The sequence below is a fragment of the Moraxella marmotae genome (assembly GCF_042219885.1).
In the GTDB taxonomy this organism is placed as follows: Bacteria; Pseudomonadota; Gammaproteobacteria; order Pseudomonadales; family Moraxellaceae; genus Moraxella; species Moraxella marmotae.
Genome location: NZ_JBHJHR010000002.1, coordinates 346,028 through 576,713 on the forward strand (window position 1 = coordinate 346,028; position 230,686 = coordinate 576,713).

At 45.5% G+C, this 230,686-nt stretch carries 207 protein-coding genes, 7 tRNA genes, 6 rRNA genes, 1 other RNA gene and 2 pseudogenes (1 of these 223 only partly in view); 90 read left to right on the plus strand and 133 right to left on the minus strand.

Going from position 1 to position 230,686, the window contains the following annotated elements; translation table 11 throughout:
* Window positions 1-693 carry the 5' portion of a DUF2628 domain-containing protein gene (locus ACFBZI_RS01795; protein ID WP_375714757.1) on the minus strand. The gene continues 243 nt to the left of window position 1, outside the view, so only the first 693 of its 936 coding nucleotides appear in the window; its start codon is at window positions 691-693; the stop codon falls past the left edge of the window.
* 129 nt (window positions 694-822) lie between these two features.
* On the opposite strand from ACFBZI_RS01795, the gene trmB reads away from it, so the two are divergent.
* Complete coding sequence (gene trmB, locus ACFBZI_RS01800; protein ID WP_375714758.1) at window positions 823-1,674, plus strand: tRNA (guanosine(46)-N7)-methyltransferase TrmB; 852 nt, start codon at window positions 823-825, stop codon at window positions 1,672-1,674.
* A gap of 150 nt (window positions 1,675-1,824) precedes the next feature.
* Here the strand turns inward: trmB and ACFBZI_RS01805 are convergent, their stop codons facing one another.
* From ACFBZI_RS01805 to ACFBZI_RS01825, 5 genes are all read right to left on the minus strand, one after another.
* Window positions 1,825-2,619, minus strand: coding sequence for an ABC transporter ATP-binding protein (locus ACFBZI_RS01805; RefSeq protein ID WP_375714759.1), 795 nt, complete (start codon window positions 2,617-2,619; stop codon window positions 1,825-1,827).
* 10 nt (window positions 2,620-2,629) lie between these two features.
* Entirely contained in the window at window positions 2,630-3,502 is an 873-nt protein-coding gene (locus ACFBZI_RS01810) for an ABC transporter permease (protein ID WP_375714760.1), read from the minus strand.
* 267 nt (window positions 3,503-3,769) lie between these two features.
* Window positions 3,770-4,777, minus strand: a complete 1,008-nt coding sequence (locus ACFBZI_RS01815; RefSeq protein WP_375714761.1) for an ABC transporter substrate-binding protein — start codon at window positions 4,775-4,777, stop codon at window positions 3,770-3,772.
* Window positions 4,778-5,023: 246 nt separating this feature from the next.
* Entirely contained in the window at window positions 5,024-6,076 is a 1,053-nt protein-coding gene (locus ACFBZI_RS01820) for an ABC transporter substrate-binding protein (protein WP_375714762.1), read from the minus strand.
* A gap of 297 nt (window positions 6,077-6,373) precedes the next feature.
* Entirely contained in the window at window positions 6,374-7,432 is a 1,059-nt protein-coding gene (locus ACFBZI_RS01825) for a hypothetical protein (RefSeq protein WP_375714763.1), read from the minus strand.
* A 156-nt stretch (window positions 7,433-7,588) separates the two neighbouring features.
* Between ACFBZI_RS01825 and ACFBZI_RS01830 the strand changes: the two genes are divergently transcribed.
* From ACFBZI_RS01830 to ACFBZI_RS01850, 5 genes are all read left to right on the plus strand, one after another.
* Window positions 7,589-8,386 carry a methyltransferase domain-containing protein gene (locus tag ACFBZI_RS01830; protein ID WP_375714764.1) on the plus strand — a complete coding sequence of 266 codons (798 nt, stop codon included), beginning with the start codon at window positions 7,589-7,591 and terminating at the stop codon, window positions 8,384-8,386.
* Window positions 8,387-8,522: 136 nt separating this feature from the next.
* Entirely contained in the window at window positions 8,523-10,019 is a 1,497-nt protein-coding gene (locus tag ACFBZI_RS01835; RefSeq protein ID WP_375714765.1) for an MBOAT family O-acyltransferase, read from the plus strand.
* Window positions 10,006-11,106 carry an SGNH/GDSL hydrolase family protein gene (locus tag ACFBZI_RS01840; protein ID WP_375714766.1) on the plus strand — a complete coding sequence of 367 codons (1,101 nt, stop codon included), beginning with the start codon at window positions 10,006-10,008 and terminating at the stop codon, window positions 11,104-11,106. The genes ACFBZI_RS01835 and ACFBZI_RS01840 overlap by 14 nt, the downstream gene beginning before the upstream one ends.
* A gap of 63 nt (window positions 11,107-11,169) precedes the next feature.
* Complete coding sequence (locus tag ACFBZI_RS01845) at window positions 11,170-12,348, plus strand: GDSL-type esterase/lipase family protein (RefSeq protein WP_375714767.1); 1,179 nt, start codon at window positions 11,170-11,172, stop codon at window positions 12,346-12,348.
* A gap of 155 nt (window positions 12,349-12,503) precedes the next feature.
* Entirely contained in the window at window positions 12,504-13,397 is an 894-nt protein-coding gene (locus tag ACFBZI_RS01850; RefSeq protein ID WP_375714768.1) for a DMT family transporter, read from the plus strand.
* Between the two features lie 234 nt (window positions 13,398-13,631).
* Here ACFBZI_RS01850 and ACFBZI_RS01855 read toward each other — a convergent pair whose 3' ends face one another.
* From ACFBZI_RS01855 to ACFBZI_RS01870, 4 genes are all read right to left on the minus strand, one after another.
* Window positions 13,632-14,348, minus strand: a complete 717-nt coding sequence (locus ACFBZI_RS01855) for a 16S rRNA (uracil(1498)-N(3))-methyltransferase (protein WP_375716287.1) — start codon at window positions 14,346-14,348, stop codon at window positions 13,632-13,634.
* A 57-nt stretch (window positions 14,349-14,405) separates the two neighbouring features.
* Window positions 14,406-15,596, minus strand: a complete 1,191-nt coding sequence (locus tag ACFBZI_RS01860) for a YbfB/YjiJ family MFS transporter (RefSeq protein ID WP_375714769.1) — start codon at window positions 15,594-15,596, stop codon at window positions 14,406-14,408.
* 324 nt (window positions 15,597-15,920) lie between these two features.
* Window positions 15,921-17,828, minus strand: a complete 1,908-nt coding sequence (gene ftsH, locus ACFBZI_RS01865; RefSeq protein ID WP_375714770.1) for an ATP-dependent zinc metalloprotease FtsH — start codon at window positions 17,826-17,828, stop codon at window positions 15,921-15,923.
* Window positions 17,829-17,940: 112 nt separating this feature from the next.
* Window positions 17,941-18,573, minus strand: a complete 633-nt coding sequence (locus tag ACFBZI_RS01870) for an RlmE family RNA methyltransferase (protein WP_375714771.1) — start codon at window positions 18,571-18,573, stop codon at window positions 17,941-17,943.
* A 138-nt stretch (window positions 18,574-18,711) separates the two neighbouring features.
* Here ACFBZI_RS01870 and ACFBZI_RS01875 point away from each other — a divergent pair, with 138 nt between their 5' ends.
* A complete protein-coding gene (locus ACFBZI_RS01875; protein ID WP_375714772.1) occupies window positions 18,712-19,029 on the plus strand; it encodes a YhbY family RNA-binding protein in 318 nt (105 codons plus the stop codon).
* A gap of 23 nt (window positions 19,030-19,052) precedes the next feature.
* Complete coding sequence (locus ACFBZI_RS01880; RefSeq protein WP_375714773.1) at window positions 19,053-19,733, plus strand: DOMON domain-containing protein; 681 nt, start codon at window positions 19,053-19,055, stop codon at window positions 19,731-19,733.
* A gap of 211 nt (window positions 19,734-19,944) precedes the next feature.
* On the opposite strand, the gene ACFBZI_RS01885 is transcribed toward ACFBZI_RS01880, so the two are convergent.
* Complete coding sequence (locus ACFBZI_RS01885) at window positions 19,945-20,622, minus strand: CHAP domain-containing protein (RefSeq protein ID WP_375714774.1); 678 nt, start codon at window positions 20,620-20,622, stop codon at window positions 19,945-19,947.
* A 284-nt stretch (window positions 20,623-20,906) separates the two neighbouring features.
* Between ACFBZI_RS01885 and ACFBZI_RS01890 the strand changes: the two genes are divergently transcribed.
* The gene (locus ACFBZI_RS01890) at window positions 20,907-21,428 is read left to right on the plus strand and encodes a hypothetical protein (RefSeq protein WP_375714775.1); all 522 of its coding nucleotides are present in this window, start codon (window positions 20,907-20,909) and stop codon (window positions 21,426-21,428) included.
* A gap of 406 nt (window positions 21,429-21,834) precedes the next feature.
* Here the strand turns inward: ACFBZI_RS01890 and lpxC are convergent, their stop codons facing one another.
* Together lpxC and efp are read right to left on the minus strand one after the other, a co-directional pair.
* Window positions 21,835-22,740: a UDP-3-O-acyl-N-acetylglucosamine deacetylase gene (gene lpxC, locus ACFBZI_RS01895; protein WP_375714776.1), complete on the minus strand. Its 906-nt coding sequence runs from the start codon at window positions 22,738-22,740 to the stop codon at window positions 21,835-21,837.
* Between the two features lie 399 nt (window positions 22,741-23,139).
* Complete coding sequence (efp, locus tag ACFBZI_RS01900; protein WP_375714777.1) at window positions 23,140-23,715, minus strand: elongation factor P; 576 nt, start codon at window positions 23,713-23,715, stop codon at window positions 23,140-23,142.
* A 144-nt stretch (window positions 23,716-23,859) separates the two neighbouring features.
* Between efp and epmB the strand changes: the two genes are divergently transcribed.
* From epmB to ACFBZI_RS01915, 3 genes are all read left to right on the plus strand, one after another.
* Window positions 23,860-24,921, plus strand: a complete 1,062-nt coding sequence (epmB, locus tag ACFBZI_RS01905) for an EF-P beta-lysylation protein EpmB (RefSeq protein WP_375714778.1) — start codon at window positions 23,860-23,862, stop codon at window positions 24,919-24,921.
* A gap of 84 nt (window positions 24,922-25,005) precedes the next feature.
* Window positions 25,006-25,082, plus strand: a tRNA-Val gene (locus tag ACFBZI_RS01910).
* A 208-nt stretch (window positions 25,083-25,290) separates the two neighbouring features.
* Window positions 25,291-26,070 carry a HesA/MoeB/ThiF family protein gene (locus tag ACFBZI_RS01915; protein ID WP_375714779.1) on the plus strand — a complete coding sequence of 260 codons (780 nt, stop codon included), beginning with the start codon at window positions 25,291-25,293 and terminating at the stop codon, window positions 26,068-26,070.
* Between the two features lie 106 nt (window positions 26,071-26,176).
* On the opposite strand, the gene ACFBZI_RS01920 is transcribed toward ACFBZI_RS01915, so the two are convergent.
* Together ACFBZI_RS01920 and ACFBZI_RS01925 are read right to left on the minus strand one after the other, a co-directional pair.
* Window positions 26,177-27,523 (minus strand): NarK family nitrate/nitrite MFS transporter, encoded by a 1,347-nt coding sequence (locus ACFBZI_RS01920; protein WP_375714780.1) that lies wholly within the window; start codon window positions 27,521-27,523, stop codon window positions 26,177-26,179.
* 68 nt (window positions 27,524-27,591) lie between these two features.
* Entirely contained in the window at window positions 27,592-28,854 is a 1,263-nt protein-coding gene (locus tag ACFBZI_RS01925; RefSeq protein ID WP_375714781.1) for an MFS transporter, read from the minus strand.
* 374 nt (window positions 28,855-29,228) lie between these two features.
* Between ACFBZI_RS01925 and ACFBZI_RS01930 the strand changes: the two genes are divergently transcribed.
* The 12 genes and pseudogenes from ACFBZI_RS01930 (at window position 29,229) to ACFBZI_RS01985 (ending at window position 38,742) form a co-directional block, all read left to right on the plus strand.
* A complete protein-coding gene (locus tag ACFBZI_RS01930) occupies window positions 29,229-31,256 on the plus strand; it encodes a type IV pili methyl-accepting chemotaxis transducer N-terminal domain-containing protein (RefSeq protein WP_375714782.1) in 2,028 nt (675 codons plus the stop codon).
* A gap of 9 nt (window positions 31,257-31,265) precedes the next feature.
* The gene (narL, locus tag ACFBZI_RS01935) at window positions 31,266-31,925 is read left to right on the plus strand and encodes a two-component system response regulator NarL (protein ID WP_375714783.1); all 660 of its coding nucleotides are present in this window, start codon (window positions 31,266-31,268) and stop codon (window positions 31,923-31,925) included.
* 139 nt (window positions 31,926-32,064) lie between these two features.
* Window positions 32,065-33,150, plus strand: coding sequence for a GTP 3',8-cyclase MoaA (gene moaA / locus ACFBZI_RS01940; protein ID WP_375714784.1), 1,086 nt, complete (start codon window positions 32,065-32,067; stop codon window positions 33,148-33,150).
* 84 nt (window positions 33,151-33,234) lie between these two features.
* Window positions 33,235-33,912 (plus strand): MOSC domain-containing protein, encoded by a 678-nt coding sequence (locus ACFBZI_RS01945; RefSeq protein ID WP_375714785.1) that lies wholly within the window; start codon window positions 33,235-33,237, stop codon window positions 33,910-33,912.
* A 116-nt stretch (window positions 33,913-34,028) separates the two neighbouring features.
* Window positions 34,029-34,598 (plus strand): molybdenum cofactor biosynthesis protein B, encoded by a 570-nt coding sequence (moaB, locus tag ACFBZI_RS01950; RefSeq protein ID WP_375714786.1) that lies wholly within the window; start codon window positions 34,029-34,031, stop codon window positions 34,596-34,598.
* Window positions 34,599-34,731: 133 nt separating this feature from the next.
* Window positions 34,732-35,205: pseudogene (gene mobA / locus ACFBZI_RS01955) on the plus strand (molybdenum cofactor guanylyltransferase); the annotation flags it as partial.
* A gap of 117 nt (window positions 35,206-35,322) precedes the next feature.
* Complete coding sequence (moaC, locus tag ACFBZI_RS01960; RefSeq protein WP_375716288.1) at window positions 35,323-35,823, plus strand: cyclic pyranopterin monophosphate synthase MoaC; 501 nt, start codon at window positions 35,323-35,325, stop codon at window positions 35,821-35,823.
* Window positions 35,813-36,076 carry a MoaD/ThiS family protein gene (locus ACFBZI_RS01965; protein ID WP_375714787.1) on the plus strand — a complete coding sequence of 88 codons (264 nt, stop codon included), beginning with the start codon at window positions 35,813-35,815 and terminating at the stop codon, window positions 36,074-36,076. Before moaC ends, ACFBZI_RS01965 begins: the two co-directional genes overlap by 11 nt.
* A gap of 1 nt (window position 36,077) precedes the next feature.
* Window positions 36,078-36,572 carry a molybdenum cofactor biosynthesis protein MoaE gene (locus ACFBZI_RS01970; RefSeq protein ID WP_375714788.1) on the plus strand — a complete coding sequence of 165 codons (495 nt, stop codon included), beginning with the start codon at window positions 36,078-36,080 and terminating at the stop codon, window positions 36,570-36,572.
* 43 nt (window positions 36,573-36,615) lie between these two features.
* Window positions 36,616-37,428 (plus strand): molybdate ABC transporter substrate-binding protein, encoded by an 813-nt coding sequence (modA, locus tag ACFBZI_RS01975; protein ID WP_375714789.1) that lies wholly within the window; start codon window positions 36,616-36,618, stop codon window positions 37,426-37,428.
* Window positions 37,425-38,123 (plus strand): molybdate ABC transporter permease subunit, encoded by a 699-nt coding sequence (modB, locus tag ACFBZI_RS01980; protein ID WP_375714790.1) that lies wholly within the window; start codon window positions 37,425-37,427, stop codon window positions 38,121-38,123. Before modA ends, modB begins: the two co-directional genes overlap by 4 nt.
* Window positions 38,113-38,742 (plus strand): ATP-binding cassette domain-containing protein, encoded by a 630-nt coding sequence (locus ACFBZI_RS01985; RefSeq protein ID WP_375714791.1) that lies wholly within the window; start codon window positions 38,113-38,115, stop codon window positions 38,740-38,742. The genes modB and ACFBZI_RS01985 overlap by 11 nt, the downstream gene beginning before the upstream one ends.
* Before the next feature lie 123 nt (window positions 38,743-38,865).
* Here ACFBZI_RS01985 and ACFBZI_RS01990 read toward each other — a convergent pair whose 3' ends face one another.
* The 6 genes from ACFBZI_RS01990 to ACFBZI_RS02015 all read right to left on the minus strand — a co-directional run bounded on the left by ACFBZI_RS01990 (window position 38,866) and on the right by ACFBZI_RS02015 (window position 48,316).
* Window positions 38,866-40,164 (minus strand): molybdopterin molybdotransferase MoeA, encoded by a 1,299-nt coding sequence (locus ACFBZI_RS01990; RefSeq protein ID WP_375714792.1) that lies wholly within the window; start codon window positions 40,162-40,164, stop codon window positions 38,866-38,868.
* Window positions 40,165-40,199: 35 nt separating this feature from the next.
* Window positions 40,200-41,165 carry a peptidylprolyl isomerase gene (locus ACFBZI_RS01995; RefSeq protein ID WP_375714793.1) on the minus strand — a complete coding sequence of 322 codons (966 nt, stop codon included), beginning with the start codon at window positions 41,163-41,165 and terminating at the stop codon, window positions 40,200-40,202.
* A gap of 248 nt (window positions 41,166-41,413) precedes the next feature.
* Window positions 41,414-42,109, minus strand: a complete 696-nt coding sequence (gene narI / locus ACFBZI_RS02000; RefSeq protein ID WP_375714794.1) for a respiratory nitrate reductase subunit gamma — start codon at window positions 42,107-42,109, stop codon at window positions 41,414-41,416.
* Window positions 42,106-42,903, minus strand: a complete 798-nt coding sequence (gene narJ / locus ACFBZI_RS02005) for a nitrate reductase molybdenum cofactor assembly chaperone (RefSeq protein WP_375714795.1) — start codon at window positions 42,901-42,903, stop codon at window positions 42,106-42,108. Before narJ ends, narI begins: the two co-directional genes overlap by 4 nt.
* A 1-nt stretch (window position 42,904) precedes the next feature.
* Window positions 42,905-44,443: a nitrate reductase subunit beta gene (narH, locus tag ACFBZI_RS02010; RefSeq protein ID WP_375714796.1), complete on the minus strand. Its 1,539-nt coding sequence runs from the start codon at window positions 44,441-44,443 to the stop codon at window positions 42,905-42,907.
* A 120-nt stretch (window positions 44,444-44,563) separates the two neighbouring features.
* Entirely contained in the window at window positions 44,564-48,316 is a 3,753-nt protein-coding gene (locus ACFBZI_RS02015) for a nitrate reductase subunit alpha (protein ID WP_375714797.1), read from the minus strand.
* A gap of 234 nt (window positions 48,317-48,550) precedes the next feature.
* Between ACFBZI_RS02015 and ACFBZI_RS02020 the strand changes: the two genes are divergently transcribed.
* Both ACFBZI_RS02020 and ACFBZI_RS02025 read left to right on the plus strand, forming a co-directional pair.
* Window positions 48,551-48,688: a hypothetical protein gene (locus ACFBZI_RS02020; RefSeq protein WP_375714798.1), complete on the plus strand. Its 138-nt coding sequence runs from the start codon at window positions 48,551-48,553 to the stop codon at window positions 48,686-48,688.
* A gap of 86 nt (window positions 48,689-48,774) precedes the next feature.
* Window positions 48,775-49,566, plus strand: a complete 792-nt coding sequence (locus tag ACFBZI_RS02025; protein WP_375714799.1) for a Crp/Fnr family transcriptional regulator — start codon at window positions 48,775-48,777, stop codon at window positions 49,564-49,566.
* A gap of 76 nt (window positions 49,567-49,642) precedes the next feature.
* Here ACFBZI_RS02025 and ACFBZI_RS02030 read toward each other — a convergent pair whose 3' ends face one another.
* The 5 genes from ACFBZI_RS02030 to ACFBZI_RS02050 form a co-directional block, all read right to left on the minus strand.
* A complete protein-coding gene (locus tag ACFBZI_RS02030) occupies window positions 49,643-50,107 on the minus strand; it encodes a YbjQ family protein (protein ID WP_375714800.1) in 465 nt (154 codons plus the stop codon).
* A 21-nt stretch (window positions 50,108-50,128) separates the two neighbouring features.
* Window positions 50,129-50,488, minus strand: coding sequence for a YbjQ family protein (locus tag ACFBZI_RS02035; RefSeq protein ID WP_375714801.1), 360 nt, complete (start codon window positions 50,486-50,488; stop codon window positions 50,129-50,131).
* 133 nt (window positions 50,489-50,621) lie between these two features.
* Window positions 50,622-51,143, minus strand: a complete 522-nt coding sequence (locus tag ACFBZI_RS02040) for a YecA/YgfB family protein (RefSeq protein ID WP_375714802.1) — start codon at window positions 51,141-51,143, stop codon at window positions 50,622-50,624.
* A gap of 102 nt (window positions 51,144-51,245) precedes the next feature.
* Entirely contained in the window at window positions 51,246-51,488 is a 243-nt protein-coding gene (locus ACFBZI_RS02045) for a PA3496 family putative envelope integrity protein (protein WP_375714803.1), read from the minus strand.
* A gap of 114 nt (window positions 51,489-51,602) precedes the next feature.
* Window positions 51,603-52,856, minus strand: coding sequence for a hypothetical protein (locus ACFBZI_RS02050; protein WP_375714804.1), 1,254 nt, complete (start codon window positions 52,854-52,856; stop codon window positions 51,603-51,605).
* A gap of 352 nt (window positions 52,857-53,208) precedes the next feature.
* Between ACFBZI_RS02050 and serB the strand changes: the two genes are divergently transcribed.
* The 4 genes from serB to hemJ all read left to right on the plus strand — a co-directional run bounded on the left by serB (window position 53,209) and on the right by hemJ (window position 56,808).
* Window positions 53,209-54,321 carry a phosphoserine phosphatase SerB gene (gene serB, locus ACFBZI_RS02055; RefSeq protein WP_375714805.1) on the plus strand — a complete coding sequence of 371 codons (1,113 nt, stop codon included), beginning with the start codon at window positions 53,209-53,211 and terminating at the stop codon, window positions 54,319-54,321.
* A 154-nt stretch (window positions 54,322-54,475) separates the two neighbouring features.
* Window positions 54,476-54,985, plus strand: coding sequence for a hypothetical protein (locus ACFBZI_RS02060; RefSeq protein WP_375714806.1), 510 nt, complete (start codon window positions 54,476-54,478; stop codon window positions 54,983-54,985).
* A gap of 136 nt (window positions 54,986-55,121) precedes the next feature.
* Entirely contained in the window at window positions 55,122-56,162 is a 1,041-nt protein-coding gene (bioB, locus tag ACFBZI_RS02065; RefSeq protein WP_375714807.1) for a biotin synthase BioB, read from the plus strand.
* Window positions 56,163-56,382: 220 nt separating this feature from the next.
* Entirely contained in the window at window positions 56,383-56,808 is a 426-nt protein-coding gene (gene hemJ / locus ACFBZI_RS02070; protein ID WP_446221239.1) for a protoporphyrinogen oxidase HemJ, read from the plus strand.
* Between the two features lie 79 nt (window positions 56,809-56,887).
* Here the strand turns inward: hemJ and truC are convergent, their stop codons facing one another.
* On the minus strand, window positions 56,888-57,640 hold the full coding sequence (truC, locus tag ACFBZI_RS02075; RefSeq protein WP_375714808.1) for a tRNA pseudouridine(65) synthase TruC: 753 nt from the start codon (window positions 57,638-57,640) through the stop codon (window positions 56,888-56,890).
* Window positions 57,641-57,975: 335 nt separating this feature from the next.
* Here truC and ACFBZI_RS02080 point away from each other — a divergent pair, with 335 nt between their 5' ends.
* The 7 genes from ACFBZI_RS02080 (at window position 57,976) to epmA (ending at window position 65,198) form a co-directional block, all read left to right on the plus strand.
* Complete coding sequence (locus ACFBZI_RS02080; RefSeq protein WP_375714809.1) at window positions 57,976-58,917, plus strand: metallophosphoesterase; 942 nt, start codon at window positions 57,976-57,978, stop codon at window positions 58,915-58,917.
* A 134-nt stretch (window positions 58,918-59,051) separates the two neighbouring features.
* Window positions 59,052-59,585 carry a 5-(carboxyamino)imidazole ribonucleotide mutase gene (gene purE / locus ACFBZI_RS02085; RefSeq protein ID WP_375714810.1) on the plus strand — a complete coding sequence of 178 codons (534 nt, stop codon included), beginning with the start codon at window positions 59,052-59,054 and terminating at the stop codon, window positions 59,583-59,585.
* A gap of 279 nt (window positions 59,586-59,864) precedes the next feature.
* Window positions 59,865-60,986 (plus strand): 5-(carboxyamino)imidazole ribonucleotide synthase, encoded by a 1,122-nt coding sequence (locus ACFBZI_RS02090; RefSeq protein ID WP_375714811.1) that lies wholly within the window; start codon window positions 59,865-59,867, stop codon window positions 60,984-60,986.
* An 83-nt stretch (window positions 60,987-61,069) separates the two neighbouring features.
* Window positions 61,070-61,543, plus strand: a complete 474-nt coding sequence (locus ACFBZI_RS02095; protein ID WP_375714812.1) for a YaiI/YqxD family protein — start codon at window positions 61,070-61,072, stop codon at window positions 61,541-61,543.
* A 343-nt stretch (window positions 61,544-61,886) separates the two neighbouring features.
* On the plus strand, window positions 61,887-63,080 hold the full coding sequence (locus ACFBZI_RS02100; protein WP_375714813.1) for an AI-2E family transporter: 1,194 nt from the start codon (window positions 61,887-61,889) through the stop codon (window positions 63,078-63,080).
* Window positions 63,081-63,082: 2 nt separating this feature from the next.
* Window positions 63,083-64,135: a 4-phosphoerythronate dehydrogenase gene (locus ACFBZI_RS02105; RefSeq protein ID WP_375714814.1), complete on the plus strand. Its 1,053-nt coding sequence runs from the start codon at window positions 63,083-63,085 to the stop codon at window positions 64,133-64,135.
* A gap of 91 nt (window positions 64,136-64,226) precedes the next feature.
* Window positions 64,227-65,198 carry an EF-P lysine aminoacylase EpmA gene (epmA, locus tag ACFBZI_RS02110; RefSeq protein WP_375714815.1) on the plus strand — a complete coding sequence of 324 codons (972 nt, stop codon included), beginning with the start codon at window positions 64,227-64,229 and terminating at the stop codon, window positions 65,196-65,198.
* A 59-nt stretch (window positions 65,199-65,257) separates the two neighbouring features.
* On the opposite strand, the gene ACFBZI_RS02115 is transcribed toward epmA, so the two are convergent.
* The 5 genes from ACFBZI_RS02115 to ACFBZI_RS02135 form a co-directional block, all read right to left on the minus strand.
* Window positions 65,258-66,076 (minus strand): HpcH/HpaI aldolase/citrate lyase family protein, encoded by an 819-nt coding sequence (locus tag ACFBZI_RS02115; RefSeq protein ID WP_375714816.1) that lies wholly within the window; start codon window positions 66,074-66,076, stop codon window positions 65,258-65,260.
* Window positions 66,077-66,415: 339 nt separating this feature from the next.
* A complete protein-coding gene (locus ACFBZI_RS02120) occupies window positions 66,416-67,366 on the minus strand; it encodes an OmpA family protein (RefSeq protein ID WP_375714817.1) in 951 nt (316 codons plus the stop codon).
* Between the two features lie 99 nt (window positions 67,367-67,465).
* Window positions 67,466-79,036 (minus strand): YadA-like family protein, encoded by an 11,571-nt coding sequence (locus ACFBZI_RS02125; protein ID WP_375714818.1) that lies wholly within the window; start codon window positions 79,034-79,036, stop codon window positions 67,466-67,468.
* Between the two features lie 860 nt (window positions 79,037-79,896).
* Window positions 79,897-80,565 carry a YiaD family glycine zipper/OmpA-like lipoprotein gene (locus ACFBZI_RS02130; RefSeq protein WP_375714819.1) on the minus strand — a complete coding sequence of 223 codons (669 nt, stop codon included), beginning with the start codon at window positions 80,563-80,565 and terminating at the stop codon, window positions 79,897-79,899.
* Window positions 80,566-80,928: 363 nt separating this feature from the next.
* On the minus strand, window positions 80,929-81,078 hold the full coding sequence (locus ACFBZI_RS02135) for a hypothetical protein (protein ID WP_375714820.1): 150 nt from the start codon (window positions 81,076-81,078) through the stop codon (window positions 80,929-80,931).
* Between the two features lie 107 nt (window positions 81,079-81,185).
* On the opposite strand from ACFBZI_RS02135, the gene yihG reads away from it, so the two are divergent.
* Complete coding sequence (gene yihG, locus ACFBZI_RS02140; RefSeq protein ID WP_375714821.1) at window positions 81,186-82,190, plus strand: 1-acylglycerol-3-phosphate O-acyltransferase, YihG family; 1,005 nt, start codon at window positions 81,186-81,188, stop codon at window positions 82,188-82,190.
* 3 nt (window positions 82,191-82,193) lie between these two features.
* The gene (locus ACFBZI_RS02145; RefSeq protein WP_375714822.1) at window positions 82,194-83,285 is read left to right on the plus strand and encodes a hypothetical protein; all 1,092 of its coding nucleotides are present in this window, start codon (window positions 82,194-82,196) and stop codon (window positions 83,283-83,285) included.
* Window positions 83,286-83,579: 294 nt separating this feature from the next.
* Here ACFBZI_RS02145 and ACFBZI_RS02150 read toward each other — a convergent pair whose 3' ends face one another.
* Complete coding sequence (locus tag ACFBZI_RS02150; RefSeq protein WP_375714823.1) at window positions 83,580-83,705, minus strand: hypothetical protein; 126 nt, start codon at window positions 83,703-83,705, stop codon at window positions 83,580-83,582.
* A gap of 31 nt (window positions 83,706-83,736) precedes the next feature.
* Here ACFBZI_RS02150 and minC point away from each other — a divergent pair, with 31 nt between their 5' ends.
* The 3 genes from minC (at window position 83,737) to minE (ending at window position 85,947) form a co-directional block, all read left to right on the plus strand.
* Entirely contained in the window at window positions 83,737-84,549 is an 813-nt protein-coding gene (gene minC, locus ACFBZI_RS02155; RefSeq protein WP_375714824.1) for a septum site-determining protein MinC, read from the plus strand.
* Window positions 84,550-84,853: 304 nt separating this feature from the next.
* On the plus strand, window positions 84,854-85,669 hold the full coding sequence (minD, locus tag ACFBZI_RS02160) for a septum site-determining protein MinD (RefSeq protein ID WP_375714825.1): 816 nt from the start codon (window positions 84,854-84,856) through the stop codon (window positions 85,667-85,669).
* A 2-nt stretch (window positions 85,670-85,671) separates the two neighbouring features.
* Complete coding sequence (minE, locus tag ACFBZI_RS02165; RefSeq protein WP_375714826.1) at window positions 85,672-85,947, plus strand: cell division topological specificity factor MinE; 276 nt, start codon at window positions 85,672-85,674, stop codon at window positions 85,945-85,947.
* Between the two features lie 362 nt (window positions 85,948-86,309).
* Here the strand turns inward: minE and putP are convergent, their stop codons facing one another.
* Window positions 86,310-87,806, minus strand: a complete 1,497-nt coding sequence (putP, locus tag ACFBZI_RS02170; protein ID WP_375714827.1) for a sodium/proline symporter PutP — start codon at window positions 87,804-87,806, stop codon at window positions 86,310-86,312.
* A gap of 611 nt (window positions 87,807-88,417) precedes the next feature.
* On the opposite strand from putP, the pseudogene rplY reads away from it, so the two are divergent.
* A pseudogene (rplY, locus tag ACFBZI_RS02175) lies at window positions 88,418-88,708 on the plus strand (50S ribosomal protein L25); the annotation flags it as partial.
* 98 nt (window positions 88,709-88,806) lie between these two features.
* Window positions 88,807-89,385 carry an aminoacyl-tRNA hydrolase gene (gene pth, locus ACFBZI_RS02180; RefSeq protein WP_375714828.1) on the plus strand — a complete coding sequence of 193 codons (579 nt, stop codon included), beginning with the start codon at window positions 88,807-88,809 and terminating at the stop codon, window positions 89,383-89,385.
* 78 nt (window positions 89,386-89,463) lie between these two features.
* Here the strand turns inward: pth and ACFBZI_RS02185 are convergent, their stop codons facing one another.
* Window positions 89,464-90,138, minus strand: a complete 675-nt coding sequence (locus ACFBZI_RS02185; protein ID WP_375714829.1) for a DUF805 domain-containing protein — start codon at window positions 90,136-90,138, stop codon at window positions 89,464-89,466.
* Window positions 90,139-90,372: 234 nt separating this feature from the next.
* Here ACFBZI_RS02185 and hemN point away from each other — a divergent pair, with 234 nt between their 5' ends.
* Window positions 90,373-91,782 carry an oxygen-independent coproporphyrinogen III oxidase gene (gene hemN / locus ACFBZI_RS02190; protein WP_375714830.1) on the plus strand — a complete coding sequence of 470 codons (1,410 nt, stop codon included), beginning with the start codon at window positions 90,373-90,375 and terminating at the stop codon, window positions 91,780-91,782.
* A 159-nt stretch (window positions 91,783-91,941) separates the two neighbouring features.
* Here the strand turns inward: hemN and ACFBZI_RS02195 are convergent, their stop codons facing one another.
* From ACFBZI_RS02195 to ACFBZI_RS02230, 8 genes are all read right to left on the minus strand, one after another.
* Window positions 91,942-92,130, minus strand: a complete 189-nt coding sequence (locus ACFBZI_RS02195; protein ID WP_375714831.1) for a hypothetical protein — start codon at window positions 92,128-92,130, stop codon at window positions 91,942-91,944.
* Between the two features lie 160 nt (window positions 92,131-92,290).
* Window positions 92,291-92,404, minus strand: a 5S ribosomal RNA gene (rrf, locus tag ACFBZI_RS02200).
* A 143-nt stretch (window positions 92,405-92,547) separates the two neighbouring features.
* Window positions 92,548-95,402, minus strand: a 23S ribosomal RNA gene (locus tag ACFBZI_RS02205).
* 260 nt (window positions 95,403-95,662) lie between these two features.
* Window positions 95,663-95,738 (minus strand) — tRNA-Ala (locus ACFBZI_RS02210).
* A 5-nt stretch (window positions 95,739-95,743) separates the two neighbouring features.
* A tRNA-Ile gene (locus tag ACFBZI_RS02215) sits at window positions 95,744-95,820 on the minus strand.
* Window positions 95,821-95,881: 61 nt separating this feature from the next.
* Window positions 95,882-97,410 (minus strand): 16S ribosomal RNA (locus ACFBZI_RS02220).
* The 16S, 23S and 5S rRNA genes sit together here with 2 tRNA genes alongside, the layout of an rRNA operon.
* Window positions 97,411-97,852: 442 nt before the next feature.
* On the minus strand, window positions 97,853-98,659 hold the full coding sequence (gene pssA / locus ACFBZI_RS02225; protein WP_375714832.1) for a CDP-diacylglycerol--serine O-phosphatidyltransferase: 807 nt from the start codon (window positions 98,657-98,659) through the stop codon (window positions 97,853-97,855).
* An 86-nt stretch (window positions 98,660-98,745) separates the two neighbouring features.
* On the minus strand, window positions 98,746-99,633 hold the full coding sequence (locus ACFBZI_RS02230) for a 23S rRNA (adenine(2030)-N(6))-methyltransferase RlmJ (RefSeq protein WP_375714833.1): 888 nt from the start codon (window positions 99,631-99,633) through the stop codon (window positions 98,746-98,748).
* Window positions 99,634-99,760: 127 nt separating this feature from the next.
* Between ACFBZI_RS02230 and ACFBZI_RS02235 the strand changes: the two genes are divergently transcribed.
* The 4 genes from ACFBZI_RS02235 to dapE all read left to right on the plus strand — a co-directional run bounded on the left by ACFBZI_RS02235 (window position 99,761) and on the right by dapE (window position 103,302).
* Window positions 99,761-100,129, plus strand: coding sequence for an MmcQ/YjbR family DNA-binding protein (locus tag ACFBZI_RS02235; RefSeq protein ID WP_375714834.1), 369 nt, complete (start codon window positions 99,761-99,763; stop codon window positions 100,127-100,129).
* A 94-nt stretch (window positions 100,130-100,223) separates the two neighbouring features.
* Window positions 100,224-100,826 (plus strand): 2OG-Fe(II) oxygenase, encoded by a 603-nt coding sequence (locus ACFBZI_RS02240; RefSeq protein ID WP_375714835.1) that lies wholly within the window; start codon window positions 100,224-100,226, stop codon window positions 100,824-100,826.
* Between the two features lie 90 nt (window positions 100,827-100,916).
* Complete coding sequence (locus ACFBZI_RS02245; RefSeq protein WP_375714836.1) at window positions 100,917-101,786, plus strand: DUF4300 family protein; 870 nt, start codon at window positions 100,917-100,919, stop codon at window positions 101,784-101,786.
* Between the two features lie 337 nt (window positions 101,787-102,123).
* On the plus strand, window positions 102,124-103,302 hold the full coding sequence (gene dapE / locus ACFBZI_RS02250; RefSeq protein WP_375714837.1) for a succinyl-diaminopimelate desuccinylase: 1,179 nt from the start codon (window positions 102,124-102,126) through the stop codon (window positions 103,300-103,302).
* A gap of 190 nt (window positions 103,303-103,492) precedes the next feature.
* On the opposite strand, the gene ACFBZI_RS02255 is transcribed toward dapE, so the two are convergent.
* A tRNA-Phe gene (locus tag ACFBZI_RS02255) sits at window positions 103,493-103,568 on the minus strand.
* Between the two features lie 185 nt (window positions 103,569-103,753).
* On the opposite strand from ACFBZI_RS02255, the gene ACFBZI_RS02260 reads away from it, so the two are divergent.
* Window positions 103,754-104,725 (plus strand): polyprenyl synthetase family protein, encoded by a 972-nt coding sequence (locus ACFBZI_RS02260; protein ID WP_375714838.1) that lies wholly within the window; start codon window positions 103,754-103,756, stop codon window positions 104,723-104,725.
* Between the two features lie 83 nt (window positions 104,726-104,808).
* On the opposite strand, the gene mutY is transcribed toward ACFBZI_RS02260, so the two are convergent.
* A complete protein-coding gene (gene mutY, locus ACFBZI_RS02265) occupies window positions 104,809-106,173 on the minus strand; it encodes an A/G-specific adenine glycosylase (protein ID WP_375714839.1) in 1,365 nt (454 codons plus the stop codon).
* An 81-nt stretch (window positions 106,174-106,254) separates the two neighbouring features.
* Here mutY and ACFBZI_RS02270 point away from each other — a divergent pair, with 81 nt between their 5' ends.
* From ACFBZI_RS02270 to ACFBZI_RS02280, 3 genes are all read left to right on the plus strand, one after another.
* Window positions 106,255-107,457, plus strand: coding sequence for a DNA/RNA non-specific endonuclease (locus ACFBZI_RS02270; RefSeq protein WP_375714840.1), 1,203 nt, complete (start codon window positions 106,255-106,257; stop codon window positions 107,455-107,457).
* A 76-nt stretch (window positions 107,458-107,533) separates the two neighbouring features.
* On the plus strand, window positions 107,534-107,812 hold the full coding sequence (locus ACFBZI_RS02275; RefSeq protein WP_375714841.1) for a hypothetical protein: 279 nt from the start codon (window positions 107,534-107,536) through the stop codon (window positions 107,810-107,812).
* Window positions 107,813-108,137: 325 nt separating this feature from the next.
* On the plus strand, window positions 108,138-108,503 hold the full coding sequence (locus tag ACFBZI_RS02280; RefSeq protein WP_375714842.1) for a DUF2147 domain-containing protein: 366 nt from the start codon (window positions 108,138-108,140) through the stop codon (window positions 108,501-108,503).
* Between the two features lie 170 nt (window positions 108,504-108,673).
* Here ACFBZI_RS02280 and ACFBZI_RS02285 read toward each other — a convergent pair whose 3' ends face one another.
* Complete coding sequence (locus tag ACFBZI_RS02285; RefSeq protein ID WP_375714843.1) at window positions 108,674-109,012, minus strand: P-II family nitrogen regulator; 339 nt, start codon at window positions 109,010-109,012, stop codon at window positions 108,674-108,676.
* 235 nt (window positions 109,013-109,247) lie between these two features.
* Here ACFBZI_RS02285 and murD point away from each other — a divergent pair, with 235 nt between their 5' ends.
* The 3 genes from murD to ACFBZI_RS02300 all read left to right on the plus strand — a co-directional run bounded on the left by murD (window position 109,248) and on the right by ACFBZI_RS02300 (window position 113,556).
* The gene (murD, locus tag ACFBZI_RS02290; protein WP_375714844.1) at window positions 109,248-110,639 is read left to right on the plus strand and encodes a UDP-N-acetylmuramoyl-L-alanine--D-glutamate ligase; all 1,392 of its coding nucleotides are present in this window, start codon (window positions 109,248-109,250) and stop codon (window positions 110,637-110,639) included.
* Window positions 110,640-110,955: 316 nt separating this feature from the next.
* On the plus strand, window positions 110,956-112,131 hold the full coding sequence (locus ACFBZI_RS02295; protein WP_375714845.1) for an FtsW/RodA/SpoVE family cell cycle protein: 1,176 nt from the start codon (window positions 110,956-110,958) through the stop codon (window positions 112,129-112,131).
* A gap of 30 nt (window positions 112,132-112,161) precedes the next feature.
* Window positions 112,162-113,556 (plus strand): MATE family efflux transporter, encoded by a 1,395-nt coding sequence (locus ACFBZI_RS02300; RefSeq protein ID WP_375714846.1) that lies wholly within the window; start codon window positions 112,162-112,164, stop codon window positions 113,554-113,556.
* 272 nt (window positions 113,557-113,828) lie between these two features.
* On the opposite strand, the gene ACFBZI_RS02305 is transcribed toward ACFBZI_RS02300, so the two are convergent.
* Window positions 113,829-114,233, minus strand: a complete 405-nt coding sequence (locus ACFBZI_RS02305; RefSeq protein WP_375714847.1) for a helix-turn-helix domain-containing protein — start codon at window positions 114,231-114,233, stop codon at window positions 113,829-113,831.
* 210 nt (window positions 114,234-114,443) lie between these two features.
* Here ACFBZI_RS02305 and ACFBZI_RS02310 point away from each other — a divergent pair, with 210 nt between their 5' ends.
* Window positions 114,444-115,829, plus strand: coding sequence for a hypothetical protein (locus ACFBZI_RS02310; protein WP_375714848.1), 1,386 nt, complete (start codon window positions 114,444-114,446; stop codon window positions 115,827-115,829).
* A gap of 178 nt (window positions 115,830-116,007) precedes the next feature.
* Here the strand turns inward: ACFBZI_RS02310 and ACFBZI_RS02315 are convergent, their stop codons facing one another.
* Entirely contained in the window at window positions 116,008-116,601 is a 594-nt protein-coding gene (locus ACFBZI_RS02315) for an FxsA family protein (protein ID WP_375714849.1), read from the minus strand.
* Window positions 116,602-116,718: 117 nt separating this feature from the next.
* On the opposite strand from ACFBZI_RS02315, the gene ruvC reads away from it, so the two are divergent.
* Window positions 116,719-117,315 carry a crossover junction endodeoxyribonuclease RuvC gene (gene ruvC, locus ACFBZI_RS02320; RefSeq protein ID WP_375714850.1) on the plus strand — a complete coding sequence of 199 codons (597 nt, stop codon included), beginning with the start codon at window positions 116,719-116,721 and terminating at the stop codon, window positions 117,313-117,315.
* 103 nt (window positions 117,316-117,418) lie between these two features.
* Here the strand turns inward: ruvC and ACFBZI_RS02325 are convergent, their stop codons facing one another.
* From ACFBZI_RS02325 to ACFBZI_RS02360, 8 genes are all read right to left on the minus strand, one after another.
* Window positions 117,419-117,943 (minus strand): GDYXXLXY domain-containing protein, encoded by a 525-nt coding sequence (locus ACFBZI_RS02325; RefSeq protein WP_375714851.1) that lies wholly within the window; start codon window positions 117,941-117,943, stop codon window positions 117,419-117,421.
* Window positions 117,936-119,777 carry a DUF2157 domain-containing protein gene (locus tag ACFBZI_RS02330; RefSeq protein ID WP_375714852.1) on the minus strand — a complete coding sequence of 614 codons (1,842 nt, stop codon included), beginning with the start codon at window positions 119,775-119,777 and terminating at the stop codon, window positions 117,936-117,938. Before ACFBZI_RS02330 ends, ACFBZI_RS02325 begins: the two co-directional genes overlap by 8 nt.
* A gap of 263 nt (window positions 119,778-120,040) precedes the next feature.
* Window positions 120,041-120,256 (minus strand): cold-shock protein, encoded by a 216-nt coding sequence (locus ACFBZI_RS02335; RefSeq protein ID WP_375714853.1) that lies wholly within the window; start codon window positions 120,254-120,256, stop codon window positions 120,041-120,043.
* A gap of 430 nt (window positions 120,257-120,686) precedes the next feature.
* A complete protein-coding gene (locus ACFBZI_RS02340) occupies window positions 120,687-121,100 on the minus strand; it encodes a hypothetical protein (RefSeq protein WP_375714854.1) in 414 nt (137 codons plus the stop codon).
* Window positions 121,101-121,285: 185 nt separating this feature from the next.
* A complete protein-coding gene (gene ilvC / locus ACFBZI_RS02345) occupies window positions 121,286-122,308 on the minus strand; it encodes a ketol-acid reductoisomerase (RefSeq protein WP_375714855.1) in 1,023 nt (340 codons plus the stop codon).
* A gap of 70 nt (window positions 122,309-122,378) precedes the next feature.
* Window positions 122,379-123,266 carry a DMT family transporter gene (locus ACFBZI_RS02350; RefSeq protein WP_375714856.1) on the minus strand — a complete coding sequence of 296 codons (888 nt, stop codon included), beginning with the start codon at window positions 123,264-123,266 and terminating at the stop codon, window positions 122,379-122,381.
* Window positions 123,267-123,321: 55 nt separating this feature from the next.
* Window positions 123,322-123,837 (minus strand): acetolactate synthase small subunit, encoded by a 516-nt coding sequence (ilvN, locus tag ACFBZI_RS02355; protein ID WP_375714857.1) that lies wholly within the window; start codon window positions 123,835-123,837, stop codon window positions 123,322-123,324.
* Complete coding sequence (locus ACFBZI_RS02360) at window positions 123,837-125,564, minus strand: acetolactate synthase 3 large subunit (RefSeq protein ID WP_375716290.1); 1,728 nt, start codon at window positions 125,562-125,564, stop codon at window positions 123,837-123,839. The genes ilvN and ACFBZI_RS02360 overlap by 1 nt, the downstream gene beginning before the upstream one ends.
* Window positions 125,565-126,322: 758 nt before the next feature.
* On the opposite strand from ACFBZI_RS02360, the gene ACFBZI_RS02365 reads away from it, so the two are divergent.
* Both ACFBZI_RS02365 and queG read left to right on the plus strand, forming a co-directional pair.
* On the plus strand, window positions 126,323-126,778 hold the full coding sequence (locus ACFBZI_RS02365; RefSeq protein WP_375714858.1) for a hypothetical protein: 456 nt from the start codon (window positions 126,323-126,325) through the stop codon (window positions 126,776-126,778).
* On the plus strand, window positions 126,771-127,964 hold the full coding sequence (queG, locus tag ACFBZI_RS02370; protein WP_375714859.1) for a tRNA epoxyqueuosine(34) reductase QueG: 1,194 nt from the start codon (window positions 126,771-126,773) through the stop codon (window positions 127,962-127,964). The genes ACFBZI_RS02365 and queG overlap by 8 nt, the downstream gene beginning before the upstream one ends.
* A 239-nt stretch (window positions 127,965-128,203) precedes the next feature.
* On the opposite strand, the gene acpP is transcribed toward queG, so the two are convergent.
* The 5 genes from acpP to ACFBZI_RS02395 all read right to left on the minus strand — a co-directional run bounded on the left by acpP (window position 128,204) and on the right by ACFBZI_RS02395 (window position 131,564).
* Window positions 128,204-128,440, minus strand: a complete 237-nt coding sequence (gene acpP / locus ACFBZI_RS02375) for an acyl carrier protein (protein ID WP_375714860.1) — start codon at window positions 128,438-128,440, stop codon at window positions 128,204-128,206.
* A 194-nt stretch (window positions 128,441-128,634) separates the two neighbouring features.
* Complete coding sequence (gene fabG / locus ACFBZI_RS02380; protein ID WP_375714861.1) at window positions 128,635-129,363, minus strand: 3-oxoacyl-ACP reductase FabG; 729 nt, start codon at window positions 129,361-129,363, stop codon at window positions 128,635-128,637.
* A complete protein-coding gene (fabD, locus tag ACFBZI_RS02385) occupies window positions 129,360-130,319 on the minus strand; it encodes an ACP S-malonyltransferase (protein WP_375714862.1) in 960 nt (319 codons plus the stop codon). Before fabD ends, fabG begins: the two co-directional genes overlap by 4 nt.
* A gap of 210 nt (window positions 130,320-130,529) precedes the next feature.
* Window positions 130,530-130,712 carry a 50S ribosomal protein L32 gene (gene rpmF / locus ACFBZI_RS02390; RefSeq protein ID WP_003656952.1) on the minus strand — a complete coding sequence of 61 codons (183 nt, stop codon included), beginning with the start codon at window positions 130,710-130,712 and terminating at the stop codon, window positions 130,530-130,532.
* 303 nt (window positions 130,713-131,015) lie between these two features.
* Complete coding sequence (locus tag ACFBZI_RS02395; protein WP_375714863.1) at window positions 131,016-131,564, minus strand: YceD family protein; 549 nt, start codon at window positions 131,562-131,564, stop codon at window positions 131,016-131,018.
* A 247-nt stretch (window positions 131,565-131,811) separates the two neighbouring features.
* Here ACFBZI_RS02395 and ACFBZI_RS02400 point away from each other — a divergent pair, with 247 nt between their 5' ends.
* Window positions 131,812-132,576, plus strand: coding sequence for an elongation factor P hydroxylase (locus tag ACFBZI_RS02400; protein ID WP_375714864.1), 765 nt, complete (start codon window positions 131,812-131,814; stop codon window positions 132,574-132,576).
* Between the two features lie 19 nt (window positions 132,577-132,595).
* Window positions 132,596-133,207 carry a Sua5/YciO/YrdC/YwlC family protein gene (locus ACFBZI_RS02405; RefSeq protein WP_375714865.1) on the plus strand — a complete coding sequence of 204 codons (612 nt, stop codon included), beginning with the start codon at window positions 132,596-132,598 and terminating at the stop codon, window positions 133,205-133,207.
* A 94-nt stretch (window positions 133,208-133,301) separates the two neighbouring features.
* Here the strand turns inward: ACFBZI_RS02405 and rplQ are convergent, their stop codons facing one another.
* The 29 genes from rplQ to pgsA all read right to left on the minus strand — a co-directional run bounded on the left by rplQ (window position 133,302) and on the right by pgsA (window position 148,157).
* Window positions 133,302-133,661, minus strand: coding sequence for a 50S ribosomal protein L17 (gene rplQ / locus ACFBZI_RS02410; protein ID WP_078254892.1), 360 nt, complete (start codon window positions 133,659-133,661; stop codon window positions 133,302-133,304).
* Between the two features lie 18 nt (window positions 133,662-133,679).
* The gene (locus ACFBZI_RS02415; protein ID WP_375714866.1) at window positions 133,680-134,684 is read right to left on the minus strand and encodes a DNA-directed RNA polymerase subunit alpha; all 1,005 of its coding nucleotides are present in this window, start codon (window positions 134,682-134,684) and stop codon (window positions 133,680-133,682) included.
* Between the two features lie 23 nt (window positions 134,685-134,707).
* Window positions 134,708-135,349 carry a 30S ribosomal protein S4 gene (rpsD, locus tag ACFBZI_RS02420; RefSeq protein ID WP_375714867.1) on the minus strand — a complete coding sequence of 214 codons (642 nt, stop codon included), beginning with the start codon at window positions 135,347-135,349 and terminating at the stop codon, window positions 134,708-134,710.
* A 12-nt stretch (window positions 135,350-135,361) separates the two neighbouring features.
* Window positions 135,362-135,754, minus strand: a complete 393-nt coding sequence (gene rpsK / locus ACFBZI_RS02425) for a 30S ribosomal protein S11 (protein WP_036364258.1) — start codon at window positions 135,752-135,754, stop codon at window positions 135,362-135,364.
* A gap of 20 nt (window positions 135,755-135,774) precedes the next feature.
* On the minus strand, window positions 135,775-136,131 hold the full coding sequence (gene rpsM, locus ACFBZI_RS02430) for a 30S ribosomal protein S13 (RefSeq protein WP_375714868.1): 357 nt from the start codon (window positions 136,129-136,131) through the stop codon (window positions 135,775-135,777).
* Between the two features lie 130 nt (window positions 136,132-136,261).
* Complete coding sequence (gene rpmJ, locus ACFBZI_RS02435; RefSeq protein ID WP_049236838.1) at window positions 136,262-136,378, minus strand: 50S ribosomal protein L36; 117 nt, start codon at window positions 136,376-136,378, stop codon at window positions 136,262-136,264.
* A gap of 23 nt (window positions 136,379-136,401) precedes the next feature.
* Window positions 136,402-137,730 (minus strand): preprotein translocase subunit SecY, encoded by a 1,329-nt coding sequence (gene secY / locus ACFBZI_RS02440; RefSeq protein WP_375714869.1) that lies wholly within the window; start codon window positions 137,728-137,730, stop codon window positions 136,402-136,404.
* A gap of 3 nt (window positions 137,731-137,733) precedes the next feature.
* The gene (gene rplO, locus ACFBZI_RS02445; protein ID WP_375714870.1) at window positions 137,734-138,174 is read right to left on the minus strand and encodes a 50S ribosomal protein L15; all 441 of its coding nucleotides are present in this window, start codon (window positions 138,172-138,174) and stop codon (window positions 137,734-137,736) included.
* Window positions 138,174-138,353, minus strand: a complete 180-nt coding sequence (rpmD, locus tag ACFBZI_RS02450; RefSeq protein WP_076555649.1) for a 50S ribosomal protein L30 — start codon at window positions 138,351-138,353, stop codon at window positions 138,174-138,176. Before rpmD ends, rplO begins: the two co-directional genes overlap by 1 nt.
* Before the next feature lie 18 nt (window positions 138,354-138,371).
* Entirely contained in the window at window positions 138,372-138,869 is a 498-nt protein-coding gene (rpsE, locus tag ACFBZI_RS02455) for a 30S ribosomal protein S5 (RefSeq protein ID WP_375714871.1), read from the minus strand.
* A gap of 2 nt (window positions 138,870-138,871) precedes the next feature.
* Window positions 138,872-139,222: a 50S ribosomal protein L18 gene (rplR, locus tag ACFBZI_RS02460; protein ID WP_375714872.1), complete on the minus strand. Its 351-nt coding sequence runs from the start codon at window positions 139,220-139,222 to the stop codon at window positions 138,872-138,874.
* A 13-nt stretch (window positions 139,223-139,235) separates the two neighbouring features.
* Window positions 139,236-139,769, minus strand: coding sequence for a 50S ribosomal protein L6 (gene rplF, locus ACFBZI_RS02465; protein ID WP_375714873.1), 534 nt, complete (start codon window positions 139,767-139,769; stop codon window positions 139,236-139,238).
* Between the two features lie 138 nt (window positions 139,770-139,907).
* Window positions 139,908-140,306 (minus strand): 30S ribosomal protein S8, encoded by a 399-nt coding sequence (gene rpsH / locus ACFBZI_RS02470; protein ID WP_375714874.1) that lies wholly within the window; start codon window positions 140,304-140,306, stop codon window positions 139,908-139,910.
* A 14-nt stretch (window positions 140,307-140,320) separates the two neighbouring features.
* Window positions 140,321-140,626, minus strand: coding sequence for a 30S ribosomal protein S14 (gene rpsN / locus ACFBZI_RS02475; protein ID WP_375714875.1), 306 nt, complete (start codon window positions 140,624-140,626; stop codon window positions 140,321-140,323).
* Between the two features lie 11 nt (window positions 140,627-140,637).
* Window positions 140,638-141,174: a 50S ribosomal protein L5 gene (gene rplE / locus ACFBZI_RS02480; protein WP_375714876.1), complete on the minus strand. Its 537-nt coding sequence runs from the start codon at window positions 141,172-141,174 to the stop codon at window positions 140,638-140,640.
* A gap of 20 nt (window positions 141,175-141,194) precedes the next feature.
* Window positions 141,195-141,512 carry a 50S ribosomal protein L24 gene (rplX, locus tag ACFBZI_RS02485; RefSeq protein ID WP_076555643.1) on the minus strand — a complete coding sequence of 106 codons (318 nt, stop codon included), beginning with the start codon at window positions 141,510-141,512 and terminating at the stop codon, window positions 141,195-141,197.
* 17 nt (window positions 141,513-141,529) lie between these two features.
* On the minus strand, window positions 141,530-141,898 hold the full coding sequence (gene rplN, locus ACFBZI_RS02490; protein ID WP_049236821.1) for a 50S ribosomal protein L14: 369 nt from the start codon (window positions 141,896-141,898) through the stop codon (window positions 141,530-141,532).
* Window positions 141,899-142,006: 108 nt separating this feature from the next.
* On the minus strand, window positions 142,007-142,279 hold the full coding sequence (rpsQ, locus tag ACFBZI_RS02495) for a 30S ribosomal protein S17 (RefSeq protein ID WP_375714877.1): 273 nt from the start codon (window positions 142,277-142,279) through the stop codon (window positions 142,007-142,009).
* Window positions 142,276-142,473, minus strand: a complete 198-nt coding sequence (rpmC, locus tag ACFBZI_RS02500) for a 50S ribosomal protein L29 (protein WP_078254907.1) — start codon at window positions 142,471-142,473, stop codon at window positions 142,276-142,278. The genes rpsQ and rpmC overlap by 4 nt, the downstream gene beginning before the upstream one ends.
* Window positions 142,473-142,886: a 50S ribosomal protein L16 gene (rplP, locus tag ACFBZI_RS02505; RefSeq protein WP_064603324.1), complete on the minus strand. Its 414-nt coding sequence runs from the start codon at window positions 142,884-142,886 to the stop codon at window positions 142,473-142,475. Before rplP ends, rpmC begins: the two co-directional genes overlap by 1 nt.
* Before the next feature lie 3 nt (window positions 142,887-142,889).
* Window positions 142,890-143,612 carry a 30S ribosomal protein S3 gene (rpsC, locus tag ACFBZI_RS02510; protein ID WP_375714878.1) on the minus strand — a complete coding sequence of 241 codons (723 nt, stop codon included), beginning with the start codon at window positions 143,610-143,612 and terminating at the stop codon, window positions 142,890-142,892.
* A 2-nt stretch (window positions 143,613-143,614) separates the two neighbouring features.
* A complete protein-coding gene (rplV, locus tag ACFBZI_RS02515) occupies window positions 143,615-143,944 on the minus strand; it encodes a 50S ribosomal protein L22 (protein ID WP_375714879.1) in 330 nt (109 codons plus the stop codon).
* Window positions 143,945-143,953: 9 nt separating this feature from the next.
* The gene (gene rpsS / locus ACFBZI_RS02520; RefSeq protein WP_375714880.1) at window positions 143,954-144,229 is read right to left on the minus strand and encodes a 30S ribosomal protein S19; all 276 of its coding nucleotides are present in this window, start codon (window positions 144,227-144,229) and stop codon (window positions 143,954-143,956) included.
* 12 nt (window positions 144,230-144,241) lie between these two features.
* Window positions 144,242-145,069, minus strand: coding sequence for a 50S ribosomal protein L2 (gene rplB / locus ACFBZI_RS02525; protein WP_375714881.1), 828 nt, complete (start codon window positions 145,067-145,069; stop codon window positions 144,242-144,244).
* Between the two features lie 11 nt (window positions 145,070-145,080).
* Entirely contained in the window at window positions 145,081-145,410 is a 330-nt protein-coding gene (rplW, locus tag ACFBZI_RS02530; RefSeq protein WP_375714882.1) for a 50S ribosomal protein L23, read from the minus strand.
* Window positions 145,407-146,009, minus strand: coding sequence for a 50S ribosomal protein L4 (gene rplD, locus ACFBZI_RS02535; RefSeq protein WP_375714883.1), 603 nt, complete (start codon window positions 146,007-146,009; stop codon window positions 145,407-145,409). Before rplD ends, rplW begins: the two co-directional genes overlap by 4 nt.
* 14 nt (window positions 146,010-146,023) lie before the next feature.
* Window positions 146,024-146,665 (minus strand): 50S ribosomal protein L3, encoded by a 642-nt coding sequence (gene rplC, locus ACFBZI_RS02540; RefSeq protein ID WP_375714884.1) that lies wholly within the window; start codon window positions 146,663-146,665, stop codon window positions 146,024-146,026.
* A gap of 52 nt (window positions 146,666-146,717) precedes the next feature.
* Entirely contained in the window at window positions 146,718-147,029 is a 312-nt protein-coding gene (rpsJ, locus tag ACFBZI_RS02545) for a 30S ribosomal protein S10 (protein WP_003656991.1), read from the minus strand.
* A 471-nt stretch (window positions 147,030-147,500) separates the two neighbouring features.
* The gene (gene pgsA, locus ACFBZI_RS02550) at window positions 147,501-148,157 is read right to left on the minus strand and encodes a CDP-diacylglycerol--glycerol-3-phosphate 3-phosphatidyltransferase (protein ID WP_375714885.1); all 657 of its coding nucleotides are present in this window, start codon (window positions 148,155-148,157) and stop codon (window positions 147,501-147,503) included.
* 175 nt (window positions 148,158-148,332) lie between these two features.
* Between pgsA and ACFBZI_RS02555 the strand changes: the two genes are divergently transcribed.
* Entirely contained in the window at window positions 148,333-149,556 is a 1,224-nt protein-coding gene (locus ACFBZI_RS02555) for a BaiN/RdsA family NAD(P)/FAD-dependent oxidoreductase (protein WP_375714886.1), read from the plus strand.
* Between the two features lie 212 nt (window positions 149,557-149,768).
* Here the strand turns inward: ACFBZI_RS02555 and ACFBZI_RS02560 are convergent, their stop codons facing one another.
* Complete coding sequence (locus tag ACFBZI_RS02560; RefSeq protein WP_375714887.1) at window positions 149,769-152,735, minus strand: insulinase family protein; 2,967 nt, start codon at window positions 152,733-152,735, stop codon at window positions 149,769-149,771.
* A gap of 388 nt (window positions 152,736-153,123) precedes the next feature.
* Between ACFBZI_RS02560 and ACFBZI_RS02565 the strand changes: the two genes are divergently transcribed.
* The 7 genes from ACFBZI_RS02565 (at window position 153,124) to ACFBZI_RS02595 (ending at window position 160,780) form a co-directional block, all read left to right on the plus strand.
* Window positions 153,124-153,573 carry a universal stress protein gene (locus tag ACFBZI_RS02565; RefSeq protein WP_375714888.1) on the plus strand — a complete coding sequence of 150 codons (450 nt, stop codon included), beginning with the start codon at window positions 153,124-153,126 and terminating at the stop codon, window positions 153,571-153,573.
* Window positions 153,574-153,720: 147 nt separating this feature from the next.
* Window positions 153,721-154,731: an adenosine kinase gene (locus tag ACFBZI_RS02570; RefSeq protein WP_375714889.1), complete on the plus strand. Its 1,011-nt coding sequence runs from the start codon at window positions 153,721-153,723 to the stop codon at window positions 154,729-154,731.
* A gap of 347 nt (window positions 154,732-155,078) precedes the next feature.
* Complete coding sequence (locus ACFBZI_RS02575) at window positions 155,079-155,972, plus strand: helix-turn-helix transcriptional regulator (RefSeq protein WP_375714890.1); 894 nt, start codon at window positions 155,079-155,081, stop codon at window positions 155,970-155,972.
* A 39-nt stretch (window positions 155,973-156,011) separates the two neighbouring features.
* Complete coding sequence (locus ACFBZI_RS02580) at window positions 156,012-157,055, plus strand: ATP-binding protein (protein ID WP_375714891.1); 1,044 nt, start codon at window positions 156,012-156,014, stop codon at window positions 157,053-157,055.
* A 23-nt stretch (window positions 157,056-157,078) separates the two neighbouring features.
* Complete coding sequence (locus tag ACFBZI_RS02585) at window positions 157,079-158,377, plus strand: hypothetical protein (RefSeq protein WP_375714892.1); 1,299 nt, start codon at window positions 157,079-157,081, stop codon at window positions 158,375-158,377.
* Entirely contained in the window at window positions 158,377-160,140 is a 1,764-nt protein-coding gene (locus ACFBZI_RS02590; protein ID WP_375714893.1) for a hypothetical protein, read from the plus strand. Before ACFBZI_RS02585 ends, ACFBZI_RS02590 begins: the two co-directional genes overlap by 1 nt.
* On the plus strand, window positions 160,130-160,780 hold the full coding sequence (locus ACFBZI_RS02595; RefSeq protein WP_375714894.1) for an OmpA/MotB family protein: 651 nt from the start codon (window positions 160,130-160,132) through the stop codon (window positions 160,778-160,780). Before ACFBZI_RS02590 ends, ACFBZI_RS02595 begins: the two co-directional genes overlap by 11 nt.
* Window positions 160,781-161,196: 416 nt before the next feature.
* Here the strand turns inward: ACFBZI_RS02595 and ACFBZI_RS02600 are convergent, their stop codons facing one another.
* The 3 genes from ACFBZI_RS02600 to ACFBZI_RS02610 all read right to left on the minus strand — a co-directional run bounded on the left by ACFBZI_RS02600 (window position 161,197) and on the right by ACFBZI_RS02610 (window position 163,947).
* Complete coding sequence (locus tag ACFBZI_RS02600) at window positions 161,197-162,258, minus strand: hypothetical protein (protein ID WP_375714895.1); 1,062 nt, start codon at window positions 162,256-162,258, stop codon at window positions 161,197-161,199.
* Window positions 162,259-162,305: 47 nt separating this feature from the next.
* Window positions 162,306-162,956: a leucine efflux protein LeuE gene (gene leuE, locus ACFBZI_RS02605; protein ID WP_375714896.1), complete on the minus strand. Its 651-nt coding sequence runs from the start codon at window positions 162,954-162,956 to the stop codon at window positions 162,306-162,308.
* Window positions 162,957-163,134: 178 nt separating this feature from the next.
* The gene (locus ACFBZI_RS02610) at window positions 163,135-163,947 is read right to left on the minus strand and encodes an FKBP-type peptidyl-prolyl cis-trans isomerase (protein ID WP_375714897.1); all 813 of its coding nucleotides are present in this window, start codon (window positions 163,945-163,947) and stop codon (window positions 163,135-163,137) included.
* Window positions 163,948-164,230: 283 nt separating this feature from the next.
* Here ACFBZI_RS02610 and ACFBZI_RS02615 point away from each other — a divergent pair, with 283 nt between their 5' ends.
* Window positions 164,231-165,733, plus strand: coding sequence for a mechanosensitive ion channel (locus ACFBZI_RS02615; RefSeq protein WP_375714898.1), 1,503 nt, complete (start codon window positions 164,231-164,233; stop codon window positions 165,731-165,733).
* A 110-nt stretch (window positions 165,734-165,843) separates the two neighbouring features.
* Here ACFBZI_RS02615 and ACFBZI_RS02620 read toward each other — a convergent pair whose 3' ends face one another.
* Window positions 165,844-166,227 (minus strand): hypothetical protein, encoded by a 384-nt coding sequence (locus ACFBZI_RS02620; protein WP_375714899.1) that lies wholly within the window; start codon window positions 166,225-166,227, stop codon window positions 165,844-165,846.
* Window positions 166,228-166,304: 77 nt separating this feature from the next.
* Complete coding sequence (locus ACFBZI_RS02625; RefSeq protein ID WP_375714900.1) at window positions 166,305-167,336, minus strand: bifunctional nicotinamide-nucleotide adenylyltransferase/Nudix hydroxylase; 1,032 nt, start codon at window positions 167,334-167,336, stop codon at window positions 166,305-166,307.
* A 90-nt stretch (window positions 167,337-167,426) separates the two neighbouring features.
* Here ACFBZI_RS02625 and nfuA point away from each other — a divergent pair, with 90 nt between their 5' ends.
* Window positions 167,427-168,038 carry a Fe-S biogenesis protein NfuA gene (nfuA, locus tag ACFBZI_RS02630; protein WP_375714901.1) on the plus strand — a complete coding sequence of 204 codons (612 nt, stop codon included), beginning with the start codon at window positions 167,427-167,429 and terminating at the stop codon, window positions 168,036-168,038.
* 224 nt (window positions 168,039-168,262) lie between these two features.
* Here the strand turns inward: nfuA and ACFBZI_RS02635 are convergent, their stop codons facing one another.
* The gene (locus ACFBZI_RS02635; protein ID WP_375714902.1) at window positions 168,263-168,931 is read right to left on the minus strand and encodes a hypothetical protein; all 669 of its coding nucleotides are present in this window, start codon (window positions 168,929-168,931) and stop codon (window positions 168,263-168,265) included.
* A 65-nt stretch (window positions 168,932-168,996) separates the two neighbouring features.
* Complete coding sequence (gene ettA / locus ACFBZI_RS02640; protein WP_375714903.1) at window positions 168,997-170,658, minus strand: energy-dependent translational throttle protein EttA; 1,662 nt, start codon at window positions 170,656-170,658, stop codon at window positions 168,997-168,999.
* 294 nt (window positions 170,659-170,952) lie between these two features.
* Here ettA and ACFBZI_RS02645 point away from each other — a divergent pair, with 294 nt between their 5' ends.
* A complete protein-coding gene (locus ACFBZI_RS02645; RefSeq protein ID WP_375714904.1) occupies window positions 170,953-171,240 on the plus strand; it encodes a GNAT family N-acetyltransferase in 288 nt (95 codons plus the stop codon).
* A gap of 144 nt (window positions 171,241-171,384) precedes the next feature.
* On the plus strand, window positions 171,385-171,684 hold the full coding sequence (locus ACFBZI_RS02650; protein WP_375714905.1) for a 4a-hydroxytetrahydrobiopterin dehydratase: 300 nt from the start codon (window positions 171,385-171,387) through the stop codon (window positions 171,682-171,684).
* A 54-nt stretch (window positions 171,685-171,738) separates the two neighbouring features.
* Here the strand turns inward: ACFBZI_RS02650 and ACFBZI_RS02655 are convergent, their stop codons facing one another.
* A complete protein-coding gene (locus tag ACFBZI_RS02655; RefSeq protein ID WP_375714906.1) occupies window positions 171,739-172,293 on the minus strand; it encodes a hypothetical protein in 555 nt (184 codons plus the stop codon).
* An 89-nt stretch (window positions 172,294-172,382) separates the two neighbouring features.
* Here ACFBZI_RS02655 and ACFBZI_RS02660 point away from each other — a divergent pair, with 89 nt between their 5' ends.
* Window positions 172,383-172,607 (plus strand): helix-turn-helix domain-containing protein, encoded by a 225-nt coding sequence (locus ACFBZI_RS02660; protein ID WP_375714907.1) that lies wholly within the window; start codon window positions 172,383-172,385, stop codon window positions 172,605-172,607.
* A 136-nt stretch (window positions 172,608-172,743) separates the two neighbouring features.
* Window positions 172,744-174,969 (plus strand): DNA topoisomerase IV subunit A, encoded by a 2,226-nt coding sequence (parC, locus tag ACFBZI_RS02665; protein ID WP_375714908.1) that lies wholly within the window; start codon window positions 172,744-172,746, stop codon window positions 174,967-174,969.
* Window positions 174,970-175,145: 176 nt separating this feature from the next.
* Here the strand turns inward: parC and ACFBZI_RS02670 are convergent, their stop codons facing one another.
* The 3 genes from ACFBZI_RS02670 to ACFBZI_RS02680 form a co-directional block, all read right to left on the minus strand.
* Window positions 175,146-175,955, minus strand: coding sequence for a putative RNA methyltransferase (locus tag ACFBZI_RS02670; RefSeq protein ID WP_375714909.1), 810 nt, complete (start codon window positions 175,953-175,955; stop codon window positions 175,146-175,148).
* Window positions 175,956-176,228: 273 nt separating this feature from the next.
* A complete protein-coding gene (locus ACFBZI_RS02675; RefSeq protein ID WP_375714910.1) occupies window positions 176,229-177,107 on the minus strand; it encodes a DMT family transporter in 879 nt (292 codons plus the stop codon).
* A gap of 134 nt (window positions 177,108-177,241) precedes the next feature.
* A complete protein-coding gene (locus ACFBZI_RS02680; protein WP_375714911.1) occupies window positions 177,242-177,610 on the minus strand; it encodes a helix-turn-helix domain-containing protein in 369 nt (122 codons plus the stop codon).
* Between the two features lie 33 nt (window positions 177,611-177,643).
* Between ACFBZI_RS02680 and ACFBZI_RS02685 the strand changes: the two genes are divergently transcribed.
* From ACFBZI_RS02685 to ACFBZI_RS02695, 3 genes are read left to right on the plus strand one after another with little or no spacing between them, the layout of a single operon-like run.
* On the plus strand, window positions 177,644-178,405 hold the full coding sequence (locus tag ACFBZI_RS02685) for a GTPase domain-containing protein (RefSeq protein WP_375714912.1): 762 nt from the start codon (window positions 177,644-177,646) through the stop codon (window positions 178,403-178,405).
* An 11-nt stretch (window positions 178,406-178,416) separates the two neighbouring features.
* Window positions 178,417-179,037, plus strand: a complete 621-nt coding sequence (locus tag ACFBZI_RS02690) for a hypothetical protein (protein ID WP_375714913.1) — start codon at window positions 178,417-178,419, stop codon at window positions 179,035-179,037.
* A gap of 28 nt (window positions 179,038-179,065) precedes the next feature.
* Entirely contained in the window at window positions 179,066-179,848 is a 783-nt protein-coding gene (locus ACFBZI_RS02695) for a hypothetical protein (RefSeq protein WP_375714914.1), read from the plus strand.
* A gap of 200 nt (window positions 179,849-180,048) precedes the next feature.
* On the opposite strand, the gene ACFBZI_RS02700 is transcribed toward ACFBZI_RS02695, so the two are convergent.
* Window positions 180,049-181,632 (minus strand): peptide chain release factor 3, encoded by a 1,584-nt coding sequence (locus ACFBZI_RS02700; RefSeq protein WP_375714915.1) that lies wholly within the window; start codon window positions 181,630-181,632, stop codon window positions 180,049-180,051.
* 378 nt (window positions 181,633-182,010) lie between these two features.
* Between ACFBZI_RS02700 and polA the strand changes: the two genes are divergently transcribed.
* Window positions 182,011-184,920: a DNA polymerase I gene (polA, locus tag ACFBZI_RS02705; protein WP_375714916.1), complete on the plus strand. Its 2,910-nt coding sequence runs from the start codon at window positions 182,011-182,013 to the stop codon at window positions 184,918-184,920.
* A 471-nt stretch (window positions 184,921-185,391) separates the two neighbouring features.
* On the opposite strand, the gene topA is transcribed toward polA, so the two are convergent.
* The 4 genes from topA to ACFBZI_RS02725 all read right to left on the minus strand — a co-directional run bounded on the left by topA (window position 185,392) and on the right by ACFBZI_RS02725 (window position 192,984).
* Entirely contained in the window at window positions 185,392-188,013 is a 2,622-nt protein-coding gene (gene topA, locus ACFBZI_RS02710) for a type I DNA topoisomerase (RefSeq protein WP_375714917.1), read from the minus strand.
* A 280-nt stretch (window positions 188,014-188,293) separates the two neighbouring features.
* Complete coding sequence (locus ACFBZI_RS02715; RefSeq protein ID WP_375714918.1) at window positions 188,294-188,893, minus strand: hypothetical protein; 600 nt, start codon at window positions 188,891-188,893, stop codon at window positions 188,294-188,296.
* 9 nt (window positions 188,894-188,902) lie between these two features.
* Window positions 188,903-191,587, minus strand: coding sequence for an FtsK/SpoIIIE family DNA translocase (locus tag ACFBZI_RS02720; protein ID WP_375714919.1), 2,685 nt, complete (start codon window positions 191,585-191,587; stop codon window positions 188,903-188,905).
* 104 nt (window positions 191,588-191,691) lie between these two features.
* On the minus strand, window positions 191,692-192,984 hold the full coding sequence (locus ACFBZI_RS02725; protein ID WP_375716291.1) for a glutamate-5-semialdehyde dehydrogenase: 1,293 nt from the start codon (window positions 192,982-192,984) through the stop codon (window positions 191,692-191,694).
* A 344-nt stretch (window positions 192,985-193,328) separates the two neighbouring features.
* Between ACFBZI_RS02725 and ACFBZI_RS02730 the strand changes: the two genes are divergently transcribed.
* The 7 genes from ACFBZI_RS02730 (at window position 193,329) to glmU (ending at window position 199,637) form a co-directional block, all read left to right on the plus strand.
* Window positions 193,329-194,102, plus strand: a complete 774-nt coding sequence (locus ACFBZI_RS02730) for an ABC transporter ATP-binding protein (protein WP_375714920.1) — start codon at window positions 193,329-193,331, stop codon at window positions 194,100-194,102.
* A gap of 47 nt (window positions 194,103-194,149) precedes the next feature.
* A complete protein-coding gene (locus ACFBZI_RS02735) occupies window positions 194,150-194,932 on the plus strand; it encodes a transporter substrate-binding domain-containing protein (protein ID WP_375714921.1) in 783 nt (260 codons plus the stop codon).
* 77 nt (window positions 194,933-195,009) lie between these two features.
* On the plus strand, window positions 195,010-195,801 hold the full coding sequence (locus ACFBZI_RS02740) for a transporter substrate-binding domain-containing protein (protein WP_375714922.1): 792 nt from the start codon (window positions 195,010-195,012) through the stop codon (window positions 195,799-195,801).
* Between the two features lie 63 nt (window positions 195,802-195,864).
* On the plus strand, window positions 195,865-196,659 hold the full coding sequence (locus ACFBZI_RS02745) for a transporter substrate-binding domain-containing protein (RefSeq protein ID WP_375714923.1): 795 nt from the start codon (window positions 195,865-195,867) through the stop codon (window positions 196,657-196,659).
* A 158-nt stretch (window positions 196,660-196,817) separates the two neighbouring features.
* On the plus strand, window positions 196,818-197,540 hold the full coding sequence (locus ACFBZI_RS02750) for an ABC transporter permease (protein ID WP_375714924.1): 723 nt from the start codon (window positions 196,818-196,820) through the stop codon (window positions 197,538-197,540).
* Window positions 197,537-198,262 (plus strand): ABC transporter permease, encoded by a 726-nt coding sequence (locus ACFBZI_RS02755; RefSeq protein ID WP_375714925.1) that lies wholly within the window; start codon window positions 197,537-197,539, stop codon window positions 198,260-198,262. Before ACFBZI_RS02750 ends, ACFBZI_RS02755 begins: the two co-directional genes overlap by 4 nt.
* Before the next feature lie 16 nt (window positions 198,263-198,278).
* On the plus strand, window positions 198,279-199,637 hold the full coding sequence (gene glmU / locus ACFBZI_RS02760) for a bifunctional UDP-N-acetylglucosamine diphosphorylase/glucosamine-1-phosphate N-acetyltransferase GlmU (RefSeq protein ID WP_375714926.1): 1,359 nt from the start codon (window positions 198,279-198,281) through the stop codon (window positions 199,635-199,637).
* Between the two features lie 89 nt (window positions 199,638-199,726).
* Here glmU and mscL read toward each other — a convergent pair whose 3' ends face one another.
* The 25 genes from mscL to nfsA all read right to left on the minus strand — a co-directional run bounded on the left by mscL (window position 199,727) and on the right by nfsA (window position 227,455).
* Window positions 199,727-200,167: a large conductance mechanosensitive channel protein MscL gene (gene mscL / locus ACFBZI_RS02765; RefSeq protein ID WP_375714927.1), complete on the minus strand. Its 441-nt coding sequence runs from the start codon at window positions 200,165-200,167 to the stop codon at window positions 199,727-199,729.
* Between the two features lie 202 nt (window positions 200,168-200,369).
* On the minus strand, window positions 200,370-202,214 hold the full coding sequence (gene typA, locus ACFBZI_RS02770; protein WP_375714928.1) for a translational GTPase TypA: 1,845 nt from the start codon (window positions 202,212-202,214) through the stop codon (window positions 200,370-200,372).
* A 265-nt stretch (window positions 202,215-202,479) separates the two neighbouring features.
* Complete coding sequence (locus tag ACFBZI_RS02775; RefSeq protein WP_375714929.1) at window positions 202,480-203,832, minus strand: OmpA family protein; 1,353 nt, start codon at window positions 203,830-203,832, stop codon at window positions 202,480-202,482.
* A 274-nt stretch (window positions 203,833-204,106) separates the two neighbouring features.
* A complete protein-coding gene (locus ACFBZI_RS02780; protein ID WP_375716292.1) occupies window positions 204,107-204,841 on the minus strand; it encodes a pyridoxine 5'-phosphate synthase in 735 nt (244 codons plus the stop codon).
* A 29-nt stretch (window positions 204,842-204,870) separates the two neighbouring features.
* A complete protein-coding gene (gene recO, locus ACFBZI_RS02785) occupies window positions 204,871-205,692 on the minus strand; it encodes a DNA repair protein RecO (protein ID WP_375714930.1) in 822 nt (273 codons plus the stop codon).
* Between the two features lie 217 nt (window positions 205,693-205,909).
* Complete coding sequence (gene era / locus ACFBZI_RS02790; protein WP_375714931.1) at window positions 205,910-206,905, minus strand: GTPase Era; 996 nt, start codon at window positions 206,903-206,905, stop codon at window positions 205,910-205,912.
* A 147-nt stretch (window positions 206,906-207,052) separates the two neighbouring features.
* Window positions 207,053-207,769: a ribonuclease III gene (gene rnc / locus ACFBZI_RS02795; RefSeq protein ID WP_375716293.1), complete on the minus strand. Its 717-nt coding sequence runs from the start codon at window positions 207,767-207,769 to the stop codon at window positions 207,053-207,055.
* 78 nt (window positions 207,770-207,847) lie between these two features.
* A complete protein-coding gene (gene lepB, locus ACFBZI_RS02800; RefSeq protein WP_375714932.1) occupies window positions 207,848-208,942 on the minus strand; it encodes a signal peptidase I in 1,095 nt (364 codons plus the stop codon).
* Between the two features lie 276 nt (window positions 208,943-209,218).
* Complete coding sequence (gene lepA, locus ACFBZI_RS02805) at window positions 209,219-211,033, minus strand: translation elongation factor 4 (RefSeq protein ID WP_375716294.1); 1,815 nt, start codon at window positions 211,031-211,033, stop codon at window positions 209,219-209,221.
* A gap of 385 nt (window positions 211,034-211,418) precedes the next feature.
* The gene (locus ACFBZI_RS02810; protein WP_375714933.1) at window positions 211,419-212,654 is read right to left on the minus strand and encodes a capsule polysaccharide biogenesis protein; all 1,236 of its coding nucleotides are present in this window, start codon (window positions 212,652-212,654) and stop codon (window positions 211,419-211,421) included.
* A 99-nt stretch (window positions 212,655-212,753) separates the two neighbouring features.
* Complete coding sequence (locus ACFBZI_RS02815) at window positions 212,754-214,988, minus strand: capsule polysaccharide biogenesis protein (RefSeq protein WP_375714934.1); 2,235 nt, start codon at window positions 214,986-214,988, stop codon at window positions 212,754-212,756.
* Between the two features lie 6 nt (window positions 214,989-214,994).
* Window positions 214,995-216,698 carry a polysaccharide biosynthesis/export family protein gene (locus tag ACFBZI_RS02820; protein WP_375714935.1) on the minus strand — a complete coding sequence of 568 codons (1,704 nt, stop codon included), beginning with the start codon at window positions 216,696-216,698 and terminating at the stop codon, window positions 214,995-214,997.
* A 10-nt stretch (window positions 216,699-216,708) separates the two neighbouring features.
* Window positions 216,709-217,806, minus strand: coding sequence for a KpsE/RkpR family capsule polysaccharide export protein (locus ACFBZI_RS02825; protein ID WP_375714936.1), 1,098 nt, complete (start codon window positions 217,804-217,806; stop codon window positions 216,709-216,711).
* On the minus strand, window positions 217,790-218,461 hold the full coding sequence (locus tag ACFBZI_RS02830; RefSeq protein WP_375714937.1) for an ABC transporter ATP-binding protein: 672 nt from the start codon (window positions 218,459-218,461) through the stop codon (window positions 217,790-217,792). Before ACFBZI_RS02830 ends, ACFBZI_RS02825 begins: the two co-directional genes overlap by 17 nt.
* A gap of 68 nt (window positions 218,462-218,529) precedes the next feature.
* A complete protein-coding gene (locus tag ACFBZI_RS02835) occupies window positions 218,530-219,342 on the minus strand; it encodes an ABC transporter permease (RefSeq protein ID WP_375714938.1) in 813 nt (270 codons plus the stop codon).
* Between the two features lie 112 nt (window positions 219,343-219,454).
* Window positions 219,455-219,568, minus strand: a 5S ribosomal RNA gene (rrf, locus tag ACFBZI_RS02840).
* 143 nt (window positions 219,569-219,711) lie between these two features.
* Window positions 219,712-222,566, minus strand: a 23S ribosomal RNA gene (locus ACFBZI_RS02845).
* A gap of 260 nt (window positions 222,567-222,826) precedes the next feature.
* Window positions 222,827-222,902, minus strand: a tRNA-Ala gene (locus ACFBZI_RS02850).
* A gap of 5 nt (window positions 222,903-222,907) precedes the next feature.
* Window positions 222,908-222,984 (minus strand) — tRNA-Ile (locus tag ACFBZI_RS02855).
* Between the two features lie 61 nt (window positions 222,985-223,045).
* A 16S ribosomal RNA gene (locus tag ACFBZI_RS02860) occupies window positions 223,046-224,574 on the minus strand.
* A 460-nt stretch (window positions 224,575-225,034) separates the two neighbouring features.
* Window positions 225,035-225,111 (minus strand) — tRNA-Met (locus ACFBZI_RS02865).
* Window positions 225,112-225,187: 76 nt separating this feature from the next.
* An RNA gene (rnpB, locus tag ACFBZI_RS02870) (RNase P RNA component class A) lies at window positions 225,188-225,575 on the minus strand.
* Between the two features lie 62 nt (window positions 225,576-225,637).
* The gene (locus ACFBZI_RS02875; protein ID WP_375714939.1) at window positions 225,638-225,889 is read right to left on the minus strand and encodes a YfhL family 4Fe-4S dicluster ferredoxin; all 252 of its coding nucleotides are present in this window, start codon (window positions 225,887-225,889) and stop codon (window positions 225,638-225,640) included.
* Between the two features lie 106 nt (window positions 225,890-225,995).
* The gene (gene coaD / locus ACFBZI_RS02880; RefSeq protein WP_375714940.1) at window positions 225,996-226,475 is read right to left on the minus strand and encodes a pantetheine-phosphate adenylyltransferase; all 480 of its coding nucleotides are present in this window, start codon (window positions 226,473-226,475) and stop codon (window positions 225,996-225,998) included.
* A gap of 197 nt (window positions 226,476-226,672) precedes the next feature.
* Window positions 226,673-227,455 (minus strand): oxygen-insensitive NADPH nitroreductase, encoded by a 783-nt coding sequence (nfsA, locus tag ACFBZI_RS02885; protein ID WP_375714941.1) that lies wholly within the window; start codon window positions 227,453-227,455, stop codon window positions 226,673-226,675.
* Between the two features lie 408 nt (window positions 227,456-227,863).
* Between nfsA and smpB the strand changes: the two genes are divergently transcribed.
* Window positions 227,864-228,328: an SsrA-binding protein SmpB gene (smpB, locus tag ACFBZI_RS02890; protein ID WP_375714942.1), complete on the plus strand. Its 465-nt coding sequence runs from the start codon at window positions 227,864-227,866 to the stop codon at window positions 228,326-228,328.
* Window positions 228,329-228,430: 102 nt separating this feature from the next.
* On the opposite strand, the gene rarD is transcribed toward smpB, so the two are convergent.
* Complete coding sequence (gene rarD / locus ACFBZI_RS02895) at window positions 228,431-229,378, minus strand: EamA family transporter RarD (RefSeq protein ID WP_375714943.1); 948 nt, start codon at window positions 229,376-229,378, stop codon at window positions 228,431-228,433.
* Between the two features lie 172 nt (window positions 229,379-229,550).
* Between rarD and ACFBZI_RS02900 the strand changes: the two genes are divergently transcribed.
* Window positions 229,551-230,024: an Lrp/AsnC family transcriptional regulator gene (locus ACFBZI_RS02900; protein WP_375714944.1), complete on the plus strand. Its 474-nt coding sequence runs from the start codon at window positions 229,551-229,553 to the stop codon at window positions 230,022-230,024.
* A gap of 5 nt (window positions 230,025-230,029) precedes the next feature.
* Window positions 230,030-230,686 (plus strand): hypothetical protein, encoded by a 657-nt coding sequence (locus ACFBZI_RS02905; RefSeq protein ID WP_375714945.1) that lies wholly within the window; start codon window positions 230,030-230,032, stop codon window positions 230,684-230,686.

Genomic DNA, 230,686 nt, shown 5'->3' on the forward strand with positions numbered 1-230,686 from the left:
TCCTGTATTGGCTATGATACCATCAACCTGTCTTGCCACGCTACTGGCTTGAGTGTACACATCAAGCAGCAGTTTTTGCTCTTGCTGCTTGACATACATCGGCATAAACTGCCCCACAAAAATCGCCAACAGCACACCAAACATCGACAACGCCACCGACAGCCCAACCAGACTTACGCCGCCTTCTTGTTTTAGGTGCTGTTTTTGGGCATCTTTATCTTGTGGATATAACGCCAAAGCGTCGGCAATCTCACGGCGTGCCATGCGATAATAATAAGCGTCCGCCCAGCGTGCCACCATACTTGCCCAAAACAGCCACACCGCAGCACCGATGGCGATACGCAGCGGCCATTGATAAGATTCGGCAAATTGACCGATGAGCAAATATTCACAAATTGCCAAAATAATAACAATATTGACCTTAATAAACGACCAACCCGCCACGCAATACACCACACAATCCAAATAGCGTTTACGATACAGCAGCCAACCAAAAGTCATAAAAAATGCCGCCCAATTCCAGCGTGCGTGCATTTGCCCTGCTTGGTCAAACTGGGCAAATCGTTTGAGATAATACGCCTGCGAACGATGACCAATAAACCATCTGTCTAGGCGAGTCCGCTCATCGTCATTGAGCTGACTTTGGTAAAATGGCGGCGGCGTGGTATCTTCCAAAAACGGTAAACGAAACATAATGGCTCTTTTTAGCGGATTTAGCAGGTTTTGACAAATTGCCCAGCAAGCCAAAGTTTGCCAGCTTGCGGTTAGACCCGATATTCTTTATAATGGGCGGTTTTGTGATTCTCTATTTTACGCCCTTTTATGACAAATTCAACACCCCAAACCACCACTCAAACGCTGCCGATTGACGACAAAGCAACCGACAGCCAAATTGACACCCAAGAAATCAGCACACGCCTTGCCAAGCTGGCACAGACGCCTGAGCAATTTCGCAAAATCAACACCTTTATGAAACGCCGTACGCACATGAGCCAGCATTGTGAGCAGGCACTGCTGGATACTCGCTACGCCCATATTTATGTCAATCCCACAGGCGAGCTTGGCAAATTGGGCGATGTCGCTGGCATTAACGATTTGCGTGCTTTGTTTGCCGACAGCCCCAATGGTGCGATCGCTCCTTTGACGCTGGAGATTGGTTTTGGCATGGGTGATAGCCTGCTTGAGATGGCAAAAAACGCCCCAGAAACCAACTTTATCGGCATCGAAGTGCATGAGCCAGGTATCGGCCGCCTAACTTTTTTGGCAGATGAATATCAATTGACCAACCTAAAAGTCATCAACGGCGACGCCATCGCCCTATTGGATAATCTGCCTGACAATCATCTGGACACTTTGCAGCTGTATTTTCCTGACCCATGGCAAAAAAAGCGTCATTATAAACGCCGTTTCGTTACCCACGACCGCATGGCAAAAGTCGCTCGTGTGCTAAAACTTGGCGGCAAGTTCCACGCCGCCACCGACTGGGAGCATTATGCGTTTTGGATGCTTGAAGTGTTAGACAGCATGCCAGAGTTTATCAATCACAGCGGCAAGGGCAATTTTACCCCACGCCCTGATTTTCGCCCTTTGACCAAATTTGAGCAGCGTGGCATGACGCACGGCCATGGCGTGTGGGATTTGATTTATCTAAAAACCACCCCAAAAGACGATTGACCATCAAAGATTGATTTGATTGTTTTTATTCATTGACTATTAGACCTTAAAATAAAATCACCCCAAAGTTTTACACTTGGGGTGATTTTTTTGTTGTGATGATACGAATGCGATGTGATTGAATTTAATGTTATAAAATCAAATCAAAGTTCAATCCAAAATCAAGCTGTCGTCTTCGACTTTTTCGCCACGAGTTTTTTCAAACATCTCCAACAAATCTGGCACAGTCATGCCTTGGCGGTCATTGCCAGCCACATCAAGCACCACTTGCCCACGGTGCAGCATCACCGTACGAGTGCCGTGCGTCAGTGCCTGCTGCATTGAGTGCGTTACCATCATGGTGGTCAGTTTATTTTCGCTGACGATTTTGTCGGTCAATTCCAGAACAAAAGCGGCAGTTTTTGGGTCCAAAGCAGCGGTATGCTCATCAAGCAGCAGGATTTTGGACGGTTGCAGGCTTGCCATCAAAAGACTCACCGCCTGACGCTGACCGCCAGAGAGCAGCCCCATGCGGTCGGTTAGGCGGTTTTCTAACCCCAGCTTGAGAATGGATAGTTTTTCACGAAACAGCTCACGGTTTTTGTGATTTAATGCCCCTACCAAACCACGCACGCCGCCACGCTTATACGCCAGTGCCATGTTTTCTTCGATGGTCAAGGCTTCACAAGTGCCAGCCATCGGATCTTGGAAAACTCGTGCCACTTGCTTGGCTCGCTTATGCGTATCAAAGCGTGTTACATCTTGGCCGTTGATTTTGATGCTACCACTATCGACACGCACCGCACCACTGACGGCGTTTAAAAAGGTTGATTTGCCTGCACCATTAGTACCGATGACTGTCACAAATTCGCCATCAGCGATCGACAGCGATAAGCCACGCAGTGCTGGGTTTTCAATTGGGGTGCCACGATTGAATGTCAAACGCAAATCGGTTGCTTGTAACATAATTTACCCCTTATGCTTTTTTGGATAATTTGGCTTTGATTTGTGGCAAGGCAAGCACAATCACCACCAACAAGGTCGTTACCAAGTTCAAATCTTGCGATTTAAAACCGCTGGCAAGGGCGATTTGGATAATTGAGCGGTACAAAATCGCCCCAATCACCACCGCCAAAGTCATCAAAAAAATCCGCTTGGCAGACAGCACCGCTTCACCAATAATCACCGCCGCAAGACCGATAACAATCGTACCGATACCCATCGAGACATCGGCAAAACCTTGCGTCTGCACAAACAACGCTCCAGACAGTGCAATCAAGCCGTTGGAGATTGCCATGCCTAAGATAACAATCCAAGGGGTGTTGATGCCTTGGGCTTGAGCCATTCGCAAATTAGAGCCTGTGGCACGCATGGCAAGCCCTGTCTCGGTACTAAAAAACCAGTCCAATGCCAGTTTTATCAACAAAACAATGCCAAAAAGTACGGCGACTTTTACCCAAAGTGCCTGACCCAATCCAGCAAATGGCGTGAATACCGTCGGCTGCCCAAGCAGCGGCAAATTTGGCCCATTCATGATGTGCAGATTGATTGACCATAATGCAGTCATCATCAAAATACCTGCCAGTAGATGCAAAATGCCCAATTTGACATGCAGCCAAGCGGTCATCATGCCTGCTGCCATGCCTGCTGCCATGCCCAATACGCACGCCAACCATGGATTAATGCCTGCAATAATCGCCACGCCAGCGACCGCACCGCCCAATGGGAAACTGCCATCTGCTGTCAAATCTGGAAAATCCAAAATGCGAAACGAAATCAGCACGCCCAATGCCATCAACGCATAAATCAGACCGCTTTCTAATGCACCAAATAAAGCAATAAAATTCATGGACCATACTCGCCATAAAAAGTTCAAAATGTCTATTATACCAAAATCTGCACGCAAATAGGCATAAAATCGATAAAACAAACCCAAGCTTTGGCAATTTTTTCAATTGTTTGGCTTGGGTTTGGGGCATGATTGCAGTTTGAGCGGTGATTTTGATAAAGATTTATCAAAACTTTATCAAAATATTGACCAACATTCACCGAATATACGATAAATCTGACCGCTCAATACGCTAAAATCTTCAGCAATCTGGTTTTAAAATCTTGCTTACTCAACAATCTTGGCAGCACGGTCAAGCACCGATTGTGGCAACTCGATGCCCTGCTCGGCGGCGTGTTTTGGACTGACATGCAAATCCAGATTTTTTGAGACATACACAGGAATGTTGGCAGGTTTTTCGCCTTTTAGAATGCGAGCGATAATTTTACCGCTTTGTTTACCAAGGTCGGTGTAGTTCACACCCAAAGCTGCAACCGCACCACGCTCCACCGCTTCAGTGTTTGATGCAATCAGCGGAATCTTGGCATTGACAGCGACTTGATAAATCGCTTCGTAGGCATTGACCACCATGTTATCGGTTGAAGTATAAAACACATCGACTTTACCCACCAAGCTGTTTGCCGCTTGGGTAATGTCGCTGGATTTTTGGGCTGGTGCTTCGATGACATTGATGCCAAGCGGTGCTAATTTTTCTTTAAGATTTTTTAGCACGATGGTTGAATTGACTTCACCGGGGCTGTACACATAGCCGACATTTTTGACATTGGGTACCAATTCACGAATCAGCTCAATTTGTGGCTCATACGGCAGCACATCAGACGCACCCGTGATATTGCCATTTGGTTTTTCTAGGCTTGTGACCAATTTGGCTTCAACTGGGTCAGTTACCGCCGAAAAAACAATCGGCAAGTCGCTGGTTGCTGCTGCGATTGCTTGTGCCGATGGCGTGGCGATGGCGTAGATGACATCAGGGTTGTCAGAGACGAATTGCTTGGCGATTTGTCCTGCTGTTGCCATATTGCCTTGAGCGGATTGGAAATTTACCGTCAAATTCTCGCCTTCTTTAAAGCCTTCGGCAGCCAACTGCTCCAAAGCACCAGTGCGAGCAGCGTCCAAAGCAGGGTGTTCGACAATGGCAGTAATAGCAACGGTTTTGGCGTCTGCCATATTGCTGTCAGCGGCGGCTGTGTCGGCAGGCTTATCACCACCGCAAGCGGTCAATGCCAAGGCAGTTAGGCTTGCCCAAAGGGTATTTTTTAGGAAATTGGTTTTCATAAATTTTCCATTCATCGTTTATCAAAATTAATCAAAAACTGAGTAAAATTTGCCAAACTTTCGCCAATTTAGCCAATTGAATGCATTTGGCAAATTCAACCAATTCGATAGATTTAGCAAATTTAACAAATTTTTCACAAATAATCAAACTGCTATTAACCATCATTTAAGATTTGGCATTTAGCATTTGGTATCGCTGCCATCAAGCACCTGATGTGGTCTCTTGATGGCGAATGGGCAGTTTTATTACTTTTGTGCTTGGCGTGCTGGCACGGTATCGACATTAATCGCTGTGCCAAGTGTCGCCAAATCCACCGTAACGCCTTGCTCGGCGGCGTGTTTTGGGCTGACAAATAAAGTCAAAGTATTCATCACTTCTGGCGTGATTTGGCTTGGCGGTGTGCCGTCCAGTGCTTGAGCGACCAGCTTGGCAGTGGCCAGACCAAAGTCATAATCATTCACGCCCAAAGCAGCGGTTGCCCCACGACGCACCGAAAATTCATCAGAAGTAATCACAGGGATTTTTAGCTCATTGGCGGCTTGTACCATCGCTTCCATCGCTGATGCCACGCCATTATCCAATGATGTATAAAGCAAATCCGCCTTGCCTGCCAGTGAGCGTGTCGCATCTGCCACATCGCTTGAGCGGTTGGCAGGCACATCGACCAAAGTCATGCCATATTTTGGCAAAAGCTCGGTCAGCTGGTTTTTGATTGCCACTGAGTTGGCTTCACCGGGACTATAAACAAAGCCGATACGCTTGGCGTCAGGCTTGATTTTGGTAAATAGCTCAATCTGTGGCTCAAGCGGCAACTGGCTGGATAAGCCTGTGATATTGCTTTGCGTGCCTTTGTTGTTTTGGTCGATTAATTTGGCTGCCACAGGGTCAGATACCGCCGTATAAATCAGCGGAATACTGATGGTCTCGGTTGCCGCTGCCAGACTTTGAGCCGTTGGCGTGGTGATGGCAACGATGGCATCAGGATTGTCGGCGGTAAACTGCTTGGCGATTTGGGCGGCGGTTGCCATACTGCCTTGGGCAGATTGGAAATTTACCGTCAAATTCTCGCCTTGCTTATAGCCCAAAGATGCCAAGCCATCGACCACACCCAGGCGGATATCGTCCAATGACGGATGCTCAACGATGGCAGAAATGGCAATGGTTTTGGCAGGTTTTGTTGCCGTTTCACCGCTGTTTTGTTCACTGGTGGTGTTTTGGGCAGGCTGACTGCAGCCGACCGCCATCATTGCCAACATCGCTGGCATGACCAATGCAAATTTATTACGAGCCAAGTTCATCATCATTCTCCAAATTGGGTTTGATTTATCATCAAAATTGTTAAAAATCTGTGCAACTTGATTGTAACACAAAATCCACCCAATGAATACCGCTTTAAAAGTCGCCATTTGTCAATATCGCCAATCCTTTACTCACCCAGCATGCCCAAGGCTCTTATCTATTCAAATCTATTCAAAATCACACCAAAAACAAAACCCAAACCAAGCGTTTTTGCTTGATTTGGGCTGGTTGTTTATTGATTAATTTTATCAGATTAAACCTAATTCATTGGCGTGCCATTTGTTAATCCAATCCAATCAATAAGTTTCGTTAGACTCCACAATACTAATACTGGTATCGCTGGTGCTTGGTGTGGTAGCAGGCTCGCTGTGTTCGGCAGGCTTGGCGTGCGGTGTTGGCTCTGCGGCAGGTTCACTGGACTTGGTTGGTTTGGGGTTTTGGCGTACAGACGGATTGGCTGCTTGTGGTTTTTCACGCACTGGACGCTCGGCAACTGATGTGCTTGGCGTGGCAGTGTCTTGGGTGTTTTTGGGTTGAGCGGTTTTGGTTTGGGCAGTTTTGTCTTGTTTATCCTGCTTGTCTTGCTTATCTTGAGAGCGAGTCTCGCCAGTCTCAGGGCGTGGACGCACAACGGTGGTTTTGACCGTGGTATTGGTGCTTTGTGGGCGTTCGGTGCGTGGCAATGCTTCATCATCACGCACAATGCGTTCGCTGGCGGTAAGCTCTGGCTGACGCTCCACCACCTGCGGACGGCTGACGCCTGCGTCTTGCTCTGGCAAATCACCCTGCATACCTGCTGCCGATGCCATCAAAATATCAGCAAGCAAGCGGACGGCGTTGTGATTATTGTCATAAAGTACGATATCGCCATTGACCACTTGATAGGTAACTTGCTTGGCGACAACCGTGCCATTGTTTAGCTCAACTTGATCTTGGCTGGCACGCTGCAAAAGCGTTACCCCAGATTGGGCAAAGGCAAACTCCGCCGCTGATAAATCTTGTGAACTTGGCGTCAGATACAGATCCACCATACAGCTGTCGGCAAAATTGGTGGCGTTTTGGGCATCGATACGCAAGCTGCTCAATTGCTGGCCAATGGCACTTTGCATGCTTAGGCTTTGTTCGTCAGACAAGCCCACCGCTTGATTCATGGCGGCGTTTAAAATCAGATTTTTTACCGCAAAATCCAATTGCACTCTTAAATTGGCATCATCACACACCGATTCTAGCTGCTGCACCACAGGCTTGGCAACCGCCAGCTCGCTTTCGTCATGGCTGCCCTTGTCGCAGCCTGCCAACGCCAGCATCACCGCCGCTGGTATGCTCATGAATTTTACGGTAGATTTTTTCATCATTTTACTCATCATTATCTGTCAGTCCAGCCAAGTGTGCCGTCAAATATGCTATAATGCACGCTTGGCAAATGCCCCATTATACCATAAGTCGCCCAAATCGCACGCCTTGTGTGCGTTTTTACACATTTGTCTTTTAATTTTTTACAAAGCATTAACATGAATCCAATACCACCAGACGACATACAAGACAGAAATTTTGACACCATCAGTGAGCATTTTGCCAAAAAAGTCTATGGCGGTCTCAAAGGTCGCATTCGCTTGGCGGTCTTAACGCACGACATCGGCGAAGTTTTGGCGACAAAAAAACCCAACCAGCCCTTACGCATCTTAGATGTCGGTGCTGGATTGGCACAGATTAGCCTATCACTTGCCCAAGCCAACCCCCATCATCAAGTGGTGATTAACGACATCTCGGACAATATGCTCACGATGGCAAAAGAGCATGCCAACACACTGGGCGTGGCGGATACGGTGCAGTTTATCACTTGTCCTTATCAGGATTTGGCAGAGCAGCTGTCTGGTCAAAAATTTGATTTAATCTTATGCCATGCGGTGCTAGAATGGCTGGGTCAGCCCCAACAAATTATGGCGTTTTTTGATGAATTTTTGGCAGATGATGGCCTGCTTTCGTTATGTTTTTATAATCCTGCCAGTAAAATTTATCGCAATTTGGTGATGGGTAATTTTTATCAATTGGACACGCCCCGCCCTGCTGATAACAAAAGTCTCACCCCAAACCACCCTGTCGCCCCTGAAGTGGTCGAATCGTGGCTTGCTGCACACGATTATCAAGTGCTGATCCGTTCTGGGATTCGGGTGTTTTCTGATTATGCACCGCTAAAGCGTGGCGGTCTTAACCACCCTGATGATGTCGTGGCGATGGAGCTGAAATACGCCCGCCAAGCGCCTTTTTGTGCGATGGGTCGTTATTTACATATCCTTTGCCAAAAATAAAGACAACTTTGCCATCAATCACTCTGGATTGACAAAAATTGGTAAAAATCGATCATATTTGGGCATTTGGTTATTAATAATAGCTTGACAATGTGATAAAATAGCCCACGGTTTCACTGCTTAATAAGATTGATTTATGTTTTCATTTTTATCCATTGAATTTGCATTCATGTTTGTGGCATTTTTGGCGATATATTGGTTGTTTCGCCACGCACCAAAATTCCAAAATCTGCTGCTGGTTGCCCTAAGTTATTTGATTATCTATCTGATGGCAGGAGCGGTAGCGACAGCGATTTTGTTTGTTTATACGGTGTTTGTGTTTTTTATCACCAAGGCAATGGGTCAAAGCCCAAACAAGAAAAAGCTGCTCATCTTAGGCATCACCATCACGCTGATTCAGCTTAGCGTGTTCAAATATTACGATTTTTTCCGTGAAACCATCAAAGCCAGCCTTGATTTGATGCAGTTAGACAGCTCTGGATTGATGGCAAACATCATCTTTCCACTGGGCATTTCGTATTATTCCTTCCAAGCCATCAGCTACATGGTCAGCCGTTATTATGACGAAAAAGCCGTGCCAGAGTTTGGCTTTTTTGAGCTGCTGCAATATTTGTCATTTTTTGCAACCATCAGTGCTGGCCCCATCGCTCGTGCCAAAGTCGCATCTGGCCTAAACGACATCGAAGGCAACCCTTGCGGCATGAGAGAACAAATTGTCAGCCGCAGCCCACGCCGCATCTTATTTCCTACCGTTGCTTTGGCGTTGATATTATTGGCATTAATCAAAAAATGGTGGCTCGCTGGCTGGTTGGCGGACAACTGGGTCAATCCTGTGTTTACCAATCCGATGCAGTACCACAGCCTAGAAGTGCTGGTTGCTGTTTATGCTTATACTTTGCAGCTGTTTTTGGATTTTTCAGGATACAGCGAGATGATGGTGGCGTTTGGGCTGCTTCTTGGTTTTCGCTTACCGATGAACTTTAAAGCACCGCTGATTGCTCACAATATCCGTGCTTTTTGGGACAGATGGCACATCAGTTTATCCACATGGATTCGTGATTATATTTACATTCCCTTAGGCGGCAGTCGTCATGGCTTTGTCCGCACGCAGATAAATCTGCTGATTGCCATGGCATTGTCAGGCATTTGGCATGGCTCTAGCCTAAACTTTTTGCTCTGGGGCGTGCTGCACGGCTTGGCAATCATTTATCTAAATTGCACCGACAAACTTTACCAAAACTTGCGTGGTATCGATGGCAAATCTGCCAGAAACGCCCTGTATCGCCACAGCACGCTGGGCAAAGCGATTGGTATTTTTGTGACGGTAAATTTTGTAGCGTTTTGCTTTGTTTTTTTCCGTGCCACCAGCTGGGCAGAAGCCATGCAGATTTTTACCGCTTTGGCAAATAACCACACCAACATCGGCTGGAGTGCCAACCCATTGTACATGCTGAGTATCTTTATCATCGCTTGGCTGATTTATCCAGCATTTACTCGCAACACGCCTGCCATGGTACAAGCCGCTGCACGCCTGCCAAAACTTGTGCTGATTGGCTGTTTGTTTATTTGTCTAATGATTGTCATCATCTTTGCACCATCAGGGATTCCGGGGTTTATTTATGCAAACTTCTAATCAACCATCTGCCAATCAGCACCAAAAAACGCATTATCCTGAACCCAAGCACATCAAACTGGGTGCTAGACCGACGCCGTATTTTCATGGACGCACTTATGCGTATTTGCTGGGCGTGCTGATTGCTTTTGCCATCGCTTGCACATGGATTATGCAAAACTCCATCAATGCTTATTATCTGCAAACCTACCACAAAGACAGCCCATTATCTAAGCTTGAGCAGTCTGCTCTTTGGAAAAAAGGCGGTGATATTGGCAATGCCTTGTACCAAATGCACGGCAGTTTTACCGATTCGGTGGTTGCTGCCAATCAATGGGTGGTGGATTTTTTTAATGAATATTTGGCTTATACGCCTGAATATAAAGCCGAACTTGCCCAAAAGTTCGCCCAAGAAGCCGCACGGCAAGCCGCCATCGCCGAAGAAAACCGCCAAAAACAGCTCGCCAGTCAGTACACTTTGCGTACTGGCGATGAGATTTTTTTCGCTGGCGATTCGATGATGCAAGGGGTTGCACCGCATGTGCAGCAATACCTACAAAAAAACTACAACATCAAATCGGTCAATCTTTCCAAACAAAGCACGGGACTTGCTTATCCCAGCTTGTTTAACTGGCCAAAAACCATCGAAGAGACACTATCAAGCAATGCCAATATCAAGATTTTGGCGGTGTTTTTGGGGCCAAATGATCCTTGGGATATGCCTGATTTGGTCAATGGCGGTCAGCTAAAATTCCAAACGCCAGAATGGGAAGCAGGTTACAGAGCTCGCATGGCGACGATTTTGGACAGTGCCAAAAACCACGGCGTCAAGGTGATTTGGATTACACCGCCAAACATGAAAAAACAAAAGCTCAACGAGCAGATGATTTATCTTAACGGCATCATGCAAGATGAGCTAAAACGCCACGGTGCTTTGGTGATTGACTCACGCCAGCTGTTAGGTACGAGCAACGATGTTTACAATGACTATCTTGTAAAAGACGGCGAATCCATTAAAATGCGTAGTGGCGACGGCATTCACTTTAGCGTCAAAGGGCAAAAACTGATCGCCGAAGCCTTACAAGAACAACTCACCATCGTGCCTTAATTTGCCAGATGTCGCATCGGCTTGGCACGCACCATTTGGGTGAATCAAGTTTTGGATAATTTTATGAAAAAAAGCTTTTTGTTATCAGCCTTGTGCATGGCAAGCATGGCGGCACACGCTGGCTATTTGACCAATTATAATGAGCCAAACACCGATAAGCTCGTCCAAGCCCTAGCAAACAAAAACTTCCACATCGTGCAACTGGGCGACTCGCACACCGCTGGCGATAGCATGACTGACGCCTTACGCCAAAACCTGCAAGCCAGCTATGGCGATGGCGGTATGGGCTGGGCGATGCCAATGTATTTTAGCGGACAACGCATGGCTCGCTACGGCTATGACAATTATCAATGGACACCCATCTCTAGCCGCCGCACGCACAGCGAAAATTACACCTTAGGCGGTATGATTGCCAAGCCGAACTTTTCAGGCAGCACCTTGACCATCAAGCCCAAAAACTACGAAGTCGCCCAAACCATGACCGTCAGTATCCGACAAGGGGCAACCGATGGCGTGCTGACAGGTGTTGATGCCGATGGACAGAGTTTTACCATTGAAGCACCGATTAAAAACAACACTTGGCAGACGGCCACTTTTCATGCCAAATTGCCCTTTACCATCACCGCCCAAGGCAACATGAGCAATACCGCACTGGGCGGCTGGTGGGGCAAATCAGCCCAATCATCAGGGGCGATTGTCTCGGCACTGGGGATTAATGGGGCCGAGCTGTCGCACCAAAGCCGATGGAACAGTGCTGCATGGCAAAAAGAGCTGGGCATGATCGCACCTGAATTGGTCATCTTGGCATACGGCACGAACGAAGCGTACAACAATGTCGATCCCTTTACCGTGCAATCGGTGCTGACCGAACGCATCAGACAGATTCGCCAAGCATCGCCAAACTCGGCGGTGATGATTATCTCAGCACCTGAGTCGCTCAAAAGCACGGGCGGTGGCTGTGGCACTCGCCCTTATCAGCTGTCTGCTATCCAAGAAATCCAACGCCAAACCGCCCAAAACGAAAAAACGCTGTTTTGGGATTGGCAAGCGGCGATGGGTGGCAGCTGCTCGATGACTGGCTGGATTGGCCGTGGCAAGGCCAGCAAGGACGGTGTGCATTTTACGCACAGTGGCTATCAGCAGCTGGGCAATCTGTTGGCCGATGACATCAAATCCTTGTCTGCTACGGCTTATCAGCCAAACAGTTTGTACAATTTTTCTAATAACTCTTATGGATTTTGATAAAATCAGTCAAGTTATGGTAAACTGAATAAATCACCCAATACAAACAACGACTTGTAATTAAAATTGAAATAAATTGAAATTAAAATCAAGGGCTGGACAAGTCCTTGATTTTTTACTATATTAGATGCCCATCACTCACATTTGGCATCTTTATGCGTACGATTGCCCCACGCCATCTCGCCCTTATCGGTTCGCTGCAAGTCATCTTGGCAAGCATCTGCTGGGGGACGCTTGGTATTATCGCCACACGACTTCATGAATTTGGCTTTGACAGTTTTGGCATCGCCATCTTGCGTATCGTCAGTGCTGGCGTGCTGATACTGGCTTTGTTGCCCAAACTGTTGCCGACTTTTGCCAATATCAGTGCCAAAGCATGGCTTGGCTTGATTGTCCAATCGCTCATCGGCGTGCTGGGCATGACTTTGTGCTATTTTTATGCGGTCAATCGTGTGGGTGTGAGCATGGCAGTGGCACTGCTTTATACCGCCCCTGTGTTTAGCCTAATCTTGGCACGGCTTATCTTGGGCGAAAAAATCTCAGGCAAATCCGCCCTGCTTGCCGTCATCGCTGTGCTTGGTGTGGCGTGCTTGATGGCTGGTGATACTTTTCAGTTCAATGCTGGTGTGGTGGTTGGCTTGTTGTCAGGGCTGTGTTATTCGCTGTATGGCATTTTGGGCAAAAAAGCCATGTCGTCTGCACAATCAACACACATGGTGTTTTTTAGTTCGGTGATTTTTAGTGCCATTGCTTTATTATTCAGTCCGCAGACTTATCAGACTTATGCCACACTCTGGACGCTGCCCGTCTCGGCGGTGTTTTTTGCTGTTGGGCTAAGTTTGGTTGGCACGATCATACCCTTTTTCTTATATATGAGTGCATTACAAAAATTGCCCGCCACCACCGCATCGGTCTTTACCATCATCGAACCTTTGACGGCGATTGTTTTGGCGGTGTTTTTGTTGCATCAGCCCTTGTCAATGGTTCAGCTGATTGGCACAGTACTGATTATCGGTGCAACTTTGGCAAATGCTCTCATTCGCCGCTGATGGTGATGTTTTTGGCAAAATGGGCAATTTTTACAATAATTATCCGTTATCAAATCCAACTTTTGCTTGCTTAATTGGTTAATTTTAATAAAAATGATTGGTTAAATTATCTAAGAAGTGAGTGGTTCAATTGCCTTAAATTGCCCAAATGCCAATTTTACCCAGTTTTGTCTTGAGTTTAATTTTAATTGACTTTTGGCATTTAGCCCCAATTACACCCCAAATTATCAATTATCAAGCCAGCCATCTGCCAAGCAAAGCATTCACCGCCGACTCGGTGCGTAAAATGCGACTGCCAAGACTTGCCGCCTGTACGCCAACACTGCCCAAAAGCTCAATCTCATAAGGGATAAAGCCCCCTTCAGCACCGACGACAAGCACCGTTGGCAAGCCATCGGTGGTCAAATCAGCAAAGCTGTGCGACGCATATGGGTGTGCCACCACCGCACGCCCACCGCCAATCAAGGTAGGCAGCTCGTCTTGTACAAAGGGCTTGAACCGCTTGGCAAAAGTCAGCTGCGGCAATTGGGTATCCACGCCCTGCTCTAGGCCTTCAATCAGATACTCACGGCTGCGATTAAGTAGCGGTGATGACCAATACGACTTATCGGTACGAAAACTATTCACCAGCACAATGTGCCGCACGCCCATCGCCGTCATGTCCATCATCAGCCGTCTTAGCACCTTGGGGCGTGGCAATGCCAAAACCACCGTCAAATCCAGCTTTGGCGGTGGTGGTGTATCTAGGCAAACTTTGGACAATTGCACTTGATTGTCATCAATGGCACTGATAATCGCCCTGCCAAGCCAACCGCCCAGCTGCCCCACTTTTAGCTCATCGCCCACGCCTGCCCCTAGCACCGAGCAGATATGGGTAATGGTCTTGGGGTTGGTAATCACAGCTTGTTGATTGATAAGTAAATTGTCCGTATCCAATAAAATCACATTCATGGTTTGGTAAATTGGCATCACATAAAGCAATCATGGTACATCTTGAGTGGCAATTTATCAAGTGTCTTTGATACACAGCATACACAGCACACTCCACACAAACGCCCAAAAGCCGATGGCAAAAGTCGCCAACAAATCCGCCCCTTGAGCAATCCACCATTTGGCAAGTAGCGGTGCCAGCAGCTGCGCCCCTGCATAAATGGCAATCAGCACTGCTGACAATTTGATGCCTTGAGCAGGCTGCAAATGACGAGCGTATCGCTGCGTACACATCACCGAACCCAAAAACCCTGCACCAACCCCCAAAGCACACAGCACCACACCCATCACATTTGGCAACAGCAATAACGCCCCCACACCCACGCCTTGTATCACATAACTGGCGACAATCGCCATCTTATCACCAATGCGACTACCAAGCCGATTCCACACTGGCGTAAACAGCAGACAAGACACCGCCACCATCGTCCAAATGTGCGGATTGAGCCAATGATTTTTATGAATCAAATGTGCCAAAGTCGGCAAAAATGTCATCGGCAAAATATAGCCCAGACCACCGCCCAAATACGCCAAAAATAACAAACTGCTCCGCTTATCAAATAAAGGCTGGGCAGGTTTGGGCGATTTTGCTTGGTCTGGCATCACCGCAAAATTGACCTGCAAGCGATACAGCTGATAAAACGCCACTGCACCAAACACTAACGCAAAAGCCAACGCTGGCAACCAGCGATGACTGCCCACAAAATACGCTGACGACCACGCCGCCACAAACCCACTGGCAACCAAGCCCGCTGACACACCCAGATACATATAGCCGCTCAAATATGCATAGCCCTGTTCGTGCAGCCACTCAAGCATCAATGCAGGTGCCAGCACAAACACCACGCCATTGGTGATGCCATTGACCAACCGAAGTGCCATCATTACATCAAAAGATACTGGCAAACACTGCCACGCTGTCGATGCAACATTAATTAATAAACTGATTAATAAAGCAGGTTTAATCCATCTGGGCGACGCACACGCCACCGCCAACAACGCACCGAGCAAATAGCCCAAGTAATTCATGCTCGCCAAATCCGCCCCTTGCTCAAGCGTGTACAACCCATCGGCGATAAAATAAGGCAATAATGGCGTATAAATAAACCGCCCAAAAATATGCACCGCCGCCAGTGCCATCATCACAGCGATTAAATTTCGCCACAGCGTCCACCTGTCCGCTTGCTTGAAAATTGTTAAATTTGCCATAATCAAATTCCTTTATAATTTTAAAGATGCTATTAATTTATATGATACAATTTAAGAATAAAAATAAGTATTTTAGCCATTTTATCAGTGATTTGCCCGCCATGCGACCTTTAAATCATCATTATTATTTTTGGATATATTGATGTGTTGAAAATTTTAAAAATTGGTTTGCCAATCTTTGATCTAAATTGTTTGATTTGCATTGCTTAATTTTAACTTTGCGATTTATCATTTGCTAAATTCGCCCAAAAAAAATAGCCGATAAATGACTATCGGCTATTTTATAAGTTTTGATTAACAGTTTAATTAATCACACATCACCAATCAAGCTGGCAATGGCGGCGGCAATGCGTCATCATCGGCATGATTGTCCGCTGGCTGCACTGCCACTGGTACTTCGTGTTGATATTCCTTTGGCTCTCGTGGTGATTCGCCTGCCATGATTTGTAGCAGCTGCTCACGATCAATAGTTTCCCACTTCATCAGTGCCTCAACCATGGCGTGCATTTTGTCATGATTATCATCAATCAGCTTATACGCCACATCGTACTGAGCTTCTAGGATACTGCGGATTTCGTCATCGACTTTTTGTTGGGTCGCCTCAGAAATGGTGCGTGTGCTACCACCAAAGTAGCCGCCATGCTCTTCGGCCTCATAGACCATCACGCCCATCGCATCGGACATGCCATAGCGAGTAACCATGGCTCGTGCCATTTTGGTTGCACGCTCAAAGTCATTGGACGCCCCTGTGGATTTGCGATCCACAAAGATCTCTTCGGCGATGCGTCCGCCAAATAAGATGGCGATTTCGTTGAGCATTTTGTCTTTATAATTACTCACCGCATCTTGTTCTGGCAGCTGCCAAGTTACGCCTAACGCCCAGCCTCGTGGCATGATGGTAACTTTATGCACAGGGTCAGTCCCCGGCAAAAGCTCTGCCACCAAAGCATGGCCTGCCTCGTGATAAGCGGTAGCACGGCGTTCTGATTCTTGTAGCACCATAGATTTGCGTTCAGGACCCATGTACAGCTTGTCTTTGGCGTCCTCAAAGTCGTTCATGTCCACGCTGGCCTTATCACGGCGAGCAGCGAACAATGCCGCCTCATTCACCAAATTGGCAAGTTGCGCCCCACTAAAGCCCGGCGTGCCTCGTGCCAAGGCATTGACATCAACACCGATGGTCGCTGGCAATTTTTTCAAATGCACATTCAAAATCTGCTCACGACCCTTAATATCTGGCAAGCCAACACTCACTTGGCGGTCAAAGCGTCCCGGACGCAGCAACGCCTTATCCAACACATCGACACGGTTGGTCGCTGCAATCACGATCACGCCGTCATTGCCTTCAAAGCCGTCCATCTCCACCAAAAGCTGGTTGAGCGTCTGCTCACGCTCATCATGACCGCCGCCCATGCCACTGCCACGATGGCGACCCACGGCATCGATTTCGTCAATAAAGATGATGCATGGTGCGTTCTTTTTGGCTTGTTCAAACATATCACGCACACGGCTGGCACCAACACCAACAAACATCTCAACAAAATCCGAGCCAGAAATGCTAAAAAATGGTACTTTGGCTTCACCAGCGATGGCCTTGGCGAGCAAAGTTTTGCCCGTACCCGGTGGCCCAACCATCAGCACGCCACGGGGAATGGTCGCACCCAGCTTGGTGAATTTGCTTGGATCTTTCAAAAAATCGACAATTTCAGCAACTTCTTGCTTGGACTCTTCGACACCAGCGACATCAGCAAAAGTTACCTTAACCTGATCTTCACTGAGCATTTTGGCTTTTGATTTGCCAAAACTCATCGGATTGCGCCCGCCCATGCCACCGCCAGCACCACCGCCGCTCATGCCACGCATGATTAGCCAAAACAAGCCGACAATCAACAGAATTGGAAACGCCGCCATCAATAGCTGCATGCCCACGCCTTGACGCTCTGGCAATGTGCCTTGTACATCAACCTTATGCTCACGCAATAACGGCATCAGCTCATTATCGGTAATCTCAGGGCGAACGGTGTCAAATTTGGTGCCATTGACTTTGGTACCTGTGATTTGCTCACCACTGATGGTTACATCTTTGATTTCGCCTTGTGAAACTGCCGTCACAAATGCCGAATAATTCATCGAATCAGCATCGGCTTTGCCGACATCAAGATTGCTAAAAATCGCAACCACGATACCGATAATCACCAGCCACAATAAGGTATTTTTTACCATGTCGCTCAAACTTTTCTCATCCTTAGCTTAGGGATATTGGGCAGCTGCCCAACGCTTGTGTATTTGCTTTATATGTTGCTTAATTTTTTTATTTCAAGTCAACGCCGTGATTGATTTGATTTTATTTAATCGCCACCCAAAACATCTCTTTTGAGCGTGGGCGTGATGCGGCTGGCTTGATGCTTTTAATTTTGCTAAACTGTTTTTGCATTTCGGCTCTAAGCTCTTGTGAGCCTTCACCCTGAAACACTTTCATAATCAAAGCACCGCCTTCTGGCAGCACTTTTAGGGCAAAATCAACCGCCAATTCGCACAGATACATCATGCGTGGCTGATCCACCGCCGACATGCCAGAAGTGTTCGGTGCCATATCTGACAGCACGACATCGACCGTGCGGCCGCCAACTTCGTCCATGATTTGATTAAATACCGCTTCTTCACGAAAATCGCCTTGGATAAAAGTAACATTTTCAAGCGTATCCATCGGCAAAATATCTGACGCAATCAAAGTGCCGCCCACACCCACCAGCTGACCTGCCACTTGTGACCAACTGCCCGGTGCCGAACCCAAATCCACCACCGTCATGCCTTTTTTTATCAGTCCCGTTTTTTCGTTAATCTCAATCAGCTTATAAGCAGCACGAGCTCGATAGCCTTCTTTTTGGGCTTTTTGTACATAAAAATCATCAATATGCTCTTTCATCCAAGCACGGCTGGATTTTGAGAATTTTTTGTTTTTAATTCGGGTTGCCATGGGCGTGTTAATACCTATTTATCAATCATCGTCAAATGGATTAGTTTACCATTATTAGCAACAAATTTGGTGAAATTCTGCTATAATAGCGTAAATATTTCTCTCTGCCATCTAACTTTTGGCGATTTTGGAACTTTCATGAGCAAAAAAGCAAAACTACAAGACATCAAAGCCCTTCGTGGCATCGGCCACCGACTAAACCCTGTGGTCATCGTCGGCGGTAACGGCATCACGCCAACCGTCATCGAAGAAGTCGCTCGTGCATTGCACGACCACGAATTAATCAAAATCAAAATCCCAGCTGGCTCTGCTGACGAACGCAAAGAATGTGCCGACGCCATCGCTACTGCCACCGAATCAGAAGTCATTCATCACATCGGTCGCATGGTGCTGCTACTGCGTGCCAATCCTGAACCGAACGCCAAGCTATCCAACCTTAGCCGCTTTGGTTTTTGATATTTGATACGCCAAAACCCTTAATGCAGACAACAAATCCGCCAATTGACACACTAAATCAGGCAATGCATCGTGAAAAAATGCGATTTTTGCCTGATGATTTTTATCTGCATCAGCTGACCCCCATCACAGATGGTGATGCTGCTCATCTTGATTTGCCCACGCCTGCCATTACTGCCAGTATCGGCAATTTAAACGGCAAATTACACCTTGCTTTTTTTATCCAAAAAACACCGCACACTGAGCAAATTTTTGCCAATATACCCAAGCAGCTGCCCAGCCAAGCCAAATCCTGTGATGATAAGTCCAGCAATGCGGTGCGTGCAGATTTTTTGTGGGAGTCGGATTGTTTTGAGTGTTTTTTTGGTCCAAAGCAAGCAAAGGGTTATTTTGAAGTCAATGCCGCCACCGATGGCCGCTACAACATTTATCGCTTTGACGATTATCGCACACCCAAGCAGCTGCCGCCTGTCGCCGATGATGACCATCGGCTGATTTTTGATGGTCATGAGTCGTTTTCCGATGGTTATGTGTGCCGATTTGCCATCGCCCATCACCATCAGCCGCTGGATTTGTCCATGCTTGATGTTAATTTGACGGCAATTTTATATCCTTTGGTAGCTGGCGTATCCGTGCCAATTTATTATGCCAGCCGTCATGCCACACCGCCAGATTTTCACTGTCGCCAGTATTGGCTTGGCTAAATTATTTGGCATTTGGCTAAGCTGTTTGACCCAATTATCCTGCCTGCCCATCTGCTGTGTCAAAATGCTGATTGTTACTGCTTTGCCAATTTGACTTACCAAACCAACTCAACCCAACCTGCCAACTTATCAATTTGTCAAAATACAGTATAAAAAACAAAAAAATAAGCCAGACAACTGTCTGGCTTGGGTGTCAATGTTGATGCTAAGCTTATTGCTCGTTCATCGCAAACATGATACCAGTGTTTGCCGAAGCATCATTGTAGCGTGCATCACGCCATACGCTATAACCGTTATGCTGCGTGTATGGGCTAAATTTCGGCTGACGAAAATCTGATACCCACTGCGTGCCGTTATAGATTTGGATATGGCCGTGCGGGTTTTTTGATGAGCGGTTAAATACCGCAATATCGCCCACTTGTGGCACATAGTTATCATTGCTGATTTTGACAAACCCAGCACTGGCAAGCGTGCCATTGGCATACATATAAGCCGATGCTTGCGGTATGAATTCATAGCCTGCTGCTTGCAATGCTTTGCGGACATACATCGCACAGCGACCAATGCTACGGCCTAAGGCGGCTCGTGATGCAGCAGCGGCTGCCACACTTGGTGCACTGTTGCTGGTTAGGCGTTCGGTACCAGAGAATGAAGGTTGAAAGTTAGCACTAAAGTTTTGAACGGTTGTACCACTGGCGGACTGATGATAGGTTCTGGTTGCTGCATTTTGACTGTTTGCAATCAAGCCATTAATGACACTGTCAATATCATCTGGAACACTGGCGGTATAACTGATTTGGGTAGAGCTATTTGAATACGCACTTTGTGCTGCACTCGATTGTGCAAATGTCAGTCCTACGGCTGACAACAGCCAAAATACTCGTTTCATTTAGTTTCCTCACACGGCTAAAGCTTGCATTGGCTTATCTCACATGAATCTGACTTAGATGCTCATTCACCCAAGTCTCGCCCCTTTGCGTCACTTTATTCGTGTTTATAAGTTGGTTTTGATTAAAGCTTGTGGCACACAATACACATCCTTGGTGTACTAGAAAACTGGGCTTCTTACTGCTATTAAAATACACAAATAAGATTACCACTTTTCTCAAAAGGCGTGATACACTTGCTCTGCGGACACCATGTCCATAGGTCTTTTTATCATCTTGGTGAACCATGTCTGATTCTACAAAAACCACACCGTTTAATGATTTGTTAGCAAAAACTCGCAAACCCAATCATCTCGCCAGTCAGCTCGAAAAACAAGCGGCGGCAGGTGCGACACTGCCCAGACAGTTGTCGTACAAATATCACTATTTGCAACAACAAACACAGCTTGTCCGCCAAGCACTGGCTGGGTTGTTTAGCCAAGATGTGCTTAGCGACTGTCATGTCGTCAATGCGTCGTCAATCCAAATCACCCTATCACTGGGTTCTTCGACTGCGGCCAATCATGTGCGTTATATGATGGAAAATTGTGTTCAAGCTTTACGCACTTATGATCAGCGTTTTTGTCAGTTACAAGCAATCAAGGTGGTTAGCACCCCCCAATTGTCGCAATCAAACGCTCGTCCAGATGGTATTAAAAAGACCCTAAGCGAAAACACAAAGCAAATAATAGCACAAAATGTCCAATTTGTCACCCAAAATGAGCAGCTGCAGCAGGCTTTGCGGCGTTTAATCACTGATGATAAATAATTTTAGAAAAATATTTTTAATAAAAATAAATAAAATTAGCGAGCTGTTTGGCGATATTTACCAAATTTTTATGATGGTGGTTTGCTGGCTTTTTGTAATTTTTTGTAAACGATGGCAGTTACAATCCGCCATCATGATAAATATTCAAAATCACCATAATATTAAATCCACTTGCCCAAGCTAACATCAACACACAACACGCCTGCTAACTGCCAGAATTTTCAAGCATTTTTGGCAAAAATTGCCCATCATCAACCCATAATAAAAGACCCAATGAAGTTAAACTTCACGGGTCTTGTGGATTTGTTATTAATATTATGCAAGAAATAAAATATGTCTGTAATATTTCAGTTATTTTGCCAGAATTTAAATGGTATCGGACAATTGTACACCAATTGGCTTGACCTTAGATGGCATCGACATAAGTGATGGGACAATCGTCTTTGTCACAAAATGTTACAATTTCAAAACTGCTTGGGTCTGCCAGCACCGCTCGGATTAGGGCATTATTCACCGCATGGCCAGATTTATAGGCGGAGAATTTGGCGAGCAATGGGTGGCCAATCACATACAAATCACCCACCGCATCAAGCATCTTGTGGCGGACGAACTCATTGGGATAACGCAAACCGCCTTCGTTTACCACCGAATCATCATCAAGCACCACCGCATTGTCCAAACTGCCGCCCAGTGCCAAATTGTTCTTTTTAAGATATTCCAAATCCTTTAAAAAGCCAAATGTGCGTGCCTGCCCCACTTCGGTGGCAAAATTGGCGGTGTTAAAATCCAAACGAGTCGTCTGGCAAGTAGCCGCAATTGCCGCATGATTAAAATCAATTTCAAAATCCATCAAAAACCCATCATCATAAGGCTCAAGACATGCCCATTTGTCGCCATCTTGTACTTTGACTGGCTTGGTGATTTTGATGAATTTTTTTAAGCTTGTCTGCTCGACAATCCCTGCTTGATCGATTAAATACAAAAACGGTGCAGCACTGCCGTCCATAATCGGAATCTCAGCAGCGTCCACTTGGATAATTAAATTGTCCAAACCAAAAGCCGCCACCGCAGACAGCAGATGCTCAACTGTGCCAATGCGTGCATCGCCCTGCACCAAATTGGACGACATCATGGTGTCTTGTACCAAATGGGAATTCATCGGCACAAACGCCCCCAAGTCGGTACGCTCAAAAACAATGCCTGTGTCTGGCTCGGCTGGCATCAAGGTGAGCGTCACTTTTTTGCCGCTGTGTAGCCCTATGCCTGTCGCTGTGATGGCTTTTGCAACGGTACGCTGATAGAACTGTGTCATAATCATTCTCGGTATTTTGTTCTTATATTTTGGTTGCGTCTTTATCCACGACATCAGGAAAGATAGGCCAAAAATATTTCAAAATGTGTCGTGATAGTTTAACACTTAGCATCATTTTTGTCATCTGCTGCGATTTGGGCTTTATCAATAATTGTGTTTGATTTGTTTTATAATTTGTAAATTTGACCAACATTTACCAAAAATTTGCCAAACCTTGCCACAAATCTGCCCAAACTTGGTGCAGATGGCTGATTTTTGGGCAATTTTTCCAAATCATTCAACAAAAAAAACAGCACCCAAAAGATGCTGCTTTGATGGTTTTTACCCATTTATGTCTGCTTGCAACCAACTTATGCCAATCGCATTTTGCTTGGCATTTGACGGTGCAAATTGACAAAATTAGGCAGAAACACGAGTTTGGTATTCGCCAGTGCGAGTATCAACACGGACGATTTCGTTTTGTTGGACAAACAGCGGCACACGCACGGTTGCCCCAGTTTCTAGGCGAGCTGGCTTGCCACCACCACCTGAAGTGTCGCCACGCACACCCGGATCGGTCTCAACAATCTCAAGCTCAACGAAGTTTGGCGGCGTTACCGACAATGGTGAGCCGTTAAACAAAGTGATGGTGCATAGTGCGTTTGAGTTTTCTTTTAGCCACTGTGCGGCATCGCCCATCGCTGTTTTGTCGGCTTGCAGCTGCTCAAAAGTCTCTGGGTGCATAAAATGCCAAAACTCGCCATCATTGTACAGATAGTTCATCTCGACATCCATCACATCAGCACCTTCTAGGCTGTCGCCTGATTTGAAGGTCTGCTCTAGCACCTTGCCAGTACGCAAATTGCGTAGCTTAACACGGTTAAACGCTTGGCCTTTGCCTGGTTTGACATACTCATTTTCAAGGATTGAGCATGGGTTGCCATCAAGCATGACTTTTAGACCTGCTTTAAAATCATTTGTAGAAAAACTTGCCATAATTTACCTGCCAGTTAAAAATAAATCGAGCATCGCTCAGTTAAAATTCAATTTGTGATGCAAAAATACGCTATAATAACGCATCATTGACTTGCAAACATTGCATTATATAAACTTTTACCGATTTTTGTCAAAAAATAAACCATGATTTCTACAAAAAAATTACACATCGCCCCCACGATGGCGGATTTTGACGATTGGCAAAGCGAACTTGCCGCTGCCGTTAGCGATATTCATGCCTTATTTGAGCTGCTAAACTTGCCCACGCCACACACGCCTTATGCACCCAAAAAATTCCCCTTGCGTGTGCCGCACGCCTTTATTGCCAAGATGCAACAAGGCGATATGAATGACCCTTTACTACAACAAGTACTGCCTGATATTCGTGAGGCTTTGCCCATCTTGGGCTACGACACCGACCCTTTGGCCGAAAATCACCACAATCCCATCAAGGGATTATTGCACAAATACCGCTCTCGGGTGCTATTGACTGTAACAGGTGCTTGTGCGGTGCATTGCCGTTACTGCTTTCGCCAGCATTTTGATTATGCGGCAAATCAGCCCAGCACGCACGAGATTGAGCATGTCGTCAATTATATCCATCAGCACCCAGAGATTGACGAAGTGCTGTTAAGCGGTGGCGATCCTTTGAGCCTAAATAACAAACGCTTGGCGTTATGGCTAGACAAGCTGTCTGGCATTGCTCACATCAGCACCATTCGCCTGCACACACGCATGCCAGTCGTTCTGCCCAATCGCATTGATGAGCCGCTTTTGCAATTATTCGCAAACTGCCAAAAACGGCTGGTGATGGTGCTACACATCAATCACCCCAATGAGATTGATGATGCTTTTATCGCCAAATGTCAAAAGCTTAAAGACGCAGGCGTGATTTTGCTAAATCAAACCGTACTGTTATCTGGCATTAACGATAACGCCGACACCTTGGCACGCCTAAGCCATGCGTTATTTGACGCTGGGATTTTGCCGTATTATTTACACATTTTGGACAAAGTACAAGGGGCGGCACATTTTGATCTGTCGATTGAGCAAGCGGCGGCGATTTATTGGCAATTGCTTGAGCTGCTGCCGGGGTATCTGGTACCAAAACTGGTGCAAGAGCTGCCAAATCGCCCATTTAAGACGCCGATTGACATTCATCGATATGTCGATTGGCAAAAATTTGACCAAAAATCCAATCATTAAAATTTGCACTTTTGATAAATTTTGATAATTTTACAAAAAATGCTTGCAATATTTTAAAAACTTGGTAGAATAGTCCCACGATTTAGGCGTATAGCTCAGTTGGTTAGAGCACCACCTTGACATGGTGGGGGTCGATGGTTCGAGTCCGTTTACGCCTACCATATTATGACAAGGCTTTCCCCATACTGTGCGGAAAGCCTTTGTTTTGTCCGCTTTTTATCATCAAAACCAAACCGCCCAAAATCACCCCATCACCCCAAAGTTGTATTGACCCATCGGCATAATCTGGGCAAACTAAGCCTTTTGGCTCTGTACCATTGTATTTATCAGTTTAAATTATTTTAATTGTTTTAAAGATTTTATAAAATTATGCCATCAAATAACCCCAACCACCACACCGCCTTGAGCGATGCCGAGCTTATGCGTTATAGTCGTCAGATTCTGCTGGACGGTTGGGACATTGATGCCCAAATTCGGCTAAAAAACGCCTGTATCGCCATCATTGGCATGGGCGGACTTGGCAGCGTGGTTGCACCGATTTTGGTGCGTGCTGGTGTGGGTAAGGTGCATCTGTTTGACTTTGATACGGTGGACGACAGCAATCTGCAGCGGCAACTGCTGTACACTCAAGCCGACATCGACACACCAAAGGTGCAAGCCGCCCAAAAAGCTCTAGCCGCCCAAAATAATCTTGTGGCGGTCATGGCACATCATCTACAGCTCAACGACGCCAATATCGCCAATACACTGACGTCGCTTATGGCGGATTTGTGGATTGATTGCAGTGATAATTTTGCCATTCGTCATGCCCTAAACCGCCATGCCGTAGCAAGCCGAACGCCTTTATTATCGCTGTCTGCCATCGGTGAAGTCGGTCAGGCGGCACTGTTTGAGCCTGCCGATACTGGCTGTTATGCTTGCTTGTTTGGTACAAAATCAGACACGACCGCCAATTGTGCCAGCTCTGGCGTTTTGGCAAGCACGGTGGCGGTTGTTGGCTCGCTAGGGGCTGATGCCGCTTTGCATTTTTTGGGTCAAAATTTAAATTGCCTAAGAAATCAGCTACTGATTTGGCAAGGCAAGCGTGCCACTTTACAAAAAATGACCTTTAATAAAGCCGAAAATTGCCCAATTTGCCACAATTTATAAAAATCATTTTATAAAAGTATTTACCAAAATAAACCCAATAATAGCAAAAAAAAACGGCTTATTACCAAGCCGTTTTTGATTTTATCCATCTTGCCTTTAGCACAGATTAGCAAGGAAATGGGGCGTTTTTGCGTGAATAATACCACCATGTCAAAGCAATGCACAGCACATAAAACGCAATCAGCACCAAAAAAGTCCCATTGACGCCAAGGCCTGAGCCGAACATTTTTGGGATAAAAAATCCGCCATAAGCAGCAAATCCGCCAGCAAAACCCACCACCGCTGCCGATTCTTTGCGAGCTTGATTGACCAAATCGGGTGAGTTTAGGCGTTCGTGCAGCGTGCGAAAAATCACTGGAATCATGCGAAAAGTCGAGCCATTGCCGATGCCTGTGGTGATAAATAGCAACATAAAGCCTGTAAAATAGCCCACAAAATTGCCATTTTGTAAAAAAATCATCACCGCAACCACAGCGATTGCCATCACGACATAATTCCAAAAGGTGACTCGAGCACCGCCGACTTTATCTGCCAGCCAGCCACCAACTGGGCGAAATAATGCCCCTACCAAAGGCCCCAAAAATGCCACTTTTAAAGGGTCAATCTCAGGAAAAGACTGCTTAATCACCATCGGAAAAGCGGCACTAAAGCCAATGAATGAGCCAAAAGTCGCCAAATACAAAATGCACATAATCCAGTTATGCTGACGGCCAAAAATCACCGATTGCTCTTTAAATGATGCCTTAGCACCGCTCAAATCATTCATGCCAAACCATGCAAAAAGCGTCATGATGGCGATGGGAATTACCCAAACAAAGGCGGCGTTTTGTAGGTACAAAGTGTTGCCAGTTTCGGTAACTTGCCCATCGCCTGCCAACGCACCAAACAGCGAAAAGCCGATAACCACTGGCACGATAAACTGCAACGCCGAGACACCCAAGTTGCCCAAACCTGCATTTAGCCCTAACGCCATGCCTTGCTTGGATTTGGGATAAAAAAACGAGATGTTGGACATGCTTGATGAAAAGTTAGCACCGCCAAAACCGCACAACAAAGCAATAATGGCAAAAGTCATGAACGGCGTGTCAGGATTTTGGATAGCAAATCCCAGCCAAATTGTCGGAATCAGCAGTGAAGCGGTGGAAATCGTCGTCCAGCGGCGACCGCCAAAAATCGGCACCAAAAATGCATAAAAAATCCGCATGGTTGCCCCAGACAAGGCAGGCAACGCCAAAAGCCACGACAGTTGTGCTTTGTCAAATTTAAAGCCCACTTCAGGCATACGCACGACAATCACACTCCAAATCACCCACACCGAAAACGCCAGCAGCAACGCTGGGATAGAAATCCACAGGTTTCGGTTGGCGACTCGGCTGCCGCCGTTATTCCAAAATGTCTCATCTTCGGGACGCCAATCGTCAATACAGCGTCCGCCTTTGAGTTCGTTTTTCATTGTTATCTCCAAGTTTTGCTTTTTGATGTTCGTTTATGATAAATATCAGCGATAATGCCGATGATAAATCAGGGTTTGGTTTTGTGGTCTTGCTCCATTTTTGGCTTAACTTCGGATAGATAAATCCAAATCAAACTCACCCACACGACGCCAAACATAATCATAAAAGCCGATGAGCGAACGCCTGTGATGTCCACCGCCGCACCGAACATAATTGGCAAAATAAAGCCACCCAAGCCGCCTGCCAAGCCAACAACGCCCGACACCGCCCCCAAGTTGTCTTTGTATTGGTCGGATAAATATTTAAATACCGACGCTTTGCCAATTGCAAAAGTGATGCCAAGCAAGAAAATCAGCACGGTAAAAACGGTGGCGTTTAGCCCAACATAAAAGCTTTTTTCGCCATCGACCGTCTGAATGGTCAAAAATGTCTGCGGATAAGACAGCACAAACAGCAGCAAAAATGACGACCACAGCACCCACCAAGTGACGGTATGAGCCGAATATTTGTCCGACAACCAACCGCCCAAAGCTCGCAGCACACCACCGGGCAAGCTAAAGCACGCCGCCAAAAATGCCGCTGTCTGCAAGCTAAAACCGTATTCGCCCACATAATATTTGGTCATCCACAATGCCAATGCCACATAGCCACCAAAGACGATAGAATAGTATTGACTATAACGCCAAACATTTTTGTCTTTTAGCACAGCCAATTGGCTAGCAAGGCTGGCTTTGCTGGCGGTGCGGTGATTTTTATTATCATGGCTAAAAATCCAAAAACCGATTGCCGTTATCAGCATGATGCCAGCATAGACTTTTGGCAAAAACCGCCAACCTTCGGCAGCACTGACCGCTGTCGATGCACCCATAGCAATAATCGCAGGTCCGATAATTTTGGTCAATGCCGAGCCTGCATTGCCTGCCCCAAAAACGCCCATGGCAAAGCCTTGTTTGCTAGCTTCAAACCACTTGGCGACATAGGCAATGCCCACCGAAAAAGAGCCGCCTGCCAAGCCGACAAACAGACCCAATAACAAAAATTGCCAGTATTGATCGGCATAACCCATCAAAAAAATGGGCAGCACCGTGGCAAGCATCAGCACAAAAAAGACGATACGGCCACCGTATTTGTCAGTCATCATACCCAAAGGCAGCCGCACCAGCGAACCTGTCAGCACAGGCGTGGCAGCCAATAAGCCAAATTGGGTTTCGTTCAAATCAAGCGTCTGCTGAATCGGAATGCCCAAAACAGCAAACATCATCCAAATCATAAAACACACCGTAAAAGCGGTGGTCGATGCAATCAGTACAATGGTGGATTTTGTCGTCATGTCTGACTCTTATTAAATGTCAAATGCTTATCAAAAAAGTGCTAAAATGCACAAATAAATGCACAAATCATCGCTTGGTAGTCCAATTTACCAAATCGGCAACCAACCCCAAGCTTAATCAATTTAACTAAAAAAATTTACAATCAGCAATAAAGCTATAATAAAGTGAAATTTTTTTGAATTAGTTGATTTAAATCAAGTATAAATCTGCATTCTTATGCCTAAAATAAGGGCAACTACTACTTAAGAAGTAGTCGATTTTCTCAAGGATTAGCGTATAATTTCCTGTATTTTCAATAACTTGTTTGTGTTTTACTGATTATAATCAATTTTTTTGGACTCAAATGGCATTTTGTGGCTTTTTGGGGGTATATATGTTAAATGTTCGTGGTATTTTGCCCAGAGCCATCACTGTGCGTGCATGGCTGGCGGTTGGCGTGATTGTGTTTTTTGCCACCGCCGCAGCCAGCACATCGGCAGTTTTGGCTTGGGTGTCAAAATCTGACGCTCAAGCACTCAACTCGGTCGGCTCGATTCGCATGGCAACTTATCGCATCAATTATCTTTTGGCCACCGATACCGCCTTGCCGATTGATAGCAGCCTAAAGCTCGACCCTGCCCTGTCCGTCAATCAACAGCTGATTGATGATATGCAAGCACGCCTTGATGTGCTGGACGCCTATCAAGATATGCTTGGCAATAAAGACACCGAAATTGACAGCCAGACCGAAACCATTCAGCATCATTGGCAGCACCTGCTAAAGCCTGCTTTGCTCGCCAATGACCGCTCGGCATCGCTGGCAGCGTCCAAGATTTATATCACCGAAGTCAATAAATTGACCAAAAAGATCCAGATGCGTAGTGAAGCTCGCCAGCACTGGCAGCAGGTGATACAGATGTCGGCATTGGTGATTATTTTATTGACGCTGCTGTTGGGTATGTATGAGCTGCGGCATAATGTGCTAAGACCGATTCGCTCGCTCATTGACAGCACACAGCATTTTAGCCGTGGTCGCTATGTGCCTGCACCCATCATCGGCTATGATGAATTTTGCACACTGAGTCAGTCGTTTAATGACATGGCACAGACCATCAACGCCCACCAAGCCAAGCTCAACCAAGAAGTGCTGAACAAAACTTGGCATCTGACCCAAGCCAATCAGCTGCTCAAACTTTTGTATGATTTTTCAAATCAGCTCAATCAAGAGCCTGTTACCTTATCCAAGCTGCAGCATTTATTGGAGAATTTTTCCAAGATTAATCCAAATTTTGGCTTTACTTTGTGCTTACATGATTATCTCAAATTAAACGATCTTAAATTGGACGAGCTGCCAAACCCAGCCAATGGCAATAAAGACAGCAGCCAAATCATCATCTCGTCCAAAGACAGCGTCAGCATTCACAGCCCACTGACCAACGCCAAAGATGAGCCGCAAAATCGCACTTCCACCAGCAAAATCTGCTCCACAGGCAACTGCGAACAATGTCAAAGCAAATCCATGCCATCAACCAAAATCTACCCAATCAACGCCCAAAACAGCTACTGGGGCGAGCTGATGGTACACCAACAAGCCATCGATCATAACAATTCGGCGATTACCGAAGAATTGATACAGGCATTGGCAAGTCTGATAAGTCTAGTATTTACTATCCAAAAACAACGACAGCAAGAGCATCAGCTGATATTATTAGAAGAGAGAAACACCATCGCCCGTGAGTTGCATGATTCATTGGCACAGTCTTTATCTTATCTAAAAATTCAGCTGTCAATGCTCGGCACACACGCCCGCCAATTGTCCGACATTGTCCAAGATGATCACGCCGATCGCACGCAGATTGTCAAGCACAACCAAAATCTGCTGCAAGTGCTATCGCAGGCACGCACAGGACTGGACAGTGCTTATACCCAGCTAAGAGAGCTGCTGGTTACTTTTCGTCTAAAAATTGAGTCAGGCAGTTTTGATAATGCCATCGAGCAGGCTTGTGATGAATTTTCTGCCAAAGGCGGCTTTCAAATCACGCTGGACAATCGCATCTTAAGCCAAAACCTAAGTGCCAATGAGCAAATTGATCTGCTGCAAATTTTGCGTGAAGCCTTATCAAATATCTGGCGTCATGCCCACGCCCAGCAAGTGAGCGTCCAGCTGTATCAAAAGACGCATGCCGATGTGGAGCAGCGGATTTATCTGACCATCAGCGATGATGGTGTGGGCTTACCCAAGCACATTGACGAGCAGCACCATCATGGACTAAAAATCATGCAAGAACGGACGCACAGTCTGGGCGGCAAGTTTAACATTCGTAGCATTGGCGATACTGACAGCCACAGCCAAAACCCGCCCAAAGGCACTGTGGTGAGCATTTGGTTTTTGCCCAAATTTTATCAACAATTTCACAACTAGGACGCCATCATGGTTCTTAAAATCTTTACCGCCACAAGCCCTGCCCACCTGCTACTGGTCGATGATCACCCCATGCTACGCCGTGGCTTGTCTGATTTATTAAGCCTAGAAAAAGATGTCCAAGTCATCGCCGAAGCCAATCACGGTATGGAAGCCTTAGAGATTTTGGACAAGCAGGCGGTGGATTTGGTGATTTTGGATCACACCATGCCTGTGCTAAACGGCATCGAGACGCTCAAAAAAATCCGAGAGCTGGGCATCGATACCAAAGTTTTATTATTCACCGTGTCGGACAACAGCAAAGATGTTCAAGATGCCCTACAACTGGGCGTTGATGGCTATCTGCTCAAAGACATGGAGCCAGAGCAAATCATCATCGATGTGCGTAAGATTTTGCACGGTGAATTGGTCATCAGTCCAAGTCTTGCCCCCATTTTGGCTCAAGCCATGCGTAAGCCTGTACAAACCGACAACAGCTATGAGCTGACAGAGCGAGAAATCCAAGTAGCAAAAATGATCGCCCAAGGCATGAGCAACAAGATGATCGGTAATAAACTTGGCATTGCCGAATCGACAGTCAAAGTGCATGTTAAGCACATTTTGGGTAAAATTGGTCTGCGTACTCGAGTTGAAATCGCCGTCTGGGCGGTTGGTCAATATCAGCTTTGATTGCTTAAAATGGGCGATATACACCCAAAGTAGTAGCGAATTTGGCAAATTTTATCAATGGAATTATAGGGTAAGGGCAGGCTTTTTTGTTATAGTAGTGCTACACCCATCACCGAGGCAACGCCCATAAGTTATTGTCATGAAAAAGTCTTTCTTCTCCCAGCCGACGCAAGCTGATATGCCAGCGGCGGATTGTTTTGACACGGTATTTTATGGCAATAAATTGACCCTAGCGTCCCAACACCCAACAGGCGAACTGGTTGATAATTTTCATCGCAAATTGACCTATTTGCGGCTGTCTGTCACCGATTTTTGTAATTTTCGCTGTGAGTATTGCCTACCCAATGGCTATCAAGGCAAGCGTCCAGATAATGAGCTGACTTTGGACGAGATTGGCACGCTGCTCACGGGCTTTGCTGCACTTGGCACAACCAAAGTGCGACTGACTGGCGGCGAGCCGTCCATTCGCCGTGATTTGACCGAGATTATCAAGCTTGCCAAAGCCACCGATGGCATCAACACCACTTGTGTTACTTCCAACGGCTATAAACTTAGCAAGCATATCCGTGCTTGGCACGATGCCGGACTTGATAAGCTAAACTTGAGCATTGACAGCTTTGATCGGGATAAATTTCATAAAATCACGGGCTATGACGGCCTGCCTGCCCTGCTTACCGATATTGATAAACTCTTAGAATCCACCGATATTTGCCTAAAAATCAATGGTATTTTGATGGCGAACACCGCCTATGACAATCTGATGGCGGCACTGGATTTTGTCAAAAATCGCCCTGTTACCTATCGCTTTATTGAGTTTATGCAAACTTCGGACAACAGCCAGTTGTTTTTTGCCGAACACGCCAGCAGTCGCCACATCAAAAACTACCTTAATGCACACGGCTGGACTGCCACCGTGCGAGCAACAGACGGTGGCCCTGCCATCGAATACGCTCACCCTGATTATGTCGGCAAGATTGGCTTGATTGAGCCGTATGCACCGCAGTTTTGTGATAATTGTAACCGCTTGCGAGTCAGCAGCTTAGGTCAGGTGCATCTTTGTTTGTTTGATAGTAAAAATTATGACATTCGCCCTTATCTTAGCACTGGCGATGTCGATGGGCTAATAGCTGCCCTAGAGCGTCTGATGCCCATCAAGCCTGAGCATCATTATCTGCACTCTGCCAACAGCGGCATGATGCGTAATCTGTCCATGGTTGGCGGCTAGTGTTATAATTTGGTACTATAATCCGATGCTACAATCTTGTTATTATCGGTCTTTTGCCAATTTTTAGTCAATTTAGAGTATCTTATGGACACATTACCCAAATTCATCGGCACACTGACCGCTGTACGCACAGGCAAGGTTGAACCTTTTGTGCGTGGCGTGAGTGCCATTCATAAAATCGCCATCGACGGCAGCATGAAGGTCAATCTGCTGGGGCTTGAAGATGATGAGCAAGCCGAGCATAAATTTCACGGCGGGCCGCTAAAGGCGGTGCATCAGATGCCCATCACCACTTATGATGCCATCAATCAAGCCTTTGGCTTAAACGCTTACATTGGCTCACTGGGAGAGAATTTGACCGTCATCACCGATGGCGAACCGATGGACGAAAAAACCGTCTGCATTGGCGATATCTATCAATTTGGCGATGGTGATGACTGCGTACAGCTGCGTGTGGTACAGCCCAGACGACCGTGTTATAAGATTAACGATCGCCTAAATAACGCCGGCATTTCATCATTTATCAGTCGCCAAGGCATCGCTGGCTGGTATTATCAAGTGGTCAAAACTGGCATGATGCAAGCCAATTTGCCGGTGTATCTGATTGCTCGCCCTTTTGAATTTGCCAATTTGCAGACACTGTGGCAGCTGGTCAATCAAAAAGGCAAAATCGATGCCCAAATCGCCAACCGCTGGCTTGCCATTGACTGCCTAGAGAGCAGCTGGAAACAAAAGATTTCCAATAAAATCTTAAGCCCTTAGTAAAAATACATTTGCTAAATAAACGCTTGAATCAAACAATTTAACTTAAGCGATACAGCTTAAAAATGCAACTCAAAACAGTTTAAACTTTCTAAATTCACCCAATAGGATAACTTATGTGCAATCTGTGTAACGATCCCAACCATAAACCAGACACCCCAAAAGCTGATAAGCCATTTATCCCCTTAAATATCGCCGTGCTGACCGTGTCCGATACTCGCACGCTAGACGAAGACAGCTCGGGCAAATTTTTGGCGGATAGTCTAACTGACGCAGGGCATACGCTGATTGACCGCAAACTGACCACCGATGACATTTACCAAATCCGTGCCGTCATCAGTGCGTGGATTGCTGATGCTCGTGTCCATGCCATCATCACCACAGGTGGCACAGGGTTTTATCATCGTGATAATATGCCAGAAGCGGTGGGCGTGCTGTTTGACAAAGAAGTGCAAGGCTTTGGTGAGATGTTCCGTGCCATCTCCAAAGATGAAATCGGCATGTCCACGCTACAATCTCGTGCCGTCGCTGGCATGGCAAATAACACGGTGATTTTTTGCCTGCCGGGTTCAACAGGTGCGTGTCGCACAGGCTGGCAAGGCATCATCAAAGATCAGCTGGATAACCGCACTCGTCCGTGTAACTTTGTACCACATTTGATGCGTGAAAATCCATCGCACGGCTGATGTGATGGCATTTTTATGATATTTTTAAAATAAATTAAAATTATTTTTGTTATTTGAATAAAATAATAAATAAAATAATAACTTGTTAATCAAATCATCACATGATTGGCATTTTAATGATTGGAATTGTGGCATGAATTTATCTGGCGTATTGATTTTGGCAGGTGGTGAGTCCAGCCGCATGGGGCAGCCCAAGGCACAGCTGAGCTTGCCTGATGGCAAAACTTTGCTTGAATTTCATCTAAATCACGCCCAAACGCTGAATTTGCCGATTTTTTTGGCGGATAATGGCAAGCGGTTTATTGATAAAAAATGCACTAAAAATCAATCCATTATAGCGATTGACGATTATCTGCCTTGTGATAATACCGGCAAAGGGGCAGGCCCATTGTCCGCCATCGCCGCAGGTTTATCCGCCATCAAAGACGGCTATCTGCTGGTTGTCAGTTGCGATCATTTGCTAAACATTGATAAAATCGCCCAAATGCTTAGACACGCCACTGCTCAAGTCAGCCACCTGACTGGCGAAAAAGACTATCCGTTATTGGGCGTATATCATGCACGGATTTTGCCGATTTTGCTGGATTTTTTGACAGCAGGCAACCGCTCGGTGATGCAGTTTTTGCGATTGTGCCACTGCCAAAGCATCGCCATCAGTGGTGATTGGCAAGCGTTGGCAAATTTTAACACGCCTGATGAATTTGATTTTGCTTTGGAAAAATTTATGACCCAACAAACCCACACCCCAACCGCCACACTGACCCATGTCGATAGTAATGGCGAGATTTCTATGGTTGATGTCTCCACCAAAGCCATCACCCAACGCACTGCCACTGCCACCGGCAAGGTGATTTTTCCGCCAGAAATTTATCAAGCCATCAAACAAGCCGATGGCATGACCAAAAAAGGCTCAATCACCCAGACCGCCCACATCGCTGGCATCATGGGGGCAAAACGCACCAGTGATTTGATTCCGCTGTGCCATCAGTTGCCGCTTGATGGTGTCAAATTAAGCTTTGATTATGACGACAAAAAGCATGCCATCATTGCCACTGCCACCGCCAAAGTTACCCACAAAACAGGCGTAGAAATGGAAGCTCTAACCGCCGTGTCGGTGGCGTGTTTGACGATTTATGACATGACCAAGGCGATGAGCCATGACATTATCATCGGTGATATTTGCCTGCTTAATAAAACTGGGGGAAAGTCTGATTATGTCAAATAATGCAACAACAGCCATCACAATTACTGTATTATATTTTGCCAGTCTTGCCGAACAAGCAGGCAAAGACGAAGAAATTTTGACCATCGCCAATGGTGATTTGGGTGCAATTTATGCCGATTTATCCGCCAAATATGGTTTTGATTTGAGCCAAGACAAATTGGCAGTTGCCATCAATCACCAAATGACCCACTGGCAAGCAGCCGTCCACGATGGCGATGTGCTTGCTTTTATTCCGCCTGTGGCTGGGGGCTGATATGAACCACAAACTACATCAAGGCTCATCAACCATCACCCTAACCGCTGATGACGCTTATCGCACAGCAATCACTGATGGCTTTGCTTTATTAGACACGCCGATTGATGACAGACGCCTAAAAAACGCCCTGCTCGATGGCAGCTGCGGAGCGTTAGCGACTTTTGAGGGCTGGGTGCGTAATCACAACAACGCTCGCCCTGTCACTCGACTGACTTATTATGGCTACGAGGCGTTGGCGTTAAATCAAGGCAAGCAGCTCATCAGTGAGGCCTGTGATAAATTTGACATCGAACACGCCATCGCCATGCATCGCATCGGTGATTTGGCAATTGGTGATATGGCGGTGTGGATTGGCGTAACGGCTCATCATCGCCATCCTGCGTTTGATGCTTGCCGCTGGCTACTTGACGCCATCAAAGCACAAATCCCCATCTGGAAGCAAGAATTTTATGCCGACAGTAGCGACAGTTTATGGCTGTCCAATAATGGGTAAAGCAATAACACGATAACACAGACGACAACACAAAGGTGATAACATGCAAAGTGGTAACATACAGCGTATTTTGGCAAATTTATGGATTTTGGCAACAGTGGCAATATCGGCAACGCTGACAGCGTGCGACAACTCGGACAACTCGCCCAAAACGCCCACCATCACTGTCTATGCTGCAGCCAGCCTTAGCAATGCCTTGGACGAGATTAACGCCACTTACCAACAAAAATACGCCAGCACCGTCAATACATCGTACGCTTCATCAGGCACACTTGCCAAACAAATCCAAAATCACGCCCCTGCCGATGTGTTTTTGTCCGCCGATACCGCTTGGGTAGATGCGTTGGCAAAGCAGTCGCACCTGTTGGCAGATGGCCAAAAAAACCTGCTCGCCAACCGCCTTGTGCTTATCACGCCCAAGGACAATCCTGCAACGATTGGCATTGGCACAGATGGATTTTTTGACCCCAAGCAATTTGATGGCAAACTGTGCATCGGCAATCCTGACAGCGTCCCTGCCGGCAAATACGCCAAGCAAGCACTGACTTATCTGGGTGTGTGGGATAAACTGGCAGACAAATTGGTTCAAACCGAAAATGTCCGCTCCGCCCTAAACTTTGTCAATCGTGGTGAGTGCCAACTGGGCGTGGTGTATCGCACCGATGCGGCAGTGGCGGATAATGTCAAAATCGTCGCTACCTTTGACAAAGACAGCCATCAGCCCATCGTTTATCCTTTGGCGATTGTTCAGCAAGCAAACAGCGATACCGCCAGCGTGCATCAGTATTATGAGTTTTTACAAAGCGATGATGCCCAACGCATTTACCAAAAATATGGCTTTGAAGTGCTGCCATGACAGGGCTTAGCTATGATGAATGGCAGGTGATTTATTTGTCCTGTAAAATCGCCCTTTTTAGCCTAATCATCACCATCATACCTGCGATTTTGGTGGGTTATTGGCTGGCTCGTTGTCAGTTTTTTGGTAAATCTTTGGTGGAAACTTTGGTGTTTTTGCCATTGGTGCTGCCGCCTGTTATCCCCGGCTACCTACTCTTACTCGGTTTTGGCAATCAAGGCATTTTTGGGCGGTATTTGTCCGCTTTGGGCATTGAGCTGGCGTTTGATTGGAAAGGGGCGGTCTTAGCAAGCAGCGTGATGGGCTTTCCTTTGATGGTGCAGTCGGTGCGTCTTGCTATTGAACTGGTTGATAGACGGCTTGAGATTGCTGCCATGACTTTGGGTTCAAGTCGTATCAAGGTATTTTTTGGCATCACCCTGCCTTTGGCAAAAACAGGCATTTTAATCGGTGCAATGCTGGCTTTTTGTCGCAGTCTTGGCGAATTTGGGGCGACCATCACCTTTGTGGGCAATATCGCAGGACAAACACGCACGCTGCCTTTGGCGATTTATAGCCTGTTGCAGCAGCCCAATAGCGATGATAAAATTTTGCGGCTGATGATGATTAGTATCGCCGTGGCATTTGTGGCGATGTGGATCGCTCAGTGGTACAACCGCACCCAAAAACACAGGCTGATAAACGATGGTCTTTGATTGCCAATTTCACCTAGCACTGGGCAAATTTTGCCTTGATGTCAATCTGCATTCAGATGCTCAAGTTGTCGGATTGTTTGGCGTGTCAGGCTCGGGTAAGAGCAGTATTTTGCACGCCATTGCCGGCATTCACACACCAAAAACTGGCAAAATCTGCATCAATCAGCAAACTTGGTTTGACACCAAAACTCACACCAATCTTAGTATCCAAAAGCGGCGTGTCGGTCTGGTGTTTCAAGATGCCCAGCTCTTTCCCCACAAAAGCGTGCTGGACAATCTGCTCTACGGCTATCACAATATCTCTTTGGACTCTCGGCATTTTCAACCTGATGAGATTATCAATTTATTAAAACTCAATCACCTTACCCATCGCCTACCCATCAAACTGTCTGGCGGCGAAAAACAGCGTGTCGCTTTGGGGCGTGCTTTGCTTTATTCGCCAAATTTGCTGCTGCTTGACGAGCCATTGTCCGCCCTTGACAGTACGCACAAGGCGGAAATTTTACCGTTTTTTCAAGCAGTGATTAAAAATACCAACATTCCCATGCTTTATGTCAGCCACGACAAGGCAGAAATTGAGCAGCTGACCGATACGATTTATTATCTGCCATCGCCATAATTGATTAAAAACTTGCCAAAAAGCGGTGAAAATTTGTCAAAATTTAGCAACAAAAAGAGCGTGATAACACCACGCCCTTTTGTTTTATCAATGCACAATATTTCATCAATACAAGTTTGACACTCACAACACCCAATCAAACAGCTCAATGGCGACTTGCTCGCCTTGCTTGACCCCTGCATTGCTCTCGTCCAGCACGATTAGGCAGTTGGCTTGCGACAGCTGCTTGATGCGGTGCGAATCTTGAGCAACCGCTGGCGTAACGACAAGCCCTTGCTCGCTTTGCTCAAAATAGCCCCGCTGATACTCTCGTCTGCTGGGATTTTTTTTGATGGCAGTGGTGGTTTTTGCCAAAAGTCGCAAAGTTTTTGGTGCGTCCATCGCTCCCAACGCCTGCCATAAGGCTGGACGAACAAAATTGATGCAGCCAACCACAGTAGATAGCGGATTGCCCGGCAGTCCAAAATACAGCACCGTGCGTTTGTTATCGGCATTGCCGATATTGTCGGTAAATTCACCAAAAACAAAGGGCTTACCCGGCTTCATAGCGACCTTATAATGATTAATTTTGCCAAGATTTTCAACCACTTGCGTCAAAAAGTCATAATCGCCCACCGACACGCCTGCACTGGAGATAATCACATCGCATTCGGTGATGGCTGTTTTGACGGTGTGTTCGGTATCTGCTAAGGTGTCCTTGGTGATGCCGTAGTCTTTGATAATGACAGGTAATTTGTCAAGCAGTGCTTTTAGTGTCGGTGTGTTTGAGTTATAAATCTGAGCCAAATTGGTCAGCGGGCAACCAACAGCAACCAGCTCATCACCTGTGGCAATCAGCCCCACTGTCAGTGGCGTAAACACCTGCACTGTCTTATGCCCCATGCTGGCAAGCAGGCTAATATCGCTGGGATTTAGGCGTTTGCCCACCGTCAGCAGGCGGTCATGCTGGGCAATCTCTTCACCTTGGCGGCGGATATTTGCTCCCAGTTTGGCAGCTTGGCTAAGTGTGATGGCATACGGCTGCGATTTGTCAAGCGTCGCCTTAATGTCATCAAAATTGGTATTTTCTTGCATCACGACCGTATCACAGCCGCTTGGCACGACTGCACCGGTAAAAATCCGCACCGCCTGATTGGGTAAAAGCTCACCGACAAACGGCTTGCCAGCACAGGACTCACCGATGATGTCAAAAGTACTGCCACTGTCCAGTTGGCCATTTTTTGCCAACGCAAATCCGTCCATCGCTGACAAGTCTTGGCGTGGCATATCAAAAGCAGCATCGATGTCAATCGCCAGCACATGATTGAGTGCATCATTAATCGCAATATCCATCACCGATCGAGATGCCAAAGGATTATCATCAGCTAAATAAGTAGCCACTCTATCGGCGATGGCTTTTTTTAATTCATCTACACAAATCATCTGCTTTTTCCTATGCTTTTATCAATTTGGCGTTATCATTCGCCACGATAGACATTTTGTTCGTTCATTTGCAATTCGATGCCGACAATGTCCGCTTGTTTACTTAATCTAAACAAATAATCACACAATCCATGATGAAAAGATTGCTGTTTTAGCTGATTTTCGATCATCGGATACGCTTCATCAAAATCCAACAATTTGCCATCTTGCTTTTGTAGCACTTCAACCACATGAATGCCGTAGCGTGTCTCGATCGGATTGACGCCCACACCGACAGGCAAAGCAAATACCGCCGTCTCAAACTCAGGCACTGTACCGCCTTTTTGTAAAATGCCCAGCTCACCGCCATCATCTTTAGAAGGGCAAGCAGAATATTGGCGTGCCAGCTCAATAAAATCACTGTTACGAGTTGGGCTATTTTTAAGCTTTTCAATCAGCTGGCAGGCTTGTTTTTTAAGCTCAATTCGCTCTTCGCCTTCTTGGGGCGGTGATGCCAGCAAAATATGGCGTACTTTCATAATCGGCGTACTGACAAACTGGCTTTTGTTGGCATTATAATACTGCAAACAGCTGGCTTTGTCAGGGGCGTTGGCAACCACTTGTTGCTCAATCAGCGTGGCGATGGCCGTCTCTTCGTCAGCTTGCCATGCCGTCTCACCCAAGTGCTGCACCACCGCTTGGCGTAATAACTCACGCAGCACCAACGCCTGAGCCGCCAAAAACAGAGCTTCTTCTTGGCTATCGGCAGGGTGATATTGAGCTTCGGCAGCCACCGCTTTGGGGTCTAGGGCGACGCCATTAATGCTGATTTTTGGTAGCGTCTGGCGGCTTGATGCGATAAGATTGCTGTGATTGGACATCTCTTCTGCCAAGGCTTTTTTGATAAACTCAGCATCTGATGATGGCTTGGTCAAATCATCGGAAGTCGGCATAATGCGAATGCCGTCATCATCTTCAACCAAACCTGCTGGCGTGTCTGGAATATAAGTGCCAACGCTCATAAATCTCCCCTTAAGATAAATAATGCCCATTATCCAAAATCGTGGCAGCGTTTGCCATACTTCTTTGGGAGAATGTCAAAATATGGCAAATTTTACAAATCCGCTCAACGCTCAACACAAAAAAAAGCCACAAAGACAAGGATAAATCTTTGTGGCAAGGCGGGGCTTATTTTATTGTTGTTATTATTGCGGTTAGGTTTAAATTATTATTGTCGTGATTGCTGTTACGATTGTTGTTAAATTATCGCTTATCGTGATTTTTTCTGACGCACGATTTGATAATTGCGACCCAGATACCAAATCGGTGCTGAAATAATATGAATCAAGCGAGTAAATGGCACCAGCAAAATCAGCGTCGTTCCCAAAAGCATGTGCATCTTATACACCAAATCAGCATGCTCAATCAAAGTTGCCGCCTGCACTGGGCGAAGGATTGCCAAGTTTTGAGCCCAACCTGCCAAACTTAGCATCAGCTCGCCATCGCTGTGTTTTGGATACAGACAAATTGTCCCAAGCCCCATCACCAATTGTGCTAATAACAAAATCAATAGCAGCTTATCACTGGTGGTCGATGTGTGGCTGATGCGTGGATTGGTAAAGCGACGCCAAATCAGCATAGTCAAGCCAATAAAGCACATCACGCCTGCGATACCACCGACAATCACCGCCACAAACTGCTTTTGGGCGACAGTGATGAAATGCTCATAAACAAAATGCGGCGTCAGCATACCAAAAAAATGTCCAAGCAGCACCACCAAAATCCCCACATGGAATAAGTTGCTGGCGACACGCATATAATTATCCGACAGCATTTGGCTTGAGCCGGCACGCCATGTATATTGCGACAAATCAAATCTTGCCCAGCAGCCCAACACGCACACCGCCAAAGCAATGTATGGATAAATTCCAAACAAGAAAACATGAATCCAGTTTTGCGTACTCATACATTCACTCCTTTTGCGTTTGTGGGATTGGTTGTGTTGTTTTGGTTAAAACCCACCCAATGCACAGGCTGGGTTTGCATATTTTGGGCATTGGCACCTGCCATCTCGCTGATACGCTTGGCAGTTTGGCTAGATGGGCATTGCTCATCGTTATTTGCCATAAAATTGACCACTTCTTCTTCCCATTCGGCATCAATCGCCGCTGGCGTGGTGTCGTCAATCACTTTGCCCATTTTTGAAAGCTCATCATCAATCACGCTAAGTGGCTGACCTGCGATTTGTAATAATGCCTTAAACAAGCAAACATAGCGGCTGTTTTTGTCCGCCAATCGTGCCGCCAGCAGTATCAAAATGTGCTTAATATCAGCGATTTCTAGACGAATGGCAATGTCGTCATCGGTTTGGGTGGCTTGATATGCCAAAAACTCCAGATACATCGGCAAATAATCGGGCAATTCTTTGACACCGATTTCAAAGCCTGCCGCTTCGTATTGTGCCATCAAATCCACCATCGCCTGACCACGATCACGGCTCTCGCCATGCACATGCTCAAACAGCCACAGCGACAGATTGCGACCACGCTCAAATAAGCCATCATATCTTGACTGTGCGTCAATATTGCCAAGACTGGCAAGCTCATCGATAAACTCGGCGATTTCTTGACGCACTTCTGGGCTGATTAGCACAGATTTCATCACAATCTCACGGCAAGCGTGCAAATGCTCGCCGTCAAACAACGCATCATCAGGATAGTCAAGCAACAAGCTGATGACTTTTAATAATTTAAAGTCCATCTTAAGACTCCCATGTCTGCACAGTGTCAATCATCTCACGGCGGTTGGTTTTTCTTTGACCAAACATGCTGGTGTCGTTATTGCCACTACAACCTTCACCAAAGCTAAAGCCGCAGCCATTTTTCTCGGCAAAAACATCACTCATCGCTTCTTCACGGTGTGCCGTTGGAATCACAAAACGATCTTCATAATTGGCGATGGCAAGATAGCGATACATCTCATTCACTTGTTGCTTGGTTAGACCCACTGCGTCAAGCACCGATTGAGCATCTTGTTTTTCGACCAGCTCCAGACGCTTGTACGAACGCATGGCAAGCAAGCGTTTTAGTGCCAGACGCACCGGCTCTTCGTCGCCAGCGGTGAGCATATTGGCAAGGTATTGTAGCGGAATACGCAAGCTGTCCACATCAGGAATCAGTCCGTCCATACCTACTTGCCCTGCTTCGGCGGCGTTTTGGATCGGTGATAGCGGCGGCACATACCACACCATCGGTAAGGTGCGATATTCTGGGTGTAGCGGTAGAGCCAATTTCCAATCCACCGCAAGTTTATAAACTGGCGACTTTTGGGCAGCTTCGATAACACTCATCGGCACGCCATCTTTTAAAGCCTGTTCGATGACTTTTGGATCATTAGGGTCTAAGAAAATATCCAACTGGGCTTGGTATAGGTCTTTTTCGTTGGCCACGCTTGCCGCTTCTTGGATTTTGTCGGCATCATACAGCAGCACGCCAAGGTAGCGAATCCGCCCCACGCAAGTCTCAGAACAGATAGTCGGCTGACCTGATTCGATGCGTGGATAGCAGAAAATACATTTTTCAGACTTGCCAGATTTCCAGTTATAATAAATTTTCTTATAAGGGCAGCCTGAAATACACATACGCCAGCCACGGCATTTTTCTTGGTCAATCAAGACAATGCCATCTTCTTCACGCTTATAAATCGCCCCCGATGGACACGATGCCACACAAGTTGGGTTTAGGCAATGCTCGCACAGGCGTGGCAGATACATCATAAAGGTGTTTTCGTATTGCCCATAAATATCGGCTTGGATATTGTCAAAGTTCTTATCAATGCGGCGTTTTTCAAATTCAGAGCCTAGGATTTCTTCCCAGTTTGGACCCCATTCGATTTTTTGCATACGCTTGCCAGTAATCAGCGAGCGTGGGCGGGCAATCGGCTGATGCTCACCGATTGGAGCGGTGTGCAGGTGCTGATAATCAAAATCAAACGGCTCATAATAATCGTCAAGCGTTGGCAAATCAGGGTTGGCAAAGATATTGGCAAGCACTCGGAATTTACCGCCGATTTTTGGATTGATAGAGCCATTGGCATTACGAATCCAGCCCCCTTTCCATTTTTCTTGATTTTCCCACTCTTTAGGAAAACCGATGCCCGGCTTGGATTCGACATTGTTAAACCATGCGTATTCCATACCTTCACGGCTGGTCCAGACATTTTTGCAGGTAACAGAGCAAGTGTGGCAACCAATACATTTATCAAGGTTTAGCACCATGCCCACTTGTGAACGAATTTTCATCTTAATTTCCTTGACCTAGCGACAGCTTGGTAAATTGGTAAAATTTGTCATTTAAGCGTATGTTGAGTGTATTATGCTCCCTTTGGCAGAACGGATTTATTCTGCCAAAGGGTGTATCCATCAATCTAAAGTAGTAGGTAGTGGTCTTGGCAAACTGTCATCAGGCTTGCCTTCCAGCCAGTCGATATTTGCCATCTTACGCACGATTACGAACTCATCACGGTTACAGCCGACTGTGCCATAGTAGTTAAAGCCATAGCTTTGTTGGGCATAGCCACCGATCATGTGTGTCGGTTTTAGGATTGTGCGAGTTACTGAGTTATGGATACCGCCACGGTTGCCGGTGTTTTCAGAACCCGGGATATTGACCAGTTTTTCTTGGGCATGGTACATCATCGTCATGCCTTCTTTGACACGTTGCGAGACGACCGCACGAGCGGTGATTGCACCGTTATGGTTAAACACTTCAATCCAGTCATTATCCACAATGCCGGCTTTTTTGGCATCGATTTCACTTATCCAGATAATCGGACCACCACGGCTCAAGGTCAGCATCAGCAAGTTTTCTGAATAGGTTGAATGAATCCCCCACTTTTGGTGTGGTGTTAAGAAATTCAACACAATTTCTGTATTTCCATTAGACTGATAGCGTTTGAGCGTCTGGGTGGCTCGTGTATCAATCGGCGGACGATACTGCTGCATCTGCTCACCAAATGCCTGCATCCATGGGTGATCTTGATAAAACTGCTGACGGCCAGTGATGGTACGCCATGGAATCAGCTCATGCACATTGGTATAGCCTGCGTTATAGCTGACTTTTTCGGACTCAAGGCCTGACCAAGTCGGACTTGAGATGATTTTGCGTGGCTGAGCGACGATGTCACGGAAACGGATTTTTTCATGCTCGCTGGATTTGGCAAGGTGTGTATGATCTCGCCCTGTGTTTTTGGACAAGTCCGCCCATGCCTTGACTGCCACATGACCGTTAGTCTCTGGAGCTAACATTAAGATGGTCTCGGCAGCATCGATGGCAGTGTTGATGCGCGGTCGGCCGTGAGCCACACCGTCTTCGGTGACGGTATAGTTAAGCTCTGCCAGCTGTGCCACTTCATCATTTGTATCCCAATTGATGCCTTTTGAGCCATTGCCCAGCTTATCCAGCAGCGTACCAAGCGATGTGTATTTGGCATAAGTGGACGGATAATCACGCTCAACCACTTTGATGTGCGGGCAGTTAATCCCCGGTATCGGACGCTCGCCTGCAGTTTTCCAGTCGCTGCCGCCAAATGGCTGAGCAAGCTCGGCTGGGCTGTCGTGCTGCATTGGTAAAGTAACAATGTCCGTCTCAATCCCCAAATGTCCGTGGCTCAATTCTGAGAATTTTTTGGCGATGCCTTTATAAATCTCCCAGTCGGTTTTTGATTCCCAAGCAGGGTCGGTCGCTGCGGTCAATGGGTGGATAAATGGGTGCATGTCCGAAGTATTCATGTCGTCTTTTTCGTACCAAGTGGCGGTCGGCAAAACGATGTCTGAATACAAGCAAGTGCTTGACATACGAAAATCTAAAGTCGTTACAAGGTCTAACTTGCCTGTCGGTGCATCATCAACCCAATCCACTTCATTGGGACGAAGGCCATCATGCACCGTCTCATTGCCCAAAATACCATGCTTAGTACCAAGCAGATAATGCAGCATATATTCATGGCCTTTGCCTGATGAACCAAGCAAGTTTGAACGCCAAATGAACAAGTTTCTTGGGAAGTTGGCTGGATTGTCAGGCGACTCGGCAGCAAAGCGGATTGAGCCATTTTCAAGCCCATTGACCACATACTTTTCGGCATCGCCAGACGCTTTGGCGGCACGACCCAGCACCAGTGGGTTTTGGTTCAGCTGTGGTGCAGATGGCAGCCAGCCAGCACGCTCGGCACGGATATTGTAGTCAAGCATATGCTCAGGGAATTGCGACTTATCAGCGTGTGGCGACAGCAGCTCATGTGCTGATACTTTTTCGTGTCGCCATTGGCTTGAGTGATTATAAAAGAAACTCGTGCCGTTCATATGGCGTGGCGGTCTGTGCCAATCTAGGGCAAATGCCAAAGGCGCCCAACCTGTCTGCGGTCTGAGTTTTTCTTGACCGACATAGTGAGCCCAGCCGCCGCCTGATTGACCGATACAACCACACAAAATCAGCATATTAATCACGCCACGGTAGTTCATGTCCATGTGATACCAGTGGTTCATACCAGCGCCGATGATAATCATCGATTTGCCGTGAGTTTTGTGGGCGTTTTCGGCAAATTCACGAGCGATTTGGATCACTTTTTCACGGCTAACGCCAGTGATTTTTTCTTGCCAAGCTGGTGTGCCTGCCACCGTTTCGTCATTATAATCATCGGTAACATGATTGCCGCCAATGCCATTATCCACACCAAGGTTGGCAAGCATCAAATCAAACACCGTCACCACTTTGGCGGTTGTGCCATCTGCCAAGGTCAAACTGCGGCAAGGCAGCGTTTTGTACTGAATGTCATCGCCAGCAACCGAAGTAAAGTATGGGTGTTCGCCACCGCCAAAATAATCCAAGCCAACTTCCACCGTCTCGCCAGAGTCTTTTTGGGACAGTTGCAAGCTAACTTCTTGATTATTTTTGCCTTCTTTGTTTTCTAGATTCCAGCGGCCAGACTCACCCCAGCGATAGCCGATTGAGCCAATGGGCGAAACCAGCTCGCCGTTTTGGTCGCAGGCGATGGTTTTCCATTCTGGGTTGTTTTCTTGACCCAAATTGTCCACCAAATCAGACGCACGCAAGAAACGCCCAGCTCGTGCTGATTTGCCTTCGCCTTCGATCATCACCAGCATCGGCAAATCGGTATAGCGGCGTGCATAATCCAAGAAATAATCGCTTGGCTGCTTAAGATAAAATTCCTTGATAATCACATGACAAAATGCCTGAGCCAAAGCAGCATCAGTACCTTGTTTTGGATTTAGCCACAAATCGCACAGCTTGGCAATCTCGGCATAGTCAGGCGTGATGGCGACGGTTTTTGTGCCTTTATAACGCACTTCGGTAAAAAAGTGAGCGTCTGGCGTACGAGTTTGGGGGATGTTTGAACCCCAAGCCAAAATGTAGTTTGAGTTATACCAATCAGCAGCTTCAGGCACATCGGTTTGTTCACCCCAAATCATCGGTGATGCTGGCGGCAAATCGCAATACCAATCATAAAACGACAGGCACACCCCACCAATCAGCGACAAATAACGGCTACCAGCGGCATAGCTGACCATACTCATGGCAGGAATTGGCGAAAAACCCATGATGCGGTCAGGGCCAAAGGTTTTGGCGGTATAGACATTGCTGGCGGCGATGATTTCTAGCACTTCATTCCAGCTAGAACGCACAAAACCGCCCAAGCCACGCTTGGACTTGTATTGCACAGTCTTGGCAGGATCGCTGACGATGCTGCCCCACGCTTCGACAGGGTCTGAATATTTCGCCCTTGCTTCACGCCACAATTTTAGCAGCGGCTTACGCACTTTGGGGTATTTTAGGCGGTTGGCAGAATACATATACCAGCTATAAGATGCACCCCGTGGACAGCCCCGTGGTTCGTGGTTTGGCAAGTCTGGGCGTGTGCGTGGATAGTCGGTTTGTTGAGTTTCCCAAGTTACCAAGCCGTTTTTGACATAAATTTTCCACGAGCATGAGCCAGTGCAGTTTACGCCGTGAGTTGAGCGGACAATTTTGTCATATTGCCAGCGATTGCGATAAAAATTCTCCCAATCACGGCTTTCATTTCTGACTTCACCGTGTCCATTGGCATATTCGCCAGTTTTTTTCTTAAAAAAACGAAATTGGTCGAGTAAGTGGCTCATTTTGCTTTCCTCGTTGTTATAAAAGGGATTGCATTGGCAATCGCCAAGCGTGATTGCATTATAAAAAGCAAATCGCCGCTTAGCCATTGCCTAAATGGCTACAAACAGATACTTCTTTGGGTGTAGTGGATTGTTTTATGATTTAAATTTTTATTTAATTAAAATAAAAAAATATCACCTAAACCCTGTTGGGATTGTGATTGATGATAACTTTTATCAGACTTAGGATAAGCCATGCCTTGTCGATGGCGTTTGTGCGATTTTTTCATCAAATTCAGCATCAGCCAGCCTGTCAATCAATCGGATATGCTTGACAAAATTACGCCTGCACTAGCCAAAAGTAGTAAACAGCCATCGCCACTTGCCACCTAAGCACACTGCCAATGGACGGCGTGATTTTTTACAATGCTGCATCGATTTGACTTTATTTTGACTTTCATCTTTAATAATGATAAACCATGAAAAAACTCTACGATGACCAAAAAGCTGCCTATCTTAAACTGTTAAGTCAGCACCCCATTTTTGCAGCAGCCAGTCACAAAAAATCCTTGCTGTCGGCAGTCAGCATTCATCATTATCCAAAAAATAGTTTAATTTATCTACAATATTCCAAAGTGCGGTATTTGTATTTTTTGCTTGATGGGGTGATTAATTGCTATCGCCAACAGCCCAACGGCCAAGAAAGCCTAATGACAAGTTTTGACAGTCATCAGCATGGGATTAAGTCTGTGCAAATGATTAATGAAAATCTACCCAAAGGGCAATCCGCTGCGTCTGCCACAGGCAACCAAACCAGCAATCCGCCAACACTGGCTTACAGTCGGTACACACTGGCCGCCCAAGACAACTGCCATCAGCTGACCGCCAAGGCCGCCCAAAGTGCTTATTTGGCACTCTTACCCATCACAGAGCTTGCCAAAATCTTTGAGTCAGCACCGCTTGGCGTGTTGTTTGATTGGTATGGCACGCAGATGCAGCAGCAGCTTGCCACGCAGTTTTTGTTAAATGATTTGTTGAGTCTAAAAACAGCACAGGCAAAAGTGGCGTATTATCTGCTGGCTTATGCTAATGATAAAGGCATAGTAACCGCCAACATGAGTCAAAAAAATCTGGCAGGGCTGCTCGGCATTCGTCCTGAGACACTAAGCCGCACTTTTGGCATGATGGTCAAACAGCAAATCATCAGCATCAATCTGGCAGAGTACACCATCTTAAAACCTGAGTTATTATCCGCCATGATTGAGCAATAATCCGCTGATAATTATTTGGAAAAATTAAATTTAAATCCGATAAAAGCCATGAAATGCCATTAAAGCTGTCAAATTTTCAACGCTGATTTGGCATTGATTTTATCGCCACGGCATACGCCAGCACTTCCACGCCATCGCCGACATCACTCATCTCAAACCGTAAGCCATACAGTGCGTGGCAGCCTGCCTGTGCCGCTTGCCGTTTGGCACGCACCACCGCTTCACGGCGAGCTCGATCCAAAAGCGTCTCATAAATGGTTAGGTTTTTGCCAAACAGACTAAAAATCGCCGCAATCACCAGCTTAAACCTATCCTGTGCAAGCACCACGCTGCCTGTCACAAACACTGTTTCGCACACGCCTTTTGGCTCAAAAAATCGCTCAGTTGATGCTCGAATGTGCTGATATTGTTGTTCATCAACCTGCAAACTTGCCAAATGTCGCCGTTCAGCTCGTGTACCAAAATACCAGCCAATGACAAATAATAATACAGAAATCAGCACCTGAAACAACTGCTGATGCAGATACTCCAACACTTGCATATTGACAATCTCATTTGTTAATTATTCTGCATGATTTATGCCATCTTGGGCAAAAGGATTGAATTTTTGCTGCACCTTGACCGCCGTGCCATAGACGAACAATTCAGACGCTCCTGCGGTGATGTTTGATGTCGAAAAACGAATGCCGACAATGGCATCAGCACCCAAGGCATGAGCTTTGGCAATCATGCGTTCCATCGCTTCTTGGCGTGCTTCTTCTAAAAGCTCGGTATAAGCCGTCAGCTCGCCACCCACGATATTTTTTAGCCCTGCTAACAAATCCTTGCCGACATGCTTGCTACGCACCGTGCTGCCATAAACCACATCTAACCGCTCGGTGATGATATAGCCGGGCAAATGTTCCAAATTTGATAATTGCATGATAATTTTCCTTAATCTGATTGATTTTTAAAATTTGGGTATTAAACTTGCCAAAAACAACAAAAGCAGGTCACATCAGCACCCTGCTTTTATTTATCTTATCTAAATAATATTAACCAAATAATATCAATGATTACTCATCGGTATGGAATAACAAAAACAGCTCTGTGATGTTGTCTTCAAGGGCGTTTGCCATCTGTGCCAAAGTCTCGTCATCACGCATCTCGTCCATCTCTTCGTCAATGCCTGACAGCATCACCATCGGCAAGGTCAGCATCGCCACATCTTCTTCGGTGCTTTCGTCATCAAACCAATCGACATTTTCGTCCGAATACATCGCATCAACAAAGCCAATCGCCCATGCCGCCAAATCGCCATCTTCGCTAAAGTCTTCGGCTTCTTCGCTGGCATCAAAAGGCAGCTCAATCGGCTGCTCGGCCTTTAGCGTGTCAAGCAGCTCTTGTTGCCATGCTTTTAGGGCAGCTTTGACTTCGCTTGGCACGCCATCGTCCGCCCCTTCAAAAAACGCCGACAACCAATTTGGCAAAGGTTTGCCCACCACCGTCGCCGTCAAAAATCCATGGGCAGCGATGGGATCTAGCCCCATTTCGTTGGCTGGTGATTCTAGGTAGGCAAACAATTCTTGTTTATTCATAATATACTCGATTTAAAATGGTCGATGCCAAACTTAGCATCGATGGGTAAATGACGGCTTGGCGGCTCATTTGACAATTTAGCAATTTAGCAATTGCGATGATTAAAAATCATCATCAAAATCATCTGAGTCGTCCAAATCGTCCAAGTCGTCAAAATCATCAAACTCGGCAAAATCGTCTTCGTCTTCTAAGGCACGCTTGAGCTTGTTTAGGCGTTGCTCTTCAAGCAGTGCGTCGATTTTTAGGCGTTTTTCAAGCGGTTTTGCCTTGCCTTCGTCCGCAAGCTTGGCATCAGCATCTTCTTCAAAGTTATCATCATCAAAATCATCATTAATATTGCTCATAATGACTCCCAATCTATCACAAGTGGCAAAGCACCTGTGGCTTTCCTATTTTTTGCTGCGGCAGCTTTTGCCACCGATGAATAGTTAGCCTTATAAAACGGATTTGTTTTTTTGTCAAGTATTATCTTCATCAAGCAGCACTTTATCTCGTGCCAATTTGAGCCGATCGGCGGTCATGGTTGTTACACCGACAATCTCACGCCCATCACGCTCATGTACCGTGCTTGGATTGCCAAGTGGCGACAGCGTCATATAAGTGGCGACTTCTTGGCGGCCTGTCTCACCAAAAATCACCAGCTCATTTTCTCTACGAGCATCTAAGATTGACTTAGCAGCCTGAGCCAAATCGGCATCACTGCACACCGCTTTGACAGGCAGAGCAAACAGGTGCATTTGGCGGTGCTTGTCGCAAACCACTTGATTGACCATCACCAGTAGCTTAGATAATAAAGCAGCGGCGGCGGCGGTTTTGGCACCAGTTTCGGTGGCATATAAAGTTACCGCCACGCCAGATTCATCAAAGGTTTTTTTGTTGGTCAAGGCTATGCCTGTAAAAATCGGCAGCTCAAGCACCGCCTTGGCAGCACGGTCAAACAGCTGATCACACAAGGCAAAATAAGATTCTTTGACATCATGCCCCACGGTGGTCAATAGACGATGCGGATCTTTAAACCCCAGCTGCACGGTGTAGGCGGCATTGAGCGACTGGGTGTCGCTTGGCGGCAATACCGACTCATCAATCTCATCGCTGTCATCTGCCACCGTCTCATCAGCCATCTGCTCGCTGTGCGTCTGTGCAGAAAGCGTCTGTGCCAAAGTGGTATGCTCGGTTAAGATGCCTTTATTGAGCAAATTTTTGCGGACTTGGCTGGCGATTTGTGCTTTGAGTTCATCGGTTGGGCGTGCCACATAGCCATACACCAGCCACAGGATAATATGCAGCCCAATCACACTAAGCAAAAACACCCAATTGCCTGACAAAATCCCCGCTCGGCTCACAGGCTTGGCTTGCACTACCACCTTGCCCAGAGCCTGATCACCTGAAGTGATGGCTTGCTCGGCTTGATAGCCATCGCCAGTCTCACCCAGCGGTACTAACACGCCGCCTTGGCTGTCATAGATGCCCACATAGCCAATCATTTGCTCATCGGCATACGGCTCGGCAATCACGCTCATGCTCACACGGTCATAGGCGGCCAGTGGTGCGACAAGCTCTTGGGACAGTGCTGCAACGCTGCGATCGACCACCGCTTGATTTTGGGCGGTGATGTTACGCTCAGCACCGATTACAAAAAACAGCACATGCAAAATCAAACTTACCAAAACAATTGCCGCAAAAATACCCTGTCTGGGTGCTAAGTATGTCATGATGATTGCCAAATAATCAAAAAAGTTAAATTTTGCTATTATACCACCAAATTGGCAGATTTTATCACGCCAAACCGCCCAATTTGCGTTGATTGTTTTAAAATAACGGTTAAATGGCGTTTAGATAGCATTTTAAAAGCACCAAAACCACACGGCCGATGCGATTTTTGGCAATTGACACCTTTTTTATTAATATTTATTTAACATATAATTAATAAAATTATAGCAATCTACCACCCATTATCGCCACCATCGGCAATAATATTGGCTTTAATCTTGGCTTTGGTCTTTTAAAATCGCCCATTACCTGCTAATATGTTAATCATTCACAATCACGATGGTAAGGGTCTTTATGTCTTACACCTACGCACTCCCAAAAAACAGCCAAGCATGGCAAAACGCACTCAACACCGTGGCTCACACGCTGCCCAGCGAGATTGTCGGTCGTGATTTTACCGCCAATGACATCGCTGCCAAATTGTCAAAATTGCCACTGTTTGCCATCATTGTCATCACCAAAGCACAACAAACTGCCGATATTGATGCCCTAATGCAGCAATGGGTGGACACGCAAGCCAATTGGCAGCTTGCCATCGTCCAAGACGATGAAGTCGCCAAAGCCAACGCCCATCTGATTGACACGCATGAACCGCTGGAGCATGTGGCAATTCACCGCTATCTCTTGACCCCAAAAACCGACATGGGTCAAATCAGTAAAACCGCCGCTGCCCACATTATCGATGAGCAAATCACTCGCCATCTGTCGGCGGCTGTCTGTGCTGATGTGCATATTTTATCGGCAGATAAGATGCTGACACGCCACCGCTTGGCTTGCTTTGATATGGATTCGACGCTGATTCAAGAAGAAGTGATTGTTGAGCTTGCCAAGTTTTGCGGCGTTGAAAAACAAGTCGCCCAAATCACCGAGCAGGCGATGCGTGGCGAGATTGATTTTGCCACCAGTTTTGCACGCCGTGTGGCATTGCTTGCTGATGCACCGCTGTCCATCGTTGATGAGATTATCGCCAAGCATATCCATGTGCAGCCGGGGGCAGCAGCGACCATTTCGGCACTCAAAGCCATCGGTTATCATACGGTGCTGGTCTCAGGCGGCTTTGAACCATTTGCCAAATATGTCGCCGAAACGCTGGGCATGGACGAATATTATGCCAATCCACTGCTGCACGATGGCAAAACCTTGGCAGGTATGGTGGACGACAATATCTTAGATGGCAACCAAAAAGCCGCCATCTCCCAAAAAATCGCCCATCGTCTGGGCTTGCCAATGCAGCAAGTGATCTGCATTGGTGATGGTGCAAACGATTTGCCGATGATGTCAATCAGCGACTTAGGTATCGCTTATCGTGCCAAGCCCATCGTTCAAGCCAAAGCCGATGCTGCGGTAAATATCACAGGGCTAGAAGGCATCATCTACGCACTGGGGCATCGCTTGGACGCTCGCTGATTTACCACAATGATTGTTAGCGAGCGATTTGTCGGATAAATCATCAGACGGTTTGCCAGATAATAAGCTGGGCAAGTTGTTAGACGATTGATTGGATAATTTGTTAGATAATTTTAAAAATTGACCAAATTTTAGAGAATTTAGAGAAAAAGCCATGTTTACCTTACCCATCATCAATGTCAAAACCAACCCACTGGACGCCCTACTGGCTGCCGTGGGTTTACGCCTACAAAACCTTGCCAAATCACGCAATAACGAGACTTTTAACAATCTTATCAAAGACCGCAATGTCTGTATCCAGTTTTTGGCTCCTGATGTGAGCCGCTATTTTCGCTTTGAAAATTCGCATTTTGGGCAAGCGATGGGCGTGGCGACCAACGCCGATTTGACCATTGATTTTAAAGATGCGATGACTGGCGTGCGTCTTTTGACCAAAGGCGATGTTGCCGCCTTTATGACCGCTATCCAAGACGGCGATGTAACCATCACAGGCGATTATAAATTGGTGCTGTGGTTTGCTGGCATCGGCAAGCAGGCTGCCAGCGTGCCTGACGAATACCAAGCGTATCTTGATCAAGCCAAGCCACTGATTCAAGCTGCCAAACCTTATCTTGAGACGACCAAAGAATTGTTTAATAATATTAAACAAAAATTGGGTAAATAACCATAAATCATTGGCAACAAACCGCCACTGATGGCAGATTTTGCCAAAAATTTTGGCGATAATCGGCTATTTATTTGCTATTTTTGTCAATTTTAAGTACAATCGTTTACTCAATTTGATTAGGTATGATGACGAAATGACAACCACCATTTCAAAGCAACAAATCGCACGCTTATTTGACTTGCCATTGATGGATTTGCTCATGCAGGCACAGACAGTACACCGCCAGCATTTTAATGCCAATGAAGTGCAAATCAGCACCTTATTATCCATCAAAACTGGCAATTGCCCAGAAGATTGTGGCTATTGCTCACAGTCGGGGCATTATCGTGATAAAACAGGACTGACCGCCGAAAAACGACTGGAAATCCAAAAAGTGCTGGCGGCCGCTCGCCGTGCCAAGGCTCAAGGCTCATCACGCTTTTGTATGGGGGCAGCATGGAAGCACCCCAGTGCCAAAGACATGCCGTATCTGGTTGATCTGATCAGTGAAGTCAAAGCCATGGGGCTTGAGACTTGCATGACTTTGGGCATGCTCAATCCTGAACAAGCCAAAACCTTGGCAGACGCTGGCCTAGATTATTACAATCACAACCTAGACACTTCTCGCAACTACTACGACAGCGTAACCAGCACTCGCACCTATGATGAGCGACTGGCAACCATCGAATATGTCCGCAATGCTGGCATCAATGTCTGCTCAGGCAGTATTGTCGGCATGGGCGAAAGTCGTGAAGACCGCATTGACTGGGTTTATGAACTCACCCAAATGCCGATACCACCACAGTCAATTCCTGTCAATCTGCTTGTTCCCATCGCAGGCACGCCGCTTGGCGATAAGGTGCTTGCCGAAGGTCGGCTGTCTGTCATTGAGTGGATTCGCACCATTGCCGTTACTCGCATCTGCTGCCCAACCAGCTATGTCCGCCTATCAGCTGGGCGAGAAAGCCTAAGCGATGGCGAGCAGGCGTTGGCGTTTATGGCAGGTGCTAACTCGTTCTTTTATGGTGATAAGCTGCTCACCACAGGCAACCAATCCACTTCACACGATGACAGACTGATGGCAGAGCTGGGGCTGACACCCACCAAACCCATGCCAAAACCAAAAATCATCGACGCCATCAGTGGCTTGGCGGTCAATCAAAAACTGCCAGAAGGCTGTCCGCTCAGTGCCTAGCTTGGTGCGTCATATCACCCAGCATTTAGCGGCACTGAAATTGGCTTGATGATTTGTCAAATTTCACTCAAATTTGCCCAAACCCAGCCCAAATTTGGGCGAAGTTTTGGCTCAAACCAATCCAAACTTCGCCAAGTGCCACACCAAACCCATTAGTTATCAAGATGCATCATTGTGCTATAATGGTGCATCTTTTGGCTTTGAGCATTTGGAGAGCGTGATGTTTGCCTACATTAAAGCATTTCATATCATCAGCATGGTTTGCTGGTTTGCTGGGATTTTTTATTTGCCCAGATTGTTTGTGTATCATGCAATGAGCGATGATGCAGCAAGTCAAGAGCGATTCGCCATCATGGAGCGTAAGCTGTACCGTGGTATCATGACGCCAGCGATGATTGCCACTTGGGTTTTTGGGCTACTTATGATTGCGTCTGCACCGAGTATTTATCTGCAACAAGGTTGGTTGCATATTAAGCTATGCTTGGTTGTTTTATTAAGTATTTATCATTTGTCTTGCGGTCATTTTCGCCAAAAATTAATCAACAATCCACAGCACAAAACGCATGTTTATTGGCGTTGGTTTAACGAAATCCCTGTGTTTATTCTCATCGCCGTGGTGATTTTGGTGGTGGTTAAGCCGATATGATTAAGCCAAATGAATCCTATTTGCCTATCAAAATTATCATCGCTCGTCAGTGTTAAAATTTATCACAATTCTTAAGGCGTTAAGGCATTTGCTCGGTCAAGTCTTGCCAGTTTTCCCAAGCAAATGCCGCCATCACTTGCCCAAAAGCATCATCAAGCGGTGCGGCAATGCTCAAAGGCTCGCCAGTGATTGGGTGTTCAAAATCCAGCCGATGGGCGTGCAAAAGCAGCCTTTGAGTGCCAACATTGGCGGTGATGGCACGATTTTGTACCTTATCGCCGTGAGTGGTATCGCCGACGATGGGGTGAAAAATGTGTTTCATGTGGCGGCGTAGCTGGTGCTTGCGTCCAGTTATCGGTGTCAGACGCACCAGCGAATAGCGTGAAGTGGCAAAACGCCGACAAGACACAAACGGCTGCTCAGTGGTCGCCAGCACTTGATAATCGGTGATGGCATTCTCTGGCGGTTTATCGGCATTGGCAAATTTATCGGCGATTTTGTCCAATCTGGGTTTTAGCGGATAATCAATGCGTCCACTGCCGATGATGCCACGCACCACCGCCAGATAGGTTTTTTGTACTTGGTGAGTCTCAAAGGCCAGCGACAACAGCCGTGCCACTTCACTGCTTAACGCAAACAGCAACACGCCTGATGTCGGTCTGTCCAGCCGATGTACAGGATAGACCAGCTGGCCGATTTGATCTCGCAAAGTCTGCATCACAAACACCGTCTCATGCTTATCCAGCCACGAACGATGCACCAACATACCTGCTGGTTTATTCACCACCACCAAAAATTCATCACGATAAAGTATCTGTAACAATGTCTGCACCACAGCCCCACGCCTGACCAAAACCGCCCACTATAACAAGTTATCCACCAAAAATCCACCCTGTCAAATAGCCCTATTAATTCAGATAAATCATTTATCTTTTGTCTGTTAAGATAATGATTTTATTAAATCAATTTGGCGGCTGGATTTTGGCAAATTTTAGCTTTGGTCAATTTCCCCAATTCCCCAATTCCCCAATTTGTATTTTTAACAACTGTTTTTTCAAATTTGATTTACTATTTAACAAAATCATCACAATCAGCAATCTGTGAGCAAATCTGCATAGCCACTTTTGGCATAAATATGCTATATTATCGCAGGCAAAGGGGGGTTTTATGATTTATGATATTATCGGCGACATACACGGACAAGCGGACAAGCTGATTGGGCTATTGACCAAGCTTGGCTATCGGCACGATGGCTATTGCTATCAGCCGCCAGCAAATCATCAGGCGATTTTTATTGGCGATTTTATCGATCGTGGCTCTCGTCAATTGGACACGCTACAAATTGTCTTTGATATGCTGGATCACGGTGCGGCGTTGGCAGTGATGGGCAATCATGAATACAATGCCATTGGCTATGCCACGCCCCACCCTGATGGCGATTTTTGTCGTCCACGCACCAGTCGCAACACCAAGCAGCATCAGGCGTTTTTGGACGAAGCCCCCTTGGGTTCAGATTTGCACGCTTATTGGCTGTCTCGGCTGTATGAGCTGCCGCTGTGGCTTGAGCTGCCGATGCTCAATGTCATTCATGCCTGCTGGGATACCGCCGCCCAACAAGTGCTATCGCCCCATCTGACTGCCAATCGCTGCCTAACCCCAGCTGGCATCATCGCCACGGCATTGTGCGATTCGCCAGAGTTTTTTGCCCTTGAGCGACTGCTAAAAGGCATCGAAAGCCCGCTGCCTGCTGGCGTGGTGCTGATTGACGGCCATGACATTGTCCGCAAGCGAACTCGAGTCAAATGGTGGCTTGATGATTGGCAAAACCGCCCACTGTCAGAAGCCGCCCAGCTTGGCACTCGTGCCAGAATGAACCTGCCTGATGACTGTGATATCAAGCCTTTGCCCATCGACTTTAGGCTTGATACCGCCAAGCCGATTTTTATTGGGCATTATTGGCTGGACGGCACACCTGCGATACTCTCGGGCAGTGTGGTTTGTACCGATTATTCCGCTGGCACGACAGGGCATTTGACCGCTTATCAATTCGACACCGACAATCCAACTTTGGATAATGGCAATTTTGTGCAATACATCGCATCGGCATGATTTTATTGGCAATATTTGACAAAACAACGCCAAATCACGCCAAGCATTTGCCATTTTGGTGTAAATGTGCTAATTTACTTTTTTGCTAATTTGTTTTTTAACTGATATTTTTTAAATACCATTAAGGGAAAAATATGTCTGACACACAACCTGCACCGATTGCATCGCCTGCTGGCACGCCAAAGGTTGGCATCATCATGGGTTCACAATCCGACTGGGCGACCATGTGCCACGCTGCACAGATTTTGGCCGATTTTGGTGTGGCATTTGAATGCGAAGTGGTCTCAGCCCACCGCACGCCAGATAAGCTGTTTGACTACGCCAAATCCGCCAAAGACAAAGGCCTACAAATCATCATCGCTGGTGCAGGTGGTGCAGCTCACCTACCGGGCATGTGTGCATCACAGACCGCCCTACCTGTACTGGGCGTGCCTGTCAAATCCAGCACTCTAAGCGGTTGGGACAGCCTGCTATCCATCGTGCAAATGCCAAAAGGCGTGGCGGTTGGTACACTTGCTATCGGCACGGCAGGGGCGTTTAACGCTGGGCTGTTGGCGATACAGATTTTGGCAATTCACGATAAAAACCTTGCCAAACAATTGCAAGAATTTCGCCAAAAACAAACCGACACGGTGCTAAATAGCCCAATTCCAGGGGTTATCAATTAAGCCAATTAATGATTGTTAATCGCCAACCATTAATCATTCATTGTCAATTAAATATTCACAATGTGAGCAATTTTATTATTTGGGTAAGCAATCATCAAACCCTTTGCTTGATTGCTTGATTTGCCCAACTGGATAAGTAAATTGCCAAAATTACGCCAAATCATGGGCAAAATGTGCGATAATAGCCAACGGTTTTGCCCATCGTTGGCTGTTTTTATTTTGTATTGATATTTTTAGACGATTTTTTAGACGGTTTTTAGATAAATTTTTGGATAAATTATGACTTCTACCATCAAAACCATTGGCATTCTTGGCGGCGGTCAGCTTGGCATGATGCTTGCCCAAGCCGCCTTACAGCTGGGCTATCGCTGCGTATTTTTGGAAGATGCCGACAATGCCCCTGCGTCTTTGTATGGACAAGTGTTCAAAAGCCACGAGCTGGATAAATTCATCGCCGCCAGTGATGTGTTTACCCTAGAATTTGAAAACACGCCTGTTGATACTGCTCGCACCTTGGGCAATCTTAGCGACAAAGGCGGACTGTTTCCACCTGCCGATGCCCTACAAATCGCCCAAGATCGTCTGGCCGAAAAAGCGTTATTTAATCAACTGGACATCGATACCGTGCCGTATCTATCGGTCAGTAGTTTAGACGAGCTACATAATGCCTGTCAGCAGCTGGGCTTGCCTTTGGTACTAAAAACCAGTCGTGGCGGCTATGACGGCAAAGGGCAATTCGTCATTAAAACTACCAACGATATCCAAACCGCTTGGCATGAGCTGGGCGATGCCGTAACAGGTCAAGGCGGACTGACCAGCACGCCTGCACCTTTGATTGCCGAAGGGTTTATTAACTTTAGCCGTGAAGTCTCCATCATCGCTGTGCGTGCCAAAAATGGCGACATTCGCTACTACCCTTTGGTCGAAAATCACCACAAAAACGGCATTCTTGCCAAAACCATCGCTCCTGCCGATAACATCGCTCACCTAACCGAGCAAGCCCAAAGCAACATCGGCAAAATCCTAACGCACCTTGATTATGTTGGCGTGCTGACGCTGGAGCTGTTTGTTACCGAATCTGGATTGATTGCTAACGAAATCGCCCCCCGTGTGCATAACTCAGGACATTGGAGCATTGAAGGGGCGTACTGCAGCCAATTTGAAAGCCATATCCGTGCGGTGACAGGCTTGCCGCTGGGCGATACCCAAATCGCCAAACCATCGGTAATGCTCAATGTTATTGGTAAATATCCTGATATAAATCAATTACTTAGCATTGATGGCGTGCATTTTCACCATTACCACAAATCCGAACGCACAGGGCGAAAAATCGGACACATCACCATCACTGCTGATGAGCCAAATGCTGCCGTTGCCGCCATTGAGCAGCTTTTGAACTAAGCGACACAAGGCAAGTATTTTAAAACAACTAAAATAAAATTTTAAAATACTTGCCATCGGCTAAGTTTGAGATTAATCAAATCATGCAAATATTTATCGATGCCGACGCCATCGCCAACATCGCCAAAGAGCTGATTATTAAGACTGCCAATCGCACGCAAGTTTGTGCGATTTTTGTGGCAAATCGTCCGACACGGCTGCCGCCATCGCCATTTTTACAAAGCATCACCGTATCGCAAGGCTTTGATATTGCTGATCATTATATCGCAGATGCTGTCAATGCTGGCGACTTGGTGATTACCAGCGACATCGTGCTTGCCCATGATGTGCTAGAGCGTGGAGCGTTAGTGCTGACCGCGCGTGGTGAGCGACTGACCGCCGAAAACATCAAGCCCAAGCTCAACGCACGAGATTTTATGGACATGATGCGTGGCACAGGCGTGCTAGAGCCTGCACAGATGGGCGGACAAAAACCTTACGGCGATAAAGACAAAATCGCCTTTGCCAATGCCCTAAATCAACTGGTCAAACCGCCCAAAACATCGCCAGTGTCATAAAATCGCTATTTTGACTATCCTATTTAACAATTCTACTTAATAATTTAACAGTCCCATTAAACCACCCCAGCAATTTTGATCATCTTATCAATAACCACAAATAACCACAGCGGTTATTTTATTTGCCATTCCATTTATCATTCTGCCAATCATTTTATTAACAGCCCATCACCAGCCCCAGCACCAAATCCGCAATCGCCCCATCAACAATCAAGCAAGAAAAAACTTGCAAAATTGGGCAAATCGGACAAGCTATTTTATAAAAATTGGTGCATAATAAGACTGGTTTTATTTTTAGCATTTTATTGACGATAAATACTATTTGATGGATTGGCAAAAGACAATGATTGAACAATGGAGCAAAGAGCTGATTTTACAACGCTTACTTGCCTTGACTTTATTGACCGTTTTGGTGATTTTGTGCTTGCAAGTGGTGAAGTTTTTTATTTCGTCTGCCATTTGGGCAGCGATTTTGACTTATATCACTTTTCCGCTGTATCGATTTTTTCACCAAAAGGTGCATCTTAGCCCCACTATCAGTGCCTTGATTATGACCGTGTCCATCACGCTGATGATTGGCATTCCTTTGGTGCTTGGCGTGTTTTTCTTGCAACAAGAAGTGGTGAATTTTTATGGCATGGCGGTCAGACGACTGCAAGCAGGCTATGTGGATTTGCCCGAAAGTATCAAAAATCTGCCCGTCATCGGTCAGCAAATCAAAAACGCCCTTTGGGAGATTAACAAAGACCCCGAAAGTTCGATGGCGGTGGTGCGGACTTGGATTCAGTCGCATTTGTATTACGGCAAAATCGCCTTTGATGCCGCACTCAAAAACTTCGCCAAACTGGGCATGGCGTTGATGACCATGTTTTTCTTTTATCGTGATGGCATGAGTTTGGTTAAACAGATTCGCCAAGCGATGCGTAACATCATCGGCGATCGCATCGATCACTACATTGACGCCATCGCCAGCACCACCCAAGCGGTCGTCTATGGCATCGGATTGACGGCACTGGCTCAGGCACTGCTGGCAGGGATTGGCTATGCTGTCGCTGGTACGCCCAATCCGATTTTATTGACCATCATCACTTTTATCGTGGCGATGATACCGTTTGGCACGCCGTTTGCTTGGGGTTCGGTGGCGTTATGGCTGTTATCACAAGGGCAAACCACCGAAGGCATCGGACTTGGGCTGTGGGGCATCTTGGTCATCAGCTGGGTGGATAATTTGATTCGCCCCATCGTCATCAGCGGTGCGACCAAAATTCCGTTTATCATTATTTTTATTGGCGTGCTGGGTGGCTTGACAGCATTTGGCTTTGTCGGTCTGTTCATCGGCCCTGTGGTGCTTGCCATCGGTCTTGCGGTGTGGCGTGAATGGATCAGCCAGCACAAAAACGAAATTTTTGCCAGTCGCCGTAGCGGTGCGGTGGCGGCTAGTGGGCAAGCATTGTTATCAGATGCCATGCCCTGCTCTGATACCGACACTACCAATTCTGCCAACGCTAACACCAACGACACCAACCACCAAGGATAACCATGCTCACTGTACTTGCTGATGAAAATATCGCCAATCTTGATGACTATCTGGCACATCACGACATTCGCCTAATTAAGATGGCTGGGCGTGATATCACCGCCAAAACGCTCGCCACACATCGCCCAAACGCTTTATTTATCCGCTCGGTTACGCAGGTGGCAGCGGACAATTTGGGCGATTTATCCGCTTTGCCGCTGAAATTTGTCGGCTCGGCAACCATCGGCACTGACCATGTTGATGGCGATTATTTGGACAAGTTTGGCATCAGCTTTGCCAATGCCGCTGGTTGCAGTAAGCATTCGGTCGCCCAATATGTCATCACCGCCATCTTACACGCCTTACCACAAGCACGGCAAACACCGATTCGCCTTGGCATCATCGGACTTGGCAATATCGGCAGCACGCTGGCAGACTATGCCGCACGACTGGGCTGGCAGGTGTCAGGCTACGATCCGTTTTTGCCGCCATCAGATATCAACCAAGCCGACTTCGATGGCGTGCTGACAGCCGATGTCATCAGCATTCACACGCCTTTGACGCACAGCGGTCGCCACCCCACCGCCAAGCTATTTGACGCTGCCACTTTCTCCAAGCTCAACACCAATGCCTTGCTCATCAACACCGCTCGTGGCGAAATCATCGAACAGACGGCACTGATGCACGCCATCGCCAATAAAAATTTGCGTGTCGTGCTTGATGTATTTCCACACGAGCCTACCATTGATGCCGATTTGCTAAATGCTCTGACGCTTGCCACACCGCACATCGCAGGCTATACCCTAGAAGGCAAAATCCGTGGCACGGACATGATTTATCAAGCCTTTTGCCGACATTTTGACCTTGAGATTTGCCAAACGCTGCCGCCACTGTTGCCTGATAATCCTTATCGCTTTGATGAATTGATGGATAAGTTTAGCTTAATAAAACTTCGTGATTATTATGATATTGCCGCCGATTTTGCCAGTTTGCAAATGGTCAATCATCAAGGCGTGACTGGGGCGGATTTTGACAAATTGCGTAAAAACTACCGCCTACGCCATGAATGGCTGTGATTGATTGCCAGATAAATTTAGCCACCAAGCCAATTTTTATAAAATTCAGCTTTTATAAACCAACCAATTTTTAATAAAATTAACAAATCGTATGAAACCAACGACCGATTACGCCCCCACGATGAGCCTTGCCAATGCTCAAAAAAAAGCCGAACTGCTTGGCAAAATCCGCCAGTTTTTTGCCGAACGCAAAGTGCTGGAAGTGACCACGCCGATTTTGTCGCACGCAGGCAATACCGATGTCTATATCGAGTCGGTAGCGGCCAATTTTCATGACCAAGGCAAGCTGACCACTGGCTATTTGCACACTTCGCCAGAGTTTGCCATGAAACGGTTGCTCGCCAGCTATCGAGTGCCGATTTATCAGATTTGCCAAGTGTTCCGAGATAACGAAAAAGGGCGGCGGCATAATGTCGAATTTACCATGCTAGAATGGTATCGCCCCGATTTTGATTTGGACGAGCTGGCGGACGAGTTGGCAGCACTGCTGACTGCGGTTACTGGGCAGACCGTCAAGCTGTGCCAATTAAGCTATGCTGATGCTTTTGTCAAATATGCTGGCATTCACCCCTTTAGTGCTGATGTCGATGCCCTACGCCAATGTGCCATCGCCCACGGTATCCGTCTGGATATGGGGAGCGATGTGCAAAGTTGGCTGGATTTGCTGTTTAGCCATCTGGTTGAACCAAAACTTGGCTTTGAGATGCCGACCTTGATTGTCGATTATCCGCCAGCGACCGCTGCTCTTGCCAAGATGAGTATCGATGCTGATGGGCATCAGGTCGCACGCCGCTTTGAGCTGTATATGCACGGCTACGAGATTGCCAATGCCTATGATGAGCTTGCCGATGCCAAAGAGCTGCGTGCCAGATTTATTGCGGACAATCAAGCACGGCAACAGCTTGGGCTGCCGACCATGCCCATTGATACGCACCTGCTGGCGGCGTGCGATGATTTGCCTGCGTGTAGCGGTATCGCACTGGGCGTTGATCGGCTGTTTATGGTGCTAAACCAATTGAACGACATTCGCCACACCATCGCCATCACCACCGACCGTGCTTGAGTTATCGTGATGTTGATTTTTAATTAATTCAACTAATTTAACCAATTAAAATCACTTCATCAATCCACACCCAGCACGCTTTTTGCCCATAAAATCAGCGGCAAATCCACCATCTTGCCATCAACGGCAAACACCGTCTCGCCAGTGCTTTGGTATTTTTGGTAAATGGCACGAGCAAAATCCTGCTCATCTGCCATATCCGACAAAGCACGCTTGGCGATGGCGACTTGCTTGGGGTGAATCAACAGCTGACCGCCAAAGCCAAAATCTCGCCAATGCCGCACACACGCCGCCAAGCCTGTTTCATCATAAAAATCGACAAACACCGTTTCTATCGGCGGCTTTAGACCGTTTGCCAGCGAATGAATCAAAAGCTCGCTGCGAATCTTATCAAACAGCACGCCAGCCGCGGCAGAACCCAGACGCACCCCCAAAGACTGCAACAAATCCAGCCGCCCAAAGCTCATCGCCCACACGCCCTGTGCCTGTGCGATACTAGCAATGTTAGCGATACCAAGGGCAGACTCAATCATGGCAATCACTGGCTTATTTGTCGCACGGTGCAAGTGTTCAACTTGAGCGGCGTTTTGGCATTTTGGTAATAGCACGCCAGTCAAATGCACCAAGTGCGGCAACATCGCCAAATCCAGCTGATAATCATCGCTGTGAGCGGCATTAATCCGCAGCCAATAATCACATGGGCTTTGCTTATCAAAATCCATCAAAGCCTGACGGACGCTGTGTTTTTGCTCATCTGCCACCGCATCTTCCAGGTCAATGATAATGGCATCAGCCCCTGACTGCACCGCTTTGGCGACACGCTGCAGATGCACCGCTGGCACAAATAAAAACAAAGTTTTGCCCATTACTTTATCCATACTTCACAGTTTCTCATTTAAGATATTTTTAAAATTGGTAACAATAAATGAATAAAAATATATCATCATTTGTCAAATTTGCCAATCTCACCAAGCGGATTTGGTGCTTTGGTTTGCGTATTATGTCAGTATTTTGACAATTTTAATAAATGATGAATAATAAATAATGAATAATGCGGGATAAAATATTAACTTTTTATCAATTATCCAAATAAAAAGGACTGACTTTCACGATGAAAATCAGTCCCATCAAGTCTGCAATTTTGATGAAGTTTGGCAAATTAAACTGTTTAAAATCCACCAAAATCGGTCAAAATCCGACTTGCTTAGACAATAAGATTATTGTGCTTGGTTAAAGTTTTGATAATCTTTGCCTTGTTCGATTTGCTGCATACCGCCATCAGTGGTGCGTGCATAAACAGTCACATTCACTTCAACACGACGGTTTGGCTGCAAGCAGTCAATCAATTGCGGACGTGGCAAGCTATCGCTACATTGTACATTTGGCAATGGTTGTAGCTTACCTGCACCTGCTGCAGATAGTGTCGCTGCGTTCACGCCACGCTCGATTAGGTAGCGGCGGACAGTCTCAGCACGACGCTCAGACAGGCGGATATTGTAGTCATGGCTACCTAGGCGGTCAGTATGACCTACCAAGTGTACACGGCTCTCGCCACGCTGTTCCCACTCTTTTAGCTGTACTGCCAAAGCGTCTAGGCGTGCTTTGCCTGCTGGTAGCATATCTTTAAGCTCATATTTGTCAAACTTAAATAGTGCGTCAGCTTCTAGGGTGATACGCTCATTAACGATTGGTTGCATCGGTGCTGGAGCTGGCATCACTGGTGCAGGTTGATTGATGATGACAGTTTTGCCAGCTTCTGGTGCTTTGGCATACTGAGCACAATCTTTTGGCAGCCAGTAGAACTCTTGGCCACGATAGTTTTCGTCAAAAATCACTTTGTACTGACAAACTTTAACGCTGTCATCTGCTTGATAAAACTTCAAGATATAGTCCCACTCACGAGCTTTGATTGACTCGTTAAAATGTGGACGGCCAAGCAGTTGATACAACTCATCTTTTGCCACACCTGGACGAATCTTTGACAAATTCTCACGGTTTGGGAATTGACCATCTTTTTGCCATGCCTTATTCAGCTCTGGAAAATAGATGTCTTCGGCAGCGATGGTGCCTTGGTTTGAGATGTTTTGGCTGACTTGCTTAGTACCCATACAGCCAGTGATGGCAAATACAGACACTGCCAAGACGCTCAATGCGTTTAATTTTTTCATAAAATTTTCCTAATTAGCAATTGCTAAATTAAAAATGAATAAATTCGTTGGGAAACCCCGTGCAACTTGACACAGGATTCCCCAAGTGTGGTTAGCAGATTAGAAGTGGAAACCTGCACCCACTGAACCGCCTGCGTTACCTTGGCTGTCAGCAGAGCCAGATACTTTCAGCACCCAGCGACCGTTGTCAGACAATCTTGACAGACCGACAGCAATCGCACCTTGGCCGTTGTAGCTTGCCACACCACCAGTCAGCATAGACTTACCTGGGATATAGGCTTGTGGCAATGCTGCCATCGCCATCGCTGACGATACGCCTGCGTTAGCATCGTTAGCTACGCCAGTGATGCTGTTTGCTAGGTTACCAGCAACGCCTTTTAGCTGATCCACATTGACTGCGTCAGTACCATCAATGCCTGGTGCGACATTTTTGATGCGTACAGGATCGCCGCCTTGGTTCAGGTTCAACGCTGTGGTGCCGTCACGATCGGTAACTGGATCCAAGTTTACAGTGCTTGTACCGTTGGTTAGGTTCATACCTGTGAACTCAGGACGATCTGCGATCTTAACGATCAGCTCTTTACCGTTGCTTTCCACATAGGTGTTTTTGGCTGATACAGGTGTTGTCGTTGCGTTAGCCACACCACCTTTCACAGTCAAGGTTTGACCCAAGTCTTTGTGGATTTCTACGCCATCGTTGCCTTGGAAGTTCAAGCCTTTGGCAGTCAAGTTGGCAACTGCACCGTTGGTAACATTTGCTACATCGCCTGTGGTTGCAACTTTGTTAGGCTCGGCAGCTGTCGCCTTACCATCTTCAAACTTAACATTGCCAGTTGCGATGTTGAAGGTAACATTGGTTGTACCATTTGCACCTTTGGTAACCACAGCGGTTGTACCAGTACCGTTGACAAAGTTCACTTGGTTGCCAGATTTAACATCGGCAACTTTTTTACCATCAGCACCACCGATGCCCCAAGAAACATTGCCCACAGCGTTAGCAACTTCGTCCAATTGCGATTTGTTCACCGCATCAGTCGGAGCAACACCTCTGGAAACATTGGTGATTCGCTTACCGCCAGCATCGATACCATTTTGGTTGATGGTGACAGGGCCGGCTTTCACTTCATTTGCTTTGACACTGTTGATATCAATGTCTTTTGCCAATGAGTAAGTGAAGTTTTGAGCTTTTTGATCCAACACTAGGTTGTTACCTGCCTTGAAGGTTACTTCTTCGCCCGGTTGAACCAGCTCTGTGGTCTTACCATTGACGATACCAGTGCCTTCTTTGCCGCCAGTTACTCTCCAACCAGAATTGTTGATTGCATTAGTTACTGTGGTTGCATTCACCAGCTTGTCGCCTTCGACAGGTTTTTTCACCTTACCAGCAGCCATTACGCTAAGGTCAGTGGTTGCCACATCAAAGGTTATGTTACGAGAACCATCTGCAGCAGGCTGGCTGACATTCGCAGTTGTACCTTTACCATCAACAAAGTTCAGTTTAGCTAAAGTATTGTTAGCAATCTTCGCTTCATCAACTCCAACGGTAATTTGGCGTGTACCATCAGCTGTCGTTGTACCTGTAACAGTTACACCGTCGCCACCTTTGAAGTCAACCTTATTGGCATTCTTCACAGTGTCGGTGTAGTTGTTGCCGCTGGTAGATACCACCCAACCCATGTTAGCGATGTCACGAACAGTCGCTGCTGAGTTTTGGATATTGTCTGGCAAATCTTTCAGGTTAACCAGTTTATCACCTTTTGGATTGGTTACGCCTGGAACTTTATTACCATCTTTACCAACAGTGTCGCCTGGGTTGGTTGCAACATCGGTTGTGTTCAACACAGAACCTACGCCAGTGATTTGCGTTGGGGTTTCTTTGCCATCAACAGTTGTGGTGACATTCAATGCAGAAACTGGTGCTTTGTCTTCTGGGTTGTTGGTTGCTTTTTCAGCTTTTTCAGCTTTGAAGTCAACTTTTGGTGCAGCTGCATCGCTTACATTGCCCACAGTCAATGTGGTTGCGTTCACATTGTTGAAGGTAACGTTTTCTGATGTTGCTACTTCGTAACCGTTGTCGATTTGCTTAATCTTGATGTTGTTACCAGCATCTAGTGTGAAGGTTTCATCAGAAACAAGGCGTTTGCCTTCTTCTGCCAAGTTTTCTTCCACTTTAGATTCAGCATTAACCGCATCTTTAACTTGTTTGGTTGTCAAGTTAAAGCCAATACCACCAACTGCATTTTTCAGATCGCTAACATTGACAGCGTTGTTTAGCGTGTCGCCAGTTGCATTTGCCAATACAGTGTTGAATGGTTTGGTTGCGTTTTCAGTCGTTGCGATTTCATCACGCAAGCCGCTGGCTGTATTTTTCAGTGAAACTGGGCCTAAGTTGTCGCCAGTACCTACCAATACAACTGTGTTGCTTGGTGTTGATAGATCATCAGTAACTTTGCCGTCTTTAGCGTTCACATAAGCCAATGGGCTGTTGAAGGTAACATTGGTTGTACCATCATCTTTTTTGGTGACAACTGCAGTTGTACCGATACCATTAACAAAGTTAACTTGGCTGCCAGCTTTGACATCATTAACTTTCTTAGCATCGTTACCAGCGATAGTCCAAGAAGCGTTGTTGATTGCATCAGCAACGTTGGTTGCATTAACCAGTTTGTCGCCTTGACCTTCAGGAACAACAACAGTACCGTTGCTTATGGTTGCACCTTCTTCATTAGGATTAGGCTCGCTGTTGCTTAGACCCAAAGTTGCAGTATCAGCTTTGATGGTGATGGTGCGAACAGTTTTACCGTCTTTCTCAACATCAGAACCAGTAACAGCCAGACCACCTTCACCTTTGAAGTTTACTTTATCAGCATTCTTCACAGTGTTGGTGTAACCATTGCCTTCTGCTTCAACAACCCAACCCATGTTAGCGATGTCACGAACAGTCGCTGCTGAGTTTTGGATATTGTCTGGCAAATCTTTCAGGTTAACCAGTTTATCACCTTTTGGATTGGTTACGCCTGGAACTTTATTACCATCTTTACCAACAGTGTCGCCTGGGTTGGTTGCAACATCGGTTGTGTTCAACACAGAACCTACGCCAGTGATTTGCGTTGGGGTTTCTTTGCCATCAACAGTTGTGGTGACATTCAATGCAGAAACTGGTGCTTTGTCTTCTGGGTTGTTGGTTGCTTTTTCAGCTTTTTCAGCTTTGAAGTCAACTTTTGGTGCAGCTGCATCGCTTACATTGCCCACAGTCAATGTGGTTGCGTTCACATTGTTGAAGGTAACGTTTTCTGATGTTGCTACTTCGTAACCGTTGTCGATTTGCTTAATCTTGATGTTGTTACCAGCATCTAGTGTGAAGGTTTCATCAGAAACAAGGCGTTTGCCTTCTTCTGCCAAGTTTTCTTCCACTTTAGATTCAGCATTAACCGCATCTTTAACTTGTTTGGTTGTCAAGTTAAAGCCAATACCACCAACTGCATTTTTCAGATCGCTAACATTGACAGCGTTGTTTAGCGTGTCGCCAGTTGCATTTGCCAATACAGTGTTGAATGGTTTGGTTGCGTTTTCAGTCGTTGCGATTTCATCACGCAAGCCGCTGGCTGTATTTTTCAGTGAAACTGGGCCTAAGTTGTCGCCAGTACCTACCAATACAACTGTGTTGCTTGGTGTTGATAGATCATCAGTAACTTTGCCGTCTTTAGCGTTCACATAAGCCAATGGGCTGTTGAAGGTAACATTGGTTGTACCATCATCTTTTTTGGTGACAACTGCAGTTGTACCGATACCATTAACAAAGTTAACTTGGCTGCCAGCTTTGACATCATTAACTTTCTTAGCATCGTTACCAGCGATAGTCCAAGAAGCGTTGTTGATTGCATCAGCAACGTTGGTTGCATTAACCAGTTTGTCGCCTTGACCTTCAGGAACAACAACAGTACCGTTGCTTATGGTTGCACCTTCTTCATTAGGATTAGGCTCGCTGTTGCTTAGACCCAAAGTTGCAGTATCAGCTTTGATGGTGATGGTGCGAACAGTTTTACCGTCTTTCTCAACATCAGAACCAGTAACAGCCAGACCACCTTCACCTTTGAAGTTTACTTTATCAGCATTCTTCACAGTGTTGGTGTAACCATTGCCTTCTGCTTCAACAACCCAACCCATGTTAGCGATGTCACGAACAGTCGCTGCTGAGTTTAGAGTTTTTTCATCCAATGGCGATTCTTTAGAACCAAGATTAACTAAAGTACTGGTATCTGGTGTACCTGGTTTTTCTGTGGTGACAGGAGTACCGTCTGTATTACCACCGTTGGTTGCAACATCGGTTGTGTTCAACACAGAACCTACGCCAGTGATTTGCGTTGGGGTTTCTTTGCCATCAACAGTTGTGGTGACATTCAATGCAGAAACTGGTGCTTTGTCTTCTGGGTTGTTGGTTGCTTTTTCAGCTTTTTCAGCTTTGAAGTCAACTTTTGGTGCAGCTGCATCGCTTACATTGCCCACAGTCAATGTGGTTGCGTTCACATTGTTGAAGGTAACGTTTTCTGATGTTGCTACTTCGTAACCGTTGTCGATTTGCTTAATCTTGATGTTGTTACCAGCATCTAGTGTGAAGGTTTCATCAGAAACAAGGCGTTTGCCTTCTTCTGCCAAGTTTTCTTCCACTTTAGATTCAGCATTAACCGCATCTTTAACTTGTTTGGTTGTCAAGTTAAAGCCAATACCACCAACTGCATTTTTCAGATCGCTAACATTGACAGCGTTGTTTAGCGTGTCGCCAGTTGCATTTGCCAATACAGTGTTGAATGGTTTGGTTGCGTTTTCAGTCGTTGCGATTTCATCACGCAAGCCGCTGGCTGTATTTTTCAGTGAAACTGGGCCTAAGTTGTCGCCAGTACCTACCAATACAACTGTGTTGCTTGGTGTTGATAGATCATCAGTAACTTTGCCGTCTTTAGCGTTCACATAAGCCAATGGGCTGTTGAAGGTAACATTGGTTGTACCATCATCTTTTTTGGTGACAACTGCAGTTGTACCGATACCATTAACAAAGTTAACTTGGCTGCCAGCTTTGACATCATTAACTTTCTTAGCATCGTTACCAGCGATAGTCCAAGAAGCGTTGTTGATTGCATCAGCAACGTTGGTTGCATTAACCAGTTTGTCGCCTTGACCTTCAGGAACAACAACAGTACCGTTGCTTATGGTTGCACCTTCTTCATTAGGATTAGGCTCGCTGTTGCTTAGACCCAAAGTTGCAGTATCAGCTTTGATGGTGATGGTGCGAACAGTTTTACCGTCTTTCTCAACATCAGAACCAGTAACAGCCAGACCACCTTCACCTTTGAAGTTTACTTTATCAGCATTCTTCACAGTGTTGGTGTAACCATTGCCTTCTGCTTCAACAACCCAACCCATGTTAGCGATGTCACGAACAGTCGCTGCTGAGTTTAGAGTTTTTTCATCCAATGGCGATTCTTTAGAACCAAGATTAACTAAAGTACTGGTATCTGGTGTACCTGGTTTTTCTGTGGTGACAGGAGTACCGTCTGTATTACCACCGTTGGTTGCAACATCGGTTGTGTTCAACACAGAACCTACGCCAGTGATTTGCGTTGGGGTTTCTTTGCCATCAACAGTTGTGGTGACATTCAATGCAGAAACTGGTGCTTTGTCTTCTGGGTTGTTGGTTGCTTTTTCAGCTTTTTCAGCTTTGAAGTCAACTTTTGGTGCAGCTGCATCGCTTACATTGCCCACAGTCAATGTGGTTGCGTTCACATTGTTGAAGGTAACGTTTTCTGATGTTGCTACTTCGTAACCGTTGTCGATTTGCTTAATCTTGATGTTGTTACCAGCATCTAGTGTGAAGGTTTCATCAGAAACAAGGCGTTTGCCTTCTTCTGCCAAGTTTTCTTCCACTTTAGATTCAGCATTAACCGCATCTTTAACTTGTTTGGTTGTCAAGTTAAAGCCAATACCACCAACTGCATTTTTCAGATCGCTAACATTGACAGCGTTGTTTAGCGTGTCGCCAGTTGCATTTGCCAATACAGTGTTGAATGGTTTGGTTGCGTTTTCAGTCGTTGCGATTTCATCACGCAAGCCGCTGGCTGTATTTTTCAGTGAAACTGGGCCTAAGTTGTCGCCAGTACCTACCAATACAACTGTGTTGCTTGGTGTTGATAGATCATCAGTAACTTTGCCGTCTTTAGCGTTCACATAAGCCAATGGGCTGTTGAAGGTAACATTGGTTGTACCATCATCTTTTTTGGTGACAACTGCAGTTGTACCGATACCATTAACAAAGTTAACTTGGCTGCCAGCTTTGACATCATTAACTTTCTTAGCATCGTTACCAGCGATAGTCCAAGAAGCGTTGTTGATTGCATCAGCAACGTTGGTTGCATTAACCAGTTTGTCGCCTTGACCTTCAGGAACAACAACAGTACCGTTGCTTATGGTTGCACCTTCTTCATTAGGATTAGGCTCGCTGTTGCTTAGACCCAAAGTTGCAGTATCAGCTTTGATGGTGATGGTGCGAGTTTCGCCATCGGTCTTACCGTTTACTTGGATACCGTTTTCGCCTACGAAATCAACTTTTTGAGCGTTGGTGACTGAGTCTTCGTATGCTTTTTCAGCATTGTTTTCGTCTTTATTTTTGCTTGCGGCAACAACCCAGCCTAATTTTTTCGCATCTTCAACGGTCAATGCGTTGTTAGCTGTTGAGTTATTTAGGTCAAGCAAGTTTTTGGTTGCGTCAGTTGAAGGAGCACCAGTTTCAGCAAAGGTTTTTGCACCTTTTTCGATACCGCTCAAGGTAACATCGCCACCGGTTGCATTGGACAAAGTCAAAGTGCCGTTAGTGGTTGGTGTTAGATTAACTGTACCGTTGGCATTGGTCAGATTCACACCTTTAAACTCAGGGGTTTCTGCGATCTTAACGATCAGTGCAGTGCCGTTGTTTTCAACATAGGTGTTTTTGTCTGATACTTCTTTGGCAGCAGTGCCGTCTGGATTGTTAGCACCACCAGCAACGGTTAGCGTCTCACCCAAGTTTTTGTGGATTTCAGCTGTGGCGTTGTTGTTGCCTTGGAAGTTGATACCCTTAGCGGTCAAATGCATGGTTGCATTGGTTAGGGTATCACCATTAACAAAACCAGTCTTATCAGTAACTTCAAAATCTGAAGCAGGGCTATTTGCATTAAAATTATCGCCAGTAGCAACCACATTAAAGGTTACATTGGTTTCACCGTCTTTTTCACCTTTGCTAACAGTCGCAGTTGTGCCTGTGCCGTTTACAAAGTTTACTTTGCTGCCAGCTTTGACATCATTAACTTTTTCGCCATCGTTACCAGCGATAGCCCAAGAGACATTGTTCACTGCATTAGCGATATTGGTTGCATTGACCAGTTTGTCGCCTTCGCCAGTTGCTGGTGCAGCGATTGTGCCGTTAGTAACGGTCAAAGTAGTGTTTTCAGCAGTTGCCGAAATGGTGATGTTGCTGCCATCTCGTTTGACATCAACATTTTTACCAGCTTTGATAGTAACTTCTTCACCTGGGTTGATCAGTTCTGATTTATCTTTAGCATCTGCAGCAGTGCTGTCTGTACCGCCATCTGTACCAGTTTTTAGTGTCCAGCCAGATTTGTTGATGGCATTTACCAAAGTATCGCCAGTTACTAAGCTGTTGCCGTTTTGAGCTGGGTTTGCTGCGGTGTCAATAGACACTGAACCATTGGCATTGTTAGTAACGGTTGTGGTATCAGCTTTGATGGTGATGGTGCGAGTTTCGCCATCGGTCTTACCGTTTACTTGGATACCGTTTTCGCCTACGAAATCAACTTTTTGAGCGTTGGTGACTGAGTCTTCGTATGCTTTTTCAGCATTGTTTTCGTCTTTATTTTTGCTTGCGGCAACAACCCAGCCTAATTTTTTCGCATCTTCAACGGTCAATGCGTTGTTAGCTGTTGAGTTATTTAGGTCAAGCAAGTTTTTGGTTGCGTCAGTTGAAGGAGCACCAGTTTCAGCAAAGGTTTTTGCACCTTTTTCGATACCGCTCAAGGTAACATCGCCACCGGTTGCATTGGACAAAGTCAAAGTGCCGTTAGTGGTTGGTGTTAGATTAACTGTACCGTTGGCATTGGTCAGATTCACACCTTTAAACTCAGGGGTTTCTGCGATCTTAACGATCAGTGCAGTGCCGTTGTTTTCAACATAGGTGTTTTTGTCTGATACTTCTTTGGCAGCAGTGCCGTCTGGATTGTTAGCACCACCAGCAACGGTTAGCGTCTCACCCAAGTTTTTGTGGATTTCAGCTGTGGCGTTGTTGTTGCCTTGGAAGTTGATACCCTTAGCGGTCAAATGCATGGTTGCATTGGTTAGGGTATCACCATTAACAAAACCAGTCTTATCAGTAACTTCAAAATCTGAAGCAGGGCTATTTGCATTAAAATTATCGCCAGTAGCAACCACATTAAAGGTTACATTGGTTTCACCGTCTTTTTCACCTTTGCTAACAGTCGCAGTTGTGCCTGTGCCGTTTACAAAGTTTACTTTGCTGCCAGCTTTGACATCATTAACTTTTTCGCCATCGTTACCAGCGATAGCCCAAGAGACATTGTTCACTGCATTAGCGATATTGGTTGCATTGACCAGTTTGTCGCCTTCGCCAGTTGCTGGTGCAGCGATTGTGCCGTTAGTAACGGTCAAAGTAGTGTTTTCAGCAGTTGCCGAAATGGTGATGTTGCTGCCATCTCGTTTGACATCAACATTTTTACCAGCTTTGATAGTAACTTCTTCACCTGGGTTGATCAGTTCTGATTTATCTTTAGCATCTGCAGCAGTGCTGTCTGTACCGCCATCTGTACCAGTTTTTAGTGTCCAGCCAGATTTGTTGATGGCATTTACCAAAGTATCGCCAGTTACTAAGCTGTTGCCGTTTTGAGCTGGGTTTGCTGCGGTGTCAATAGACACTGAACCATTGGCATTGTTAGTAACGGTTGTGGTATCAGCTTTGATGGTGATGGTGCGAGTTTCGCCATCGGTCTTACCGTTTACTTGGATACCGTTTTCGCCTACGAAATCAACTTTTTGAGCGTTGGTGACTGAGTCTTCGTATGCTTTTTCAGCATTGTTTTCGTCTTTATTTTTGCTTGCGGCAACAACCCAGCCTAATTTTTTCGCATCTTCAACGGTCAATGCGTTGTTAGCTGTTGAGTTATTTAGGTCAAGCAAGTTTTTGGTTGCGTCAGTTGAAGGAGCACCAGTTTCAGCAAAGGTTTTTGCACCTTTTTCGATACCGCTCAAGGTAACATCGCCACCGGTTGCATTGGACAAAGTCAAAGTGCCGTTAGTGGTTGGTGTTAGATTAACTGTACCGTTGGCATTGGTCAGATTCACACCTTTAAACTCAGGGGTTTCTGCGATCTTAACGATCAGTGCAGTGCCGTTGTTTTCAACATAGGTGTTTTTGTCTGATACTGGTGTTGCGTTTGTATCAGTTACGCCACCGGCAACAGTCAAAGTCTCACCCAAGTTTTTATGGATGTCTTTTTGATCTGCAGCATTGTTGCCAGTGAAGTTCATGCCTTTTAGGGTCAGGTACGTAGTGGCATTGTCCAGGGTATTGCCTGTTACATAGCCTTCTGGACCAGTTACTGCGAAGGTAACATTGTTTTTGTCAAATGTATCACCAGCGGTGTTGACATTAAAGGTTACATTGGTTTCACCTGGTTTAGCGCCCGCTGTTACAACAGCAGTTGTACCACAGCCGCTAACAAAGTTCACTTGGTTGCCGGCTTTAACATCAGCAACTTTGGTGCCGCCAGGACCGCCCACGCTCCAAGAAACATTGTTCACTGCATTAGCGATATTGGTTGCATTGACCAGTTTGTCGCCGTCTGTCTCATCTGTTGGTGCAGCAATTTTACCGTCAGTTACGGTTAAGGTTGTGGTTTCAGGAGCTTTCGGATCTTGGGGAACAGTAGAGATGGTGATTGTAGCGTTTTGTTGCTTAATCTGGATACCGTCGCCAGCTTGGAAAGTAACCACATCATTTGGGCTAATCAGCTCATTGTAGTCTTGTATCTCACTTGTATTTTCACCATTGCTATCCGCAGCAGCACCAACGGTCAGCTGCCAACCAGATTCGTTGATGGCTTTGACCAAGGTTGTACCATTAACCAGTTTATTGCCATCTTGATTGGTTCCAATAGATGCTTTACCAGCATCTTCGTTTGGCCCTCTAGAATAGTTTGCTGCATGATAGTTGTCTGCAAAATTGGTCGTTACATCAGTGGTCTCAATCGGCGCAGCTGGGGTTGCTGGTGGGGTATTGACATTGATCGTGGTTGTGCCGTCACCGTTATCATTGAACGCAACATTTGTACCAGCTACATACTTAGGAATAGCATTCATCGCTGCATACAGCTGTGAGCCGTTGATGGCATCGGTAGAAGTTGCAGAAATCTTACCTGCTGCGACATTAATCAGCTGACGCTCTGCACCGACCGCACCGATAGAAGCCACAGCAGTCGGGCTGCTACCAGCAAAGCCGTTATAAGTCCAAGGACCAACGGTTGCTGTGTTTTCTTTCGTTGCCGCACGGTCGGTGGATTGGCTACCTAAGATCACTGAGTTATCTTGAGTAGAAGTGATACCACGACCCAAAGCTACTGTGTCTTTATTGCCAACAGTTGTGCCTGCACCGATAGCGGTTGCATTTTCGGCAGTTGCTTTAGAATCTGTACCCAATACGGTAGCATTTATGCCAGATGCTGCTGTGCCGTTACCGATCGCAGTAGCAAATAGAGCAGATGCTGCGGCTTGGCTACCCAAAGCGATGGTTTTGTTGGCTGTGGCACTAGCAGCATTACCCAATGCCGTTGCCCCCCAACGGGTTGCCTTTGCAGCAGAACCGACAGCCGTTGCACCACGAGCCTCATCATTTTGTCCCATTGGGGTAGCAGCTGACACAGCAGCGTCACCAGCTACGGCGTTTTGACCAATAGCAACACCATTGGTACTCTCAGCTTTAGCCATACGACCAGCTGCCAAGCCGGCTGAAGCAAGTGCCTGTGCCTGAATGCCCAAAGCAGTACCTGTATCGCCAGTAACACGGGCCTGGCTACCAACCGCTGTCCCGCCAGTACCGCTGGTTAATTCTACTTTAGCCTCAGAACCAACAACTACTGAGCTTTGGTTGGCTGTTTTTGCCGCAGCACCAATAACAACACTGGCATCAGCTGTCATACTGCCCGCATTGGTACTTTCTGCCTTATAACCGATGGCAACGCCGTAAACATCATTAGCATTTGCGGCTGCACCAATCGCAATGGTACCTGTATTTCCTGTTTTTGCTCCACCGCCAATGGCAATAGAATCGGTCTCGGTTGTGATTGCTGGACCAGTACCATCAACATAAATTAAGCCATTAGCAGACTTATCAACCACAGCCATCGCTTGAGCCGAGCCAAGCATGGCTGCCCCTGCAATACTGATGGCAACAGCGGCCTTAGCGATACCAGACTGGCTGTCTGCCTCCGCTTCGTTTACCTCAGTTGAACCGACAGCAGCAGACGATGATTTGCCCTGAGCACGAGCAAACTCGCAGACCGCTTGAAAGGTCTGAGTCGAGCGGTTGAAAATAACTCGATAGAGTTTATTCATAAATTATCCTCATAAAAGTACACAGCGTCAGATACTTGATACCTTTTCTGTGCGTGCGTACACCTTGTTATCACAGTAACAGGCACAGGCAAGCGAAGTATTGACCCTTGGCAAAACGCCAAATATCAACGACCCCACTTGCTTGTCAGTTACCAAAAACGATGCAAACAGCCAACGACAGCTAGCATGATTGATTAGATATAATTCATAATCAATTAATCATAACTTGGCTACGGTTATGTTGTTGCATTTACCACTTGATTATACTGTTTTTGCTGGCTTTTGAACAGACAGCTGGCGTAATTTTAGCAAAATAAATGGTATGGACTTTGTAACATTCGCTTAACGAACGCTTAATTTTTGGTCAAATGTTTCGCCAAAATTTCGTATATTCATCTATGCAAATATAGCACAAATTGGGCATTTTGGCTTGGGTAATTTTGCTAGTTTTTTGTAAAAACCCAATAAAATCAATCTATTTAATTCTGTTTTTATCAGTCCACCCCCCCCCTGTTTATCTTGCGGATTTTGGCGATAATCGGTATTTGGTGTGGTCAAATTGGCATGATTTTGGCGATAATCGGTCGCTATGATTAATTTTATCCAAAATCAGATTAGATAAAATTAATCAAACTTTTGTCATGCCAAAATCTCGCCTGCCAAACTTATATTTATAAGAAATTATTAAAAATCATTTATCACAATCCACCAAATTCCAAAATTTAAAAATTTAAAACCAAAAACCAAAAAACCGCCCAATGCGATGACTGGGCGGTTTTTGGGGTTTTGGTTATCAGCTGTTGGCTTGTGCCAATTTGGGTGCTGTGCTGTTTATTTGAGCTTTACAGATTTGATAAGTTTTATAGATTTTGTGGTGTCAAAATCGTCAGCTCAACACGGCGGTTTTGGGCGCGGCCGGCGTCGGTGGCGTTTGATGCCACAGGCTCACGCATACCATAGCCGACGGTACGGATACGGCTCGGTGAGATGCCTTGGGCGACTAGGTAATTACGCACTGAGCCAGCACGGCGTTCGGACAGCGTTTGGTTGTATTCTGCTCGGCCTGTTGAGTCGGTATGACCTGCCACGACGATGCTGGTTTGGTTATACTGCTGCATGGTGCTTGCCAGTCGGTCTAGGCTGTTTAGGAATGCTGGGTTTAGGGTCGCATCGTCATAGGCAAAAGTGATGTTGCCCGGCATGACTAGGTTGATATTGCCTGTGGTTTGGTCATGCTCGACAGTTACGCCTGTGCCTGCCATTTGTTTTTCGATTTGTTTGGCTTGGCGTTCCATGTACGCACCGGCAGCAGCACCGATGGCAGCACCGATGGCGGCATCACGGCCAGTTTTATCGCCGCCTGTGGCTTTTGAGATGGCAGCACCCAGTACCGCACCTGCTGCTGTGCCGATGGCGGCTTTATTAAAGCCCTTGCCTTCGCCATTACCGCCCATGCCACCTGTTGATGCACAGCCTGACAGTGCCACGCTGGCTGCTAATGCCGTTACGCCAAATGCTTTTAGTTTCATGATAGCTCCTTGTTGTCCTTAGGACTGGTTGGATAATTTGTTGTACAATTTACAAAATATAGGGTGAATTTTGGGACAGCGGCGAATGGATTTGTTTAAATTTGCTCAATTCATCACCATTGTCATATCACCTATTATGCACGCCATTTCTTGCTTGTTTGTGTGGCTTGTGTAGCAAGTTGGTGGCGTTTTTATTATCATTTGGGCGGCAGATTGCTTGATTGTTGATGAATTGGCGGCTTTGTTGGTTTTGTTTGGCGTTTGGGCGCGGGCGATTGGTTGATTTTTGGGCAATTTGTCCATCAAGTCAAATACTGGCGGCGGTGCGTGAGCGAAATTGTTACAAAGTTTATCAAAATACGGTCAATTGGCACGAAATTTGACAAAAATCTCCCATCGTCGCACAGATTTTGTTAAACTATCGATGATGTACAACTGTGAACATTTGCCCAGTGTTTTGCTTGGCGGTGCTGTGTCTTGTGTGTGGATTTTGGTCAATTTGATAAATGACATAAAAAATTACATAAACTCAGCAAAGCACAAACCAAGCGTTGGGCGGTGTGTTGATTTGTTGATTGTAATACAAATTTGCGTTTAAAATTTGCGTTTTAGGACATATCATGGCGGATAACTCAAAGACTTTGCCCTTTTTTGAAAAACTGCACAAAAGCAAGCCAAAACTTGCCCAAAAGCTATCACTCATCACCAACACCGGCACGATTGCCGCCAACAGTCTGATGCTTGGCGTACCAGTCATCAGTGCTGGCGTGGCAAAGATGTTCACTGGCTCAAAGGCGGCGGACAAGGCGGTGATTGACATTGCCAATTACTGGATTGGGACTAATAATCTGCTGATTGATAAGCTACTACCAAGTAAAGACTGGCGTATCCGCTTGCCTGATAACCTAAACCCCAATGGCAAATATCTGCTGATTTGTAACCATCAATCATGGGTGGATACCAGCATTATCCAGTATATCAGTGCAGGTGTGCTGCCGATTACACGGTTTTTTGCCAAGCATGAGCTGATTTATATTCCTGTGGTGGGGCAGACCTTTTATTTTCTGGATTTTCCGATGATGAAGCGGCACACACCAGAGCAAATCGCCAAAAACCCAGCACTGGCACGCCGTGACTTTGACGAAGCCCAACGAGCCTGTCAAGCCTTGAGCGGTAAGCCGTTTGTGCTGCTAAATTACCTAGAAGGCACACGCTTTACCCCTGCCAAGCACCAAAAGCAAGCATCGCCCTACCGCCATCTGCTCAAGCCCAAGGCGGGTGGCTTTGCCTTGGCGTTATCCAGTCTTGGCGATGAGATTGATGGTATCTTGGACATGACTTTGGTGTATCCTGACGGCACGCCCAGCTATGGCGATCTGTGGTCTGGTAAGCTGACACGGCTGGCGGTGGATATTGACTTTATCCGCCCTGATGATAAGCTACTCACCGCCCTAAAACATGGCGAATATGAGCATAACAAGGCGGTCAAAGCCGAGCTGTACGCATGGCTAGATAGCGTCTGGCAAGCCAAAGATGCCAAGATTGAGCGGATATTGGGCGAGTTTGCCACGCCTGCCAGCACCGCCACCGATAGCAGTACCAACACCGACACCGATAAGGACTAAGCCATGACAGCCGACCGCCAGCCACCGCACGAGCCAGCCGGGCATGATGCCGATTTTGATGAAGTGATACCGTTTTATGGTACAGACAAGCAAGCCAACCGATCGCCTAGCCGTGCCAAGCTAAGCTATGATATCATCATGCTGATATTGCTGGTGATTGATCTGACCTTGATTGGTGTGGATAATGTTTTGATGAGCGGCTTTGCGGTGCGTGTCGGTGAGTGGATAGGTATGTCCGATAGCCTGATGGCGTATCAGCAGCTGCACCATCTGAGCGTTGATACGCTGGCGGGGTTTTTTACGCTGTTTTGGGTGGTGGATTTGTTTGTGCGGTGGGGACTTGCCATCTATCGACGGACTTATTACCGCTGGTTTTTCTTTCCTTTTGTGCATTGGTACGAAGTGTTGGGCGTGTTTCCTGCCTTGCGTGCCTTGCGACTGCTTAGAGCGGCGGTTATCGCTCGCCGATTGCACCGCATGGGCATACAGGTGATTCCTGCTCGTTGGCTTAAGTCGGCGAAGTTTTATTATCATGTGCTGCTAGAAGAGCTGTCTGACCGAGTGATTTTGACCGCTGTGGGTAATTTTCGAGCTCAGCTAAACCGCTCACAGGCGGACAGTGGTCGGCTGATGCATCAGACCATTGACCAAAACCGCCAGCAGATACAGACCGCCCTGCTGAGCCTGCTACGCACCGAGCTGACCCCACGCCTGCAAGCTGCCCTACTGTCGCACCAAGGCGAGCAGCTGGCGATAAAAATCGGTCACGCTGTCGAGCAGGCACTCAATGACACGCCAGAGCTTCGCAAATACCTAAAGCTGATCCCCATCGCAGGCGGCGTCATCGAGTCGCAGATTCACACCATCGGCCGCAGCATCGGCGAAAATGTTACCAACGCCATCAATGCCCATCTGTTTGGCGATGATACGCTGGATCATCTGATGGTGGCGGTGGCTCATGGCGTGGCACAGATTGACACTACACGCCCAGAAGTGCAGGCACTGATCAGCGAAGTGGTCGATGATGTGCTGGACGCCTTTGAAGAGCAAGTCAAAATCCAACAATGGAAACACAGTCAGCAGCTGCCGATTTAGTCGGTGAGTGGCGTGGTTGTTGGTTGATTTGTTTATTGGTGATTGTTAATGGGCAATTTATCAGTTTTGTTAATTTGTCAAATTGCCCATTTGTCAAGTTGTTAATTTGCCAATCCGCCAATTTATCCACAAATCAGCTTGGAAGTTTGGGCGGATTGGGCTGGGTTGGCATCAGATTGGCGGTTAATTGGCGGTTATTATCTTAGCGGTCGCCATTTGATAATCACAAATTGAACAATCACAATTTGGCAATTGTCAGTTGGTGCGGATTGACGGCTGTAAAATCATGGCAAATCACAAGCACCGATGGGCAATTGTCAAAAAGACGGTAAAATCAGGCAATGCCAAGCGGTGGCGACTGGCTGATTTGGCATAAGCTGCTTTTTTCATTCGCCAAAAAATGCTACAATCTGTCATCATCTTATTTTTATCCTAAAAAGGGCAAATTCACATGACCCAAGCCGTTACTTTATTTGGCAAAATGCTCACTTTTAGCCGCCTAAAAATCCAGACCGACGATCTGGGGCAGATTCGCCACGAGCTAGAGCGAGTACTGGCGGATAACCCCATCGCCAATGGCCTGCCCATCGTCATCGACAGTGCGGTGATGCTGGAGCTGGACGCGCTGGTGGATATGCTATGGCTGATGGACATACAGCCCATCGGTATCGTCAGTGGCGTGCTGGACGAGCAGGCAAAAGATTTGCGATTGGCGATTTTACCTGCCGATGGCAAGCGTATCGAACGCCTGCCACATACCAAAACCGACGACTCTGGCAAGACTGCCAAGCCCAGCGAGCCTACTCAGCCGACGACTGCCGATAGCCCAGATGGTGCAGATGCCGAGCCTGCCTCTGTGTCGGTGGCCGCCACCAGCACCCAGCAAAGCACCACACTGGCCACCGCCCAAGACAACAGCCGTGCTTTGGTCAGTGGCATTCATACTCAGATGCTGCGTTCAGGTCAGAGCTTGCAGCACTTGGGTGGTGATTTGACCATCATCGGCGGTGTCAATGATGGTGCTGAAGCCATCACCGATAACAGCTTGCATATCTATGGCCGTGGCTTGGGTCGCTTGGTGGCAGGGGCGACTGGCGATAAGCACGCACGGATTTTTTGCCAAAAATTCAACCCATCGCTGGTGTCGGTCGCTGGCACTTATTGCCTGCGTGATGCCATACCCAGTGAGATGATCGATCAGGCGGTGCAGGTAACTTATGATGAAGATCAGGGCTTGGTATTTACCCTGCTTAAGCAGCTTTGATGGGTGTTAATCGGCTTTATCGGTTTTATCAATTTTAATCTGCCCAAACATGGCTTGGTTGTTATCGCTGGCTGATTGATCATTTGCCGATGGGCGAAATTAACCAAACCGCACCAATTTGACACAAAAAATCAGCAAATACCCATTGATGAATTGATGAAAATGGCAAAATATGCTATGCTGATGACGGAATTTAATTTGTCTAAATGTATGCGGTCATCGCTTGCCGATGCCGTTTGATTGCCATCGCAGCAATCGTTATTGTTATTAAGTTTATATTGCTATACAGTTAAGGAGTGCCATTGTGGCAAAAATCGTCGTAGTAACTTCGGGCAAAGGTGGCGTCGGTAAAACCACCACCAGTGCATCGTTTGGTGCAGGGCTTGCCAAGCGTGGTTTTAAGACCGTGATTATTGATTTTGATGTGGGCTTGCGTAACCTTGATTTGATCATGGGCTGCGAAAACCGCATCGTCTATGACTTTGTCGATGTCATCAGTGGCAATGCCAAATTGGCTCAAGCCTTGGTCAAAGACAAGCAGTTTGACAACCTATTTATCCTACCTGCATCACAGACTCGTGATAAAGACGCACTGACTGACGAAGGCGTCGCTGCTGTGATGAAAGAGCTGTCAGAAGACATGGCGTTTGATTATATCATCTGCGACAGTCCAGCAGGTATCGAGCGTGGGGCGCAGCTGGCGATGTATCATGCTGATGAAGCCTTGATCGTTACCAACCCTGAAGTCTCGTCTGTGCGTGACTCTGACCGCATTATCGGTATCCTACAAAGCCGCACCAAAAAAGTCGAAGAAGGCGGCAGCGTGCGTGAGCATCTGGTCATCACTCGCTACAATCCAAAGCGTGCCGCAGAAGGCGAAATGATGGACTATCACACCATCGCCGATGAGATTTTGCGTGTGCCATTAATCGGCATTATCCCAGAAAGCAATGCCGTGCTTGAAGCATCTAACCAAGGTCAGCCTGTGATTCACTTTGGCGACTCGGCAGCTGGCCAGTGCTACGAAGACATTGTTTCTCGCTTTTTGGGCGAAGAAGTACCGCTACGCCATTTGGAAGTGAAGAAAAAAGGTTTCTTTGAACGCTTATTTGGGGGTTAATGATGAAAAAAGGATTTTGGAGTACGCTGTTTGGTGGTAATGGCAGCTCAAACAGTGCCAACATCGCCAAAGACCGCCTAAAGGTCATCGTCGCCAGTCATGATCGCCTAAACACTCGCCTAAATGCCGAACGCATTGAGCAGATGAAGCGTGAAATTCTGGAAGTGGTGAATAAATATGTCAATGGCGTCAATTTGGACGATCTGAATATCAATCATCGCCACGAAGACAACCTTGATGTGCTAGAGATGAATATCAGCCTACCTGATCGCAAATGATTAGTCATTATGACAGACTGCATCAAATCACAAATTACCCAAGTTAAATGCTTGGGTTTTTTGTTGGTCGGTTTTTGGTTTTGGCTTTTTTAGTTTTTGCAGTTTTGGTTTTGGCGGTTTGATTTAATTTTGATGGATTAAATTTTGGCAAATTGTTATTTTTTTAAATTAAAATCATCATTGAATTTTTGACAATTTGCCCATTAAATTAACCTGCCAATTTCTGATTTGCCGATTTATCAATATCAATTTACCATCATTAAAAATACCGCCACAAAAAAACACCGCCCAAAAATTTTAGGCGGTGTTTTGGTTTGGTTAATCAATTCAGTGAATTAGCCAATCAATCAGCAAATGAATGATTATTTTAGACCACGCTCCATTTCTTCAAATTGAGCAGTGATTTGTGCCGATGGTGCAGCAGTCAGCAGACTGACCACGATGGTGGTGATAAAGCTTGCTGCAAAGCCTGGCAAAATCGAATAAATCGCATCATTGGCTGGCTGGCCGTTGATGGTAAAGCCACCATACACCCAAACAACCACCGTCAAAGCACCGACAATCATACCTGCCAAAGCACCGTTACGGTTCATGCGTTTCCACATCAAGCTTAGGATAACCAGTGGGCCAAATGCCGCACCAAAGCCTGCCCAAGCGTGCGATACCAATTTAAGCACCGAGCTGTTGCTGTCGCCTGCTAGGATAATGGCAACCACCGCCACAATCACCACCGAGATACGACCAACAGTCACTTGGCGAGCTTCTGATGCGTCTTTGTCCAAAAACAGCTTATAGACATCACGAGTCAAAGAGCTGGATACAACCAAAAGCTGCGATGAGATGGTACTCATAATCGCCGCCAAAATCGCCGCCAACAAGAAACCTGAAATCAGTGGGTGGAATAAAATCTGTGAGAACACCAAGAAAATGGTCTCAGGGTCTTTTAGCTCCATGCCAGTTTTTGAGATATAGGCCACACCTGCCAAGCCCACCATCAAAGCACCGATCAGGCTTAGAATCATCCAGCCCATGCCGATGGCGGTCGCTACTGGCACATCTTTGACCGAGCGAATCGCCATAAAGCGGACAATGATGTGCGGCTGACCAAAATAGCCAAAGCCCCACGCCATCAGCGATACCACGCCCATGGCAGTTACGCCATTCATCCAGTTGAACACTTCGGCATTGGCCTGCTGGGCGATTGCCATACCTTCGGATATGCCGCCAATTTCGGTAAATGCCACAATTGGCACAAGCAGCATGGCAATCAGCATGATCACGCCTTGGACAAAGTCAGTCAATGACACCGCCAAAAAGCCACCAAACAAGGTATATGCCACGACCACGCCAGCAGTTACCCACAAGCCTAGGCTGTACGATAGACCCAATGAGCTTTCAAACAGCTTGCCGCCTGCCACCAGACTGGCTGCAGTATAAACGGTAAAGAACAAAATCACCACCACCGCCGACACGATACGCAGCAGGTGCGATTTATCATGGAAACGGTTGGCAAAATAATCTGGCAAAGTGATGGCATTGTCCGCCACTTCGGTGTACACACGCAAGCGTGGTGCGACAATCAAATAGTTGGCAAATGCCCCAATGGTCAAGCCCAATGCAATCCAAATACTCACCACACCAGACGCATACATATAACCCGGCAAGCCAAGCAGCAACCAGCCTGACATATCCGATGCCCCTGCTGATAACGCCGTTACCGCAGGACCCAAATCACGACCGCCAAGGATATAACCTTCGACATCGTTTTTTTGTTTAAAATAGGCATAGATACCAATGGCAATCATCAAAATAAAATAAATCGCCAATGAAATCCATACACCCGTTGCCACATTTTGCATGGCACACTCCTTACAACTGTGCGAAACATACCTGTCCGCTAAAATCATTATAAAATATTGCTTATATCATCATTTATACCATCAGAATAATGATACATTTGGCAGTTTTGCTAGTGAAACTTGGCATAAAAACACATCAAAACCAAAACAATACAGCCCAAATCATCTCAATGCACAAGCATAAAATGTATAAGCAGACAGTTATTATAACATAAAAATAACAATTCTTTAACCTATTAATGATAATTATTATCATTAAATGGCTTTCTGCCGCCGTTTTATTAAATTTTACGCTCAAAATTTGGCAAATCGTTCATAAATTGAGCAGTTTTGCCAAAATTGTCAAAAATTTTTGATAAATTTATCATAAAAACCGCATAATTTTTGCCAAAATTTTTTAAAAAAACTTTGTCAATCCAGCAAATTTTGGGTATAATAGCCAGCTATTGTGCCATTTGATTTGAGATTTATTTAAGATTTTTATGTTAAATTAACTCAACATTGACTTAAAGTGGTGCGTAAGATTTTGCCAAAATCGGTTTGATTGATGTTGGCAGTTGTTGGCGAACTGGTCGCAAGTTCGCTTATTGTTAAATAGTTAAGGATCACTCATGAGCCAATTTACTCTAAACGGCGTTATTCGTGCCGATGAACAGCAGGGCAAAGGTGCGAGCCGCCGCCTGCGTAAAGAAAACCTAGTACCAGCCATCATCTACGGCGGCAACGCTGAACCTGTGGCCATCTGCGTCAAAAATAACGAGCTGGTTAAAGCCCTAGAAAGCGAATCATTCTTTTCAAGCGTAGTAACCATCGCTGTGGACGGCACTGAGCATAAAGTAAATATCCAAGCATTGCAACGCCACCCAGCCAAAGGCTTCCCACTACATGTGGACTTCAAGCGTGCTGACGCCTAAGTCTAAGCACTAGCCAAAAACCAGTAAGCTGCTTACTGGTTTTTTTGTTGATTAATTGATTTGCAGTTTGTTGATTGAGAGAGTTTATGAGTATCAAATTGATTGTCGGACTTGGCAACCCCGGCGGACAATACCAACACACACGCCACAATGCAGGTTTTTGGTTTGTGCAGGCGTTGTGCGACAAATTCAACCTAAGCCTAAATTTTGACAAAAAATTTCACGGACAAATTGGGCGTGGTATGATTGACGGCCAAGAAGTTCGTTTGATTTTGCCAGAGACTTTTATGAATCGCTCTGGGCAAGCGGTCGCTCCGTTTGCCAAATTCTACGGCATCACTGCCGAACATATCCTAATCGCTCATGACGAACTGGACATTGCTGCAGGCAGCATCAAGCTAAAAACTGGCGGCGGACACGGCGGACACAACGGTCTAAAAGACATCGTGCCACACATCGGTGCCGATTTTCACCGCCTGCGTATCGGCATCGGCCGCCCTGCTCACTCATCGCAAGTGAGCGGCTTTGTGCTTGCCAAACCACCTGCGGACGAACGCATCAGCATTGATGCCGCCATTGAATGTGCGGTAGATAATATCGGTGAGATTATCGCAGGCGATATGGATAAAGCACGCAATCGCATTAATGGCTTTAAATTGCCTTGACTTGATAATTAAATCATTAATCAGCGGATAAACGGATAAAAGCCACAAAACACGGACTAAATCTCCGTGTTTTTGTTTTTATGAATAAAAATGTGTTGTTTTTACCGTTTTGCTTGGGATAAAAAACAAGATAAGCACCAATACCGCATTAACAAACGGAATCAACATTAGTACCGTCCACCATAAAGACCACCCAGTATCCATCAGGCGTCTGACCGTGATAAACATCAAAAGCAATGATAATGCCTGCCATAAGGTAGCCAAAAATATACCAACCAACTCTTGATCGTGGGGAATGGAAAACCCCACAAAAACAACCAGAGAAATAAAAATAATTGACAAACTCATCATGGCATAAATCCCACGAGTCAATACTCGCCACGACCAAAAAGAATCTTTAGGTGGTAGCAAACGGGGATCTGCCCCAAAGCGATTATCGCCCACCGTCCCAGATGCAAAAGTCACAAATAATCCCAATCCAAAATTCACAATCGGAATAAAAGCCAACCATGCCCAATTTGGATTAACATCAATATCTTTCAACCTTCTAGAAGCAAGGTAGCACTGAATTGGAGCTCCTAATATAAAACCAACAAGCATCTTATCTAATGCAAATGGATCGAAATTAGGGTCATTCAAGAAGAAGAACGAAAATAGCAGACTAAAACCCAGTCCAATAATTTGTGAAATAAAAAAATAATCCAACCTTCTCATTCTTTTGGTTGTTTGTTTATTTGGTTGGTTGTTTTGCATCACAGCTCCTAAATTGACAAGTTTTTATTTGTTTAAGCAAATTTAAACAAACCAATAATATCAAAATGATGATTAATTTTAAATAGTGTCGCCATAAAAATCGCTGTAAACATCTCCGTTTTTTGGCAAAATCGGTAAAATGGGCAAAATCCATAAAATTTCCCAAAAATACAACGGCTTTGCGTTATAATAAGGCTTTATTTATTTGCCACAATGATAGCCACGGGAATAACGATGACAACAGCCAACCCCTACGCCAATCGCACCGCCAAGCATTTTGACGGTATCCGCTTTGATGAAGCCCTAATCCAAAAATACAACCGCCAAGGCCCACGCTACACTTCTTATCCGACCGCACTGGAATTTTTACCGATTGCTGACGATGCCGAAGCCAAAATCCTAAGCACACGAGACGACAGCGTGCCGTTGTCGCTGTATCTGCACATTCCATTTTGCCGCCATCTGTGCTACTACTGTGGCTGCAACAAAATCATCACCAAAAAAAACAGCGATGCTGGCGATTATTTGGATTATCTGTTCAAAGAAATTCGCCACAAAAAATCCTACCTAAAAGGCACGCTACTGGTCAAGCAGCTGCATTTGGGCGGTGGTACGCCAACTTTTTTGAGCGATGACGAATTGGCGGCGTTGTGGCAATTTTTACACGATGAATTTAACTTTGCTGATGATGGCGATTATTCGATAGAAATTGACCCCAGAGAGCTGCGGCCAAATACTTTGAGCCTGCTTAAAGATTTGGGTTTTAATCGCCTAAGTTTTGGCGTGCAAGATTTGGATCATAAAGTGCAAATCGCCGTCAACCGTGTGCAATCGCTTGAGCTGATTGAGCAAGTGATGACGACCGCACAGGCGTTGGGCTATCGCTCGACCAATATCGATCTGATTTATGGGCTGCCGCATCAAAGCATCGAGAGCATGAATAATACCATTCGCCAAATCGTGCGGCTGTCGCCAGATCGCTTGTCGGTGTTTAATTATGCTCATCTGCCTGAACGCTTTGCCGCCCAAAAGCGTATCCGTGAAGCCGATTTGCCAAGTCCTGCCGACAAACTTACCATGTTTGGCAATATCATCAAGGCACTGGGCGAAGCAGGCTATCAATACATTGGCATTGACCATTTTGCCAAACCCAATGACAGCATGGCGATCGCCCAGCGAAACGGCGAGCTGCACCGCAATTTTCAGGGTTATGCCATCTTGGGCGAGTGCGATTTGCTTGGCTTTGGGGTCAGTGCCATCAGCCAAATCGGTCAGCACATCTTACAAAATCCCACCGCCCTTGGCGACTATCAGGCAGCGGTGGCACAGGACAAACTGCCCGCCATCAAGCATATCCAAAGCGACAGCAAAGACGAGTTACGCCGCCATGTCATCATGAATCTACTTTGCCATGATTATATGGATTTTGGGGATTTGCGTGAGCGTTTTGGGATTGAGCCGACCAGCTATTTTGCCAATGAGATTGCCAGCTTGCACGACATGGCAGCCGATGGCTTGGTGAGCATTGATGAGCATGGTATCAGCATTTTATCAAAAGGTCGCATTCTTGGGCGTAATGTGGCGATGGTTTTTGATGAATACTTGGGCAAAAAACACGCCAACCGCTTTTCTCGGGTGATTTGATTAAGTATTTGGTGGACAAAAGCCAGAACCAATTTTATGATAATTTTAAATAAGCTTTAATGTAATTATAGGCTTGATTTAACAATCCTGATAATCCATGCCATAACCCATTCGGGGCTAATATCATTGGCTTTGAATGGGTTTTGTGCAATTTTATTACTAGTCTGTTAGAAGCATGCAGACATCGTATGGTTTATCTGGTTCGCAACTTAAATATTGCTTGCCTAAAAAACAGGTTGTTTGGATTTCTCCAAAAGAATGTGCCTGAGCATTGGTGGTTGTCAATACTGTTGCTAGCAAGCCTGCGGAAATGGCAGTAGTTAAAGTTTTACTCATCAGAGATTTCATAATTTCACTCCTTGTTTATTGTATCACAAGTCTTATTGTGCATAATAATTAAGATCGATGCAATTTTTGTTATTTTAATAAGTTTGCAGACTTTTTTTTGTTTTTCACCCCCCCCCAAACCAAAAACCCCCGCACTCTCGTACGGGGGTCTGAAATAAGGTGCTGACGATGACCTACTCTCACATGGGCGAACCACACTACCATCGGCGCTAAGACGTTTCACTTCTGAGTTCGGGAAGGGATCAGGTGGTTCCATCTTGCTATTGTCGTCAGCGTAAAAGGATTAACAACGCTGCTTATGAGTCTGTTATTTAATTTTTACTTTAAATTGTTATCTTTTTAAAGCTATTCAAGATTGATTCAAGCTTGCTAGGTAAAATCTTTACACTTTATCATACTAAACCACTTGGGTGTTGTATGGTCAAGCCAAACGAGCAATTAGTATTGGTTAGCTACACGTATCACTACGCTTCCACACCCAACCTATCAACGTCGTAGTCTACAACGGCTCTTTAGGGAAATCTTATCTTGAGGTGGGCTTCCCGCTTAGATGCTTTCAGCGGTTATCCCATCCGAACGTAGCTACCCGGCAATGCCACTGGCGTGACAACCGGAACACCAGAGGTTCGTCCACTCTGGTCCTCTCGTACTAGGAGCAGATCCTCTCAAATTTCCAACGCCCACGGTAGATAGGGACCGAACTGTCTCACGACGTTCTAAACCCAGCTCGCGTACCTCTTTAAATGGCGAACAGCCATACCCTTGGGACCTGCTTCAGCCCCAGGATGAGATGAGCCGACATCGAGGTGCCAAACACCGCCGTCGATATGAACTCTTGGGCGGTATCAGCCTGTTATCCCCAGAGTACCTTTTATCCGTTGAGCGATGGCCCTTCCATACAGAACCACCGGATCACTAAGACCTACTTTCGTACCTGCTCGACTTGTGGGTCTCGCAGTTAAGCGCGCTTTTGCCTTTATACTCTTTGAACGATTTCCGACCGTTCTGAGCGCACCTTCGTACTCCTCCGTTACTCTTTAGGAGGAGACCGCCCCAGTCAAACTACCCACCATACATTGTCCTCGATATTGTGATATCTGAGTTAGAACCCCAACATAACCAGGGTGGTATTTCAAGGTTGGCTCCATGGCAACTGGCGTCGCCACTTCAAAGCCTCCCACCTATCCTACACAAGTTAGGTCAAAGTTCAATGTAAAGCTGTAGTAAAGGTTCACGGGGTCTTTCCGTCTAGCCGCGGGTACACAGCATCTTCACTGCGATTTCGATTTCACTGAGTCTCTGCTGGAGACAGCGCTGCCATCATTATGCCATTCGTGCAGGTCGGAACTTACCCGACAAGGAATTTCGCTACCTTAGGACCGTTATAGTTACGGCCGCCGTTTACTGGGGCTTCGATCAAGAGCTTCGCATACGCTAACCCCATCAATTAACCTTCCAGCACCGGGCAGGCATCACACCCTATACGTCCACTTTCGTGTTTGCAGAGTGCTGTGTTTTTAATAAACAGTTGCAGCAGCCTGGTATCTGCGACTGCCAACAGCTTACACCGCAAGGGTTTCACCGTCGGCAGCGTACCTTCTCCCGAAGTTACGGTACCATTTTGCCTAGTTCCTTCAGCAGAGTTCTCTCAAGCGCCTTGGTATTCTCTACCTGACCACCTGTGTCGGTTTCGGGTACGATTTGTTTATAACTATCGCTTAGAAGCTTTTCCTGGAAGCATGGTATTTGCCACTTCGCCAGTAAACTGGCTTGCTATCAGATCTCAGTAATAGTCTAGCGGATTTGCCTACTAAACCTACCTACATCCTTCCACCTGGACAACCATCGCCAGGCTGGCATAACCTTCTCCGTCCCTCCATCGCATCATAAACAAGTATCGGAATATTAACCGATTTCCCATCGACTACGCCTTTCGGCCTCGCCTTAGGGGTCGACTCACCCAGCCCCGATTAACGTTGGACTGGAACCCTTGGTCTTCCGGCGAACGGGCTTTTCACCCGTTTTGTCGTTACTCACGTCAGCATTCGCTCTTGTGATACCTCCAGCATACCTTACGATACACCTTCACAGGCTTACACAACGCTCCCCTACCACTTAATTGAAACAATTAAATCCGCAGCTTCGGCTCCTAGTTTGAGCCCCGTTACATCTTCCGCGCAGGCCGACTCGACTAGTGAGCTATTACGCTTTCTTTAAAGGGTGGCTGCTTCTAAGCCAACCTCCTAGCTGTCTGTGCCTTCCCACATCGTTTCCCACTTAACTAGGAATTTGGGGCCTTAGCTGGCGGTCTGGGTTGTTTCCCTCTTGACGACGGACGTTAGCACCCGCCGTCTGTCTCCCGGATATTACTCATCGGTATTCGGAGTTTGCATCGGTTTGGTAAGTCGGGATGACCCCCTAGCCGAAACAGTGCTCTACCCCCAATGGTATTCGTCCGAGGCGCTACCTAAATAGCTTTCGGGGAGAACCAGCTATCACCGAGTTTGATTAGCCTTTCACCCCTATCCACAAGTCATCCCCTACCTTTTCAACGGGAGTGGGTTCGGTCCTCCGGTGCCTGTTACGGCACTTTCAACCTGCTCATGGATAGATCACTCGGTTTCGGGTCTATACCCTGCAACTAAACGCCCTATTAAGACTCGGTTTCCCTACGGCTCCCCTATACGGTTAACCTTGCTACAGAATATAAGTCGCTGACCCATTATACAAAAGGTACGCCGTCACGGAACAAGTCCGCTCCGACTGCTTGTATGCACACGGTTTCAGGTTCTATTTCACTCCCCTAACAGGGGTTCTTTTCGCCTTTCCCTCACGGTACTGGTTCACTATCGGTCAGTCAGGAGTATTTAGCCTTGGAGGATGGTCCCCCCATCTTCAGACAGAATTTCTCGTGTTCCGCCCTACTTAATATGTCGCTTAAACAGTTTCGCATACAGGACTATCACCTACTATGGTTGGCTTTCCCACGCCATTTTGCTACTGTTTAATTGATCGGCTCCTCCCCGTTCGCTCGCCGCTACTTGGGGAATCTCAATTGATGTCTTTTCCTCGGGGTACTGAGATGTTTCACTTCTCCCGGTTTGCCTCATAAAATAAATTATGATACCTAAGTTATCTTAGGTGGGTTTCCCCATTCAGAAATCGCCGGGTCACAGGATATTGCCACCTCACCGACGCTTATCGCAGGCTATCACGTCTTTCATCGCCTCTGACTGCCAAGGCATCCACCATGTGCACTTCATTACTTGACCATACAACCCCAAAGGGTCTTTAATGTATGGGTAATGTGTAACGATTCACCTATGTTTACGCTTGATTCAGTTCTCTTTACTTTAGCTAAGTACATTTTGGGGTGTACTTAGCATGGTTAATAAATTACGTTGGATAATTTATTAACCCAGACTCATAATCATGTTGTTAAATAATAATATAAACTTCGTCAGTTTATAAAGTTAAAGCATAGATAAGAAATCTTTCTTAAATCGCTTATGTATGCTTGATGTTTAATGATTGGTGGAGCCAAGGAGAGTCGAACTCCTGACCTCCTGCGTGCAAGGCAGGCGCTCTACCAACTGAGCTATGGCCCCATAAATGGTGGGTCTAATAAGACTTGAACTTATGACCCCCGCGTTATCAACACGGTGCTCTAACCAACTGAGCTATAGACCCGTTTTAAACATCTTACTAAAGAACAACTTGTTGTGAATTCTTGCCAATCAGATATCTTCGTTAAGGAGGTGATCCAGCCGCAGGTTCCCCTACGGCTACCTTGTTACGACTTCACCCCAGTCATCGACCCCACCGTGGTGATCGCCCTCTTGCGTTAGGCTAACCACTTCTGGTGAGATCAACTCCCATGGTGTGACGGGCGGTGTGTACAAGGCCCGGGAACGTATTCACCGCAGCATTCTGATCTGCGATTACTAGCGATTCCGACTTCATGGAGTCGAGTTGCAGACTCCAATCCGGACTACGATAGGCTTTTTGAGATTGGCATCACATCGCTGTGTAGCAACCCTTTGTACCTACCATTGTAGCACGTGTGTAGCCCTGGTCGTAAGGGCCATGATGACTTGACGTCGTCCCCGCCTTCCTCCAGTTTGTCACTGGCAGTATCCTTAGAGTTCCCACCCGAAGTGCTGGTAACTAAGGAAAAGGGTTGCGCTCGTTGCGGGACTTAACCCAACATCTCACGACACGAGCTGACGACAGCCATGCAGCACCTGTATCACAGTTCCCGAAGGCACTAAGCTATCTCTAGCGAATTCTGTGTATGTCAAGACCAGGTAAGGTTCTTCGCGTTGCATCGAATTAAACCACATGCTCCACCGCTTGTGCGGGCCCCCGTCAATTCATTTGAGTTTTAACCTTGCGGCCGTACTCCCCAGGCGGTCTACTTATTGCGTTAACTGCGTCACTAAGTCTTCAAGAGACCCAACGACTGGTAGACATCGTTTACGGCGTGGACTACCAGGGTATCTAATCCTGTTTGCTACCCACGCTTTCGCACCTCAGTGTCAGTATGATGCCAGGGAGCTGCCTTCGCCATCGGTATTCCTCCAGATCTCTACGCATTTCACCGCTACACCTGGAATTCTACTCCCCTCTCACCTACTCTAGTTACCCAGTATCAGATGCAATTCCTAGGTTAAGCCCAGGGCTTTCACATCTGACTTAAGTAACCACCTACGCGCGCTTTACGCCCAGTAATTCCGATTAACGCTTGCACCCTCTGTATTACCGCGGCTGCTGGCACAGAGTTAGCCGGTGCTTATTCTGTGGGTAACGTCAGGGCTAATGGGTATTAACCATTAGCTTTTCCTCCCCACTTAAAGTGCTTTACAACCAAAAGGCCTTCTTCACACACGCGGCATGGCTGGATCAGGCTTTCGCCCATTGTCCAATATTCCCCACTGCTGCCTCCCGTAGGAGTCTGGGCCGTGTCTCAGTCCCAGTGTGGCTGATCATCCTCTCAGACCAGCTACAGATCGTCGCCTTGGTAGGCCTTTACCCCACCAACTAGCTAATCCGACTTAGGCTCATCTAATAGCGAGAGCTTGCGCCCCCTTTCACCCGTAGGTCGTATGCGGTATTAGCTTGAGTTTCCCCAAGTTATCCCCCACTACTAGGCAGATTCCTAAGCATTACTCACCCGTCCGCCACTAGGTATCAAAAGCAAGCTTTCTAACCTCGTTCGACTTGCATGTGTTAAGCCTGCCGCCAGCGTTCAATCTGAGCCATGATCAAACTCTTCAGTTTAATCTTGTTTTGCCTATGAGTTTGACTTAGTAAACTAAGTTAAATCGATAGGGCTTTAATGTTGGCTCATTTATCGTACTTACTAGCAAATATTTGCTCATCGTGTAAATGAATTAACTTTGAGTATTTTTGCCTTACTTAAATAAGTGTAATACTAAGATAAGTAAAAGTATCAATAAATGATAATATTTTTAAGTATCTTGTATTGACAAAAATCCACACAAGTTGTTCTTTAGTTTGGATTTTAAATAGTTTGTTAATCATCGTCTGATTAACTTGAGCTGACTATTATAACATGGAATGTTTTAATGTCAAGCGGTTTTTTATTTTGATTTGTGATGCCCTTTTAATCTTTTAAAAAGTCATCGTCGCAATCAATGTGGGCTATTATACGCTAATTTTTTGTGCCGTCAAGCATTATTTTTAAAATTTTTGCAAAAAATTAGAATTTTTTGCGTAATGTGGTTACAAAACCAGATAACGCATAGGCAACACCAATTGCCAACAGTCCCACAGGTACATTATATAAGACGATGCCGAATGCCAAGACCGCCAATAACAGCACCGCAAACGGTACTTTTTGGCGATCAAATTCTTTGAATGAATAATATTTGATGTTGCTGACCATTAATAAGCCACAAATCATCGCCCAAGCAGCAAAAAACCAAGTCCATGCCGTAACGCTGGTCATCGGCTCGATATATTTGACGGCGACCAATACCGAGCAGGCAATCAACAGTGCTGCCAATGGGCTGGCCAATCCGATGAAGTACTTTTTATCGACAATGCCAATTTGGACATTAAAGCGAGCCAAGCGAAATGCCGCACAAGCTGCATAAACAAAAGCACACGCCATGCCAAATCGCCCCAAAGGCTCAAGGGCAAAACTATAAATCAAAATCGCTGGTGCCAGCCCAAATGCGATACAGTCTGCCAAAGAGTCGTACTGCTCACCAAATGGGCTTTGGGCATTTAGCATGCGAGCCGCCCTGCCGTCCATGCCGTCCAAAAATGCCGATACAAAAATCGCCAGCCCAGCACGGTAATAGTCGCCACTGGTACTCAAAATAATCGAATAAAACCCTGAAAATAGCGACAATGTGGTAATCAGATTGGGGACTAGGTACACCCCTGAAGTGATGATACGCTTGCCGCCTGTATGTTCAGGCTCAATCACTTCAAAGGTGATGCCGTCATGCTCCGATTCGACTGGTGTACTGTTGATTTTTGGTTTTTGGGTGTCTGACATCTTTGTTTTTCCGCATTCAAACAGTGGTTGCCATGGTTGTGGCTGTAATTGAATCTAAAATATCCGCCAACTGGACAAAGCTGGGCTTATTCGCCAACCAACCATTTGACCACTGCCATTTTATCCAATGGCATGGCTGGTGCATCGGTAGGCTTTAGAATCGGTGCCAAAAATTCAACAATCTGCTTGGCATGCTCATCAAACTGCCAAGGTGGATTGATGACAAATAAACCTGTGCCATTTAGACCGACAGCGACATCATTTGGGTATAAATTCAGCTCACAAACCAGCTGTTTTTTGATACCTGTGCGTTTCATTTTTTTGTAAAATAATTCAACGGCATCGACATTTTTTATCGGATACCACAGCACAAAAGTGCCTGTTGAAAATTTCTTATGGCTAGCAACCAGTAAATCCACCAAACGCCCAAAATCCTTATGCTCTTGTTCAAATGGCGGATCCAGCAGGATAATGCCACGCTTTTCTTTGGGTGGCACAACCGCAGGCACACCTTCAAAAGCATCACGGTGGTGAATGCCGATGGGCAACTGATACAGCTGATAATTGAGTGCGTCGTACTCGTCCGCCACCGCTTCAAAGGCTTCGGCACGCAGCGGTGCATCGGCAGAATGGTGTTCGCCGTGATGAGCAATCCACCAAGGCGACCCTGGATAGACATATTGATCGTATTTTTGGCGAGCAAAATTCAAATCGCTTAAATATTGACTGACTGCTTTTGGCAGATGGTTCACGCCTGCATTGACGGCATTTTCAAGTGCGACAATGCCCAGTTGTGCTTCTTTGGTCTTTTGGGTTTCGGTGCTTGCCAAAGAGTATAAGCCCCGACCGCCATAGGCATCTAGCACATAAAACGGCTTGGATTTGGCAGAAAATTGTGCCAATAATTGCAATAATAAAATGTGCTTTGCAACATCGGCAAAGTTGCCTGCGTGATAGGCGTGTTTGTAGTTCATAATGAGAATTTTTCGTGATTTTGGTGCAGTTATGGTATCATAAACACCAGTTTTTCGCCATTGTTATTTTGGTGGCAAGGTGAGAGTGGTTAATCCACGCCTGCACTTACTTGGTTATTGGGTTAATATGAATAAGACTGCATTGATTGCTTATATCCAATCGCATTATGATACCACACCAGATTATTTGTTTGCCAAGCACCCAACGGCGGCAGTATTTCGCCACAAAAATGGCAAATGGTTCGCCCTGCTGACTTCGCCATCTGCCAACAAGCTGGGACTGTCAGGCGATGATTGCCATGATATGATTAATCCAGATATTATCAATCTAAAAGTGCCACCCGAACAGCTCGGCTCGCTGCTTGCCATGCCCGGATTTTTGCCTGCTTATCACATGAATAAAGAGCATTGGGTGAGCGTGCTGATTGATGTCGCTAACGAAAAACTGCTAAAAAGCGTGCTTGATGACAGCTTTTATTTGACAAGCCAAGCGTAATAATCGCCATGGTTTTGATGATTTTTCCCAGCATAAAACTTAGCAAAAATAAGACAAGCATTAGACTGTAATGATAAATAAGGCAACTGATAAAATGAATCATAATTTTGATAGCAACTGGCAAAATCTGCTTGATGATAAACTTGATGGCTTGGTGCATACTGGCGTTGTCGTGCTGGACAATGTGTTTGCCAAAGCGGATTTATTGGCACTACAAAACGAAAGCGGCTTTATTGACTATAAAGAAGCCCATCTGACGCACGGCGAGCGACAGACGCAGATTCGTGGCGATAGTATTCGTTGGATTGATGACGACTGCCCTGCTGGAGCGGCTTATTTGCGTAGCATTTGGGAGCTTGGGCGATATTTTAACCAGACTTTATATACCGGCATTCGCTCGGCAGAAGCTCATTATGCCTGCTATCCTGCTGGCTTTGGCTATCAATGGCATGTGGACAATCGCCAAGGGCATGATGAACGGGTCATTTCTGCGGTGTTTTATCTTAATGACGACTGGCAAGACAGCGATGGCGGCGAGATTTTGGTCATTGACAAAACTGGCGAACAACAAACTTTGATGCCCAAGGCCAACCGCTTGGTGATTTTTGATAGCAATTTGCGTCATCAGGTCAATATCACCCACCGCCGCCGTTTTTCTATCGCCACTTGGCTGCGGCATGATGATGGCGTTTTATAACCCATTAAATGCTTTGATGATTTGGACAATTTAATTTTTTAACTTCAATTAAAATTGATTAACTTTAATTTGATTAACTTTGGTAATTTTATGAAAAAATTTTCACTACTTTTTTTATCCATCATTTTGGCTGCCTGCACGCCAAGCAATCAGACGGCAAATAAGGCCGATGAACACGCCCAGCAATCAGCCACCGAAGCCAAAAACAGCACTGTGCAATTGTCCAATTTGGCAGATAAGGCAAGCCAAGATGAAGTGCGTGCTACCCTTAGTAAATATCTGCCTGCCGAGCGAGTGGCAGCGGTGATGGATTGGGTGGTTGATTATAATACCACCATCAAAAACACCAGCTTGGTCAATGGCTTTGGTACTGATAAGCCGCAATACGACACGGTAGCCATCGATACGCTGTGGCAAAATGCCAAAAAAGATTTTGTCGGTACTAACTGCCGCATTAACACTTTTGCCCTACTCAAGGACAATCTGCAAATTAACGATGCTCCTGCCAATGACAGTTTGTTATTTATCGACCATGATGCCATTGATGCAGGCGGTTTATTTACTGCCAGTGATTTGAGCAAGTTTGACCGACTGTACGGCAAGGTCAAAACCGAAGCCACCAAAGACGCTCGTGTCCATGCCGACAAGATGAAAGCGTATTTTGACGGTATCAAATTTGACGACAACGCCACCATGCTGTCGGTGGTGATTCATGATGATTTGGACGGCGGTGATTTTTTATTTATCGGCCATGTGGGCGTGCTGGTGCCAGCGGATAAGGGTTATTTATTTATCGAAAAAATTTCTTTTCAAGAACCTTATCAGGCGATTAAATTTGCCAGCAAAGACGATGCCTATAGTTATCTGTTTGATAAATACGCCATCAGCTACGATCAGCCGACCGCACAGCCGTTTATTATGGAAAATGATAAACTGGTGAAATATCAAGCAGTTGAGTAATATCGCACCTAGGCATATGCGATGAAAAATTATGGTTTGTTTTGCCGATACTGGCTTTGACTGGCTACTTTTGTAGGCAGTACGATTGATGGTGTCTTTAATAACAAAATGGCGTGCAGATAAGCAAAATCAGCCCCACCATGCAATACGATCATAGCGGCAAATTGATTAAAACGCTACCAATTCAGTTGATTTGGTCAATTTAGTAAATTTGGCAATTGATGTCCGATTGGTCAATTAACCGTTATTAATAAAATGCTTGTTTACTGTGCGTTCATTTAATTTATCAAGGCAACAATTCGTCAAAACAACAATTTTTAAACAATAAGGGAAAACCATGACCCCCACTTTAGATTTATCCATCGAACTGATAAAACAGCCGTCCGTCACGCCAGATGATAAAGATTGCCAAAATATCTTGGCAAAACGCCTGACGCAGGCAGGTTTTGACTGTGAATTTATGTATTTTGGCGATGCCGATGACAAAGGCAACAACGCCCAAATCAAAAACCTATGGGCAATCAAGCACGGCCGTGATGCAGACGCTCCAGTGCTGTGCTTTGCCGGTCATACCGATGTCGTGCCAACAGGCGATGAAACACGCTGGACTTATCCGCCATTTTCTGCCACCGTTGCTGACGGCAAACTGTGGGGGCGTGGGGCGTCGGATATGAAAACTGGTGTGGCAAGTTTTATCGTGGCTGCCGAAAATTTTATCAAAAATCACCGCAATCACGCTGGCAGCATTGCCCTACTCATCACCGCTGACGAAGAAGGCGTGGCAATCAATGGCACGGTAAAAGTCGCCGAAGCACTCAAAGCTCGTGGGCAAAAAATGGATTATTGCCTAGTAGGCGAGCCGTCCAGTACGCACACTTTGGGCGATGTCATCAAAAATGGTCGCCGTGGCTCATTAAACGCCAAACTCACCGTCACGGGCAAACAAGGACACATCGCCTATCCGCATTTGGCAATCAACCCCATTCATGCCCTAGCACCTGCCCTTGACGAGCTGGTCGCCACCCATTGGGACGATGGCAATGCCTATTTTCCTGCCACATCGATGCAAATTTCCAACATTCAATCAGGCACAGGGGCAACCAATGTCATCGGTGGCAGCTGCCAAGTGCTGTTTAACTTTCGCTACTGCACCGAAAACACCGCCGAGAGTCTAATGGCAAAAACGCATCAGATTTTTGATAAGCATTTTGAGCATTCAAAAGCCAGCTATGAGATTGAATGGACGCTCTCAGGCGTGCCATTTTTGACCGAAAAAGGGGAATTTGTCGATGCTTGCTGCCAAGCCATTCATGCGGTTACTGGCACAACTGCCGAGCTGTCCACTTCAGGCGGCACATCGGACGGTCGATTTATCGCACCGATTATGAATGCTCAAGTGGTCGAATTGGGCGTGCTAAATGCCACCATTCATCAAGTTGATGAGCATGTCAGCGTGGCGGATTTGGACAATCTCACCAGCATTTATGAAAAAATTCTGGAAAAAATGCTACTTTAATTGATAAAACTGTCTTTAAATCACTGTAACAACAGTTTAAATATCAGTGGATTTTGGCATGATGGCACAAAATCCACTTTCTGTGTTTTCAATTGCAATTTTAAGATTTAAACAGGCAAATAAAAACGCACCTGATAAATCAGCCAAAGCCGTCTATCAAGGTGCGTCTTAATCCGCTTGGGATTACATATGGTGGCGAGAGGCAGGATCGAACTGCCGACACACGGATTTTCAATCCGTTGCTCTACCAACTGAGCTATCACGCCAAAGTGGGCGTATTAAACCAAAAAAATCGGTGCAGGTCAAGCGTTTTTGATAAAAATTTGTGAAATTTTGGCAAAATTTTCAAAAAACTGAGTTTTTGGGGCGATTTTTGGGATTTTTTGGGCAAAAATGCCCCAATTTTGCCAAACTTTGGTATGATACGGTTTTTTATGATTTAGCCAATGTTATGACTGCCAAAACCAATTTTATCGCCACCATATCGCTGGATTTGTTAAACTTTACCCACACCAATCCCAAGCTGGACGATTTGCAACGCTGGCAACAAACCGCCTTAATGCCAATCATTGATACAGTTTTGGCGGCGGCAAATTTGCCAAAACCGCTTGATGCCGCTTGCCATTATGCCATGAGCAACGGCGGTAAGCGAGTGCGTCCGCTGCTAGTTTTGGCGACTTTTTTGGCATTGAGTAATCACACTCACCGCCCAGCGAACGCCACCACCGCCCAGATGGTGCAGCGTGCGATGGCGGCGGTTGAGCTGATTCACGGCTATTCGCTGGTGCATGATGATTTGCCATGCATGGACGACGACGCCCTAAGACGGGGGCAGCCGACTTGCCACATCGTCTATGGCGAAGGCGTGGCTCTGCTGGCTGGTGATGCCTTGCAGTCGCTTGCTTTTGAAGCACTGACGGCAGATTATGAACAAGCCACACCTGATGCCACCACCGCTTTTTTATTATTACAAACGCTTGCCCCACGAGCCAGACGAATGGTGAGCGGGCAGATGCTGGATATCGAAGGCGAACAACAAACACTTGGTCAAAATGCCCTAGAAGCCATTCACCGTGATAAAACAGGGGCGTTGATTGAAGCGGCAATCTTGATGGGCGGTATCTGTGCCAATGCCGACACAAAGACGCTCTCAAAACTGGGCGAATACGCCCAAGCCATCGGCCTTGCCTTTCAGGTGCAAGACGATGTGCTAGATGTCATCGCCGACACCGCAACGCTCGGCAAACCTGCTGGCAGCGATGAAAAATTGGAAAAATCCACCTATGTCAAGCTGCTGGGCGTCGATGGTGCCAGCCGCTATGCCGATGATTTATTTGACAAAGCACGGCAATCGGTGAGCGACTTTGGGACGGATAATTTGTTAATCCAAATCGCCAACTGGCTACAAAAACGCAAATTTTAACGCCGATTTGATAACATTTACCCATAATTTTGGTATTTGACATTTGACATCAAATAACAAGTAAATTAACTGATGATGGCACGCTACGCCATCAGCTTTTGCATGGCGGCAGGTTTGGCAAGGCTATCGCCATCGCTCCATTGATATTGGCTGCCGACGGCATTGAGTGCTTGATTTATCTGGGAAAATTGCTCTGCATTGACCATCACCGCAAGCCGATACAAATGCCAATGAAAATGAGTCAAACTGTGGCGAATTTTGACCACCTTGGCATCACCAAGTAGCGGTAGTGGTAGCACATCAAGCAGCTGCCGCTCCGCCAAATCAAGTAAGGCATCATCGCCGCCACTCTGCCAAAGCCGTGCCAGTGCCGCCTGCAAGCTCTCATCATTCATCGCTTTATCCGTGTCAGCAGATAAAGCAAATAACGGCAAGCACCACAATCCGTCCCAAATGCCGCCGTGATTTTGGCGATGCAGCCACAAAGTCTGCGTGGGTAAATTGCTATTTTGCAAAATATCTTGAGACGGCATATTTTCAGACAATCCATCTTGACAAACCACCGCCAAAGCGACGCTGTGCCGATGCGGTTTGGGGGCGGCTTTTTTCTTGACAGGAAATTGGCTTTGGCTGCCGTTGATAAAGGCTTGGCAATCTGCCGATACTGGACAAAGCTCACACTTTGGGCGGCTGCGAGTACAGACAGTCGCCCCCAAATCCATCATCGCTTGGGCATACCTGCCGCTGTCTTGACTGGGTGTTAGCTGTGTCGCCAACGCCCACAGCTGCTTATCCGTGGCACTTTTGGTGATGTCGCCTGTGATGGCACGGTGTCTGGTCAGCACTCGTTTGACATTGCCATCACAAATCACTCCAAAATCTCGCACACCCATCGCCACAATTGCCCCTGCGGTCGAACGCCCCACGCCTTTGATGCTCTGCCATTCTGCTACCGATGACGGATACCTACCATGCTCATTAATAAATTGGACGACCTGCCTAGCCCCAGCGTGCAGATTGCGAGCCCGAGCATAATAGCCAAGCCCCGCCCACAGCGGTGCAACCGCCTGCCAATCTGCCGCCGCCAGTGCCTGTACGGTAGGGAATTTTTGTAAAAATCGCTCAAAAAATCCCAGCACCGTAACCACTTGTGTCTGCTGCAGCATAATCTCAGACAGCCAAACTGCATAAATATCAGCCGTGTCAGCGTGGTGATACTGCCAAGGCAAATCATGCCGTCCATGCACCACAAACCACGCAAGCAGTCGCTTGGCAAAGTCGCCATCATCACCCACTTTGTCGTGCTGGGTGTCGCTTGGCGTGCTTGATGGCTCCGATGGACTGGATAAATTTGATAACTCTGATAACTCTGCCAAGTTTGGTAAATCTGGTAAATTTGGCAAATCGGACGCCTGGGCGATCTGGGTGGTGTGGTCGGTTGTGGTCATGTCAAATATCTGCTAAAATTCATCTGCTAAAACTCAAACGCATCATTATAAAAATCCACCACGCCAATTACAATGCCCAAAATGTCAGCTTGGGTTGATTGGTGTCAAACTTGCCATCATCAGCCAAATTTTGCCAAAATGACCATGCCAACATCGCACCGCCTTGACCACCCCAAAACTTACACCATCAAAGGCTTGTGCTGTGCTTTATCCATCGGCTTGCTGGCGGTGTTGGCATCCCCAGCGACCGCTTTTGGTAAAACTTTTGCCAACTCATCTGCTGATGATACCGCCCAACAAACCGCCCAAAACACGGTGCAAGATACGGTACACATTCTAAGCACCACCATCAGCCAAGTCATCAAAAAAAGCACCGAGCAAGATCAGCTGTATCAAGGCGATGCTGATATAGCCCAATCCAAACCGCTGACAAAATCCACCCAAGCCCCAGCCAGCGTCTTATCTTTTGATGAGCAATTTGCCGAATGCAATGAACAATTTGCCGACCGACACGCACCGACTTTGGTAGGCAAGCAAGGCGAAAAATTGAGCGGCTTGACAAAAGCACTGTGCTTTGATGGCTTTGCCACCTTGCACTCTGGCATCGCTCGCACACCCTTATGGTCGGCATCACATTTGACCAAAGCGCGCATCGGACAGGCACGCATTTTGGCTCGTGTGGATAACTTTCACCCAGAGACACGCCTGCGGCCTGCCGAGCGTGCCGAATTGGCGGACTATCGCCGCTCAGGGTTTGACCGTGGGCATGTCGCTCCCAATGGCGATATGGCGACCGTCAATGCACAATATGCCAGTTTTAGCTTGGCAAATATCGCACCACAAAACAGCGAGCATAACCGCAATCTGTGGCGGCATATTGAGATTAGCACACGCCAGCTTGCCGTACAGCATGATGAGATTTATGTGGTTACTGGCGTGGCGTTTTTGGGCAAAACCGAGCGAGTTGGTGGGCGAGTGCTGGTGCCAAGCCATTTTTTTAAGGCGGTGTACATTCCCAGCTTATCGGCGGCAGGCGTTTATTTTTCGCCCAATGACGGCACAGGCAATTATCAAATCATCAGCCTAAGCGAGCTGACTTATCGCACAGGCATCAGTGCCATGCCATCGCTGCCAGATGATATTCAACAGCACGCCCATCGCCTGCCCACACCCATGCAGACCGAGCCGAGCGAGCAGACACCCATCGGCAGTCAAAGCAGCGGCTGGCTAGAGTTTGCCATCGCCATCGTGCGTTATTTGGTTGAGTTTTTGCACCGTGCATGATTGCCAGACTTGATATTTTTTTAATTATCTAAATTATTTATCCAAATTTTAATTACCCAGTCAAAAAGGTCAGACTATGCTAAATCCTTTTGCTAATGATGATGAAGTACTGAGCATTGGCGAGCTTTGTATCGAAAACGGCTTTGATAGCATCGAGCTGTACGGCGAGCTGTCCATTGCTTATAATAATGACGGCCTAATCCAAGCCAAAGCCTTGCAGGATTTTGCCAATCGCTTGGTTGCCGTGCTTGAAAATGCCGCCGACAATGGCGAATTTGACAACCAAAACAATCAGAGCAATCAAAACCCAGACAGCCAAACCACCAGAGAATGGGTTGATAATCCGTTTGCCTAAATTTGTCAAAGCTGGTAAAAATTGATGATTTAGCTATTTGGCGAATTGAGCGGATTTGAATATTATTTTTGACAATTTTGAATATTTCAGATAACATCTGTTTACTTATTGCAATAAAAATTGGCAAAACAGCACAATCGTTAGCACAAATTGCACAAAAAGAGCGTGAAAAGTATTTGCAAGGCATGACAGGCTTGGTTATAATGCCAACAAGCCGATGATTGTGTATTTGTATATCCAATTTATCAGCAATTGTCACCAAGCCCAAAATTGTCAATTTTGACAAACCAACCACGCTTTGTGGGCGTACAAAAAGGAGTTTATTATGAAACTGACCACCAAATTACTGGCACTGGGTGCTGGCGTACTGTTATCAACTTCTGCCTTGGCTGCCGATGCCATCGTTGGCAAATGGAAAATGAGCGAAAAAGGCGAAGACAAAGCCATTATCACCATCAGCCAAGTGGGCGATCAATTCCAAGGCGTGATGACCAAAGGCATCACCGAAAAAGCCAAAAAATCTGAAGGCAAAGTCGTCCTGTCTGGCATCGTCAATCAAGGCGGCGGCAAATACAAAGGCAAAGGCGCCCACCCAACCCTGCCACTCAAAGGTACGGTAAATATCACCATCAATGGCAATAACATCACCATCAAGAGCATCGCAGGCACACAAACTGGCGTTAAGCAATAATTTACCAAGTTGTGAATTGGCTGCACTTGGTTTGATTTAGCTAGATTTAGCCAAGCTTAGTCAAATTTGGCTAAATTTAAAATCTGCCCAAAAAAATACACCACCCGATTGGACGGTGTATTTTTTTTATTAAAATATTTTAATCAAAACTTGAATTTATCAATTAAAAATCAAAGGGCATTTTCGTCAAATTCACCAGTGCGAATACGAATCACTTGCTCAAGTGGCGTTACAAAGATCTTACCATCGCCAATTTTGCCTGTATTTGCCACCTTAATAATCGCTTCGATAATACCATCTGTCATCTCGTCGGTGCAGGCGACTTCAATTTTTATCTTTGGCAAAAAATCCACCACATATTCTGCACCACGGTACATTTCAGTATGCCCTTTTTGGCGACCAAAACCCTTAACTTCAGTGATGGTAATACCATTGACCCCGATTTCTGATAGGGCTTCTCGCACATCGTCCAGCTTAAATGGTTTGATAATTGCAGAAATCAGTTTCATAACAAAATCCTTGGCGGTTGGCTAGTTGAGTTATTATATAAAAAATTTGCCAAAAATCCAATGTTTTCCCAAAAGTTGGCTTGGTTAGTCCAAGTTGGTTTAAATTGATTCAAATTGGCTCAAGTCAGCTAAGTGAGTAAAGCCAAAGACCCAAAGCCAAAATCTTGATGCAAAAGCTACCACCTATTCACAATAACTGATACAATAAGCCATCTTATCAGCTTTGGGGAAAATTATGTCAAAAAAATATGCCGTCATCGGTCTGGGTGGTTCTGGTTTGTCTGCGGTGGATTTTTTGGTCAAGCAAGGGCATCAGGTTGCCGTTACCGATGAAAATGCCACGCCTGCCCTAGCCGATAAGCTGCCACAGGCGGTAGCGTATCATTTTGGGGCGATTGATGGTGATTTGTTGCTGTCTGTTGATAGCATCGTCATCAGCCCCGGCATTGACCCAAGAATCCCTGCCGTCGCCGCCGCCAAAGCTGCCAACATTCCTGTGATTAGCGATGTTCAGCTATTTATCGATGCCCTAAAACAGCGTGATGCCGCCCAAGGCAAGCACACGCCAATTGTCGCCATCACAGGCTCAAACGCCAAAAGCACTGTAACCACCTTGGTTGGCGAGATGGCAAAATCGGCTGGTATCGCTGTCGGTGTCGGCGGCAATATCGGCACGCCAGCACTTAAGCTACTTGATTTGCCAGACATGGCGTTAGCGGTGCTGGAGTTGTCCAGTTTTCAGCTGGAGCATATCTTTGATTTATCGGCACAAGCTGCCACCATTTTAAACATCTCTGCCGACCATTTGGATCGTCATGACGGCATGGACGATTATTTGGCTCAAAAACTACGCATTTTTGATGGCTGTCATCATGCCATCATTTGCCAAGATGATCCAGAGCTGATGCACACTTGCCAGCAAACTCTTGCTAAGCTTGCCCCAAACGCATCGATATTGACCACCGACAGCTCACTAACAGCACAAGCGGCGGATTTTTATCTGTACGATGATGGCATAGGTCTGGCGTTATATCATCACGACCAAAAATTACTCAGCACTGACAAACTTAACATCAAAGGCAAGCACAATCTGCTCAACGCCTTATCCGCCCTAGCACTGGGGACGGCGGTCAATCTGCCACAGGCAGCGATGCTAAAAACTTTGAGCGAATTTAAAGGTCTGCCACACCGCTGTGAATATGTCAGCGAAGTTGGCGGCAAGGCGTATTTTAACGACTCAAAAGGCACAAACATCGGCTCAACCATCGCCGCCATTGATGGACTGGGGACGGTCTATGGTCAGCACTCTTTGGCACTGATTTTGGGCGGTTTGGGCAAAGGGCAAGATTTTAGCGAATTGGCAAGCGATGTCGCTCGCTGGGTCGATACCGTTTATCTGATCGGTGCTGACGCCAAAGTCATCGAGCAAGGGCTGCTGCTTGGTGATGCCACTTTAGCGGACAGATTGATTCATGTCGGTACGCTGGATAAAGCAGTAACTGCCGCCAGCCAAAGCACTGCCAAGGCGGTGCTGCTATCGCCAGCGTGTGCCAGCATGGATCAGTTCAAAAACTACGGCGAGCGTGGCGAAAAATTTGTCGCCATGGTGCATAAGCTTGCCAAATAGTTTTTAATTTAACATTAAACTTAAATTCAAAATCAAAATCAAAACCAAAGCCGTGATTGGTCAATCGAACCTTCACGGCTCTTTTGTCAATTTTAGGCAAATTTTTGGTAGTTTTTTGGTGGATTGTGATATGGCGGATAAATTGGCAAAAATTTGGATAAATCGGCACAAAATACGGCAAATTGGCACAGGCATTTTATCCGCCAAACATCACCAAAACTACCGTCAAATCCGCCAAATCACACGAAATTCCCCACCTTTTTAACCAAAAAATCGTTATAATAGACAGCTTAGACTATTCATCGATAAAGCAGCCATGTCCCAGTTTTTTGATAAAATTCTTAAATTTTGTTCCGAGCGAAATATCAAAAAAGTCTTGCTAGTCAGCCTAGGCTTACTCATCGGCATCAGCCTGCTGATGATTGCATCGGCGTCTGTGCCGTTTGCCACATCACGCAATATGGAGCCGCTCAAGTTTTTTTGGTCGCAATTGTCCTATGTTAGCATCGGTTTGTTGCTTGCCGCCATCATTTATCGCATTCCTTTGAAAGTGTATTATCTGGGGCGGCATTTGCATGTCGTGATTTTGATGTGGATTGCGGTGATAGTTTTGCTTGGCTTGACGGCGATGTTTGGCGAAGTCATCAACGGCTCACGGCGATGGCTGTCGCTCAAAGTTTTTAATCTGCAAGCTGCCGAACTTGCCAAGGCGGTGATGGTGTTTATCACTGCCGACTATGTGGTACGCCGCTCTGCTGAAGTGCGTGGCAACCTTTGGACAGGTTCTCGCTTGATCATGTGGTATGCACCCGTCATTGGCTTTTTGATTGCTCAGCCAGACTTTGGTACTTTGTTGGTTATTTTATCGACCTTGGTGGTGATGGTGTTTGTCAGTGGCGCGCCCCTTCGCCAATACGGCTGGCTAGTGGGTCTATTTACCGCCACCGCCAGTGCCATCGCTTGGCTTGAACCTTATCGCCGTGAACGCATCTTATCCTTTACCGATGCCTTTGACGACTTGCAAGGCTCGGATTATCAGCTGGCACGCAGTCTGATTGCTTATGGTCGTGGGCAATTTAGCGGTCTGGGCTATGGCAACAGTGTCCAAAAATTATCCCACCTGCCCGAAGCACACACCGACTTTTTGCTGGCAATCACTGGCGAAGAGTTTGGTTTTTTGGGCGTTGGTTTGGTTTTGGCATTGGAGCTGCTCATTATCTTTTGCATCATCTGCATCAGCTTACGCTCGCTTGGTTATCGCCAACTTCGCCTAAGCTATACCGTGTTTGGCTTTGCGGTGGTGATTTTTGGGCAAGTGATTATCAATGCGGGCATGACCATGGGGCTGGCACCAACCAAGGGCTTGACCATGCCGTTTTTTAGCTTTGGTGGTTCGTCCATTGTTGTCTTGTTGATGATGATTGGCTTTGTATTGAGAGTTGAAAAAGAAGGCCCTGAGATTTATCAAGCCAAACAAAACGACCGCTATTAACGCTCTTTTATCATCAAATGAAGTACTGCCATGCTACTGGATATTAACCGCTACCAATTCGCCACTTACAAAAAAGAGCTGTCCGCCTTGGTGCAGTTGGGCATTCCCATGCTGCTGGCTCAAATTGCCCAAGTCGGCACCAGCTTTATTGATACGGTGATGGCTGGCGGTGCTGGCAAGGGAGATTTGGCAGCGGTTGCCTTGGGCAGTAGTGTTTTTGTTACCGTCTATGTGACTTTGATGGGCGTGATGACATCACTAAATCCGATGATTGCCCAGCTGCACGGCAGTAAAAACCATGCCGCAGTCGGCGAAATGGGACGCCAAGGCATCTGGTATGGGCTGATGATTGGCATCATTGGCATGCTTTTGATGTGGTTTGCCATCACGCCCTTTAAGCTGTGGCTAGATATCAGCCCCAGCACCTTTGTCATCGCCGAACAATACCTGTGGTTCATCGGACTTGCCATGCCAGCGGCGATGGTGCATCGTGCCTTGCACGCTTATGCGTCCAGTCTCAATCAGCCAAAAATCATCATGTGGGTCAGCTGGCTGTGCTTTTTTATCAATATTCCGCTCAACTGGATTTTTGTTTATGGCAAATTTGGTATGCCAGCATTGGGCGGTGCTGGCTGCGGACTTGCCACGGCGATTGTGTTTTGGATTAATGCCATCACGCTGTGGCTATTGATTGTCAAAAATCACCATTTTCAAATCTTTGGTTTGATGAGCCGATTTAGCTTGCCTGACCCAAAGAGCCTGTGGGAGATTACACGGCTTGGCGTGCCAATCGGTCTGTCGTTTTTTATTGAAGTCAGTTTGTTTACCTGCATCATGTTTTTGGTCGCCAAATTGGACGGCAATGCCGAAGACTATGTCGCCGCCCAACAGGTGGTGATTAGCCTGACCAGCTTGATTTATATGATTCCACAAAGTCTTGGCAGTGCAACAACGGTGCGTGTCGGTTATAGCCTTGGCAAAGAGCAGTACCAAAGAGCGCGCTACATCTCTGGTGTGTCTATCTGGACAGCGATACTGATGTCGTTTGGCACGGCGTTGTTTTTGATTGTGTTTCGCTATCCGCTTGCCAAAATGTACACGGACGATTTGGCGGTCATCGCCTTGGCAGGCAGTTTGATTTTGTACGCTGCGGCATTTCAGCTGGTCGATGCGGTACAAACCGTCGCCAGCTATGCCCTGCGTGGCTACAAAGTTACCACCATTGCCATGGTCATTCACATTGTGGCGTTTTGGGGCTGCGGTCTGATTCCGGGATATTTGATGGCGTTTTATGCCAAAATGGGCATTTATGGCTTTTGGACGGCATTGGTCGTCTCGCTGGGCGTGGCGGCGGTGTTTTTGTTGTGGTATCTTGAAGTGCATAGCAAAAAAGTCGTCCGCCAAATGCGACTGCGTGCCTTATGACCTTTGCTTGATAAATAAACTTTATTTTTATATTAAAAAACATTAAACCCAAAACCTGATTGGCTTTGGGTTTTAAGAAGCTAAAGACTGTGATTTTGCATCAAATAATTTGACAAATGATCGGTAATTTCAAGTACAAAAATTTAGGTAACTGAACTTTATTTTCTTAATTTACAAAAGGTTATCTTAATCAAACTGGCACAAACGCAAGTATTGCTCGGTTCGACCTAGCAATACTTGCCAGTAACCATTTTACCTACCGCATCTAATTTTTAAGATGTTTTTTTGGATTGTAATAATTCATTCATTTCAGATAATAATTTAATCTCACGTTTTAAATTTTCAATTGTTTCGTCTTTATGTGAAAGAATAAGCTGAAGGCGTTGTATCTCATTAGTAAAATCTTCTTTCCCTACGGCAAAATACGTATTCGTAATATTCTCGTTATTGGACAAATTATTGACTTGGATCTTAGATTGCTCACCATAAGAAAGCAGCTCTAGCAGATCAATACCAAACACTTCCGAGATTTGTTCTAATCGCCCTAAATTTGATCTGGTATCGCCACGCTCAATTTTTGCATAACCCTGCGTTGACATACTAAGCTTGCTCGCCATTTCTTCCTGCGTCCATTGACGCTCTTCTCTTAATAAACGGATTTTTTCGTTGGTTTTCATAATGTTTACTTTTTGGGTGGGTGATAGTTATATTTTGTTGATTGTAGCATTATTTTATTCTGGTGCATAATTTTATAAGCATAAATTTTGAAAAAATTTTCTCCATAAAAACAAGAATTAGAAAAGAAATTTTATATATTCTATCTTGATTTTTATTAGGAAGTAGACTCTTGGTTTTAATTAAAATCTATTTGTTAGGAGCAACAGAACATGAGACAGAAAGATTTGTTAATAGAAAATATCTTTGAATTTATAGAGAATATTGATTTTCCAAAATTCTCAGATCTCAAAATACATAAATTCCCAGAAATACCGAACAATAAATTAATCAATGCGGTAGAAGTATTAAATAAAAATGGTTATAAAATATCACATAAAGATGTTATTTTGTTAATAGATGACACACTATTTGGCAGTGCAAAAGATTTTTTCTTGATGACACATTCAATGTTTTTTTGTAAAGAGCTTATGCAAGAGCCAATTTATGGAAAGTTATCAAGTATTAGAACTGTATCTTATCACAATAGAACTTTGCACTTATATGACAAAGACGATGATTCATATTGGGAATGCACGTTAAGCTTGCCCAATAAAAATAATTTTCCTTTGCTAAGTGAATTTTTGACAGAAGTAATTAATGAACGAAATAAAATAGAATTTGATATTAATTATGAAAATGAATTAAAAGAACAATTGGAAAAAATTGAAAATGAAAAAAATATAGAATTAGAGAATCAAGCAAAAAAAGAGCATTTAAGAAAGTTGCATATTGATTTTTCTTTCGAAGATACATCTGATGAAATTTTAAGTAGGGTGAATAATTTATTTAAATTAATTAAAAATATTAATGAATCATTCAATCTTGTTTTTGTAATTGATTCCATGTGCGATAAAAAACTTAATGCCATGTTTTCTGAGCTTACGATTGAAAACTACCTATCAAAAGATGGTATATACTTATTAATATATAGTATTATCTATGATTATCATTGCTTAGAGAGTGAATACAGTAAAATGCTCTCTGTTTCTGAGATTATAGAGAAAAATAAAGAAATTATAGTAGAGCGATTATCTATCGCAAATGAATACATATCTTCATATAAGAAATGTATTGAATTTTCGTTGTCTTTCATGTCTAAGTTTTCATCAATACCCATTTCAAAAGAATTAATCTTAGATGAAAATAGTGAGGCTTATATAAAAGATAATTTAAATGAATCTATTATGCTGGAGTTGATAAACTCAATAGATAATATTCCAAATTTATTTGATGATGAAGCTGATAAAGTTGACGAACTCTATGAATACGACGATGAAGAAATCGATGATGAAAACATAATAGAAAGCGAGCCCAAAGCTAATACATTACTTGCCGATTTTTTATCCAAAAACTCTGATGGCATTCTCGCTAAATTAAAAAATAGTGGGATTTTATTAACTACGGCAACATTAAATAATGATGAAAGCATTTTAAAAATAGCAGGTGTTATTTATAATTTATTACCTTTGCCAATTAGATTTGTGGTTAGCTTGGAAATGTTGGAAAATATTTTATTAAATAACAGACATTTTTTAATTGATAAACTATCCAAATAATTAGGATATGGTTAATAATTAACCACTGCCCATTTAATTTTTATATTAAAAAACATTAAACCCAAAACCAAATTGGCTTTGGGTTTATTTTTTAGATTGATTGACTAATCGATTAAGTCAATTTGGCGTTATTCAAGATAAATCAAATCAACGCAACACAAATATATCCATCAGCAGATTATTCATCATTTGCCGATGTGATTCGCTTGGTGTCTTTGGCGACTGATTTTGCTTCACCGTCCACTGTTGTGCCAAAACCGCCCTTATTAAACGGACTGCCACCCATACCACCGAACGGATTTTGACCGCCGCCCATGTTGCCCATATTGCCAAATGGACTTTGACCGCCCATTTGTCGTGCCATCATTTGCATCATTTTGTCTTGATTTTTGAGTGCATAATTTTTGGCAAAAGTGGTCAGTTTTTTCTGCACAAATGGCAATAGCAGCACCAATGCCGCCACATCAGTCAATAACCCCGGCAACAAAAACAGCACTCCTGCCAAACCGATGGCGATGGATTTGGTGATGGTTGATTCGGCAGGCTGATTGGCAGGATTGGGAATCACGCCGTTTTGCATGGCTTTCATTTGTTGTGCCATCGGATTGAGCGTGCCTGCGGCTTTTTTTATCATTGAGATGCCCAAAACAGCAGCGACAATGAACCAAGCAAATACCGCCCAGCCGCCACCATCAATAAACTGTGCAACCAGATACCAAAGTAGCATTTCAATGATAAACCAAATCAAAGCAATGCCTACCAATGCACCCATGCTTTTCTCCTTTGAATGTTTAATAACCAAGTAAAATACGCTATACTAACAGTAAATCAGGGCAATTGGCAAGTTTTCAAGTTGCTTTGGTAATTATTCGTACTTTTAGGCACTTATATGACACTGATTATCGGCATTGACCCCGGCTCACGCATGACTGGCTACGGCATTATCAGCTCTGACAATGACAAATTAAGCTTTGTTGATGCTGGCACGATTCGCACCAACAGCAGCGACATCACCGAACGCATTGCCCAGATTTTCGCTGGCGTTTCACGCATCGTTACCCATTACCAAAAATACAGCGATCGGCCGATGCAGGCGGCGATTGAGCAGGTTTTTATGGCGTCCAACCCTGATTCGGCACTAAAACTTGGGCAAGCTCGGGGGGCTGCCATCGCTGCTTTGACCGCTCTGGATTTGTCAGTCAGCGAATACACCGCTCGCCAAATCAAACAAGCCGTCTGTGGCTATGGTGCAGCGGACAAAGAACAGGTTACGGCGATGGTTTGTCGCATCTTATCGCTAGAGATTATCCCCCAAGCCGATGCCGCCGACGGTCTGGCGTGTGCCATCTGCCACGCCCACGCTTCGCACTCGATGAGTAAACTGCTCAACATCAGCACGCTAACCAACAGAAATAGCAACAAGAAAAAAGGACGCTGGCGACTGGACGAAGCGGATTTATTGCAACTAAAACAACGCACAAAATAGCCCAGCTGCCAATTTTTTAGAGTATCAAATTTGCCAGATGATAACTGATGATAACTTAGTCAATGATTTGTCGGATTTGTCGGTAAATTGCCCATTGGCACGGCTAAGGATTGCTGCTTGGTATGCCACCTTGCCACCATGAAGTCTTATCTTGGCAATGCAAATCCTGCAAATCATCACCAACCAAATCGATGAGCAGCACTTGCCCATCATCATCAAGTGATAATTTGGCAAATTTCGCCTGTGCATAACACTCACCCAAACCTTCGGCAAACAGCCAACCGTCTGGCGGCAGCTGCCAGTCGCCCTGCGTGCCATTTAGTACAATCGGCACGGCTTTATCCACAGGCTGCCAAGTGATGCGTCTGATGATTGAGCGATTATCAAGCAAGGCATAGCCCAAGCGGTACTTTGCCGTCGTGCCAGTAGTGGCTTTGTCGGCATTGAGCTGATAATTTAACGCCATATAATCGCCCTGCAGCCACGAGCGGGGATCGCTGACACCAAGCGGTGCATAGACTACTCGCCCAGTCGCCAGATGCCGTTCATAATTTATCACCATCACCGCCATCACGCCAAGGCTGACAAGCGTTAGGATAATCGGCAACCTTTTGGATAATTTACGCATCGCTTGCCCCTTGTGTTTGTTTGGCTTGGTGAAATGATGTTAGCGATAACAATTTTGCCATCACAAAAACCACAAGACCGCTGATAAAAATGGTGATAAATTTTAGCAAAAACGGCACGGACAACTGATAATACAACAGCCACAACAGCCCAATACCCACCAGCGATAATAAGGCTACCATCATGCGGTCGTGCTTGCTCAAGGCATGGGCAAAGACCAAAATCACCGCCACAATAGGGGCATGACCGACACCAAACAGCACGCCAAGTAGCGACAACAACATCGCCACACGCAAAGGCAAATAAGCCAAAATCCCAAAACCCAAGCCAAGCAGCAGCCCAAGACTTGCCCAAAATGGCGGCGTGCCAAGCTCAGGGATTAGATTCACCACCCCAAAACCTGTCGCCATCAATAGCATAAAGCCTGCCACCGTGCGATCATAGCCCAAATGCTGACAGCGTGCATGTTGGCGATACAAGATCAAACTTACCATCAAGCCCAGCCCATAAATACCGCTCAAATATCCTCCCCAAGTCCAGTGCAACACCGACCAATCGTCCAGCACCACAGCATAAAATACCGCCGCCCCATAGCCAATCAACAAATGCATCAGCAAATAAAACCAATGCACACGCAGCCGATACAGCAGCACCAGTAACAAGCACTGCACCAAAACAAACGCCCCAATGCCATCATTATCCAGCCACCGTGCCAAGCCCTGACCAACCAAGCCCATGCCAATCAGCACCAAGGCATAAGCCAAATGCCGAAAATACGCCGACTGCTGCCGACTGTACCAAAACAGCCACACGCCTGCTGCTGCCGACAGCACGCCACACGCTAGCAAAGCCTGCCACGCATCATGCACCCACGCCTGCACACCAAAAATAGCAAACAGACTAGAAACCCAGCCACCCACCGCCAATATCGGCGTATGCAGCGAATACTGATGGTTAAGTCGCTTGCCAAACAGCCAAAACAGCAACCATGCACACAGCCCAAACCAAAGCTGGGCAACCACCGCCATCATCAGCCAATCTGATGTATCAAGCCAAGGCGTCAGCACCACCCACAAGGTGAACAGACTGCTTGCCACGCCTGCCAAGGCTACCGCCGCAATCTTTGGCTGCTGCCGTGCATAAGCCGCCATCAGCAGCGGCGATAAAATCACTGCTACTCCCACGCCACGCCCCAGCAGTGTCGTCATGTCGTCAAATATCATCGATGCAAAAAATGACAAGCCAATCATAGCAAGCGTTGTCAGCCACAACGCCAATTGACTTCGCCCAAACAGCACATATTGCCCAACAACCAGCAGCAACGACAGCCCCAACTGCCACTCAGGCATCTGCATAAAACGCTGATCAAAATACAGCCACAACGCCAGCTGTGCCACCACTGCCAGCAGCAGGTACACACCTTGATTATCACGATACAGCCAAGGCACGAGCAGCAGCGACCAAATGGCAAACAGCCAAAAATTATCCGCCCCTGTCTGATACACTTGCCCAATCACCAAAAGCCCCAAACCAATCATCAGCCCACAAATCGTATGCAGCACGCTTTGCCACAGACCTGTCGTACGCAGGCTAATCATGGCAGCCGCCAGCATCAATAGCGGTGCGATGCTCAATTTCACCGCATCTGGTAGCAGCAGCCAATTTGCCGCCAGCAGATACACCACCGATGACGCCATCAATGCAGCACCAATCACACCAAAGGCTGCCAGCATCGGCGGCGACACCAAAGCCTGTGCGATGTGCGTTGGTGCATCACTGGGCATCTTTGGTTGATGCACTGTATTTGACGCTTGCCAAAAATCCGTTAAATTCATAAGCTGATTTCTTTTTGATTGTAAGGTTTGTAGGTTTTGTGGGATCAATGCTACTATATCACACTTTGCTATCAGACTTTGGCAAAACTGGCGATTATTTAGCCATATTGATAAATGCTGTGTATTCTGGCAAATATTGGCAAAACCGACCAAAACCCAAACCAAGCCAAAATCACAAGCTATCTATAAAAAAAAATGCCGCCCATATGAGCGACATTTTAAAATTTTACTTAAAATCTGTAAAAACTGATTGGCTGATTAAATCAATCAACTTTTTCGATCTCTTCAGCTTGTGGGCCTTTTTTGCCTTCAGCAAGGATAAAAGAAACTTTTTGACCTTCGAACAGCGTCTTAAAGCCAGAGCCAGCGATGGCACTGTAATGAGCGAACACATCTTGACCGCCGTTGTCTTGAGCGATAAAACCAAAACCTTTTGATTCGTTGAACCATTTGACAGTGCCAAGTACTTTTTGAGACATGATAAAATTTCCTAATTTGAATGAATGAAAAGCGTAAAAACGCAACTTATGCTATTCATGCGTAAAACATACAAAAACAATCGGGATAACAGGCGGGTCGCCCCATCTTCATTCAACTATCCAAATAAGAAACTTACTGGTCTTGCCTAAAGAATGCTTGATACCACTGCGTTTGTCTGCAGTTGCAAAGCTGACCGATTCGGCCAACTTCTCGGTACATAAATACCATGCTTGGCATTATAACAAATTTTTATCAAAAAAGCAGAATTATTTTGGCTTTTTATATTAAATGAGATTAAAAGATAGCTATTGCCAAAAAATCGCTGATTTGTCGTCCATTTTGCCAAAGTTTTACCAAAAATTTGCTAAAATTTGGTCAAAGTTTAAGATTGATAAAACTTGGTGAAATTTTGGTAAAAATTATCGCCAATTAAACCTTTAGCCAACCCATCACTTGTGCCAAAGCACAAGCACACAGCACGGCATAGACCAAACCAAAAGATTTACAAAAACTCAAATACTGGGCAGGCAACGCCACATCAGCAGGATCGTCCACATCAGTGCCACGCATCAAATGCATGGAATAAACCAACCCAAGCAAAGCATACAGCGGATAACTGGCAACCACCGCCAAACCCAAGCCATAAAAATCCAAAAAATACCACGCCACACACGATACCAGCGACCACACCGAAGTTGTCAAACTGATAATCATAAAAAATCCATTACCAATCAACAGCTTGCCGCCATTACGCTCAAGCAAAGTGGACTCAATCATTACCAAAATGGCAACCAATAAGCTACAAACAATCAATAAATTTTCTAAAGAATATAAAGTCATCATTATCTATGCGGCATACGCCAATTATTATCTTATTATCAAAGCCGCCATTATAACGGTTTGTGCGATTATTGAAAAGCCAGTAAAGTAAAGCAATGCGATACAATGCAATCAATACGGACAAATAAAAACAGCCACCCATTTGGCAGCTGCTTTTGTTTTGATCAACACAAAATTTGTACCGATGCTTAGTTCTTTTCTTTATCGATGATTTTGTTACCACCAATCCAAGGCATCATCGCACGCAATTTAGCACCTGTGGTTTCGATTGGGTGAGCGGCGTTATTGCGGCGGCGTGCAGTCATTGATGGATAGTTGGTTTGACCTTCGGCGATGAACATCTTAGCATATTCGCCATCTTGAATGCGTTTTAGAGCATGACGCATGGCAGCACGAGATTGCTCATTGATAACTTCAGGGCCAGTCACATATTCGCCATATTCAGCGTTGTTACTGATTGAGTAGTTCATGTCAGCGATACCGCCTTCGTACATCAAATCAACGATCAGTTTTAGCTCGTGCAAGCACTCAAAATAAGCCATCTCTGGAGCATAGCCTGCTTCCACCAGCGTCTCAAAGCCCATCTTAACCAACTCAACCGCACCACCGCAAAGAACGGCTTGCTCACCAAATAGGTCAGTTTCGGTTTCGTCTTTAAAAGTGGTCTCGATGATGCCAGAGCGGCCACCGCCCACACCAGCAGCATAAGACAACGCCAACTGCTTGGCACTGCCAGACGCATCACGCCATACAGCGATAAGATCAGGGATACCGCCGCCTTTGGTGAATTCAGAGCGTACTGTATGGCCTGGTGCTTTTGGAGCAACCATAATCACATCAAGGTCAGCTCGTGGCTCAACTTGGTTATAATGAATGGCAAAGCCGTGAGCAAACGCCAAGGTAGCACCCTGTTTGATGTTTGGCTCAATGACTTCTTTATAAAGCTGACGCTGGAACTCGTCTGGCGTCAAAATCATCACCACATCAGCACCAGCGACGGCATCGGCAGTTTCGGCAACTTTTAGGCCAGCATTTTCGGCTTTTTTCCAAGATGCAGAGCCTGCACGCAGACCCACAGTCACATCAACGCCGCTGTCTTTTAGGTTCAATGCATGAGCATGACCTTGTGAGCCGTAGCCGATGATGGCGACTTTTTTGCTTTGGATAATTGACAAATCACAATCTTTGTCATAATAAATGTTTAAGCTCATAAGAGTTTCCTTAAAAATTGCCATAAATGGCGTTAGGTTTGATTAAAAATACAAACAAAAAATCAATGCACTATTTTGGTGATTTTACCATAATTACAATGCCAGTTAAAATAAGCAATGCCCCAAAATATCCATAAATGTTTAGGCTGTCGCCAAATATTATCAATGCCAACAGGGCAGCAAATAACGGATCGCTTGTCTCAATGATTTGAACCCTGCTGGCTTCTCCAAGTTCAACAGCTTTGGTGGTCAAATAAAATCCACCGATGGTTGGCAACAAAACAAGGCAGGCAATCATCAGCCAAGCCGTATGATTTGGCAAATGCAAATCTTGCATATAAGGAATAAAAAGATACACACTACCAAAAGTAAACAGCCAAAATAATTGGGCAAAACCCCCGCCGACTTTTAAGATTTTTGCCATAAAGATAAATAAGGCATAACCCAAACCGCCCAGTAAAGCTAGCAAAATACCAAGATAGCTGCCAGAGACATCTCTTTCAAATAACAGTAGCAAGGATACGCCAGCAACGATGCTTATAAAGGATATTGACTTATAAAAATCAATCCGTTCTTTGAGAAAAAATACCGCCAAAAGCAGCGTTATCCCACCTGCTGCATAAGTCAAAAACGACACCAACGGAATTGATGCGTGGTAAAATGCCCAAGTCTCAAAAAAATATAAGCAAAAAATTCCCAAAAAACCCAATAAAGCGAATTTGTACCAATGTTTTGCATGGCAGACAATTTGTTTTCTTAGTGTATTACTGGTCAAACCAAAAACAGAGATTATCAAAAAAGCCAAAAAACATTTCCAAAAAGCTAAGGCATTTGGAGATAATTTATCATCAAAATCAAAAGCAAATCTGGTAAAAATGCCAATAGAGCCATTGAATATGGCGGCAGCAAGTGCAAAAATCTCTGGTCTTTTAAAACGATTATCCGTTGTCGCATTCATTGATTAAATTTATAACTGCTAATGTTTTAAAAGACCTTAAGTGATTTTAATGCGGTTAAATTGCCAGTGTTCGCTCACCACGAGCAATGCCAATGACCCCAGAGCGTACCACTTCTAAGATGCGATCACGGCCAATCACATCAATAAAACCGTCCAACTTGCCAGCATCACCAGTGATTAAGATGGTGTACAGATTTGGGCTGACATCGACAATTTGGGCACGGAAAATGTCAGCATTACGCTTAACTTCTTCACGGTATGAGCCTGTGGCACGCACTTTGATGAGCATCAGCTCACGCTCCACATGGCTGCCACCGCTTAGGTCTGATAAGTTTTGAACCTTGACAACTTCAATCAGTTTATGCAGCTGCTTGGTAATCTGCTCAATTTTGTCATTGGTGGTGGTCGTGGTCAAAGTCAAACGAGAAATGGTCGGATCATCGGTAGCGGCGACATTGAGCGTATCAATGTTATAGCCACGCTGAGAAAATAGACCAACCACACGAGACAGCGAACCTGCTTCGTTCTCCATCAACACAGAAATCAGATGTTTATGTACTTGATTTGGCATTAGGTACGCTCCCCTTTTGATAACCACATATCACGCATTGACTGACCAGCAACTTGCATCGGATACACATGCTCACCTTTGTCCACATAGACATCGATAAAAACCAATTTGTCTTCTAATGCCAACGCCGCTGCCAGCTCTTGCTCCATGGTGGCAGGATTGGTGATTTTGACACCGACATGGCCATAGCTTTCGGCAAGTTTGACAAAATCAGGCAATGATTTCATGTACGACTGTGCATGGCGACCTTCGTACAGCATATCTTGCCACTGCTTCACCATGCCCAGCTGAGCATTGTTTAGGTTTAGGATTTTGACTGGCAAATTATACTGCAAGCAAGTGGACAGCTCTTGGATATTCATCTGAATCGAGCCTTCGCCAGTGATACAAACAACCGTCCGCTCAGGGCAAGCCAATTTGGCCGCCATCGCATACGGCAAGCCCACGCCCATCGTGCCTAAGCCACCAGAGTTTAGCCATTGGCGTGGCTCATCGTATTTATAATACAAAGCGGCAAACATCTGGTGCTGACCCACATCAGAAGCGATAATCGCCTTGCCATCGGTCAATTTATAAAGCGTCTCAACCACATGCTGCGGCTTGATGGCGTGAATTTCGGCAGTCATGTCATCTTCGCCATAACGCAAGCCATGACGCTTACGCCATTCGTTAATCTGCGTCCACCAGTCATTTAGGGCATGCTCATCGATGCGTTTGTCGGTTTCTTTGAGCAAAGCAAGCATTTCGCTAAGCACCAATTTGACATCGCCAACAATCGGAATGTGTGCGGTGATGGTCTTAGAAATGCTGGCAGGGTCAATATCAATGTGGATAATGGTCGCATTTGGGCAGAATTTTTTGACATTGTTGGTGACACGGTCATCAAAGCGAGCGCCCACTGCCAAAATCACATCGGCATGGTGCATGGTCATATTGGCTTCATAAGTGCCGTGCATACCCAACATACCAATAAACTGCTCGCCAGACCCCGGATACGCTCCCAAGCCCATCAAAGTATTGGTTACAGGTAATTTTAGCAAATCTGCCAACTGACGCAGCTCATCGCTGGCATTGCCCAGCACCACACCACCGCCTGAATACAGCACTGGACGCTTGGCGGCCAATAAAGTTTCGATGGCTTTTTTGATTTGACCGCCATGCCCTTTGTGCGTTGGCTGATAAGAACGCATACTGACCGACTCAGGCATCACATAGGCAAATTTATCATTAGGATTGGTCATGTCCTTTGGAATGTCTACCACGACTGGGCCTGGGCGGCCAGAACTGGCGATATAAAAGGCTTTTTTGATAATCGCTGGGATTTCTTCGGCACTGCGAACCTGAAAACTGTGCTTGACGATTGGGCGTGAAATGCCCACCATATCGCACTCTTGGAACGCATCATCACCGATTAGGCTAGATGGCACTTGCCCTGCCAAAATCACCATCGGAACAGAATCCATATAAGCAGTGGCAATCGCCGTTACGGTATTGGTCGCACCCGGCCCTGAAGTCGCCAGCACCACGCCTGTTTTGCCTGTTGTGCGGCTATAAGCGTCCGCCATGTGTCCTGCGGCTTGCTCATGACGCACCAACACATGCTCAATTTTATCTTGCTTAAATAAGGCATCATAAATGTGCAGCACCGCACCGCCCGGATAGCCAAAAATATATTCAACCCCTTCATCAATCAAGGATTGAACCAGCATTTCAGCACCTGACATCATTGCCGTCTCGCCACGAGCCAAAATCTCTTGGAGTTCATGAAAATGTGCCGCAGCGTCTTTGGTTTGGGTGTGTCCCGTCATATTCGGGATCTGAGTAGTTTGCGTCATAAAATTTACATCCTTTTGCCAAATTGGCAATATGCAGACGAAAAAAGCGTGGCAGTCATGCGAATATCAGGCAATAGGTGTTATAAAATAACGCAAGATGGCTTGGAATAATCCAAAACAAGAGATGGGAAAATTTCCTATGTCTTGCAGACCGATAAGTCCTATTGCAATGTGTCATTTTGCGTCATCAAACGGTAATCTGATAGCACCAACAACACAAACGCAGCACCTGATAAATAGCTACGCCGACTTTATAATAATGCCCATTGGTAAAAAAGCATCATCAATATACTTTAGCTATCTTACCCCAAAAATTCGACCTTGCCAAGCCATTTTTACCATTTTTGTCATTTTTTATCAGATTTTTGTTCAATTGTACAAATTTTTATCAATCAACAACAATCGCCACCAAAACAAAACGAGCCAGTTGCAGAAAAATGCAAATAAAAAAATACAAATAAATTGTCGGCATACAAATCCATAAAAATCACCAATTTTGTCGAATTTGCCAAATTTTGGTGATTTTGGCGGCAGTCTAATGATACAATAGACAATTTTGATGGTTACTATACAATGATGCAATTTGTATGCTGTAACTTGTATTGGTGATTTGGGCAGATTGGCAAGTTTTGGTAATCTGACAATTTGGTATGGCAATTTGGCATCTGATTTTTCGACACGCTGACCTGATATGGCAAGCAATGCTGTGGCTGACTTTGCTGGTGTTTATCCATCACGCTCACGCTGGCAGTTATCCTACTCACAGCAGCGGCACAGCCTATAAAAGCATTGGCAAATTTGGCGAAACGGTTTACAGTCAGCTGCCACCGCTTGCCTTGCCTTTTGATGCCGTGTCCGTGCATTATCTACACAAAGCTACTGATGCCACGCCCCATTTATCAGCAAATCATGACCAAAATCACAACCCAGCGTCAGCTTGTCAATATCTAAAAATCAACCTAGATACCCTAAAACTTAGCGAAAAATCTGGCGAAACGGTTTATGAAATGGACAAAAATGGCAACCGCATCGCCCTAAGTCCGCCTATCATCGCCGATAAAATTCGGCGTATCGAACACACCATGCGTGATTATTGTCATGGCTGAACGCATTTTTACTGTCAGCACCGACAGCGACACCAGCGATGAATGCCTAAGTGCCGCCGATGTCAAGGCGTGGATTCATCAAAAAGCCCTTGAGTTGGGATTTTCGGACTGCGGATTTTTGAGCGTTCATCACCCATTATTTGCCGAGCAAACTTTGGCACTCAAGCAATGGCTGAATCAGGGACTAAACGGCACGCTGGATTTTTTGCACGAAAATCACGATTTGCGTGCCAATCCGCACAAGCTGGTCGATGGTGCCAAAACCATCATCAGTGTCCGCATGGATTATCTGCACGATATGCCTAAGCCACGCAGCATCACCGACAACGACAGACCCAATAACGCCATCATCGCACGCTATGCTCGTGGTCGAGATTATCACAAAACCGTACGCCAACAGCTCAAAAAACTTGCTCGTGCCATCGAATCGCAGCTACCGCACTGGCAACATTTGGCAATCGGTGCTGACAAACCCTTTGTTTTTCGTCCGTTTAGCGACTCTGCACCCATCTTTGAGCGTCCCATCGCTGATGCGGCTGGGCTTGGCTGGACGGGCAAGCACACCTTATTAATCAACCGCCAAGCAGGGTCGTTTTTTAATTTGGGCGAGCTATTTATCAGTCTTGATTTGGTTGGTGAAGATGAAATGCACCCTGTCAAATCACACTGCGGCAGCTGCACCGCCTGCATCAACATTTGCCCAACTCAAGCCATCATCGCACCGCACACGCTAGACGCTGCTGCTTGCATTTCTTATCTGACCATTGAGCATAAAGGCAGCATCGATGTCAAATACCGCAAAGCGATTGGCAATCGGATTTTTGGCTGCGATGATTGCCAGCTGATTTGCCCATGGAATCGCTATGCCAAAATTTCCACCGTTGCCGATTATACCCCAAGGCACGGCTTGGACGACATAACCTTGTTGGAAGTTTGGGCGTGGAGCGAAGAAGATTTTTTGACCAAAACCGAAGGTTCACCGCTGCGGCGTACTGGCTATTTGCACTTGCTTCGCAATACCGCCATCGCCTTGGGCAACTGCCAACCCAAAACCCCTACCGAACACCAAGCCATTATCCATGCCTTGCAATCACGCCTAGGCACAGATGCGATGCTTGATGAGCATATTTTGTGGGCAATTGATGAGCTGGGTCAGTTTTTCTCAAATATGGGCGCTGATACTTAAAATGATTTTGGCAATTTGATTATTTATGATTATTTATGATTATTTAATTGTTTGATTGAATTTGATTGATAAATTTGCCCAAAACCAAACGCTCAAAAGCCAAAAATCCAAAACCAAAAACTTGAAGCCAAAATTTAAAATCACCCAACAAAAAACCGCCCACATCGGAGCGGCTTGTGATGTTTTGATGCTATGAATTAAGCCAAAACATCACGCTATTGATTCATCAAGCAGATAAATTATGCAACTTTGGCAGAAACATAATCGATGGCTTTTTGAACAGTGGTCAGCTCGGCTGAATCTTCATCAGGAATGGTGATGCCAAAGCTGCTTTCAAATGCCATGACCAACTCAACCAAATCTAGTGAGTCTGCACCCAAATCATCCATAAAAGATGCTTCGTTTTTGATTTCATCAACGCTTAGACCAAGTTGTTCGGCTACTGCGTCTTTTACTTTAGCTTCGATATCGCTCATGGTAGTTTCCTTTAATTGATTAACCGGTGCAAAATGTTGCTGCGGTTTGGATAAAATTCGTGATTATCATAAAACATTTGCCAAAAAAGTGCAAGCATTTATGAATACATATGTACACTTTTTTTCATAATAGCCCCATTTTTTGGCTTTGTCAATGATTTTTAATCACCAAAAACGGAGCTGGTATCGGCAATTTACATATACATGCCGCCATTGACCGCAAGCACTGTGCCTGTGATGTAGCTGGCTTCATCACTTGCCAAGAATGACACTGCCGCTGCAATCTCTTCAGGCTGTGCCATACGCCCCAAAGGTACAGCGTCCAGCATTGAGCTGATGAGTCGCTCGTCCAGCTCTTCGGTCATGTCTGTCTCAACAAACCCCGGTGCAACGCAGTTTACTGTAACGCCACGAGAGCCAATTTCTCGAGCCAAAGCACGGGCAAAACCTTCAGCACCTGCCTTAGTGGCGGCGTAATTGGTTTGTCCTGCATTGCCCATTTGACCGACCACAGAAGTGATGTTGATGATACGGCCTTGGCGAGCTTTCATCATGCCACGCACCGCTCTACGGCTCATGCGATAAATGGAAGTTAGGTTGGTGTCGATAACACTTGCCCAGTCTTCGTCTTTCATTCGCATAAGTAGGCCGTCTTTGGTGATGCCAGCGTTATTGACCAGCACATCGATGCCGCCATAGATGCTGTCGATTTCTTCAAACAGTTTGTCAATATCATCATTATTACAGACATCAAGCACTCGGCCGATGCCGCCTGATTCGCTCAAATACTCTGCAATCGCTTCTGCCCCTTTTTCGCTGGTGGCAGTGCCGATGACAAAATTCCCTTCTTTTGCAAAACGCTGGGCAATCGCCTTACCAATGCCACGGCTTGCACCTGTAACCAATACGATTTTTCTGCTCATGCCAAATTCTCCAGTTTTTCTAGTCGTGCCAATTTGTCTGTCGGCAAGGCGGCAATCGGTGTCGCTTGGCGTTTGGCAAGATTTGACAACACATTGCCCGGGCCACATTCAATCAACAAATCCACCTTTTGCTCCGCCAGTTTTTGCATGGTTTTTGCCCATTGCACTGGCATGGATAGCTGCTCTGTCAAAGCCAGCTTAATCTCGGCAATATCGCTATGCACTTTGGCGTGGCGGTTTTGGATTACCGAAATGTTTGCCTTGGTAAAAGTGGTTTGGGTCAATAGCTGTGCCAAGGCATCGCTGGCAGGATTCATCAAGGCACAATGCGAAGGCACTGACACCTTAAGCGGTACGGCTTTTTTACCCAATGCTTCAACTGCCGATAGCACCCCTGCCACGCCAACAGCAGTACCTGCCACCACCACTTGACCGGGGCTGTTAAAGTTTGCGGCATTGACCGTGCCAACGCTGCTACTGATTTCTTCGCACAGGCTGATGACTTGTTCATCTTCTAAACCCAAAACCGCTGCCATCTGCGTATCCATGCCCTGCACCGCTTCGGTCATCAGTTTGCCACGCTCATGCACCAGTTTGGCGGCATCTGCCAATCTTAGCACCCCAGACGCCACCAAGGCACTGTATTCGCCCAATGAATGCCCTGCCAAATACAGCGGCTTTATCGATTGAGCAGCAAGCATCGGCTCGATAATCCGCCAAATGGCAACGCTCGCCACCAACAATGCTGGCTGCGTAAATTCCGTTTTATTTAGGCGAGTGTCATCTTGAGTCACTTCCCATAAATCAAAGCCCAACGCTGCACTGGCTTCATCAAAAGTCGCCTGCACAATTGGGTGTGCTTGAGCAAGCTCATTCATCATGCCGATGGTCTGCGAGCCTTGACCTGGAAAAACCACCGCCAAGCGTTTTGTTACATTGGTATTGTCCTGAATCATAGTTCACCTTATTATTTTTTGGCATTTGCACTTTGGCAAATCGCCCTTCCTACCGCATACCAATCAAATGTTGGTATTGTGTCGCCAATTTTACCACATTTACCACAAAAATAAACAATTGTTTACCCAAAGCTGCAGTGATAAAATTTTGATAACAAAAAACCAAGCCCATGATAATATCGGCTTGGTTTTGTTACCACTGGGCAGCGATTAGCTATCTTGGCTAACCTTGAATAGCTGGCGACCACGATAAAAACCATCTTTGGTTGCGTGGTGGCGAAGGTGTTTTTCGCCAGTGGTAGAATCGATGCTTAGCTCAGCAATAGCGATATGGTCGTGCGAACGACGCATGTCACGGCGTGAGCGGCTCTTGCGGTTTTGTTGAACTGCCATGATAGCTCCTAATAATCAGTCAGGCAAAAACTGCCCATAAAGAAAAAACGGTTCGTGCGTCTTTGTCAATTTGTGTCAATGCGATTTAGCATCAATCGCCGTCCATCATAGACCAATGCACCATAAACCCTGTATTATACGCAAAAATCTTGCAAATTTCAAAGCCTAATCGCAAAAATTTACAAATCTTTTTATAAAATGATGGCAAAGCGTCCAAATTTGGCAATTTTTGGCGTTTTTTTTGGTAAATTTTGGATAATTTTAACGACTTTTGGCAATTTACCAATCCATAAATTGATTAATTTAGGACAATTTGCCCTTCAATCCTGCCAATGCTGCAAATGGATTGTCGTGAATTTCTTCACTTTCAAGCTCATCACCTGCCGATTCCACCAGCATTTCACAATCTTCGTGGCGTGGTGACAGCGGCAAAGTGAGCAATAACTCATCTTCAAGCAAGTCTTTGATTGGCAATTTGTGCGTTACGCCGTTGCCAAGCTCTTGCATCAAAATATACTCAGCATCATCAATCAGCGGCACATCATCGGCTGATGCCAATAACGCCAGCGAATACGCTCCGCTAACATCGACATCAAGCGGCTCAAGACAACGCTGGCAAGCCACTTGGATTTGCCCTGCCACTTGATAATCCAGCCAAACGATACCATCAACCTTGTGCAGGCGAACAGCCACAGCCAGCACGCCATCAGTACAAGTCTGCTCGGCAAGGCGTGGCAGCTCACCAATCTGCAAATCGCCCTGCCACTCAAAACCAATATCCGCCCACTTTTCTAGCATGATATGATTGGGCAAGGTTTGCTTTTCTGGGTGCTTGTGTGAAATTGCGGTCATATACTCTGATTGTTTGCCATTTTTAGATATTGAACCGCATATTATGGCATAATTTTGGTTTTGATAAAAGTAATTTTTGAGCGATTTAATTGTTATTGCCAATTTTTTGGTCAAATTATAAAATATTTTTAAATTAAACAATGAATTTTAATTACCATAAAATTTTTATGGCAAATTTTTATCATAAATTTATGCTAAAATAACCAACGCTAAAATCGCCAACAATTTAAAACTCAAACCAATTGTTATGATAAATTTTAATCAATTATCCCCAAATTTGAGCTTATGCCAAGCGGCAAGCGACCCTACGCACGCCGTGCAAATTCATCAGCTGTGGCAAAAATTTTATCAAACTTGCCCATCGTTACCAAAATTTGCCCAAGCGACCGCCCAAATCTGTCCTGATGATTGGCAATCGGCATATCACATTTGGCAAAGCATCAAATCCGACAATCAAAATGAGCAAGCACTCACCGACTGGCTAATCGCCTTATTTAATCAAGTGTTTGACAATCCGCACCTGCCACAAATGCCGACCATTTTGGTGCGTGGCAAGGGCGAGCCAGAATATTTCCCTGCCGAGCATCACAAGCCAGCTTGTATCGAATTTGCTCACGGCTTTTTTCAAAGTGCCTTGCACGAAATCAGTCATTGGTGCATTGCTGGCAAAAAGCGGCGAGTCTTGAACGACTTTGGTTATTGGTACGAAGCTGATGGCAGAGACGAGCAGACCCAAGCCTTATTTGAGCAAGTAGAAATCAAGCCACAAGCGGTAGAATGCTTGCTGACTTTGGCGTGTGGACGCTATTTTTATGTCTCGCAGGACAATCTGAATGCCGATTTTGACACCAGTGGTAGCACTTTTGCCGCCGATGTTTACGCACAAGCGATGGCGTATTTATCCAATCCAGACAGCCTACCCCAAGATGCTCAGGTTTTACTCTGGCTACTACTGACGCTCAGCCACAGCGATTATTACACCGCCTTACCACCTAAGCCTAGTGTAACTTGAAGTAATCATAAGGACAATCATGCAAATTTATTATCCCCACCCTGATAATCCGCAAGCACGAATTATCACACAAATCGCTAAGGCGTTACAAAACGACCAACTGCTCGTCTATCCAGATATAGGTGGCTATCGTCTGGCGATGTCCTTAAACGCGAAGCAAGCCTTTGAGCAAGCTTGTCGCATGGCACAAAGTCAAGAGCTGATATTTTGCTTAATCTGCCGTGATTTGAGCCAGATTGCCAATTATGCCCAAGTGAGCAATTTTGCTCATCGTATTTTAAAAAAGCACTTGGGTCAAAATATCGATTTTATGCTGCCTGCTACCAAAACAACGCCCAAAAAGTACCTGCACGCCAAACACCAAGGCATCGCTGTCCGCACCGCAAACACGCCTTTATCGCTTGCTTTGCTTGATGAGTTGGGCGAAGCGTTTGTCAGCCTACCAATAATTTTAGGTGGCGAGCAGCCAATATTTGATGGTGGCTACGAATTGCAAATGTTGCTCGAAAATTTGGTTGATGGTTTTGTTGACGGCGGTGATATGAATCAATCGGCTACTGCTATCATCAATCTGATCAATGATGAAATAGTGCTGCTTAACCAAGGTGAGATTGATATGGCTGATTTATAAGCATCATCTGCATCATTCATGCCATTTATATCATCTAAAATACAAAAACCCTGATAAAACTATCAGGGTTTTGTTTGAGTTATTGATCTGTCAATTATGGACGATCAACCAACTCAACATATGCCATAGGGGCATTATCACCATCACGGAAACCGCATTTGATGATGCGTAGGTAACCGCCTGGACGAGTTTGGTAGCGTGGACCAAGCTCAGCAAACAGTTTACCAACCATATCTTTGTTACGCATACGGCTGAATGCCAGACGGCGATTTGCAACGCTGTCTTCTTTTGCCAAAGTAATCAAAGGCTCTGCCACACGGCGAAGCTCTTTTGCTTTTGGCAAAGTAGTTTTGATTAGCTCATGTTCAAACAATGAATTTGTCATGTTTTGGAACATAGCCTTACGATGGCTGCTGGTGCGACCCAGCTTGACTCCGCTTTTACGATGTCGCATGGTCAAGTATCCTTTAAATTAGCGGTTGCGATAAGAAAAACGATCATCGACTCGCAAATCGCTTGGTGGCCAATTGTCTAGACGCATACCAAGTTCAAGATTTTTTGATGCAAGCACATCTTTAATCTCAGTCAATGATTTCTTACCTAGATTTGGTGTTTTTAACAACTCAGTTTCTGAGCGTTGTACCAAATCACCGATGTAATAAATATTTTCAGCTTTTAAGCAGTTTGCCGAACGAACCGTTAGCTCAAGATCGTCCACTGGACGCAATAGTACAGGGTCAATCTCTTCTTTTTCTTTGATAGGCTCAGGTGCTTCTTCTGCTTCCAAATCCACAAAAATCGCAATTTGCTGTTGCAGAATGGTTGCAGCTTTGCGAATGGCTTCTTCTGGGTCAATCGTGCCGTTAGTTTCAAGCTCAATAATCAGCTTATCAAGATCGGTACGCTGTTCAACACGAGCATTCTCAACATCGTATGCCACACGAATAATTGGGCTAAAACTTGCATCAAGTTTTAGGCGGCCAATGATTTTTGAATTGGCATCTTCACGGCGTTGATTGGCAGGCTCATAACCACGACCAGTAACCACACGCAAACGCATCTTCAGATGACCACGCTCGCTCAATGTACCCAACACCAAGTCTGGGTTGGCAATCTCAACATTGTGCGGTAGCTCTAAATCGGCAGCGGTTACGACACCTGCACCCTTCTTATCCAAAGTCAAATAAGCTTCATTTTGGTCATGCAAAACAATTGCCAAAGATTTTAGGTTAAGCAAAAGATCCAAAACATCTTCTTGCAAACCTTCAAGGGTTGAATACTCATGATCCACTCCTTCGATCTCTGCTTCAATGACTGCAGCACCAGATAATGAAGAAAGCAGAATGCGGCGTAGAGCATTACCAAGGGTATGCCCAAAACCGCGTTCTAACGGCTCGAGCGTGACCTTTGCAGTCGTTTCATTAACCGTATCTACGCTAATTGCGCTCGGTGTTAGAAACTCAGTTGCATTTGTCATAGTGTCACCTCGAATTATTCGGATTATTTAGAATATAGCTCAACAATCAAGTGTTCGTTGATTTCAGCTGGCAATTCACTACGCTCTGGCGCAGATTTGAAAGTACCTTGAAGTTTGCTGTGATCAACTTCCAACCATGCTGGAATGCCACGCTGTGTTGCAAGCTCAACTGCGTTTTTGATGCGAAGTTGTTCTTTTGATTTTTCATGTACAGCAATCACATCACCGTCTTGAACTTGGATAGATGGGATATTTACACGAACAAACTCATCACGACCAGCTTTTTTTAGCATGATTGCACGATGGCTAACCAATTGGCGTGCTTCTGCACGAGTTGCACCAAAGCCCATGCGATAAACAACATTATCCAAACGACGCTCTAGTGTTACCAATAGGTTTTCACCAGTTGCACCACGCTGACGCGCTGCTTCTTTATAATAGTTAGAGAATTGACGCTCTAAAACACCATAAATGCGTTTAACTTTTTGTTTTTCACGAAGCTGTGATGCGTATTCAGAAGTTTTATTTTGGCTATTGCCATGCTGACCAGGTACACGACCTGCTTTTTTTGTCTTCACATCAAAAGGTTTTACACCTGATTTTAGTTGCAAATCAGTGCCTTCACGACGTGATAGTTTTAATTTTGGACCAATATAACGGGCCATAAGTCTATCTCCTTAAACGCGGCGCTTCTTAGGTGGGCGGCAGCCGTTGTGTGGAATTGGTGTTACATCGCTGATGCTGTTAATTTTATAACCCAATGCACCTAATGCACGAACCGCAGACTCACGACCTGGTCCTGGACCTTTTACCAAGACATCAACATTCTTAACACCGTAAGTTTCTTGAGCAGCTTTGCCCGCAACTTCAGCTGCAACCTGTGCAGCAAATGGTGTAGATTTGCGTGAACCGCGGAAGCCTTGTCCACCGGAAGTGGCCCAAGCCAATGCATTACCTTGACGATCAGTAATCGTTACAATGGTGTTATTAAAAGACGCATGAATGTGGGCGATACCTTCAGATACCGAACGACGAGCCACTTTTTTGCGGCTGCGAGTGTCTTTTGCCATCTTTTAGCTTCCTAAGTTAGTTACTTTTTAATTGCTTTGCGTGGACCTTTGCGGGTACGCGCGTTAGTTTTTGTGCGTTGACCATTAACTGGCAGACCACGACGATGACGAAGACCGCGATAGCAACCAAGATCGACCAAACGCTTGATGTTCATTGAAACTTCACGACGAAGATCACCTTCTACTGTGTAGTTTGCAACTTCTGCACGAACAGCATCCAGTTGTGAATCATCTAACGAACCAATTTTGGTAGTTTCGTTGATACCAACCGCAGCAAGAATTTGCTTAGCAGTGGTACGACCAATACCAAAAATGTAAGTTAGCGAAATCACAGCATGTTTGTTGTCCGGAATGTTTACACCGGCAATACGAGCCATTGATTTCTCTCCATTAGTGCAAGTACAGATTGTATTTGCTACGTTTAACCACCAACAAATAAATTTGCTAGTGTGGCAAGAAGCGGATAATACATTATCCGCTGCGAAATATCAAGTATTAATTTGTAACTTAACCTTGACGTTGTTTGTGGCGTGGTTCTGCACTGCAAATCACAAGAACTTTACCCTTGCGACGAACAATTTTACAGCTGCCACAGATTTTTTTTACAGATGCTTGAACTTTCATTTCACGCTCCTAAAAGAGTTGCCTTAACGAGGCGATTTAATTAATGTTTGATCGTGGTATTGGTGTGTCATCAAGTGAGCTTGAATTTGGGCAATAAAGTCCATCAACACAACAACCATAATCAATAAAGATGATCCGCCCAATGGGATTGATACATGGAATGAATTTTGTACAACCATTGGCATTAAGCAGATAACCGTCATGTACATCGAACCAATAAATGTCAGACGATTCAAAACAAAATCTAAGTAACGCTTGGTTTGCTGTCCTGGTCTGATGCCCGGTATGTAAGCACCGCTACGCTTTAAGTTCTCTGCCACTTCTTTTGGATTGAACATCAATGCTGTATAAAAATAACAGAAAAAGATAATCATCACACCAAAAAATAGCAAGTACAGCGGTTTACCAGGCTGCAATATCAGTGAGATATTTTGCAAAATCTCTTGACCCAGTGTTGGGTTTTCATCAAAAGTGGTCCATTGACTCAAGCTGGCTGGCAAAAGCAGCAACGAACTGGCAAAAATCGCTGGAATTACCCCTGCCATGTTAATCTTCAATGGCAAATGCGATTGTTGCTGTGCGTATAGCTTACGACCCAGCTGCTGTTTTTGGGCATAATTCACTGGAATGCGACGCTGTGCACGCTCAATGAAGACAATGGCGGCAATCACAGAGATGCCAACAACGGCAAATAGCAACATGGCTATCAGGTTCATATTCTGGCTAATGGCTTGAGAAATGATGCCTGGTGCACTGGCAATAATACTGGCAAAAATCAGCATTGAAATGCCATTGCCAATACCTCGCTCAGTGATTTGCTCACCCAGCCACATCAAAAACATCGAACCTGCCACCAACGAAGTTACTGCAGGAATATAAAAACTCAAGCCCGATGTCAGCGTCAAACCGCCAGCAATCAAGCCAGTGGACATACCAACAGCCTGCACGAATGCCAATGCCAATGCACCTTGTCTGGTGTATTTGTTCAATTTTCTGCGGCCAGATTCACCCTCTTTTTTGAGTGCCTCTAACGACGGAACAATTGTAGACATCATTTGCACGACAATCGATGCAGAAATGTATGGCATAATACCCAATGCCATGATGGACATACGCTGCAACGCCCCTCCAGAAAACATGTTAAACATACCCAAAAAGGTATTGCCATTTTTCTGGAAGAACCCTGCCAAAGTTACCGGATTGATACCCGGTACTGGAATGTGCGAACCAAGTCGATAAACAATCAACGCTCCCAACAAAAACAGCATACGACTCCAAAGCTCATCATACTTGCGAATAAAAGCCAATGGATTCAAAAAACTACCTGATTGAGATGCTGACTGCTTTGACATAGATTACTCCTCGATGCTGCCACCAGCAGCTTCGATTGCTTGTTTTGCACCTTTAGTAACTTTTACGCCTTTGAATACCAAAGCACGAGTTACTTCACCAGAAAGGATAATGCGAGCACGCTTCATATCGCCACGGATAATGTTTGCAGCTTTTAGCGTCTCAACACTAACCACATCACCTTCGATTTTATTCAACTCAGATAGGCGTACTTCTGCAGTTGTCATTGCCATTTTTGATGTAAAACCAAATTTTGGCAAACGACGGTAGATTGGCATTTGACCGCCTTCAAAACCTGCAGGAATGCTAGAGCCAGAGCGTGAAGTTTGACCTTTGATACCACGACCACCGGTTTTACCCAAGCCAGAAGCAATACCACGACCACGACGAAGTGCTTTTTTCTTAGCACCTAGCGCTGGAGATAACTCATTCAGTTTAAGACCCATTACACTTCCTCCACTTTAACCATGTAGATCACACGATTTACCATACCACGAGTTGATGGAGTATCTTCAACTTCAACAGTATGTCCGATGCGACGAAGTCCCAAACCTTTTAGGCAAGCTTTATGGCTTGCTAAACGATGGGCACTCGATTTTACTTGAGTAACTTTCATTTTTTTCATCGTAACTCACCTATCTTCTTAGCCCAAAATTTCTTCAACAGTTTTGCCACGCTTCGCTGCTACTTGTTCTGGTGAAGTCATATCACGCAGACCTTTAAAAGTAGCTTGAACAACGTTGGCTGCATTGGTTGAGCCATAGCATTTTGCCAATACGTTTTGAACGCCTGCAACTTCAAGCACTGCACGCATCGCACCACCAGCAATAACACCAGTACCTTCAGAAGCTGGTTGCATATATACTTTTGATGCACCGTGGCGTGCGTTGATTGGGTGCTGCAAAGTATGACCTGCCAAATCAACAGTGATCATATTGCGTTTTGCCGCTTCCAAAGCTTTTTGAATCGCTGCTGGCACTTCACGGGCTTTACCACGACCGAAACCAACACGACCATTGCCATCACCAACCACAGTCAATGCTGTGAAAGAGAAGATGCGACCACCTTTAACGACTTTTGCTACACGGTCAACGGCAACCAATTTTTCTACCAAACCGTCAGTTTGTTCAACTTTTGCCATGATTAGAACTCCAATCCGTTTTCGCGAGCAGCGTCAGCCAAGGCTTTAACGCGGCCATGATATTTAAAACCACTACGGTCAAATGCAACTTTGGTTACACCAGCTGCTTTTGCACGCTCTGCGATTAATGCACCAACAGCTTTTGCTGCTTCAACATTACCTGTGGCACCTGAACGCAAGGTCGCATCAAGTGTTGATGCTTGAGCAACAACAACACCGCCAGTAGGTGAGATGATTTGTGCATAAATATGGCGTGGAGTGCGTGTTACGGTCAAACGGTTGATACCTAGATGACGGATATGTGCACGAGTTTTCTTTGCTCGACGAAGACGAGCTGCTTTTTTATCAAACATTATGGCTCACCTTTTATTTTTTCTTAGCTTCTTTACGAAGAACAACTTCATCGCTATAACGAACACCTTTACCTTTATAAGGCTCTGGTGGACGGAAGCTACGAATTTTAGCAGCTGCTTGGCCAAGTTTTTGCTTATCGCTTGATTTTAAAACGATTTCAGTTTGGCTTGGGCTTTCTGCCGACACACCTTCTGGTAGCGTGTATTCGATTGGGTGTGAGAAACCTAGGCTTAGGTTAACTTTGTTGCCAGCAACTTGGGCACGATAACCAACGCCGATAAGCTGTAAGCGACGCTCAAAACCTTCGCTGACACCTTTAACCATATTGTTCAATAGAGCACGCACAGTACCAGTATGCATCCACGCTTCTTTGGTGTCTACAACTGGAGATAGTGTTACAACACCATCTTCTTGTTTTAGCTCGACCAATCCATGCAGGCTCAAAGACAAAGTGCCGTTTTTGCCTTTGACTTCAACCTGCCGATCGTTCAAAGTAACACTAGTGCCAGCTGGCAGTGTTACTGGGGCTTTAGCCACACGAGACATAGGAATTTCCTTCAAATGAATTAAAACTACCAAAATGGTAGCAAACAAAAAAACTAACAGGCATTAAAGCCTGCTAGTTTAACATATTTAGATTTAGAAGTAAACCTAGAAATCTAAATTTTCCAGTGGATTGCTTAATTAAGCAACCAATGCGATGACTTCGCCACCGATACCTGCTTCACGAGCAGCACGGTCGCTCATAATACCTTTACTGGTTGAGATGATAGCAACACCAAGACCTTTTTTGACGCTTGGCAATTCATCTTTACCACGGTATTGACGCAAACCTGGACGGCTAAAACGCTTCAATTGCTCGATAACGCCTTTGCCTTGATAGTATTTCAACTCAATGTTCAATACTTTTTTACCATTGTCAGCATCGCTCACTTCAGCAGAAGTCAAATAACCTTCAGCAACCAACAAATCAGCGATTGATTTGCGTAGTTTAGAAGCTGGCATTTGTACAGATGGTTTGTTTCGTGATTGTGCGTTGCGAATGCGAGTTAGCATGTCGGCAACTGGATCTTGCATACTCATAGCGTAACTCCTTATTACCAGCTAGCTTTACGAACGCCAGGCACATCGCCTTGCATAACATGAATACGTAACATATTACGTGATAGACCAAATTTGCGGAAGTAGCCGTGTGGACGACCAGTTAGACCGCAACGGTTGCGCAAACGCACTGGTGATGCGTTGCGTGGTAGAGCTTGTAGTGCCAACATTGCATCTAGACGCTCTTCTTCGCTAGCATTGATATCGCTAATGATAGCTTTTAGCTTTGCACGCTTTTGCGCATACTTAGCTACTGTTTTTTCGCGTTTTAGTTCGCGATTAATCATGCTCTTTTTAGCCATAACGTTTTACCTTATCTGAATGGGAAGCCAAATGCTTTAAGCAATGCACGACCTTGATCATCGTCTGCTGCAGTTGTCGTGATAGTCACGTCCAAGCCACGGATACGATCGATTTTATCAAAGTCCACTTCAGGAAAAACGATCTGCTCTTTGATACCTAGCGAATAGTTGCCACGACCATCAAATGCTTTTGCAGAAAAACCACGGAAGTCACGGATACGCGGAATTGCAATGGCAATTAGACGATCTAAGAATTCGTACATTTGCTCGCCACGCAGCGTAACTTTACAGCCGATTGGCCATTCTTCACGAATTTTGAATCCTGCAACTGATTTGCGTGCTTTTGTTACAACAGGTTTTTGACCAGCGATTGCCGTCATGTCTGCCAAAGCACCTTCTAGTAGTTTTTTATCTTGTGCTGCACCACCAACACCCATGTTCAGAGTGATCTTGGTGATTTTTGGCACTTGCATGACATTTTCTAAGCCCAGCTCTTCTTTGATTTGCTGTTTTAGCTTGTCATTGTATAGTGATTTTAATCTTGCCATTACTATATACCCTTAGTCTCTTATGCAGTCGCCACTACTTCACCAGTTGAACGATAGATGCGCTCTTTTTTGCCTTCTGCGTTCACTTGGTAAGCAATACGATCTGCTTTTTGGGTTTTTGCGTTATAAATCGCAACATTTGAAATATGTAAAAACGCTTCTTGCTTAACAATGCCACCTTCTTTGCCCAACATTTGGTTGGGTTTTTGATGTTTGGTTACAATGTTAATGCCTTCAACTTTTACACGGTCTGCTTTCACCGCCAAAATTGTGCCTTGCTTGCCTTTGTCTTTGCCAGCAATCACAACCACGGTGTCGCCTTTACGTAACTTTGCCATAATAAGCCTCTAAACAATTACAGTACTTCTGGTGCAAGTGAAACAATTTTCATGAATTGCTCACCACGCAGTTCGCGGGTAACAGGTCCAAAAATACGCGTTGCAATCGGTGCTTTGTTGTTATTCAACAATACCGCAGCATTGTCGTCAAAACGAAGCACTGAACCATCTGGGCGACGGACGCCTTTTTTGGTACGAACAACAACAGCATTCATCACGTCGCCTTTTTTCACACGGCCACGGGGAATTGCTTCTTTCACTGTTACTTTGATGATGTCGCCAACAGATGCATAACGACGATGTGAACCACCCAGTACTTTAATGCACTGAACGCGTCTTGCACCACTGTTATCTGCAACTTCCAGCATTGTTTCAGTCTGAATCATCGCATTACTCCAATAATAAATAAAGCAATAAAAGCCATTTACCAATAATTTGGTAATCTTGCATTAAAAATGCAATTATACTAGCAAATGGCTCTTAATGCAAATAACTTAAATTTTTACAGCAGCCTCAACCACATCTACCAAAGCCCAAGTTTTGGTCTTTGAGAATGGACGGGTTTCTTTGATGCGTACGATATCACCTTCTTGGCAAACATTATTTTCGTCGTGTGCTTTTAGCTTGGTTGAACGACGAACTTGTTTACCATACATTGGGTGACGAATTTGGCGTTCAACCAATACAACAATCGATTTGTCCATCTTGTTGCTGATAACTTTACCAGTTACGACGCCAACTTCTTGAGTTTGAGTGTTCTCGCTCATGCGTCACCTCTTTGTTTTTCGTTGATCAAAGTTAGAATCTTGGCAATCGTGCGACGATTTGCTTTGATTTCATGAGTATTGCCTAGCTGACCCGTAGCTTTTGCCATACGCAGACGAAATGCGTCAAGTTGCTTTTCGTCAAGCAATTGAGCCAACTCTTCTACTGATTTTTCGCGTAATTCGTTGGTTTTCATTACATAATCGTCCGTTTAACAATGGTGGTCTTGAATGGAAGTTTTGCTGCTGCAAGCGTCAAAGCTTCACGAGCAAGTTCTTCACTAACACCTTGGATTTCATAAAGCATCTTGCCTGGCTTGATTTCTGCTACCCAGTACTCAACAGGACCTTTACCTTTACCCATACGAACTTCCAATGGTTTTTCGGTAATTGGCTTGTCTGGGAATACACGGATCCAGATTTTACCGCCACGCTTAATGCGACGAGTGATGGTACGACGCGCAGCTTCAATTTGACGAGCAGTCATACGACCACGACCGATTGATTTTAGACCAATTTCACCAAAAGCAACTGTGTTACCACGTTGGGCAAGTCCAGTGTTACGCCCTTTGTGCATTTTGCGAAACTTGGTACGTTTTGGTTGTAACATAGCTTAACCTCTGTCTGTGTTGCGGCGGTTAGTACGGCCACGGCGTTTTGGTGTGCGTGCTTTGTCTTCTACAACTGGGTTGTAAACACTATTCATGCCGTCTAGAATTTCACCGCGGAAAATCCAAACTTTAACACCGATAGTACCGTATGTGGTTTCAGCACGAACTGATGCATAATCAATATCAGCACGCAATGTGTGCAAAGGCACACGGCCTTCACGATACCATTCGGTACGAGCAATCTCAGCACCGCCTAGACGACCTGAAAGCTCAACCTTGATGCCTTGTGCACCAGAACGCATGCTGTTTTGGACAGCACGTTTCATAGCACGGCGGAACATTACACGACGCTCCAACTGGCTTGAGATGCCTTCTGCAACCAGACGAGCATCCAAATCAGGAGAAGTAATCTCTTGAATGTTCACTTGTGCAGGAACACCCATCAATTTGGTCAGTTCTTTTTGTAGGCTTTCAATGTCTTCGCCTTTTTTGCCAATGATCACACCTGGGCGTGCACTGTGAATGGTGATTTTTGCAGCACCAGTAGGACGCTCGATATTGATATGGCTAACCATTGCACCTTCTAGTTTTTTGCGTAGGAAAGCACGGACTTGAAAGTCATTTAGCAGATATTCTGAATATTGCTTTGGACTTGCATACCAGTTAGCGTTATGCTTTTTGATAACACCTAGACGGATACCAATTGGATGTACTTTTTGACCCATAATTATTCCCCTACTTTAACAGTGATATGACAAGTACGCTTGCTGATGCGATCAGCACGACCCTTGGCACGGGGCATAATACGCTTCAAGGTGATACCTTCATCAACATAAATGGTGGTGACACGCAATTTGTCAATGTCAAGACCATTGTTGTGTTCAGCGTTTGCGATTGCTGAATTTAGGCATTTCTTAACCAATTTAGCACCTTTTTTGTTGCTAAAGGTAAGAATGTCTAAAGCTCGCTCAATTGGCTTACCACGAACTTCGTCCGCAACCAATCTTACTTTTTGTGCCGAAATGGCGGCACCACGTAATTTTGCAGTTACTTCCATGGTAGCACCTTATCTCTTCGATTTCTTATCAACGCCGTGACCACGATATGAACGAGTCGGGGCGAATTCACCTAGTTTATGACCAACCATTTGCTCGCTAACGATAACTGGCACATGAGTGCGACCGTTGTGAACAGCGATGGTTAGACCTACCATTTGTGGTAGAATCATCGAGCGACGTGACCAAGTTTTGATCGGTTTGCGGCTGTTGCTTTCTAGAGCGTCTTCAACCTTGGCAAACAAATGCGCATCGATAAATGGACCTTTTTTCAATGAACGAGGCATGAAACTTTTCCTTTATTTCTTGGCACGACGGCGACGGATGATCATACTGTCAGTACGCTTGTTAGAACGAGTCTTAAGACCCTTAGCTTTCTGACCCCATGGGCTAGTTGGGTGCTTACCGAAGTTACGGCCTTCACCACCACCGTGTGGGTGGTCAATCGGGTTCATCGCAGTACCACGAACGGTAGGACGAACACCACGCCAGCGTGCTGCACCTGCTTTACCTAGTGATTTTAGGTTGTTTTCAGTGTTTGATACTTCACCGATAACCGCACGGCAGTTTGCGTGGATACGGCGAGTTTCACCTGAACGCAAGCGAACAATCACATAAGCACCATCACGACCTAGCAATTGAACTGCTGCACCTGCTGAACGAGCGATTTGTGCACCTTTGCCAATTTTTAGTTCGATGTTGTGAATGATAGTACCAACAGGGATATTTTTTAGTGGCAAGCAGTTACCTGGACGGATTGGAGCTGCTTCACCTGATTGTACTTGATCGCCAACACTCAATTTCTTTGGAGCGATGATATAACGACGCTCACCATCTGCATATTTTAGCAATGCGATGTGGGCAGTACGGTTTGGATCGTATTCGATACGCTCAACAACCGCTGGGATACCGTCTTTAGTACGCTTAAAGTCAATTAGGCGATAATTTTGCTTGTGACCACCACCGATATGACGGGTAGTGATACGACCGTTATTATTACGACCACCATTTTTAGCTTTTGATTCGACAAGCGGTGCATATGGACGACCTTTATAAAGGTGTGGATGCACTACTTTCTCAACAAAGCGACGACCTGGTGATGTAGGTTTTGCTTTTACGATAGGCATTTTTTGAATCCTTATTCGTTAGTCGCTGTTTCGCCAGTGGCTTCTTCACCAGCACCGATTTGTACGTCTGAACCAGCTTTTAGGGTGACATACGCTTTTTTAACGTCAGAACGCTTACCAACCACACGACCAAAACGCTTGGTTTTACCTTTGGTGTTTAGTGTGTTTACTTTCACAACTTCAACACCTTCAAACATTAGCTCAACAGCTTGTTTGATTTCGCGTTTAGTGGCATTGCTATCGACTTTAAAAACCTGAACACCAAGAGAATCGCCTAGACGCTGAGATTTTTCTGAAAATACAGGTGCTTTTAGTACCTGATATAGTCTTGCGTTGCTCATGCAAGTGTCTCCTCAAATTGTTTAGCCGCTTCTACTGACATGATAACTTTGTCGTATGAAACCAAGCTTACTGGATCAACTTCACGAGTACCCAATACATTGACATATGGGATATTGCGTGCAGCCAAGTACAAGTTTTCGTCAACTTCGTGAGTTACGATCAATGCACGTGGAGCATTCAAGTCAGCCAGTTTGGCGATAAGCTCTTTGGTTTTTGGTGCTGAAACAGAAATTTCATCAACCAAAATCAAGCGTTCTTGACGAACAAGCTCAGCCAAAATGCACTGCATTGCACCACGATACATTTTGCGGTTTACTTTTTGTGACCAATCTTGTGGCTTAGCAGCGAATGCACGACCACCGCCAACCCAAATAGGGCTACGAATTGAGCCAGCACGGGCACGACCAGTACCCTTTTGACGCCATGGCTTTTTGCCACCGCCAGAAACTTCGCCACGAGTTTTTTGTGCACGAGTACCTTGACGAGCACCTGCCAAATAAGCGGTTACTACTTGGTGTACCAAGGCTTCATTGAACTCACGACCAAATGTAACTTCAGAAAGCTCAACCGCCGCACCTGTAACAGTTTTTAAATTCACGTTAATCCCCTTTACTAGGCTTTGACTGACGGACGTACGATAACGTCACCACCATTGGCACCTGGAATAGCACCTTTGATGACTAGTACACCTTTTTCGGCGTCAATAGAAACAATTTCCAAGCCTTGAATAGTAACACGCTTATTACCCATTTGACCTGGCATTTTTTTGCCTTTGAATACACGACCTGGGGTTTGGTTTTGACCTGTTGAACCCAATACACGGTGAGAAACAGAGTTACCGTGAGTTGCGTCTTGGGTGCGGAAGTTGTGACGCTTCACACCACCTTGAAAACCTTTACCCTTGCTTTGACCAGTCACATCAACCAACTGACCAACTTCAAAGACATCAGCAGCTGAAATGCTGCCACCAATTTCACGACCTTCAAGATCGCTTTCTTCTGCGCGAAATTCCCAAACACCACGACCAGCAGCAACGCCAGCTTTTGCGAAGTGTCCTTTTTGAGCAGCAGTCACACGGCTGTCACGACGCTCACCTGTAGTGATTTGAATCGCATTATAGCCATCGGTGTCTACTGTTTTGATTTGCGAGATGCGGTTGGCATCAACCTCAACCACTGTGACAGGGATAGAAACGCCTGCTTCAGTGAAGACTCGGGTCATGCCGCATTTTTTACCGACTAAACCAATCGCCATTTTAGACCTCTTTATATTAATAGTTTAATAGCTCAAACCAAACTGATGTTCATTAGCCCAAAGCAATCTGAACATCGACACCAGCCGCTAGATCTAGCTTCATCAATGCATCAACAGTTTTATCTGTTGGCTGTACGATGTCGATCATGCGCTTATGGGTGCGAATTTCATACTGGTCACGAGCGTCTTTGTTGACGTGTGGTGATGTCAATACGTTGAACCGCTCAATACGAGTCGGCAACGGTACAGGACCGCAAACTTGTGCACCTGTACGCTTTGCAGTATCGACAATCTCTTGTGCCGACTGATCAATCAAACGATGGTCGAACGATTTTAGTCGGATACGGATTCTCTGGTTAGCCATGCCAACAAGCTCCTAATTTTAAGTGCTTTACAAACTTCCATCTATCTTTATGTTAAAACAGATTTCAGTTAAACCGTTAAAATTCGCTTTACAAATCTAAAAGCGAAATAATCCAATCCCTACTAACCTATGCAAAAATACGCAAGTCAGCAGGGGAGTTTGTTCAATAGTGCCAAAAACGATGCTTCGGCTGTGGCGTTGTCTTAGTACTTGCGATTATTTGAACAAGGTTCATTTCTGAAGTAAACTCTTTGCCCTATCGGCAAAAAGCACAACGCAATATAAAATGATGTTGCATATTATACACGAAAAATTCGCCAATGCAAGGTATTTATTGGGTTTTATCGTGAATTTTTATGCCATTTTTATGATATTAACAAAAACCATACCAATTAAAATTTGGCAATACAAGCTCATAGCAAATCACCAAATCGGTAGCCATTAATTAAAAAATCGCCGTTTTTGCTTGATTTATGGTTTTTTTAGATAAGGCCATGCTGCTTTTAGATAAATCATCATTGACCACAAAGTCAAAATCACCGCAATCACCATCAGCACATAACCGACCATCTCAAGCGACTGCCAGTTAAGCAGCAGCACCGTGATGGCAATCATCTGAAAAGCAGTCTTAAGCTTGCCGACATAAGACACCGCCACGCTGGTGCGAGCCCCCAATTCTGCCATCCATTCTCGCAGTGCCGACACGGCAATTTCTCGTGAAATAATCACCATTGCAGATGTCGCCATGACGATGTTTGGGTGCCACTGTACCAAAATAATCAATGCCACCGCCACCATCAATTTATCCGCCACAGGATCCAAAAACCGCCCAAATGCCGAAGTCATGTTCATGCGGCGTGCCAAATAACCATCAAGCCAATCGGTGATTGCTGCCAAAATAAACACCAAAGTCAAAAGCAAGTGCCGCAGCATGCTATCGCTGTAATCAAGCATACCCAAGCGAGCAATGGCATTGTTAGGAATGGCAGCCACACCAATGCCCAATGCTGGCGGCCAGTAAGCAATCGCCACAAACAAAGGAATCATGGCAATGCGGGCAATGGTCAGGTTATTGGGCAGATTAAATACCGATGTTGGCTGATTGGGCTGCTCGGATTTAAGGCTCATATATCTTATCCGGATAAATTTGCCCTATGATACCCAATTTTGGCAAAATTTTCCATTGCTTTTATTTGGATTTTGTCATACGCATCGCACAACAAACCGTGCTTTTGTGCCACAAAAATGCTACCATAACCGCATTTTGATGATTTGATGGCTCTTTGGCCAAAGTGAGTATTTTGTGAGTACAGTTGTTGATGCCGTGATTATCGGTGCTGGTGCGTCAGGGTTATTTTGTGCCTTTAATTTGGCAAATTTTGGCAAATCGGTGCTGGTCATTGATCATGCCAATAAAGCTGGCAAAAAGATTTTGATGTCAGGGGGCGGCTATTGTAACTTTATCAATCGGCAAGTTGAACCGCAGCATTTTATTAGCCAAAATCCGCATTTTGTCAAATCCGCCTTGGCCAAATATGGTAGCGATGATTTTATCAATCTGGTCAAGCGCCACAACATTGCCCATCATGAGCGTGAGCATGGGCAGCTATTTTGTGATCATAGTGCCAAAGACATTGTCAATATGCTTATCGATGAATGCCAAACGGCTGGCGTTGAGATTCGCCTGCTGACCCAAATTGAGCAAATCCATGCGACTAAGACGGGTTTTGCCATTCATACACGGCATAAAAAAGACGCCACAAGCGATGTCATCAGCAGCACCGCACTCATCGTTGCCACAGGCGGATTGTCCATTCCGACACTTGGAGCAAGTGGCTTTGGCTATCAAGTCGCCACGCAATTTGGTCATCAGATCGTCCCTACCGAAGCAGCGTTAGTGCCATTTACTTTTACCGATAAAATTGGTGAGATGATCAAATCTTTGGCAGGTGTTGCTATCGATGTCATCGCTTATAATGACAAAATCCAATTTCGCCTGCCGCTGCTATTTACCCATCGTGGGCTGTCTGGCCCTGCCATGTTGCAGCTGTCTAATTATTGGCAAGTCGGCGAGCGTATCAGCATTAACCTACTGCCAAACTTGGACGCCAGCCAATATCTGCTCAATACCAAACGGCAATCGCCCAAAAAACTGCTCAGAACGGCATTGGCAGGCATTTTGCCCAAAAAACTCATCGCCGCCTTTGAAGCTTATCTGTGGCAAGCGTACAAAGACACCGAACTTGCCAACATCAAAGATGATGACCTGCGTCAAGTCGGCTCAATGCTCAACGCTTGGCATATCAAGCCCAGCGGCACCGAAGGCTACCGAGTCGCTGAAGTGACTCGTGGCGGTGTCGATACTCGTGATGTCTCAAGCAAAACCATGGAATCACGCCTGCAAAACAACCTGTATTTTATCGGTGAAGTGCTTGATGTGACTGGCTGGCTGGGCGGTTATAATTTTGCGTGGGCATGGGCAAGCGGCTATGCTTGCGCCGAAAGTGTTGGTATGCGTTGGTCTTAAGACTATCGCTTGCATGATTTTGCTTGAATGATTGTGCTTAAATGCTTTTAATGCTTTAACAGTTTTAACGATTTTAAAAGCATTGTTAAAATAAAATAGGGCAAAAAATTCGCCCTATTTTTATTGGCTTGATTGTATTGGCTTGGTTTTATTGGTTTAACTTGATTGATTGTCATAATAAACTTACCAATCATCAACCATCATTGACCAAATCAAGCCAGTTTTTTGACCACAAATCCCAGATGACGCACGGTGTTTTCTTGCTCCATCGGTGCTAGGGTCGCTCTGTCGTGCGGTTTGTCTTTTAGGTAAGTGCGTGCCACACGCTTTAGATCGTCCAAAGTGACGGCTAGGATTTTGGCACGCATTTGCTGCTGCCATGCTTTATCACGATTGTGCAGCTCGCTCATGCAGCATTTGACCGCTTCACCTGCTGGCGAACCCGGCTTATCCATGCCAGCAATGATGCCCAAAATCGCTTCGGTCAGCTGCTCTGGATCGTGTTCGTTATCCAAAAGCCAGTCGATGCTTTTGGTAAAATGGGCAAAAGTCTGCTCACAGTTTGGATCACGATAACTATAAAATCTAAACGCCCCAGCATTACTATCAAAGCTGGCACCGCCGCCGTACGCACCGCCTTTTTCACGGATCGCCCCATGCAGGTAGCCATTACGCAAAAACGGTGCTAACACCATCAACGCTGGCGTGTCGTCATGCCCTGAAGTGGTCGCAGGATAGGCGGCGGCGTTGTGATAGACATTGGTCGAAATCAGCCACGCCATATCGCCATCATCGCCATTGATGTGATTCAACTCATCAAATACCAAAGTATCTGTCGATGGATTGTCTGTATTTTGATTTACTTGAGCATCAAGCTGCTTGGCAATCTCGCCCAGCAAATCATCGCTGGCATGCGGCTCACAAACCAGTAAAATTTGCTTTGGCAAGCCAATCAAAGTGTGATGCAAATCCGTCAATCGCTGACCCAGTGTCGTCCATAATGCTGGGTCGTTTTGGGCGGTATTCAAAAATGACTTGAGTGCTGCCAAGGCTGGCAAACCTGAATAAGCGTATTCGGTGCGTGCCTGCCGACTCATGCGGCGTGATGCCGTCTGCATGGCATAAGCATGCCCTGCCCCTGCCAAGCGTGATTGCCAGCTGCTTTGTTTTTGTTGTAATAATTCACGAATGCGGTCAGATTCGCTAAAGATAGAATGATTTAATACTTCACTAACCAAGCCAATCGCTTCAGGTTTACGGTTCAATGCTCGAGTCGCCAGCACAAAATAACTGCTCATGGCATCGGCATCGTGTAAATCGGTGCGTTGGCTGATGCGTGCCGTTACTCCAGACGAGTGCGACGCCTGCACCGCCTGAAATGCTCTGGCGTCATAATTTGTCGTGCCAACTTCGGACAATAATGTCAGATATAAAGGCAACAGCGGATTATTCATCACCTGATTTGCCACCTTGTCGTCAAGCGGTGTAATCAGCTGATAATAATACAAGCCGTTGGTGCCAGTGTGGTACAGATGCACAGGATAAGTGCCATGGCTGGTTGTCAGCGTCGTCTGCGTGCCATGCGTGAAGGCGACATCGCTTGGCACATCATCAAGACCAACCTTTGGCAACAAGTCCACATCATCTGGCGTGGCTTGGCGTGCTTGCAAATCTGCCATCTGCTGGCGGATTTTTGCTCGCTCATCATCGCTTAAAGTGCTGTCTAGCTGTGCCAGTGCTGCCTTTTCGTCCGCCAGCAAACGAGCGGCTTTTTGGGTGTCTGGCGACATGGTCAGACGCACACGATGCGGATTGTCAATCAGATGCGTCTTAATCAAATTCTGCACCCAATTTGGCTGCTGTGCCTGCTGTTTTAGCCATGCCAAATGCTCGTCAATTTGCCAAACATCGAGCGGATTGCCACCATGGATTGCCGTGCTAAAGCCTTCAAGCATCAAAGTCAGCCCATACGGCATGCTATCGCCACCAATGTGCCGTTGGTCAATCTCGATCTGATGCAGCACGGTTTGGATAACTTCGTCTGAGATTGGATTATTAGCAACATCACGCAACAAATCCAAAATCCCCTGCTCAACCGCTTGGGCATACTCCACTTCTGAGCCACGCAATCCAGCATAAAACGCCATGTGGTAATGGCTATCGTCCAAGCCCAAAAGCGGACTTGGTGCGCTCGCCAGTGGGTGGCTCTCAAGGTACGCTCGCAGTGGCGAACCACTATGCTCAATCAGCACCCCTTCCATCAGACGCAGCGACAGACGCAAGCGTGGGTCGGTGATGGTCGGCAGCAGCCACGCCAGCACATGATGGGTCATGTTCTTATCATCGGTATCGGCACTATAAGTGTCCTGTACCGCCACTGGTGCGGTCAGGTCTTGCTCTTTGATGGAAGTGAATTTTTTGCCTTTGGCGGCTTTTTGATTGTCATCAAATCGTGCCAAGGCGTCGTTGTGCAATTTGGCTTGGATTTCACCGACGGCAATGTCGCCAAAACTCATGATAATGGCATTGCTTGGGTGGTAGTGCGTCTGATGAAACGCCACCAAATCGGCGTGGTTTAGCTTGGGAATGTCAGCAGGATTACCGCCAGAATTATAATGGTAAGTGGTCGTTGGGAACAGGTGCGGCACCAAGGCATAATACAGCTGCTCAAGCTCGCTACTCATCGCCCCTTTCATCTCATTAAAAACGATGCCGTGGTATTCAGGCTTATCATGCTCGTCAAGCTCGATACGGATACCTTCTTGGGCAAAATCCAGCGGGTGAATGTTTGGGAAAAACACGGCGTCCATGTACACCGACAGCAGATTAAAAAAGTCCTTTTTATTTTGACTGGCAAACGGATAAACCGTCCAATCACTTGCCGTCATCGCATTCATAAAGGTATTCAAAGAACGCTTCACCATGCTAAAAAACGGATCTCGCACAGGGTATTTTTCTGAACCGCAAAGCACCACATGCTCCAAAATGTGTGCTTCGCCACGAGAAGTCATCGGCTGAGTCGCAAAGCCAATCATCAAGGCATTTTCTTGATTATCACACGCCAAGTGATAGTGCATCGCACCAGTGGCACGGTGGCGTGAAGTCAGCACCGTGATGCCCAAAGCGTCAATGCTTCGGCTCTCGACAAGCTCAAAGCTGTCATGTAAAGTGGTTGTCATTTATTATTCCTACTTTTTGTAAAATTTAGATAATTTTATAAAGAATGGATTAATTAGGCAGGCAAATGGTGGTCAAAACTATCCAAAATTGCCCAAAATCTACCCTGCCAAACCGTGCTATTTTATCATAATTGATGGCGATATTTTCAAAATTTGCCCCATTTTCACCCCATTTCACCACAAAGATTTATCCAAAAACCCAATGCTTTGATAAGATTTGCCTGATTTTTGCAAAATTTCTACAAAATCCAACAAAGCCTTGAACAAACGGCATAACAAACAGCATAATAATGGCTGAAATCTTAGATAAGTTTTGATATACTAAGCATATACTAAGCCAAGGCGGTTTATCCGATTTTTTGCACGCTAACACGATAAGGAGTCGATGATGTATCAGCATGTACTACTGGTTACCGATCTAAAAGACGACACCGATTTGGTCGCCAAAAAAGCAAAATGGATTTTGGACGCCGAGCCGCAAGCACAGCTGTCGGTTTTGCATATTGTTGAAGAGACCATGCTGGGCTTTGGCTATGAGCTGATTCCAGCGTCTGCCCTGCATGAGCAAATCGATGATGAGCGTTGCCAAAAAGCACGAATCCGCCTTGCTGAAGTTTTGGCACGCAATCATTTGCAAGCCCATCATGTCAATATCAAAACCGCCATCTCTGGACGCAAGGGCATCGTGGATTATTGCCAGTCGCAGGCGGTAGATTTGGTGGTGATTGGTCGCCACAAACGCACTGGACTGTCGGCGTGGATTGCTGGGGCAACCGCTGACAGCATTTTGCCTGATGTGGACAGTGATTTGTTGGTGGTACAACTGGCTGCCGACTAATCCGCTGCTTACCATCGTCCCAAGTCGTCTATTTTGCATAAAATCATTTTATGCCAAGTGGACGGCTTGCGATTTTTTGGTGAATTTGATTTTAACGCATTGAATTTATTGAATTTATTTTTATTTTAACCATTAAGAGATATCACTATGTATGACATCGTTGCCATCGGTAATGCCTTGGTAGATACCGAATTTACCCTATCTGATGCAGCACTGGCCGACACTGGGCTGACACTGGGCAATATGACCCTTGCCGACACCGACACCCAAAATGCCCTATTTGCCAAATTAAGCGAACAAGGCAACACACCTGCCAAGCAAGCAGGTGGCGGCTCGGCGGCCAACAGTATGGTTGCCTTTGCATCCTTGGGCGGTACGGCGTTTTATCATTGCCGTGTTGGTGGTGATGATATGGGCGATTTTTATTTGGCAGATTTGGCAAATTCTGGCGTGCAGACCAGTGCCGATTTTGCCGTCCAAACCGATGGTACGACTGGCTCATGCGTGGTGCTGGTTACGCCAGATGGCGAACGCACCATGCAGACGCACCTAGGAGCCAGCAGCCAAATCAATGCCGACAATGTCAAATTCGACACCCTAAACGGTGCCAAATGGTTGTATTTGGAAGGCTATCTTGCCATGTCGCCAAGTGTTGCCGATGCACTTGAGCAGCTGCACCACACCGCCCGCCAAGCAGGTGCCAAAATCGCCGTGAGCTTTGCCGATCCTGCGGTGGTCAAATTCGCCAAAGACGGATTACAAGCGATGCTAAATCGTGGCGTCGATGCGGTATTTTGCAACCTAGAAGAAGCCAGCTTATTTGCCAATGCTGATGGCGATGCCGACCCTGTCAATGCCCTGCTAAAATACAGCGAGCTGGTGGTCATCACCAATTCAGACAAGCCAACCGCCATCGCCTGCCGTGGTGATAACGGCATCGAAGAATACCAAGTTGAAAGCGTTGCCGTCAGCCAAGTCATCGACACCAACGGTGCTGGCGATAACTACGCTGGTGCTTTCTTGTACGGCTTATCACAGGGCTTGGATTTGCCAAGCTGCGGCAAATTGGCGGCGGCGGTCGCTTCCGCCATCGTCAGCCAGTTTGGCCCCCGTCTGACGGTTGCTGATTATCAGGCGATTAAAGGGTCTGTTTTATAATCTGCTTTTTGATAAGTCACATCATATAGTAAAGTTAGATAAATTTAATCCCATAATGATGTTTGAAAACCATTATGGGATTGTTTTTGTAATGTATCAGCCCTGCCTTAATGCAATGTATTTAAAAATATTAAAATAACTTAATAATATATAAACCATTTTATTGCGTTTTTTAGCAGCAATTCGAGAGCATTGACTTTTATTTATGGAAATTATACCATACTTTAATAAGTCTAAATTTAGCATTTTTGGCAGTGGGGTTTTAAAACCTTTGGTTAATTGACACAACCTGTCAATCCTCTATGGTAAAGTAGCTAAAAATTGGTGGTCGTAAGGCAATGAGGACAATGGTTTCAAAAACAACTAAGCTGGCAGAGCGTTTGGGCGAATTGCTAAAATTGTTAAACAAAGGAAATCGAGTTGATATTTATCAGCTGAGCGAATATTTTTCTGTTTCAGCTCGCACTGTTCAGCGTGACATCAGGGATCGTTTTACCTTTTTGGAATGGGAAGAGTACGGACCTCGTTACTACAAACTCAACCTAACTCATCTGGGTATTTTAAATGAGCAAGATATTCAACGCTTCGCCCGCTTTGCCAGTATTGCCGATCTTTTTCCGAAAATTGACCGCGAGTTTTATCAAGAACAGCTCACCCGTAGCGTGCAAGTAAAAGGCATTCAATACGAAGATATTAGCCATTTAGATAAAGCATTTAAGCAACTACAAGAAGCAATTCAACAGCACCATTATGTGCATTTCAAATATATTAAAAATCAGACAAACACGGCTAAATTTTATCAAATCGCCCCTTATAGCTTAATCAATAAAAACGGCATTTGGTATTTAATCGGCACAGATAACGATAAACAAAAAACATTCTGCTTCACGCAAATTTCAATGTTAAGAACCCTGAATGAAACGTTTGAGCCAAATAAACAGTTTATCGAAGAAATTAGCAAAAATGACAGTATTTCCCACGGTAATCAAATTAGTGAAGTCATTATTCAAGTCGCCCCCTTTGCGACCCCATATTTTCTACGGCGTAATTTGTTACCTAACCAAAAGTTACTACATAAATTAGATGACGGCGGATTATTACTGGCGTGCGAAAACGTGAATGAATTAGATATTGTGCCATTGGTGCAATACTGGATCCCGCATTTAACCATTATCAGCCCACAGGGGTTGCAGGGGAAAATGGTGGAGGAAATTCAAGAATATATAGCAAAACAATATTAAAAAACGAATTATTATTCACAATATTTAATTGGAGCAAATATGTTTTCAAAATCAAAAGGTAAAGAACAACAAACATTAGATGAAATATCTAAGCAGGTTTTAGCTGAGACTAAAAAATATTTAAAAGATAATTCACTTAAAGAGGATATAGAAGAAAAATCACCTATGGAAAATAATCGTAAACAACCTACAATTTCAGTGGACATTACTACACCACAGGTAACATTAAATGATGTAATACTTTCGGCATCGACCAGAACCCAACTTGAAGAAGGAATGGCAAAATTACGATTTCATAAAATCATCTATGAAGAATGGAATTTTGCTTCTGTAGATAAACAAGGTCGTTCCGTTATACTAAATTTTTATGGCGATCCAGGTACAGGTAAAACGCTGACAGCAGAAGCATTTGCAGGAAGTTTAAATTTACCTATTATTAAATTAGGGATTGCTGAATTAGAAAGTAAATTTATGGGGGAAACATCAAAGAATATTCAAAGGGTGTTTCAAAAAGCAACAGAAAATGGGGCAGTACTATTTTTTGATGAAGCTGATACATTATTAGGGAAACGTTTATCATCCGTTACTCAAGGGATCGATAATGAAGTTAATTCAATGCGTTCAACCTTATTAATTGAATTAGAAAAATTTGATGGTATTGCGATTTTTGCTACTAATTTTGCCAAAAATTATGATGAAGCATTCCGTAGCCGTATTAGCCATCACATTCATTTTGATTTACCTGATTCGGAAAACCGTAAAGCATTATGGCAAAGGATGTTAGTTGAACAAATTCCACTAGAAGGAGAAAGAGAACAAATTATTACCAATATTGCAGAATTAACCGAAGGGTTTTCAGGTAGAGAAATACGTACTTGTATGCGTTTAGTATTACCTAAAGCATTACTAGAAGCCGAAAAAGCACGGGTAGAACCGAAAGTAACCTTAGAGCAATTACAAGCGGTCATCTCTCAAGTAAAACTTGCAAAAAAAGAAGTAGCAAGTAGTCATGGTCGTCGTTCTCGCACTGAAACTTCTGAGGAAATGAATGTAGCAAGATCGTTATTAGGTGTTTCAGAGTAATTTATTAAATATAGGAGTAAAAAATGGGATTCTTCAGTAGTCTTTGTGATGGTGTTAAAAGTGTAGCATCTGCAACGTGGGAAGGCGTCAAAAGTGCTGCATCTTCGGTTTGGGAGGGCGCCAAAAAGGTTGCTAGAGCAGTTGTTGATACAGCAGTGGAATCAGGTGGAAAGATTGTTGGTGCTGTGAAAACAGTATATAACGCTGTAAAACCTTATTTAAAACCTGCTGCAGAAGCAATAAAAACTGCTGCTACTGCTGCCAGTGTTTATTTTCCTTGGGCAAAAACGGTCGGAGATGCATTTGCGAAAGGATTAGAGTGGCTGCATACAGCTGGTGATAATGATGTGGTTAAGAAAATAAGTGAGGCGATAGAATGGGCATTGAAAAACCTCAGAACTGTTAAAGAATCATTCTTTAACGAAAAAGAAGAGGAGGAGGCGATTAAACGCCAGAGAGATTTAAATAAAGCGATGAGCCTGATGAAAACAGAAGAACAACGCCTTTCAATTCGTTTTGCTCAATTGATTAATGAGTATATTTTGGTCAAGACTCGTATCAAAGATGCTTTAGATAGTTTTGAGACAAGCAATTCAAATAATTTTGAACATTATTTGCGTTTAAGAGCTACGCAAAAATTATTAAAAATCACCGAAAGACATCTGTCTAAGGCTCAAGAATTAAGTGAAATTTCTGACGATGATGTATTTTTAATTGAAATGGGCAACAAATTATTAGAAAAAAAACCATACTTAACATCAGACGAAGGAATGAGATTGGATAGACTGATTCAACACCGTTGCAATGGTAAAACACTATTACCATTTGTTTTTGAAGAATTGATTTTTTCTTGGAATGTCAGATTAAATGATATGGAGGAAAAATGGGACAATTTGAATGCTAAAATTGCTAAATTAAAACATGCACTTAGACAACTTCAAGTCAAACAAAAAATTGAAGGGCTTTCGCAGAATGAAACAATTCGTTTGAATGACTTAACCAATGAGGTTCAAAATCTAAGTGCGCTTTTAGAGGATCAAGAAGCCCAAAATAGAGCAATGCAAAATTATGTTTATGCATCTGAAGGTTTCTTGCAAGTATTGGAAAAGACCGAAGAGCAATGGATAGACGAAGATAGAGAATGGGTTCTTGAAGAAAGTTCCGAAGTAGGAATGTTGCTAATTGACTGCGTCGAGAATAATCACCCATGGGGCAGCTTGACTAAAGAACAACAATCTCTGATTTCTGATTTCGCCAATGTATTTGCCAAAGATAGCCAAAGACGAACAGAAGAAACGATTGATGAAATTGAGGTGGCATAATGTTTAGCTTAGATATTATTTATTTTTTAAGTCCTTATTCAGGAAAGTTAGAAATTCTACCTGTGGTGTTTTTTCTGATTATTTTATTTTTATTTGTTTTTACAGTTGTAAATTTATATAAAAATGCCAATCAAGAAAATTGGGAGAGAAATTGGGTATCTAAAAAATTAGATATAGAGAAAGGAAGTCTGTCTGAGCTGAGTCAAAATATAGCTTCTAAATCAGAATATGTAGCGGACGCAATGCCGGGGATTATTTTGATTGTAGGTCTATTGGGTACATTTATCGGTCTAGGATTGGCACTAGACAAAGCATCAAATATCCTAAGTAGTGCCGATATGAATAATGTTGATGGCTCTATGGGGCAACTGATGCAAATGATGGAGGGACTTGGTACTAAATTTAAAACATCAACTTGGGGATTGATTGCATTTCTATTATTAAAATTTATTTCAGCAAGAAATAATTATGATGAAAGAAGATTAACCTGGACATCAATCAAAGTTAAGTCTATTTTAGAAAATAGTCGCCAAGAATATCTCTCATCATTAGAAAAAAGACAAGAAGATTTGCTTATTTCTATTTCCAAACTGACCGAGAAATTGGAAAAATCTCAAGAAGAGAACCGTAAATCAAACGAAAACTTGTTAAGTGGTGTTATTGAGCAACAATCTAAAACAAGCACCGCCACTCAAGAAGCAAATAATTTAGCTCATAAAGTATTGCGAGACTCATTAAATGGGCTATTTAATCAGCTATTAGACAATCAGGCGAAAATTAGTCAAAATAATACGCAATTACTTGAAAGAATTTCAAGTAAACAAATAACATTATTAGATCAGCAACATACTGAATTTAAAGAAACTACCAATACAATGGCAAAGGTAATTTCTGGCACTATTGACAGTTCGTTTGCCAAATTGCTTTCTCAGCAGCTAGAGCATTCAAAAGACAATCAAGAGAGCCTAAAAGAATTAACCCAAGAAATCTGCAACTCAATCCAAGCTTCGCAGGAGTGCATTATTGAAGCAGTGGATAAAAACAGTGCATTCTTGGAAAAAACCGCTCAAGAGAGTGAAAAAACTCGAAATGCGATGGATAAGTTTGTCAATGAAAGCTTAAAAACCATTGACAGCCTTAAAGAATCGGCGGGTGGCATGTCTCAAGCTGCAAAAGATATGGGGGATTCAGCAAAAGACATAGGAGATTCGGCAACCAAACTCCAAACAGTAATCGATTCTCTTGCAGATGAAATGGACAAGTTAATGTCCCAAATGAAAAACGATTTGGGCGAGACTATCAGCAAGATGGATCAGAGCTTTGTTGCAAATATGGATAAAATGACTCGGAATCTCAATGCAACCATTGGCGATATGAACAAAAGCTTCAAACAGAATATGGTCGAAATGTCAAAAAACTTAGAGCGTGCAACCACTGATATTTCACAAGCAGTAAAGCAATTATCTAAATCAGTAGACGATACGATGACAAATGTCAGCAATACAATTAATAAATCCATGGATTTGCAAAAAAATGCTCAGCTAGTATTTGTTGCAACAAGTGATAATTTAAATGAACATGTTATCAAAATGACAAATCTGGTAGATAAACTCAGCGGCGATATTACAAGCGGACTTGCAGCTGTATCCGCCAGTAACAGATCAATGACGTCATTAGACAAACGTTATAATACAACATTAGATCGAATTGCAGACTTGGTTTCTGCACTGCAACAAATTAGTGAGAAATTGAATGAAAGATAAACCAAATGAATGGGTTTCTATTTCTGATCTGATGTCAGGCGTAATGGCTATTGTAATGCTTTTATTGGTTGTATCAGTTTTACAAAAAACCTATTCTGAATTTAAACACCAACAAGAAATGCAACAAGGTGATTTTGCCCAGCAAAAGAAAATGACCGAGATGTTATCAAATCTCAAGCAATCCATTTCTGAACAAGGGGCTTCTGAACTCGTGGATTTCAATATGGCAGATTCAAGGATTATTCTGAAAGATGGCGTATTTGAAAAAGGGAGTGCTTGCATCACACCTCTTGCCCAAACCGCCTTATCAAGTATTGAAGATAAGGTGATTGAGCATCTAAAAAATGCACCCAACCACGAGATTTTTGTTGAAGGTTATACTGACAGCGACCCTGTATCTGTACCTGTTACAAATTTTGAGAAATATTGTACGGTATATGATGATAATTATACTTTATCCGCTGCCAGAGCAAGAGAAGCTAGAAAGTTAATTATTGGCAACCTAACGGAAAAAGAAGCAAAGAAAATTATTGTTGCAGGCTATGGGGATTCTAGGTTATTACCCAACATTCCAAGCATCGATTCTAGAAATAGACGAGTTGAAATTCGATTTGTTATTAATAAATCTAACCAAAAATAGGCATATTAGATAAAATTGAAAATTATCATAAACAATCAAGATAATTCAATAGCTTTTGCTTACAAATTCACACGCTGCTAGTTGGCTTAAAAACAACAATCATAGCAAACATGGGTGATAAATTTGTTGGCTTATGAGTTTTAATGTATTTTTACTTGGTGAATCAAGGTTGCCAAATTTAAACTTATCTAGTGAAGATTCTCTGGCAGTATTTCATATTGCCAGAGAATCCGTGTATTTTTAGCTATTTTAGGATTTTATTAAAGCAAAAGTCTAATTTTTACTTTTATTTACTAAAAAATAAAAGTAAAAATAGGCGTGATTTTAATTACATCAACTATGCACTTTTTATAATCACTGATTCGCAAAACTCTACAAATCTTTTCAATCTCTTTTACCCAAGCCAAACAACATTTTTAAAACACCACTTCCACACGCCCAAATAGCGAAACATTGTGGTCTTGTTGCGTTAATTTGTTATTATAATAGCTGACATCGCCCTGCAAAAACACCCACTCACGCCACACAGGCTGGCGGTAGCTGATGTATGGCCCATAGGTGTTGAGATGGGCTTTTTTATCGACAATATCGCCACCTGTGTACAAGCCATAATTTAGCTCGCCTGTGCCACGCTTCACCTGCCAATGATGTCGCTGAAACAGGCTACTGCTCCAGTTGAGATTTTCTTCGTCTTTGTGCGTATAATGCAAATGCGAGCGGCTGACGATAGCTCGGCTGTCAGACTGTGCCTGCGCAAACTCTAGCGTGGATAACGCCATATGTTCGCTGCGTGAGCCATAGCGGTAGGTCTGCTCAAATCGTGCCTGCACATCAGGCGATAATTGCCAATTTTTGCCAATTTTTGCACGGATAAAAATATCATCAGAACGCACGCCCAAATCCACATCTAAGCCAGTGTCGTGGCGAAATTTTGACCAACGCAATGCCAAAGATGAGTTGTCTTCACGAGCTTGGCGTGAGTCATATGCCTTATCGTCTTTTTTGTTGGCGGTGGCTAGACGGCTATCGGTCAAGATGCCACCATCGGCAGGCTCATCGTCCAGATTGTCATCACCAAAAACGACACTCAGACGATTTTCTAAAGCTGGCAGTTTAACCTTACCACGCAGTCGTGGCTTGATGGTCGTGCCGTCTTTTTCGCTCCAAGTGGTATCGACAATCACACGCAAACTGGCTCGTGCTGGCTTATTAGGGTCAGTTTCACCAAACCAATCATCGATATGATGTGCCGTGCCTTGCAGCCAGCCTTTGAATTGGCGGCGATGATTATCCAGCCAACCTGTCTGACTTGGCGTGCCATCAATCGATACCGACGCTGACTTGTCTTGGGGTAGTGGTTCATTTGCCATCACCGTCATTGGTAATAATGACAATAATGGCAAGATCGGCAGTAATGCCATCGCCCCAAGCGGTGCGGTCTTATTTTTCATCATGTGATTCATTATATTATTCATCATTAATTGTTCATTTGCCAAGGGTTTTGGCTCTGGTTATCATCTGCTGCTTATAACTGCTTAAGCCACAACTGCACGGCAAAACCCATAAACAGCCCACCAGCCAACAGCATCGCCAGCACGCCAAGCAGTGCATGTTTGGCAAATTTGCTTGCCAAAAATTTACCAGTATAAATCAATAAAGTCAAATAACCACAACTGACCGTCTGCAAAATCAACGCCAAAATCAAAAAACTCAGCCATGACTTGTCGTAGCTTGGCTCGACAAATTGCACAAAAAACGACAAGAAAAACAAAATCGCCTTGGGATTGGTCAGGCTTAGGCCTAATGCACGATAAAAGTAATTTTGTGCTGCTGGCGGCTTGATGGCGATGGGCGTTTGGCTGATGATGTGGCGGTTTTTGAATGTCTGATATGCCCCTATAAGTAGCCGCACGCCGATATATGCCAAATACAGCCCACCAATCAGCTTAATCAGATGAAACACGGTCGGATACAGCTTTAAGAGCGTGCCAGCACCCAAAATCGTGGCAATCATCAAGAGTGTATCGCCAAGCAAAATGCCCGCCATCGCTCGCCTGCCTGCCGCTCGCCCATGCGATGCCGACACCGATAAGCAGTACAAACTGTTTGGGCCGGGCAAAGCAATAATCACCACCACAGCCACCACATAAGTCAGTAAATCTGTAATCCCAAACATTTTAACTCATCAACCCAGACCCATTGCTGTTTGCCATCACTATACCCAATTTGCCCAACGCTTGCAATATTTTTACATTTGCCACGCACAATTTTATGATTCATTTTTGTGCCGATTTTGCACGCATAATAAAAAAGACACCCAATAACAGATGTCTTTTTTGATGGGTTTGTGGCAATTATTGACCTGCCGACTTGGCAGCTTCTTGCATGGCTTTCATTTGTGCTTCCATCATCGCTTGCTGTTCAGCTTGGATAGCCTTGGCATCGGTAACTTTTTTAAGCTCCAAAGTGAAAATCAGTACACTGTTTGGCCCAATCGTGCCACCCACGCCTTGATCGCCATACGCCAAATCTGCTGGGATATACAGCTCGTATTTGCCGCCTTCTTTCATCAATTGCAAGCCTTCAGTCCAGCCTTTGATTACTTGATTTAGCATAAATGGTACAGCTTGACCTTCTGATGTGTCAAACACTGTGCCATCAACCAATTTGCCTTCATAAGCGGCATATACGCCATCTTTGGCGGTTGGTGATTTGCCAGTGCCTTCGGTGATGACTTTGTATTGTAGGCCAGATGCGGTGGTTTTTACGCCATCTTTTTTGGCATTGTCCGCCAAGAATTTCTCGCCGTCAGCTTTGTTTTTGGCAGCGGTTTCTTGTTGTTTTTTGCTGGCTTCTTCGGTTTTGCGTTTTTCATAGCTTTCGCCAAGTTTTTGCACTTCTTCGGTATTCAAAGCACTCTCAGCACCATTATAACCGTCTTTAAAAGCTTTGTAATAAATGTCCAAATCCAGCTGATCTTCGATGCGTTTTAGTGTCTGACCTGCGTCATAACCAAAAACATAGCTCACTTTTTGCATTTCGGTGCTTTTTTCGGTAACGACAGTTGATTTTTCGCCTGCTTTTGGTGCGTCTGCTTTATCACCTTTATTACAACCTGTCAAAACCAAGGCGGCAGTGATGGCAGCGACTAATGCTTGTTTTTTCATAAAATCTCTCAAGTTTGGATAAACGAACAAAAATGAATAAAAATAACGCCCCATGATAGCAAAATTTGCCAATTTTTGCCATGACTATCCCAAAATTTTAAACGCATCTTGTATAATTATTGTTAAGATTGTTGAAGTCTTTTTGATGATGGGGCGTAAAAGGAAATTTTGGTGTTACAATCAACATCAGCTGTATCGTCATTTTGCCCAATTTATGGCAAAAATGCTCAGATGCGTCATCATTGTCATCATCATTTATCATGAGTAATATTTGGAAGTTTTCATGGATTTTAATAAAATTGCAATCTTTAACCAAGGGCTGCAAGGTCCCATCGGCTCAATTGTCGGTGCGATTGTGCTATTTATCATCAGCTGGCTGGCAGCACTGCTACTGGCGACGCTGACTCGCAAAACCTTATCAAAACTGGACATTAATGGGCGAATGCAACGCTCAACGGGCAGCGATTATCCTGTGGATAATTTGCTCGCCAAAATCGTCTTTTGGTTTGTGTTTGCCATCGGTATCTCGGCGGTACTCAATCAATTAAAAATTGACGCACTGTCCGTGCCGTTTAGCAATATGATCAATCAAGTGTTGTCGTTTTTGCCAAATCTACTGGCAGCGATTACTGTCGGCGTGATTGGCTGGCTGGTGGCAACCATCGCCAAAAACACCGCCAAAACCATGCTGGGCAAAGCGGTTTTGGACGAAAAATTATCCCAAGAAACCAACATCAAGCCACTGAGTGAAACCATTGCCGATATGCTGTACTGGTTTATCATGCTGATTGTGCTGACGATGGTTGTCGGTCGCCTTGGCTTGACTGGGCTGTTTACGCCGCTGACCAACATGATTGATAAGATTTTTGATTTTATCCCAAATCTGTTGATGGCAAGTTTGGTGCTGTTTGTTGGCTTGATTATCGCTCGTGCTGTGCGTGGCATCGTTACCAATATGATTGCTGGGCTAAACATTCAGGCATTGGCCGCCAAAGCTGGCGTTAGCGAACAAAACAATCTGCCAAATATCGCAGGTTCGGTGGTGTTTTTGCTCATCATTGTGCCTTTTACGATTGTGGCATTGGACGCTCTAAAGGTAGAAGCCATCTCACGCCCTGCTACCAATATGCTCAATAAAATCATGGAAACGCTGCCCAATGTCTTTACTGCAGCGGCGGTGCTGGTGGTAACTTATTTTGTGGTGCATCTGGTAGGCAATATCATCAAGGGCTTGTTGGCAAATACCCAACTGGACAGTCTGCCTGCACGCATTGGCTTACAAGGCGTTTTTGGCAATAAGCGTCTGTCAGAAGTGGTGGCTTGCGGCATTTTGTTTTTTGCCATGTTATTTGCCATCACTGCAGCGGCGGAGATTTTGGGCTTTGATCAAATCCGTGATGTGATTGCCATGCTGATTGCCTTTGGTGGTCAGATTATCTTGGGTGCGGTCATCTTGGCGGTGGGTTTTTGGCTTGCCAATATCATCGCCAACACTGTCCAAAACGCCGAACAAGGCTCACGCCTGCTGGCAAATATCGTGCGAGTGCTGATTATGGGCTTGGTGCTGGCGATGGGTCTGCGTGCGATGGGCATTGCCGATAGCATTGTCAATTTGGCGTTTGGTCTGACTTTGGGGGCTGTGGCAGTGGCGTTTGCTTTGGCGTTTGGCTTGGGTGGCCGAGAAGCTGCCGCACGCCTGCTAAAGCGTATCCAAGACAAAGCCGAAAACGAAGCGGACAATAAACTTGCCCAAAAAACCAATCATCAGGACGATTCAAATTTTTAATTTTAAATTGTTCTGATTTTGTCAAATGGTTAAAAAACAGCATTTTGGTTCAGCCAAGATGCTGTTTTTTGGTTTTAAGATTTAAATGGTTAAAATGATTTGATGGCAATTTAGTCGATAAAGCGTTTTTTAAATTTTTGCACAAATACCACAACAAGCCCCAGCAAATAACAAACACCAAAAACCACCGCCACGCCACAGGGTGCAAAAATCAAACCTGTAATTGGTGCCAGCCGCCTGCCAGTATCGCTGATGACCGCTCGCATGGCTTGTTCTTGTTCGGCGGTTTGTTCATCGTCAGTAAACCAGCCATTACCGTCCAAATCATAACTTTGTAGCACCGCTTGCAGATGATAATCGGTCAATGTCGCCGTCAAAATAATCAAGACATAAACAATGAACGATGCCAACAAAAACCGCCGCCAAAGCCGCCAACCTTTTATTTGCCCAAGCCGCCAAATAATAAACGGTGTCAATAAAAGTACGGTTAGCATGATATTTGTAAAAATTTGCCAAAATGCTATCATTTTTATATTCTTTAAATTTCAATAAATTTATTATTAAATATTAATCAAATCCCCAACATCTGACAAATAATCCCATAATGATCTTCGAACATCTGTGCGGCATCAAGCTGCGATAAGGGCAGCCAAAAAGCACGGTTGGCGTCATCACTGCCTTGCACGGCTGGCAGGCACTCTGCGTGCGGCAGCTCAAAATAGTACGCCATCGTTACGGTACGCCCACGCTGGCTGCGGTCTGGTGCATCAAACAGTCGCTGGGATTTGCAGCTATTAATCAGCGTCTGTTTATCCAGTTGGATCAAAGTTTCTTCGTAGATTTCACGAATGCAAGCGGTAAAAAAATCTTCACCACAATCCACAAAGCCGCCGGGCAATGCATACAGCCCTTGTCCGTACTCACCGCCACGCTCAATCAGCAGCAGATGCCCTGATTGGACAATCAACGCATCAGCAGTGATAAAGCTTGGCGTATAAGGAGCGGCTTGCCAAGCGGCTTGATAGGCTTTGATGTGGCGGACTTGCTGCTTTAGGTATTGATAGCTGGGCGTCTGGATAAACCGCTGCAAAAAATCGGCACTGGCATCGGTCAGCTGCTCATAAGCGGCACGGCGAGCAGCGCCATCATCGCCAAAATACGCTTGGCGAATCGGCGTGGCGGACAAATCGTGATGGCTATCCACCACAAATCGGCGATATTGCGGAAAGAGTGATAAATAATAAGAACTGTCGTCTTTGATATGTCCGATGATGGCAATTTGTTCATCTTTGGTATTAGTCGCGATACTTTGAATGGCGGATTGGACGCCCAGCAGCCATTTGTTATCATTATAAGTGGCATCGTTAATGCCGACACAGTGGATTTTTTGGCGTGTTTTGGCATCAAAACTGCCCAAAATCATCTCACGGCGTTCGTCCAGACTAAAAGGATTTTTTGGTGTGCGTGGGGCATTTGCCGAGCCGATTAGGACAATGACTTGCTTGGCGTGGCATAATGCACGCTCAATCACATAGCGATGCCCTTGGTGAAATGGCTGAAACCGACCAATAAAAACCAAATATTGCAATTGTGCCAAACTCATAAACCACCCAAAATTTAAAAAAATTCTCTTGATAAAGCTTGGCTATGTTACCATATAGGACAAGTATTTGTACACGAACAGGAAAAAACCATGAGCGAAACCCTATCCAGCAACATAAAAATCACCGAATCTGCCCAAGATTATCTTGCCGAACTGCTCGCCAAACAAGAAGTTGAAGGCATTGGCGTGCGGATTTTTGTTGAATATGCAGGCACACCCCGTGCCGAATGCTGCATGTCATATTGCCAGCCTGACGAAGTGGACGAAGCGGATTTACACATCAGTTATGACAAATTCACCGCACACATTGATGCCGACAGCGTGCCTTATCTACATGATGCAGTGATTGATTATAATAAAGATCGTTTTGGTGGTCAGCTGACCTTCCGTGCACCCAACTCAAAAGTGCCGCAAGTTGGTGAAAATGCCAGCATCGAAGAGCGTATCAATTATGTCCTGCAAGCGGAGATTAACCCAAGCCTTGCCAGCCATGGTGGTTCGGTGGAGCTGCTTGAAGTTATCGAAGACGAAGCAGGTCTGACAGCGGTGCTAAAATTTGGTGGCGGTTGCCAAGGTTGTTCGGCGGTTGATGTGACTTTGCGTCAAGGCGTGGAAGTGCAGCTTAAGCAGCAAATTCCGGAACTGACTCAAGTGGTGGACGAAACCGACCACAGCGTCTCGGACAATGCTTATTATAAATAATGGCATAATACCCAAAATTCATGATAACACCCACTCAATCCCTGCTATCATATAGCTTTGAGTGGGTTTTTTATGAAAAATAAAAAGTTTGTCCGCATTGTCATTCTAAAAACACCAAGAAAATTTGTCAAATGGTTAAAAACAGCATTTTGGTTCAGCCAAGATGCTGTTTTTATTTGGGATTTATATTATAACCACAATAAACCAACTCACTCAATAATCCATCACTTGGCTGTTTGATGAAGTTCTTGTAGTACTTGTAACAATTTCACCCTATCATAGCCTCGATACTCTTGACCATTCATTGTGCGGATTTGCAATCCATCAATCAAGCCAGTCGGCGGAAGATGACCAGCATATTTACCCTGCTTGTTTAGAATTATAACGGTTGGATAAGCAAAGACTTCATTGTGAAAACCCACATAAGATAAAGCCTGCAAACCATTGGTATAATCGCCATCAATATGAGCAATCACAAAATTATCCGCCACATAATGATTTAATTTTATAGCATTATCAATATCATCTTGGGCAATATTTTCATGCATTACCCACTCGGACAAACCATCATCACCATCACGCCAAACATAATCATGTGTTTGGACTTCGCCATTAAAATGCCTATCTAAAACATGACACCAAATGCACCACTCACCCCCATAGATTAACAACACATTTTTATTTTGTTGTTTGGCGGCATGAATGGCGTTTTTGATAATGACAACTTGGTCGCCGCATTCATCGTGCAATTTGGCAAGCCCATCACGGCAATTGGCATTTGGCGTTTTTGGGTAATGCTCTATGGGCTTGGTTTCCAGAGCGGTAGTTTTGGCAAACGAACAGGCAGTTATTGCCAAGCCAAATAATAAACCGATATAAGGTAATTTTTTCATATTTTCTGTCCTACAAAACAGCGAACAATTTTCATTGCTCGCTGTTTTTGTTAAACCATTGTCGGTTACCCACCAATCTTCTTATATTTCATACGCTTTGGTGTGGCGTCAGCACCGAGTTTGTCTTTACGCCATTTTTCGTATTCGGTGTAGTTGCCATCAAAGAACTCTGGCTCTTCGTTTTCAAACGACAAAATATGCGTACAAATACGGTCAAGGAACCAGCGGTCATGCGACACCACCATCACCGTACCAGGGAACACTTCCACCGCATCTTCTAAGGCACGCAAGGTCTCGACATCAAGGTCGTTTGACGGCTCGTCCAGCAGAATAACATTCGCCCCTTGTTTTAGGGTTTTGGCAAGTTGTAGGCGGTTACGCTCACCACCTGATAAGCTGCCCACACGCTTTTGTTGATCTTGACCTTTAAAGTTAAAGCGTCCGATGTAGGCACGGCTTGGCGTGGTGTATTCACCAACAGTAATCATATCCAGTCCATCTGAGACTTCTTCCCACACGGTTTTATTGTCGTCAAGCTCATCACGCACCTGTCCAACATAGGCGACTTTGACGCTCTCACCCACTTCCACCGAGCCAGTGTCAGGCTTGTCTTTGCCAGTAATCATGTTAAACAAAGTCGTTTTACCAGCACCGTTTGGACCGACAATGCCGACAATCGCCATCGGCGGCACGGTAAATGATAGGTTTTCGTACAACAAACGATCGCCAAATGATTTGGAAATGTTATTGACTTCAATCACTTTATTGCCAAGGCGTGGCCCCGGTGGAATATAAATCTCGGCAGTTTCGTTACGCTGCTGGAACTCTCGAGAGTTCATCTCTTCAAAGCGTTCTAAGCGAGATTTGGATTTGGCTTGCTGGCCTTTTTGGTTTTTGCGTACCCATTCCAGCTCTTGTTTTAGGGCTTTGGCAAAGGCTTCTTCTTGCTTTTGCTCTTGTTCTAGGCGTTTGTTTTTCTGCTCTAGCCATTCGGTGTAGTTGCCTTGGTATGGATAGCCATAACCACGGTCAAGCTCCAAGATCCACTCAGCGACATTATCAAGGAAATAGCGATCGTGGGTAATCGCCACAATCGTACCTGAATAGTCTTTTAAGAAACGCTCAAGCCATGCCACAGATTCTGCGTCCAAGTGGTTGGTCGGCTCGTCAAGCAGCAGCATATCAGGCTTGGATAATAGCAAGCGACACAGGGCGACACGGCGTTTTTCGCCACCAGAGAGTTTAGACACATCAGCGTCCCAAGGCGGCAGGCGTAGAGCGTCAGCGGCTTTTTCAAGCTGGGTGTTTAGGTTGTGAGCGTCCCACGCTTGAATAATGTCTTCCATTTTGCCCTGTTCGGCAGCCAGTTTATCAAAATCGGCATCAGGCTCGGCGTATTCGGCATAGATTTGGTTGAGTCGCTCAAGTGCGTCCAGTGCTTCACGCACGCCATCTTCGACATTGCCACGCACATCTTTGGCGGGGTCAAGCTGTGGCTCTTGGGGCAGATAGCCGACCTTAATGCCAGTCTGTGGGCGAGCTTCACCATTAAACTCAGTATCCACGCCTGCCATGATGCGTAGCAGTGTGGATTTACCTGCACCGTTTAGACCCAGCACGCCAATCTTAGCACCCGGGAAAAACGACAGCGAAATGTCCTTGAGAATTTCACGCTTGGGCGGAACAATTTTTGACACCTTGTTCATGGTGTAGATATATTGAGCCATATAAGTCCTTGAATTAAAAAGAAAATTTTACAGATTATCAATACTGACAAAATCGCATAGGTAACCGTCTATTATCGCATGGTTTAGACAGTGGAGCAAGTATTTAGCACAGAGCAGAGCAAATTTTCAACGCTTTGTTTTGGACGCTAATTTAAAAATTGTGCCTAAAATCTGATTTTAATTATGATAATTTTGTGATAGCATAAGAAAATCACAAAAACGGCATCAGCTTGATAGCCCAAATCCGCAGCCAAGCAAGCAGCCACTCACCCAACAGCCAAACCGAGATTAACCATGCAAATCATTCACAACACCGCCGAGCAACGCTTTGAGACCACCATCGATGGCATCACCGCCTATTTAAGCTATCAGGTGCTTGATGAGCAGACTTTGGATTATGACCACACCATCGTGCCGTCGGCTTTGGGCGGTCGTGGTTTGGGCAGTTTGTTGGTTCGCCACGCCTTAGATTATGCACAGGACAATGGCAAAAAAGTACTGCCCAGCTGCAGCTTTGTGGCAAACTATATCCAAAGACGCCCAGAATATCAGCCGCTACTGGCGACAGATGCCCCAGAATAACACTGACCAAATCACGCCAAAATAACAAACTTTTGCCATCTTAGGCGGTGTTTTTGCCAAAATTTTGGTAAAATGTCTGTCATTTTTTACCAGTGATTTTTACAATAACAATTTTTATCACCAATCACCAACCCAAGGAATATCATGAGCAGTCTTACCCCAAACCAAGTCAAACTACAACTGGAGCGACTACAAGGCTGGACACTGGACGGTAACAGCCTTGTCAAGACCTACCAATTCGCCAGCTTTGCCGATGCGATTGCCTTTATGACTCGTGTGGCGTTTTATTGTCAAGAATTGGAGCATTATCCCACTTGGGAAAACTGCTACCGCACGCTCAAAGTCCGCATTGGCGATGCCGACCAATACGAAGTGCATGGGCGAGACATTCAGCTTGCCAAGCGTATGGAGATGGCAAATGGCGTTATTTTTGACAATGATTAAATGATGAAAAATGAGCCGATTTGGCTCATTTTTTAGATATTGCAAGATATTAAATTATTGGGTTTGACACGAAACCATGCCGCTACCCACCGTTATGCAATTAGTTCTTGTAGGTCCAATGTTGTACAATGGCTGTATAGGTTGGATTTGTGGCGTACCCATCAATGCTATGCCAGTTGCAGCTTCATGATAAGCTTGTGCACGCTGCTGCATACCTGTTGCGTATGCATTTGATAAGCCACTTATAGCCTGCATAAAAGCGTCAGCATTCTCAACCGCCCTTTGTCTATCAAAAATCTCTCCTTGTACTTGGCGAGCATAACTGGAACAGTCAGCACGAGTAATTTTACCGTTAAACTGCTGCATATAGTGATTGTAATGCTTGTCCAAAACATCATTATCAACAATATAATTATTGATTCTAAAGCGGTATAAATTTACAGCTTCACTTGCCAATTGTGGACTTAACAACCCTGCATCATCACAGAGCGTTAGCATTGCACTATCTCTTGCGAATTGTTGATGCTGCTCAGGTGTCATAACGCTTGCACAGCCTGCCAAAATAACCAAAGATAGAGTTGCTAAAGTTAATTGAAGTATCCTTAACATCGTTAGTCTCCCAAAAAAAATCCTAAAATGGTATTATCCTATTTTAGAATAATAATGTCAATCAAGTTATTTATCTATGCTTGATTTTCATGAAAACCATTTACCAAGACCGCTATGCAAATTTAATCAACACATTGGTTTTAATAAGAAAAAATAGAAAACTAACCCAATTCCAAGTCGCACAACATTTAGGCAAGCCACAATCTTACATTGCCAAAATTGAAAAGCGAGAGCGAAAATTAGATGTGTTAGAATTTATCCAACTTTGTGAAACATTAGAAGTATCGCCAAGTGAAATTATCGCTCTTGTGTAATATTTCTATGCACAACCACCTATTTTTGCTACAATGCCCTACATATCCAAACTCCAAGCAAGGCGATCTTGCCATCGTATCGATCGATTTTTGATTGTTTTATTTAATATTCTTTTACTTGTAATATTCTTTTTTTATGACCACACACATTGACACCCGTTCGGTCAGCGATTTTACCGAATACGCCTATCTTAACTACGCCATGTATGTCATCATGGACAGAGCCTTGCCGCACATTGCCGATGGGCTAAAACCTGTCCAAAGACGCATCGTCTATGCCATGAGCGAGCTGGGACTTCGCCACACCGCCAAGCCCAAAAAGTCTGCTCGCACCGTCGGTGATGTGCTGGGCAAATATCACCCACACGGTGATTCTGCCTGCTATGAAGCGATGGTACTGATGGCACAGCCGTTCAGTTATCGCTATCCTTTGATTCATGGTCAAGGCAACTGGGGCAGTCCCGACGACCCAAAATCCTTTGCTGCCATGCGTTATACCGAAGCGAAGATGAGCCAATACGCCAATACGCTGCTGGCGGAGCTTGAGCAAGGCACGGTGGATTGGCAGGATAATTTTGATGGTTCGTTGTCCGAGCCAGTGACGCTGCCAGCTCGCCTGCCCAATATTCTGCTCAACGGCACAACAGGCATCGCTGTCGGCATGGCGACCGACATTCCACCGCACAATCTCAACGAAGTGGTCAAAGCCTGCATTCGCCTGCTAAAAAATCCTGAGCTGTCCGTCAAGCAGCTTACCCAGAGCATTCTTGCCCCAGATTTGCCGACCGCTGCCGAGATTATCACACCAAAAGACGAGCTGCTTGCCATGTATGAATCTGGCAAAGGCAGCTACAAAATGCGTGCCACTTATCACACCGACCCCAAACAAAAAAATTTGGTCATCATTGACGCCCTGCCTTATCAGGTGTCTGGCAATAAAATTGTCGAGCAAATCGCCAAACTGATGATTGACAAAAAACTGCCATGGGTCAATGAAATCCGTGATGAATCGGACAATACCAACCCTTGCCGCATCGTCATTGAGCTTAAAAAAGGCAAATTGGACATCGATAAAATCATGAGCCATCTGTTTGCCAATACTGACCTTGAAACCAATTACCGTGTCAATATGAACATGATTGGCACCAATGGCAAACCTGAAGTCAAAAACCTAAAAACCATCTTGGCAGAATGGCTGTCGGTACGCCGCAGCGTGGTGATTCGCCGTCTGCAATATCGCTTGGATAAGATTGATAAACGCTTGCACATTTTGGCAGGTTTATTGGTGGCTTATCTGAATATTGATGAAGTGATTGCCATCATTCGTGAAGAAGACGACCCAAAACTTGAGCTGATGACACGCTTTGGCTTAAGCGATATTCAAGCCGATGCGATTTTGGACATTAAACTGCGACAACTTGCCAAGCTTGAAGAAATCGAACTCAATGCCGAGCGTGATCGCTTGCAGGCAGAGCGTGCGGTGATTGCCGAGCAGCTGAATAATCCTGATGCCTTGACTGCATTATTAATCGATGAGCTGACCGCTGATGCCAAAGAACATGGCGATGCTCGCCGCTCGCCTGTGGTTGAGCGTGCCGAAGCCACCAGCCTAAAAGCCACCGAACTGGTGAGTAGTGAGCCGATTACGGTGATTTTGTCGCAAGCAGGCTGGATTCGCCTTGCCAAAGGGCATAATACCGAACCTGATAAGATGAACTACCGAGCAGGCGATGGCTATCTGACGCACGCCTTGGGCAAATCCACCGAACGGCTGATTTTGCTGGATAACACAGGGCGAAGCTACGGCTTGGACGCCATTCATCTGCCATCGGCTCGCACCCAAGGCGATCCCATCACCAGTCTGCTCAATCTTGCCAATGGCAATAAAATTGAACAGCTGCATTTTGCCAGTCCCCAAAATATCATCATGGCAAGCAGCAGCGGTTATGGCTTTATTAACAGTTTAAATAATCTGGACACCGCCCAAAAAGCGGGTAAAGCCAGCATCAATCTGGGCGATGGCAAACTGCTGCCCATCAGCGTGATGGCAGAGTCGGACAGTTTGGTTGCTGTCAGTGTGTCTAATGGCAATTTGCTGATTTTTCCAAGCGAAGAGTTGCCCATGCTCGCCAAAGGCAAAGGCAACAAGCTGGTCAATCTCAAGGCGGAAGAGACCATCACCGCCATCGCCAGTCTGTCAGCATCGGACAGCTTGGTCATCACCGCTGGCAAACGGACGCTCACCCTAAAACCTGCCGACATCGCCAATTACATCGCTCGCCGTGCCAGCCGTGGCACTGCCCTACCAAAAGGTTTTGGCAAAGTGGTCAGCATGGCAAAACTTAGCAAAGATGATGGCTAAAATCCAAACCGTTATCAAACAAAAACCGCTCAAAATTTGGGCGGTTTTTTGATGAATCAGCGATGGATAACATTTGCCAAATTTTGCCAATGTTTACAATCTGCTTACTTTGGCTTATCTTAAAATTGGCAAATTTAACCAGTTTAATCAAAGTTTTTATTTGACCAAAGTTTTATTTAAACAGCATCAGATTTGGCAAACACATACACGCAAAACTCGCCAGAGACGGCAAATTCTGCACACTGCTCAAGCATCGCACGGCGTTCTGGCTTGGCTTTGTAGGCGTATGGCGTCATGGCAATCAGGCTTTTGAGTGCTTGATTGTCAAGCTGCATCGGTGCGGTGATAAAATGCGTCTGAATTAGGCGAAATTTTGGCGACAGCAGTTGCACAAATTTGTCTGGCTGATGGGCAATCACTGTATCAAACAACGCCGCCCGCATGGCGTACAGATGACTGGGTGCTGGCGTCGCCACAACCAAAATCCCATCGCTTGCCAGCACTCGGTGCATCTCATCGACAGGTAAGGGGCTAAACAAACTGGTGCAAACCGACACCGATGCATCTGCCACTGGCAAAACCGCACCCGTCCCCACCACCCAAGTGATGCGATTGGCTTTGTCGGCTTTGGCGGCGATTTGCACGGCAGATTTGGCAATATCCAGCCCAATCACTTTTGATGTCGCCATCAGAGCTTGGGTGTAGTAGCCTTCACCGCAGCCAATATCTAGCACCGTCTGTGGCTTGATGGCCTGCACGATGTCAGCAACCGCCAACTTGAGCGGCTCATAATATCCTGCTGCCAAAAACGCACGGCGTGCCTGCACCGCTTCGATGGTATCACCCGGGTTTTTGCTTTTTTTGTGCTGAACGACATGCAGATTGACATAGCCTTCTTTGGCGACATCAAAGCTGTGGCCGTGCGTGCAACGGTAAGTTTTGTCAGTCAAAATCAGTGGCGTTTGGCAGATTGGGCAGGTAAGCATGGCATCATCAAGATAAAATTTGGCTTATTTTAGCACAATTTGGCGGCAAATTGGCTCGGTAAAATGCGGGGAAAATTTAGGCGAAATTTGATGGAATTGACAAACTGGCGATTTAATCAAATTACCAAATTTTTTAAAATTAAAAATCATTAAACGGTGAAATTACAAAACTGCCAATGGTTAAATATTAAATTATGAATTTATTAAAATGGATAAATTTCGTCAATTTAATTAATCATTATCAATCTATTAAAGACAGTGGTTAAAATGCCGTTATTTTTTGCCTGCCAAAACGCCACTGGCAATCACCAAGACAATGCCCACCAACGCCATCAACGGCAACACTTCACCAAACGCCACCACGCCATATAAAGTGGATAGCACCACCACCAGATAACTCAGTGCCGACACCATGAACTTTCGCCCCACCTTGTAGGCATGCGTCATCGCCAGCTGCCCTGCCATCGCCGATACGCCAATGCCAAACAAATACGGCAACATCGGCAAGCCAATCGGCGTCCAGCCTTGAATGCCACTCATCACCGCCGCCAAAACACTGGCAAGCAGCGAAAAATAAAACACAATCCGCCACGATGGCTCGCCAAGCAAAGACAGCTCACGCACCTGCAAATACGCATAGCCTGCAATCGCACCGCTTGCCAGACCGATGGCAGTCGGCAGCAGCCCTTGCCCCAAAATACTGGGGCGTAAAATCAACACAATGCCAACAAGCCCCAGTACCAGTGCAAACCAAGTCAGACGACTGGGGACTTGCCGCAGGATAATCACCGAAAAAATCGCCAAAAATATTGCCGAAGTGTAGCTAAAAGTAATGGCAGTCGCTAACGGCAAATGCACCAAACCAAAAAAGAACATAAACAAGCTGACACTGCCCGCCAACGACCGCCAAAAATGTGCCTGCCAATAACGAGTGGTGAACTGCTTGCCAGTCATCAACGCCTGCACGCCCAGCACCACTGTGGCAAACAGCACTCGCCAAAACACCAGCTCATACTCATGCATGGCAAACTTTACCCCTGTGGTCTTGACCAGCACGCCCATGATGGTAAAACAAATGGCAGCAACCACCATCCACAGTGAGCCTGTGGTTGAGCCAGTGTCAATATGGGCGGTGCGTGGGTGGTTTGTCATATTGGGGCGTCTTTGATGCAGCCAGCGACATTGCTATCACTGGCTAAGCTGAGCGGGCAAAATAATTCGATAAATAAAGATGAGTCAAAAGGCGTATTGTACTGGATTATTTGGCTGGCGTAAACCATGCCAAATCACTGGCTGCGACCGAGCAACTGACGCAGTAGCTCTATTTCTTTGTCTTTTTGGGCAAGCAGCTCGTCCTTGTGGGCGATGATAAGGTGCAGCTTTTCAATTTCTTGGCGACTGCCATAATAGCGGTTGGCATAGCTGCCATTATTATCACCGATTAATAACGCCACATCTCGGTCTTTTTTGAGTAATTCCACCACATCAATATTAAAGGTGTTGGCGATATTTTGTAAATGTTCAATGTTGATTTTGCTCTCGCCCCGTTCTAATTTGGCATAACCGTTTTTTGACATCGCCAATTTTTCTGCCATTTGCTCTTGGGTCAAATGTTGCTCTTTTCTTAATTGAGCAAGGTTTTTGGCAATATCCATGGGCTACCTTTTTGTGGGTAAAAGTGATGAAAAGTGGGTGGAAAAAATCAGGTTTATGGGTGGATTACACCAATCTCATTTTATAGAATGATAAAATATTTTGGTAATTTTAGCAATGTTTTTTTTGAGAGAAATAAGGATAATGTTATGGTTTTACCTTTGATTATAGGTGCAGCACTGATTGGCGGTCTTTGGTTTGTTGCTTCTCAATGGTCTGGCAAACATATTGCTGTACTGGGCGGTCGTGGTGTTGGCAAAACCACATTTATCGAATATCTAAAAACCAAACGCATTCGTTCAGATTATCACCAAACAGCCACTGTGGACAAATATGAAGCAATGAAGGTTAGGATTGAGGGGATTACCTTATACATTAGCAGTGGTTATGATGTTAGCGGTGCAAAAGGGAATCATGAAGAATGGAGAAAGCAAATTGAAAAAGCTGATATTGTGTTTTATCTTTTAGATATTAATAAAGTACTTAGAAAAGATGAACGATATATCAAAAACACCGAGCAAGATCTTGATGAGATCAAAGACTCGATTGCTAGACGCCAAGAAAAAATGACGGTCTTTTTGATTGCCAACCATGCCGATGAACAACCTGACTATACTAATAATTTTACCAAATTTGAAGAAAAAGTTGGCAAACAACGAATCTTGGAACAAGCGGTTATCAATCTTGGTGGCACAAAATATTGCAAAGTTATCATTGGCTCATTAAAAAATGAAGAACAAGCCAAAAAGCTGGTAACCAATATCCTAAAAAGCTATGATGCAGACAACAAAAAGTAAGGTTTATTGATATGAAACAGTTTAAACCCATCTATATTTATGCCCAGTCACTGGATAATAGCTCAGACGATTTGATGTACCAAATCACTCATGCAAACAAAGCAGTATTGACACAAATTGGCGATTTATCACAATCTCAGCAAATTATTGGCGATATGAATGCCGTAATTTCACACAAAACCCTTAAAAAACATATTGTTGATATTATCACCAATACCATTATCTCCAAAATTGGTGGAGAATATATCAAAAATAGTAAGGATTGCCTAATTTATCACAAAGACAATCAAATAGTCATCAATGTCAGAACTAATGAAACAGATAATTTGGGTCGGCGTTCTTTTATCCAGCTCTTGTTAGATACATCGAATTTGACACAAGCGGATCAAGATGGTTATTTTGATTATTTTTATGAGGGTTTTATGCAGTTTTGCAAAGAAACGGGCAGAACACCACAAAAAAATATAGATTTTATCAATATAATTAAACAGTTAATTTTTTCTGACTTAACAACAATTCGTGACAAAATCCAAAGTAAAAAAGGCGTTGATTTGCCCAAAATTTCAATATACATCATCGCTATTTGTATTGCTCTTTTGGTTGTTCTTATCATAAAAAGTTGCAATTCTTAATTTTTGTAGATATTTTTAGGATTTTATTATGTTTTATCATGATATTGACGATTTGCCTACTGATGTAAAACCCAACCATCTGATTGTCATTAGTTCACGAGATTTTGAAAAAGCAAAACAAACTCGGGAAACGGGGCAATTTTTGCTGGAAAGCGATAAGCATTTTTTGGTGATGCCAACCCAAGAAGAGTCTCGACAGCACTCCATCATCAGACCTTTGTATGAGAACAATTATTTGAAAGAAAATACCATTTTATTGCTGGATAAAAATCCACAAAATGGCAATTATTACCTGCCCTGTGAAATAGTAGCAGAGCGAAATATAAAAATGCAAATGTTACACCTACCGACTCTGTGCCAACACTTAGGGGCGAAACGTGTAAGCATCGTGCTAAATGAAAAAGCAGAAGAATGTCGCTCCATGGGTATTGATATTCGCACTAATGTAAAAGGAGTAAATGCCAACACAGGAACGAATTATACCAACGACCAAAACAGCAATAATCGTACAGACTTAGTCACAGAGTTTGACGGCTGTGATATGGACTTAGCAGCAGCCGAACAGCTTATGCATAAAGGTATTTTTGATGGCAATGATGAAATTATTGCATTTTATAATAGTGCCAAAAATCAAATAAATAGAATGCGAAGTCAAAGATTGCGTTGCAAAACAAGCCAAGACATTTCCAAACAGCTTAATATGTTTGCTAATGCAAATATCCCAATTCTGCAAACCATTTTTAATGCCGACACAAAAGCCCAGATGAAAAAGCTGCAATCATTAGAAATAGAATATGAAGTGATGTTTTAGTAGACCAATAAAAAGCCCAAAGGTTCTGGTGATATACCTTTGGGCTTAATATTTTGGGTTATTTATTTTATTAAACTTATGGGACTATCTCAGAGTGGTAACTGTGCTATACTATAAATGCGAAAATGGCTAATTGTTAATTAAAAAAACTGCAAGTTAAAAAGACTTTGATAACTCAAAGTCTTTTTTTTATCAACTTATCAATGCTCCCGAGTCGCACGAAACTCCACTTCAGGGTATCGCTCTTGCATCAGTTGCAGATTGACACGGCTGGGGGCAAGGTAGGTCAGATAGCCGCCGCCGTCCACCGACAGCTGATCATGGGCTTTTTTCTTAAATTTCTCAAACGCCACCTTATCATCACAATGCACCCACCGCACCGTGGCGATAGACACTGGCTCAAAGGTGCATTGCACTTTGTATTCTTCTGCCAAGCGATGTGCCACCACTTCAAATTGCAGCACGCCCACCGCCCCCAAGATCAGATCATTATTAATCTGCGGCATAAACACCTGCGTCGCCCCTTCTTCGGACAGCTGCTGTAAGCCTTTTTGTAATTGCTTGGATTTCATCGGATCTTTTAGCACCACACGGCGAAACAGCTCAGGAGCAAAGTGCGGAATGCCAGTAAAATTCAGCGTCTCGCCACTGGTAAAGCTATCGCCAATCTGAATCGTGCCATGATTATGCAGACCGATAATGTCGCCTGCGTAGGCTTCTTCGAGTGCTTCACGGTCGCCTGCCAAAAACATCAAAGCGTCCGATACTCGCACTTCTTTGCCGATACGCACATGATTCATCTTCATGCCACGCTCATATTTGCCTGAGCAGATCCGCATAAACGCCACACGATCTCGGTGCTTGGGGTCCATATTGGCTTGGATTTTGAACACAAAGCCAGTAAAATCAGGCTCGTCCGCCTTGACCGTGCGTTCTACCGCCGTATGATCTTTTGGTGCTGGGGCGTGATTGACCAAAGTGTCCAGCACCATATTCACCCCAAAATTGCCCAATGCCGTCCCAAACAGCACAGGCGTGATTTTACCGCTCAAAAACGCATCTTCGTCCCAGTCGCCAGCGGACAGCTTGGCAAGCTCCAGACTTTCTTCAAACTCATTAAACACCAGCTCGCCCAGTCGCTCACGCACATCGCTATGGTCGTAGCCGTCACGGATTTCAATTTCGGTAATTTCGCTGCCGTGGCCTTTTTTGTACATGTGCAATTTGTCATCATTGATATGATACACACCGACAAAATCCTGCCCCATGCCCATCGGCCAAGTAATCGGCACGCAGCGGATTTTTAGCACGCTTTCAATCTCATCAAGCAAAGCAAGCGGATCTTGGATTTCACGGTCAAGTTTATTGACAAAACTGATAATCGGCGTATCACGCATGCGACACACTTCCATCAGCTTAATCGTCCGCTCTTCTACACCCTTAGCACCGTCAATCACCATCAAAGCACTGTCCACAGCGGTCAGCGTGCGGTAAGTGTCTTCTGAAAAGTCGGCATGGCCGGGGGTGTCCAAGAGATTAACCATATGATTTTTATAGGGAAATTGCATCACTGATGTCGTGATCGAAATCCCACGCTCTTGCTCCATGCTCATCCAGTCAGATGTGGCGTGGCGGTCGGCTTTGCGTCCACGCACTTCGCCAGCGACTTGGATCGCCTTGCCCCAAAGGAGCAATTTTTCGGTCATGGTGGTTTTACCAGCATCAGGGTGGCTGATGATAGCGAAAGTTCTGCGAGTGTTGATTTGCTGTTGTAAGGCTGACATGATGTGATTTTTCTCAATAACAATGAACTAAAAATAAACAAAATTGCTCAATAAATTTTTGCAAATTATATCACAAAACTGCCCAAGATAGCGACAAAGCACCGTTGATCACGCCTGCGTGTTTTGGTTTTATAAACTGGCGTGCTAAACTTGTGTGCTAAAATCGATGTTTGGCAAATGCCAGTATCCGCCAAGCCAGCAATTATGCCACTGCCAATTTATGATAGGCATTGGGCGATAGGGCTGTTATAATGATAAAAATGATAAATAAGCTGGATTTGTTATCATCGCCTGCCGATTTGTGCAGCTATCCATTATCCATTGTTTACCATTAAAAACTTTAGCATTTAAAAATTTATTAACCATTAAGATAATATTATGAATAAGCCTGTTCCCAATCTTGCCACTTTTGACACTTCGCACATCGACCCCAGCCGCCCGCCAGTGGTTTTGGTTGATGGCTCATATTATTTGTTTCGCTGTTTTCACGGTTTGCCGCCACTGTCCAACTCACAAGGGCTGCCGACCAATGCCATTCGTGGCGTGCTAAACGCCTTGGGCAAATTAATCAAAAAATACAATCCCACGCACATGGCGATTGCCTTTGACACCAAAGCACCGACTTTTCGCCATCAATTGTCCGCCGCCTATAAGGCACACCGTCCGCCGATGGACGATGATTTGCGAGTGCAAATTCCCCACATTCACGAAATGATCGAAAAGATGGGCATTGCCCTGATAAAAATCGACGGCTACGAAGCGGACGACATCATTGGCACGCTGGCACACACCGCCTGCACCCAAGGCTATCCTGTGGTCATCTCAACAGGCGATAAGGATATGGCACAGCTGGTCAATGACTGCGTGGTACTCGAAGACAGCTTTAGTGGCAAAATCACCGACAAAGCAGGCGTGGTTGAGAAATTTGGCGTAACCAGCGAGCAGATTGCCGATTATTTGACGCTGATGGGCGATGCGTCCGATGGTATCGCTGGCATTCCCAAAGTCGGTGCAAAAACCGCCGCTAAACTGCTGAACGAATACGGCGACATTGACACCCTGCTGGCTCATGCCGATGCCATCAAAGGGGCGGTCGGCAAAAGCATCGCTGAGCATCAAGGCGAGATTCCGCTCAATCGCACCTTAGCAACCATCGTTACCAACCTAGATTTGGCGATGAATTTTGATGACATTGCCATCGATAACAGCACTGCCGCCAAACAGCAGCGAGCCCCAGCCTTGCATGCTTTGTTTGAGATGCTAGAATTTAAAAAAGAAATGGCAGAAACCGCCAAATTGTTAGGCGAGAATATCAGCCAAAGTTTTACCAAAGCTGACGATGCCGATAATCGAGATGATTTTAACAATTTAGATAATATTAATAAAAATCCATCACCAAATACTCAAAATTCACCAAATGACACGCCAGCCGTGCCGACATTGGCAAGTAGCGAGCCAGTTTATCACACGGTACAGACACTGGCAGATTTTGAAAAATTGCTTGATAAACTCGCAAGCAGCCCTTATTTTGCCATCGATACCGAAACCACAAGCATCAACTGGCAGCACGCCAAACTGGTCGGCATCTCGGTCAGCTGTGCCAATTATGAAGGCTATTATATCCCTGTGGGGCATACGGGCGATTTTGATGTCTTACTGGATAATCAATTGCCGCTAGAGCTGGTATTATCAAGACTTAAGCCAATTTTAGAAAATCCAAACATCGGTAAAATCGGTCAGCACATCAAATACGATGCCCACATTTTTATGAAATATGGCATCAGTTTGGCAAACTGGCAAATGGACACCATGCTGGCAAGCTATGTTATCAATGCCGCCGCCACTCGTCATAACATGGACGCCCTTGCTGAGTATTATCTGCACACCAAAACCACCACTTTTGAAGCGGTGGCAGGCAAAGGTGCCAAGCAGCTTACCTTTGATAAAGTCGCCATTGACAGTGCCAGCCAGTATGCCTGCGAAGATGCAGACATTACTTTTAGATTATTTAGTATTTTTAATGAATATCTAAAAAATGACAGCGTTGGCAGTCGCCTACTGCACCAGCTTGAAATCCCCACCGCCCAAATTCTAACGCAGATGGAGCATGATGGCATTTTGATTGCCACGGATTTTTTGGGCAAATTGTCTGGCGAATTTGACAAGCAAATCATGGCATTACAAATCGATGCCGAGCGTATCGCTGGTGAGAGTTTTAACCTTGCCAGTCCCAAGCAGCTGGGTGAGATTTTGTTTGATAAACTGGGCATCGCAGGCGGTAAAAAAACCAAAACAGGGCAATACTCCACTTCCGAAGCGGTGTTATCAAAAATCGAGCACCCACTGGTCGATGTCGTGCTGGAGCATCGCAGCCTATCTAAGCTAAAAAGCACCTACACGGACGCTCTGGCTGCCGCTGCCGACCGTCATGCTCGTGTGCATACCAACTACCATCAAGCACTGACCAGCACAGGGCGACTGTCATCATCTGACCCCAATTTGCAAAATATCCCCATTCGCACCGACACAGGGCGGCTGATTCGTGAAGCCTTTATCGCACCTGCCGATAGAGTTATCTTGGCGGCGGATTATTCGCAGATTGAGCTGCGGCTGATGGCACATTTTAGCGGTGATGAAAGTTTAATTCGTGCTTTTAACCAAAACCTAGACATTCACACCGCCACCGCCGCCGAAATCATGGGCAAAAGCATCGATGAAGTTACTGCTGGCGAACGCCGAGCCGCCAAAGCAGTGAATTTTGGGCTGTTGTATGGCATGAGTGCCTTTGGGCTTGCCAAGCAGCTGGGCGTTGAGCGTCATATCGCTCAAGACTACATCAAACGCTACTTTGCTCGCTATCCTGCCATCAGTGATTATATGCAAAATACCAAAGCGATGGCAAAACAAAACGGCTATGTGCAGACGATTTTGGGTCGCAAATTATACACCCCTGACATCGAAAGTAGCAACCGCATGATCAAAGAAGCTGCCGAGCGTGCCGCCATCAATGCCCCCTTGCAGGGTTCGGCAGCTGAGATTATCAAACTTGCAATGATCGCTGTCGATGCCATCTTGCCCAAAGAACACGCCAAGCTGCTGCTGCAAGTGCATGATGAGCTGGTGTTTGAAGCTGATCGCAGTCAAGCAGCACACATCGCCCAATCCATCAAAACCGTGATGCAAAATGTGCTAAGAGACACTGCCAAAACCTTGGGCTGGGCAATTGATTTTGCTGTGCCGCTGGTGGTGGAAGTCGGCATGGGCGACAATTGGGATCAGGCACATTAAGCCATTTTGGCAAGTTTGTCATTTTTGCAAATCTGCCTTTTTCGCCCAATATTTAATTTTTTAATTTTTAAAACTGGCAATCTGAAATGGTTGCCAGTTTAATTTTTTAAATTTTGCGGTATTTGCTGATTTTTTTTGGCAATTTGCCATTTGTCATTTGCCATTTTTTTTATTATTTTTCTAATTTTTAAAATTTAAAAAGCAAAAAAAATAACAGGCCATACCAGCAGATATGACCTGTTATTTTTCATGATTTTACCATGCGTAAAATCCGTATCCTTACCAACCTTCCTTGAATAGCATTTCATCCTTGCCCTGCTCCATCAGGGTTCTCCGTTGCTATGGGTGTATTATGCAACAAAATTGTGGCGATGAACATACGCCAATGGCGTCAATATGTGTAAGAAATGTCTTACAATGCACCGCAATGCACCAAAAATACGCCAAAAAGCAGAGCAGCTCATCAAGCGGCTATTCTTGTATCCAAGCACCATTTCGCCACAGCAAAGCAAAGCGAGTTGCCTTGCCGTCTTTTTCTGAGCCGACATATTGCTCGGCATTTTTGCGACTCCAGCGTAAGATGGTCGGATTGCCATTATCGTCCACATCTGGTGCGTCAAACAAATAATGGAATTTTGGCTCCAGTTGTGCCTTGATTTCACGCAATTCGCTCAACTTGGGCGGACGAGTTTCACGCACTTTGGGGAATTTTGATGCTGCCAAAAACAGCCCAGCCGCCCCTTCACGCAATACATAATGGTCGTCAAACTTTTGTGAACGCAGGTTCGGCATGGCAATCGCCGTCATGCGTGGGGGTGCTGCCTGACCATTTTTTAGCACTTTTCTGGTATTATCGCAGCTGCGACAGGCAAAGTACGCCCCAAAACGCCCTGTTTTTAGCTCCATTTGCCCATCGCACTTATCACAGTCAATGGTCGGTGCGTCATTGGTCGCTCCGCCGATTTCAAACACGCCTTTTTCGAGCAAATAGCCATCACAATCAGGATTGTTGCCACAAATGTGTAATTTTAGTCCGCCATCAACGATATAACCGTCCATCGCTGCGTTACATTTTGGGCAGCGTTTTTTCTCCATCAAGGCATTGACTTCTGCCGAATCGTCGTCGGCATCAAATTCAAACGCCGATACTGGCATCAAATTTTTGGTGCCTTTGCAGCGTTCTTTGGGCGGTAGATTATAGCCTGTACAGCCCAAAAACACGCCTGTTGAGCCAGTTCGCACCTGCATCGGACGACTGCACAAATCGCAATGAATGTCTGGCACATTGGTTGGGTTGTTCGGACGCATGCCATCGGCAGCTTTGGCAGTGTCTAGTTTTTGTTTAAATCCGTGATAAAAATTGTCCAAAACCGCTTTCCAATTCTCATGGCCAACCGCCACTTCGTCCAGCTGCCCTTCTAGCCCTGCGGTAAACGCATAATCCATCAAATCAGGAAAACTTTCGACCAGCCGTTCGGTAACGATGTCGCCCATTTTTTCGGCATATAGGCGTTTGTTCTCAAGTTTGACATAGCCACGCTCTTGGATAGTTGAGATAATCGCTGCATAAGTTGAAGGGCGGCCGATGCCACGGCTTTCTAGCTCTTTGACCAGACTGGCTTCGCTGTATCGTGCTGGTGGCTTGGTAAAATGCTGTGTCGGCTCGATGCTTGACAAGGGCAATTTTTCGCCAACCACCACCGCTGGCAGCAGCACATCATCACTTTTGGCAGGTGGCTGCACACGAGTATAACCATCAAAAACCAGCGTCCGCCCTTTGGCTTTTAGCTCAATATCGCCAGCACTGACGATAAGATTGACCGACTGATAGCGTGCTGGCGTCATCTGGCAGGCGACAAATTGCCGCCAAATCAGCTCGTACAGACGCTGGGCATCACGCTCCATGGCAGTCAGCTGGGCGGATTTGACATTGACATTGGACGGACGAATCGCTTCGTGAGCTTCTTGGGCGTTTTGTTTATTGCCATAAAAATTGGGCTTATCTGGCAAATAAGCCTGTCCAAAATTCTCATCAATATAGCCACGCACAGCAGCCAATGCATCTTGGCTCAAAAAAGTCGAATCAGTACGCATATAGGTAATATAACCTGCTTCGTACAGTCGCTGTGCCAAAATCATGGTTTTTTTGACGCTAAAACCTAGGCGTGTGCTGGCAGCTTGTTGTAGCGTCGATGTGATAAACGGTGCTGATGCTCGAGATTGGGTTGGCTTTTCGTCAATACCAGAGACGATAAAATCAGCGGCTTGCAAGGTAGCCACCACTTTATCGGCATCGCTTTGTTTGCCAAGTTTTAGCGTTTTGCCTTGCTGTTTTACCGCCTGCAGACGCAAATTGGCATCACCTGCGATGTTATTGGTGTGAATTTCCCAATATTCCACTGGCACAAAAGCACGAATCTCTCGCTCTCGCTCCACCACCAGACGAGTCGCTACCGACTGCACACGCCCAGCCGACAAGCCACGAGCCACTTTTGCCCACAGTAGCGGCGACACCATAAAGCCAACCACACGGTCAAGAAAACGGCGAGCTTGCTGGGCATTGACACGGTCAATATTGAGCTTGTCAGGGTGTTCAAAGGCATTTTGAATGGCGGATTTGGTGATTTCGTTAAACACCACACGGCTGTATTTGTCATCATCGCCGCCGATGACTTCTTTGAGATGCCAAGCAATCGCTTCCCCTTCTCTGTCCAAGTCCGTTGCCAGATAGATTTTGTCGGCATCTTTTGCCAAAGCCTTGAGTTCACGAATCACTTTGATTTTATTTGGCAGCACTTCATACACCGCTGCCCAGTCATGCTCAGGATCGACACCCATTCGCCGCACTAGGGCTTTTTGGGCTTTTTGTTCACGAGACAATCCAGCATCTTCGCCCTTGGTGGCTTTATTGGCAGTACCGCCAACAGGCAAATCACGCACATGGCCAATGCTTGAGCGGACGATATAATCACTGCCCAGATATTTGTTGATGGTTTTAGCTTTGGCAGGCGACTCCACGATTACCAAGGCCTTGCCCTTGGCATTGGCTGCAGTTGATGCAGCTTTGGTGGTGGTTTTTTTGGTGGTTGCCATCTTGTTGCCTTATTAAAGTTAAAAATAAAAAAAAAACGAAATAAAAGATAAAATCAGCGTATCTGCCATCGGCATCAGACCAAAAGCGTACTAAATTTGCATTTATAGGGTGCAAATGACATTTTGTCAATCACTTTATGAATTTTTTATAAAATAATGCCGATTATCCGTCTGATTTGGCTAACATTTGTCCAATTCGCCCTGATTATGGCGTGTCGGCTTGATTTTCCCTGTCGTTTTCCCTAGCGATTTGTCCTTGCCAAATTTATCCCTGTCAAGTTTATCTTTGCTGATGAACCTGTATCGCCCATGCACTCAGCTGGCGTTTTAGGGCTTGCAAATCCTTGTCCGCTTGAGCTTTGTCTAATTTATACGCCTTGTGGCTGTGCTGGTACTGATTATCCAGCCAATATAGCGCGATGTGATTTGCCTTGAGTGCCAAGCCTAGAACCTGTGGGGCGATACTCGGCGGCAAATCCACCGCCACGCCATGCAGCTGCTCGGCTTGCCGCTGCATTTTGGCGGTGTAAAAAGTCTGCTCAATCAGCTGCCATGTGCCATCGACTGCCACATATTGTGCCAGTGGCAAAGCCAGCTCATCAATCATCAAAGTGTACTGGGCAATCATCGGCGTGCTTGGCGTGCGAGCGTAAGGGTCTGTCCCCATTGGCTTGGCAGGACGAAGTACCGCCAAAGTCTTTAAAAGCCAGCTTGGGCAGCTGATAAGCTTAGGGAAAATTTGTCTTTGGCGTGCCATCAGACGAAAATCTGCCACACGAGTTTCGCTGGCTTTTGGGCGTGCTGCCATAAAATTGCCCAACAAAAACCCCGCTGCCACCAAAACCACCACCGTGGCAATCATCGCATTTGACCAGACCATCACACGCCCCTAAAGCAGCAACTGACGCTTGCCACTGCTGTCCATCGATGAGACCAGCCCACGCTCTTCCATCTGGTCAAGTAGGCGTGCAGCACGGTTATAGCCGATGCTAAATTTGCGTTGCACCGCTGAAATCGACGGTCTGCGTGTCTCCACCACAAATGCCGCCGCCGCTTCATACAGCTCATCGCCATCACTGCTGGCATTCATGTCGCCACTGCCTTCACCTTCAAAGGTATAACTGTCGGACAAATCAATATAATCAGGGCTGCCACGCTCACGCCATGCATCGCACACACGATTGACTTCATCGTCGTCCACATAAGCACCGTGCATACGCTCAGGGCTGTTTTTGCCCGGACCAATAAACATCATATCGCCATGCCCCAGCATGTCTTCGGCACCGCCTTCTTCGATGATGGTACGGCTGTCCACCTTAGAATTGACACGCAACGCCACACGGGCAGGCACATTCGCCTTGATAAGCCCTGTTACCACATTGACAGTTGGACGCTGAGTCGCCAGCAGCAGATGAATGCCAGCAGCTCGAGCTTTTTGGGCAAGACGCACAATCGGCTCTTCGGCAGTTTTGCCAAGCTGCATGATCATATCGGCAAATTCATCAGCGACAATCACGATGGTTGGCAGCGCTTTGAGCTTAGGCGGCTTAGACTGGCTGACGCTATCGCTCATTTGCCAAAGCGGATCAAAAATCGGCTCGCCGCTGTGTTCAGCTTGTTCGATTTTTTTGTTAAATTCGCTGATTTTACGCACTCGCAATTTACTCATCAGCTGATAGCGTCGCTCCATTTCATTGACACACCAAGTCAATGCCGCCACCGCATCTTTCATGTCGGTAATCACAGGCGTCAGTAGATGCGGAATGTCGCCATAGTTGGCAAGCTCAAGCTGTTTGGGGTCAATCAGCACCAGCTTTAGATCATCAGGCGTGTATTTTAGCAGCATCGATAACAAAAAGGCATTGACCAGCACCGATTTGCCCGAGCCTGTCGTACCAGCGACCAGCATATGCGGTGCTTTGGCAAGATCGGCAATCACAGGCTTGCCACTGATGTCCTTGCCCACGGCGATGGCGATTTGGTTGTTTGGATCTTTATAATCTGGCGTGTCCAACAGCTCAATCAAATGCACCGTTTCACGATTTTTGTTCGGCACTTCGATACCGATATAAGGCTTGCCGGGGATAACTTCCACCACACGCAGCGATGCCTTGGACATTGAGCGTGCCAAATCCTGTGCGATACGAGTAACACGGCTTGCCTTGACACCAGGGGCAAGCTCCACTTCAAAGCGAGTAACCACTGGGCCGACCATCGCCGAGACGACTTGGGCTTGGATATTGTATTCTTGCAGTTTAATCTCAAGCAATTCACTGGCTTTGTCCAGTGCTTCTTGGCTAACTTGGGGCTTTTTGGACAAATCTGGCTTATCGAGCAAATCCAGCTCTGGAATCGGCGATAAGCTCATGCGATAAGTCAGCGTATCCATCGCATGGGATTTGGGTTTGCCAGCTTGCACGCCTGCATCATCGGCTGATGGCTGATATTCCACCCAGTCTGCCACCGTTTCATTGGTGATATTTGCCTTAGGCGTTTGATGAATGCTTGGCTGAATTGCACCATCTTTATCAGCCGTCTGTGAAATTGTTTTATCAGTAGCGACTGGGGCGATTTCATCATTTTCAATTTGGGTAAAATCAGCCTGAACCGCTGACTTAACCGCCACTTGCGTGTCAGTGGCATCGCTTGAAATCTGACTTGAGATGTGGCTTGGACTTGAGTCTTGGCTCAATACTTCAGCTGGCTTGACTGCTGCTTTTTCAAGCATATCTACCACACGAACCTTAGGCAAGGCGGCCTGCTTGGATGAGCTTGACTGCTCAGCTTGTAGTGCCGCTTGCTTGGCCTGTTGTTCTGCTTGACGCTGTGCCAGCAGCTCTTCACGCAAGCCAGAATGCCGCAAAAAGCTCTCCAATGCCCCTTTATGATTGTGCGGCGTTGCCAAATCCACCGCCATTTGCGTCTGCTCGTCATCATCAAGCACCACTGACGCATCGTTGTCTTGATCGGTGGTTTCGTCCGTTTTGGTTTTTTTGGCATCAAGCCAGCCAAACAGCACATCTTGCACCAACGCACGCCAGCGAATCTCAAAACTTAGCACCGAAAGCACAATAATGGTGGCGATGATTAACAAAACTGCTGGCATTTCACCAAAAGCATCGGCCAAATTGCTCTGCAAAGTCGTGCCAATCGCACCACCCAAAGTCAATGCCGCTTGTGCGTCTTGTAAACCGCCTGCATAGGACAATAAGGCACTGACAAATAATAACAACAGCCCATAAGCACAAGCACGGATTGCCCAAATCAGCTTGGTGTGCGTCCACCATTGGCAGACTAATTCATACGCCAATGCCAACACCAAAAACCACGCCCCAAAGCCAAAAAAGGCGTGCAAAATATCAGCAATCCAAGCCCCCAATCGTCCGCCAACATTGCTAACGGTCAGATTGCTGCTGACATGCGACCATGCCGAATCGTCAGGATTGTAGGACAACAAGGACAAAAACAAAAAAATCAGCAAGCCGATACCAAAAGCACTAAAAATCAGCTTTCTGATGGTGGGTAAGCTTTCGACAAATTTGGCAACGGCTGGGCTTTGAAATAGATTACTCATGATCTCTCGTAGGCAGGCAATGGACGGTTTATCAACTCATCATAAACTATCTATTATAGCGAATTTGGGCAAATTTACCAAACTTTTGTCATCAAGTGGCAAGCCTATGGGCGGATTTCACCATGCCCAAACACCACCCATTTTTCACTGGTTAAACCGTGCAATCCCACAGGCCCCCGTGCGTGGATTTTGTCGGTTGAGATGCCAATTTCAGCACCCAAACCGTACTCAAAGCCATCAGCAAAACGGCTTGATGCATTGACCATCACACTGGACGAATCCACACGGCGGATAAAGGCATTGGTGGCGGCATAATTGTCGGTGATAATCACATCGGTGTGATGGCTGCCGTAGTGATTAATGTGGGCGATGGCAGCGTCCAAATCATCAACCACCTTTACCGCCAAAATCGGTGCCAGATATTCAGCATACCAGTCTTCTTCACAAGCTGGGCTAAGATTTAATCCGCTATCGGCAAGTATCGCCATGCTCACAGGACAGACACGAAATTGCATGGCAGCATCGACATCGCTCATGGCGGTGAGAATTTTTGGTAAGGCAGTTGCTGCCACCGCCTGATGCACCAGCAGCGTTTCCATCACATTACACGGTGCGTAGCGTGAAGTTTTGGCATTGACCGCCACCGTGGTCGCCATGTCCATATCGGCATCTTTGTCAATATAAGTGTGGCAATTGCCGTCCAAATGCTTAATCACAGGCACGCTTGCCCCACGGCTGATACGCTCAATCAAACCCTTGCCGCCCCGTGGTATCACCACATCGACGGTATCTTTCATGGTGATTAGGCTATCCACTGCCGCACGGTCGGTGGTCGCCAGCACCTGCACGACATCTTGGGGCAGGCCTGCTTGTGTTAGCCCTTGGTAAATACAGGCAGCAATCGCTTGGTTGGAATGATATGCTTCAGAGCCACCACGTAAAATGATGGCATTGCCCGACTTAATCGCCAGACTTGCCGCTTCTAGCGTAACATTTGGGCGAGATTCATAAATCATACCAATCACCCCAAGCGGCACTCGCATCTTACCCAGCAAAATGCCTGATGGACGATGGGTCAAATGGCTCATCTCACCCACAGGGTCGGGCAAATTTATCACATCGTCCAGCGATGCCATCATCGCCCCAAAGCGAGCATCGTTTAACACCAATCTGTCAAGCAAAGCGGCATCTAACGCATTGTCCTGCCCTGCTTTGACATCTTTGGCATTGGCAGCCAGCACTTGTGCTTTATTGGCAAAAAGTGCCTGCTTAATGCACGCCAATGCTTGATTTTTGGTTTTGGTATCGGCAGCGGCCAAAATTGCAGACGCTGCCTTTGCCTGCTTGCCCACCGTCTGCATATATGCCACCACATCGTCAATTTGTACCGCTTGCACTTTTGTCATCGCATTTGTCATCGCATCGCCCTTTGGTTGTCGCTTTAGTCATCACTTTGGTTATCGCTTGGATTTTACATCTTTTGCATCTTTTTTCTGTATCTTTTAAATCTTTGAACAAATAAACACCACACGGCATCAACGCCTGACTGCATTGTAAGCATAAACTGGCAAAAATACCACCCAAATTCTCGCCAATTATTGCGTTTTTTGATAAATATAGCAAAAAATGCGAAAAATATTTGCCTTTATAAAAAAATTGGGTAAAATTACGGTGATAAATTTTGTTTTGATAAAATTATACTGGCAAATTGTGCCAACATTCATCTTGCTTAGGAATTTTCATGACTCACTCACGCCCGATTGCCCTTGACTTACAAGACATTCATAAAAGCTATGGCTCGCTTGATGTGCTAAAAGGCGTGTCATTGACAGCGTATGACGGCGATGTCATCAGTATTTTGGGGTCGTCAGGCTCAGGCAAATCCACCTTGCTACGCTGCATTAACCTGCTTGAAAAACCCACATCTGGTAAAATCATTGTCGGTCAAGAAGCCTTGGCACTCAAGCCACACAAGGGCGAGTTGGTTGCCGCTGACAATAAGCAGCTTGAAAAATTGCGTTCAAAAATCGGCTTTGTGTTCCAAAGTTTTAACCTATGGCCGCACAAAACCATCTTACAAAACATCATCGAAGGCCCAACACAAGTGCTTGGTGTCTCAAAAAGCGACGCCATCGCCGATGCCGAACGCCTACTTGCCAAGGTCGGTCTGCTGGACAAAAAAGACGCCTACCCAGATAACCTATCAGGCGGTCAGCGTCAGCGTGTCGCTATCGCTCGCTCGCTTGCCATGCGTCCACAGGTACTGCTGTTTGATGAGCCGACTTCGGCACTCGACCCAGAGCTGGTCAATGAAGTGCTGGCGGTCATGCGTGAGCTGGCAGCCGAAGGCCGCACCATGCTGATTGTTACCCACGAGATGCGATTTGCTCGTGAAGTGTCTAGCAAAGTGGTCTTTTTGCACCAAGGCCGCATCGAAGAAATCGGCACACCCGAAGAAGTATTTGATAATCCAAAATCGCCACGAGTGCGTGAATTTATGGCATCGCACCGCTAAATTGGCGAGATTGACTTTTTAACTTGCTTAACCTAGGAAATTGTATCATGATGAAACGCCTGCTTGTTCTGACTGCTGCCACTGCATTTGCCCTAACTGGCTGCAACAAAGCCCAAGATAACGACACCGCCAAAGCCGATGACGCTGCCGCCAAAGAACAAAAAAACTTGGTCATCGCCACCGAAGCAGCCTACCCACCGTTTAACGACACCGATGCCAATGGCAACATTGTTGGCTTTGATGTCGATGTGATGAATGCTTTGTGTGAAGAAATGAATGCCAAATGTGAAATTGTCGCCCAAGATTGGGACGGTCTGATTCCGGGGCTATTGGCGAACAAATACGACGCCATCATCGCTGGTATGTCGGTTACGCCAGAGCGTCAAGCACAGGTTGATTTTTCGGATTCGTACTTTTCAAATACCATCGTTTGGCTGGCCAAAAATGACGGCAGCTTTGACCCAAATAACATCAAAGACAAAGTACTGGCAAGCCAACGCTCAACCACAGGGGCAGCCTACATCAGCGAAAAATACGACGGCAAAGACGGCAACCGTGTGCAGCTGTATGACACCTACACCAACGCCTATTTGGACATGAAAGCTGGACGCAACCAAGCGGTCATGGCCGAAAAAGTCTCTGCCAGCGACTGGCTAAAACAAGCAGGCAACCAAGATTTTGGCTTGGTCGGCGATGAGATTGATAACAACGACCATCTGGGCATCGCCATGCGTAAAGGCGATAGCCTAAAAGCTGAGTTTGATGCTGCTCTTGCAAAAATCAAAGAAAACGGCAAATTGGCAGAAATTGAAAAAGCACATTTTCAATAATCCACCCTTGCCCAAATACTCTGGCGTACCATCAATCCGTACGCCAACCACCCAATCATGTTAGTTAGGAGATTGTCATGAAACCTGTTTTGAAGTTCGCCACCTTCGCCCTTGCCGCTGCTGCACTGTCTGCGTGTAGTAATGACAAGCCTGCTGACATGCCAGCACAACAAGCAGCGGACAGCAGCCAAAAAAGCCTTATCATCGCCACCGAGTCGAGCTTTAAGCCGTTTAGCTATCTGGACAATCAAGGCAACTTGGTTGGCTTTGAGATTGACCTTGCCAATGCTTTGTGTGAACAGATGAACGCCAAGTGCGACATCGTCAGCCAAGATTGGGACAGTCTGATTCCCAGCCTAAACGCTCAAAAATCTGACGCCATCATGGCAGGCATGTCAATCACCGAAGAGCGTCTGAATGCGGTTGATTTTAGCGAACCGTATTTTGACAATACTTTGGTGCTTATCGGCAAAAAAGGCGACTCGACCACCATCGACAATATCGCTGGCAAAACCGTCGCCACTCAGCAAGCGACCGTCTCGGCAGATTATCTTGCCAAAAACTATCCTGATGCCGTCGTCAAAACTTACGACAAGCAAGACAATGCTTATCTGGATTTGGCGTCAGGTCGTGCCGATTTGATGCTGTCTGATGTCGTGCCTGCGTCTGATTGGCTAAAAACTGACGCTGGGGCTGGCTTTGAAGTCAAAGGCACACCGATTGACATCAACGATAAAGTCGGCATCGCTATCCGCAAAGGCGACAGCCTAAAAGCAGATTTTGACGCTGCCCTTGCCAGCCTAAAAACCAACGGCAAGTATGACGAAATCCTTGCCAAATACTTCGACACTCAAGCAGTCGGCAAATAACCACCCCACCAGATGCGGGCGACTTTGCCTGCATCATGGTATTTTTTTATCAAGGAGTTGATTATGAAATTTACAAAATTTGGACTTATGGCGGCGGCCATTGGTGTGTTTGGCCTAAGTGCTTGCAGCGGTCAAAATTCAGAGCAAGCGTCCAATGATGCAGTGCTGCGTATCGGCACAGAAGGGGCTTATGCACCGTTTAACTTCACCAATCCAGACGCCAGCCTAGGCGGTTTTGACATTGACATCGCCCAAGCCTTATGCGACAAAATGCAGACCAAATGCGAGATTGTCGCCCAAGATTGGGACGGCATCATTCCTGCCCTAAAAACAGGCAAATTTGACGCCATCGTCTCGGCAATGTCGGTAACGCCAGAGCGTAGCGAGCAGGTGGATTTTAGCCAGCCGTACTACATCAACTCTTTGGTGTTTTTGGCAAAAAATCAGTCAAATTTTGACCCAACGAGTGCCAAAGCCATCGAATCTGCCAAGATTGTCGCCCAACGCTCAACCATCTCAAGTCAGTGGCTGACCCAAACTTACCCAAACAGCAAGCCACAACTGTATGACACCCTTGACAATGCCTTTATTGACTTGGGCAATGGTCGTGCTGATGCGATGATTTCGGACAAATTGCCAGCACTGACTTGGCTAAAATCCGACATTGGCAAAGGCTTTGAAATCAAAGGCGGCGACATTGATATTAATGACAAAATCGCCGTGGCAGTGGACAAAGGCAACGATGAGCTACTCCAAAAAATTAACACTGCCCTAGATGCCATCAAAGCGGACGGCACTTATAAACAAATCGTCATCAAGCACTTTGGTGAAGAAGGCATGCCACAAGGCATGGAATAAGATTTTATTAATCTTAAGCATTATTTTAAAAAGTGCAATTGCTTTTGGTGGTGTCGCCATCACCAAAAGCCTGTTTTGTCCATCAAAATGATTTTGATGGCATTCAGCCATTTTTATAACAAGAAAATATCGCCATTTGTAGATATTAAGGTTTTATTGTGTTTGACTTACAAGGCTACGGCCCACTTTTGATACAAGGCACGATTTTGACCATCAAATTAGGCTTGGCCAGTTTGGTTTTGGGCTTGGTTTTTGGTCTTTTGGGTGCGCTTGCCAAATTGTCAGGAATTTGGATATTGGAAAAAATTGCCAATGTCTATACAACTGTCGTCCGTGGCATTCCCGAACTGCTGATGGTGTTCTTTATTTTTTATGGTGGTAGCGTGATTTTTGCCGCCATCGCCAAACAAATGGGCTATCACGGACGGCTTGACATCAGCCAGTTTTGGGCTGGGGTGACAGCATTGTCCATCATGTTTGGGGCTTATGCGACCGAAGTGTTTCGCATGGCAATCCAAGACATTCCCAAAGGTCAATGGGAATCCGCCCAAAGCATCGGCATGACGCCATTTCAGACGCTAAGACGCATCATTTTGCCGCAAATGTGGATGGTGGCATTGCCCGGTTTGGGCAATTTGGCGTTGGTTTTACTCAAAGACACGGCGTTGGTTTCGCTGATTGGCTTACAAGATTTGATGTATTATTCACAGCGTGCCGCCCAATCCACCCAAAAAGCCTTTACCTTTTATCTGGCCGCCGCCTTTATTTATCTGGCATTAACTTCAGTGGTAACGCTATTTATCATGTGGTGTGAATCTCGTGCCAATCCTGCTGCACGCTACGCCAAACGCTTACGCAAAAAATCAGGGGGTCAGGCATGAGCTGGAACTGGCAAGCAATCATCAAATATTTTCCCGACTTACTGGCGGCATCCGTAACCACCATTGAGCTTGTGGTAACTTCGTGTGCGATTGGCTTGGTGTTGGGCGTGATTTTGGGGCTGCTGCGTCTGTCGCCGACGCTGTGGCTGCGTGCGATACCTGCGGTGTATATTTTCTTTTTTCGTGGTACGCCGCTGCTGGTGCAGATTTTCTTGATTTATTATGGCTTGGGACAATTTGACACCATTAAGCAATCTACACTTTGGGAGCCAGTTTTTAGTCAAGCCTACTGGTGTGCGATTATCGCCTTTACGCTCAACACTTCTGCCTACATCGGTGAGATTGTGCGTGGTGCGGTGATGGCCGTGCCGACTGGCGAGCTGGAAGCTGCCGATGCCATCGGTATGTCAAAATTACAAAAATTAAAACGCATCACCCTGCCACGAGCCTTTGGTATCATGATTCCTGCTTATAGTAATGAAGTGATTTTTATGCTCAAAGGCAGTGCATTGGCTGCGTCAATCACTGTGGTTGAGCTGACGCACAAAGCTCGTGATATCATCGCCATCACCTATCTGAACCTAGAGATGTTTTTTGCTGCTGGCGTGATTTATCTGCTCATCAGCTGGGTGTTTTTGTTCGCATTTCGCCAATTTGAACGCCACATTAACCGCCATAAACGCTATGTGCCACCAACGGCCGATGCCAATTTGCCAAATTAGCAATTAAGGAAAACTTATGACACTACATACCATTATTTTAGCAGCTGGCAAAGGCACACGCATGAAATCCACTCGCCCAAAGGTCTTACAAACCTTGGCAGGCAAGGCATTGGTCGCTCATGTGTTGGACACTTGTGCCAACATTCACGCCGATAACACCGTGCTGATTTATGGCTTTGGCGGTGAGATGGTCAAAACCGCCCTTGCCGATTATCCCATCACTTTTGCCGAACAAGCCGAGCAGCTGGGTACAGGCCATGCGGTCAAGATGGCTTTGCCGCACTTGCCCACCGCTGGCAAAAGTCTGATTTTGTACGGTGATGTGCCGCTAACGCAAGCTGCCACGCTACAAAAACTGGTTGCCGCCAACACCGATGGCATTTCTATGCTGACTTTGCAAGTTGCCAATCCGTTTGGCTTGGGTCGCATTATCCGTGAAAACGGCAAAGTGGTCGCCATCGTCGAGCAAAAAGACGCCAGCGAAGAGCAAAAACGCATCACCGAGATTAACAGTGGCATCTACTGCGTGAATAATGCCCTGCTGCACAAATATTTGCCAATTTTAAGTAACGACAACGCACAAGGCGAATATTATCTGACGGACATTGTCAAATTGGCAGTCAATGACGGCATCAATATCACCACCATCGCCCCAGAATTTGACTTTGAGATCGAAGGGGTCAATGATCGCATTCAGCTTGCCAATCTGGAACGCACTTACCAAGCTCACCAAATCCACGCCCTGCAATTGGGCGGCGTGCAATTTGCCGACCCTACTCGTGTGGATATTCGTGGCACGCTGCACTGCGGTCAAGATGTGTTTATTGATATTAATACGGTGTTTGTCGGTGAAGTGGTGCTGGGCGATGGCGTGCAAATCGATGCTGGCAACATCATCACAAGCAGCCAAATCGGCAGCCATACACACATCAAGCCAAACTGCGTGATTGATGACAGCCAAATTGGTTGCGATGCCAGCATTGGGCCATTTGCCCACTTGCGACCCAAATCGGTGCTGTCCGACAAGGTCAAAATCGGTAACTTTGTCGAAACCAAAAAAAGCACCGTCGGCTACGGCAGTAAAATCAACCATCTTAGCTATGTTGGCGACAGCGTCGTCGGCCGTGATGTCAATATCGGTGCTGGCGTCATCACTTGCAATTATGACGGCGTCAATAAATTCACCACCACCATCGGCGACAATGCCTTTATCGGCAGTAACTCAAGTCTAGTCGCACCTGTCAAAATCGGTGCTGGTGCGACCATCGGTGCAGGCTCGGTCATCACCAAAAACGCCGATGATGGCAAGCTCACCTTATCTCGTGCCAAACAAGCCACCATTAATGGCTGGGTAAGACCTGTCAAAAAGGGTTAAGGAATCAATAAACTGTCTTTAAATCTGAACAATAAAAAACCTGCTACATTTGGCAGGTTTTTTTATAAAAATTTATCAAAATTTTAAAATTATTTACGCTCGCCCAATTTGGCACTGATTTCACGCAATAACAAAATGTCTTCTGATGGCTCTGCTGGTGCGGCTGGCTCTTCGGCTTTTTCGGCACGGCGTAGTACATTCATACCCTTGACCATCATAAAGATGATGAATGCCAAAATAATAAAGTTAATCACCACCGTGATAAAACTGCCATACGCCAGCATTGGTGCGCCCGCCTCTTTGAGTGCGTCATAAGTCATCGGCACGCCTGCTGGGGCATCACCCAGTAGGATAAACATATTTTTAAAATCAAATTCGCCACCCATAATAAACGAAACGATTGGCATAATCACATCTTCGACCAATGAAGTGGTGATTTTACCAAAAGCAGCACCGATAATCACACCGACCGCCAAATCCATCACATTGCCTTTTAGGGCAAATTCTTTAAACTCTTGAATAATGCTCATAGTTTACTCTTATCTTATTTAATGAAACAATAAAAATACCCAATCTGGCGGCAAAGATATGCACAATCCAAGATTAGGCATCGTCGCAGGCCAATCAGCCATGCTAAAACTTGGACAATTTTAGCACAGCTTTCGCCATAAACTGTAGCATTTGATGGTAAGTGTGTTAAGTAATGTTAATCACTCATCAAATGCTGGCAAATCAGTCTTTTTTGCGACCAAAACGCTTACGCTCGTTCTCGGTCAAATAACGCTTGCGGATACGAATGGATTTTGGCGTAACTTCCACCAATTCATCATCTTCGATAAATTCCAAGGCTTGCTCAAGCGTGTATTCCAGTGCTGGCGTTAGGATAATGGCATCGTCCGAGCCTGATGCACGGATATTGGTCAGCTGCTTGGCTTTGGTTGGATTGACCACCATATCGTCCGAACGAGAGTTGATGCCGATAATCATACCTTCGTACACTTCCAGCTGCGGCTTGGCAAATAGGCGGCCACGGTCTTGTAAGCTAAACAACGCATAACCCAAGCAAGTGCCTGTTACCATCGAAACCAGCACGCCATTTTGACGCTTGGCGACTGTGCCTTCTTTGGCAGGACCATAATGCGAAAAGCTGGAAGTCATGATGCCTGTGCCTGATGTCATGGTCAAAAACGCCGAACGAAAACCAATCAAGCCACGAGACGGTACTGTCGCTTCGATGCGGATACGGCCTTTACCGTCCACTTCCATATTGGTCAGCTCGCCTTTGCGGTTGCCCATTTCTTGCATTACTGCACCTTGATGCTGCTCTTCGACATCAAAAGTGACATTTTCGTAAGGCTCGCACATCACGCCATCAATCTCTTTCATGATGACTTGTGGGCGTGACACCCCAAGCTCAAAGCCTTCACGACGCATATTTTCGATCAACACCGACAAATGCAGCTCGCCACGACCTGAAACCTTGAATTTTTCTGGGCTGTCGGTATCTTCGACACGCAATGCCACATTATGAATCAGCTCACGATCCAGACGCTCACGGATATTGCGTGAAGTCACAAATTTGCCTTCTTTACCCGCAAATGGCGAGTCATTGACCTGAAAAGTCATCGAAACTGTTGGCTCGTCCACCGACAACGCTGGCAGAGCTTCAACATTTTGCGGATCACAAATCGTATCTGAAATATTCAGTGCATCGATACCTGTGATACAGACGATATCGCCCGCCTGTGCCGAATCGACATCGACACGCTCAAGCCCATGATAGCCCATGATTTTTAGAATGCGGCCGTTACGCTTGTTGCCGTCTTTGTCAATTACCGTTACTGGCGTGTTGGTTTTTACCGAACCACGCTGAATGCGACCCACGCCGATAACACCCACAAAGCTGTTATAATCCAGACTTGAAATCTGCATCTGGAATGGGCCGTCGACATCGACCTTTGGCGGCTCAACAATATCAACGATTGTCTCAAACAGCGGCGTCATATCACTTGCCAAGCCATCTGGCTCAAGCCCTGCAATGCCGTTGATGCCCGATGCATACACAATCGGAAAATCCAACTGCTCATCGGTGGCATCTAGGCTGTCAAACAGATCAAACACTTGGTCAATTACCCAGTCGGCACGGGCAGCAGGTTTGTCAATTTTATTGATGATGACAATCGGCTTTAGTCCACGAGCGAACGCCTTTTGGGTAACAAAGCGTGTTTGTGGCATTGGACCTTCTTGCGAATCCACCAGTAGCAGCACACAATCCACCATCGACATCACACGCTCAACTTCACCACCAAAGTCGGCGTGGCCCGGAGTGTCCACGATATTGATGCGGTATTCGGTATTGCTACGCTTATCCAGCCATTTGATGGCGGTATTTTTTGCCAAAATGGTGATGCCACGCTCAGATTCCAGTGCGTTAGAATCCATCACACGCTCAATCTCGCCTGAGCGTTCGCCCAATGCACCAGATTGTTGTAGAAGTTTATCAACTAGGGTTGTCTTACCGTGGTCGACATGGGCAATGATTGCGATGTTTCGCAAGTGCTTGATATCGTTTGCCATAAATACTCAATATAAATTTAATCTTGGCGATACGCCTGATTTGCTAAAAAAAAGATTTCTAATCGGATAGAAAAGGCTAAAAAACCGTTTATTATAACATAAGTTAAGTAATTTTTAAACCATAAACTGCTTGGCTGTTAGACTTGCCTTGGGGTTACTCACAGATAAAATATTAAAAACAACACGACAAATAACAAAAAGCCACCCAAAACTGAGTGGCTTTTGTGCTTATTTGATAAATCCAAATAAACCTAAGTCGTCCAAATTATGGTTGTACAACCATGTCTTTGGTTTGGTCAACAGTGGTAGTCTTAGTACCAGTGATGACTGCTTCTACACGACGGTTCATTGCTTTACCTTCAGCAGTGGTGTTTGGAGCGATCGGACGATCAAAGCCATAACCCACAGCATTTAGACGGTTTGGAGCAACGCCAAATTCGTTAGTTAGCATAGACTTCACAGCGTTTGCACGAGCTTCAGACAGACGCTGGTTGTAGCGTGCATTTGAGCGTGCTGAATCACGAGATGCGTGACCTTCGATCACTGCAGTTGCGTTCGGGAAGTCACGCATTTGAGCAGCAACTTTGGCAACTTCTTCACGGTATTGTGGTTTGATCGCTGATTTGTCATAATCAAAGAATACACGCAATTCTTGGCGTAGTTCTTCAACTAGGTTAACTTGTACTGGGCAGCCACGAGCATCAACAACAGTGTTCATTGGTGTGCCTGGGCAAGCGTCTAGGTGATCAGGTACACCGTCGCCATCAGTATCAACGATACGATCTTCGATAACTACTGGTGCAACAGTTTCAACAACTGGTGCTGGCTCTTCTACTGCAACAACAGGTACTGCAGGTGCTAGACGGCCACCCAAAGTTACTTCTAGGCCAGCCAATGCCAAGCCTTCCCACCAGTTGTTGTCAAAGTTATGGATTGCACGAGCTTCGCCACGCAGTGCCAAAGCGTCATTCACTAGGTAACGAGCGCCCAGACCCACATTACCGATAGTGTCTTTAGACTCAGTTACACGCTCACCAGCAGCTACTGATTTGGTTACTGAACCAGTTTGACCAGCTTGAGTCTTATAAGCTTCTTTAGCTTCTACTTTGATTTTTGATTGACCAGCACCGATCAATACATATGGCTTAAATTTGCTTGCAGCATTGTAGCCAGTGAATTGTTCAGTACCGATTAGGAAGTTACCGCTGATGGTTTGTTGTTCAGCGTCAAAACGGTTGGCTGAATCTTTGTGTTTTGACCAATCAGATGCTTGTGCGTCAGTGTTAGACACGCCGTATTCTACTTGGAACTGAGTAGATGGGGTCAATTCGATACCGATTGCCGCACCAGTCCATAGGTCGCTATCCAAAGCAACGCCACCATTTAGCGGATCACGAGTGCTTGCTGGATTAGAGTTTGCAGCTTGGTCGTTCAAACGGTTAGCTGCTGTGTCAGCATTTAGAAGTTTGCCAGTACGCAATACTGCACGCTGATCGTCATGTGCTTCGTCAGTGTAGTGATAGCCTAGTAGCAATGGGCTAACAGTAACACCCGCTTGCGCAGCGACTGGCGCTACAGCTGCTGCGATTACCGCAAGAGCGATTTTGTTAAATTTCATAAATTCCTCCAAGGAGTGGTTGGTTTTTCAAGAGTACCATGCCTATTGTAGCACAGTATTCCAGTACCTGCCAATAATCTGTTACAATTCTCTTGTTTTTGCAATAGAAAACAACCTAGCAGGTCACTCAGTCATGCCCATTAGGCTTTTATTACGACTTATTTGGTTAGCTTAACTGTAAATATCGCAATTTACAACCTTTTTTTGTCAAAAAATACATAATATTACACAAAACAGGCTTATATTTACGATTTTACCACAGTTTTGTGGTGGTTTATTGAGTGGTAAATGCCGCTTTCATCGCTTGCACCGCATTGGCAAGTCCCATAAATACCGCATCGGCGATCAATGCATGGCCGATATTTAGCTCATGAATGCCTTCGATCTGAGCGATGGCAGCCACATTATCTCTGGTTAGGCCATGCCCTGCATTGACCAGCAGCTTGGAATTGGCTTGGGCATATGCCGCTGCTGCCTTGATACGCTCAAGCTCTTTGGCGGTTCGTGCAGCATCACCATCTAAGCTGCTGTGCGCATAAGCCCCTGTATGCAGCTCGATGGCATCAGCACCCAAAGCAATCGCCACATCAATCTGATGAATGTCTGGATCAATAAACAGCGATACCTGCACGCCTGCTTGGTGCAGCTTTTGGATAAATTCGCCCAGATTTGGCAAATTGGCAATGTCCAAGCCGCCTTCGGTGGTTAGCTCTTGGCGTTTTTCTGGCACAAGACACACCCATGCAGGACGCACTTGGCAAGCGATGGCAAGCATTTCATCAGTTACCGCCATCTCAAGATTCATGCGAGTGGTCAGACGCTTTGCCATTTCGTACACATCGGCGTCACGGATATGACGGCGATCTTCACGCAAATGCAAAGTGATGCCTGCCGCCCCCGCCTGCTCACAAATCAACGCCCCTTCGATAGGGCACGGATAGCCCACGCCACGGGCATTACGCAGCGTGGCGATGTGGTCAATATTGACGCCCAATAACGGTGTGTTCATAATCACCCCTTTGTCTTTGTTGTCATAATTTAGGTCAGATAACGCATGCTCTGCTGCCACAAAGTGCGACTGTGCAAAGGTTTGTAATCAAGCAAAAAATCCATCAGCTGCTTGTGGATTTGTCCAAATTCTGCCAAATGGTCAAACACAAGCAAGTTTTGTAATGCCAAATCCATCTGCTGCAGCTGCAAGCCTTGATAGCACGGACTGGCTTTGTTCGCAGCGTGATAATCGGCTGGCAATGCCGTACCATCTGGCACAAAACCCATCTGCGGCACAAAACGATACACGCCATCGGCAACAATCGGCTCGCCAAAACCATCATTGCCAAAATCTATCGCCATGCCAAGCTCGGCAAATAACGCCCTTTCAAAAATCCGCAAATAAACTTTCATGGCATGCAGCTCATCCACAGCAGACAGGGACAATTTATCCAAAGCGTGCAATTTGGCGGTGTTGGTGTGATAAGTTTGCCAAAGTGCTGGGCAAGCATTTTCATTTGCCAAAAGTTTATACAGCACTTCATTCATATATAATAAAGCATACTGCACTCGCCCCTTGGTCAAAAGATAGCCAGAATACTGACTTAGGTTTTGCCCATCGGCATCATCACCGATTTGCTCGCTGAGCATCTGCTCAAATGATGGCGAAAATCCCAAACCGATTTGGCTAAAACTTTTTAGGGCATGATTGCCATTTGCCAACAAATAAACTGGCGTAAACAGCGGCATGCCACGCACACCAACGCCATGCACCACGCCATGCTCATAAGAAAAAAACTGGTAAATCGCTCGTTTTTCTTGATAAGCACGCTGATGCAACAAATAGCCATTGAGCGGAGTGTTTTTCATGTTGATTGCAACTGTGAGCGTTGTGGTATGGGCGTTTTATCCATGGCATTTGGCAATTTGTTTTGATTGTTTTGTTTGTCTTGGTTTATTATGGCTATTACGACATTTATAAACACTTACCAAATAATGTAGCAAATTTGATTCATCGTCTGATGAATTTTAAATAAATGCAATTTTGAATTTAACCAAATACAAACAACCCATCACACTGCCCGAATCAATAACCCAAACTGTTTAATGCACGCTCATCGTCTGACCAGCCACGCTTGACCTTGACCCACAAAGTCAGCATGATTTTGCGGTCAAACAGCACTTCCATATCTTTGCGAGCATCGATGCCCACTTGCTTGATACGAGTGCCTTTGTCGCCGATGACGATGCTTTTTTGACCAGCTCGCTCCACAAAAATCGTGGCATCAATAAAAGTTACCGCCTTACGCCATTTACCTGTTTCGGGGTCTTGGTGTGCTGGCTCGTCCTTAAAAGTGTCAATTTGCACCGTCAAATCATACGGCACTTCATCGCCTGATGAACGCATGATTTTTTCACGGATAATCTCGGACGCCAAAAAGCGTTCGGAACGGTCGGTAATCTGCTCAGGGTCAAAAATCGCAGGACGCTGCGGCAAATAGCTGGCAATCACCGTCTGCAGACGCTCAAGGTTATGGTGGCGTAATGCCGACACAGGAATAATGTCCGCAAAATCAAAACTTTCGCTAAAACTTTCAATCACAGGCAGCAGCTGCGATTTATCCTTGATGGTGTCGGACTTATTAATCACCAAAATCACTGGCAAATTGGTCGCTGACAATTTCTCCAACGTCAATAAATCGTCTTCACGCCACTGCACGCCATCAACCACAAACAGCACCAAATCCACATCAGACAATGCCGACACCGCCGCCTTATTCATACGCTCGTTAATGGCTCGCACTTGTTTGCTGTGAATGCCGGGCGTATCAACAAAAACAATCTGCATCTCATCATTGGTCAAAATCCCATGAATGCGATGGCGAGTGGTCTGTGGCTTTCTGGAAGTGATGGATAGTTTTTGCCCAAGCAAGTGGTTCATCAGCGTGGATTTGCCGACATTTGGGCGACCGACAATTGCCACAAAACCCGCCCTAAAGGACTCATGATTTAAGGTCGGTTGAGCGTCAAAAAACGCCGAAATGGTGTCTTCATTGCTCAAGGTTTTGGTGTCGTCAGTCATGGTATTTCCTATGCTTGTGTTTGGTTTTGTTGGCTGTTTGTTGGTTTATTGGTTTGTTAATTTGGTGTAATTGCCAAATTTATCAAATTAATCGGTTAAATCGTTTTAATCAAATTGCTAAAATGAACAACTTGGCAATTTTACCAATTAAATTTTTAGTGAAAGTTTGTTCAGCTGATTAATCATCAGCTCGGCACATTTTTGTTCGGCGATGCGTCGGCTTGCCCCAGTTTCAACGATGGCATTAGCACCTGTTACGGCAACATCACACCTGACCACAAATACCTGATGCGGTGCATTACCCCGTGTCTCAAGCAGCTCATAAGTCGGCAATGGCAAATGATTGCCCTGTAGCAGCTCTTGAAGGCGTGACTTGGCATCTTTGAGTACTTGCTCTTGGCCGACTTGGGCGATGAGATTTTGATACCAGCCCAGCACCATCTGATCGACAAATTGACAATCGCCCACATCAAGATAAACCGCCGCAATCAACGCTTCCACGGCGTCCGCCAAAATCGAAGCACGATGACGGCCGCCGCCCTTACGCTCGCCCACGCCCAATATCAGATGGCGAGACAGCTCCAGCTCATCAGCAATCTGCACCAGCGTTTCTTGCCGCACCAAAGTGGCACGCATGCGAGTCAATTTACCTTCGTCATGCTCTGGATAATGAGCAAACAACGCCTTGGCGATAATCAAACCAAGCAACGCATCACCCAAAAACTCCAAGCGTTCGTAGCTGTTTTTTGGGTCATAAGAGCGGTGCGTCAAAGCACGCTTGGGCAGCGATATGTCTTTGAATTGATAACCCAATTTTTGGCACAAAACAGGCAGCCCCTGCTCAAAGTCAGTAAAATAGGACATCTGAGCAGGGGATTTGTAGGCAATATTGGGTGTTTTTAGGATTTTTGGGGTTCGTTTGTTCACAGATTGCCTTATTGTCTAGTCGATAGCACCGTTACGCTCAAAGCTTGGCAAATGCAGCCCCGGCTCTTTGTGCATCCAAATATAAGTCGCCCTGCCTGATAGGTTCGCTTCTGGTACAAAGCCCCAAAAACGCCCATCATCACTGCGATCACGGTTATCACCCATCACAAAATATTGCCCTTGTGGGACGGTGATTGACCATTTTTCGCCGCCAGACTCCAGCAGTAGCGGTGAATTTTGTTGTAAAAATGGTGCGGCAGCTGATGCATTGATTTCACCGACATAGCGAGTGGTATAAGTGTGCTTGCCCAAGTTTTCGCTTTGGTAGCGAGCAAAGCGTTCTTCTTCACGCCCCATGGCGGCACGGTCTGCATCACTTAGTGCTTGACCATCGATTACCGCTGGCAGCATTTTTTCAACCAAAGGCTTGGCCATCTGATAAGTGGTTGGTGAAGTTGGCACAGCTTCGCCATTGATACTTAGCACGCCTTTATCAAAACTCACCGTATCACCCGGCAAGCCAATGATGCGTTTGATAAAATAAACATTGTCATTCAAAGGATAGCGAAATACCGCCACATCGCCACGCTCAGGGCTGCCTGTGTCCAAAATTTTGGTGTGAATCAATGGCAGACGCAAGCCGTATGCCGATTTATTGACCGCAATAAAATCACCAGTATATAAAGTCGGCACCATCGATGATGATGGGATATTAAATGGCTCAACGACAAAAGCACGCAGCAGCACAATCACCGCCAGCACTGGCAAAAATTCGTAGGAATAACGCACCAATGCCGTCTGCTTTGGCGGATTGCCCTTGAGTGCCACCAAGCGAGAACGGCTCGCCAAAAAGTCTCGATGAGCGGCCTTGATGTTACTTGGCGTCTCGTCATTTGGCACAAACGCATCGGCAGGGGTTGTGATTTGATGTGCCAATAACGCCTTCTCCAGCACCGCTTTATCCGCCGCCAGCTGTGATTCGGCAGCTCGTGCTTGCTTGACATAATGCTTAATCGTACGGTGCTGCTTTAGGGCAAATTTATCCACCAGCCAAACCACCAAAAACAGCAAAGTTATCGGTATGATAATCAAATTAATATCAAAATTCACCAAAATCTCCTACGGTTATTTATGCCATGTTTGTTGTTCATCGATTGTCAAGATTTGTTGATTAATCACATGGTTTAATGATATAGTCAAATTGTATAAAACGATGCCAATTAAAAATGCCAGCCAAGCTGTGGCAATATTGCACAAACCGCCAAACCACCAATGTGTCATCAATCCATCTTTGCAAGAGCATTATAACAACCGCTTGTATCACCAATGAATGCAATCGGTATAAAATATGTATAAATACTTAACTATCTTTGGCAAGTTTTTCGCTTAGCTATCTACTTTTAGCACTGCCAAGAATGCTTCTTGTGGAATCTCAACGCTGCCGACTTGTTTCATGCGTTTTTTGCCTGCTTTTTGTTTTTCAAGCAGTTTTTTCTTACGGCTGACATCGCCGCCATAACACTTGGCCAAAACATCTTTTCGCATCGCCTTGACCGTTGAGCGTGCGATAATCTGACTGCCAATCGCCGCCTGAATCGCCACATCAAACATCTGACGGGGAATCAGCTCTTTCATCTTTTCGACCAGCTGATTACCACGGCGGCGAGCGTGTTCTTGGTGGCAAATCATCGCCAAGGCATCGACTTTTTCGCCATTAATCAGCACATCGACACGAGCCAATTTGTCCGCTTCATAACGCTCAAAGCCATAATCCAATGACGCAAAGCCACGGCTGGCGGATTTTAGCTTATCAAAGAAATCCATCACCACTTCGCCCATCGGAATATCAAACACCACCTGCACTTGGCGTGCCATAAATTTCATATCAACCTGCACACCACGACGCTCAATCGCCAAGGTGATGACATTGCCCAAATATTCTTGTGGTACAAGGATATGGCAGCGTGCAATCGGCTCACGAAACTCAGCAATCACGCCAGTGTCAGGCAGTCTGGACGGATTATCCACATAGACGATGTCGCCGTTTTTCTTGACAATCTCATAAATCACCGATGGTGCGGTGGTAATCAAATCCAGATCGTATTCACGCTCTAGCCGCTCTTGGATAATCTCCATGTGCAGCATGCCCAAAAATCCACAGCGAAAACCAAAGCCCAACGCTTCTGAAGTGTCTGGCTCAAAAAATAACGCCGCATCGTTGATTTGTAGCTTTTGCAGAGCTTCACGGAATTTTTCAAAATCGCTTGAGTCAATCGGGAACATGCCTGCATAAACTTGCGGTGTAACCTTTTGAAAACCCGGGATATTTTCAACATCAGGCGTCTTGGCGTGCGTGATGGTATCACCCACTGGTGCCCCTTGAATATCCTTGATACCTGCGATGACAAAGCCCACTTCACCTGCGTACAGCACATCGGTTTCTAGCGATTTTGGGGTAAAAACACCGATCGATGTAACAATGTGGCTTTCGCCTGTGGATTTGATAAAAATCTTATCGCCTTTTGCCACTTGCCCTTCGCGCACACGCACCAAAGACACCACGCCCAAATAATTATCAAACCAAGAATCGATAATCAATGCCTGCAGCGGTGCATCTGTATCGCCTGTCGGTGCTGGGATTTTATCCACCAAAGTTTGTAGCAGCTCATCGATACCAACGCCAGTTTTGGCAGACACTCGTGGTGCATCTACCGCTTCGATGCCGATGATGTCTTCGATTTCTTCGATAACTCGCTCAGGCTCCACCTGCGGCAGATCGATTTTATTCAAAACTGGCAAAACTTCCAAGCCCTGCTCGACAGCGGTATAACAGTTGGCAACGGATTGTGCTTCAACGCCTTGGGCGGCATCAACCACCAACAACGCCCCTTCACAAGCCGCCAGCGAGCGAGACACTTCATAGCTAAAATCCACATGCCCCGGAGTGTCAATAAAATTTAGCTGATAAGTTTCGCCATTGGGGTGGTTATAATGTAAAGTTACCGACTGTGCCTTGATGGTAATGCCACGCTCACGCTCAATGTCCATGCTGTCAAGCACCTGTGCCTGCATTTCACGATCGGACAGACCGCCACACACTTGGATAAAACGGTCGGCAAGCGTACTTTTGCCGTGGTCAATGTGTGCAATGATGGAAAAATTGCGAATTTTGGTAATGTCGGTGGGTTTTTTTGCAGTCATAAAAGCAACACTCATCGGCGTAAAATCAATAAAATTATCAAAGCATGACGGCTGGATAAATGGGTTTGGTGGCAGGATTTGATAAACACAGCCCTTGGCGTGCTTATTTGGCAAAATCAATCATCAAAACACCAAAAAGTCCAAGATCAATCAACATTGACTTGGCAGCATAAATAAAATTTTCTAAACTTTTTATAAAATTTAAATTAATATTATCAAACTTTGGCATGCTCTTTGGTATTTTACCCTAAATGCAGCTTTTTCGCCATCACATTTCAAGCAGAAATCATCAAAACACCAAACTTGCGTCTGGTATCGGTCAAATCAGTGGTAAATTTATCGCAAATTGATTTGGGCAAAATTTGCTTGGTAAATTGCCTGTGGCTTAATCGTCTTGCTTGGCGCTTGGCGGTGTGCCAGTTTTTTGGGCGTGAATGTATGGCGATGCCCACGGCGATGTACCATAAAACGAGCCGTTAATCTGCGTTTGTTCGATCAAATATTCACGGAATTTTAGATAAAACGCATGATCAGGTGGCGTTGGATTTGCCCAAAATTGATCCAGCGGCTTTTGGTCAGTCAGCCCTTTGATGTCGTATAACGCACGCCCCATCACTTTGGTTGGTTTTTTGTGATAAATGGATTGCAAACCTGTGGTGCTATTGACCGTAATCATGCCGATGCTATGGCGAATCAAAGTCGGTAAATGCCCATCGCAGCCATAATGCACACGCCCAGCGATACCAAGTTCAGATGCTGCCTTGGCAATTCGCTTTTTATAATCTCGATGCCCACGGTCTAAAGGGTGATGCTTAAACATCAGCTGCGTGCCATCTGGAGCGTGCTTGGCAAATGACAACAGCACTTCATCAATAAAATCAACCACATCGGCATAATCGCTGTGATGGGTGATTTGTGAATCGTTATGCACTTGTAGGCTGACCAGATAATACCGACCGCTTGCCTGTTCGGTGAGCTGTTTTTGTAGCCGCTTATCTGGATAATATCGCATCAGTTTGCGTAAGGGTGCAATCGTCCACGCCAACATCTCTTGACCGATGGACAGGCCACGATAATGCATGTAGTGCGGATAACGCCACTGGCATAAAAAGACAATAAGGTAGTAAAGCATACTGGCAGCACACAGCCGCCAAAAACGGTTTGCTGTGTATTTGGGCTTATCATTGGCAGCAGCAAAATTGGCAATCATTGCAGGATTTAGCTGAGAATAGCCATTAATGCCATGCTCTTCAAGCGTGATATAGTCAGGGCGAAGGTAGCCTTCTTCAAACACAAAAAACGAAGTGCCAAGCCTACCACAAACCGCCTTGGCGATGGTATGGTACGGACGGCAATCATTAAAACACACCACCGCATCAATCTGATGTTGCTTGATGATTTGCTGCAAAAAAGAGTCAAATTCGTCCAACTTGCCACGATAATTGCTCATTTTGTCTTTATGACAATAAAAAAACGCATCGCCAGCATTAAAATTAATCTTATGCACCATGCGGCCACCGTCCATCAAAAAGGTGGCAAAACGACAAAAGAACACGCCCATCTTGCCCTGCAAAAGCAAAATGCGGCGATGTTCAAGCAGTCGTTTCATAGATGCAGACATGGCACACCTGTACTTGGCTCAGTGAAATTATCGGAGTATTTTTAGCACAACTGTCTATTGTAGCACAACTGACTTGGGCTTTTGCTTAGAATTATTTTATCAAATCGTAAATTTGCGTAGCTGCATCAAGCGAGTTTTTGCCTGACGCATCAGTCGAGCGGTAAAAGTCGGCTTGGGGTTTTGTGCTGCGTGATTATAAAGATATTCAATCACCTGCTCACAACTGGCAAGTCCATGGCCATTTGGCAAGCGGTACAAAGGGTACGTAATCAGTGTGCCATAAATCAAAGTCGGCAAATCCATCGGCGTGGTGCGTTGGCGGCGAGACAGTGCCTGAATTTTGGGCGTATTATCTGGTTCAATCACATCATCAGTCAAGCCAAACCCAGCATAAAACGGCAAGCCATAGCACACCACCGCCACGCCACGCAGCAAAGCTTCAAAGCCAGTCAGCGAACTGATGGTATGCACCACATCACAAAGCTCCAAACATTGGGGCATGGCGGTATCGGTAGCGACAATGTCCGCCAATGCCAGCGTTTGTTCATCAATCTTGCCCAGTCTTAAGCCTGCTTCAATATCAGGGTGCGGCTTATAAACAATCACATCATCGGCAAAATCAGCACGCACTTTTTTGAGCAACTCGGCATTGGTGCAAATCTGACTGGTACAGTTTTTGACCGATGCATCATCTTCGACTTGACCGACCACCAAGCGGATTTTTGCCGATGGCTTAAGCGTTTTTTGAGCGTTGATTTGTTGTTTTAGCCTGTGGTTGATTGTGCCGACATTGTATTTACTGACACGATTTGCCAAAAGCAGCCTGTGCAAATTGTTGGCACGCTGGATTTGCTCATCATTAAGCACCAGATTTTGTAAAATCATCTCAAGCCGTGATGGATAATTGGCATCAAAATAAATGCCCACATCGTCCACCACCACCGACAACGGCTCAAGCAGCGTCGCCCCCAAACCATTTGAGCGGACAAAACCATCTTCCATGCACCAAATCCGTGGTCGATGCTGATTTTGATAATCGGCGATTTTTTGAGCAAGTGCCTGCTTGGTGGACAAACCCCATACCAAATACTGCTGCTCATCACTCAAGCCTGCAAGAGCTTTTTTGTCATCACGACAAATACGTTTGGCGTTATAGTTGTCGGTGAATAACAAACGGATTTTGGTTTTTGGCTTAAAAGTCAAATTCACCTTAGGAAATTGCACGAATGCCTTAACAAAATCCACCTTCCAGCGGCTAAAATCATACGCCAATAAATCGCCTGCCAGCATATTTTGATGATGGCGATTGCAGATCAGATAATCCATCACCGTCTCAATATCGCAGCCTTTGCCAGTTGCTGGATCGGCATAGTGGCTATAAGCGATGTAACTGGCAAAAAACAGCTGTGCCACACTCACAGCACCAAAGGCTTGGTATCGCTGGCGTAGCTTTTGATACAGTGGTAAATTTTGGATAAAAGTATCATCGGTCAAGCCAAAACCGCAGTACCAACTCACCCCAAAACAATGTACGGTTTTGCCCAGCATTAACGCTTCAAAGCCCATGTGGCTACTGACAGTAAATACCGCATCGACTTGCTCAAGCAGGGCAATCGGATTGCACGCATCAGACAAAATGCCCACGCCATCTGCCGCCGCCAAATAGCCCTTGCCAGCTGGGTGCGTCTTTATCCACAGGTTGGCATCAGGATATTGTGCTTTTGCCTGGCTTATCATCGCCAAAAAATGCCGCTTATCGGCACTGGCACCTAGGATTGACGCATCGCCCGCCACTTGATCGATGATTAAAATGTGTTTTTTGTGATTATTGGCAAGCTGGGATAACTTGGGTGCGTGCTGAACAGCGTTGTATTTAGACAAGCGATGAGTGATGAGTTTATCCATCAATCGCACGCTGGTGGCTTGCTTGTCATCATTCCAAGACTGGGTAGTCTGCTCAATTAGACATTGCAAGCGGTTGGGCTTGGTCAAATCAAAATAAATGCCCAAATCATCAAGCACAAAACTGGCACCAAATCGGCTGTCCACACCACTGTCTAGCGAGCGTAAAAATCCATCTTCGGCACGCCAAAGTGGTAAATTAAGCTTATCTGCTAAGGCTTGGGCGTGTTTGGCAGAAGGTTTTTGTCCCCAAGCCAGCACTGCTTGTTTGCCAGCTTGGTTGTCGGCATTGTCATTGGCGTTTTTTGAGCCAAAAATCTGTTTTTTGCCAAAAAATGGTCGCACTGGCACGCCCAACGCATTTGCCAGTAGCTGGTTATTTCTAATGATACCTTGTGTTGCCACCAAAAATTCACAAATTTGCGTCTGCATAATCCATCACAACGCTGCAATCACGCCAGCGGCGACAGCGATTTGATAAAAAATTTGTGAAATGCCACGGGTGATTTCTACACGGCGAGTTTTGACTTTTGGCAATACCATGATTTCATCGCCTTGTTGCAGTCGATAAGCGGTATTGACCACTTTGGTTTCGCCATTTTGTTGTAGCACTAAGATATTATTTGGATCGGCATTGTCGTCCATACCACCTGATTTGGCGATATAATCTGCCACCGTCAGTTTGGGGTCAAAGCTCAAAGCCCCTTGAGCTCGCACCTGACCATTGACCGTAACGACCGAAGTCTGCTCAGGAATGTGGATAATGTCGCCTTGTTGTAAAATGATATCCTGCCAAGAATCTGGCACAATCACCACTCGACCAGTCGGCTCAATGCGGCGAGCCTTGGCAATAAATTGCTCAACCAATTTGGCATCTTCGGCGCGCAACTGAGCTTCTTCACGAGTGACTGACTGCGTTGCCAGCGTCATCTCTTGTAAGCGGTCAAGTGCTTGATTAATCGCTTGTTTTTGTTGTTCGGCGACAGATTTGCGGTAAATGGATAAATTTTGCACATTAGCAAGACTGGACGGCTCAAGCTGAGCAATGATGTCTTTGAGCCTTGCACCATACGGTAAAATCACCGCCCCATTGCCGCGATGCGCACCAGTTACTTGTACAGCGATGGTGTCGGCATAGCGATCTGATGTTACCACCAAAGTATCGCCATTATTGACAGGCACACGAGCCGCCTGTGATAAGGCATAGTATTCTGCCGTCTGGGCACGCCCTGCTGCTCTGGTGATGCTGATATTGGTCGCATCCGCCAAAGGATTGGCAACCGACAGCACATCAGCCACAGTCAGATTGCCGACATTGTACTCAAAAATGTACTCATTTTGTACACGCCCAGAGATGCTAAAGGTTTGTTTTTGCGGAGCAACGGTAATAACATCGCCATCACGAAACGCAAAAGGCTGTAAGCGACCAGCGATTAAAAAATCGTACAAATTCACCTGCTGCATCACTTGACCATTACGGCGAATGGTAATATCAATATAACTGCCACGCTCAGGGTCCACGCCACCTGCTCGATCAAGATAGCTTAACACCGAATCTGCCGCCAAGCCACCATAATAACCCGGCTGATTGACAAAGCCTGTAACAAAAACTTTGACTGGCTGAGCTTGTTCAAGCGATGCATACACGCCGACATTAGAGCGATAAATGCGAGCGATGGCATTTTGCACCACCGATTGTAGCTGCCCATTTTGGATACCTGCCACACGCACAGGGCCGACATTTGGCAAAAAGATATTGCCCTGCGGATCGACCGTCATGGTGCTGGCATATTGATACGCACCCCACATTCGCACTTGCACATTGTCACCGGGGTTGATGACATAGCTATCATTAAAAGTTGAGCCGCTCGTGGTCGAAAACGCCCCACGAAATAATTGCGACCCAAAGATTTTTGGCTGATTTTTGTTGGCATCGCTGATTTGCTGATAAGCACTGGAATTATTAATCACCGCACTGCTGCCAAGGCTTGCTGCTGCCACTGCTTCAGCTGGTGTCGCTTCGGCTGGCACTTCACCAACAGCACTCAAGACCGCCAAACGACCCATATTGGTCGAGCCACTGGCAAAACTTGCCACAGATAATGTCGCAACCAATGATGCAAGCAAGGTTTTTTTAAACATAATCACAATCCTATTTTGAATGGTCACGGATAATCGCCAAAATCAAAACAATAAACCCATACAAAATGAGCAACAATAACAACGAAGTGCCAATCACATAAGCGTGGCGGGGATAAGTGGCATCTTCGGCGGCGTGCGGCGATGAAATTACCACCAAATTTTTCATTTTGCGTATCGCTTCGATGCGAGCACTCTCTAGTGAAGTCAATGCCAATTTGTACAGCTCATTGGCAAACGCAACATCGGCTTTGATGGCTTCAAATTGTGCCGTTTGGGCGTTGAGTCGGCTGTTTTTTGGCGAAGTCAGTTTGTCCTGCTCTTCACGGATTTGCTTTTCTACAGAAGCGATTTGACTACGCAAACTCACTACTTGCGGTGCTTCAGGGTTTAGGTAGCTAAGCAGTTGCCGCTCTTCGGTTCTTAGGCTGCTTAATTGCCCTTGCAGCGTAGCAATCACCTGATTGATAATCTGGGCGTTGGTTTGCGGGTCAAAGATTTCGTTGGTATTTTGATAATCCAACAGCTGCTGCTTGGCTTCATTTAGGCGATTTTCGGCATCGCTGACTTGTGTGGTAACAAAAGCAAGCTGTTCACTGGCGACTTTTTTGGAAATGTCATTGACAAATTGTTCAGACTCGCCCAAGATGGCTTGGTTTAGCTGTAAGGCAAACTCTGGCGTAAAGCCTTCGGTGGAAACCTTCAGCACCGAGCTGGGTTCGTCCAAAGTTACCGAAACTCGTTTTTTGTAATATTCCACCAGTTCTTCTTGGGAAGCATCTTGGTCGATTTCATTGACAAAATCTTTGCCATCAACATAATAGCTTTTGCGAAAATCAAAACGCTTATCCAGCTTGTCAATCAAATCTGTGGATAAAATGTACTCTGTCAAATATATCGCATCATCACGATTGGTGTTATTAACCCCCAAAAGTGCCGAAATGCCCGTGGCTGATGTGCCTTGCTCGCTGACCTGCTTGACCACCACATTAGAAGTGCTGACATAGCGTGGTGCGGCAAACAGCAGCAAATAACAGATAATAACAATCCAAGGTATAACCACCACCACGGCAAATAGCCCTTGGTTGATACGCTTACTTCTTAGCTTCATGGACATGCTTGTTATATACCTCGATTGCTTGTTTTACATCATCAAACACATGTGCTTTTTGATTCATTAATACGATGGCAAGATCACAATTTCGCTCAATATCGCCCAAATTGTGCGACACCACCAAAAACCCCGATTGCTCTCTGCGTGCTTGCAGCACTTCTTCGCTGCGTTTACGAAATGCCGCATCGCCCACCGCACTGACTTCATCAAGCATATAATAATCAAAATCAAATGCCAGCGACAGCCCAAAAGTCAAGCGTGAACGCATACCAGATGAGTAGCTTTTGACTGGCATATCAAAATATTTGCCAATATCGGCAAACTCTTCGACAAAGCGGATTTTTTCGTCCACATAGTCGCCATTGGAATACAGACGGCAAACAAAGCGAACATTTTGGCGACCTGTCAGGCTGCCCTGAAAACCACCGCCAACACCGACTGGCCATGAGATGGTCGAATCAGTAATCACCTCGCCGCTGTCTGGCTTATCCAAGCCACAAATTATGCGCAGCAGTGTGGATTTGCCCGCACCATTTCTGCCCAGCAGTCCCACGCTTTGCTTATCTTCGATGGTGAAATTCAAATCCTTAAACAAATAATGCCGACCTTGCGGGGTCATAAAGGACTTGGTGATGTCTTTGACTTGAATCATATTTGTAAATTCTTTATCAAATTATTTGTCAATTTGGCAAAATGTAAAGCTTATAAAAATATTAGCCATTATTTGCTGCGAATCAAATCATGCTCGCATGCCTTATATAACAGCAACCCAAAAAACACCACACATATCGTCCAAATGGTAAAATAAGCACCACTGGCATGATATACTGGATAAGTCGGTGCCAGTGCATGGCGGATTAGCTCAAGATTGTGAATGAATGGATTGTACATCAAATAGCTCAAATACGGCTCAGGAACGATATGTACTGAATAAATCACACCTGATGAAAAATACAGCACGCTAAAAAAAATACTGATAATTTTGCCAATCTCACCACCATAATGACCAACAATCATCAAAATCAACGCCAGCCCAAAACTAAAAAAGAACATACCAATCCAGCCCGCCAAAACAATGTGCAAATTGGCAACGCTAAATTCCACCCCGAAAAACAACAAACCCACCAGCAGCAAAATAAAGGTGAAAAAATAAATCAATAATTCCAAAAACGAGCGAGCAATGATGATATCAATATGGCGAACGGCACGGTACATAAGCAGCCCTTGGTTTGCCTCAACTGCCCCCAGGGATCGTAAAGCAATCCGCTGCATCATAAAAAATGGGATAATGCCCGCCACCAAAAACAGCTTATAATCCATGCCGGGCAACACACGCTTCATCACCGCCCCAAAAATAATGAGCAAAATCAGCACCTGCGCCAGAACCTCCAGTGGTGCCCACAGATACCCCAGACGATAACTACCAAATCGTGTCTGCAATTCACGCATCAATAAAGCATGGATTGCAGCAATCATCACCGCAATGCCGCTACGCTTTTTAATGGGTCGATAAGGGGGAAGTTTTACGGACATAAATTATCTGATTATTAAATTTTCGCTATTGTATCATATCCGCCATCGCCAATCCACTCTAACCCCCCAAACCAAAAACCCCCGCACTCTCGTACGGGGGTCTGAAATAAGGTGCTGACGATGACCTACTCTCACATGGGCGAACCACACTACCATCGGCGCTAAGACGTTTCACTTCTGAGTTCGGGAAGGGATCAGGTGGTTCCATCTTGCTATTGTCGTCAGCGTAAAAGGATTAACAACGCTGCTTATGAGTCTGTTATTTAATTTTTACTTTAAATTGTTATCTTTTTAAAGCTATTCAAGATTGATTCAAGCTTGCTAGGTAAAATCTTTACACTTTATCATACTAAACCACTTGGGTGTTGTATGGTCAAGCCAAACGAGCAATTAGTATTGGTTAGCTACACGTATCACTACGCTTCCACACCCAACCTATCAACGTCGTAGTCTACAACGGCTCTTTAGGGAAATCTTATCTTGAGGTGGGCTTCCCGCTTAGATGCTTTCAGCGGTTATCCCATCCGAACGTAGCTACCCGGCAATGCCACTGGCGTGACAACCGGAACACCAGAGGTTCGTCCACTCTGGTCCTCTCGTACTAGGAGCAGATCCTCTCAAATTTCCAACGCCCACGGTAGATAGGGACCGAACTGTCTCACGACGTTCTAAACCCAGCTCGCGTACCTCTTTAAATGGCGAACAGCCATACCCTTGGGACCTGCTTCAGCCCCAGGATGAGATGAGCCGACATCGAGGTGCCAAACACCGCCGTCGATATGAACTCTTGGGCGGTATCAGCCTGTTATCCCCAGAGTACCTTTTATCCGTTGAGCGATGGCCCTTCCATACAGAACCACCGGATCACTAAGACCTACTTTCGTACCTGCTCGACTTGTGGGTCTCGCAGTTAAGCGCGCTTTTGCCTTTATACTCTTTGAACGATTTCCGACCGTTCTGAGCGCACCTTCGTACTCCTCCGTTACTCTTTAGGAGGAGACCGCCCCAGTCAAACTACCCACCATACATTGTCCTCGATATTGTGATATCTGAGTTAGAACCCCAACATAACCAGGGTGGTATTTCAAGGTTGGCTCCATGGCAACTGGCGTCGCCACTTCAAAGCCTCCCACCTATCCTACACAAGTTAGGTCAAAGTTCAATGTAAAGCTGTAGTAAAGGTTCACGGGGTCTTTCCGTCTAGCCGCGGGTACACAGCATCTTCACTGCGATTTCGATTTCACTGAGTCTCTGCTGGAGACAGCGCTGCCATCATTATGCCATTCGTGCAGGTCGGAACTTACCCGACAAGGAATTTCGCTACCTTAGGACCGTTATAGTTACGGCCGCCGTTTACTGGGGCTTCGATCAAGAGCTTCGCATACGCTAACCCCATCAATTAACCTTCCAGCACCGGGCAGGCATCACACCCTATACGTCCACTTTCGTGTTTGCAGAGTGCTGTGTTTTTAATAAACAGTTGCAGCAGCCTGGTATCTGCGACTGCCAACAGCTTACACCGCAAGGGTTTCACCGTCGGCAGCGTACCTTCTCCCGAAGTTACGGTACCATTTTGCCTAGTTCCTTCAGCAGAGTTCTCTCAAGCGCCTTGGTATTCTCTACCTGACCACCTGTGTCGGTTTCGGGTACGATTTGTTTATAACTATCGCTTAGAAGCTTTTCCTGGAAGCATGGTATTTGCCACTTCGCCAGTAAACTGGCTTGCTATCAGATCTCAGTAATAGTCTAGCGGATTTGCCTACTAAACCTACCTACATCCTTCCACCTGGACAACCATCGCCAGGCTGGCATAACCTTCTCCGTCCCTCCATCGCATCATAAACAAGTATCGGAATATTAACCGATTTCCCATCGACTACGCCTTTCGGCCTCGCCTTAGGGGTCGACTCACCCAGCCCCGATTAACGTTGGACTGGAACCCTTGGTCTTCCGGCGAACGGGCTTTTCACCCGTTTTGTCGTTACTCACGTCAGCATTCGCTCTTGTGATACCTCCAGCATACCTTACGATACACCTTCACAGGCTTACACAACGCTCCCCTACCACTTAATTGAAACAATTAAATCCGCAGCTTCGGCTCCTAGTTTGAGCCCCGTTACATCTTCCGCGCAGGCCGACTCGACTAGTGAGCTATTACGCTTTCTTTAAAGGGTGGCTGCTTCTAAGCCAACCTCCTAGCTGTCTGTGCCTTCCCACATCGTTTCCCACTTAACTAGGAATTTGGGGCCTTAGCTGGCGGTCTGGGTTGTTTCCCTCTTGACGACGGACGTTAGCACCCGCCGTCTGTCTCCCGGATATTACTCATCGGTATTCGGAGTTTGCATCGGTTTGGTAAGTCGGGATGACCCCCTAGCCGAAACAGTGCTCTACCCCCAATGGTATTCGTCCGAGGCGCTACCTAAATAGCTTTCGGGGAGAACCAGCTATCACCGAGTTTGATTAGCCTTTCACCCCTATCCACAAGTCATCCCCTACCTTTTCAACGGGAGTGGGTTCGGTCCTCCGGTGCCTGTTACGGCACTTTCAACCTGCTCATGGATAGATCACTCGGTTTCGGGTCTATACCCTGCAACTAAACGCCCTATTAAGACTCGGTTTCCCTACGGCTCCCCTATACGGTTAACCTTGCTACAGAATATAAGTCGCTGACCCATTATACAAAAGGTACGCCGTCACGGAACAAGTCCGCTCCGACTGCTTGTATGCACACGGTTTCAGGTTCTATTTCACTCCCCTAACAGGGGTTCTTTTCGCCTTTCCCTCACGGTACTGGTTCACTATCGGTCAGTCAGGAGTATTTAGCCTTGGAGGATGGTCCCCCCATCTTCAGACAGAATTTCTCGTGTTCCGCCCTACTTAATATGTCGCTTAAACAGTTTCGCATACAGGACTATCACCTACTATGGTTGGCTTTCCCACGCCATTTTGCTACTGTTTAATTGATCGGCTCCTCCCCGTTCGCTCGCCGCTACTTGGGGAATCTCAATTGATGTCTTTTCCTCGGGGTACTGAGATGTTTCACTTCTCCCGGTTTGCCTCATAAAATAAATTATGATACCTAAGTTATCTTAGGTGGGTTTCCCCATTCAGAAATCGCCGGGTCACAGGATATTGCCACCTCACCGACGCTTATCGCAGGCTATCACGTCTTTCATCGCCTCTGACTGCCAAGGCATCCACCATGTGCACTTCATTACTTGACCATACAACCCCAAAGGGTCTTTAATGTATGGGTAATGTGTAACGATTCACCTATGTTTACGCTTGATTCAGTTCTCTTTACTTTAGCTAAGTACATTTTGGGGTGTACTTAGCATGGTTAATAAATTACGTTGGATAATTTATTAACCCAGACTCATAATCATGTTGTTAAATAATAATATAAACTTCGTCAGTTTATAAAGTTAAAGCATAGATAAGAAATCTTTCTTAAATCGCTTATGTATGCTTGATGTTTAATGATTGGTGGAGCCAAGGAGAGTCGAACTCCTGACCTCCTGCGTGCAAGGCAGGCGCTCTACCAACTGAGCTATGGCCCCATAAATGGTGGGTCTAATAAGACTTGAACTTATGACCCCCGCGTTATCAACACGGTGCTCTAACCAACTGAGCTATAGACCCGTTTTAAACATCTTACTAAAGAACAACTTGTTGTGAATTCTTGCCAATCAGATATCTTCGTTAAGGAGGTGATCCAGCCGCAGGTTCCCCTACGGCTACCTTGTTACGACTTCACCCCAGTCATCGACCCCACCGTGGTGATCGCCCTCTTGCGTTAGGCTAACCACTTCTGGTGAGATCAACTCCCATGGTGTGACGGGCGGTGTGTACAAGGCCCGGGAACGTATTCACCGCAGCATTCTGATCTGCGATTACTAGCGATTCCGACTTCATGGAGTCGAGTTGCAGACTCCAATCCGGACTACGATAGGCTTTTTGAGATTGGCATCACATCGCTGTGTAGCAACCCTTTGTACCTACCATTGTAGCACGTGTGTAGCCCTGGTCGTAAGGGCCATGATGACTTGACGTCGTCCCCGCCTTCCTCCAGTTTGTCACTGGCAGTATCCTTAGAGTTCCCACCCGAAGTGCTGGTAACTAAGGAAAAGGGTTGCGCTCGTTGCGGGACTTAACCCAACATCTCACGACACGAGCTGACGACAGCCATGCAGCACCTGTATCACAGTTCCCGAAGGCACTAAGCTATCTCTAGCGAATTCTGTGTATGTCAAGACCAGGTAAGGTTCTTCGCGTTGCATCGAATTAAACCACATGCTCCACCGCTTGTGCGGGCCCCCGTCAATTCATTTGAGTTTTAACCTTGCGGCCGTACTCCCCAGGCGGTCTACTTATTGCGTTAACTGCGTCACTAAGTCTTCAAGAGACCCAACGACTGGTAGACATCGTTTACGGCGTGGACTACCAGGGTATCTAATCCTGTTTGCTACCCACGCTTTCGCACCTCAGTGTCAGTATGATGCCAGGGAGCTGCCTTCGCCATCGGTATTCCTCCAGATCTCTACGCATTTCACCGCTACACCTGGAATTCTACTCCCCTCTCACCTACTCTAGTTACCCAGTATCAGATGCAATTCCTAGGTTAAGCCCAGGGCTTTCACATCTGACTTAAGTAACCACCTACGCGCGCTTTACGCCCAGTAATTCCGATTAACGCTTGCACCCTCTGTATTACCGCGGCTGCTGGCACAGAGTTAGCCGGTGCTTATTCTGTGGGTAACGTCAGGGCTAATGGGTATTAACCATTAGCTTTTCCTCCCCACTTAAAGTGCTTTACAACCAAAAGGCCTTCTTCACACACGCGGCATGGCTGGATCAGGCTTTCGCCCATTGTCCAATATTCCCCACTGCTGCCTCCCGTAGGAGTCTGGGCCGTGTCTCAGTCCCAGTGTGGCTGATCATCCTCTCAGACCAGCTACAGATCGTCGCCTTGGTAGGCCTTTACCCCACCAACTAGCTAATCCGACTTAGGCTCATCTAATAGCGAGAGCTTGCGCCCCCTTTCACCCGTAGGTCGTATGCGGTATTAGCTTGAGTTTCCCCAAGTTATCCCCCACTACTAGGCAGATTCCTAAGCATTACTCACCCGTCCGCCACTAGGTATCAAAAGCAAGCTTTCTAACCTCGTTCGACTTGCATGTGTTAAGCCTGCCGCCAGCGTTCAATCTGAGCCATGATCAAACTCTTCAGTTTAATCTTGTTTTGCCTATGAGTTTGACTTAGTAAACTAAGTTAAATCGATAGGGCTTTAATGTTGGCTCATTTATCGTACTTACTAGCAAATATTTGCTCATCGTGTAAATGAATTAACTTTGAGTATTTTTGCCTTACTTAAATAAGTGTAATACTAAGATAAGTAAAAGTATCAATAAATGATAATATTTTTAAGTATCTTGTATTGACAAAAATCCACACAAGTTGTTCTTTAGTTTGGATTTTAAATAGTTTGTTAATCATCGTCTGATTAACTTGAGCTGACTATTATAACATGGAATGTTTTAATGTCAAGCGGTTTTTTTTTATTATTTTCGAGATTATCTTGAAATACTCAATTTATTATCCCAAAAATATTACCTTGTTTATCAAGGTATGCAGTATATTATAATTGTTTAAAATCAGATGTCAAGCATTAATTTTAAGTTTTTATAATATTTGGTGGCGATGAAGAGACTTGAACTCTTGACCTCACGATTATGAGTCGTGCGCTCTAACCAGCTGAGCTACATCGCCGTTACAGGACGCAAATTATAGCACAAAGTTACGCCTTGTCAATAACAATTTTTGAAAAAATTGCAAAAATTTAAAAATAAAAAGCAGACCGATAAGCCGGGTTCTGTCGTGGACAATCATTCATCTAGGCGTGCCGTTGCCGACACGCTCAAGCAACCTACCCGAACTCTGAGCGGGCAACCCATTGAGTTCCTATTTGGTCTTGCTACATGTGGAGTTTACCTTGCCATGAACTGTCGCCAGTCATGCGGTGGGCTCTTACCCCACCGTTTCACCCTTACCCGACCACTTAATTTGACTGTCGTCAGTAGACACATCAAAATCAATCAAATTAAGTGGTCGGGCGGTCTATTCTCTGTTGCACTGGTCGTGGGCTTTCACCCCCTAGCCGTTAGCTAGCACATCGCCCTGTGTAGCCCGGACTTTCCTCTGACAATGATGCCAGCGATTGCCTAGTCTGCTCTGAGCTGATTATAGCACAGTTTTGCCCATTTTAATAACTGTATTTTAATAACGCTTTGTCAAGTTAAGAATCGGCGGTTAATTTGTGGTATTTTGCCAATAATTGCTCTTGGCTTTCTGGATATTTGGGGTCTTTTGGAATGCAATCGACAGGGCAAATGTCCACACACTGCGGCGTGTCATGATGCCCCACACATTCGGTGCATAAATCAGGATCGATAATATAAATGTCATCACCTGCCGAAATCGCTTCGTTTGGGCATACTGGTTCGCAAACATCGCAGTTGATACATTCTTCGGTGATTTTTAGTGCCATGAATTGTGCCTTTATGTGCTTAAATTGGTGCTTTGATTTGCCTGTTTTTAATTTTGGGTTTTGATTTTTTATGAAATTATATGAATTTATGAAATTGTATAAAAAATCAACGAAATTTTTGCTCAAAAGCCTGCAAAACCGACTCGGAGACAAATTTACTGACATCGCCGCCCAGTTTTGCCACTTCACGCACCAAAGTTGATGAAACAAAAGAATACTCTTGGGACGGCGTCAAAAATACCGCTTCAAAATTGTCATTTAAGCTGCGGTTCATATTGGCAAGCCCAAATTCGTACTCAAAATCACTCACCGCACGCAAACCCCGCAAAACAGCACTGGCACCTTGCTCTTGGGCAAAATCAACCAACAAGCCTTCAAAGCCCACCACCGAAACTCTGGGATTGTCCGCAAAATAGCTCTCAACCAAAGACACTCGCTCATCAAAATCAAACAGCGGTTTTTTGTGATGGGCAAAAGCCACGGCAATGACAACTTCGTCAAACAGCTTTAGGGCACGATTTACCAAATCAATGTGGCCATTGGTAATCGGATCAAAAGTGCCGGGATAAAGAACTTTTTTGGGCATGGTGGTTGTCTTATGTCTTTTGATAATTTGGGTGATTGTTATTAAATAAAGGCGATTATAGTAGCAAATTTTTGGCAAATTTTAAACCATCACGCCCAAACCAAGCAAAGATTGGCAAATAAATTGGCAATTTAAAAGACAAAATTGCTTTGTCTTTTAAATTGATCAAAATTTAGCAACTTGATTGGCAAACTGAATTAACGCTTACAAAAGCCTTGCTGCTGCAAATAATCCAGCATAAACGGACGCACTTCGCCGCCAAAGGTCGCTGCAATCTGTGCCTTCCAGTCCAAATCCAGCCCACGGCCTTGGTAGTACTCACGCACCACTTCATTATACGCTGCCAAATCGGCATCGCTGGCAGCCTGATAAGTGTCGGTCGATACCAAAACATCAAGTGGCAAGCGTGGGCGTTGGGATTGATTGACCTTTGATGACATATCTGGGTGGCCTAGGCACAAGCCAAATAACGGCACGACATGCTGGGGCAATCCCAAAACCTGCCCAGCTCGCTGAATGTCATTACGCAAGCTGCCAATGTACACGCCGCCCAAGCCCAGACTTTCGGCAGCTGCCAAGACATTTTGAGCCATCAAAGCCGCATCAATCGCCCCAATGATTGCCACTTCTGTCCAGTCCGTCTGCACATCGGCAAGCTGATGGTGGCGATGACTGTCCATACAAAATACCAAATATTCGGCACAATCTTCGACATAAGCATGACCCAAGCGTTTGCCTGCCTGCACAGCTTGCTCGTACTCTTGTTCGCTCATGTCGCACGAAATTTGGCGTAAGGCGGTACGTTTGGCTTTATCCACCACTCGAATCACACTCGCCGCCTGCAAAAAGCTCGATGTCGATACCGCTCTGCCTGCTTCTAACACGGCCAAGAGCATCTCATCAGAAATCGGCTCGCCAGTATATTTGCGGATTGAGCGATGCTCAAGCAAGGTTTGTAGTGTTGGTTTGCTATCTAGCATGGTGTATTCCTTTTAATAACCCATTGATTTTAATGATTTTAATAAAATAAAAAATCAAAATGATAAATTGACTTTTTAGCTTTGGCAATTTTGACAATATACTTGGCAATGTTGCATAAGTTGCAAAATAATTCAACGCCAAAATTGATATTGTCTAAACAAAAATAATGGTCATATTAGCAATTATCCTGCCCAAGTGCAACCAAAAGCACACCAGCCGCTAAATTTTCTGGGCAAACACAAATTGCCAAACCACAAGTCCAACCGCACCCATACCGCATCAATAAAATTGTCATCTTTGCCATTATCTTTTATAATGCCATGCTATAATTGGGCGAATTAATGCTTTTAAACAGTTTTACTTTAGACAATTTTAAACAATTTGAATTAAAAATCCAAGGAATAACAATGGCAAAAAAACCAAGCAATCAAATTTGTGCCAACAAAAAAGCACGGCATGAGTTTTTTATTGAAGAGACCTTTGAAGCAGGGCTGGCACTCGAAGGCTGGGAAGTCAAGTCCATTCGTGCTGGCAAAATGACCATCACCGAAAGCTATGTCATCTTTAAAAATGGCGAAGCGTTTTTGTTCGGAGCGCACATTCAGCCGCTATTGACCAGCTCAACGCATGTACACCCTGACAATATCCGCACTCGAAAATTACTACTTCACCGCCGTGAAATTGACAAATTGTACGGCATGGTTCACCAAAAAGGCCATGCTGTCGTTGCCCTGTCCTGCTACTGGAAAAATAGCCGTGTCAAATGCGAAATCGCACTGGCAAAAGGCAAAAAACTGCACGACAAGCGAGCCACGCTCAAAGAGCGAGACTTTGCTCGTGATAAGCAGCGCGGCTTTAAAAATCAGCTGTGATTGAGCGGTTTTGTCGGTGCGTGCTGTGGTGTTATTTTTATAAATATTATTTTTAAGTAAATTTTTTTAATTGATTTTTAAATTTTTAAAATAATAAAACCATCACGGCGACATCTGGCGGCGATACGCCAACATGCCTTGGACAATCAAACACAGTACCGCCAGCCAAATCAAACCATAGCTGATAAGCATACCCAGTTCAAATGCACCGCCCAAAACGGTGATGGACAATAAAAACAGCAACACTGGCTCAAGGTAGCTTAGCATACCAAATAAGCTGACAGGCAACAGGCGACTGGATTGGATATTGGTTGCCATCGCCAGCACGCTAATCGCCCCCAGTCCAAATGCCTTGGCAAGCAAAACGCCATCTTGTGCCACTGCCGCCGCCCCACTGCCGACAATCGCAAGCAAACAAAACGGTGCAATCAAGCACACATCAACAAACAAACCTGTCAAAGCACCAATGCCCAATTTGCGGCGAAAAACATAATAAATCGGATAAGTGCCACACACCCATAAAGTCGCCCAACTGATGCCGCTGGTGCGGACAATCTCAAAGCCCACGCCTGCCGCTGCCAATGCTACCGCCAGCGTCTGCAATCGAGACAGCCTTTCGCCAAATACCAAAAACCCTGCCACCACCATCGCCAAAGGAAACAAAAAATAACCCATGGCAACCTGCACGCTTTGCTGATTGACTGGTGCCCACATAAATAGCCAAAATTGACTCGCCAAAATCGGCGTCGGCAACACCAAATACAGCCAATCCTTAACCCCTTTTAGGTTTTGTAACTCAGCTTTGATTTGCAAAAATTTACCGCTCAATGTCAAAAACAGCACCATGCACAGCCACATCATCACCATTCGCCACAAAAACACCTGCGTCCCTGACAGCGGCGACAGCCATTTGCCATAAGCATATGCCACGCCAAACAGCACATTGGATAGCACCGCCAACGCCACACCAACGGCAAGCTGGCTCATCAATCGCTCACTCGTCAGAGTTTTATGTGGAATTTTATCTATTTTATTAACGATGCTATTCATATTATCTTAAATTAAATTGGTGATGATTTGACGGATAAATGAGAATTTATGCCATGTATTTTAAGAAGATTTGATGAAAAGATAATTTGACATTATGCCAATTTATGGATTTATTTTGCATAAAAATTAAAATTTTGATAAAATTTCTCACATTTTGGCAAAATACGACAATATGCACAAACTTGATGACATTGACAAACAAATCCTAAATCTGCTACAAGACGACGCCACTTTGCCACTCAAAAGCATCGCCGAAAAGCTAGGGACTTCGGTGGCAACCACCCAAAGACGCATCGCTCAGCTAAACCAAAATAAAGTCATCGAGCGGACGGTCGCCATTGTCAATCCTGTCAAAGTTGAGCGTCCGCTCACCGTGCTGGTACTGATAAAAATGAGCCACTCAAACACACCGATGCAGCACCGCTTTGAGCGACTGATGGCAAAGCACCCGCAGGTAATGAGTTGTTATGAGATTTCTGGCGATTATGATTTTGTGCTGATGGTGGCTAATCAAAATATGCAAGATTATCATCGTTTCACTCGCCAAAATCTGACTGGCGAGAATAATGTTGCTCATTTTAACAGTCAATTTGTGATGAATGCCGTCAAATCCAGTACCAAAATTCACCTAGATAGCCAAGAGTGATGATTATGATAAATAAATTTTATGGTGGCGTGTTGGCAAATGTGCCAATGATTGTACTATTAAGCGTGGCGATGGCTGGCTGCCAAGACAAATCCGCCGAGCAAAACCTAAAACTCATCAGCGATGAAGCTCAAGCCACCCAAGCGGCACAAAGCGAAACTGTATCAGACGATGATAAATCGCAAAATGCCCAAACAGATGCAGCCAATCCGCACGATTTTGATGCGTTATTACAGCAGCTGGGCGACACGCAAACGCCTGAAACAACTGCCAAGCCGATCATCACCGCCGATGGCAAAACACAGATAGATTGGTCGCAGATTGATACCAAAACCGCCCAAGCAGACGCTGATAACTTTGATTATCCGTTTGCCATTGACAGTCAGCCTGTCATCAATTATGCCAAGACCTTTGGTGTCAGTGCCAAACAAGCCCAACACGCCATGATGCTATCAATGGCAAGCCCTGAAGCACTGGGCAAAGTGGTTGATCAGCTGGGCGGCAAATATCTGTCGCACCACTTTCGTGATGGCAAAAATCCTGCCTTGATTATCCAGACCACGCCAGATGTCGTCAGCCAGACGCACGATTATGTGATTGCTGATAAATTTGGCGAAGGTTTGGTTTTGCCTGTTGAAATTATTCCAAGTGATGATAAATAA

Coding starts and splice junctions, on each gene's coding strand:
- ACFBZI_RS02820 (WP_375714935.1), bottom strand. CDS start 216,698: ATGTTTAAAAAAACCTTGCTTGCATCATTGGTTGCGACATTATCTGTG.
- ACFBZI_RS01825 (WP_375714763.1), bottom strand. CDS start 7,432: ATGATGAAAAAATCTACCGTAAAATTCATGAGCATACCAGCGGCGGTG.
- ACFBZI_RS02150 (WP_375714823.1), bottom strand. CDS start 83,705: ATGATGACAGATTGTAGCATTTTTTGGCGAATGAAAAAAGCAGCTTAT.
- rplF (WP_375714873.1), bottom strand. CDS start 139,769: ATGTCTCGTGTGGCTAAAGCCCCAGTAACACTGCCAGCTGGCACTAGT.
- rplE (WP_375714876.1), bottom strand. CDS start 141,174: ATGGCAAGATTAAAATCACTATACAATGACAAGCTAAAACAGCAAATC.
- ACFBZI_RS02830 (WP_375714937.1), bottom strand. CDS start 218,461: ATGATTCAAGTCAAAGACATCACCAAGTCCTTTATGACCCCGCAAGGT.
- ACFBZI_RS02230 (WP_375714833.1), bottom strand. CDS start 99,633: ATGAACTACAAACACGCCTATCACGCAGGCAACTTTGCCGATGTTGCA.
- ACFBZI_RS01820 (WP_375714762.1), bottom strand. CDS start 6,076: ATGAACTTGGCTCGTAATAAATTTGCATTGGTCATGCCAGCGATGTTG.
- ACFBZI_RS02015 (WP_375714797.1), bottom strand. CDS start 48,316: ATGAGCCACTTACTCGACCAATTTCGTTTTTTTAAGAAAAAAACTGGC.
- narH (WP_375714796.1), bottom strand. CDS start 44,443: ATGAAAATTCGTTCACAAGTGGGCATGGTGCTAAACCTTGATAAATGT.
- ACFBZI_RS02270 (WP_375714840.1), top strand. CDS start 106,255: ATGTCAGCTTGGGTTGATTGGTGTCAAACTTGCCATCATCAGCCAAAT.
- ACFBZI_RS02695 (WP_375714914.1), top strand. CDS start 179,066: ATGTTTTATCATGATATTGACGATTTGCCTACTGATGTAAAACCCAAC.
- ACFBZI_RS02235 (WP_375714834.1), top strand. CDS start 99,761: ATGAATAAGACTGCATTGATTGCTTATATCCAATCGCATTATGATACC.
- mutY (WP_375714839.1), bottom strand. CDS start 106,173: ATGACCACAACCGACCACACCACCCAGATCGCCCAGGCGTCCGATTTG.
- ACFBZI_RS02585 (WP_375714892.1), top strand. CDS start 157,079: ATGGGATTCTTCAGTAGTCTTTGTGATGGTGTTAAAAGTGTAGCATCT.
- dapE (WP_375714837.1), top strand. CDS start 102,124: ATGACCCCCACTTTAGATTTATCCATCGAACTGATAAAACAGCCGTCC.
- rnc (WP_375716293.1), bottom strand. CDS start 207,769: ATGTCCTATTTTACTGACTTTGAGCAGGGGCTGCCTGTTTTGTGCCAA.
- ACFBZI_RS01840 (WP_375714766.1), top strand. CDS start 10,006: ATGCAAACTTCTAATCAACCATCTGCCAATCAGCACCAAAAAACGCAT.
- ACFBZI_RS02325 (WP_375714851.1), bottom strand. CDS start 117,943: ATGCGTAAATTATCCAAAAGGTTGCCGATTATCCTAACGCTTGTCAGC.
- ACFBZI_RS02295 (WP_375714845.1), top strand. CDS start 110,956: ATGTCCCAGTTTTTTGATAAAATTCTTAAATTTTGTTCCGAGCGAAAT.
- ACFBZI_RS02745 (WP_375714923.1), top strand. CDS start 195,865: ATGAAATTTACAAAATTTGGACTTATGGCGGCGGCCATTGGTGTGTTT.
- ACFBZI_RS02625 (WP_375714900.1), bottom strand. CDS start 167,336: ATGAGTTTGGCACAATTGCAATATTTGGTTTTTATTGGTCGGTTTCAG.
- rplC (WP_375714884.1), bottom strand. CDS start 146,665: ATGGCGATTGGTTTAGTCGGTAAAAAATGCGGCATGACCCGAGTCTTC.
- rpsJ (WP_003656991.1), bottom strand. CDS start 147,029: ATGGCTAACCAGAGAATCCGTATCCGACTAAAATCGTTCGACCATCGT.
- rpmC (WP_078254907.1), bottom strand. CDS start 142,473: ATGAAAACCAACGAATTACGCGAAAAATCAGTAGAAGAGTTGGCTCAA.
- ACFBZI_RS02780 (WP_375716292.1), bottom strand. CDS start 204,841: ATGAACACACCGTTATTGGGCGTCAATATTGACCACATCGCCACGCTG.
- rplP (WP_064603324.1), bottom strand. CDS start 142,886: ATGTTACAACCAAAACGTACCAAGTTTCGCAAAATGCACAAAGGGCGT.
- ACFBZI_RS02655 (WP_375714906.1), bottom strand. CDS start 172,293: ATGTTAAGGATACTTCAATTAACTTTAGCAACTCTATCTTTGGTTATT.
- purE (WP_375714810.1), top strand. CDS start 59,052: ATGTCTGACACACAACCTGCACCGATTGCATCGCCTGCTGGCACGCCA.
- ACFBZI_RS02280 (WP_375714842.1), top strand. CDS start 108,138: ATGAAACTGACCACCAAATTACTGGCACTGGGTGCTGGCGTACTGTTA.
- rpsS (WP_375714880.1), bottom strand. CDS start 144,229: ATGCCTCGTTCATTGAAAAAAGGTCCATTTATCGATGCGCATTTGTTT.
- ACFBZI_RS02340 (WP_375714854.1), bottom strand. CDS start 121,100: ATGATGACTTTATATTCTTTAGAAAATTTATTGATTGTTTGTAGCTTA.
- ACFBZI_RS02875 (WP_375714939.1), bottom strand. CDS start 225,889: ATGGCACTAAAAATCACCGAAGAATGTATCAACTGCGATGTTTGCGAA.
- ACFBZI_RS02670 (WP_375714909.1), bottom strand. CDS start 175,955: ATGCTTACCTGCCCAATCTGCCAAACGCCACTGATTTTGACTGACAAA.
- ACFBZI_RS02600 (WP_375714895.1), bottom strand. CDS start 162,258: ATGATGAATAATATAATGAATCACATGATGAAAAATAAGACCGCACCG.
- ACFBZI_RS02365 (WP_375714858.1), top strand. CDS start 126,323: ATGGCAATTTGGCATCTGATTTTTCGACACGCTGACCTGATATGGCAA.
- rpsM (WP_375714868.1), bottom strand. CDS start 136,131: ATGGCTCGTATTGCCGGTGTAAACATTCCGGACAACAAACATGCTGTG.
- minE (WP_375714826.1), top strand. CDS start 85,672: ATGAAAAAAGGATTTTGGAGTACGCTGTTTGGTGGTAATGGCAGCTCA.
- ACFBZI_RS02350 (WP_375714856.1), bottom strand. CDS start 123,266: ATGAATGCGACAACGGATAATCGTTTTAAAAGACCAGAGATTTTTGCA.
- ACFBZI_RS02660 (WP_375714907.1), top strand. CDS start 172,383: ATGAAAACCATTTACCAAGACCGCTATGCAAATTTAATCAACACATTG.
- ACFBZI_RS02730 (WP_375714920.1), top strand. CDS start 193,329: ATGACTCACTCACGCCCGATTGCCCTTGACTTACAAGACATTCATAAA.
- acpP (WP_375714860.1), bottom strand. CDS start 128,440: ATGAGCGATATCGAAGCTAAAGTAAAAGACGCAGTAGCCGAACAACTT.
- rpsD (WP_375714867.1), bottom strand. CDS start 135,349: ATGGCCCGTTATATTGGTCCAAAATTAAAACTATCACGTCGTGAAGGC.
- recO (WP_375714930.1), bottom strand. CDS start 205,692: ATGAAAAACACTCCGCTCAATGGCTATTTGTTGCATCAGCGTGCTTAT.
- narI (WP_375714794.1), bottom strand. CDS start 42,109: ATGAGTACGCAAAACTGGATTCATGTTTTCTTGTTTGGAATTTATCCA.
- ACFBZI_RS02260 (WP_375714838.1), top strand. CDS start 103,754: ATGACTGCCAAAACCAATTTTATCGCCACCATATCGCTGGATTTGTTA.
- smpB (WP_375714942.1), top strand. CDS start 227,864: ATGGCAAAAAAACCAAGCAATCAAATTTGTGCCAACAAAAAAGCACGG.
- ACFBZI_RS02360 (WP_375716290.1), bottom strand. CDS start 125,564: ATGATGTCAGGTGCTGAAATGCTGGTTCAATCCTTGATTGATGAAGGG.
- ACFBZI_RS02900 (WP_375714944.1), top strand. CDS start 229,551: ATGCACAAACTTGATGACATTGACAAACAAATCCTAAATCTGCTACAA.
- ACFBZI_RS01915 (WP_375714779.1), top strand. CDS start 25,291: ATGCCATCAAATAACCCCAACCACCACACCGCCTTGAGCGATGCCGAG.
- ruvC (WP_375714850.1), top strand. CDS start 116,719: ATGACACTGATTATCGGCATTGACCCCGGCTCACGCATGACTGGCTAC.
- ACFBZI_RS01850 (WP_375714768.1), top strand. CDS start 12,504: ATGCGTACGATTGCCCCACGCCATCTCGCCCTTATCGGTTCGCTGCAA.
- efp (WP_375714777.1), bottom strand. CDS start 23,715: ATGGCAAGTTTTTCTACAAATGATTTTAAAGCAGGTCTAAAAGTCATG.
- ACFBZI_RS02305 (WP_375714847.1), bottom strand. CDS start 114,233: ATGAAAACCAACGAAAAAATCCGTTTATTAAGAGAAGAGCGTCAATGG.
- ACFBZI_RS01875 (WP_375714772.1), top strand. CDS start 18,712: ATGAGCAAAAAAGCAAAACTACAAGACATCAAAGCCCTTCGTGGCATC.
- ACFBZI_RS02400 (WP_375714864.1), top strand. CDS start 131,812: ATGATAAATTTTAATCAATTATCCCCAAATTTGAGCTTATGCCAAGCG.
- nfsA (WP_375714941.1), bottom strand. CDS start 227,455: ATGCTAGATAGCAAACCAACACTACAAACCTTGCTTGAGCATCGCTCA.
- ACFBZI_RS01805 (WP_375714759.1), bottom strand. CDS start 2,619: ATGTTACAAGCAACCGATTTGCGTTTGACATTCAATCGTGGCACCCCA.
- ACFBZI_RS02050 (WP_375714804.1), bottom strand. CDS start 52,856: ATGACATACTTAGCACCCAGACAGGGTATTTTTGCGGCAATTGTTTTG.
- moaC (WP_375716288.1), top strand. CDS start 35,323: ATGACCCAACAAACCCACACCCCAACCGCCACACTGACCCATGTCGAT.
- ACFBZI_RS02090 (WP_375714811.1), top strand. CDS start 59,865: ATGACTTCTACCATCAAAACCATTGGCATTCTTGGCGGCGGTCAGCTT.
- ACFBZI_RS02145 (WP_375714822.1), top strand. CDS start 82,194: ATGACAGCCGACCGCCAGCCACCGCACGAGCCAGCCGGGCATGATGCC.
- pgsA (WP_375714885.1), bottom strand. CDS start 148,157: ATGAGCCTTAAATCCGAGCAGCCCAATCAGCCAACATCGGTATTTAAT.
- ACFBZI_RS02100 (WP_375714813.1), top strand. CDS start 61,887: ATGATTGAACAATGGAGCAAAGAGCTGATTTTACAACGCTTACTTGCC.
- ACFBZI_RS01930 (WP_375714782.1), top strand. CDS start 29,229: ATGTTAAATGTTCGTGGTATTTTGCCCAGAGCCATCACTGTGCGTGCA.
- rarD (WP_375714943.1), bottom strand. CDS start 229,378: ATGAATAGCATCGTTAATAAAATAGATAAAATTCCACATAAAACTCTG.
- ACFBZI_RS02125 (WP_375714818.1), bottom strand. CDS start 79,036: ATGAATAAACTCTATCGAGTTATTTTCAACCGCTCGACTCAGACCTTT.
- typA (WP_375714928.1), bottom strand. CDS start 202,214: ATGGCAAACGATATCAAGCACTTGCGAAACATCGCAATCATTGCCCAT.
- ACFBZI_RS02045 (WP_375714803.1), bottom strand. CDS start 51,488: ATGAGCAATATTAATGATGATTTTGATGATGATAACTTTGAAGAAGAT.
- rplB (WP_375714881.1), bottom strand. CDS start 145,069: ATGCCTATCGTAAAAGCAAAACCTACATCACCAGGTCGTCGCTTTGTT.
- ACFBZI_RS01870 (WP_375714771.1), bottom strand. CDS start 18,573: ATGGCAACCCGAATTAAAAACAAAAAATTCTCAAAATCCAGCCGTGCT.
- ACFBZI_RS02620 (WP_375714899.1), bottom strand. CDS start 166,227: ATGCTAACCGTACTTTTATTGACACCGTTTATTATTTGGCGGCTTGGG.
- ACFBZI_RS01945 (WP_375714785.1), top strand. CDS start 33,235: ATGGACACATTACCCAAATTCATCGGCACACTGACCGCTGTACGCACA.
- nfuA (WP_375714901.1), top strand. CDS start 167,427: ATGAGCGAAACCCTATCCAGCAACATAAAAATCACCGAATCTGCCCAA.
- fabG (WP_375714861.1), bottom strand. CDS start 129,363: ATGAGCAGAAAAATCGTATTGGTTACAGGTGCAAGCCGTGGCATTGGT.
- rplO (WP_375714870.1), bottom strand. CDS start 138,174: ATGGGTCTTAAACTGAATGAGTTATCTCCAGCGCTAGGTGCTAAGAAA.
- ACFBZI_RS02415 (WP_375714866.1), bottom strand. CDS start 134,684: ATGACAAATGCAACTGAGTTTCTAACACCGAGCGCAATTAGCGTAGAT.
- ACFBZI_RS02115 (WP_375714816.1), bottom strand. CDS start 66,076: ATGGATAAAGTAATGGGCAAAACTTTGTTTTTATTTGTGCCAGCGGTG.
- putP (WP_375714827.1), bottom strand. CDS start 87,806: ATGCAAAATGTGGCAACGGGTGTATGGATTTCATTGGCGATTTATTTT.
- fabD (WP_375714862.1), bottom strand. CDS start 130,319: ATGATTCAGGACAATACCAATGTAACAAAACGCTTGGCGGTGGTTTTT.
- rpmF (WP_003656952.1), bottom strand. CDS start 130,712: ATGGCAGTTCAACAAAACCGCAAGAGCCGCTCACGCCGTGACATGCGT.
- rplQ (WP_078254892.1), bottom strand. CDS start 133,661: ATGCGACATCGTAAAAGCGGAGTCAAGCTGGGTCGCACCAGCAGCCAT.
- ACFBZI_RS02720 (WP_375714919.1), bottom strand. CDS start 191,587: ATGAGTAATCTATTTCAAAGCCCAGCCGTTGCCAAATTTGTCGAAAGC.
- minC (WP_375714824.1), top strand. CDS start 83,737: ATGACCCAAGCCGTTACTTTATTTGGCAAAATGCTCACTTTTAGCCGC.
- ACFBZI_RS02130 (WP_375714819.1), bottom strand. CDS start 80,565: ATGAAACTAAAAGCATTTGGCGTAACGGCATTAGCAGCCAGCGTGGCA.
- era (WP_375714931.1), bottom strand. CDS start 206,905: ATGACTGACGACACCAAAACCTTGAGCAATGAAGACACCATTTCGGCG.
- yihG (WP_375714821.1), top strand. CDS start 81,186: ATGGCGGATAACTCAAAGACTTTGCCCTTTTTTGAAAAACTGCACAAA.
- ACFBZI_RS02815 (WP_375714934.1), bottom strand. CDS start 214,988: ATGCAGACGCAAATTTGTGAATTTTTGGTGGCAACACAAGGTATCATT.
- rpmJ (WP_049236838.1), bottom strand. CDS start 136,378: ATGAAAGTTCAAGCATCTGTAAAAAAAATCTGTGGCAGCTGTAAAATT.
- ilvN (WP_375714857.1), bottom strand. CDS start 123,837: ATGCCAAATCAAGTACATAAACATCTGATTTCTGTGTTGATGGAGAAC.
- rplR (WP_375714872.1), bottom strand. CDS start 139,222: ATGTTTGATAAAAAAGCAGCTCGTCTTCGTCGAGCAAAGAAAACTCGT.
- ACFBZI_RS02135 (WP_375714820.1), bottom strand. CDS start 81,078: ATGTCATTTATCAAATTGACCAAAATCCACACACAAGACACAGCACCG.
- ACFBZI_RS01860 (WP_375714769.1), bottom strand. CDS start 15,596: ATGGCAAATTTAACAATTTTCAAGCAAGCGGACAGGTGGACGCTGTGG.
- rpsK (WP_036364258.1), bottom strand. CDS start 135,754: ATGGCAAAAGACACTCGCAGCCGCAAAAAAGTGGCTCGTCGTTCGGTA.
- topA (WP_375714917.1), bottom strand. CDS start 188,013: ATGGCAACCACCAAAAAAACCACCACCAAAGCTGCATCAACTGCAGCC.
- queG (WP_375714859.1), top strand. CDS start 126,771: ATGGCTGAACGCATTTTTACTGTCAGCACCGACAGCGACACCAGCGAT.
- ACFBZI_RS02040 (WP_375714802.1), bottom strand. CDS start 51,143: ATGAATAAACAAGAATTGTTTGCCTACCTAGAATCACCAGCCAACGAA.
- ACFBZI_RS01965 (WP_375714787.1), top strand. CDS start 35,813: ATGTCAAATAATGCAACAACAGCCATCACAATTACTGTATTATATTTT.
- ACFBZI_RS01985 (WP_375714791.1), top strand. CDS start 38,113: ATGGTCTTTGATTGCCAATTTCACCTAGCACTGGGCAAATTTTGCCTT.
- ettA (WP_375714903.1), bottom strand. CDS start 170,658: ATGGCTCAATATATCTACACCATGAACAAGGTGTCAAAAATTGTTCCG.
- moaB (WP_375714786.1), top strand. CDS start 34,029: ATGTGCAATCTGTGTAACGATCCCAACCATAAACCAGACACCCCAAAA.
- epmA (WP_375714815.1), top strand. CDS start 64,227: ATGAAACCAACGACCGATTACGCCCCCACGATGAGCCTTGCCAATGCT.
- ACFBZI_RS02570 (WP_375714889.1), top strand. CDS start 153,721: ATGTATGACATCGTTGCCATCGGTAATGCCTTGGTAGATACCGAATTT.
- ACFBZI_RS02735 (WP_375714921.1), top strand. CDS start 194,150: ATGATGAAACGCCTGCTTGTTCTGACTGCTGCCACTGCATTTGCCCTA.
- parC (WP_375714908.1), top strand. CDS start 172,744: ATGACCACACACATTGACACCCGTTCGGTCAGCGATTTTACCGAATAC.
- ACFBZI_RS02285 (WP_375714843.1), bottom strand. CDS start 109,012: ATGAAACTGATTTCTGCAATTATCAAACCATTTAAGCTGGACGATGTG.
- secY (WP_375714869.1), bottom strand. CDS start 137,730: ATGTCAAAGCAGTCAGCATCTCAATCAGGTAGTTTTTTGAATCCATTG.
- modA (WP_375714789.1), top strand. CDS start 36,616: ATGCAAAGTGGTAACATACAGCGTATTTTGGCAAATTTATGGATTTTG.
- ACFBZI_RS02330 (WP_375714852.1), bottom strand. CDS start 119,777: ATGAATTTAACGGATTTTTGGCAAGCGTCAAATACAGTGCATCAACCA.
- murD (WP_375714844.1), top strand. CDS start 109,248: ATGTCAAAAAAATATGCCGTCATCGGTCTGGGTGGTTCTGGTTTGTCT.
- ACFBZI_RS02030 (WP_375714800.1), bottom strand. CDS start 50,107: ATGCAAGTGTTGGAGTATCTGCATCAGCAGTTGTTTCAGGTGCTGATT.
- pth (WP_375714828.1), top strand. CDS start 88,807: ATGAGTATCAAATTGATTGTCGGACTTGGCAACCCCGGCGGACAATAC.
- ACFBZI_RS02275 (WP_375714841.1), top strand. CDS start 107,534: ATGCTAAATCCTTTTGCTAATGATGATGAAGTACTGAGCATTGGCGAG.
- trmB (WP_375714758.1), top strand. CDS start 823: ATGACAAATTCAACACCCCAAACCACCACTCAAACGCTGCCGATTGAC.
- serB (WP_375714805.1), top strand. CDS start 53,209: ATGTCTTACACCTACGCACTCCCAAAAAACAGCCAAGCATGGCAAAAC.
- ACFBZI_RS02315 (WP_375714849.1), bottom strand. CDS start 116,601: ATGGGTGCATTGGTAGGCATTGCTTTGATTTGGTTTATCATTGAAATG.
- ACFBZI_RS02775 (WP_375714929.1), bottom strand. CDS start 203,832: ATGAAATTTAACAAAATCGCTCTTGCGGTAATCGCAGCAGCTGTAGCG.
- ACFBZI_RS02740 (WP_375714922.1), top strand. CDS start 195,010: ATGAAACCTGTTTTGAAGTTCGCCACCTTCGCCCTTGCCGCTGCTGCA.
- ACFBZI_RS02020 (WP_375714798.1), top strand. CDS start 48,551: ATGCCTTGTCGATGGCGTTTGTGCGATTTTTTCATCAAATTCAGCATC.
- ACFBZI_RS02565 (WP_375714888.1), top strand. CDS start 153,124: ATGTATCAGCATGTACTACTGGTTACCGATCTAAAAGACGACACCGAT.
- rpsC (WP_375714878.1), bottom strand. CDS start 143,612: ATGGGTCAAAAAGTACATCCAATTGGTATCCGTCTAGGTGTTATCAAA.
- ACFBZI_RS02560 (WP_375714887.1), bottom strand. CDS start 152,735: ATGACAACCACTTTACATGACAGCTTTGAGCTTGTCGAGAGCCGAAGC.
- ACFBZI_RS02300 (WP_375714846.1), top strand. CDS start 112,162: ATGCTACTGGATATTAACCGCTACCAATTCGCCACTTACAAAAAAGAG.
- ACFBZI_RS01880 (WP_375714773.1), top strand. CDS start 19,053: ATGCAGACAACAAATCCGCCAATTGACACACTAAATCAGGCAATGCAT.
- ACFBZI_RS01920 (WP_375714780.1), bottom strand. CDS start 27,523: ATGAAAAACGAACTCAAAGGCGGACGCTGTATTGACGATTGGCGTCCC.
- ACFBZI_RS01990 (WP_375714792.1), bottom strand. CDS start 40,164: ATGATTTGTGTAGATGAATTAAAAAAAGCCATCGCCGATAGAGTGGCT.
- modB (WP_375714790.1), top strand. CDS start 37,425: ATGACAGGGCTTAGCTATGATGAATGGCAGGTGATTTATTTGTCCTGT.
- leuE (WP_375714896.1), bottom strand. CDS start 162,956: ATGTTTGGGATTACAGATTTACTGACTTATGTGGTGGCTGTGGTGGTG.
- ACFBZI_RS02615 (WP_375714898.1), top strand. CDS start 164,231: ATGGATTTTAATAAAATTGCAATCTTTAACCAAGGGCTGCAAGGTCCC.
- ACFBZI_RS02595 (WP_375714894.1), top strand. CDS start 160,130: ATGAAAGATAAACCAAATGAATGGGTTTCTATTTCTGATCTGATGTCA.
- ACFBZI_RS02245 (WP_375714836.1), top strand. CDS start 100,917: ATGAAAAAATTTTCACTACTTTTTTTATCCATCATTTTGGCTGCCTGC.
- ACFBZI_RS02105 (WP_375714814.1), top strand. CDS start 63,083: ATGCTCACTGTACTTGCTGATGAAAATATCGCCAATCTTGATGACTAT.
- rpsQ (WP_375714877.1), bottom strand. CDS start 142,279: ATGAGCGAGAACACTCAAACTCAAGAAGTTGGCGTCGTAACTGGTAAA.
- ACFBZI_RS01890 (WP_375714775.1), top strand. CDS start 20,907: ATGTCTGATTCTACAAAAACCACACCGTTTAATGATTTGTTAGCAAAA.
- rpsE (WP_375714871.1), bottom strand. CDS start 138,869: ATGGCAAAAGTTGAACAAACTGACGGTTTGGTAGAAAAATTGGTTGCC.
- ACFBZI_RS02610 (WP_375714897.1), bottom strand. CDS start 163,947: ATGAAAAAACAAGCATTAGTCGCTGCCATCACTGCCGCCTTGGTTTTG.
- ACFBZI_RS02120 (WP_375714817.1), bottom strand. CDS start 67,366: ATGAAAAAATTAAACGCATTGAGCGTCTTGGCAGTGTCTGTATTTGCC.
- ACFBZI_RS02680 (WP_375714911.1), bottom strand. CDS start 177,610: ATGGATATTGCCAAAAACCTTGCTCAATTAAGAAAAGAGCAACATTTG.
- ACFBZI_RS01815 (WP_375714761.1), bottom strand. CDS start 4,777: ATGAAAACCAATTTCCTAAAAAATACCCTTTGGGCAAGCCTAACTGCC.
- narJ (WP_375714795.1), bottom strand. CDS start 42,903: ATGGACTTTAAATTATTAAAAGTCATCAGCTTGTTGCTTGACTATCCT.
- epmB (WP_375714778.1), top strand. CDS start 23,860: ATGATTTCTACAAAAAAATTACACATCGCCCCCACGATGGCGGATTTT.
- ilvC (WP_375714855.1), bottom strand. CDS start 122,308: ATGAGCTTAAACATTTATTATGACAAAGATTGTGATTTGTCAATTATC.
- ACFBZI_RS02310 (WP_375714848.1), top strand. CDS start 114,444: ATGAGACAGAAAGATTTGTTAATAGAAAATATCTTTGAATTTATAGAG.
- lpxC (WP_375714776.1), bottom strand. CDS start 22,740: ATGACACAGTTCTATCAGCGTACCGTTGCAAAAGCCATCACAGCGACA.
- ACFBZI_RS02080 (WP_375714809.1), top strand. CDS start 57,976: ATGATTTATGATATTATCGGCGACATACACGGACAAGCGGACAAGCTG.
- ACFBZI_RS01925 (WP_375714781.1), bottom strand. CDS start 28,854: ATGACGACAAAATCCACCATTGTACTGATTGCATCGACCACCGCTTTT.
- hemN (WP_375714830.1), top strand. CDS start 90,373: ATGACAACAGCCAACCCCTACGCCAATCGCACCGCCAAGCATTTTGAC.
- rpmD (WP_076555649.1), bottom strand. CDS start 138,353: ATGAAAAAAATGAAAGTTACTCAAGTAAAATCGAGTGCCCATCGTTTA.
- mscL (WP_375714927.1), bottom strand. CDS start 200,167: ATGAGCATTATTCAAGAGTTTAAAGAATTTGCCCTAAAAGGCAATGTG.
- lepA (WP_375716294.1), bottom strand. CDS start 211,033: ATGACTGCAAAAAAACCCACCGACATTACCAAAATTCGCAATTTTTCC.
- ACFBZI_RS02575 (WP_375714890.1), top strand. CDS start 155,079: ATGGTTTCAAAAACAACTAAGCTGGCAGAGCGTTTGGGCGAATTGCTA.
- ACFBZI_RS02095 (WP_375714812.1), top strand. CDS start 61,070: ATGCAAATATTTATCGATGCCGACGCCATCGCCAACATCGCCAAAGAG.
- ACFBZI_RS02835 (WP_375714938.1), bottom strand. CDS start 219,342: ATGTCCGTAAAACTTCCCCCTTATCGACCCATTAAAAAGCGTAGCGGC.
- ACFBZI_RS02590 (WP_375714893.1), top strand. CDS start 158,377: ATGTTTAGCTTAGATATTATTTATTTTTTAAGTCCTTATTCAGGAAAG.
- ACFBZI_RS01855 (WP_375716287.1), bottom strand. CDS start 14,348: ATGAATGTGATTTTATTGGATACGGACAATTTACTTATCAATCAACAA.
- ACFBZI_RS02195 (WP_375714831.1), bottom strand. CDS start 92,130: ATGAAATCTCTGATGAGTAAAACTTTAACTACTGCCATTTCCGCAGGC.
- narL (WP_375714783.1), top strand. CDS start 31,266: ATGGTTCTTAAAATCTTTACCGCCACAAGCCCTGCCCACCTGCTACTG.
- rplN (WP_049236821.1), bottom strand. CDS start 141,898: ATGATTCAGACTGAAACAATGCTGGAAGTTGCAGATAACAGTGGTGCA.
- pssA (WP_375714832.1), bottom strand. CDS start 98,659: ATGTCAGACACCCAAAAACCAAAAATCAACAGTACACCAGTCGAATCG.
- ACFBZI_RS01830 (WP_375714764.1), top strand. CDS start 7,589: ATGAATCCAATACCACCAGACGACATACAAGACAGAAATTTTGACACC.
- ACFBZI_RS02645 (WP_375714904.1), top strand. CDS start 170,953: ATGCAAATCATTCACAACACCGCCGAGCAACGCTTTGAGACCACCATC.
- bioB (WP_375714807.1), top strand. CDS start 55,122: ATGACAACCACCATTTCAAAGCAACAAATCGCACGCTTATTTGACTTG.
- rplW (WP_375714882.1), bottom strand. CDS start 145,410: ATGAGCAACGCAAGACTATATCAGGTACTAAAAGCACCTGTATTTTCA.
- ACFBZI_RS02675 (WP_375714910.1), bottom strand. CDS start 177,107: ATGACAAACCACCCACGCACCGCCCATATTGACACTGGCTCAACCACA.
- ACFBZI_RS02060 (WP_375714806.1), top strand. CDS start 54,476: ATGTTTACCTTACCCATCATCAATGTCAAAACCAACCCACTGGACGCC.
- ACFBZI_RS02650 (WP_375714905.1), top strand. CDS start 171,385: ATGAGCAGTCTTACCCCAAACCAAGTCAAACTACAACTGGAGCGACTA.
- ACFBZI_RS02700 (WP_375714915.1), bottom strand. CDS start 181,632: ATGTCAGCCTTACAACAGCAAATCAACACTCGCAGAACTTTCGCTATC.
- ACFBZI_RS02025 (WP_375714799.1), top strand. CDS start 48,775: ATGAAAAAACTCTACGATGACCAAAAAGCTGCCTATCTTAAACTGTTA.
- coaD (WP_375714940.1), bottom strand. CDS start 226,475: ATGCCCAAAAAAGTTCTTTATCCCGGCACTTTTGATCCGATTACCAAT.
- ACFBZI_RS02335 (WP_375714853.1), bottom strand. CDS start 120,256: ATGTCTCAAAAAGTACTTGGCACTGTCAAATGGTTCAACGAATCAAAA.
- polA (WP_375714916.1), top strand. CDS start 182,011: ATGAATAAGCCTGTTCCCAATCTTGCCACTTTTGACACTTCGCACATC.
- ACFBZI_RS02825 (WP_375714936.1), bottom strand. CDS start 217,806: ATGAAGCTAAGAAGTAAGCGTATCAACCAAGGGCTATTTGCCGTGGTG.
- ACFBZI_RS02405 (WP_375714865.1), top strand. CDS start 132,596: ATGCAAATTTATTATCCCCACCCTGATAATCCGCAAGCACGAATTATC.
- rplV (WP_375714879.1), bottom strand. CDS start 143,944: ATGGAAGTAACTGCAAAATTACGTGGTGCCGCCATTTCGGCACAAAAA.
- ACFBZI_RS01845 (WP_375714767.1), top strand. CDS start 11,170: ATGAAAAAAAGCTTTTTGTTATCAGCCTTGTGCATGGCAAGCATGGCG.
- ACFBZI_RS02635 (WP_375714902.1), bottom strand. CDS start 168,931: ATGAAAAAATTACCTTATATCGGTTTATTATTTGGCTTGGCAATAACT.
- ACFBZI_RS01885 (WP_375714774.1), bottom strand. CDS start 20,622: ATGAAACGAGTATTTTGGCTGTTGTCAGCCGTAGGACTGACATTTGCA.
- rpsN (WP_375714875.1), bottom strand. CDS start 140,626: ATGGCTAAAAAGAGCATGATTAATCGCGAACTAAAACGCGAAAAAACA.
- ACFBZI_RS02035 (WP_375714801.1), bottom strand. CDS start 50,488: ATGCAATTATCAAATTTGGAACATTTGCCCGGCTATATCATCACCGAG.
- ACFBZI_RS02395 (WP_375714863.1), bottom strand. CDS start 131,564: ATGACCGCAATTTCACACAAGCACCCAGAAAAGCAAACCTTGCCCAAT.
- ACFBZI_RS01810 (WP_375714760.1), bottom strand. CDS start 3,502: ATGAATTTTATTGCTTTATTTGGTGCATTAGAAAGCGGTCTGATTTAT.
- ACFBZI_RS01835 (WP_375714765.1), top strand. CDS start 8,523: ATGTTTTCATTTTTATCCATTGAATTTGCATTCATGTTTGTGGCATTT.
- rplX (WP_076555643.1), bottom strand. CDS start 141,512: ATGGCAAAGTTACGTAAAGGCGACACCGTGGTTGTGATTGCTGGCAAA.
- ACFBZI_RS02690 (WP_375714913.1), top strand. CDS start 178,417: ATGAAACAGTTTAAACCCATCTATATTTATGCCCAGTCACTGGATAAT.
- ACFBZI_RS02185 (WP_375714829.1), bottom strand. CDS start 90,138: ATGCAAAACAACCAACCAAATAAACAAACAACCAAAAGAATGAGAAGG.
- ACFBZI_RS02905 (WP_375714945.1), top strand. CDS start 230,030: ATGATAAATAAATTTTATGGTGGCGTGTTGGCAAATGTGCCAATGATT.
- moaA (WP_375714784.1), top strand. CDS start 32,065: ATGAAAAAGTCTTTCTTCTCCCAGCCGACGCAAGCTGATATGCCAGCG.
- ACFBZI_RS02715 (WP_375714918.1), bottom strand. CDS start 188,893: ATGGTCTGGTCAAATGCGATGATTGCCACGGTGGTGGTTTTGGTGGCA.
- ACFBZI_RS01970 (WP_375714788.1), top strand. CDS start 36,078: ATGAACCACAAACTACATCAAGGCTCATCAACCATCACCCTAACCGCT.
- ACFBZI_RS02580 (WP_375714891.1), top strand. CDS start 156,012: ATGTTTTCAAAATCAAAAGGTAAAGAACAACAAACATTAGATGAAATA.
- glmU (WP_375714926.1), top strand. CDS start 198,279: ATGACACTACATACCATTATTTTAGCAGCTGGCAAAGGCACACGCATG.
- rpsH (WP_375714874.1), bottom strand. CDS start 140,306: ATGAGTATGCAAGATCCAGTTGCCGACATGCTAACTCGCATTCGCAAC.
- hemJ (WP_446221239.1), top strand. CDS start 56,383: ATGTTTGCCTACATTAAAGCATTTCATATCATCAGCATGGTTTGCTGG.
- ACFBZI_RS02810 (WP_375714933.1), bottom strand. CDS start 212,654: ATGTCTGCATCTATGAAACGACTGCTTGAACATCGCCGCATTTTGCTT.
- ACFBZI_RS02755 (WP_375714925.1), top strand. CDS start 197,537: ATGAGCTGGAACTGGCAAGCAATCATCAAATATTTTCCCGACTTACTG.
- ACFBZI_RS01995 (WP_375714793.1), bottom strand. CDS start 41,165: ATGAGCGTTGGCACTTATATTCCAGACACGCCAGCAGGTTTGGTTGAA.
- ACFBZI_RS02240 (WP_375714835.1), top strand. CDS start 100,224: ATGAATCATAATTTTGATAGCAACTGGCAAAATCTGCTTGATGATAAA.